A 229,844-nucleotide genomic window follows, 5' to 3' on the forward strand; every position below is an offset into this window, starting at 1 on the left:
GATTTACCTCTGTTTGTGTATGCCTGTAATAAAATGTAATCTCCTAGCTCAAATCCTCCACCTAACCACTTAGTCAGACTGTCATAAGGAGTAGGAATAAACTTGAATGACCTGTTTTCCTTATTCTCTTGATAGGTGTTCCATCTCTCATCACCATTAACAGCATAGTTAACACCTGAGTAGCTTGTAGCATTAGCCATGCTCTGTATTCTGCTGATCTCATTAGCCATCCAGTTAATGTACTCAACACCCTGTAGCTCCTCAAACTTCTTACCTGCTTCTTTTTGAAGCAACATGACAGCCTCTCTCTTTGCTGTGCTGTTCTTCAATGCCTTGGCTAAGTATGCAAAGCTGTCAGCAGTCTCAGGCAGGTAGTTAAAGCTCTCAAACTGCCCCACAACTGTCCTATAGTCAGGAGTCTGCCCATGCTCAGCAACATAGCTCTGTACAAACTCATAGACCTCAGGGATATTGTAAAAATCCACCTGCTTGATATTGTATTTATTCATTATGTGAAAGTTGTTTTCTTCTAGTACCTTACTTATTAGCTGATGCTCTATCATGCTCATAATTACTGCCTCCTACTTAAATAAGCTGTCAGGTCTGTTATCTTTGCCTGTGAAACCTAGTTTTACTGTCATGCCTGCAATCCTTGAGGCTATCCTGTCTCCTAAGCACTTAGACAGTTCCTCTAGGCTCACATTGCTTGTAAAGATGGTAGTCAGCTCATTAGTAGACCTGTAATCTAAAATCTCATACAGCTCATCCTCATAAGCCTCAGAGATTCTACTGCCCCTAGTTGCAATATCATCCAGTACTACAAGCTCAGTTTTTTTGACTGCATTTTTTAGAGAGTAATATCTTTTACTAGCCTCCTCCTTCATCTCTCTTGTGCCCCTAAACATGGCATTGAAAGAGTTTTGCATTTCAGTTGACTTTACAAAGATTGCAGGGTTAATTTCCATGCCCTGCTGACCTTTCAGATAGCTTCTACACCTCTCAATTAGAAAGTGATTTAAAACTGTGACAGCAGAGGTAGTCTTTCCTGTACCTGTTCCAAAAGGATTATCATTGGTAGGAATTGAGTACAGCAGCAAGCCTGCATTCTTTTCCTGTACAAAAGTCAGCACATTTCCTATATACTGACTGATGATCTTGTATGCCTTAGGGTTGTCCTCCTCAATAGGGAGATTAGACAGCCTAGCCCCCCTATACTTTTTAGGAACACCTGTAGTAGCCCACATGCCTCCTCTGCCCCCTTCTACACCATGCATGAAGGTACAAGCAAAGCAAGTATAGTCACAGGTTCTAACCTCTTTATCAAATGAGCAAGTATGTTTTAATCCAGTCATTGTAAATCCCCCTTAAATGTTAAACAGGCTCATAGCTCTGTCTGTATCATCTTGAGCCTTAGCTGTTTCTATTTTTGTGTCTAACTGCTCTGCTTTGTCTGCACCCTGCTTATGGATGCCATAGGCTGTATTTGCTAACCAACTTGTAAGCATTGGAAGTGTTGGCAGTGGGTACTGTTCTGATGCCCACCTTTGCTGATACTGGGTTATAGCAATTCTGATAACAGCCTTTAGAGTTTCCTCATCAAAGTTAGGAAGCAGCTTCTTCTTGATCTGAGCTAACTCAAATCCATAGTTGAATACATAACCTGTACCAAAGGTATCCTTATACAGATCACCCCAGTAGATAGCCACATCTCTACTATTGAATGCTTTCTCTTTTTCTTTCTGCTTAGCAGGCTCTACAGTCTCCCCTACAATATCTGTATTAGTGACTTTGCCCTGATGGATGTAATAAAGGCTTTTCTGTCTCTTACCTCCACCTGTCAGTTCCCTTCTGAGTATGTGCTGACCATCAAAAGTGATCTCTAACATTTCATTGATGTTCTTATTTACAGTGGTAGGACTTTGCCCTGTCAGCTCAGCTAATTTCCTTTGACTAGGGAAGCACTTACCTGAGGCATCCATGTGAGAGACAATAGCCATCAGCAAACTAAATCTGTTAGCACCAAGCTCCTTGATTAACCCTGACTGTATTGCCCCTGCATCAATGCAGACTCTTAAACTTTCCTCTACACCATCTGATACAGTTGAGTACTCTCTTTTAAAGTCCACTGAGAGAATAGGCATTGATTTTTCTGTCATTCTGTTTCCTCCTACTTTGTTTCTGCCTTACACCTCTCTTATTAGATAGGAGTTTTAAACTGTGACACCTTAGACAAAAAATAAGAGAGACTTTGACAGCCTCCCTGTGTTTCTGCTATATAAAGATTCTTTGTTACAGTTTCTGATACATAACCTTATTACTTATAAAGAAAGAGATATATATATAAGTAGTAATGTTAGGTAACAGTTTCTGTAACACTAAATGAAAGATTGTATCAGTTTCTGATACCTAACATTGTTACAGTTTCTGATACATAAAATGAGCATAAAAAAGAGGAGGAGCTAAAGCTCCCCATTCCCTCAATTATTTAACTGAGACATACTTTGTATTAGCAGTAATGTACAGTCCTGATTTAAGCTGATACATCTTGCTACCCTTAACAGTTAGCTCTTTCTTGATAGTGAATGCCTCACCTTTTTTAACAATCTTGCCCTTATCATTCCAGTCAGCAGAGTTATAAGTGTAAAGCTGTCCTGCTTTTACAATAACCATCTTTTTACTGGAATTAGATTCCTTACTTGCTGTAGATGTTTTGGAGCTTGTAGACTTAGAGCCTAACAGCTTTTTAACACCTGCTTTGAAAGCAGTAAACTTAGATGGGTCAGACACAAAAGGTGCAGGGCAGTCTTTACCTGTAATGTCATAGTGCCTGTAAATGTCCTTTTCAGTAAGCCTGTACTGTTTGCACAGCTCAGCAACAACCTTCTCAGCCCTAGCAATTGTATCAGCATGGATAGTACCATTTTTCTCTACACACATCTCTACACCAAGGGTAGTCAAGTTGGCATTACCACCTTTGTAGTAAGCTGTTGTAGCTTTAAACTTAGAAATCTTAGAAGGCTTGTCATTAGCATGATAAGCAACTTCATTCAGAGGAACAATCAGCCTAGCCTCTTTCCTGTCTACAAAGATATGAGCAGAGGCATACCTTTCAGCAGCAATACAAGTGCCATTGAAATAGTCCCTCTCATTCTTAGCTGATGCGTTAGGTGTGGCTGTCCAGTGAATGACAATTCCTTTAACCCCCAAAAGCTTCAAATCAGGCCTAGTGTATTCATTTACTTTCACATAATCTTTAATGTAACTAGCCATTAATATCCTCTCCTTTATTATTTTTGAGACGCAAAAAAGACTAAGAGTATTAACTCTCAGCCTTGTCCTTCTCATTCTGTAGCTCTTCCTTTTCAGACACTACTTGAGCAAGCTTGTCTTTAATCTGTGAAGGAATCTTTACTCCCAGCGCTGTAAAATTCTCAATGATTGACAGACCTTCATTACCAATTGCAAGCCAAGTCATCAATGTTCTAAACACTGGCATACCATCATTGACTAAGATGTCTAGCAGTGAAGCAAACACAATAGCAAGCAACATGCCTGCTTTCTTGATAATCCCCATATGCATAATGGCAGATTTCAGCCTTTTGTTTTTAGCTCCCTTGAGCAACCCAGTTATGACATCCAGTAGCATCATAGCCACTAAGATAAATACTGCATTGTTATAGTGACCTGATACAAACTCAGTTACTGAGCCTACCAGCCCTACAATCCACACAGAAAAGTTAGATAAATAAGACACTTTTGAGACCTCCCTCCCTATCAGCTATCTATGTCTGTAAGTAAAAGACAATAAAAAAGGAGACCACAGACATTGACTGTCTAATAGCCTCCTTACTTTTATGTCCAACTGACATGACTTATTGAAAGTACTACTCAGCTTTTTCTGCTGATTCTTGCCCTTTTTCTTCCTGTAGCTTAGCAATTACTGCCCTAGATACCATCAGATCATGGTTAACCTTCTTTAGCTCATTTTGATACTGCTCAATAATAGTAGTAGTATTGATCTCCATTTCCACTTACTTCACCCCTTTTACTTGTTCACTTCTATAATTAGATACAGACAAAGAAAAAGAGACAGTCTTATTGACCTGCCTCTAGTGCATCTAACCTAGCCTCAAGCTTACTGATCTGCTCCCTTTGCTGTTTGACTAAAGGTATTAATAGAGTCCAAACCCTGTCATACTCAATACCTTCCACCTCTCTATGACCTTGCTCATCAGGTTCACCATACAGGACATACATGCCAAGACCTGCCTCAACCAAGTCCTCTGCAATTAAGCCATAATGCCTCTCCAAGAAAGGAACATCAAGGCTGTCAATGTCTACATTAGGGTCTTTAGCCTTTGCAGTGATATACTCAGCTAATTGCTCAGTGCCCACCTTGTCAAACCATGACTTAGGCTTGAGGTCTAGCACCTTCTCTGCAAGCTCTGAAGTGTCAACTTCTTCAATCTCAAGCTTATACTTACTAGCAGATGTAGACCTTCCCAAAGTACCTGAGCTAGTGACATACAGGTTAGGAGAGCTTGAGTAAGTCCTATCATAGATGTCCATTGACCATATCCTGCCTCCTGCTGAGTCACCATGTACATAGATACCTGAGCCTGCAACTGCTGCATCACTCTTAAAGATTGATACACCATTAGAAACAAAGTAAGTATTTCCTGTACTTCTTCCATGAAAGGAGCCTTGTATCCACACTGCTCCACCTGTAGTAACTGTCATCTGTGGTGTGCTTCCTGTGGCAAACTGTAAATCACCTGAGGTATTATTCATACCATAATCAGCCTCTACAATCTTCCACCCATTTCCACTCAGCCACTCAATACCTTCACCTGAGCCTGGGTCATTAATAGTGATATGGTTAACATTGGATAAATTATGGTTTTTCATATCAAGGTCAGTATTTACAGCTAAAGAGCTATACCCAGTGGATAAGGACTTTGCTTTTACATCTCCCCAAACATCTAAGTCTGACCACACCTCTACTTTGTTATTAAACACAGTACCAGTAGCAGTACTAACATAGATGTTATCAGCAATTAGCTGTAATTCCCCATCATTTACAATGTGACCTAAGCCTAAGCCCATAGCTTTAGTGCCATCAGTGAAAGCAACACCATCCTGATACACTTTTGCTAAAGATTCAACTTGAGAGAGGTCTACATTGGCTGTGTCAGGGTCAGTAACACCTGCTTTAAACCTGACAAATCTAAACTCTCCTCCATCAAACCTAGCATTATTGACCTTATTATCAATAGTCTGATTAGTCTCAATAACAGCGCCTTTAACAGTTCCACTGAAAGTAGCTGTACTTCCCAATACAGCCCCATCAAAATTGATCTTCTTAGCTGAAAGAGTAATCAGCTCAGGAGATTGGTTAATTGCTGAAATGACACCATTTTTCTCTACCTTAGTAGTGATAGAGTCAGCAGTCTGCTTGATTGAGGTTGCCATTGTGTTAATTGATCTCTGCTCATTGACTAGGATTACAAAGCCTGCATCTGTACAAGAGTAATTGCCATTCTTCTCAGTATCAAAAAGGCTAACCCAGTTAACTGAGTCCTCTGATACCTGTACCTCATGCTTGTATGACCTAAGATCAGACCAATACAAGTAAAGGTGAATGTAATCAACATTGTCATAGACTTGACCTAGATCAATCTGCACCCACTGTGAACCATTTCCTATAGAAGTATAAGGATTATAGGAGCTGTAGTTATCATCTGTCATGACAGTAGGATTAGTCATTGTAGTGGATGCTGTAGGTGTTTTCCCTTTAGCAAGGTTAACCCCTTCCTGCATAACTCTCAGCTCTACTATATGGTTGCCTGCATTGGTAGTGTTACCATTCATAAGAACCCTGACATACCTCATTTTCACAATGTCTGCCCCAGTCCTTCTAGCAATATCCTTGACCTCTGTAGCTTCTACCTTAGACTCTAAAGCCTCAGCAGTAGCAGTGATCTTAGCTGTATTGCTCTTTAACAGCTCTGATAGTTTGTCATAAGAAGAACCTTCTAAAGAAAGTGTAATCTCATCCTCTACCTGCTTAATTCTGCTCTCAGCAGATTGGAACCTCTGCACCCTACCTGTCTCATCTGTCTCATAATCAGTTTTTGAGACTCTTGAGTTTACAGCATTGTCTACCTCTGTTTTAGTGTATGTCTCAGCAATATTAGCCTTGTTTTTAAGCTCCCCACCTACATACTCTAAATCAGCTTTATCAGCAATGGCAGTGTTAAGTGTGTCCACTGTTTCATTGAATTGAGTCAAAGGTGTTTTCTGATCTAACTCATACTCTACAGATTGCTTAAACTCATCCAACTCCTCAAAGGCAGTTACTACCTGAGTAACCTGCTTTTCTTGTGTGGCAATAATAGCAGAGCTATTGACAGGAACAATAAAGCCCTCAGAGGATTCTTTATGAGTGCCATGCCTATCAGAGTTATACAACCTTACCCAGTTAACCCCATCCTCAGAGACATCAGTGTAATGACCATTGTAAGACCTTTCATCACCAAAGTAATGCCACACTCTGATGTACTCAACATCCTCAACAACACTGCCAAGATCAAGCAGCACATACTGTGAGCCTGTAGCTGTGCCTACAAGTACTGTAGAGTCTGCAATTTCATCAGTCAGGTACTCAGGGTTAGTAAGCTCAGCAGAACCTGTAGGGATGATACCTTTAGCAATATTGACACCTTGCTTAAACACCTGCAACTCAGCCCATTGGTTAGAGCTATCTACATCTGAGCCATTAATCCAGTCTCTGATATACCTCACTTTTAACCTTTGTGCTTGAGTGGAAAACAGATCATCCTTTGTAGGTAACTGGCTGATGGTATTCTGCATCTGAGGGATCTCCTCAGCCTTATTCCAAATTTCTTCCTTAGCAGAGACTTTGGCTTGTAGCTGTGCAATCCTTGCATTAACAGGAGGCACTACAGCAAGATAATCCCCTAGCTCTACAGCATCATTAAGGGGATTAGTCAAAGACCTGCTCAGCTTTCTGATTCTAGCTGTAAGGTAAAGCTCAGGCTGCACTGTCTTGTCCTGCACAAAGATTGTATCTCCCAGTGCTACCCTCTCATGCTCATAACCTGCAATCCTCTCAAGTAGAGCTACCTCCACCTTATAAGTCAGCTTAGGTCTATCATTTTCCTGCAAGGCTGCTACAGTATTACTGAAAAGCTCCTGAGGAGAAGTGGCATTATCATCCTTAAATACTCCAAAGATATGCTCCCCATTGCTGTACAGCTTTAGGGCTTCCTCAGAGTAAACATAATCACCTGTTATCTTGTAGCCTTTAGGGATAAATTGGGTAACACCCGGCGCATCCTTGAAGGTAAGAGGTGTGCCACTTTCATCAGTTTTACCTACACCTATAAGAGCAGTAACTAAGCTGCTTCTGTCCTCAATCCTCTCCACACCTGTAATGTCCTTACCATGCATAAAAGGCTTTCCTGTTTTGTTCCCTAACTGCTTATACACAGAAACTCTCTGAGCAATGATGGTAGTACCTTTAGTGACATACTCAAAATCAAGCTCACCACCATACTGCTTAACTACAGAGACAAGTGCCTCAAGCTTTGTTGGATAGTCCTCTATAGTTACATCCTGTGTACCAAGATCATCAATAGAGCCTTTCTCCCAAGGCATACCCTCTAAGATATGGTCAAGCACCTTATCAATAGTTACAGATGTGAAGGTAGTAGGTCTAACTACTCCTTTTATTAAATCATCCTGAGCAGATACCTCAGCATAGACCTCTTTATAATAAGTATTTGTATCAGAGGTCTCAGTAGTCTCAATAATCCTGTATAGCCTGTAATCTCCTTCATATTTAGGATACAGAAGGTAGTTACCTGCTACTACAAGGTTAGATTTCTCATGGTTAGCAGGGATTGACAGAGTAAGAGTATCAGTCATCTCATCTAAGTCTCTCTCCTGTAGATCATCATAAAAAGGCAAAGAAAAAGGCATCCTGTTAGACAGGACACCTATTGTCACCTTATCAAAATCAAGCAGATATATATTTTGCATTTCCATTAACATTTTCCCCCTTACAGTGTTCTTTCTGTGTATGTGATTGTTCCATTAATGAATGAATTATAAGGAGTCACTATCAGTCCATTCTCTCCCTTTCTCAGCTTAATAAAGGTGCTAGCAGGGTTAAGGTACTCATAGAAAGGCTGACCATTTTTTAGTATTGCTCCTGTTTCATTGTCAATCTCTAGTACATCTCCTGCCCTCATAATTAAAGGTACTTGCTTCTCTTTTACCTGAGTATCAAGAGTTTTTACCCTGATGTCCTTACAAGCCATGTAACAAGCAGTGTTAGTGTTATAAGCCATTACACCAATCTGAGCCTGTGCTACAGGTCTTGTGTAAAGCTCTCTACTGTCAGACCACCTGTAGTAGAAAATCCTAGTGTATCCTCCACTCTCATTCTCATTGTAGAGACTGATGTACCACACATTTTTATTCCTTTTGATTAACCAATAGCCATCAAGATTGTTATGCTTACTAGGCACAGTCTTACTAAAAATGATGTCAACATTGAGACCATTAATAAGCTTTACCTCTGCTGTAAGTCTCCTTGACTTAGAGGTGTCATCCCTCACTGAGGCTACAAACACTGGATAGCCATTAGAATCATTGAGCATAAACTGATTTCTACCCATTTTGTCTGCTTTGTAGGTCTCAGCAGTAAAGATGCTGTACTTAGAACCTGCTGGCATATAGTATCCATTCTCAAGCTTGTACCACCCATTACCTGTCTTTTGCAGGACATTGTATTTTTCCCCTACTTTGCCTGTTTTCTTGACTTTGTACTTAGTGGATGAGCCTGCCCTCATGCTTACACTTGTCCTAAGCTGTACAGTGCCTATATATCTGTAGGTAGCATCAGTATCAATCCTAAAAGTGTACTGAGTCTCAAAGTTAGTCACTGATTGTGCTAGTGGTTTTACTACAGATGCACCATGCCACCCACTGCCTGTGCCATAATCAAGACCTGCCTGCCTGATTTCAACATTTCCATAAACCTCCATAGAGCCTGTGATTGTTCCATAGTTTTGAGATGCAGGCACTGTCCAACCATTCAGTGACTTGAGGTAGTCCTTTAATGCCCATCCTCCTGCATCTACCTTAGTATCTGCATCAGCATCTACAGCTAGTGGGCTGCCAAGGTCAATAAAATCCTCTCCTGCAACAATAGAGAAGTCAGTTACATCCTCAGTCATTTCAAATCTCAGCTGAGGGTAAGTATCTGCATTTCCTGTATTAGTTAGCTCCAATACATCCCCACTGTATGAGTCAGGTATCAGGTACTCTCTTTCTAGCCCATAGATATAAGGGTCAGAACAGGTAAAAGTCAGTGTTCCCTCTCCATAAAGAAAAGACTCCTTAATGTCAGAGTCTCCTGTAAACTTAGCCTTGTAATACCTGTTAGGGTTATCCCCTAAGATCAGCTCTTTTTCTTCATCATAGTAGAGCCATGCTGACAGCTCCTCTAATAAACTAGGCAGCACATTCTCCTCAGGAGATACAATAACTACATCTATGCTGATCTCCCTGCTCCCTACTGTGTTCCCATAGTCATAAACACCTGCCCTGCCCCCTACAGCCAGTGTGTTCTGACTAACAGGAGGTAAGATACTGTGATTGATATTAATTACCCTGACAAAACTAGGCATAGGCAGCTCATTAAAATAAATTCCTGCAAATTCAGCCATTTAAATTCCCCCTATAAAATAAAAAGCCCAAAGGGTATTAACCCCTCAGGCTTATTGATTAAGTAAAGGAGAGCCTACCTTTAGCTCTCTCCTTTTTGTCTTGCAATCTATTCAGCTCTTGTGCAATCCTCTGAATATCTGCCTCCTCTCTTACAACCAACTGTCCTACATGAATGGAAGTATTAGAGTTACCTTTTGCAGAATCAGGCATAAACTTAGACACTGCTTGAGCAAATGGCTTCATCCTTCTTTGAGAGGACAAAGGCACAATTGCCTCAGCACCTTTCTCACCTGCACCAATGAGAGTAGAGCTGTCCAAGATACCACCTTTCGCATGCCAACTGACTGACATCTTAGGTAGTTTTGGTAAGTCCTTAACAGACCATCCGCCTAGAGAGAAATGAGGAATCTTTATAGCTTTAAAGATGTCTCCAAACCCACTCTTGATTTTTCCTGCTATTGACTTTGCTGTATCCCAAATGCTAGTAATCTTACTTTTCACACTTGAGATAGCTGAGGATACCTTAGATTTCACAGAATTGAAGGCATTCACAAAGAAAGATTTCACTTTCCCAGTTACTGAGGACACCTTAGAAGTAATTCCTTGAATTACATTCTTGATTACTGAGATAACCTTTGTCACCACAGACTTAATAGCATTCCAAGCTGTAGAGAAAGCTGATTTAACTGCTGACATTACAGTTTTGGCAGCTCTAATAAGATTTTTAATGCCATTAATAATGTAATTGAGAATAGGTTTTATTACAGCATTGTAGATAGCATCCCAAGCCACCTTAAATCCTGTCTTAACAGCACTCATAACCCCCTTAACTTTAGCAATCAAAGTGGTAACAATGCTCTTAATCTTTGAGATGACAGGCTTAATGACATTGCTATAGATTGCATTCCACACAGTTTTCACAGCATTTACATAGTTTTTCCATGCAGTAACTATGAAATTGATTGCTATCTTAACCCATGACTTAACCTTATTCATTACAGCCTTTACAATCCCTACCAAGGCATTCCACCCAGTAGCAAAGGCATTCCATAAAGGAGCTAGTAATGTAACTAAAATCCCAATGGCAATTAGGAACACAGTCTTTATCACATTCCATGCAGTTTGGATTACTGCTTTGATAGCATTGAATACAGTAGACACTACTGCTGTCAATCCTGACCAAATTGAGGAGAAAAAGGCAGAAAGTCCTGACCATATTGCCATGAATACAGTCTTTATGCCATTCCAGACAGATGTCCAAAAAGCAACTACAGCCTGAATGTAAACCATAAAGGCAGCCACAAAAGCACTTACCAATGATTTTAAAAACTCCCAAAAAGGAGCAAACCATGCTTTGATAGCATTCCACGCAGCTATAGTGTAAGCTGAGATTTCATCCCAGTACTTGTAAATCAATACAGCTACTACTACAATGCCTGTTACAATCAGCATGAATGGGTTAGCCATAAAGATTGCAGACAAAGCTCTAAAGGCAGTACCAATCAGTTTGAATGCAGATACAAGCTTTGTACCTCCTGTAGCCACTAAGCTGAAGCCTTTTGCTAAAGCACCCCAACCTGTAGCCATTGTGCCAATTACAGACAAGATACCTCCAATACCTGCAAGGATAATAGGTAACACTGCTACAAAAGCACCTACTGCTAGGACTACCTTCTGCATATTAGGAGACAGCCCCATAAAGGCATTAGACATGTTTTGGATAGCAGAGACAATAGTAGGCATTACATCAGAAATAGCCCCCCTCAACACATCCCCTACAGGCTTAATGGCAATCTGTATCTGATTCCATGCCCCCTGCATTTCCTGTGCAAAGGTCTTGTTATTCTTAGCTACATCAGCACTTGCACCTTTAACATTGCCCATGTGGTCTACAATGCTACCTGTGGAAGCAATAACATCCTTCTCCATGTCCTCATACTGAGTACCAAACAAGGCTACTCCAATGGCATTTCTGTCAGCCTGATCTTTAACACCTGATAAAGCTTGGACTACTTGAGCATAACCTTTCTTAGCCCCTTCTCCACCTTTAGCAAAGGTCTCAGTCATTTTGTTAGCATCTAACCCTAGTGCTTTAAAAGCCTCTTTAGATGATTCTGAGCCATCTTTAGACCTGATACCAAATTCCTTAACAGCATCTCCCACTTTGTCTAAGTTGAAAGCCCCTGATTTTGCTCCTGAGATAAGAGTGTTAAACATGTCCTCTCCACTGAATCCTAGAGTCTTGAAGTAGACAGAATACTCATTCAGAGTGTCCATGTAATCCCCTGCATAATCCATACCATTCTGATAACCCTTAGCAATCAAGTCCATAGCTTCTGAGCCTGATACACCAAACTGAGTCATTAACTGTCCTGCTACTTTTGAGACATCCCCTACATCAGTTCCCATGACCTTGCCTAACTGCATTGCCTGCTCAGACATAGAGGTCAATTCACCTGTAGATAAGCCTTTCATATTTTGTGAGACAGTTATGATACCATCTGAAACCTCTTCAAAAGAGCCTACTCCTGTGCTTGCTACAGCATCAAGTACCTGCTCATAGTTTGCTAGTTCAGAGCCTGATGCACCTAACTTAGTTTGAAAGTTAGCCATTGCCTGATTGATATTATCTGAGGCTACTAGAGATGCACCACCCACAGCAGCCAACCCTGCTGATAAAGGAGCAATGTTTTCCCCTAACTCATTGAAGCCCTCACCTGCTTCTCTGAGAGTCCTTCCCACATCACCTGCTTTTTGGGAAGCTTTGTCCATAGCAGAGCTAAAGTTCTTGAGCTGCCTCTCTACAGCATCCATGCCACCTAAGGTTATTCTAGCTGTTAACTCTCCAACACTTGCCATCTTTACCACCTACCTTTTTTTTGATATAAAAAAGAGAGCCATTGCGTCAGAGGGTTTATTCTCCAAGCAACAGCTCTCAAGATTTCTAGGTATTTAATTGAGACTCATCAAGACCAAACCTACCTAACAGCTTAGTCTTTTCCTCCTCATAGTCTTTCTTAACAGTAACTTTAGGCTTGCTTTCTTCTTCTACATCCTCAAGTGACTTGTAAAGACCTTTCTTGAGCTTCAATGCATCAGTAGACTTCTTCATGTTTCCTGATGACATCATCAAGTTTGCTGTAAACCATGCCTGATTATTTAGCAGCTCATCTAACTGATACTCATGCCAAAGCAGATTACCCTCTACCCTCTCAAGAAACTCAAAGGCATCCATAGAGTAGAGAGTCTGCTGATCTAGTTTAAGTAAGCCATAGCCATACTTATAGATGTTCTCTATAGTCAGATTAGCTAGACTTACTTTGGTAAGTTTTTTTCATTTAAGCTCCCAAATACCTCAGATAGTTTCTCTGAAATAGCAGGCAACTCACTAAGGTCAATCATGTAGCCCACTTCCTCATAGCTTAGATCAGGCTCCTCATGGATAAGACCTGCCCAAATGATTGCAAGAATTACCTCAACATCAGAGGCTTTCTCTTTATCTTTTAAGTCAGCCATCACAATGCCATGCTCTTTCTTTAACCTGATTAGTGCCATTAAAGGAAAAGCAAGTTTCCTCTCTTTATCTAACATTACATCTACTGTTTTAATAGCCATCCTATTTCCCCCTAAAATAAAATAATGAGGAGCAAGGCATCAGCCCTACTCCCCTATATGTCTAACTACATATTCTGTTTTAAAGTGATATTAAGCAGATTGAGTAGATTCTGTAACAGCACCCTTAGTCCTTACTAAAGGTGAAGCACCTTCAATAGACAGAGAGTAAGTTACAGCATCATCTTGAGCAAACTCTAAAGGCAGGTCAACAATGTACCCAGTACCACTGTAAGTTACTCCATCAAGATCATCAGTAGCACCTACCCTGATCTCTGCATCTACTGCTACCCTATCATTGAAGGCATCCTCAATAGCCTCTAAAGCTACATCACCAAGCACTACAAAGCCATCAGCATCAATAGACCATGATTTAATACCAGGCAAGCTGGATGCCCAACCTCCTGCTGTCTTATCTGTAACCTCAATAGTCTCAGCTTCCCTGTTTAGGGTTGCTCCTGTTTGTCCACCTAGAATAAGTATAGTACCATCAGCTTTCTTGATTTTTAACAGGACATCTACACCTGCTACCTTTTTAGCTACTGTCATTGTTATTTCCCCCTTAAATTTCCCCATTAAAAAAAGCCCTAAGTTTTTAAACTAGGACTCTAAAATCAATGGAATAAAAATATCTATTTTCTTCATCTTTACCTAGAGAGCTAGGCATCATAGACTGTGCCATCACTTGGACAATGTAAGCATCACCAATGGAAACATTAGTAACACCATGCAGTCTCATAAGTGCCTCATTAGCTAACTGCTCAGCTTCACTAGGATGGATGTCTCTTGTTGTAATAGTAAGTACAAAATCTGATAAAACTCCCTTAGGCAGTACACCATCCCCAACCTCTACCATCATTGCTCTGTCAGGAGAAGTGGCAGGGAAAGCTAGAGGGTAAATCTCATCAGAAAACCCCAATAGCTTGAGAAAGTCTACAATATCAGTGATACTCATGAGCTTCCCCCTAACTCAAAGCCTGTCTATATTTTTCCTCAAGGTAGTCCATGTAGCCTGACCTATTCATTGAGAGTGTATTCTCTAAATAGCCCTTACCTACTGGAACTGTACCTCCCCCAAATTTAGACTTGCCTCCCTTTTTCTTTTTGGACTTAGAACCTAACTTGTAAGACTTATCATGAGTCCACTCAGCATAGTTAAAGCCATTATGGACAGCAGAGAACCCTACAGAACCCTCTATATATCCACTTGCTACATGTATCTCATGCTGTGCTGTCTTTTCTAAGAAACCACTGTCATGAGGTGCTGACTTGGAGGCTACCCTTTTAGCATCTAAGATGACATCTAGCATAGCCCCTCTCATAGCCTTTTTAACTCTGCCATTGATAAGCTTTGACTTGTCCACAAAGTCAGCTTTTACAGTAAACTTAGCCATCAGACAGTGACCTTAACAGCAACAGGAGTGCCTGACAGATCATGCTTGTAATCAATAGCTAGGGGCTGTTTCTTGTGGACATTGCCCCAGTCATCTGACCACTCAATTAAATCCTTATAGCTGATCTGTGGTACACCTTCAAAAAGAATATTAGCTCTGTAAACTACCATCTCTCCTGAGGCTACCTGTATGGACTCATTGGTACTGTTATATGTTATTTTGCAAGGAATAGCCTCACCTACACCTGTAGATACAGGTAAACCCCACTTGTCTAAGGCGCTGTCAGCTTTTAGCAACTTAGCCACATGAGGCATGGGTACAAAACCTAGCATAATCAATCCCCCCTATAATAGAGGTACTTGCTGTGCCTATCAGTCCTAGACTCAATGCCCATCCTGTAGGTATCAGTAGAGTAATTCACAGCATAGCTGCCCACTCTCTTTTTCCTGATGCTTGAGATACCATAGTAATTAAGTATCTTAGGAGAGATTGTTCTATCCATGTCTTTAAGCTGCACTTGAATGCCATCAATAGTAATCATCAATGTACCCATCTCAGCTCTCTGCATGGAGTCATCCAGCTTCAATAGCCACAGCACTTGCTCAGCTACATCCTCCACTGGAATAACCTCTCCCTCTTTATAGACATCAGGTAGATACCTAAATAAAGTATGCTGAGCCTGATTAACTGCCTTTTGTTTGACAGCATCATCAGAGGCATCCCATAACTTAGAATGGAGAATATTCTCATCAATAAACTGCCCAACCTCTACCTGTGTCAGCATCAGTATCTACCTCCTTACTCAGCTTTTTTCTTTGCAGGAGCTTTCTTAGCAGGTGCTTTCTTCTCTGCCTTGATAGCCTCTACCTTATAGCCCAAAGTCTCAGCAATGGACTTGCCTAACTTCTCATCCTCAAAGATGCCCTCACCATTTTTAAACTGGACTCCTTGAAACATCTCACTGTAATTCTCATTAGGTACAATCACTTTTACTGCCATTTAAACTATCTCCTCTCTAGTAATTAGGTATAAAAAAAGAGGACAAGACAGGAAACTCCTGCCCTGCCCTCAATTATTTACTGTACTGATTAAGCAGCAGCCTCAGCAGTAGCCTTCCTCATAGCAACAGCTTTAGGATGGAATACTGCAAGACCTACAAACCACTCAATCCTAGTCTTGATCTGTGGAGACTCACCAAGCTCACCAAGAGACCTAACAGAAAGACCTGATTTAGACTGTAGGCCTGATACAGCTTCACCTGCACCAAACTTAACAGCAAAGATCACATCATCCTCAAGCAATTCTGAATCAAGATCAATGATGTCAACATTTCCATACTGTGTAACTTGTACACCAAAGGAATTTTTAACATAAGTGATCTGACCAGTCCTAGCCTCACCTGTAAGCTTCCTTCTTGTTTTCTTGTTCATGATAAGAGCATCAGCGCCACCATAAACCTCATCAAGAAGAACATCAAGGTCAGCAACTAGATTACCTGAGTTAGCAAATTCCATTTCAGTACCTGCTACCCTTTTCTTTAAACCATTGAATGAGTTAGCATCTACAGCTACATCACCATTGATGAAAGTTTTCTCATACTTATGTGCAATAGACTTAGCTGTAAGTGCTGTCTGAATAGCCATAAGATCATTGATGTTAGAGTGTACTTCCATTTGGAAACTATCAATAACTGCCTCACCACCAAGGATAGTAAGAAACTCAGTTTCTTTCCTAGTAGTAGGAGCTACAGTGTTATAGTTAGTGTTAACTGCCCTAAACTCTACTCCTGCTAATGATTGCTCAACATTGTAAGAATAACCTGAGCCTTCAATATTCATAAAAGGCAATACTGCCAATAGTTTTGACTCAGTAGCCATAGTCTCAATAACACCTTTTTTAAGGACATCTTGAGTAAGGTCTACAGTCTGTGCTAGTGTTAAACCTGCCATTTTTATTTTCCCCCTTGAATTTTGGCATTAAAAAAGAGAGCCTTTAGCTCCCTGCCATTCTGTTTATTAGTTTTAATTAGTTTCTTGAAAATGCTTGGCTAAAGTAATGAGACATCTTTTGCTGTGGACTCATCTTACTTACAGCTTTAGGGTCAGCTTGAGTAAGCTCTAATGGCTTCCCAATTTCTACATTTAACTCCTGCTTAGTAAAGATTCCACTTTCCTCAGCTTTAGTAATCCAAGCTAATTTACTTACTGCATCTCCATCAGGTATCAAACCATGAAACTCCTCAGGAATTGCTTTTACCTTATTCTCAACCAAAGACTCTACAACAGTGGAAAGAGATTTAACTTGAGTTTTAAGGTCATCTACTTTAGCCTCTGATTTCTTTAGCTTAGCTGTTAAGTCAGTTACTTCATTCTCTTTGTCAGTTAGCTGACCTTTAATCTGTACCAACTCATCAGACTCAGCATCCTCATCTTTAGTAGGCTCTTTAGTTTCCTCTGACTCTGTTACTTCTTCCTGCTCTGTTTCTGTCTCAGATTCTTTGTCATCTTTAACCTCAGGCTCTTTTACTTCTTCTACCTCTACCTTAACTGTGACCTCAGGCTCTTTTACTTCCTCTGTCACTTGCTCAGTTTCTGTAGCTTCTGTAGCCTCAGTCTGTACAACTTCATCAGGCATATTGCTCCTCCTCTCTCATCTCAGGCTCTCTACCTGAGTCATATATATGTCTAAGTAATAGGGCATAAATAAAGTAAATCAGGAAAAAACTTTCTAATTCCTAAAAAAGGCTTAGAAAGTTTTGTATAATAGGAAAGAAAGGGGGTGGATTATTTGATCTCAAACATTATTTTCTTTCTATTAGGTAGCGCATATACTTACTATCTTCATAGGCTGTCTAAGAATAAATATCAACTTACTTACTTTAGTGCAGCTTCTGAAAGCAATCCTAACCTTGTTTACCACTATGTTTGGAACTCAGGAACTGATTCAGTTTTAAGGGAGGATATTATAAGCCCACACAAATGCCTAACTATTAAAACTGATGGAGAAATTTTATTTACTAACTTAGACCATAAAACAGCCCATCTAAAGGATGTTTTTCTATGCTCTGATAAAGACAATATTAAAGTATTCTTTAGTCAGCTAAGACCAAATGAGGGCTTTGTAATACATAGTTATGAAGATAATTCTTCTTCAAGTAGTGTGGACTTGCAACACAGGCATAGAGTTGATTTTATAAACAATCCAAAAAGGGTAAGGCAGTCAGGCTCTAGGGGGATATTAGATCTCATTAACCAGTATTTTGCCTTCCCTGTCTTAGTCTTATACGCCTACAAAGCTATACAAAATTTTAATCATTACTTCACTCATTCAAAGGAGTCCTCTTTAGTTTCCTTGATAGGCTATTCAGTAGCTACACTCATAGTGGTCATCCTAGTGCCAAAGGTAGTTGAAAGAATTAAAGCCTCAATAATACCAAAAGGGCTGTTACTACCTGCTTTTAGGGAAGGAAAGCAATAATTAACCTGCTTTCCTCTTTTTCTTCCTCACATATTTCCTACTATCCACATTGCCTATTTGAGCCATTTTCCTTCTGTGCTGTGCTATCTCATCAGCAGGTAACATATCCAGTGATCTAATAGAATGGACACCATGCTCACAGTTTGGGTGAAAAATTTCATTAGTAGCTTTAGCCTGCTTGTAAGTGATGTAGCCCTTTGTTTTACCTGTCAGAGAAATAACTAAGCCTTCCCAGTTCTTACAAGCATCCTCAGCACCATGATCTGAGATTACAGCTAAGTCAAAACCTGTTTCCTCTGACTCATGAGCAACACCTTCTATAAAAGCTTGATTAGTCTTTGTGGTCACTACCATTTTGCTATAGGTAGCTAAATCCCACTTCCTACCTGCCTTATCTGTGATACCTACAAAACCATCTTTAACAATGGTCTTACTGAGACCTTGCTTAGATAGTTGCTTCAATAAATCCTTTTGCATATCCTTATAATTCCCATTATTTAAAGAGTGGTATTGAGCCACTTTTGAGACAGTCTGCCTAACCACTGATTTAATAGCTGAGGATGTATTATTTGTGGCTTGTAAAATATCCTCATGAGTGTCTGCTACAATAGCCTCTATTCTTGCCCTCTGTAATTTATTGAAAGTTGCTGAGCTTACAGCTTCCTCCCAGTTCTTAGCCTCTTTGACTGACAGCAAGTGATAGGCTTGACCATCTTGAAAGGATTTTTTGATTAGCTTCTCTATCTCTTTGTAGAGAGCCTGATCTAGCTCCTTTAGCCAATAATTTATCTGTCTCATAATCTGAGCTTCCCTTATAACCCTTGGGTCATCAGGATTAAACTGTAATTGTAAGATCAGATAATCTAACATCTGCTTATATTGCTTTGACAGCATCTTAGCCATCCTCTTTTTATCCTTGTCATACTTAGGTGTAGGTATAAAAGCCATTTAATTTCCCCCCTAATAAAAAGAAGGAGACAGGATTACTCCTGCTCCTCCTCAGTTGCTTCTTTTTCTTCTGCTGGCTGCTCAGCTTCTTCCTCATCATCCTCAAGATCATTAAAGATAGATGGGGATGCTGTAGCTTCCTTCTCAGCCTGAGCTGACTGCTCCTCCTCAATCCTTGCAATCTCTGCATCTGCTTGCTCCTCAGTGAGACCATCAAGCTTCATGATTGCTGTTTTCTGAGACATTGTGACTGCGCCACCTGTCCTGATGTTAGCTAGGTTAGCCTCTTGTAGCTCATCCTTATCAAGACCATCAGTAAAGGTAAGTTTTGGAGTTGTGATCTCATAATCAGAGATGCCTACCACAGACTCTAAGTACTGGGCAATTAAAAATACTCTTTTGAGACCTTTCTCATAATACTTTCTTTTTCTTTTGATCTTGGCTAACAAAGAATTGAGCCTAAACCTAATAGCAAGACCTGAGCTGCCTGATGTACCTGAGTCACCTTTACCTAAAGCTACAGCAGGAATTTCAGCAGTAATCAAAATCATGTCAATGATTCTGTCAATCTCAGAGTAGGCTTCCTGTAGCTGACCATTCCAAGTAACATACTGAGGAATAATGTCTTTACTGTTACCATCAATCTCAAATACTTTAGAATTAGCTACATTAAAAATAGGTCTGCCCTGCTCATCCTCTGTTAGTAAACCCATTGGTAAAGCTATAGCAGGGTCACTGTGCTTGTCTAAAATTGAAGCCACTTGACTGAGCCTATTGTTAAGCTCATCAAACAAAGGCTTTAGCTCTGAAAGGTCATCTAAGCCCTCCCAGTGGTCATCTAATGAGAAGTTAGGCACATGTACTACCAAAGGCACTGGAACCCCTGTAAACACCTCCTGAGGGCTTCCTATAAGGTCTCCAATCTTAAAGTCAATAGGAGTACCATCAGCCTCAGTGACCATCACTGTGAGCTTAAATTGGTTGTAAATGATTTTCCCTGCATAATGACTCTCAATATTAAGAACCCAGTCAGATTCCATGATCTCTTTTGACTCATCATCAATCCTGATAGGAATGGCTACATGATATGCAGTGATAAGGTTTTTATTGTGCTTGGCAACCTCAGGAAAGACATACCCTGCATCAAGAGTCTCAATAATAACCCTTGGATTATCAAACTCAGGAGGATACATACCACCATACTCCTGACCAAACCTAACCTTAAAGAAGCTGTCTCCCCTGTAGGCATTGGCTAAGGCTGACTCATAGAAAAGGATGTCAAGATCATTAGCGTCTTTAATCCTGTCTAGGGCTACTTGCTCCTTACTGTTATCCTCTTTACCTGCTGATACCTGTACTCCATCTCCAATTAAAAAGTCAGCAGACTTCTTGGCTATAATGCCTGCTAGATTGACTGAAACATACAGCCTCCCATTTCTATTAAAGTTGTGCTTTCTGAAAAGCTCCCCATGTTTCCCCTCAATTAAAAGCTTATTTTCTTTGTACCTGTTAATCCTGTCTTTATGCTCAATAGGAGGGTAAAACTCCCCTTTAGAAAACATCTGATTAAATGTAGACATCAATTATCCTCCTTATTTTTGGTAACAAAAAAAGCCCAAAGGGTTTTAAATCCCCTCAGGCTTGTACCAAAATCCTCTTTTATTTACTCTTGTCATACCTATTGCTGATGCCAAGCTGTCAATGCTGTCATCATGGTCATGGTTAGGGTATTGTAATAGCTGTTCTTGCAGTATCCTCTGATTCTTTTTAATCCTGATGACACCCTGCTCAAACAATGGCTCTAAAGCCTCTATTCTTGACTCCTTCCTAGTAGTAGGGTTAACTGGCACTATCCTAGTAAAGTACAGACCTCTCTGTACTGCCCTAGATTGCATCTGCCTATAGATGTCATACTGTGCCTGAATGGTCTCAACTCCAAATTTCTTAGGCTGATACTTTTCAACCATATTAAGAGCCACCTCCATTGCTTGAGAAGGTGTACACTTCTTAGCCCAACTCTCTAGGACATAAATTGCTCCTGTCCTTCTATCCCTTGCAATGATATTGATTGCATTGTAGTCTGACCTGCTATTTTTACCCATAGCAATATCCCAAAAGCCTACAATATCTAAATGGTGACTAATCCTGCTCCTGCCTTTTACATCCTCTACAAACAGATCAGAGTCCTCAAAGTATAAGAAGTAATCCTCTCTGAAAATTACTGACTCATCATCAGAAGGTTTATTCAAGTACTCAGAGGCAAAGGCTCTGCTGCCAATCTCAATCTTTTTCTTAATCAGATCAAAGTAGCTAAACCTGTCAGCCCACAGCACCTCTACTCCCTCATCCATGATCTCCCTGTTTTCAGCATAGAAAGCCTCTGCCTCAGATTCCCTGTATGGGTTGTCAATATCTCTGAGCATGTTCTCAAGCTTTTCCCAGTAATCTTGATGCACCGGCTCACTGATGATTGCTGAGTACATCTTAGAATCATAGCCACTCCTTCTCATGATGTTAGGCAGCAAGCCTTGACCATGCACAAGAGTACCCATGTAGATAATTGCAGTCTTTTTAGGGTCTCCTAAAGGCACTACAACTGAGTTAAACCAATGGAGGTTCTTATCCCTAAGGTCTTTGGTGTTTGTGTTTTTAGCTGACTCTAAATCATCACAGCAAATAAGGTCAGGTCTTGCATTCTTAAACCTAGAACCCCTGAGCTGCCCACCCATTGAGGATGACTGCACTTTGATCTCAGAGAAGGTTACAAAGCCCTCCTGATTATCCTCAGGGTTAGCTTTTTTGTTAGGTGAAAGATGCTCACCAAAGTCCTCCCTAAGCTTTGCATTGCTCTTGAGGTTAGTGGAAATAAACTCTACAAAGTTTTGAGACATGGAGGCTGTCTCTGAGATGATTACAATATACTTTCTTGTCCTGTAAACCACAGCATGTGTAGGGTACACATTGGACAGGTATGCAGATTTACCACTACCCCTACTAGAACCCCAACAGATGTTTTTAATTGGGTTAATGGTAGTCAGCTCATCCAGTTTAGCTGTCAGCTCCCTGTGAAAGTCAGGAGCATCATCTATAGAAACTCCTTTAGGTATCAGGTTAGTCTCATTCTCAGGGTTTTTATCATCTGAAAAGTACTCATATGCAAAAAAGAGACTATCAAAGTAGCCTCTTGTCATCCTGTATACCTTGCTGTAGTATTTGATTTCCTCAAGCATCTCCTCAGCAGAGTCTCTGTCTCCTTCTTGAATATAATTTAAAGCATCAATTCTCATTTCCTCAATTTTACCCTCAAGTCTTGAGGCATACTCAATAACCTCATCTATAGGAGTATCCTTGAGCCATTTGATTAAATCCATTGCTAACATTTTAGCCCTCTCCCCTTTATTCTCACTGTCTCAGATAACCCTATATGGGTTAGCCACTTACTAGCTCATCTGAGGGCTGTTTCATAAAGGTGAGGGCAAGAAAAAAGAGACAGCAGTTAGTTAGCTGTCTCCCGCATTTTACCTATTTAGAGTTTTCCCTCCTCAAGTGCCTTAATCTTTCTGTAAAGAGTCGCTTTTGAGACTCCTGTGATCTCCACTATTTGAGGTACTGTATGCTCACCCTTGGAATAGAGGTCTAATGCAAGCTCTACCTTGTGCCTACTTTTTTTAGGTCTGCCCATTCTAGTGCCTTTAGCCTTAGCCACTGCTACACCTTCTCTGATTCTCTGAGTGATCTGCTCTCTCTCCATCTGAGCTAAAGCTCCCATTACAGTAAGAAGAAACTCTGACATAGGATTTCCATTAGTTGTATCTAACCAAGAATCATTAAGAGACTTGAGGGATGCTCCTTTGTTCTTGATGATCTCCACTATCTCAAGTAAGTCCTTTGTAGACCTGCTGAGTCTGTCAATGGCTACAATTACTACAGTATCTCCCTCCTCAAGCTCCTCTAACATCTTGTTAAGCTCAGGTCTCTCCCTTTTAGCGCCTGACATCCTATCAGCATAGATATGATCTACCCCAAAAGCCTTTAACTGCTCCTCTTGTCTGTCAAATACCTGCTTATCAAGTTTTGTAGATACCCTCATATAACCTACAGTCTTTGTAGACTTCTCCTCAGCAGGCTCAAGAGTAAGAGTGCCTTCATTTAATTGCTTTGCAATATCTTGGAGAGCAAACCTGCCACCCTCAAATTGAGTTAGAAACTTTTCCTCTTGCTTGTCAAAGACTTCCCAGTTCTTTTTACCTTCTGCTGTAGTGCCATTTGCTTTAACTGTGTAACGCTTTTCCATGTTCAGTCATCTCCTGTTTGTTGTCTCTGATTACAGTTTACTATAATTACACTATACTGTAAAGTATGTTTTGAAACTTTTTTGAGACAGGAAAAAAGGGCGAAAAAAAGGAGGGCTGCTAAGCCCCCTCTGATAGCTGTATATCCTGTTTTAATTGATGCTTTGCCCAGTCAGTGAAGTGATCTAACTTGCTATAAGGTACTGACAGTGACTCACCTGCTGTAGATGAAGAGCTTGCAAGGTTTAGCCTCCACTCAATAAATTCAGGTCTGAATAGTGGAAAACCATTGATGATCTTTGTTGTCTCAGACTCCTCATGGATTTCATACATCAGCATAAGGTCTCCCTCAAAGTCTCTAATGTACTTGATGAAAGCATTGCCCAACCTTAGACCACCTCTGCTCTCCTTCTCTTTTAGCATTCTTCTAGCCATTGGAGTATTAGAGGTTATGTGGATATAGTATCTTTTTACATCATCCTCAGCTACAATATCTACACCCATTACAGAATCAATCAGAGGATGAGAGATAACTTTTAAATGTGGCATACTTTCCCTCAAGCAAGCCTCAAAGTGCAGCTCTATCACCTTACTCATGTATGTCCTAGTCAGCCTCAGCTTACAAGCCTCTACCATAACTGTAGTTACTTCTACCTCAGGCTTATTAGTGGTAAACCAAGCTAACATTTTATTGATGCCTGAGTTAACATACTGCTTTTGTGTAGGTAGTGTATCTTGAGACTCAAGAAACCAATCAAACAGCTCAATTAAGTCCTGCCCAAAGCTCACCACTTCCTCTACTTCCCTTACTTGAGCTTTCTCAGCAGCAGTAAGTGTAGACTTATCTAGCCTTTCAATAGGCTTGTACTCCTCTGTAGCTAACAAACGCTCAATTTCTTTGCTTGTAAGTAATACTGTCATAAACAGGCCTCCTAAAAAGTCAAGGGTTTTGCCCTTGTTACCTCCCTAGTTAGAAAAGTCTGTTAAATCTGTGACAGCACAAAAAAGACAGGACTATGAAAGCCCTGCCTGTGGTTTACCATCCAAAATTATGAGGTAAGTACACTTGTTGCTGTGTTCTGATGATGTCTCTAAGATCAGTCTTAGGCTCATGCAGATCAGTCTCAGTTACCCTGATTAAGAATCTCCACTCATGCTCTTTAGCAGGCTGTGCTGTGTGTAAATCCCACCAATCCCACTTAACAGCAGTACAGCTAGGAATGTCAGTAGCTGTGTACTTGCCATCTGCAAGACCTTGAGTAACCTGCTGATTAATCATGCTGTACAGTTTAGAGTCAGGAGTGTCAGGCACTTCAAGCTCTACATTGCTCTGATCTAAAAATTGAGTGAGGCAGCCCTGCCCAGTAACAAACAGGTGAAAGATACTAGCATCCATGTCCTCCTGTGCTTGAATGTTAGGAGCTTGCTTCACTGTAGGATTAAGCTCAGCTCCTCTAGGCACTCCATCACTGTGCCAGCCTGATAGGGCAGGTGAAAAAGTAGGCATTAACATGTGTACTTTTGTGTCTACAATGATGTGCTTTTTACTGAAAGTTAAATCCATTGTTCCAATAGCCTGCCTAGTAAGCTCTCCCCCAAACTTGAGAGCATCCTCTAGTGAGGCATTGTGCAAAGCAGGAGTGTTTTTAATCAGCTCCTGACTGGGCTGCTCAACAGTCTTGCCAAAAGTGATAGGATTTCTGTTAAATGTCATTTTCATAGGTATTCCTCCTAAGTGTCTTTTCATATCCCTAGTTAGACAGGCAGGAGAAAGTGTGACAGCATAAAAAAAAAAGAGCAGAGAAATTAATCTCTGCCCCCATATAACACTCTTATCTGATCTTCAAGATGCCTAATGTGCCCAAGCATGGCTCTGTACTCCTCAGGAGTCAAGATGACTGCCTCTGCTTCAAACACATAGCTGTTTAGGCTCTCATCATACTTTTTAGATACTTCAATTTTATGCTCCATACCTCTGCCTAACTCATGAAGTACCTGCTTTTCAATGAAAGGCTCCCTCTTAGGGTCAAACTCAAGCTCCTTTTTTGTAATATACAGTCTAGCTCCAAATTTATTTTTACTCAAATCCATACTGTAAGCCATACTATGACCTCCTTCTGTTTTAACCTTTAATTAGAAAGCCATGCCCAAACTGTGACAGGCAACAAAAAAAGCAGAGCTGTTATAGCCCTGCCTCATGCTATATTCTGATATGTTTTGCGTGTTTTAATATTAGAAATAGTAGCTACAGAGGTGTTAAACAGATCACTCAGCTTTCTACAACTCAAGCCATTAGCTAAAAGCCCCCTGATTTCCCTTACCTCCTTATCAGTAAACCTTTTTCTATAGGTCATTCCTTTGTTAGTAGGGATTTTGCGACTTTTATGGGCTTGTCTGAGGTTATCTGCAAGGGATAGCACCTCCAAGTTAGCTAGGCTGTTATTGTCCTTATCCTCATCTATGTGATTAATTGTCTTGCCAACTGGATTGAGACCTCCTGCTACAGCAATAATATTGTGTACTGTAGTAGTAAAGATCATTCCATCAAGGTAGCCACTCGCAAGCTTATAGCCTGAGTTATTGCACTTTTTAAACTCAGTGCCCTTTCTACTAAAGACTTGCCCAGTCTCTGTGTTTGGAATAAAAACTCCTGCGTCAAGGAATCTCTTAATATGTCTGTAAGTTGATAGCTCCATGTAAAAGCCTCCTAGAGTATTTTTCAACCCTTAGTTAGAGGAGACTTTTGAAACTGTGACAGGCAAATAAAAAAAGCAGAGCTGTTATAGCCCTACTTATTCAGCAAGTTTACCTAGTTGTATTGTTGTCATTGATTGATACTTGTGAATGAAGTTAAGGCAGTCACTCATCATGTTATGGTACTGGGTACTGTCTAACTCTTTCAGAGAGTAGTAATAATCTGTGGGGTCAATAGTGGTGAGGCTGTTAAGTATATACTTGGCTACATTTACTGCATCTGTGAGATTGATGTCTGATCTAAAGTAGCCCCAATCCTCAAGTAAATACCAAACCTCAGCAGGAGTACCTTTTTCCCAATGTTGTATTTTTTTCACTCTTTCCAACTCCTAAAAGTAGAACACTTGTTCTTGTTTATAGTCTAATAATAGCAGAATACTGGATATATGCAAGGCAATAACTGGGTATGATGTGGCAAAGCTTTTAGATCAGTAGAGTTACTTTAGAGTTGCTGTAGAGTAATGGTTATTGATATGGATGCATTTTCTGTAGAGTTGCTGTAGAGTAACTGGAAATAAACTTCCACCAAAAAGGTATTTTCCATTGTGTAAATGTTAGAGGCACTTGCCCTAGCCCCTCCTACCCCTGTTCCCCCCTGTAGCCCCCAAAAAGCTTGAGCCATTTTATTTTTATGTAGAGTTTCACAGCAGAGTAACAGAGAGTTAGTGTGTGTCAACAGTCTCATAAACACCTGATTCTGAGACAGTTATTTAATCATTGATACATAAGGCTTTAAACAGTCTCATAAGTTAGTCTCAATAAATAAAATAAAAAACAGACAGAGCATCACTGCTCTGCCTTTGCTTAGATGTTATTCAATTCAGATAGTATATCTGTTAGAGACTTCTCATCAACAGACTGAGTAACTTCTTGTACATCTTTAAGTCTGCCTTGATTCTTGAGTACCAATTCAATAGCCTTAATCTTAGTACCTTCTTTAGCTTTAGGGTTATTAATAATCATCCTTAGCTGTGTGTAGGTATCTGCTAGAAAGCTTCTCTGCACTTCCTCAGACTGCCTGATAAGCTCATCATTAAATGCCTGCCCCTTTTTCCATTCATACAGGGTACTTGGATTGACCCCCACCTCTTTAGCAATCATCTCATTGGTAAGCCCATTAACATCCTTGTATACCATCAGTGCTATTGCCTTGTATTGCTCAGGCTTTAATGCCTTCCTTTTATTTTTCACAGTGTATCCACTCCCCTTTTCTTGTACTTTCCTCACCATCATCTCTCACTTACCTTACAGCACTTGCCTTATATTTACTGTCATTTAACAGCCATTTAACTTGTCATTTACAGGTCATTTAATCCCTTGCTATTACTGCATTTATCAGACATTTAACTGTCTTGTACATCCATTTATTTGCTATCATTTACAGGCATTTAACTGTAAAAATAAAGCTTTGCCACAGTAACAACAAAAATCCAAGATCAAAAATCAGCTTGCTCCTACATTTAACCTCCATTTACCTTTTATAATCAGAGACATGATCTCTAAATATCTTGGATAAAAGGGTAAATAAAAAAGCCTGACAGGTAGCTAAAAGCTATCCATCAGACTCATCAGAAAAGACCCTTTAGAGGTAACAATAGGAGACAACTTAGAGAGAGATTTTGGAGGCTGATAACCCTCTAAAAGGTCATTCCCTCTCTCACTACTATGTCTAACTGTAACAGCCCAAACAAAGTGTCTCCTTACATTTATTCTTATTCTTTATCTTATTCCTTATACTGTTTCTATACTGTTTATAACTGTTATTACTTTTATACTGTTTTAAAAGAAATGTTATATCTGTTATTCCTACTATGTAGTTAGCTGTAACACTCTAAATAAAGTAATTTTACTGTACTAAATATTGTAGCTAGTACTTTAAAAGCTCCAAACCCTTGATATGACTAGCCTCAGCCTGCCTAAAAAATTCAGATACCCCCTCCCCCCAGTCAAAAACAGACCCCCTATAATTAGCTTTGTGTTACAGCCACTGATACAAAAAAAAAGGAGCAAGCATCAGCCTACTCCCTTTAATTAACAGTTATTCTACAGCATTCTCAGCCTTTTTGGGCTTTCTTCCCCTTTTCTTGACAGGTTTAACTGCCTTCTCAGGCTCAACTGCCTCAACTGCATCCTCTACTTTTTCTGCCTTAGGCAGGTCAGTAACAGTAAGATTCTTCTTGGACACAGCATACAGGAAGCCTTGACTTCTGACAAACAGGTACTGACCATTGTCCTCTAGCTGCTCACCTACAATATCCATATCATCATTCTTAAACTGTTTCATACTCAAGGTATCACCTCCTCAATACCTTAGTTAGACCCCTCTTTATAATCTGTGACAACAAAAAAGCCTAACTGTGGGTGACAGTTAGACTTATGTAGGTAGGAGCATTACTTTGACTAGACTTTTATCCAATTATAGTTCATTTTTATTCTTACTTTAATTAAATGGTGTACTACTTTACTGGTAGATCAAACTACTATTCCCTAAGAGATTGCAGTTTTGAATATTAATGTTCAATTAACTGCCTGAGTAGGGTGGGTTCTCATTATTGTTATTCAAATTCTAATATATTTATAATATACAAATATACAGTTTTACTAAGCCTCTCCCTCAGTCGCTGCCTGTAAGGTACAATCTGCTAAAAGCACCTTACAAGCATTACTTTAGAGGAGGGAGCTTACACAGCCATTTTCAGACTGTGTTTAATCAGGAATGTTTGTAGCTCACTTATCATGGTAGCAAGGTACTCATTGTCAAATTGTAACATCATATCAATGACCTCACTGTACTCCTTTTTAGTGACATGGTTGTGAAACTCAGTAAGCCTGCTCTCAGCCCAATAGATAACTCCTTGAAGCCCTATCTCTGAGGCTGACATCCCCACCAAGTCAAAAAGTAGCTCTGATAGTGTGCTAGGTACATCCTGCACCCAAACTGTATTTTGTTGTCTAGTCAAAGTAAATGCCTCCTGTAAATAATTTATACGCAATCCTACCAATCTATTTTAATATTTCCTCTATAGGTAGTCAATACCATAAAAAAAGAGCTGATTGCTCAGCCCCTCCTGTTTCTTCTTTCTTCCTCAAACTTCTCCACCTGTTCCCACAGCTTAGCACTTCTGTACCTTCTAACCCTGTACTTATCCCAAAGCATCCCACAGCCACCAATAGCCATGATGATGAGTATTATCAGTATTATCACAGTTACCTCTCCTTTTCTCCTCTAGTATAGCAGAAGGAGGGTAACCCTGATTACTCAGCCCTCCATAATACATAATAGCTTTAGGTGTGCCTTAACTTCCTGTTTGAAGTCATCCCACTGCCCTTGCTCCTGTACCTTATCCTCTATGTCTGCTAACCTGTACTGAGCTTGCTTAGCCTTGAAAAACAGCTCAGCATACTCCTTAGCCAATTCCTGCACCTAGCTTGCCTCCTCCACCTTATCTGTAGCTACCTCTATGAGGACATAGCTTGCTCCTGCCTCAATATCAATGTCTTTAATGTCTGATGCTTTAGGAATGTGATTCCCTTGCTGCTCCTCTACAGCTAAAAGCTCTCTTAGTGCATCATGAGCCATAGCTACAGCCTCCTGCATTGTCTCACCATAAGTGAAGCAGTTTTCTAAATCAGGAAAGCTAACCATATATAGACCTGTGCCATCAAGTTTTTCTCTGTCAATCTTTGCATAATATTTAAACACTGCCATTTTAAAGTGACCTCCTAGAGTAAGTAATACCCAATCCTGTATTATATGTGTTATTATACAGATTGAGAAAGAGCAGGGAAAGCTCTTAGATGAGCTTAACCCCTGACTGTTTGGATAATTCCCTTAGGAAAGGCTTTGGTATATCTCTACTGGGATGGTTAGGAACAGGAAAGTTTCTGTTCGTCAGTGGGCTATACCATATTACATGTGAAGTTCCATTTTGGCGAATGACTTCACAGCCTTGTTTCCTGAGGGTTTTTGCTACTTCTCTATATCTCACTTCTTCCCTCCTCTCTACTCTTTTAGTATACTATAGTTACAGTATACTGTCAAACACTATATTGTAATTTTTGATACTTTTTTGATACTTAATATGAAACAATTAGCCTTTGCAAAAATTAGGACTTTTCTGTAAAATATTGTACATACTGACTAAAGGAGGGTTTTTTAATGACTGAGTTAGCCTCAGTGGATGTAGCTAACCTCATCAATGACTGGTATGTTCATATCAGAAAGAGAGAGATTTCTCAGGCTGTAGAGCTTAGAGACAAGATCATTGATGTGCTTGAGGACATGGAGGAGAATCAAGATGTACTTCTTTATTTCAATATCTTAGATTATAGGTTTAAAGTCCTTATGGAGGATTTAGCAGGGAAAGAGCCTACTTTAACTGATGAGGAAAGAATAAAGACAGATGACATGCTTAGGTTTTATTTCTTCCTATTCAAGGGAATGTTTGAAAGCTCAAGGAATAATTACTCTCAAGCACTGTCTCTCTTTAGGATGGCTGAGAAACAGTTAGATAAGGTATATGATGAAATAGAAAAAGCTGAGTTTCATTATAAGCTAGGAAGCCTGTATTACTTCACAAAGACCACCTTATTATCTTATCATCACCTATCACAAGCTAAAGGTATTTATAAAGGGCATGGAGGCTATGAGAAACAGGTTATCAACTGTGACATGCTGTTAGCCTTGAATTATATTGATGATGGCAGATTAGAGACAGCAGAGGACATGCTAAAGGACTGTGTAGAAAAGTTGAAAAAGTCAGGAGATAATCACCTCTTAGCCTTGGCTTACTATGACTTAGGCTTTTTGAAGATACAAGAGGACAAGCACTGTGAGGCTATCCAGTTCTTTGATACAGCATTCAAAACTGACAACCTTAAAGAGAATGCTCCTGTATCTTATCTACAGTGTGTGTATGAATCTGCAAGGTCTAACTACAAAACTGGGGAAACAGCCAAAGCCCTTGAGTGGGTAGATGAAGGCATTAAATTCTCAGAACAAATAGACAATACAAACTTTTCTTTAAAATTCTCTATTCTGCATATGTGCTACAGCTCTCCTCAGGAGTCCATAGAGCAAGTTAAGGCAAACATAGACAAGCTTGAAGCTAGACAGGCATATGTGGACATAGAGGCACTGGCTGTAGATGTAGCTCATGTGTATAGTTCATTAAATAATTATAAAGAATCTTCATATTTCTTGGAAAAGGCAATAAAATCAAGTAAGCTAACAGGTAAGGAGGTCATTTAACATGAAAAAACTTGTTATAGCTGCTATTATCACTTCAACTCTTGGCTTACTTGTGGTAAGTACCTTAAACACCCCTCAGGCTGACAGATTCCAAACTCTACAGCATGACAGCAATGAGGTAACTGTAGCCTCAAGAGGAGCAGGCTCATAAAGAAAAAAAACAGAGAGGCTTATGCAGTCTCTCTGTACTCATTTGTATTCACTTCTACAAACACCAAACTAGCCCCCTCAGGCGCTTTAATGGCTACACCTTACTTAGTATCAGACACAAGCAAACAGCCTTCTAAAGCCTCCTCAGCACTCTCTAAAGCCCCACTAATGCCCTCCCCTAAAAAAAAAGAAGCTGTTAAGCTCCTCTCTGTATCTCATATTCAAATTGTATGCTTTTAGATAGTTCCAAAGAAGAAAGTAGGCTTGACAGGTTAAGATTAGTAAGGGCAACAGGTTTAGGGTGGGTATTTGACTCTGTACCAGTTCCGTGCGGGCATCCGCCTTGGCTGACGAAGCCAGGGATCACTCGGTGGAATGTAAGCCCGTCATAAAAGCCTTCGTTCGCAAGCTTTTCAAAGTTTGCAACAGTTCCAGGTGCAGCTTCAGGATAAAGTTCAAATTCAATTTTGTTCCCGTCTTCTAATAAAAAGTAACCTGTTTTCAATTGTATGCCTACTTTCTTTATTTTAATTTTCAAAGGAGATTATGTATGATAGGTTATAGCCTGTCTCTCCTTGTCGCGGCTATTATACCACACCTTTCGGGGGAAAACGAATCTCCCGGCTTTACTAAAAAATAAAAATGAAACCTGAATCTCTTTATCTCCGTCTAACCTAACGGAACTGTATTTTTCATGATTCAGGTCCTCACAAAGCAGCACTATCCAGCTGCTTGTGAAATTGAAGGAGGTCAAACTGCTTTGAAGAAAATTTGGATTGGAATGCTGGCAGCGGCCGTTTTGCTGCTGACGGTTCCGAAGGTCAGTCTCGCGGATGCCGCAGTTGGAGATGTCATTGTAACACTTGGTGCTGATTTGTCAGAATCCGACAAACAAAAAGTGCTTGATGAAATGAATGTCCCTGATAATGCCACAACGGTAACCGTGACCAATAAGGAAGAACATGAATATTTAGGAAAATATATATCGAACGCACAAATCGGATCGAGAGCGATTTCTTCATCCTCAATCACCATTGCCAAAAAAGGCTCCGGATTGAATGTTGAGACCCATAATATCAGCGGCATCACGGATGAAATGTACCTGAATGCACTGATGACAGCCGGTGTTAAAGATGCGAAGGTGTATGTTACAGCACCGTTTGAAGTATCCGGGACTGCGGCTTTAACTGGATTGATAAAGGCGTATGAAGTTTCTTCTGACGAAGCGATCTCGGAGGATGTTAAGCAGGTCGCCAACCAAGAGCTTGTCACGACATCAGAGCTTGGAGACAAAATCGGTAACGAAAATGCGGCAGCCCTGATTGCAAAAATCAAAGAAGAGTTTGCTAAAAACGGGGTGCCTGATAATAAAGCTGACATCGAAAAACAAGTTGACGACGCAGCTTCTGATTTAAACGTCACACTTACAGACAGCCAAAAGAATCAGCTTGTCTCCCTATTCAATAAGATGAAAAACGCTGACATTGACTGGGGACAGGTCAGTGACCAGCTTGATAAAGCCAAAGATAAGATTACGAAATTCATAGAATCAGATGAAGGCAAAAACTTCATCCAGAAAGTCATTGATTTCTTCGTATCTATCTGGAATGCGATTGTATCTATATTCAAATAAGAAAAGCGCCGAAAAATCGGCGCTTTCTTTTATTGCTTTACACCCGTTTTAAATGGCAGATCAAGTTTTACAATATCTTCGTATGTTTCTCGCTTCACGACTAAATGAGCCTCACCGTTTTCGACAAATACAACGGCGGGTCTCGGAATACGGTTATAATTGTTGGCCATGCTGTATCCATAAGCGCCTGTACAAAAAACGGCAAGAAGATCGCCTTCTTTTACTTCCGGCAGGTCAATATCCCAAATCAGCATATCTCCGCTTTCACAGCACTTTCCGGCAATTGATACCGTTTTGTCATGCGCTTCTCCGATCCTGTTGGCTGCCGCAGCTTCATATTTAGCTTGGTAAAGCGCAGGACGAATATTGTCGTTCATGCCTCCGTCTACAGCCACATATTGGCGGACACCCGGCACTTCTTTTTGAGAGCCAACCGTATAAAGAGTTGTGCCTGCGTCTCCCACGAGAGAACGGCCCGGTTCGATCCAAATTTCCGGGATGTCAAAACCGTAACGGGAAGCATTTTCTTTCACAGCTTCGATAATTTTTTCAACGTATTCAGTGGCATGAAGCGGTTCATCATCTTCCGTATAACGAATGCCGAAACCTCCTCCAAGATTCAGCACCTTGGATACAAATGAATATGAATCTCTCCACTCGTCTAGTTTTTTGAAGATTTTTTCCGCCGCTAACACAAAACCGGCCGTATCAAAAATTTGCGAGCCGATATGGCAATGGACACCCAGCAGCTGAATGTGTTCCGATTGTAATACTTGTTCAATGGCCCGTTCAGTTTGTCCGTTATGAAGATCGAAACCAAACTTTGAATCTTCCTGGCCCGTTGTAATGTAATCATGCGTATGCGCTTCTACTCCGGGCGTGATCCGAAGAAGAACATCGATGGAGTGACCCGTTTCTTTACATAGGTCTTCAAGAAGCGCTATTTCATAGAAATTATCCACCACAATGCAGCCGATGCGGTGCTCAAGCGCCATGCGCAGTTCTTCCCTGCTCTTATTGTTCCCATGAAAGTGGATGCGTTCCGCCGGAAAGCCTGCCGCAACAGCCGTATATAGCTCTCCTCCGGATACGACATCTAAAGAAAGTCCCTCTTCCTCAGCGAGCTGAATCATTGCGACTGATGAGAATGCTTTGCTCGCATATGCCACCTGTGCTTTTAGCCCTGCAGAAATAAACGCCTGCTTAAAGCTTTTAGCACGCTCACGTATTAAAGCCACATCATATACGTAAAGAGGTGTACCATATTTCTCCGCTAAATAGAGAGCATCCACACCTCCGATTTCTAAATGACCATGTTGATTTTGTCTGCTTGTGCCGTGTAAGAACAATGTCATTCCCTCTTTCTCCGCTTATGGATGAAAGGACAGTTTTATGGACTGTCCCTTCATAATTAAGACATACATTATCATACTCTTCAGTCAGTTTCAATGCGATTATGAATTGGTAGGCTGCCTTAAGCGATTTTTGGGGTGAACGATACTGGGTCTTACTTTTGCGCCAGGTTTCGCTGTGCGGACAAGAACCTGCCACAGCGCCTTTCCGTTAAAGGGAATCAACGGCCATAAGTACGGTGTCTGAAGGGATTTGATGCTTGCCATGGCAATAATTAGCACTGTAAACCCGATGACGAGCCCTTTTATATGAAATAAGGCAACGAGTATCATGAGGACAAGACGGCTCATTTTGTTTGCCAAGCTTAATTCATAACTAGGCGTCGTAAAGGTTCCAATCGCCGCAAGTGAGACGTACAGAATCACCTCAGGAGAAAAAAGGCCGACCTCAATCGCAATCTGCCCAATCAGAACAGCGGCAATTAAACCCATTGCTGTCGATAAAGCTGTCGGGGTGTGAATGGCAGCCATTCTGAGAAACTCGATTCCTAAGTCAGCTAAAAATATCTGCAGGATGATCGGGATATGCGTATCTTTATTTAAACCGATAAATTTCATGTTGTCCGGGAGCAGATCAGGCTGAAGCACAAAGAGAAACCAGATCGGAAGAAATAAAGTAGAAGCAAGAATACCGAAAAATCTTACCCATCTTAAAAAGGTCCCGACTGAAGGCGCCTGCCTATATTCTTCAGCATGCTGCACATGGTGAAATAAAGTCGTAGGGGTAATGATTACACTCGGCGATGTGTCCACTATAATGATAACATGGCCTTCTAGAACATGATTTGCGGCCACATCCGGTCTTTCTGTATAGCGCACGAGCGGAAAAGGATTATAGCTTTGATTCACAATGAATTCCTCGACAGTTTTGTCTGCCATTGTTAATCCATCGACATCAATGGATGCAATTTCTTTTTCTACGATCTCAACCAGATCCGGATCAGCTATATCTTCTATATAACAAATGCTTAAATCCGTCTTTGACCGCTCACCAACTTTAGTCATCTTGACTCGAAGGCGCTCGTCTCTGATCCGCCTTCTGAGAAGGGCCGTATTGACGACGATATTTTCAACAAATCCGTCTCTGGCTCCTCTGACTACCTTTTCCGTATCAGGTTCTTCCGGGTTTCTGCCCGGATAGCTTCTGACGTCAATTATAAATGCGAAGCCTGCACCTTCAACAATGACAGCGACGAGCCCGGACAGCACTTGGTCGGTGGTTTCATCCAAGGTTTTTACTTTTTCGACCTGGGCGTTAAGCAGCCTGTTTTCGACGATGTCGACCAGCTCATCAGGGTCTTCTTTCCGATTGTTAATGGCAACAAGCTCTCTCATTAAATGAATAATATAGGCTGTATCGCATAATCCATTTAGATAGTAAAGCTGGATCTCTTTATCTAAAATCGTGAGCTTGCGAACACCTACATCATAGCTCGTCCCCATCCCAACACGGTTTTTGAAATACTCTTCATTTTTAGCTGGATTCCGATAAACCCGAATTTTCTCTTCCTTGTGGTCCGGCATGATACCCGCTCCTTTCTAAAATAAACTCGACCGCTTTCATGGTGATTGGCGACCCTTTTGAGATATCGTCTTTTCTGCCCATTTTGCCGATATCCCCGATACCGACAATAAGCGGGAGATCAAGTTTATCAAGGCAATAGACTGTATCTCCACTCATTCTGTGGTCATCAAATTCTCTTTCCCCGACTTTATCGACGCCGTATTCAGTTATTTCTCCATTGCGGTCAATGCTTACATCGACCCTGGTCCATTCAGCCTGATGTGTTTTTGACGCGACCGCAATCACACCGAGCACTTCAATAGACGGATGGGTTGCGACATAGGTTAGAGCGGCTTCTCCCGGACCCTCTCCTTGAAGGCCGGAGTCGTCAAACATGACAAATACAGGATCATACGGTGCTGAGGCGATCAGCTTGACAAGCTCGGCGCCGCTGCGGGTGGAAGGATTCCCTTTTGATTGTGAAATACATCGACCTCCCACTTTGCTTGCGGCGTATTCAATTGTTTTAGCGGCATAAACATCCCCGTCTGTTACCAGTATGACCTTGCGTTTTGTCGTCATGTCGGCATTATCCTTTCGGTTTGAAAATAACAGCTACGATAAAGGCGAAGAGAATAGCGGCTGAGATACCGGCCGAGGTCAGCTCAAAAATCCCCATGCCGATTCCGATAAATCCGTGTATATGCGCCTGATGCATGGCACCGTGCAGAAGACTGTGACCGAAGCTGACAATCGGAACGGTGGCGCCTCCTCCGGCAAATTCAATAAATTTATCGTAAATGCCGAAACCATCTAATATTGCACCGATTACAACAAATGATGTCATGACATGAGCTGGCGTCAATTTAAAGATATCCAAGAGCAGCTGGCCGACGATACAAATGGCCCCGCCGCATACAAAAGCCAAAAGGTAGTCCATGTTAAGATGCACCTCCTGCACGCTCAAATACAACCCCGTGGGCGATAGTCGGGATGGTTTCTTTTTGCTGGATCATCGTCGGGCTTAATAGCGCCCCGGTCGCCACGACAAATACACGGTTTAATTTTCCTTCTCTCAGCTGCTTAAAAATATGAGAGTAGGTGACAACCGCTGAACAAGCACAGCCGCTCCCCCCGGCAAAGACCTGCTGATCCGGAGTGTAAATCAGAAGCCCGCAATCATCATGCTTTGTGCCGACTGGATATCCATCTTCTTTTAAAATGTCTTTTACGATTGGAGAACCGACGCCTGACAGGTCACCTGTCAGGATTAGATCATAGTCATCCGCTGTCCGGTTGAGATCTTTAAAGTGCTGCTTAATCGTATCAGCTGCAGCCGGAGCCATAGCCGATCCCATATCAAAAGGATCTGTAATTCCTAAATCAGAAACCTTTCCGACAGTCGCACTTGTGATTTGGATATCACCCGGTGTCTGACTGATGACAACTGCACCGCTTCCGGTTACAGTGGAGGTAGCAGTGTCCGGTTTTTGCCCTCCGTATTCTGTCGGATAGCGAAACTGTCTTTCCGCAGTTGCATTGTGACTGCTGGTGGCAGCGAGTGCCCTTTTGGCAAACCCGCCATCAACTAAGGCTGATGCGACAGCCACTGTTTCCATTGATGTTGAACAGGCGCCAAACATACAAAGAAATGGGATTTTCAAGTGTCTTGCCACATAGTTAGCCGTCACGTTTTGGTTCAGCAAGTCGCCTGCCAGCAATAGGTCAATATCATCTTTTGTCAGATTGTTTTTTTGAAGCGCAACATTAACAGCGTCTTCCATCAGCTGCCGTTCCGCCATCTCCCAGCTTTTTTGATTACAATGCATTTCGTCATAGGTTTTATCAAATAAAGAGCCGAGCGGTCCGTCTTTTTCCTTTGGTCCTGCTGCCGTTCCCGCTGAGTTGACAAATATGGGATGTTCAAATACCCAGGTTTGCTTTCCTGTTAATTTCATTTTCTTCTCCTCCTATGACATCAGTTTCTCAAAAGCAAACCGAATCATTCCAACGATGTATGCAGCTACAACTCCGAAAACAATAACATTCCCTGCCAGTTTAAACATATTTGTCGCTACTCCAAGCACTAATCCTTCGCTTTTATATTCAAGAGCCGCGCTTGCCATACTGTTGGCAAAACCTGTGACAGGTACGGCTGAACCTGCGCCTGCGAATTGTCCGATTCTGTCATAGATGCCGAGCCCTGTAAGCAGGGCAGAAATTAGTATCAGCGTTGCAGCTGTTGGATTCCCCGCAGTTTTTTCATTGAAATCAAAAAAATGGATATAAAAATTTTGCAGACCTTGCCCAATTGCACAAATCAGCCCGCCCACTAAAAAGGCTTTTACACAGTTCCAGACGTAAGGCGGCTTAGGCTGATATGTTTTCACTTTTGATTTGTAATTTTCTTTTATGTTTGTCATCTTGAAACCTCCTTATGAATGGTCAATAAAGTACAGCCAGTGAAATAAAGATCCCGCGATTTTCCCAATCACGATGGCCATTAATAAAATAATGATTTTACTTCTGAGCCCGATTCGTTTCGCCAAAATCGGCAGGACATTTAAAACCTCTGTAAGAGCAGCCGCTAGCATCCCGACGAACAAACCTGCCAGAAGCCCGACCGGCACAGCTATCCATTTTGTTAGATAAAGATGATTCATATGAAGCGTCTCCCATCCCCCGCAAACCGCGCCAAGAATAACAGCCGCTTCATAAGCCTGAACAAATCTCATTGTTTTGGTGAGCTGCATCAGCCGCGGAATGATTCCCATTACGGTTAAAAAAGCAACGAAACCCGCCCCCACCGTTATGCCTCCGCCGAGCCCGACAAAAATAATGAACAATACACTAACGATCATGCAGATCCTTTATGGTTTCTTGATTCTCATGCATGGCCACATATTGATCGAGATCAAGCTGATAGTTAAACATCTCAACCTCCAGCGGGCTGGGCTCTTCATTTAGGCGCTTTTTAAATATGTGGTTAAAAAACACGATCATCCCCAGTCCCAAACCGATGCTGTATGGGATTTGAAGCAAATATGGATAGTCATTCCTCTCTCCGGTTATGATTTCATATAGTGCGATATGAACATCTCTCATGCTTACATCCTCATGAAAGTTCATGATGGCAAGACACGATCCAATAAACAGAAGCAGCCAGACACCGATAAATAGAACCGTTGATAAATTTCGCTTTCGATACTGAATTTCAACAATGGTTTCTGCTCCGCCTACGGTTTGAACATCAAGTGCCGGATCTTGTAAATGAATGGCTCTGAGGACTTGTATGATATCCAGAATTACGATATTTTTATCTTTTTCGCTCACCTGATAAAGCGGCATAGCCGAAAGTTTCTTTTTCAGCTGAAGCTGCCCTTCTATTTGTGCGGCATCTCCAACGGTAATAATATCCCCTGGATGTGCCAGCACCCGGTGGCGAAGCCGGATAAATATTCGTCGTTCCATCATTGATCACCATCTTTCGGTGGTTATATATGTAGTATGTGGTTCGATTTTGTTCTCATTCATCCGCTCGAAAAGACCATAAATTACCACGCTTTTGCACACAAAAAAGCTAGCCTGCACTGCAGACTAGCCATCCGTATGATCCATTTGAACCTTGATCTGTTTTAATATTTTCTTTTCAAGCCTGGAAACCTGAACCTGAGAGATCCCGAGCCGCTCAGCCACCTCGGACTGTGTCTGGTCTTTATAATATCTGAGATAGACGATTAGTTTTTCCCTTTCCTCCAAATCGCTGATCGCTTCTTTCAGCGCAATTTTGTCAAACCATTTTTCTTCTGAGTTGTCAGCGATTTGATCAAGCAGGGTAATCGGATCTCCGTCATTTTCATAAACGGTTTCGTGAATCGAAGATGGAGCCCTTACCGCCTCTTGGGCCAGTACAACATCCTCAGCTTCAATCTCCAAATGGTCAGCGATCTCCTGCACCGTCGGCACTCTGCCCAGTGTTTTCGAAAGCTCATCCTTCGAGCGCCGGATTTTGTTTCCGAGCTCTTTTAATGACCTTGATACTTTTACGGTTCCGTCATCACGGATAAACCGCTGGATTTCTCCGATAATCATCGGCACTGCATACGTTGAAAAACGCACATCATAGGTTAAATCAAATTTGTCAACAGATTTTAACAGCCCGATGCAGCCGATCTGGAAGAGATCGTCAGGCTCATATCCTCTGTTTAAAAACCGCTGTACGACAGACCAAACAAGACGCATGTTTTTTTCTATGAGGAGGTCTCTTGCCTGCTGGTCGCCATTTTGGCTTTGTTTGATTAATTCCTTTACTTCATGATCCTTCAGCTGAGCGTTTTTGCCGTTTTTCTTAACCTCCACATCCATAACAAATCTCCTTAATTACAAAGCGCTTTGCTTTTTGATAAGTGCTTTGTTAAGCGAATCGTTGTTCCCATTTCAGGCGATGAATCGATACTGACATCATCCATGAAATTTTCCATAATGGTAAAGCCCATTCCAGAGCGCTCAAGCTCAGGCTTAGTCGTAAATAGAGGCTGACGGGCTTCTTCAAGATCTGTAATGCCTAAGCCTTCATCACGAATAGTCATATATACGACATGATCTTCCAGCGTCACTGAAATGTAAACTTTCCCTTCACAGTTCTCTTCATATCCATGGATGATCGCATTCGTGACAGCCTCTGACACGACTGTTTTGATTTCAGTCAGTTCATCCATTGTCGGGTCCAGCTGAGCTATAAATGAAGCAACTGTCACACGGGCGAACGATTCATTCTGACTGAGGGCAGAAAACTCAATGTGCATTTCATTTTTCATGATGCCACCCCCAGTGTCAGGAGCGCCTGCTGTTCAGATTGTTCAAATCGGATAATTTTAAACAGACCCGACATATCAAACAATCGCTTCACCGCAGGAGAGATAGCGCAAACGACCATTTCCCCGCCAATTTGCTTAATTTGCTTGTATCTTCCTAAAATAACGCCAAGCCCCGAGCTGTCCATAAAGGAAAGGTCCTCCAAGTTCAGCACGATATGGCGAATATCATCCTTCTCCAATGATTGAGTCACTTTTTGCTTCAGGGTTTCAGCCGTATGGTGATCGAGTTCGCCTGTTAATCGAATACAAAGCACAGATTCTTTGACATTCATGTCAATTCCAAGGCTCATGCTCATTCCTCCTTGATATGATCGGATAATGAGTGTTTCGATTTCGACGGAATGAATTCCTTCACCGTGACAAAACTAGTGGTCATTCGGCATAATTACTTAAATTTTGTCCAGTCTCCCATCGTCCGCTTCAAGAATGTGATAAACCCGGCTTTCTTCATATCTTCTTTTGCAGCAACAGGACTTTCAGCGAGTACTTCTCCATCCTTTTTCAGAACAAGAGTGCCAAGCTCTTGGCCTTTTTGAATCGGAGCACTAATATTGTCCTTCATCTTGATTTCTTTTTTCACATCGTTCATATCCTCGCCTTTTTTCGTCAATATTGAAATCGGCTCAGATGTAGTAAGTTCGATAAATTTTTGTTTCCCTTTTTTGACCTTTACTTTTGCTACTGTTTCATTTCGTTTATATAAAGGATGCGTTTCATACTGGCTAAAGGCGAAGTCAAGCATTTTTGTCACTTGCGCGTTTCTTTCTTTAGGCGTGCTCGCTCCGAATACAACCGCTATGGCCCGCATGTTTCCTTTTTTAGCCGAAGCAGTCAGACAATATTTCGCTTCGCCTGTATAGCCTGTTTTTACGCCGTCTACACCAGGATAAAATTTGATAAGGCGATTTGTATTCACAAGCCAAAACTTTTTATCTGTATTTTCACGCAGATAATCTTCATACGTGCCGGTAAACTTCGTAATTGATTCGTATTTCAATAACTCCTTAGCCATGATTGCCATATCATAAGCAGAGCTGTAGTGTCCTTCCTCGGTCAGTCCTGTTGGGTTTTTAAAGGATGTATTTTTCAATCCCAGCTCTTTTGCTTTTTTGTTCATTTTCTTCACAAATTCTTCTTCAGAGCCGGAAATAAATTCAGCCATGGCGACGGAAGCGTCATTTCCCGAAGCGATTGCGATGCCTTTCAGCATTTCTTTGACAGTCATTTCTTCGCCGGGCTCAAGGAATATCTGTGAGCCGCCCATTGACGCCGCATGCTCGCTTGTACGGACCTTATCACTCATTTTGATTTTGCCTTTATCTAAAGCTTCCATAATCAAAAGCATCGTCATAATTTTCGTCATGCTTGCAGGCGCCAGTCTCTCATTGCTGTTCTTGTTGTAAAGCACTTTTCCCGTGTCACGTTCTATCAGCACCGCAGACTTCGCTTCATGAGCAAGCTCCGATGTACGTTTTCCGTCTTGTTTTGCAAATGCAGACGGTGCAAATGTAAGCAGCATTATACCAATCAACAAAGTGGATAAAAGACGTTTCATCTCAAAAGCCCTCCATTTCATAATCCTTTTTATTTTTTCCAAGCGGGATGGTTTTATACGCCACTGATGGAAAATGTTTCGAATTTTGGGCATAAAAAAAGACAGCTGTGTGATATCAGACACAGCTGTCTTTTGATCCTGCATTGATTCATATTTATTCGTACTGAGCGACGATCGCTTTAACAAGCTTCAAGAATCCAGCTTTTACTTTTTCGGTCACTTCCATAACTTCATCGTGACTTAAAGGCTGATCCAGAATTCCGGCTGCCGCGTTAGAGATGCAGGAAATGCCAAGAACCCGCATTCCCGCATGATTCGCCACAATGACTTCCGGAACAGTAGACATGCCGACAGCATCAGAGCCCATCGTTCTTAAGAAACGGACTTCTGCCGGTGTTTCGTAAGAAGGTCCTGTCACAGCAGTGTACACGCCTTTTTGAATTGGGATATTAAGGTCTTTCGCAATCTTTTCAGCCAGGCTGGATAGATCTTTGTCATAGGCTGAAGACATATCTGGAAATCTGGCGCCGAAATCAGCTTCGTTTGGCCCGATTAACGGGTTTGTTCCCATAAAGTTGATATGATCGGTAATAATCATTAAGTCTCCCGCACGGAATTCAGTGTTGACACCGCCTGCGGCATTTGTCACGATCAACGCTTCCACACCGAGCGCTTTCATCACGCGTACAGGGAATGTGACTTTCTCCATTGAATAGCCTTCATAAAAATGAAAGCGGCCCTGCATTGCAATGACGGAAACTCCTTCAAGAGTGCCAAGCACAAGCTGTCCGGCATGCCCTTCAACAGTAGATACCGGGAATTCAGGTATGTCTTCATATTTCAGCTTGACCGGATTTTCGATTTCGTCCGCCAAAATGCCAAGACCTGAGCCTAAAATAAGGCCGATCTTCGGAGATTCCGGCAGGTTTTGTTTAATAAAAGCGGCTGCGCGTTCAATTCTGTCCTTCAAGAAACAGTCCCCCTATTGTAATAAAGATAAAAAGCTTTTCCCGTATTTCGGTTTATTCGTTTGGAAATTATCAGCGATCGTTGCGCCGATATCAGCAAATGTATCAGCAAGCGGCAGCATTTGCGCTTTCTTATGTTTTTTGCTGTAGGCGAGAATCGGCACATACTCGCGTGTATGGTCAGTCCCATGATGAATCGGATCATTGCCGTGGTCGGCTGTAATAATTAACAGATCGTCTTCTCTCATTTTTTCAAACACTTCCGGAAGCCGCGCATCAAATTCTTCAAGCGCGCGTCCGTAGCCTTCAGGGTCACGGCGGTGTCCGAATAACGCGTCAAAATCAACAAGGTTCGCAAAGCTCAGACCCGTAAAGTCTTCTCCCAGCGTATCGATCACCTTGTCCATTCCGTCCATATTAGAAACCGTTCTGCGTGAAGAAGTAATGCCTTCTCCGTCGTAAATATCAGAGATTTTACCGATTGAAATCACATCTAAGCCGCTGTCTTTCAATTCATTCATGACAGTACGGTCAAACGGCTTCAGCGCATAATCATGGCGGTTTGGCGTCCGTTTGAATTGACCCGGCTCTCCGACGAACGGCCGTGCAATAATGCGGCCAACCATATATTTCGGATCAAGCGTCAGCTCTCTCGCCGTTTCGCAAATGCGATACAGCTCCTCAAGCGGCACAACCTCTTCGTGAGCGGCAATTTGCAGAACAGAGTCAGCAGACGTGTAAACAATTAAAGCCCCTGTCTCCATGTGCTCCTGGCCAAGCTCATCCAAAATCGCTGTGCCGGAAGCCGGCTTGTTTCCAATAATTTTGCGGCCAGATCTCTTTTCCAGCTCTTGAAGCAATTCATCAGGAAAGCCTTCCGGGAACACTTTAAACGGTTTATCGATGTATAAACCCATAATCTCCCAATGGCCGGTCATCGTATCTTTGCCGTTTGACGCTTCTTGCATTTTTCCATAATACGCAAGCGGATGTTCTGTTTTTTCTACACCTTTGATATCTTCGATAAGACCAAGGCCGAGCTTTGCCATATTCGGCATATGTAATCCGTTCATATGCTCGGCAATATGACCGAGCGTATGAGCGCCTTCGTCATTAAAGTCAGCAGCATCCGGCGCTTCGCCGATTCCGACTGAGTCCATCACAATTAAAAACACACGATTATATTTGTATGCAGGCATCTTGAAAGCCTCCTTTTTTCTATACGTCTATTGTATCGCTAAGAGGTCTGACAACTCAAGTATAAACCGTTTTCATTCCCGTTGACAATGTATTTGAAAATAATGAGAAACTTCAATATTTTCTGTCGATCTAAACAAAAAAGCCGCAGCCACCTGCGGCTATGCTCGCGGATGAAACTGCTTGTACACATCCTTCAGCCTTGTTTTCGTCACATGCGTATAAATTTGCGTCGTGGATATATCCGCATGACCGAGCATTTCCTGCACCGCTCTTAAATCTGCCCCGTTCTCAAGCAGATGCGTCGCAAAGGAATGCCTGAGCGTATGCGGAGTCAGCTCTTTCTTAATGCCGGCTTCCAACGCGACTTTTTTCAGGTTCTTCCAAAATCCCTGGCGGCTGATCTGTTTGCCGTGATGATTTAAAAAGAGGGCGTCAGATACATTGTTCTTTAACAGTTTTCCCCTGGCTTTTGTCATATATTCCTCAATGGCGGAAGCGGCGGCTTCACCAATTGGCACAATCCGTTCTTTTCTTCCTTTGCCGAAGCATCGGATAAACCCCATAGATAAATGAACATCTGCCGTTTTCAACTCAATCATTTCACTGACTCGTATGCCTGTCGCATAAAGCAGCTCCAGCATTGCTTTATCCCGATAGCCGAATGGGCTCGTCAGCTTAGGCGTGTCCAATAATCGCTCGACTTCATTGAGTGCGAGCACCTTCGGAAGCGCCCGTTCCGTCTTTTGTGTTTCGATATGAACGGAAGGGTCCTTATCCGTTACTTTTTCTCTGAGCAGAAATTGATGAAAAGAGCGAATGGATGCCAAATGCCGCGCCGATGTCTTGCCGGATTTCCCCGAGTCCTTCAAATGCTTTAAGTACTGGATAATATGTATGCGGGTAACGTGATTCCAATCCGTAACATGAAGGGTTTCTGTTAAGTAGAGAGAATAGCTTTTCAAGTCACGTTCATAGGATACGATCGTATTTTGAGAGAGCCCTCTCTCTACCATAACGTAGTGGATGAAATCCTTTATTTGATCTTTCACTCTTGATCTACTCCCCGTTTTGGTAAAAAAAGATCAACCGGTCGAACCATCCGCCTTTTTCATCCTGATCCATTTCAACAACTTTTACAGCGGAGCCTTCCGGTTTATCATACCGATGATAGTTTTCATACTCTTGATTCACCCATATCATAGCATAATAGAACAAAGCGGTAAAACCGGTAAACAGGATGAAAACTTTCAATGCATCGACAGCTGTTTTCAGGAATCTTCCCATGTCCTAATCGATCCTTTCCTATGGTTCCAGTTATATAAACCATATGCCAAATCAGAAAGGTTTTATACATAGAAACAGCAAAAAACCCTTTCCCCATGAGAAAAGGTTCGCGCTCGGCACCGTCTATTCAGTTTCTTTTCCGTTACAGCGGTGGCAAATGCCGTGAAACGTCAATCTATGATCTTTAATCTTAAATTTCCAATCACGTTCAATGATTTCTTCCACGTCTTCAAGCAAATCTTCTTCAATTTCATCAACGGCTCCGCACTCCATGCACACCAAGTGGTGATGAAAGTGAGCTGCGCCCTCTTTCCGAAGGTCGTAACGGGACACACCGTCTCCAAAGTTAATTTTATCAACGACTTTTAATTCAGTTAATAATTCAAGCGTACGGTATACTGTAGCGAGACCGATCTCAGGAGATTTCTCTTTTACGAGGAGGTATACATCTTCTGCGCTTAAATGGTCTTCTTCGTTTTCAAGCAGCACTCTTACTGTCGCTTCACGCTGTGGCGTAAGTTTATAGCTGGATGAGTGCAGTTGTTTCTTAATTCGATCAATACGGTTTTCCATGTCTTTCCCTCCTACGCCGCATTCCATGACTCATTATAACAAAATACGCGCAGAGTTCCAACTATAATTATTATAAACTGATAAATAAAACGGTTTTCTTTTAATAATGATTTTAAAAAAGTCTAGATGTAAGCTTTTCCATTAAAACAGGAGATAAGTATGCTTCAAAGAGAGATGAGATCAGCGCTAAAAACAGAATGACCAGCAGCACAAAGGCATACCGCCCGAACCATTGAATTGGCGCGTCATGCAGGCTTCGTTTCACGAACAGCTGTCTGATTAACTTTAAAGAAAACGCAATTGCACATGTGCCCATAATGAGATAAGCCGGAATCAGCAGCACATTTTGCGGCAAAACGGAGACAAATGATAGGAAAAACCCGCTTACTCCCATCTGATTGACTAAAAACCCGACAGTAAAGCCGACGACGATCCCTTTCAGAAAGATCATAATGAAAATAATCGGCATCCCAATGACGGAAATTCCCAGTATCCACATCAGGCCTAAATACTTTGCATTATGAAAGATACTTTGCCCAAACATATCAGCTGAACTTGCCTGTTTTCCATCCGAAAGCTGTCCAAAAAATTGACTTAAGTAGTAGTATAAATCTTCTTTCTGGCTGATGGTCATACTGTTGACAATAATCGCGCCAAAGATGACACCCATGAAAAACAGCACTGACACAAATATATAAAGAGAGAGATGATCTTTGACATGCCTGAGAAACATGTCCTTATAAGAGATTTTTCGCATACCGTTTCCTCCCGCCCACTCTAGTGATTTGATTTAATAGATTGTATGAAAGAAACAGAAAAACATGCCCTTTTTCAAAAAGAAACGATAGAGACGAATGCTAGGCGGCTTTTTGGGGCAAAAAAAAATCCTTATCATCAACTGCTGTATGATCATAAGGATTCTTATGCTTCCGTTTATTCAAAATCTCTTTTTTGCTTTTTGTCATTCTTTCATGTGTGCTAAAAGATGGTGTGCTGCCTCTTGATAATAAGACGTCACGTCCGCCGTTTCTCAATCGATGCTCCCGCTTCTTTTTCGCTTGGCTTTTTGCCATGTGATCACTCCCTTTTTTATTTTCATAGTAATGATAACAAAATTGAGCAATGATAAGAAAAAAACAGCACCTGCTATGACAGGTGCTGTTTAGCTACATTTATTTCACTGCTGTAAGAGCTGCATGCTCGACAGCTGCTGCTACCGCATGATGGACTTTTGAATCAAGCGGCTGAGGGACCACATCACCTTGTTTTGTGCAAGCTGCGATAGCCTCTGCTGCTGCGACAAGCATATCATGATTAATTTCCCTGCTTTTTGCATTAAGCGCTCCTCTAAAAATTCCCGGAAAACCGAGTACATTATTGACAGAACGCCCGTCAGCTGCATATGCGGCGCCAGCCTGCAGTGCGGCCTCCGGCTCAATTTCCGGCTTCGGATTCGATAAAGCCAAAATCACTTGGCCAGAACGTACAAATGCCGGTTTTATTAAACCTGGAACGCCCGTTGTAGCAATGACAATATCACATGTTTCCATGAGCTCCTCAATACTGGAAACTGCCTGTCCGCCGTATTGTTCGAGACGGTTCATTGCTGACTCTGATTTGTCTGTTCCGTACACAGCATTCACACCATAAGCCATGAACATCCGGCAGATGGCCACGCCTGCTGCGCCAAGGCCGATTTGCCCCACTTTCGCTTCCTTCAGGTCAACCCCCGCACTCCTGCATGCCGAAATGGCAGCTGCCAGCGTCACTACAGCTGTACCATGCTGGTCATCGTGCATAACAGGAATGTTCAGCTCCTCTTTTAGGCGATCCTCGATTTCAAAACAATGCGGCGAACCGATATCCTCAAGAAGGATGCCGCTAAAGCCCGGAGAAATATGTTTTACTGTTTTGATGATTTCTTCAGGATCACTCGTATCAAGCAGTATCGGAATGCCGCTAATACCTGCCAGCTGATCAAACAAAGCAGCCTTTCCTTCCATGACAGGCATGCCAGCCACAGAGCCGATATTTCCAAGGCCTAAAATTGCGGTTCCATCTGTTACAATTGCAACAGAATTGCTGATCGTTGTATAAATAGAAGCTTTTTCAGGTTCTTTTTCGATCAGTCGGCACACGTCTGCAACACCTGGTGTATAGACACGTCCCAGCTCTGCCAGTGAACGGATCGGCATTTTGCTTTTCATTTGAATTTTTCCGCCTTCATGTGCGGACAGGACTTCATCAGATACGGTGTGAAGCCTGATCCCTTCTCCGAGTGCCTGTACAGCCGCGATCACTTCCTGAAGCTGTTCTTCATTCTCCACTTGAACGGTAATATTCCGCATTGTGTAATTGGGTCCGACTTTTACCGTCTCCACTTCACCAATATCTCCGCCCAGAAGGCCGATTGCCGCAGCCACCCTTCCAAGATTTCCGGGAACCGAAGGCGTTTCGATCATCAGTGTCCGAATCATGTGTTTCGCTATCATTCAGTGATCCTCCCCTATTAGCCTAGTTTTTCGGCTTTAACTGTATTGTTTTTCGTATACCATATAAATTTTCCTGTATAACCATAGATAATTGCAAGACCTATTGCTACAAAACTGAGCCACATAAACGGCAGATAAGAGAAGGTAGAAACACCTAAAATACCAGCCATGTAAATCCCATTATCAGACCAAGGAACCATCCCCGAAGTCAATGTTCCCCCGACCTCTGAGTTACGTGATAACACTCTTCTGTCCAGATGTAAGCGATCATAGCTGTCTTCCATAATTTTCGGAGTCAAAATAAGGGATACATACATCGCACAGCCGAAGATGTTTGCTAAAAACGCTACGATCAGCGTAGATAATGTGACATTGCCAGCTGAAGTTAATTTCTTTTCAAACGTTGAAACAATGACTTTTAACACGCCGAGTTTCTCAAGCAGACCGCCAAAACCAAGGCCAAAGATAATGACGACAAGAGAATCAAGCATACCGACAATTCCACCGCGGTTTAACAAGCCGTTCAAAAATTCAACATCAGTTTTAATAGAGAAGCCGTTGTACGCAGTTGCAATCGCATGGGCAATATCCATTCCTTGGAAAACGACAGCCCAGATTGCACCGAGTAAAGCGCCAATTACGATAACCGGCATAGATGGCTTTTTCATCGCCAATAAGACTATGACGACAACTGCCGGGATCAGCATCCAAATATGAATGTCAAACGTGTTTTGCAAAGATGATTTTAAGAATTCAACTTTATCAAGATCGATATTTTTCCCGCCGTACATAAATCCAACAACTGTAAAGAGTATAGCTGTAATGACATAAGCAGGTATTGATAAATAAAGCATTGCTCTCACGTGAGCCAATACATCGACTTTTGATAGTGAAGAAGCTAGAACTGTACTGTCAGACAGCGGAGACAGCTTGTCCCCGAAATAAGCACCTGAAAGAATAGCTCCCGCTACAAGAGGAAGCGGAATGCCTAAACCCTCTCCAATTGCGATCATGGCAATGCCGGCAGTTCCGACTGTTCCCCATGACGTTCCTGTTGCCACAGACATAATGGAACAAATAATTAACGTTGCCAGTAAAAAGATACTTGGGTGAATAAATTCCAGTCCGTAATAAATCAAAGTCGGCACAACGCCTCCGGCAATCCATGTTCCGATGAGCGCACCAACTGAAACGAGAATCAGTACGGCTTCAAGGCCATTTGATATCCCATGTACAATCGCATTTTGCAAATCTTTATAAGAATAACCGAGTCTTATACCTAAAAGCATTGCAATAAACCATGAAACAAAAAGCGCCAGCTGTATCGGCAAGTCGAGAAAGACTGTAAACGATAGAACAAGTGCTAAAAATACTCCTAGTACAATAATAATTTCAAATAGTGTTGGCAATCTTACATCCTTCAAAAGAAGTCCCCCTTCATGTAAAAGCTAAAACGCTTTCAATATATAGTGCAACACGTATACTATACTTCCTCATCCCTATGTTGTAAACAGCTTATTCATCCGACTATTCGGAGATGAATAAGCTGTATTTTGCACAAATTTTATTTTTCTAATAGTTCTTTCCCTGCGATACCTGGTTTGGTCATCTCATATGGGTTTAAAATAATATCCAATTCTTCTTCAGTCAGCACATCATGCTGCAGACAAAGATCCCGGACAGATTGCCCTGTCATAATTGCTTCCCTGGCAATTCTGGCTGCCGCTTCATACCCAAGATGCGGATTGACTGCAGTGATCACCCCAGCGCTTTTTTCTACATATTGCTTCAACCGCTTTTCATTGGCTTCGATGCCTTTTAAGCAATGATCAGTGAACGAACGGAAGCCGTTGTTCATGATGCTGATGGATTGAAGCAAATTAAAGACAAGCACGGGCTCCATGACGTTCAACTCAAGCTGGCCGGCTTCTGAAGCAAGGCAGATTGTATTGTCGTTTCCGATGACCTGGAACGCAATTTGGTTGATCAGCTCCGCCATAACCGGATTGACTTTCCCTGGCATAATAGATGAACCCGGCTGACGTGCAGGCAGAGAAATTTCCGCAAGTCCGGCGCGCGGTCCCGACGCCATTAAGCGCAGGTCGTTTGCGATCTTCGACATGTTCATCATGCAGACTTTTAATGAAGCTGATACCTCTGTATAGGCATCTGTATTTTGTGTCGCATCAACAAGATGATCAGCGCCGACAAGAGGAAGCCCGCTAATATCAGCAAGGTGCTTTACTACCTGTTTGATATATTCAGGATCAGCGTTCAGCCCTGTACCAACAGCAGTTGCGCCCATGTTGACTTCATACAGGTGCTGGCGCGATTGCTTGATTCGTTTGATATCACGCTCGAGAACACGGCTGTAAGCTTCGAATTCCTGGCCAAGACGGATCGGAACCGCATCTTGAAGGTGTGTCCGGCCCATTTTAATAACAGAGTCAAACTCCTGTGCTTTTTGCTTAAACACACTATGCATATCTTCCATTGTTTTCAGCAGTTTTTCTAAGAGCTTCAATGTGGAAATATGAATAGCAGTCGGGAACACATCGTTCGTAGACTGTGACATGTTCACATGTGTGTTTGGACTTAAATGGATATAATCTCCCTTTTTATGGCCCATGATTTCAAGCGCCCGGTTTCCGATAACCTCATTCGCGTTCATGTTCATAGAAGTTCCGGCACCGCCCTGAATCGGATCGACGATAAACTGATCGTGCCACTTGCCTTCCAGAATCTCGTCAGCGGCTTGTACGATAGCTTGGCCAATTCCTTCATACAGCCGTTTCACGTCCATGTTGGCAAGAGCCGCGGCTTTTTTTACAATCGCCAGTGCGTTAATCATTTCCTCATGGATTTTGTATCCTGTGATCGGGAAATTTTCAGAAGCACGGAGCGTCTGAATTCCGTAATAAACATCTGCTTCAATTTGTTTTTCCCCAAGGAAGTCTTTTTCCACGCGATATTCTTTTTGGCCGTTTAACATAATCTTTAACCTTCTTTCTCTTTGCTGGTTATCGTTTTTACATTTTACAGGACAACGTCATCAGCTATCGGCGTTTCCATAATTCTCTTGACGACAGGAAGATCCGAAGACTGACCTAGCGCCCACATCAATTTTGGCACAATTGCTTCTGTGTTCATATTTCTTGATCGGATAATTAAGTCTTGGTTGACTCTGCGGCCAACTTCGTAAATGCTCATGTCTTCGCCTTCTTCAAGACATTGGGTCGTAATGACGACGACAATGCCGCTTTCGATCAGCTCATTCACTTTTGACAAAATGTCCCTGCCTTCAAACGGCACCCCTCCGCTGCCATAACTCTCAATGACAATCCCTTTATACAAGCTTTTAAGAGCATCAAACATTTCGGGCTTTAAGCCTGGATGCAGCTTCAGCAGACATACATCTGTGCATAGTGAAGTGTCAACTGTGAAGGTGTCGTTCTCAGGTTCCGTTACTTGTTTGTTGTATTCTATCCCGTCTTCATTGATAAAAGCGATATATGGGTAATTGATGCTTTCAAATGCGTCGTAGCTTTTCGTTCTTAATTTGATCGCACGCGTTCCCTGAATGACTCTGCCGTCAAATACAACATAAACGCCGCCCACGCCTTCACAGGCAAATCGAATGGCATCTGTAATATTTTTTTTAGCATCGGTTTTTTGGAACGTGATCGGAATCTGCGAGCCGGTGATGACAATCGGCTTTTTGGCATGCTGCAGCATATACGATAGTGCGGCAGATGTATAGGCCATTGTATCTGTACCGTGAGTAATAACAAACCCGTCATAGGCATCATAATTTTCCTTAACGGCTTCCGCTATTTCCACCCAGTATTCAGGCTGCATATTGGTGCTGTCTATATTCATAAGCGACTGAGTTTCCATTGTGTAATCGTTATCAAGTTTTGATACGTAACTTAATAATTCATCAGCCTTGACTCCGGGAGCCAGCCCATTTTCCCCTTCAACTGAAGCAATCGTTCCCCCAGTTGTCAACATCAATAATTTTTTCATACCATGCACCTCTTCACTGTATCTAAAGATGGGTTGCGAGAAGGTATTCGCTTTTCGCATACTTTTAATGCAATTATAGACACGGAAAATAAAATACGCAAGACATTATTATTCAATTCGCGTACACTTCCTAATACCTATATGATATAATCAGCTCAAGGTGAAAAAGGAGCGGAAGTTCATGAATCTAGATCGTTTAACTGAATTGAGAAAAAAGAAAAATTGGTCGCTTCAATATACAGCTGACCTTCTCGGTATCGCAAAAAGCACATATGCCGGCTACGAGTCAGGCTACCGACGGCCTTCACTTGAAGCGCTTGCCATGCTGGCTGACCTCTTTGACACAACCTGCGATGAACTTTTAGGCCGCGAGAAACAAAAGCAGACTGCTCCTCAGGCCATAGAATTGGCCACGTGGAGCAGCCTTGACTTTACCATTTCTGTTGATGGCCAGCCGCTGAGTGAAGATGAAATCATCCAGCTGATTACCTTTATACGCACAAAAAGAAAAGTACAGGAGGAACTGAGTTAATCTTTAGCTCACGGTTTAATTTTACCGTAGGTTCCTCCTCCTCCGGCTTTCAATTCCAGTTTTCCGGATCTCGCTTTTACGATAAGCGCCGCGGTTTTCGGCGGGACAACGCGAGCCAAATCTTCTTCTGCAGCCTCGTGAAGAACAGCCATTTCTGTTCCGAAGGCTTTTTTTAGTTTGTCCAGCGTTTTCGGGCCTACACCCGGAACAAATTGCAGCGGGATCTGATGTACATATCGCGGACGCGGGACGCGAACTTCAAGCTGATCACTCAATTCATGCAATCTTTCGCTGACTCCCTTGGTAAATCTGGCATTTCCGCAATTCACGCACGCTGTTTCCCCGCTCACAGCAGGCTCTCCGCACGCTTCGCAAGCCGTCTGATAATATTTCCCCAATAACGGGTCCAAGCCGTAATTTGCGATAATTTCCCTGTCATCTTGTCCCTTTAATGCAAGAGCAAATTCAGTAAAATCAGCTGACTGCACATATAGTTCATTATATTCTCTGCCGATTTTCCCCAACGAATGCGCATCAGAATTTGTTAAAAAAGGATACGGATTCAATTCAGAAACGTGTGATGCCATGTCTGTATCACAGCTTAATCCAAGCTCCACCGCGTCTATCATAGATGGATCAAAAACCTCAGTTAAGCTTGATTTAACCCCTTTTCCATATAAGCTTTTATGCGGCGTAAAGATATGGGCGGGGATAAACAGGCCGCCCATTCCCTGCACTTTTTTTTGCAGGTTTAAGCCCGTTTCATAAATCCGCTGCGAGCTTAAATGAATATTTTTCAGCCGGGCTGACAGCCAGTTTGAAAACTGTTTCATATCAGCCAGCGTCGGCATAAATACGAGCACATGGATCGGTCCGCTGCAGGCTTCATCATAAATCTCCAGCTCGCTCCCCAATAAAAGAGTCGTGCTGCGATAACGGATTCCTCCCCCGTCAAGCTCGCGATATTTTCCAGATGCAATGCCTTCCTCAAGCTCTAGAATGACTTCCGGAGAATGACAGTCGATAATGCCGAGGAGTTCAATTCCTTTATGTTCACTGGCTTCAACCAAAATTCTGTCCAGCGTTAATGTTTTGGCGCCTGTTATTTTGACAGCCCTTCCTGTAAAGGTCCGGCCGATATGAATGTGCAAATCCGCGTAAATCTTTTTCATTTTTGTGCTTGGAGCGCTTCTTTCAGCTGAAGATACTGAATCGCGTAGGCTGTTTTAGCATCGTATACTTCACGCGATTCAACCAGCTTTAGCGCATCTTCAAGCGTCACCTCCATCACTTCAACAAACTCGTCCTCATCAAGCTCCCGTTTTTCTTCAAGCACAGAAAGCTCCTCAGCAAGAAAAACGTGAACGATTTCATCTGCAAATCCGGGTGATGTATAAAACGCAGTTATTTTTGTCAGTTTTTTTGCTGTATAACCGGTTTCCTCTTCAAGTTCCCGAAGTGCCGTATACTCCGGCTCCTCACCTTTTTCAAGCTTACCGGCCGGAATTTCAACGATCGTCCGCTCAAGCGGCTTACGGAATTGTTTGACCATGATGATTTTCCCTTCATCTGTAACGGCTAGTACCGCTACAGCTCCAGGGTGTTTCACAATTTCACGTTTACTGGCTCTGCCGTTTGGCAGCTCTACATCCTCGACATAAAGATCAATGACTTTACCCGAAAAGATCTGTTCTTTGGCAATTGTTTTTTCTTCTAATGATTTCATTTCTTCATCTCCCGTTCTGTCTCTATATGATGCCCCATACATTTTATCATACTAGAGCAAAAGGGGGCTTCTTCGTGAAAGTGCACCGCATGCCAAAAGGTGTTGTCCTAGTCGGAAAAGCATGGGAAATTCGGGCGAAGTTAAAAGAGTATGGACGCACATTTCAATATGTGAAAGATTGGATCTCAAATCCATAAAAGTTGAAACTTTAGCTCCTTTATATTACGGTCAATACAAAGCCTAAAAAAGGAGTGTGCACATGAGAAAGCGCAAATTGGGTACATCTGATTTAGACATTAGCGAAGTCGGACTCGGCTGTATGTCTCTTGGAACTGAAAAAAACAAAGCATTGTCCATTCTGGATGAAGCGATCGAGCTTGGCATCAACTATTTGGACACAGCGGATTTGTATGACCGAGGACGCAACGAAGAAATTGTCGGTGATGCGATCCAAAACAGACGCCAGGATATTATTCTGGCAACAAAAGCGGGAAACCGTTGGGATGACGGAAGCGAGGGCTGGTATTGGGACCCTTCAAAAGCTTACATAAAAGAGGCGGTAAAAAAGAGCCTTACACGGCTGAAAACAGATTATATCGACCTTTATCAGCTTCACGGCGGCACGATAGAGGACAACATTGATGAAACGATTGAAGCGTTTGAGGAATTAAAACAAGAAGGTGTCATCCGCTACTACGGCATTTCTTCCATCCGCCCGAATGTGATGAAAGAATATGTAAAAAAATCAAACATCGTCAGCATTATGATGCAATTCAGCCTGTTTGACAGACGCCCTGAGGAATGGCTCCCGCTTTTAGAAGAACATCAAATCAGCATAGTCGCCAGAGGTCCTGTTGCCAAAGGGCTCTTAACTGAAAAACCGCTTGATCAAGCTTCAGACAGCATGAAACAAAACGGGTACTTGTCCTATTCATTCGAGGAACTGACAAATGCCCGCAAGGCAATGGAGGAAGTGGCTCCCGATCTTTCCATGACAGAAAAGTCGCTGCAGTATCTGCTAGCACAGCCGGCTGTCGCCTCAGTGATTACAGGCGCCAGTAAGATTGAGCAGTTACGGGAAAATATTCAGGCAGCAAATGCACGGCGTTTAACCGAAGAGGAAATCAAAGCGCTCCAATCTCATACGAAACAAGACATTTACAAAGCTCATCGCTCATAGCAGAAAAACCAGCACCTGGACGGGTGCTGGTTTATTTATATTGATGCCAATCCATTTGGCTTTCATTTAGGAGTTCTCCAAAGCTCTTATTTTTTTCGATCTCTTTTTTCTTTCTGATCTGTTCTGCTTTTTCTCTTTCCTGCCTCTTTTCATCCTCTTCCTTCAATTGGCTCTTCATCTCCATAAGCTTTGCTTTGATATCGGATTGAAGGCCGTCTTTTAGCTGGTGCTTATCAGCGGATTTTTGTTTTTTCATGCAGACTTCCCCCATGTTTTGTTTTGAAGCCAGTTTATCACGGAGCATATACACTGAACAAGCAGACTCTCTTCTGATCACTTTCTCAGCGGAGCAGTGTTTAGGTATAATGATTTTAAACACGAATTACCTATATTTAGTTGAAAGGTGCTGTGACTTTTGAAGAAAATCCTTTTGGGCATTGGCGCTCTCGTAACAGCTGTCATCGCAATCGGAATTGTTTTTTCAAATATGATTCTATTCATCAAGAAAAAAACGGATGAAGACATTATCAAAAGAGAGACAAACGACGGACATGATGTGTTTGAATCATTTGAACAAATGGAGAAAACCGCTTTTGTGATACCCTCCGCTTACGGGTATGACATAAAAGGATACCATGTCGCACCGCATGACACACCTAACACTATCATCATCTGCCACGGGGTAACCATGAATGTGCTGAATTCTCTTAAGTATATGCATTTATTTCTTGATCTCGGCTGGAATGTGCTCATTTATGACCACCGCCGGCATGGCCAAAGCGGCGGAAAGACGACCAGCTACGGGTTTTACGAAAAGGATGATCTCAATAAGGTTGTCAGCTGGCTCAAAAACAAAACAAATCATCGCGGATTGATCGGAATTCACGGTGAGTCGATGGGAGCTGTGACCGCCCTGCTTTATGCTGGTGCACACTGCAGCGATGGCGCTGATTTTTATATTGCCGATTGTCCGTTCGCATGTTTTGATGAACAGCTTGCCTACCGGCTGAGAGCGGAATACAGGCTCCCGTCTTGGCCCCTGCTCCCTATCGCCGACTTCTTTTTGAAGCTGAGGGGCGGCTATCGCGCACGCGAAGTATCTCCGCTTGCTGTCATTGATAAAATCGAAAAGCCGGTCCTCTTTATTCACAGTAAGGATGATGACTACATTCCTGTTTCTTCAACCGAGCGGCTTTATGAAAAGAAACGCGGGCCGAAAGCGCTGTACATTGCCGAGAACGGGGAACACGCCATGTCATATACCAAAAATCGGGATACGTACCGAAAAACAGTGCAGGAGTTTTTAGACAACATGAATGATTCAACAGAATAAAAAAGCGAAAGGCCTCTTCGGCTCTTCCGCTTTTTTATGTTACAGAACGTCGGTAATGCCATCCATATTTTCTCTGATCCATTCAATCGCAAGATCTATCGTTGTAAACTCCTGCGTCTCGAAGGTCATTTCATCCTGCAATAGCCAGACATCTTTCTTGATGGACTCTGCTCCTCCAATTGACCAGTGAAGCAAGGTATAGGGATGGTTTTGATTCAGGAAGGATACCCACGTTTTATTTTGTGCTGTGTTCTTCATTGCCTTCAGCTTTTGTTCCACGTTTCGCGTCTCCTACTTTACTAATATGCTCATTCTGGGGCTGAGCATTTCAGCCGGGCTTTTCAGCGCCAATGTTTTGGCTTTTTCATTGTAATCGATCGTCATTTGATCGTCAAAAAACACTTTTTGCGACGATTGGATATACAGCGGAATGCCGTTCGTTTCCAGCTGCTCGCACTGTCCCGTTAATTCTTCTGCCAGCCAGATTGTCGGGACACCGCTTACCGCGCAGCCGCATCCTTCTGCATCGTAACGAAGCTGGGCTTTTTTCCCCGGGTTGACATCAAACGCCTGCTGCAGTGCCTGTTTTGCTGCATCTGTCACATGTATGTTCATAAGGTGAAACCCCCGTTTTCATCATTTTCGCTATTGTAGCATACAACACTGCCATTCGCATTGTTTCTGCCTTTTTTCCACCGCTTCGCATTTTCTTCTGCAGTCTTGATCCACTCATCTTTCCCTTGTATGTACTGATTGATGCTGTCAGGATGCTGGGCCGCCAGCCGTTTTTTGAGAACGGCGTATTCCTTCGCTATGTTTGGATGAGCTCTGAGATAATCTCTGAATAACAGATGCCTTTCAATAGCAGGGTTTCCCTGTTCGTACATATGGACATGATGAGTGCGTTTATTTCCGCCCTTTTGGAAATAACGCCTGCCCGCTATGCCGTTCTCACCTTTTGGTATATAGCCGTTAGCCTTCATTTGTTCATCAAATTGGCTCACGGCTTCAATGCTTCTGACTTCAATTAACATATCAATGATTGGCTTCGCTGCCATGTTCGGTATTGATGTGCTTCCGATGTGATGAACAGCGATAATCTCCGGCCCGAACACCAGCTTCAGCCGTTCTTTTTCTTCATCGAAACATTCTGCCCATTTTTCGTTGTAGAGAATGACCTCAACTTTTCTTTTCGGATACAAATGAAAGACCGACAGCAATAGACCCTGCGCTGCTTTGACGGTTTCTGCCTTTTGGAATCCGGCCTGTGTATAGAGTGACACGGCCGGGATATTGTTCTCGGCTGTGACTACTTCGATTTTCTCAGCGTCTTCATTATGATCAATGACAAATTGCAGAAGTGCTCGTCCAATTCCTTTTCTGAAACCGTCAGGATGCACAACAAGCCTGCAAATGGTGAGATGATGCATGTTTTTCTCATATGAAATGACACCGATCAGCTTGCCGTTTTCCCGATATCCCGCAAACCGTTCATGAGATGCTTGAATATCCTTCACCTTCTCTTGTAAAGCGGGAATACCGTCAAAACCGATAATCTCTGTTTCCTTTATGTAGGCGGGGATCTGTACGGCTAAAATCTCATGCGCTATAGCGTCTTCCTTATGCTGGAGAAATTCAATCATTCGTGTTCCTCCTGAAACAGCCGCTGTCTTTCGACTTTTGTGACGCGGACTGCATACGACTTGTACCAAACGCTTTTTCCTTTTTCTTTTGCCGCTTGATGTTCAATGTGATGCCTCCAATGGTTAATTGCGTCCATACTGTCCCAATAGGAAACTGTGATGCCCCTTCCATCCGCTTCACGTACGCTTTCCACGCCTAAAAATCCAGGCTGATCCGCCGCAAGCGATACCATCCGCTCCGCTGTTTCTCCATATCCTGTGTCATTTTCGCTTTTGACAGAAGAAAAAATGACTGCATAGTAAGGAGGCTCAGGTGTTTTTGATAAAAAATCCATCATATTTCCCCCTCATATGTTTTTGACAAACAGTACCCTGTCTTGGCCCGGGCCATCATAGTTTGCAAACACTGAGATGCCATTTACCGTCTTGGTGCCCTTTTCAATATCAAACCCCAATTTTGTGTGATATGCGATTGATACCTTATTCACAGGTGAAGTGACGCACTTTACCCGGGTGCAGCCTCTTTGTTTTACTGTTTCGATAAATACATCATACAATTGTTTCCCAATTTGCATTTTTCTGAAATCTGGATGCACACCGGAAAAATGAATGTACGCCGTTTCAGGATCCGATTGCGATTGAAATCCGATTAAAAATCCCGTCATGCTGTTATGTTCGGATGTAATAAAGCTTGTGTCCTGAAAATGCTCAAAAAATAGTCTAGGCAATTTTTCTTTCAGCTGTCTGCCGCCCCACCATTCATTCAGTACAGACGTTACCATTTCATAATCTGAAGACGTGATTGTTCGAATATCCATTACGATTTGATCTCCCTCCGTCTGGCAAAACGAATGTCAGCTCTTTTTCTCACAATATAAAAATTATATTTTGCCTGGCTGGAATTGTAAATGCCTTCTTTCCTTTATCATACGTTTCCAGACTGCCGAGGGAACAATGTTTGATCATTTTAAACCTATTTCTCCCCCAAGCAGGAGGAGAGACTTTACAGCACAATATCAAGCACTTGATCAAGTTTCAGCTTATAAAGCTGATCCTCGTCTCCTTTTATCCATACTGCTTTTTCAAACTCTTCATACCGGCAGATTTTCCCGGTGCAGCGGACAATCTCACCGTCCTGAAAGCAGCTGACAGTGATATCCTGAGCGAACTCCATCGCGGCGCAAAGCGTTTGATTCATCTCTTCCAGCTTATCGGGGTCAAGGATCGGCTTTTGCAGCTTCTGTTTAAGTCGCTTTCTCTCCAGCAGGCTTTGCTTATGTTCCGGCAGAAACATCCTGCTCCCTTCCCACAGCAGGTTGCCCCTTTTTAAATGGTCGTTCATTTATAATGCCCCCCTATTTTAGCCGCACGTTCAAATGCCTGGCCTGCCGCTGTCAGTGACGCCGCCCTGATGATTGCTGTGTCGCCGAATCGATTTTTAATGCCGTCCATCACATAGCCTAGGCTCATTTTCTTTGCATAATCCTGAAATAAATTGAGCTGCCATATGTCATCAGATGAGAGCTGAGACAGATTGACACCGAGACGGCGGACGGGTTTCCCGTCCCAAAATGTAAGAAACAGCCGGCGTACAGCCTCATATACATCCTGCGTAGAATTAGTCGGCTCTGCCAGCTTCACTTGCCGGTTGAAGCCCGTCGGCCAATCAAAATCAGCACCCCGGCAGTTCACTGACACTGTCTGTCCCATGACCCCGGCGTTTCGGCTTCGCCTGCACACTTCTTCACTCAGCTCAAGCAATACGACCTTGATTTCTTTGTCAAAGTGTTCGTAGTCTCTCGGGAGAGTCATTCCATGGCCTATCGCCTTTTGCCCGTCCAGAGACGAAGTTGACACAGGGGAATAGTCGATTCCGTTTGCCGTCATCCACAGCACGTGGCCGTTAATGCCCCATTTCTTTTTTAAAAGATCGAGCGGAAAAGCCGCGAGCCCGCCGATCGTGCTGATGCCCATTCGATTTAAATGATGCTTCATGCGGCTCCCGACACCAAACATGCTGCCCACCGGGAGCGGCCACATTTCGGTTTTCATATTTTCTTTCGTTAAGGTAAAAATACCGTTCTTATTCTTTTTGGCAAAATTGTCACACGCAATTTTGGCCAGCGCTTTGTTAGGGCCGATTCCGACCCGTGCATAAACGCCGATCTCCCGCATGATTCTGCCCTGAATGCTTTTCGCAATCTCCATCGGCGTCCCAAACAGCTTCTGGCTGCCTGTAATGTCCATGAACTGTTCATCGATAGAATACGGCTCCACAAGGTCTGTATACTCCTCGAGAATGGCCGTAATTTGCAGTGATACATCAATATACCGTTGCATACGCGGCCGGAGCACAACAGCCTCAGGACACTTTTCCTGCGCCTCCCACAGCCGTGAGGCATTCACCACCCCCTTTTGTTTCGCCAGCGGGCAGGCAGCCAATACGACTCCGCCCCTTTTTTCAGGGTCACCCGAAACAATGACGGGCCTATTTTTCAAATGTGGATTTTCCGCTTTCTCTACAGATGCATAAAACGATTGCATGTCAACGAGAAAAATCACTTTTTCTTTCATCATACACACCTCTAAAAAGAACTTATGTTCGTTTTTCATTATATGCGAAAGTATGTTCGTTTTATACTGGTAAATGATTCTTGTCTGACAGAAAATATGATCCAAGGGTTTGAGAGAAGAAAAACATTTAGTAGAATAAAAGCGAAGCATAAGGATAGGAGAGTCATGATGGAGAAATTTATCGAAAAAATGCTGGGACAGGCATTGCGTCAATACGGCAGAAACGTTGCTATAGATCCGTTAAGCCCGTATGAAAAACAAAGCCTGAAAGCGGCTCTACAAGAGAGACGGAATGAAGAACCGGATGAGGATTTGCATGCGCATATAGAAGATATCATTTATGACTATGTCACAAACCAAGGCCTGTTCTCTTAAACGCATGACTGTCAGTTCGTTCAGCCGCTGATGCGGCTTCCCTTTGAAAACACCGCCCGAAACAAATAAACAGTTTCAGGCTTACAGAAAAAAGCAGGATTTTCTCACGCTCCATAGATTCATATGGCCTGGCATAAAATTTCCCTCAATGTTCGCGCAAAACGGAATAAGCTGTCCATGATCACGCGTATACACTTTTTCGAAGAGATGTGCTCTCTTGTTCTGTCATGCGGTCCATCGGTTTTCAGCTTACATCTTGATCTCATAGCCGGTTTCACTGCCGATATGATCTACGTCCTGGCGGCTTAAACTAACACACTCTCACAGACCAATCGCTTTGCTTTTCATCGGACATCCCGTCATTTTCCTTCTTCAATTTCAAGATGTAAACTCCGTCAGCCACACGCATCCTCAACGCATAGTATATTGCCATCCATACAATCAGGCATACTACATGTCAAAAACGAAATATTTTGAATGATCTATTGGAGAAGGAAATTTTTTTATATATGATAGACAGGAGAGAATATAATTCATGAAGAAATGGAAAGATATCCACCCGATCAGCTGGACAATTATAATCGGAACCATTTTCGGCAGAATGGCAACATCGATGAGCATTCCTTTTTTAGCGATTTATTTGACAGCCGTCCAAGGCGCATCAGCTTCCTATGCAGGGCTGGTCATTGCCGCGAGCTCATCAGTCGGCATCCTCGCAAGCTTTTACGGCGGATATATCTCAGATAAATTCGGCAGAAAAAACATGATGCTTGTATCGATTTTCGGATGGATGCTGGTATTTGCAGGCTTTGCGGCGGCATCTCATCTCTGGGTGTTTTTTGTAGTTAACGCATTAAACGGTCTTTGCAAATCACTGTTTGAGCCCGCTTCAAAGGCCTTGCTGTCTGATATGACAGAAGAAAAAACGAGACTGCTAGTTTTTAATTTACGCTATGCAGCTATTAATATCGGCGTTGTCTTCGGACCTGTGCTTGGCCTATATTTCGGCTCATCGCAATCGACTACGCCCTTTTTGGTGCCTGCAGTCATTTACGGACTATACGGAATTGTGCTTGCCCTCCAATTTAAAAAACATCCATCCTTATCAGCACCAGCCCAGTCCCGAAATATGAGCGTGCGGGAAGCGTTTATGGTCACGCAAAAGGATTATCTTTTTACCATTGCTTTGGTCGGCATTACGCTATGCACCTTCGGCTACTCACAATTCAGTTCCACATTCCCTCAGTATATGGCACAGAACCCCTTGATCAGCAATGGAACGAAGCTGTATGGGCTGATGCTGACATTAAACGCAATCGTTGTGTTGGCGACGCAATTTCCCATTGTCCATTTTGCAAAACGGTTTTCGCCGCTTTGTTCTCTGATGCTCGGTAATGTGATGGTTAGTATCAGCATGGCCATTTTCACCGTATCGCACGGTGTTCCATCAATTGTGATGATTGTCATTACATTCACAATCGGCGAAGTTCTTTTATTCTCTATGATGGATTTGTATGTAGACCAGATTGCAAAACCAGGATTAAAAGGCACTTATTTCGGGGCAATCGGTTTTTCACAGCTCGGAAACGTCATCGGCCCTTGGGTCGGGGGGATATGTATAGACCTGTTTGGCGCTGGCCGGCCGATTTATATTTTTTCTGTCCTGAGCGGCATTACCCTGCTCGGCCTGCCATTTTTAGCGTTCGCCTATCGGCAAATGAAAACAGAGACCACAAAACACCGTTCCCATCTGGAAAAGCCGCTTTACATAAAAAACGGAAGAGAATGAATCTCTCCCGCAAACATGAGGTGAAGAACATGAATATAGGTGATGTAATGTTTCAGCTGTTTGTATTTATTATATTTGCCGCTGTCATCTTTGCGGCTGTTACAGGCTTCAAGTATGCGAAAAACCGAAAGGCGCAGCTGGATCGCATTGAGAAAAAGCTGAACAGCCTGTCCGAAGATCACGATTAACAGCTTGGGGCAACGAGCTCTACCTTAATCCGGTCCGGATCCTCACAAAAGACTGCATAATGCCCGTCTCCTCCGGCAAAAGGATGCCTGTCTCGGTACAACACACGATAACCTTTTGCCGTCAATTTTTCGGTCATCTGATCGACTTGAAGCTTGGATTCAGCATGAAATGCGAGATGGTTCAGACCGACTCGGCATCTATGGTATTCCGGCTCTAGAAATGGCTCTTTCGCCTGCACAATCACTAGGTAAAAACGCTCTTTCTTCCAGCTGATGCCTGAGCTCCATTTTTGGTACTCTTTATAGCCAAGTTCTTTTAAGAACCAGCCCCAAAACCGCCTAGACGCCTCCAAATCAGAGACATACAGTTCGATATGATGCAAAATTTCATACCCTCCTTACCAGCACTTCCTCGACCTTATGCCCGTCTCCCTTACGCAAAATGAGATCTGACCTGAATTTAGTCGGCAAAATATTTTCATATAAATTCGGCCGGTTGACACTCTCCCAAATCGAGGCTGCCATCTCGTCAGCCTCCTGATCGGACAAGTCTTTAAATTTATGAAAATATGAATCAGGATTTTGAAAAGCAGTTTCCCGAAGCAGGCGAAAACGCTCTAAATACCAAGTGAAAATCCGGCTTTCCTCCGCATCCACATAAATCGAAAAATCAAAGAAATCGGAAACAAAAATACGCGGGTTTTCCCGGTCATCCTCCAAGGTGGGCGACTGAAGGACATTAATACCTTCAATAATCACAATATCCGCCTGTTCTACAACCTCGAACACACCTTCCTCGCGGTCATAGGTTAGATGGGAATACACCGGGGCCTTTACGCTGTCCTTTCCTGATTTTAAGTCATTCAAAAATTCGAGCAGCGCCTTTACATCATAGCTTTCAGGAAACCCTTTTCTAGACATCATATTTTTCTTTTTCAGCTCGGCAGTAGGAAATAAAAAACCATCTGTCGTGATAAGGCTCACTTTTGGACGGTCAGGCAAACGCGAAAGCAGCTTCTGCAAGATCCGCGCCGTCGTGCTTTTTCCGACTGCGACACTGCCGGCAATGCCGATAATAAACGGAATTTTGGCTGAATGTGGGTGCTTCAAAAAAACATTGACATGCTTATTGCGTTCAGCCGCAGACTTGACATGTAAATGAAGCAAGCGAACAAGCGGAATATAGATCGTCTCCACTTCTTCAACAGATAGATAATCATTCAATCCTTCCACAGCTTTTGCCTCTTCTTCAGATACAGCAATCGACAAATGCCCCCCAAAACCAGACCAAGACTCCCGATTGTGCTGTGTATATAAAGTATGTAAGTTAAGTTCTTTATTTTTCACTGTTTACACCTGACTCTCTGTAGGTTAAAACCCTTACAAAGATTGTAACGGAAAACCTTTTCACTGTCTGCTTATTTTTCATTTCGTTTTTTTAGCAAATCAGCACCAATTCGGTTATACGCAGCCATTTCATCTTTTGGCACCATGCTTCCTCCCGTTCCCCAGACGACATGTACGGCATGTTCCATCTTATATTTCTGACCATAGCGCCTTCCCTCTTCTGTCGAAAAAAGCTGAACCGGCCCGAACATGCCGGCAAGAGCAGAGGGCTCTAAATATTTATTTTCAGATACAGCCAGCATATGAAGCAAAGTATAAAGCGTATTGTCCTCTACCGTATAACAGCCGCTCAGAAGCGGTTCAATCAGCTTGCCGACAAATCCTGACGGCCTCCCTACGGCAAGTCCGTCAGCAGCAGTCTGATTATCCAGGCCGATATCCTGGACGGAGATCTTCTCGTGAAGTCCTGAATAAAGCCCTAACAGCATACAAGGTGAATGAGTTGGTTCTGCGAAAAACACATGAACATCATCTCCGTATAGAAGCTTCAGCCCAAATGCTACACCGCCCGGTCCTCCGCCGACGCCGCACGGCAGATACACAAACAAGGGCGTCTCAAGACTTGGCTTTATATTCATACAGTCAAGCTGTGTTTTTAATCGGCTTGCAGCCACAGCATATCCTAAGAACAGCTGACGAGAATGTTCATCATCAATAAAATAACAGAATGGTTCTTGTTCCGCCTGCCGTCTCCCTTCGTTCACCGCTTCGCTGTAATCTGTTTCGTACTCCATAACAGTGACTCTCTTTTGGCGGAGGAGATCCTTTTTCCACTGCTTAGCATCGGCGGACATATGCACTGTCACGCGAAACCCGAGTGCCGCGCCGATGATGCCGATGCTTAAACCTAGATTTCCTGTCGAACCGACAGCAATCGAATAGCGGGAGAAAAACCCGGTAAACCGCTCTTCCTGTAAGATGCGGTAATCATCGGTTTCCCGAAGCATTCCTTCTTGAAGCGCGAGATTTTCAGCATGCTTTAACACTTCATAAATCCCGCCCCTCGCTTTAATCGATCCTGAAATCGGAAGCTCATGGTCGCACTTTAAAAGCCATCTTCCCGGAAATGGCTGCTGATATGCCGCTTCCAGCTTTTCCTTCATATGCTGAACCTCAAAAAGCGGAGACTCGATGATTCCTTTAGCGCCTTTCGTCTCAGGAAACACCTCGGCAATGTAAGGTGCAAACCGCCGCATTCTTTTTTCCGCTTCCGCTATCTCGGTTGCCCACTCATCTGCACGGGGTAATGGCCCCTCTTTCTTGCCTGAATTTGCCCAGAATACAGGCTCTGCATCAATCAGTTTCTGAATAAACGGATCTTTAAGCAGAGCTTGAAGGACTTCTGAATGAACTGACATTCAACAATCTCTCCCTTCCACTATCAAAAACTGCCTCGTAAGAAACAAGCCACTCCACCACAGGCAGTTCCATCATTATTTTTTCATGAGCGCGCGTCCTGCCAGCTTTTCTACAAGAGCTGGAAACAGCTGATACAGCTTAGTGCCGGCATTCATTAAACGCGGAAGATTGATCTCCCGCTTTTTCGTAAAAATTGCTGCTGTAATTTGAGCTGCCACGTCATCAGGATCAAGCATCCAGCGGCCGACATTTTTGGCGTAGTCCCCGCCTTTATCAGCAATGGAAAAAAAGTCCGTCTGAATCGGTCCCGGATTGACTGTTGTCACATAAATGCCGGTTCCCGAAAGCTCCATCCGCAAAGCGTTTGAGTAACCTAACACGGCATGTTTGGTCGCGGAATACAGGCTCGACTTCGGTGTTGCGATTTTCCCCGCTTGAGAGGCGATATTGATGATATGGCCCTTTTTTTGCTCAAGCATTTGCGGAAGCACCGCTTTTGTACAGGCGATCAGGCCGAAGACATTCACATCAAACATCGCTTTCATGTCATCCAATGTAGAGTCTAAAACCGTTTCAAATATACCGAAGCCCGCATTGTTAATCAGTACATCAACCGAGCCGATCTGATCGCGGACCCGGGCGATATCCTCTAGGCGGCCGACATCCAGAGGAAAAATCTCACATTGTCCGCTCCATTCCTCGGTTATTTTCCTTTTGATTTCTATCAAACGATCCTCGCGTCTAGCCGACAGCAGGACATGGGCTCCTTCAGCCGCGCATAAATATGCGATTCTTTCACCAAGCCCTCCTGAAGCGCCGGTTATCCAAATCCTTTTTCCCGCTATATGTTTCACCCATTTCACCTCTTCATTGTTTTAAAGTATGCGGTATTTCCTTCCCAATATGACGTGATGGCTTCTTCAGCCTCCAACACATCAAGGTGACCTGCCGTTTCTGACATCGTTAAAAACAATTCCTTTTCATATACAGCAGGAAAAAGCTGCTGACAGACCTGAAAAGCGGTCATCGGCTTTTCATCCAGCATGCGACGCACATCCTCCGTCCTGTTCCTCTGCTTGTCAAAACGCTTCTCAATCAGCGCTTGTACACTGGTGATAGGCTCGCCGTGACCAGGAAATACGATTGTTGGATCAAGTTGAGACAGCCTTCGCAATGACCGCTGATAATCCACTAAAGGCTTTGACCTGACGTCTCCCGCTTTCGGCGCTTCCAAAATCGGATTAGACGAGCTGTTGGCCAGCAGTAGATCGCCGCCAAGCATCCTTCCGCTTTTTTCATGGAACAGAACGATATGCGATTCAGCATGTCCAGGCATCTCCAACACAGACCAACCCTCAAGCCCATCTATGCCCATACCTTCTCTGATTGATTTTGTCAGAGATCTCGTACAGGAAAATGCGTACGCTGATCGAATCAGCTTTTCCGCCTTCCCCGTATCAAATGGAACGCCTAATTCAGGCAGCAGCTTTTGAAAAAAACGTTTTTGCCAATCCATAAAGGCTTGATTTCGGCTGATATAAGGTTCGTTGAATGCATGCCCAATCACTTCGATTTCATCTGAAAAGACATCAAGCAAGCCTGCATGATCAGCATGATGGTGAGTCAGTACAACCTGCTCGATATCTGACAATTTCACATTTACAGCGGCAAGCTGCTCTTGTAAGGCTCTGGCAGCCTCTTTTGTATTCGGCCCTGCATCAATAAGTGTCAGTGCATCACCTTTTACGAGGTAAACGATAACATCGCCAACAGCAAACGGCGTCGGGACGCGGATCGCAATTACATCTTCAGTTGTCATCCTTTCGCTCCTTGTCTTCATTCATTATTCATATTTTAGCTTTTTCTCGGTCTTGTGTCATTATTGCAGAATGAGAACAAACCTTTTTGAAAAAGCTATTGACATTAGCTTATCCGCCATTGCATAATGAACAACAAACTAAAACGAGAACCATTGGAACGCTATGACGAGGAATAGTATACAAGGCAATGGCCTAAGAGAGCGATACCCCCGGCTGAAAGGTGTTGCGGCCCGCTTGTTTGTAGAACCTGCCCTCAAGTCGCGGTTAGGAAAACCTAAACGTTTCCCGCGTTACGGGATTTGAGCTGAGCACAATTTGTGCTAATGAGGGTGGTACCGCGAACCTTTTCGTCCTTTACGTGATGAAAAGGTTTTTTGTTGTTCTGATAGAAGGAGGATATCAATGAAAAAGATAGGATTTGTCGGCGCCGGGTCAATGGCAGAAGCAATGATCAACGGCATTTTGCAAAGCGGCATCACAAAACCAGAACATATCTATATTACAAATCGCTCAAATGACGAGCGTCTGATTGAATTAAAGGAAACGTACGGCGTGCGTCCATGCAGAGATAAAAATGAGTTTTTCACTCACACCGATATCATTATCCTCGCTTTCAAACCGAAAGACGCAGCGGAAAGCATCGACAGCATCCGGCCGTATATCAAGGACCAGCTTGTAATTTCAGTACTTGCAGGCCTTACCATCGAAACCATTCAGCATTATTTTGGCAGAAAGCTCGCGGTCATTCGCGTCATGCCTAATACATCAGCGGCAATCAGAAAATCAGCAACCGGATTTTCCGTAAGCACGGAAGCAAGCAAGAATGATATTATTGCCGCAAAAGCTCTATTGGAAACAATCGGTGATGCAACACTGGTTGAGGAGCGGCATCTTGACGCTGTCACTGCAATCGCAGGCAGCGGCCCGGCCTATGTGTATCGTTATATTGAGGCGATGGAAAAAGCGGCACAAAAAGTAGGATTAGATAAAGAAACGGCAAAAGCACTCATTTTGCAGACAATGGCAGGGGCAACAGATATGCTCCTTCAAAGCGGCAAACAGCCGGAAAAGCTGCGTAAAGAAATCACCAGTCCTGGGGGCACTACAGAGGCAGGTCTTCGCGCTTTACAGGACTCCCGCTTTGAAGAAGCAATTATTCACTGTATTGAAGAAACAGCTAAACGGAGCGCAGAAATCAAAGAACAGTTTGCCGGTGCCGCCTTAGAGAGACATTCTTAGATGTAAGACAGAAACAGAAGGCACAGTGCCTTCTGTTTTTTATTTTTCCCGCAACAGCTGGCCGGCAGATTCTGATTGCTTTAATAGCGCGGAGATCGTAAATGAAAGCAAATCGGGAAGCACTTCAAAGGAATAAGGCATATACAATCTTTCCGTCCATTTATGCGGGTCTTTACCAGCCGGACCGACATTTAAAACCGGGACATATAAAGCCTGATTTTTACCGCTTGGCAATGAATATCCTCTCTTAAAGAGCGGCATATTGCTTGTGTATGCATCAACCTCCTGCTTTTCCAGCTGAAGATAACTCAAGTCCGAAAGTCCGGGGAAGTACTGAACCTCCCGTAATGCAATGCCGTATCGCTCAGCCGCATAATGCTTTAACTGATCTGCTGTATTTCTGATCAATTGATCATCCTTTGAAGAAACAGCTGGATAAAGCGGCGGACTATAAAACAGAACGATGAGCGGCGCATCCTCCTTACAAAGCGAAGCAAGCTCAGAAACAATTTTCGTCGAAAAATCCCTGTCTCCAAGCTCCCCCCTGTTAGCAAAGGCATAATTTAGAGCCCGCTCTGTTTCCGAGATCCCCGCACGCTTTTTTGCACGCGAGACCAGCTCATCAAATGTCAAAACAGTGACGTCCCGCTCAATCGGCTGAAATGGCGCAAATTGTTGAAAATCCTGTGTTTTCTTCCGAACGTTCGACATGATTTTCTCCGCCGCCTGTTCTGCTGTTTTAAGCAGCATCTGATGCAGCTCACTAGCTGAGCGTTTCATTGACAGCACATTAAATAATGTGACAGCTGTATGCGGTGTCTGGACTGAATATGCCTCTTTCAAGTCCTTTTGCATTAAGTTTACCGGCGGCGGAGTGACCTCGCCATCAACCTTTTCGCAATAATCAGCATTCAGTTCAAGCAAACGGTTAATCTCAGATACCATTAAATTTGCGTTTAGGCCTGAAAACGGCTCTCCAACATGTGTCTCAATCCCCTTGCAGAAAAAACCCGCAAGCACCTTGCCAATGCTTCCTGTATAAAAATATTGCTGCTGATCGCCGGGAAATTTTTCAAACATCGGTTCGGCATTCAGGCAAGCGGTTAATGTGATATCATGCTTTTTCTCCATTTCCTTCAATGCAGGAATCGCTTCAATCATGCCTCTAGAATTCACTTCCTCGTCCGGAACCGTTATCAACAGCAGATTGCCCTCAAAATGTCCGTTCATTGCCCTCTCCAGCATCGACAGTTGAACACAAAGCCCCGCTTTCATATCCATCGTCCCTCTTCCGAACAGCCAGTCTCCGCTTTCGGCATCTCTTCTCACACGTTCCGGGAGCAGCTCTTTTTTCTCTAAAAAGGAGCTCAAAAGCTCAGCAGGCTTGCAAGCCATATGTTTAAATTCGCCGTAATCTTCTATGTCAACGACATCAAAATGACTCAGCAGAAGCACTGTCTTTTTGACATTCTTCTTTTTGACTAGAGCCGTAAGAAAAGATCTGCCATCGTCCATCGGATGAAGTGTTACGTCATCAGGGTGCTTTTGAAAATAGGGCTTGTCCTTCAAAATAAAATAAAGATACTCTGCAAGTGCTGCCTCGCCCTTTGAACCGGTGATGCTTTCGTATTGCACAAGAGAAGTTAAAAGTGCCAGCAATTCGTCCTTCGTCTGCCAATTCATTGATTCCGCCCCTCCTATGAATAAAAATGCTTCTATACTGAAAAATAAACTGATTTCTCGTCTATTATACAGAAATGTTTGACAAAAGCGGTTCTTTTGAGCAGTTTATATGACGGGAAAGAAATGACTTGATATAATCAATCTCTAAAAACCTTACGGGAGGCGAAAGAAATGGCCAGAAAATTATTTACACCTATTACAATTAAAGATATGACGTTAAAAAACCGCATTGTCATGTCGCCAATGTGCATGTATTCTTCTCATGAAAAGGACGGAAAATTAACACCGTTCCACATGGCACATTACATATCGCGCGCAATCGGCCAGGTCGGACTGATTATTGTAGAGGCGTCAGCGGTTAACCCTCAAGGACGAATCACTGACCAAGACTTAGGCATTTGGAGCGACGAGCATATTGAAGGCTTTGCAAAACTGACTGAGCAGGTCAAAGAACAAGGTTCAAAAATCGGCATTCAGCTTGCCCATGCCGGACGTAAAGCTGAGCTTGAAGGAGATATCTTCGCTCCATCGGCGATTGCGTTTGACGAACAATCAGCAACACCTGTAGAAATGTCAGCAGAAAAAGTAAAAGAAACAGTTCAGGAGTTCAAGCAAGCGGCTGCCCGCGCAAAAGAAGCCGGCTTTGATGTGATTGAAATTCATGCGGCGCACGGATATTTAATTCATGAATTTTTGTCTCCGCTTTCCAACCATCGCACAGATGAATACGGCGGCTCACCTGAAAACCGCTATCGTTTCTTGAGAGAGATCATTGATGAAGTCAAACAAGTATGGGACGGTCCTTTATTTGTCCGTGTATCTGCTTCTGACTACACTGATAAAGGCTTAGACATTGCCGATCACATCGGTTTTGCAAAATGGATGAAGGAGCAGGGTGTTGACTTAATTGACTGCAGCTCAGGCGCCCTTGTTCACGCAGACATTAACGTATTCCCTGGCTATCAAGTCAGCTTCGCTGAGAAAATCCGTGAACAGGCGGACATGGCTACTGGTGCCGTCGGCATGATTACAGACGGTTCAATGGCTGAAGAAATTCTGCAAAACGGGCGTGCCGACCTCATCTTTATCGGCAGAGAGCTTTTGCGGGATCCATTCTTTGCAAGAACTGCTGCGAAACAGCTCAATACAGAGATTCCGGCCCCTGTTCAATACGAAAGAGGCTGGTAATGCCCATAAGAGATATCCTGTAGAGGATATCTCTTTTTTTATTTTTAGAGAAACGATCGGCTAAGGTTCTCCGTCTCCCTAGTAGAACCAATTAGAGGAGATGACTCCAATGAAATCAGCTTGGATGGAAAAGACATATACAATTGACGGATGTGCGTTTCATACACAGCACCGGAAAGGATCAAGCGGTGTAACGATTGTCTTTGAGGCCGGCTATGGTACTTCTTCTGAGACGTGGAAACCATTAATGGCGGACATTGATGATGAATTTGGCATTTTCACATATGATCGGGCAGGCATAGGAAAAAGCGGGCAAAGCAGAGCTAAACGAACAGCTGATCAACAAGTGAAAGAATTGGAGAGTTTGCTTAAAGCAGCTGATGTAAAACCTCCTTATTTGGCTGTTTCACACTCATACGGAGCTGTCATCACCGGTTTATGGGCCTGCAAAAACAAGTATGATATTATCGGCATGGTCCTTCTTGACCCAGCTTTAGGCGATTGCGCCAGCTTTACCTTTATACCCGAAGAAATGCACAAATCACATACGAGAAAGATGATGCTTGAGGGCACACATGCAGAGTTTTCAAAAAGTCTGCAGGAGCTCAAAAAGCGGCAAGTCCACTTAGGAAACATGCCTCTTCTTGTGTTGTCATCAGGAGAACGGACTGAGAAATTCGCTGCTGAACAGGAGTGGCAAAACTTGCACAGCAGCATATTGTCTCTATCTAACCAAAGCGGCTGGATTCAAGCTAAAAACAGCTCCCACAACATCCATCATGATGAACCTCATATCGTTCACTTGGCTATTTATGACGTATGGTGCGCAGCGTGCCAGCAGGCCGCTCCTCTTTACCAGGCAGTCAATTAACGTAATAAAAGACCGGGCCGTAAGGGATTCCCGGTCTTTTATATTATTTTGTTTCACGGTGAAGGGTATATTTCTTTAAACGCGGTGAATATTTTTTCAGCTCCAAACGGTCTGGATTGGTGCGTTTATTTTTTGTTGTGATGTAATTTCGGTCTCCCGTTTCAGTGCAGGCTAAAGTAACATTTACTCTCATAATTAACATCTCCTTATAAAGCGTAATGATTACGTTTTATTATACAACGTCATCACAAATTGTCAAATAAGAGCTCCGCCTTCAGCCTCGCGGGACGTTTACCTCTAAGAAATCATATGCCGCCACGCTATTGGGGAAAACGTCAACCGCTTCTTTTTGAAGCTCCAAAGAAGCATCTCCCTGATATCTTGCGCTGATATGGGTTAAAATGAGCTGCTTCGCTCTTGCTTCTTTCGCTGTTACAGCCGCTTGTTCCGTTGTACTGTGATAATAATCATAAGCAAGTTTACGGTCTTCCTTAGCAAAGGTTGCTTCATGAACAAGCACATCACAATCCCTCGCAAGCTCTTTTAGTTTGTCACTTACTCTCGTATCACCGGAGAACACAACAGATCTTCCCTTTTTAGGAGGCTCCAGAAAATCATTCCCATTGATGATTCGTCCGTCTTCAAGCGTTACCGTTTCGCCTTTTTTGATTTTCTGATATACAGGTCCGGGCGGGATGTTCATTTCTTTTAATACATCAGCCTTCAAGGAACCCGGTACGTCTTTTTCCTGCACACGGTACCCAAAAGCTTCTACTCCATGAATAACAGCTACCGCTGTGACAATAAACTGGTCGTCTTCAAACACGATTCCTTCTTCAATTTCTTGTATCGCAAGCGGATATGTCAAATGGGTTTTCGTAACGGCAAGGCTTGTTTCAATAAACGCCTTGATCCCTTTAGGTCCGTACACTGTCAGCTGGTCCTCTCCGCCTTGAAAGGAACGGCTCCCCAGAAGCCCCGGAAGTCCGTATACATGATCGCCGTGCATGTGTGTAATAAAGATTTTCTCTATTTTACGAGGTTTAATCGTTGTATGTAAAATTTGATGCTGTGTGGCTTCCCCGCAGTCAAAAAGCCATACCGAACGCCTTTCTTCAAGCAATTTTAATGCCACCGACGTTACATTTCTCGCCTTGGCGGGAATGCCGGCTCCTGTCCCTAAAAAAAGTAATTCCACGTTTCCTTCCTCCTACTAGAACCAGATACCTACAAGAATACAGGATCGAGCGCAAAATGTGAATCTTGCCTCTGAAAAGAACAATCCTTTCGGGCTAGAAACATTTTTTCAGCATTCTGCTTAAAAAAGGGCTTAAATGTTTGCTTTCGTTGAATTTTAGATTTAAAATGAAGGAAATATACGGGGTGTACTAAAATAAAGCTTCGAATAAAGTGAGGTACTTTTAGTGAAAACAAACCAACAACCAAAAGCAGTAATTGTCATATTCGGTGCAACTGGAGATTTAGCAAAACGAAAATTGTATCCGTCTATTCACCGTTTATATCAAAACGGACAAATCGGAGAAGAGTTTGCAGTGGTAGGAGTTGGAAGAAGACCTTGGTCTAATGAGGATCTTCGCCAAACTGTTAAAACATCCATTTCCTCAGCTGCAGATAAGCATATAGATGATTTCACGTCTCATTTTTACTATCACCCGTTTGACGTGACAAACCCTGGCTCTTATCAAGAGCTTAACGTATTGCTTAACCAGCTGGAAGATACATATCAAATTCCTAACAACAGAATGTTCTACTTGGCAATGGCTCCTGAATTCTTCGGAACGATTGCAAAAACATTAAAATCAGAGGGTGTAACAGCTACAACCGGCTGGTCCCGCCTTGTCATCGAAAAACCGTTTGGCCATGATCTGCCAAGCGCACAGGCATTGAATAAAGAAATCCGCGAAGCATTTACGGAAGATCAAATTTACAGAATCGACCATTATCTAGGCAAACAAATGGTTCAGAACATTGAAGTGATTCGATTTGCCAATGCGATTTTCGAACCGCTTTGGACAAACCGCTACATTTCAAACATTCAAATCACATCTAGCGAATCACTAGGCGTTGAAGACCGCGCAAGATATTACGAAAAATCAGGCGCCCTTCGCGACATGGTGCAAAACCACATTATGCAGATGGTTGCCCTTCTTGCAATGGAGCCGCCGATCAAATTGAACACAGAAGAAATCCGCAGCGAAAAAGTGAAGGTGCTAAGAGCACTGCGTCCTATTGCAAAAGACGAAGTGGATGAATACTTTGTGCGCGGACAATATCAAGCCGGTGAAATTGACGGTGTGCCTGTTCCTTCTTATACAGAAGAAGATAATGTCGCTCCTGACTCCAATACAGAAACCTTTGTTGCCGGCAAGCTCTTGATTGACAACTTCAGATGGGCTGGTGTTCCATTCTATATCCGTACCGGAAAACGAATGAAAGAAAAGTCCACAAAAATTGTCGTTCAATTTAAGGACATTCCGATGAACCTGTACTACGGCAATGAAAACAACATGAATCCGAACTTGCTTGTCATTCATATTCAGCCTGACGAAGGCATTACGCTTTACTTAAATGCTAAAAAGCTTGGCGGAGCAGCACACGCGCAGCCAATCAAACTCGATTACTGCAGCAATTGCAATGACGAGTTGAACACCCCTGAAGCATATGAAAAACTAATTCACGACTGTCTTCTTGGCGATGCAACAAACTTTGCACACTGGGATGAAGTTGCCCTTTCTTGGAGCTTTGTCGACTCCATTTCTGAAACATGGGCAGCAAACAAAACCTTATCTCCTAACTACGAATCAGGCTCAATGGGACCAAAAGAATCAGATGATCTTTTGGCGAAAGACGGCTTGCACTGGTGGAATATATAAGTAAGAAAAAAGCCGAAAATGCTCACAAGCATTTTCGGCTTTTTTCAGCTATCACAGAGGTATAGCACTCTTTTTAATAACAAAACCCCCAAAGCTCTAAAGCTTCGGGGGTTTCTATTGATTACTTCATCCATTCAGTATGGAAGATGCCTTCTTTGTCGGTACGCTCATAAGTATGAGCGCCAAAGTAGTCGCGCTGTGCTTGGATTAAGTTTGCAGGCAGTACGGCTGTGCGGTAGCTGTCATAGTAGGCTAATGCGCTTGAGAATGATGGCACCGGCACACCTTGGGCAACTGCAAGTGAAATCACTTGGCGAAGCGCTCCTTGGTAGCTTTCTACAATATTCTTGAAATAGCTGTCAAGAAGCAGGTTGTCAAGCTCAGGCTCACGATCGTAAGCTTCTTTGATCTTCTGAAGGAATGCCGCGCGAATGATGCAGCCACCGCGGAAGATCATAGCGATTTCACCATATTTCAGGTCCCAGTTGTATTCTTCAGAAGCAGCTTTCATTTGGGCAAATCCTTGCGCGTATGAGCAGATTTTACTCATAAACAACGCTTTTCTGACCGCTTCAATCAGCTCTTCTTTATTTTCTGTAACAGGCTTCACTTCTGGTCCTGAAAGAAGTCCGCTTGCTTTCACACGCTCTTCCTTCATAGCTGAGATAAAGCGTGCAAATACAGATTCAGTAATAATCGGAAGCGGAACGCCTAAGTCAAGTGCGCTTTGGCTTGTCCATTTTCCTGTTCCTTTTTGCCCTGCTTTATCAAGAATCACATCAACAAGCGGTTTGCCTGTCTCTTCGTCTTTTTTTGTGAAGATGTCAGCCGTAATCTCAATCAAGTAGCTGTCAAGCTCGCCTTTATTCCATTCAGCGAAAACTTCATGAAGCTCATCAGCAGAAAGGCCCAGCACCTGTTTCAGAATGAAATATGATTCAGAGATCAGCTGCATATCTCCGTATTCAATTCCGTTGTGCACCATTTTTACGTAATGGCCGGCGCCGTCCGGACCGATATATGTCGTACAAGGTTCTCCATCAACTTTTGCAGAAATGGCTTCAAGAATCGGTTTTACAAGCTCATGTGCTTCTTTTTGTCCGCCAGGCATGATAGAAGGTCCTTTAAGCGCTCCTTCTTCTCCGCCGGAAACGCCTGTTCCGATAAAATGAATGCCGCTTTCAGCGAGTTCTTTGTTACGGCGCTGTGTATCTTTATAGTATGTATTACCGCCGTCAATTAAAATATCATCCTTCTCTAGATGAGGAAGAAGAGATTGAATTGTCGCATCTGTTGCAGTTCCCGCTTTAACCATTAATAAGATTTTGCGCGGTGTTTCCAAGGATTGGACAAATTCTTCAATGCTGTATGTGCCAACAACATTTTTTCCTTTTGCCTCCTGTAAAAACTCCTCAGTTTTACTGCTTGATCTGTTGTAAACAGAAACAGAAAATCCCCGGCTTTCGATATTTAAAGCCAGATTTTTACCCATGACCGCAAGTCCGATAACGCCGATTTGTTGTTTTGACATATTCTAACGTCCCTTCTGCAAACGTTTAATCATTTTAAAATTTAAATTAAAATAAAATGATATTTATAATAAAGAAATTACCATACATTCACCCTTTTTTTCAAGCGATTCAGCTTTTTCTTTCATCTTGAAAAAAATCTTTATTAAAGCTTGTTCCCTTTGTTTTGCTCTCCTCTTTTTTTAACGTTGCCCCTTTTCTGATCAGTTTGGTACCGTACTTTTTATTCAGCTTTTCCATCATCTGCTGAATGGGCTCATCCTTCGCATCTTCATTAAAGCTGAACAAATCGAGCTGTTTATAGGCCTGCTCTTTTTCTACTAAATCCGTTCCGGTAATGCCAAGCAGCCTGACAGGATTTTTATTCCAATGTTTAAAAAAGAGGTGCTCCGCTTCTTTCAAAATGTCATTTTTTTGATCAATCGGGTTTCTCAGCGTGGTGCTTCTTGTGATGGTTTTCCAATCCGCATATCTAATCATAATAAAAAGCTTCGAAGCCATGACTTCCTTGCGCTGTAAACGGTCACTCACAGAAGCCGCAAGCTTTCTAAAGATGCCTAACAGCTCTTCTTCATCACTGGAATCATGGGAAAGTGTCGATGAGTTGCCGACGCTTTTAAATTCGTAAATGCGCTCCGGGTCAACCGGCGCATGGTGAATGCCATTTGCTTTATTTTTAAGGCGCGGACCGTTGATGCCAAGCAGGCGCTTCAGCGAGTGTTCATCAGCTGCAGCTAGCTCTCCAATTGTATGGATGCCGAGTCCCTTCAGTTTTTCCGCTGTCTTTTTGCCGACTCCGTGCATTTCTCCAACAGGAAGCGGCCACAGGATATCAGGCACTTGCCTCTTTCTTAAAATCGTGATTCCAAGCGGTTTTTTCATATCAGACGCCATCTTAGCGAGAAATTTATTCGGCGCGATCCCTATGCTTGACGGGAGCAGCAGCTCTTTTTGCAGCCTGCTTTGGATTTCTTTTGCCGTCTCCAGCGCCCGGCTGCTGTATGGTGTATCGGTCATGTCCATATAGCCTTCGTCGATGGAGACAGGCTCCACTAGGTCAGTATATTCACGAAGAATGGTAAACATCGCTCGTGAAGAGTTTCTATAGCGGTCAAAGTTCGGTGGAAGAACGATGAGCTCAGGACAATGGCGCTTCGCTTCCCAAACCGGCATCGTTGTTTTGACGCCGCGCGCTCTTGCTTCGTAGCTGCATGTTACCACAATGCCCTTTCGCTCCTTTACGTTTCCGGCAACTGCGACCGGCTTTCCCCGGAGAGCCGGATCATATGCCATTTCAACCGACGCATAAAAGCTATTCATATCAATATGGAAAATAATTCGGCTCTTTCCCGGCATAAACAAATCTCCTTTTCGTTCATTAGACAACAGCTTGTACATATAGTAAAATGAAGGTATTGAATGGATGTGGTGACAATGTTTGTGGAATCGATAAATGACGTTTTATTCTTAGTCGATTTTTTCACAATTATTCTTCCTGCTCTGACGGCAATCGGGATTGCATTTCTCTTACGGGAGTGCCGTGCGGGCGAGCAATGGAAATCAAAACGAACAGATGAACATCAGACGGTCTTTCACATTAACCGAACAGACTTTCTTATTATTATATATCATCGCATTACAACTTGGATACGTAAAGTCTTCCGCATGAATTCGCCTGTGAACGATGAGGAAGACGCCGGTTCTCTTCTTTTATAAACCGCATTTATAAAAAGGAGGAGAACAAAATTGTTAAAAACATATCAAAAACTTTTGGCTATGGGTATCTTTTTGATCGTATTATGCTCGGGCAATGCTGCATTTGCAGCGACTAATCAGGTGGGGGGCCTCAGCAACGTCGGTTTTTTCCACGATTATTTAATCGAACCGTTTTCCGCTCTGCTTAAGGGTGTTGCCGGGCTGTTTCACGGAGAATACGGACTCTCTATTATCCTCGTAACCATTATTGTGCGTATAGTTGTATTGCCTTTGTTTGTCAATCAGTTCAAAAAACAGCGCATCTTCCAAGAGAAAATGGCCGTTATTAAACCTCAGGTTGACAGTATCCAGGTTAAGTTGAAAAAGACGAAGGACCCTGAAAAACAAAAAGAGCTGCAAATGGAAATGATGAAGCTGTATCAGGAGCATAATATCAACCCGCTTGCGATGGGCTGTCTTCCAATGCTGATTCAGTCTCCGATTATGATTGGGCTTTATTACGCGATTCGCTCAACACCTGAAATTGCGTCACACTCGTTTTTATGGTTCAGTTTAGGGCAATCTGACATTCTCGTGTCTCTTAGTGCGGGAGCAATGTACTTTATCCAGGCCTATATCGCTCAAAAACTGAGCGCGAAATATTCCGCTGTCCCGCAAAACCCTGCGGCACAGCAATCCGCAAAATTGATGGTGTTCATCTTCCCTGTGATGATGACGATTTTCTCGCTTAATGTTCCGGCAGCCCTTCCGCTGTACTGGTTTACAAGCGGACTGTTTTTGACAGTGCAAAACATCGTCCTTCAGATGACGCATCATAAAAGTAAAAAAACAGCTGCTCTTACTGAGCCGGTGAAATAAAAAAGCAACCCCGCGCGAAAAGCCGGGGTTGTTTTTTTTGTTACTTGCAAAGCATACCGCGCCAAACAGTCTTGTTTATCATGGCTGAAGCAGAAATGGCCATCCTAAAAAACAGCCGTATCGTTTAAAAAGAAGGAAATCGGGAATACCTTTACTCACCTCCAACCGAAAGGAGCATATACGTTGACGGAACACTTTCAGCAAAAAAATATTTCTTTACCTGAAGGAATGTGGATTATGAGACAAACCTGGAATGACGTCTTATTTGCCCACTGGCCTGTTGATTTTTCTATCCTTCGCGCTTTGGTACCGTCCGCTTTAGAATTAGATACATATAACGGTCAAGCTTGGATCAGCATGCTTCCCTTTATGCTCACGAACCTAAGGGCGCGTTATCTTCCTGCCATTCCCGGTGCGCGTGCATTTCCTGAGCTTAACCTCCGCACCTATGTCACGTATAAAGGCAAGCCCGGCATTTATTTTTTCAGCTTAGATGCCGATCATCGGCTGGCGGTCCTTGGCGCTCGCACATTCTTTCATCTGCCTTATTTTTACGCGGATATGAAAGCCGAAAAAAACGGTGATGCCATTGACTATGTCAGCAAGCGGAAAGATGACAAAGAAGCAGCATTCCACGCTGCATACCGGCCCATTTCAGCTCCTTTTACAGCAGAAAAGGATTCGCTCGATTACTGGCTGACGGAACGGTATAGACTCTATACTACCAATCAAAACAAACTCTATTACGAAGACATCCATCATCATCCATGGCTGCTGCAAGACGCCGAAGCGGAAATTTCAGTCAATACGGTGACTGATGCTCACGGCATTACATTGCCAGAGTCAGACCCCTTGCTTCATTACGCTAAAAAACAGGATGTGTTGTTTTGGCCGCTTAGGAAATGGAGCTAAAAAAACCCGATGCGGGAAATCGCACTCGGGTTTTCTTTTTTTATTTTGCCGCCTCTTCAATAATGGCAACAACCATTTCTGCCGTTTTAACGAGCTCTTCGATCGGCATTTTTTCATTTTTTGTATGGATTTGCTCATAACCGACAGCAAGATTGACCGTCGGGATGCCATGACCAGCGATTACGTTCGCGTCGCTTCCGCCGCCGCTCGTTTGCAGCTCGCTTGGACGTCCGATTTTAGCAGCCGCTTTTTTCGCGATTTCAACAACTTGGTCGCCGTCTTGATATTTAAAGCCCGGATACATAACCTCAATTTCGACTTCTGCGCGTCCGCCCATATCAGCAGCTGCCTCTTCAAAAGCAGCTTTCATTTTTTGAACCTGAGCTTCCATTTTCTCAGGAACTAAAGAGCGCGCTTCAGCAAGAATATGAACTTCGTCGCACACAATGTTTGTTTGTGTGCCGCCTTCAAACCGGCCGATATTAGCTGTTGTTTCTTCATCGATACGGCCCAATGGCATTTTTGAAATGGCTTTGCTAGCGATTGTAATCGCTGAAATGCCTTTTTCAGGTTCAACCCCGGCGTGAGCGGTTTTCCCGAAAATTGCCGCTCTTACCTTCGCCTGTGTCGGCGCGGCCACAATGATATTTCCGACTTTTCCGTCTGAATCAAGAGCATAGCCGTAGGATGCAGTGATCATAGAACGGTCAAGCGCCTTCGCTCCGATCAGACCCGATTCTTCCCCTACTGTGATGATGAATTCAATCGTGCCGTGTTCAATGTTTTTTTCTTTCAGCACCTTAATCGCCTCAAACATTGCAGCCAGCCCCGCTTTATCATCAGCGCCTAAAATCGTCGTGCCGTCAGTTTTTACGTAACCGTTCTCTACAACTGGTTTTACGCCGTTTCCAGGTACAACTGTGTCCATATGAGATGTAAAATAGATCGTATCTGTTTGTTTTGTCCCTTTTAGCGTGCAAATCAGGTTACCGGCTCCGTGGCCCGTGATATCCATTGTATCGTCTTCTTTAACGTCCACACCTAAATCAGAAAATTTTCGTTTCAGCACTTTGCAGATTTCAGCTTCGTGCTTTGTTTCTGAATCAATTTGGACAAGCTCTAAAAATTCTTCCAGCAGGCGTTTTTCATTCACCATTTGTAAGTCCCTCCATATTAAAGCGGTATGTTACCGTGCTTTTTTTTCGGTCTCTCTTCTGTCTTATGTGCAAGCATATGAAAAGCTTGTATCAGTCTTCCCCTTGATTCTTCCGGCAAAATGATGTCATCGACCATTCCACAAGCGGCCGCTTTGTATGGGCCGGCGTTTTGCTTTTTGTATTCAGCTGTTTTTTCGCGTTTCGTCTTTTGCGGGTCAGCTGAAGCTTTGATTTCCTTTTCATACAAAATCGATGCCGCACCTTCTGGACCCATCACTGCGATTTCAGCATTCGGCCATGCAAACACAAGGTCCGCTCCGATCGCTTTGCTGTTCATGGCCACATAGGCGCCGCCGTACGCTTTTCTAATGATGAGTGTGACTTTTGGGACAGTCGCTTCAGCATAAGCAAACAATAATTTTGCTCCATGCCTGATGATTCCATTGTGCTCTTGCTGAATACCCGGCAGAAACCCTGGGACATCTTCGACAGTCAATAGCGGGATATCAAATGCATCACAAAAACGGATGAACCTTGCTGCTTTATCAGCAGCGTCAATCGTCAGGCTTCCCGCCAGATGCTTCGGCTGGCTCGCCACGATGCCGATTGCTTTTTCACCCAGCCTTGCAAACCCAATGACAATGTTCTTCGCAAAAAATGGCTGAATCTCAAAAAAAGACTGCGGGTCGGCCAGCTCCCTAATCACCTTCCGAACATCATAAGGCTTTGTCGTATCAGCAGGGACAAGATGGTTTAATAACGGTCTGGACGCCTCTTTCTCTGGCTTCGGCTCTGTTGTCCGGCCATTCAGCGGCAAATAAGACAGCAGTTTTCTCACCCCTGTCAGAACCTCCTTCTCCGTATGCCCGGAAAAGTGGGCGTTTCCGCTGACGGCATTATGTATCCCCGCTCCGCCTAAGCTCTCCGCATCAACCTGTTCCCCTGTCACTTTTTCAATCACCTTCGGGCCGGTAATAAACATCCGGCCGGTCTGTTCAGCCATAAATATAAAATCTGTGAGTGCCGGAGAATATACAGCGCCTCCAGCGCACGGCCCTAAAATAACCGATATTTGCGGAATGACTCCGGAATATAAGACGTTTCGGTAAAATATGTGACCGTATCCATCTAATGATACCACACCCTCTTGAATTCTCGCACCACCTGAGTCATTCAGCCCGATAATCGGCGCCTTATTTTTTGCTGCCAGATCCATCAAAGCGCAGATTTTCCTGGCATGGGTTTCGCCAAGCGCCCCTCCGAACACTGTGAAGTCTTGCGCAAATACATAAACTGAGCGGCCGTCAATTGTGCCGCACCCTGTCACGACCCCATCCCCTAACATGCGCTGTTCTCTTGTTAGCACTTGACTTTCCATGAAGGGATGTAATTCGATAAAGCTGTCCTGATCTAGAAGAAATATGATCCTTTCCCGAGCAGTGAGCTTGCCCTTTTGCCGCTGCTGAGCCAGCTTTTCCTGTCCTCCGCCTTCTTCTGCCTGCTTGCGTTTCGTGTATAAATGATCCATGTGCTCATTCATGTTCATTGTGTTGGTCTCCTTTCGGTTCACAAAGCTCTACAAGAACACCGTTTGTTTCCCAAGGGGAAATAAACGCGATCTTTTTCCCATTTGCCCCCTGTCTTGGATACCTGTCAATCAATCGAACATGCCGGTCAGACAATGCTTGAAGCTGTTCAGATAGGCCGTTGCACAAAAACGCAATATGATGCAGTCCCTGCCCTTTCTTCTCCAAAAATAAACGGACGGGGCTGTCAGCTGTCAACGGCTCTATCAGCTCAAGTTTGACGCTACCAGCTTGAAAAAAAGCAACATTCACCTTTTGCTCTTTAACCGTTTCTTGATGAAGAAATGCAAGCCCCAATACATTTTCATAAAAGCTTCTAGCATCTTTTATCGAAAAAACGGCTATCCCGATATGGTCAAGCCTGTTCATTTGCATCCCTGCTTTCGCTAATAGATATCGCTTGTCCACCCATTCAAAACACGCTAAAATATAGACAGATTGTTTAAGGAGTGAAAATCATGTCTCAAAAACTGATGAAAAGCGTTTTGATCGTGATTTTGGGAGTTTTTATTCTTTCAACTGTACTCTCAGGAATCGTCATGTTTTTATAACGATAAAAAAGCAGGCGCCTTATTCATTGGGAATATCCTGCTTTTTTATCAGAGCTTTATGCTCGATGGCAATCTCCTCAAAAGAGCGGTTGTCGTCCGTGATCAGCACTCTCGTTCCTACTGGTATCGTTTGAAACAAATGAACGACCTCATCGTTATGCATACGTATACAGCCGTTAGACACAAATTTTCCTACTGATTCCTCTTGGTTTGTCCCATGAATTCCATAAATCCGCCCGTCCGTTCCTTTCGCGTCAAATCCGATCCATCTGGCCCCAAGCGGGTTGTCAGGAGATCCCCCTTCAATATTTTTCTTTCTGTAGTAAGGATTTTCAGCTTTTACCGTTACCGAAAACTCTCCTTCAGGCGTCAAATCATCTGTTTTTCCAGTCGCCACACTGTACACGCCTTCTACTTTGTTGTCGAGGATAACAGCAAGTTCATTTGTTTGCTTGTTGACAATAACATATGGATCACCCGGCAGCGGATTTTCGCCGAGCGGCCAAATCGGTGAAATCATCATAAAAATCGAACATAAGAAAAAACGCATAAGCTCCTCCTTTTTCATTAGGTTGACCAATGAAGGAAGAGCTCATGCGAATCATCCGAGTGATTTTTGCGCTTTTATTCCTTTAAAATAACTTTTAATCACTAAATATTGTTCCATTTCGCCGAGAAGATGGAAGAGAGCGGCCCTCGCTTCAAATTCCTCTCTAGTCGCCGGAAGCGGCATCTCCTCAAATTCTTTTCTCATGTCAGCAAGTCTTTTCAGAAATTTGTACGCTGTATTCCCAGGGTGTATCGCCTCCCGCAAATCATGAATAAATTCAGCGATCATTTTTCCCTGATCTACCGTAATGGAGATCGATGTCACTTTAGGGAGAAGGCGTTCGATAATTTCAAATTGCTTTTCTCTCATTTTAAAATAATGATAATGCAGATTTTCATAACGCAAAATGTGGTTTTGCACATCTCGATATGCCAGGTTTTTAGCCTCCGTAATGAGCTGGTGCGTTTCCGGAATTTCTTTTCCTGACCAATCTTGCTCACCAGTTAACAAATACCGTTCGATTTCTGCAAAAATGACAGCAAAGTTATCCTCTATCTTTTTGCGGTAGGCAATCAGTTTCCGGTCAAGGCTAGGCATATACAAGTTCATCAATAGAGCGACGCCGATGCCAACCGTAATCAGCTGAACTTCATTCCAGATGAAAGCAAGCGTAATGCCGCCGGACATGTATAAATGAAGGATAATAACGGAACTGGTGACGATACCCTCGTTAATTTTTAACAGAACCGTAATCGGAATGAATATCAAAAGAAGCGCTCCGATAACAAACGGGTGGTAGCCAATAAGCTCGAAAAAGAGATAAGAAAAAACAATTGCCAGACAGCATGCCGCAAAGCGGGCCCATGAGGCCTGAAGCGACCGTTTTTGTGTGATTTGTATGCACAAAATGGTGATGATTCCTGCTGATGCGAAGTTTTGCAAATGCAATAACTGGCTTATATAAATAGCCAAAGCTGTTCCAAACGCGGTCTTTATTGTGCGGTAACCAATTTTAAACATGTCGGACTCCATTTCTATTTGTTTCTTCAATAAAAAAGAAGAGGCGGCCAGCCTTCTTCTTTTTTATATTCTATAATATTTTCTCTAAAAAGTCCTGCGCTCTTTTGGATTTTGGCGACATAAAAAATTCCTTCGGATTGCCGTCTTCGACAATCATTCCTTGGTCCATAAACAGCACACGGTCTGCCACTTCTTTTGCGAAGCCCATTTCATGTGTGACAATCACCATGGTCATGCCGGTTTCGACCAGCTCTTTCATCACCTGTAGCACTTCTTTGACCATCTCCGGATCAAGGGCGGATGTCGGCTCGTCAAACAGCATGATGTCCGGATTCATCGCAAGAGCCCTGGCAATCGCGACACGCTGTTTTTGTCCGCCAGACAAACGGTTTGGATAGTCATTTCGCTTTTCAAACAAACCAACTTTTCGGAGCAGGTCCTCAGCTTTCTCCTGTGCAGCCTGTTTTGATTCTTTTTTTACATTGACAGGCGCGTACATGATGTTTTCGAGAACCGTTTTGTGCGGAAAGAGATGAAAATGCTGAAAAACCATCCCGATGTTTTCCCGGACCTTTAATGTGTTGGTTTTCGGCTTCGTAATCTCTGTGTCTTTTATTGTAATGGTTCCGCCGTTAGGCTTTTCCAACAGGTTTAAACAGCGTAGGAACGTTGATTTACCTGAGCCTGAAGGACCGATCACGGCCACAACCTCACCCTCAGCGATTGTTGTTGAAATGTTTTTTAATACTTCGTGTTTCCCAAATGATTTTGACAGCTTTTCAACCTTAATCATTGGATTTCAGCTTCCTTTCTACAGCCTTGCCGATAAACGTTAAAATCAGGACAAGCACATAATAAATCAATCCCGCGATAATGAGCGGCTCAAGGTAATTGTAAGTGGCGGCGCCAGCTTGATATGCGCGTCTCATGACATCACCAAGCCCGATGACGGTGACGATCGCCGATTCTTTTGTTAACGTAATTAATTCATTCACAATTGCAGGTGATATATTTTTGAAGGCCTGCGGCAGCAGCAGATCCTTCATCATTTTTCCATACGGGACACCGAGTGCAACAGCAGCTTCTTTTTGCCCTTTATCAATGGCATTGATTCCGGCTCTGATAATTTCCGATACATAAGCGGCGGAATTCAAAGACAATGCGACAACCGCAGCCCAAAACTGGTCAATTTGAAATCCGAGCAGCTGAGGAAGGCCAAAATAGACAATCATAAGCTGCAGCACTAAAGGCGTGCCTCGGAACACTGATGTATAAAAATCAGCGATCCAGATAAACGGGCGGAATGTGCTGATCTTGCATAAGCTTAGCACAATACCGAGTATAAGCCCGATAATAGCAGATACAACAACAATTTTTAATGTAATTGCCAAGCCTTCTAATATAAAAGGAATTTGGGGGATCGTTGCTGAAAAATCCAAATTCATAGCCTTTGTCTCCTTTTCTTACAGGAAAAAAGATTTCCTATTCAATAAAAAGACTCAACGAAAAAGTTGAGCCGCTTTTTTTACTTCTCGCCAGTGAACCATTTTTTCTTCAATTTCTCAAGCTCTCCGTTATCTTCCATTTCCTTGAGCGCTTTATTGAATTTGTCTGTCAGTTCACTGTCCTTTCTGAAAGCAATTGCTGAACCGGCTTCTTCCGCTTTTGCATCAGGAATCACAAAGCCTTGCAGGTCATCATTTGATTTGAAATACCCTTCTGCAACAATGTCTTCAATAATCGCGGCATCGAAGCGGTCAGATTTGATTTCCTGCACCAAATCAGAAATTCTGTTGCGGTCTTCTGTTTTAAAACCATATTCCGGAGAAAGCTCTTTCCCCTTCTCTTCCTGAATAGAGCCAAGCTGAACGCCAACTGTTTTTCCTTTCAGGTCTTTCAAAGATTGAATGCCGCTGTCTTTTTTGCTGACAATCATATGGTTCGCTGTATAATACACATCTGAAAAATCAACTTGTTTTTTACGCTCAGGCGTTGGTGTCATTCCTGACAGAACAAGATCCACCTGTTTTGATTTAAGCGCTGTAATTAAGCTGTTGAAGTCCATATCCTGCACTTCAATTTCATAGCCTGCCTTCTTCGCCAGAGCTTTTGCCAACTCTACATCAAAGCCGACAATATTATCGCCTTCTTTATATTCAAACGGTTTGTAATCCGCCGAAGTACCCATAATTAATTTTTTCTTGCCGCCTTCTGATCCTGAATTGCTTGAGCCGCAAGCAGATAATGCAAAGGTAATGCAGGCAGCTACAAGTAATAAGAGCCATTTTTTCATGATCCATTTCCCCCATATTCATTACTTTTGGTGTATTTGAATATTTATTCGTTAATTTGTATTTTAAACAGTTTCTTATTTTTATGCAATACTATTTTTAAAAATTATCTTCAAGCTTATCTTTCCAGTGATCTCTTTTTGAAATTACTAGATAAAAATAAAATCACTGTACAATCCGATTGAATAATCCTTTAATATTTATTCATATACCCTTGGAAATTTATGCACAAAAAAACCCGGGCCGCTTGGGCATCCGGGTTGTTCGTCTTATACTTCTTCACAATATTCTTCAAAGGCTTCCTGCAGCTTTGCCACTACGGCCATCGGCTCGTGGCCTTCAATTTCATGGCGCTCTACCATTTTCATGATCTTTCCGTCTTTCAAAATCGCAAAGGACGGAGAAGATGGCGGATAACCTTCAAAATAGTCACGCGCACGCGCTGTCGCTTCTTTATCCTGTCCGGCAAAAACGGTGACGAGCTGATCAGGTCTTTTATCATAGTGAACGGAATGGTAGGCTGCCGGTCTTGCAATTCCTCCGGCGCATCCGCAAACAGAGTTTACCATGACGAGCGTCGTTCCTTTTTTCGTAAGTGCCTCATCCACCTCTTCGGCTGTTTTAAGCTCGGTGTATCCGGCAGCTGTTATTTCTTGTCTCGCTTGGCGGACAATATCATTCATAAATAAATTAAAGTCCATGTTCAATGAAGACCTCTCCTTTTTCATCATCTGTTCTTATGATAGCAAGGAAACGTCCATATCGGCAAATGACTTTGCTTCGCCGTGCACTTTTTTTGCTCTTCGTTTACTGCTTACAGAAAAAGGGGATTATATAACCAGAAGTAAAATAAAGGAGCAGTTGTATATGAGCCACCGGAAAGCGTTACTGATTCATAACGGAAATGCCGGCAACAAAAATATAGAAAAAGCACTTGGTGCTGTGGTGCCGGTTTTATCTCACCATTTAGATGAGGTGATTATTAAGCAGACAAAGAAAAAGGATGATGCGTATCATTTTTGCCAATCCATTGATGATTCTGTCGACACCGTCTTCATTCTCGGCGGCGACGGCACGATCCATCAATGCATAAATGCTATCAGCGCTCTAGAAAGAAAACCCGCGGTCGGAATTTTGCCCGGCGGCACGTGCAATGACTTTTCAAGAGTGCTTGGCATCCCTCAAAATCTTGCAAAGGCTGCGGAAGCACTTATGTCAGGAAAAAAAACCAGCGTAGACGTATGTCAGATGAATGACCGTTATTTTTTGAATTTCTGGGGGATCGGCTTAATTGCAGAAACGTCGAATCAAATCAACGAAACGGAAAAAGCATTATTGGGAAAAATCAGCTATTTTACAAGTGCCTTGCGAACCGTCTCATCCGCTGCATCGTTTCCGATGACATTAAAAATTGATGGAGAAGAAATTAAAGAAGAAGCCGTTATGCTGCTTGTGATGAATGGCCAATACATTGGAACGAATCGAATTCCTCTGCCCGATGCCAGTATTGAAGACGGCTTACTTGATGTTCTCATATGCCGCAACACCAACCTCACCGCGCTGCGGGAGCTGATGAGCATGGAACAGGGCTCAATTGATCGTTTTACCGGAGAGCTGTCCTATGTCCAGGCCTCCCGTATCGAGATTGAAACAGACACTGCCAAAAAGGCGGATATGGATGGAGAAGTTTATACACATACACCCGCAGTCATTCAGGTCCTGCCGCAGCATATCGACATGCTTGTTCCCGCAAATGAATAACTGTCATAAGGCTTTAGAAAGATTTTGCAAATCCGTTGACTCTCCCCTAGGAGGAGGTCTTACAGTATAAGGGATACACACTTGAAAAAGGGGAAGTCATATGGAGAAGAAAAATATTACCTTAACTATATTATTAACCAATTTATTTATTGCTTTTTTGGGGATCGGGCTTGTGATTCCAGTAACGCCGACCATTATGAATGAATTGCATTTATCGGGGACCGCGGTCGGCTATATGGTTGCCTGTTTCGCTATTACACAGCTCATTGTCTCACCAATAGCCGGACGATGGGTTGATCGCTTCGGGCGCAAGATCATGATCGTAATCGGCCTGTTGTTCTTTAGTGTGTCGGAGTTTTTATTCGGCATTGGAAAAACAGTTGAGATGTTATTTATCTCCCGTATGCTGGGCGGTATCAGCGCAGCCTTCATTATGCCTGGGGTCACGGCTTTTATTGCAGATATCACGACCATTAAAACACGGCCAAAAGCGCTCGGTTATATGTCAGCCGCTATTTCAACAGGATTTATTATCGGCCCCGGCATCGGGGGATTTTTAGCAGAAGTCCATTCCCGGCTGCCTTTTTTCTTTGCGGCAGCTTTTGCACTGATAGCAGCCATTTTATCAATCCTCACGCTGCGCGAGCCGGGACGAAACCCTGAAAACCAGGAAATAAAAGGGCAGAAGACAGGCTTTAAACGGATTTTTGCCCCCATGTATTTCATAGCTTTTATCATTATCTTGATTTCGTCTTTTGGTTTAGCATCATTTGAATCTTTATTTGCATTATTCGTGGATCATAAATTCGGTTTTACGGCCAGCGACATTGCCATTATGATTACAGGAGGAGCGATTGTTGGCGCCATTACGCAAGTCGTCTTATTCGACCGCTTCACAAGATGGTTTGGCGAAATCCATTTAATTCGGTACAGCTTAATTCTCTCGACGAGTCTGGTATTCTTGCTGACAACGGTACATTCATATGTTGCGATTCTGCTGGTTACAGTAACCGTATTTGTCGGATTTGATCTCATGCGGCCTGCGGTAACGACTTACCTGTCAAAGATTGCGGGAAATGAGCAGGGGTTTGCCGGCGGTATGAATTCAATGTTTACAAGTATCGGCAATGTATTCGGGCCAATTATCGGCGGAATGCTGTTCGATATTGATGTAAACTATCCCTTCTACTTTGCAACGGTCACCTTAGCCATAGGGATTGCACTGACCATTGCTTGGAAAGCGCCTGCACATCTTAAAGCCAGCACGTGATAAGAAGCGCATTCTTTGTGTACTGCAAAGAACGCGCTTCTTCTTTATACTGAGGATAGAAGGAGTGATGGCATGAAGGAATCGTATTACTCAATTGGGGAAGTTTCAAAACTGGCAAACGTGTCGATTAAAGCGCTCCGTTATTACGATAAAATTGATTTATTTAAACCAGCCTACGTCGACCCGGATACCAGCTACCGCTATTATACAGATTCTCAGCTCATTCATCTGGATTTGATCAAATCATTGAAATATATCGGCACACCTTTAGAGGAAATGAAAAAAGCACAGGACTTAGAGATGGAAGAACTGTTTGCTTTTTATACCGAGCAGGAGAGGCAAATCAGGGAGAAATTAGACTTTTTATCAGCACTGGAGCAAACCATTTCATTGGTGAAAAAGCGGATGAAACGGCAGATGGAATATCCCGCGCTCGGTGAGGTGTTTGTTTTAGATGAAGAAGAAATACGGATCATTCAGACAGAGGCAGAAGGAATCGGGCCTGAAAACGTGCTCAACGCCTCCTACAGCAAATTAAAAAAATTTATCGAGTCAGCAGATGGATTTACGAACAATAGCTACGGCGCTACTTTCTCTTTTCAGCCCTACACCAGCATTGATGAAATGACTTACCGTCATATTTTCACGCCTGTATTGACGAATAAACAGATTTCATCAATTACGCCGGATATGGAAATCACAACGATCCCTAAAGGGAGGTATGCGTGTATCGCGTATAATTTTTCGCCTGAACATTATTTTCTCAACTTACAGAAGCTTATCAAATATATCGCGGACCGCCAATTACCAGTAGTCAGTGATGTATACGAGTTAATCATACCGATTCATTACTCCCCGAAAAAACAAGAAGAATATCGGGTCGAAATGAAAATACGAATCGCTGAATAATACAGCATAGAAAAAGAGCATTTTCTGAAACAAAACTTCAAAAAATGCTCTTTTTGCTTATTTAGTAAACAGATGTCTTCTCGTCAATCGATTCTAAAATTTGTTTCACACGTCCCAGGAATCGTCCGCACACGAGACCGTCAAGCACTCTGTGATCTAAGGACAGACACAGATTAACCATGTCTCTGACAGCAATCATGCCATTCTCCATGACAACCGGGCGTTTGACGATGGATTCTACTTGAAGAATCGCAGCCTGAGGGTAGTTGATAATGCCCATCGACTGAACAGAGCCGAACGAACCTGTGTTGTTGACGGTAAACGTGCCTCCCTGCATGTCATCTGCAGTGAGTTTTCCGTCTCTTACTTTTTTAGCTAGGCCGGTAATGTCTTTCGCAATGCCTTTAATTGTTTTTTCATCAGCGTTTTTAATCACCGGAACAAATAAAGAATCCTCTGTGGCAACTGCAATTGAAATATTGATATCCTTTTTCTGAATAATTTTGTCCCCCGCCCACATGCTATTCATTTGCGGGAATTCTTTTAACGCCTGAGCGACCGCTTTTACAAAAAAGGCGAAGAACGTTAAATTAAAGCCTTCTGTCTTCTTAAAGGAATCTTTTATACTATTGCGATATGCAACCATATTTGTGACGTCGACTTCCATCATCGTCCAAGCATGCGGAATTTCTGTTTTGCTGCGTTTCATATTGGAAGCAATTGCTTTTCTTACACCTGTGACAGGGATTTCTTTATCACCGGCTGCAGACGCAGGATATGACGTCTCTTCTTTTGGCTCAGGTTTTGATGCAGACTTCGGTGCAGGAGCTGCTGTTTTCGGCTCCTCAGGATTCTGTTCTTGCACGCCGCCTGTTTCAATTAAGCGCTGAATGTCTTTTCGTGTGATGCGCCCGCCGGCACCTGTTCCTGTTACTTGTTCAAGATCAATGCCATGCTCTCCGGCCAAACGGAGTACAGCTGGCGAGTAGCGCTTTTTATTGGGCTGATCAGCTGCTTCGGCACTTTTTGCAGCAGGCGTCTCAGCGGCTTTTGAAGCAGCTGGCTGTTCTTGTTTTTGTTCAGCCGGATTCGCGCCTTCTGTTTCAATTTTGCAAATCACTTCTCCGACTTGCAGGGTTTGGCCTTCTTCTCCCACAAGCTCTGTTATCGTACCAGTAAAAGAAGACGGAACCTCTGCATTTACCTTATCTGTCATGACTTCCGCGATTGGATCGTATTTGTTCACTTTATCACCGGGGGCGACAAGCCATTTGCTGATCGTCCCCTCTGTTACGCTTTCTCCAAGCTTCGGCATCGTCATTTGTTCAATTGCCATGATTGTATCCTCCCTTACGTCTTTAAAACTCCGCTAATTCTCTCATCGCCGCTTCCACTTTATCAGGGTTGACCATAAAGTATTTTTCCATTGTCGGCGCATAAGGCATAGCCGGAATATCAGGACCTGCAAGCCGTTTGATCGGCGCGTCTAAGTCGAACAGACAATGCTCGGATATAATTGCGGCTACTTCGCTCATGATGCTGCCTTCTTTTGTATCTTCTGTAACCAAAAGAACCTTTCCAGTTTTGGACGCAGCTTCGATGATGGCTTCTTTATCAAGCGGGTAAACTGTTCTTAAATCCACCACATGCGCTGAAATGCCATCTTTTTCGAGACGTTCTGCAGCCTGTAAGGCGAAGTGGACACACAGGCCGTATGTGATCACTGTGATGTCGTCGCCTTCCCGTTTTACGTCAGCCTTGCCGATTGGCAGGACATAATCATCAGCCGGAACCTCTCCCTTTATCAGACGGTACGCCCGCTTGTGCTCAAAAAACAGCACTGGGTCTTCGTCACGAACTGCGGCTTTTAATAGACCCTTGGCGTCATATGGTGTTGATGGCATGACAATTTTCAGTCCGGGCTGGTTGGCGAAAATTGCTTCGACTGATTGAGAATGATACAGGGCTCCGTGCACGCCTCCGCCGTATGGCGCTCTGACGACAATCGGACAGCTCCAGTCATTGTTGCTGCGGTAGCGGATTTTAGCCGCCTCAGAAATAATTTGGTTGACTGCCGGCATAATGAAATCAGCAAACTGCATTTCAGCAATCGGTCTCATTCCGTACATTGCCGCTCCGATACCGACTCCTGCGATCGCAGATTCAGCAAGCGGCGTATCCATAACGCGCTCTTCCCCAAATTGTTCATAGAGTCCGGCTGTTGCTTTAAACACACCGCCTTTTCTTCCTACATCTTCCCCAAGGACGAAAACGCGAGAATCTCGTTCCATTTCTTCTTTCATCGCCAAATTGATTGCATCAATATATGACATTACTGACATTTGTTCTTCCTCCCTACTTCGCATACACATAATCAAGCGCTGACTCAGGAGCTGCATAAGGGGCGTTCTCCGCTTCATCCGTCGCTTCATTTACGATTGCCATAATTTCATCCAGCATGGTTTGTTCTATCTCATCGGACAGCAGGCCTGTTTCCTTTAAGTAAGCTTGATAAGTAAGCAGGGGATCACTTTTTTTCGCTTCCTCTACTTCTTCACGGCCTCTATAGCTGCTGTCATCGTCATCACTGGAATGTGGTGTAAGGCGGTAAGAAATCGTTTCAATTAATGTCGGGCCTTCTCCTCTGCGCGCCCTTTCGCGTGCTTCTTTAACCGCTTGATAAACTTCCAGCGGATCATTTCCATTCACAGTTACGCCAGGCATCCCATAGCCTATGGCACGGTCGGAAATGTTCTCACATGCGACTTGCTTATCGTAAGGCACTGAGATTGCGTATTTGTTGTTTTCACACATGAAAATAACCGGCAGCTTATGGACAGCGGCAAAGTTCGCCCCTTCATGGAAATCGCCTTGGTTTGAAGACCCTTCCCCGAATGTAACAAAGGCTGCGATATCCTTTTTCTCCATACGTCCCGCAAGCGCAATACCGACTGCGTGCGGCACTTGCGTTGTAACCGGAGATGATCCCGTCACAATGCGGTTTTTCTTTTGTCCGAAATGCCCCGGCATCTGGCGGCCTCCTGAGTTCGGATCTGCTGCTTTTGCAAACCCGGACATCATTAAGTCCTTTGCTGTCATGCCAAACGCGAGCACGACACCCATGTCTCTGTAGTACGGCAATACATAATCCATTTCACGGTCAAGTGCGAAAGCCGCTCCTACCTGTGCTGCTTCCTGCCCTTGACAAGAGATTACAAATGGAATTTTGCCAGAACGGTTTAACAGCCACATTCTTTCATCGATTTTTCTTGCTAACAGCATGGTTCTATACATATCAACGGCTTCCTGATCAGTCAGCCCTAGTGCTTGATGTCGGTTTGTACTCATTCAAGCCCCTCCTTTATGCTTTTAAAAATGAATGGCTTTGCCATCTGCGGCAAGCGCTGCTTCTCCAATTGCTTCAGAAAGCGTTGGATGCGGGTGAATCGTTTGCCCGACCTCCCACGGCGTTGCGTCCAGCACTTTGGCAAGACCCGCTTCAGAAATCATGTCGGTGACATGCGGGCCGATCATATGAACGCCGAGAATATCATCTGTATCTCGGTCCGCCACGATTTTGACAAAACCGTCGCTTTCACCGTATACAAGCGCTTTTCCAATCGCCATAAATGGGAACTTGCCGATTTTGACATTATGCCCGTTCGCCTTTGCTTCGTCTTCGGTTAAGCCGACACTGGCAGCTTCAGGGCTTGAGTAAATGCACTTCGGCACAAGCGTCGGATCAAGCGGATGCGGATTGAGACCTGCAAAATGCTCAACAGCAATAATTCCCTCATGTGAAGCAACGTGAGCTAACTGCAGGCCACCGATTACGTCTCCGATTGCATAAATATGAGATTCCTTCGTTTGGCAGCTTTCATTGACTGAAATCATGCCATTTTCAGTAACAATATCGGTGTTCTCTAGGCCGATGCCTTCGATATTTGCCTGTCTGCCGATGGAAACAAGCATTTTCTCAGCAGAGTAGGTAACGGTTTCTCCGTCTTTTTCCGCTTGTATGCTGATATCGTCTGATGTTTTTGTCATTGTGTCAGGCAGCACTTTTGCCCCTGTTATGAACTGGATGCCTTTTTTCTTAAGAAGACTTTCCATTTCTTTTGAAATCTCTAGATCTTCAGTCGGCAATATGCGATCCGCGTATTCAATAACCGTTACCTTCACACCAAAATCATGAAGCATAGACGCCCATTCGATACCGATAACACCTCCGCCGACGATGATGATTGATTGTGGCAGCTCCTCCATTTGGAGCGCCTCATCTGAAGTCAGTACAGACTTACCGTCCGCTTCAAGACCCGGAAGCATTCTCGGTCTTGATCCTGTTGCAATGATCACTTGTTTCGGGATCAGCATGTCATTTTCTTCGCCATTTCCCCGCTCAACAGAAATTGTTCCCGGCAGCGGAGAGAAGATTGACGGTCCAAGGATACGTCCATATCCGGTGTATACGTCAATTTTTCCTTTTTTCATTAAATGATTTACACCCGCTGCAAGCTTATCAACAACGGCTTGCTTACGCTGCTGCACTTTTTCAAAGTTGAGGGACACGCCAGCCGTTTCCACCCCGAATTGATCGGCTTCACGAGCTGTCCGGTATACCTCTGCGCTTCTAAGCAGCGCTTTACTCGGGATACAGCCTTTATGCAGACATGTTCCCCCGAGTTTTTCCTTTTCCACAACGGCTGTTTTTAAGCCGAGCTGAGCGGCTCTGATGGCCGCAACATAACCGCCGGTACCGCCGCCCAGAATGACTACGTCATACTCAGTTGCCATGGTGACTCACTCCTGTCTGTCTATTCAATACGATATTGTTTGGATTGCTCTTCGCCCTGCAATACTCTGAGCGCCCCTTGGGCAAGAGACTGCAGTTCATTTTCACCCGGATAGACTAAAACGTCTGAAATCCAATCTATGTATGATCTGATAGCAGAAACAAAGCTTTTGCCGTACGCAAGGCCTCCCGTCAGCACAATCGCTTCAACTTCGCCTTTTAACGCCGCGCTGGCTGCCCCGATTTCCTTTGCTACCTGATATGCCATGGCATCATAAATGAAGCGGGCTTTTTCATCGCCCCCTTGAATCATCTGTTCCACTTTTACTGCATCATTTGTACCGAGATAGCCTAAAAGTCCGCCGGTGCCAACAAGCTTTTTCATGATTTCTTCTTTTGTATATTCCCCTGAAAAACATAGATCAACAAGATCTCCCGCAGGCACTGTTCCTGCTCGTTCAGGACTGAATGGTCCCTCGCCGTGTAGGCCGTTATTGACATCTACCACTCGCCCGCGGTCATGGACGCCAATTGTAATACCTCCGCCCATATGGGTAATAATCATTTTCATGTTCTCATATCGTTTGCCAAGGGAGGCTGCCGCTTTACGAGCGACAGCTTTTTGGTTTAACGCATGGAAAATGCTTTTCCGTTCAATTTCAGGCATGCCTGAAACTTTCGCAAGCACTGACATTTCGTCTACGACAACAGGGTCGACGATATACGAAGGGATATTCAGGCCGTCAGCGATTTCCCTCGCGATAATGCCGCCGAGATTAGAAGCATGCTGACCGGCGTAACCGCTTTTCAAGTCCTCAATCATTTCATCATTCACTACGTAGGTCCCGCCTTCAATTGGCCGAAGAAGGCCGCCTCTTGCGCAGACTGCATCAAACTTTGAGATATTGATTCCCTGTTCATGAAGCGTTTCGAGAATATGGTTTTTACGAAATTCATACTGATCAATAATTCGGTCAAATCGCTGCAGCTCTTCTATGTTGTGTCTCAATGTTTTTTCAAAAATGCTTCTTTCGTTATGAAAAACACCGATTTTCGTTGAAGTTGAGCCTGGATTAATTGTGAGAATGCGTTTTTCGTCATGTAGCACTTTCATAACCTCCAGATCAATTTCTTAACGTCTGCTTAATACACTGTGGCCGTTTTGCAAAAACTGGCTTCTTGAGCGGCGCATGCGTTCAATCCGTTCCTCTGCTAAGCGGTCAGCCGCTAAATATGCAGGAATGCCGTCACGCTGAGAAATTTCAAGTACACGCTCGATATTGCCGTAAATGCCTTCGACTTTTTTCAATGCACGTTCTGCATTATAGCCGTAAAGCTCATCTGCCACGTTGATAACACCGCCCGCGTTAATCACGTAATCCGGTGCATAAACGATGCCCATTTCGTGAATTTGATCACCATGGCGGGTTTCTTTTAATTGGTTGTTAGCCGCACCTGCGATCACTTTCGCCTTCAGCTGTTTAATGGTGTCGTCGTTAATAGTCGCACCAAGGGCACACGGCGCATAAATATCGCAGTCTTGTGAATAAATGTCATCAGGATCTACAGCACGGGCGCCAAAATCTTCAACTGCACGCTGTACAGATTGTTTGTTGATATCCGTAACGATTAAGTTTGCTCCTTCTTCATGCAGGTGGCGGCAAAGGTTATAGGCTACGTTCCCAACACCCTGTACAGCAATGGTTTTTCCTTCAAGAGAGTCGGTTCCGAAAGCAGCTTTAGCTGCTGCCTTCATTCCTCTATACACCCCGTACGCTGTGACTGGAGAAGGATTTCCAGAAGAGCCGAAAGCAGGAGAAATGCCTGTGACATAGTCTGTCTCATCATGAATGATATCCATATCCTCGACCGTTGTACCCACATCTTCAGCCGTGATGTATCTGCCGTTCAGCCCTTGAATATAGCGGCCAAACGCGCGGAACATTTCCTCATTTTTGTCTTTGCGCGGATCGCCGATAATGACTGTTTTTCCGCCGCCAAGGTTTAAGCCTGCCGCCGCATTCTTATAGGTCATGCCTCTAGCCAATCTGAGCGCATCTTCAATTGCCGCTTCTTCATTTTCATATGTCCACATTCTCGTTCCGCCAAGCGCCGGACCAAGCGTTGTATCATGAATCGCGATAATCGCTTTTAATCCAGATTGTTCATCCTGGCAGAATACCAATTGTTCGTAATCGTATTTCTCCATATATTTAAAAAGTTCCATGTTCGTTCCTCCTAATGTGTGTATTCTTCAGATGCGCATATTGCCAGCGCAATGGAATACAGTTTATTTTCAGCAGAGTCCGCTCTGCTTGTTAAGGCAATCGGTGCTTTTGCTCCTGTAATGACAGCCGCCACGCTGGCCTTGGCAAAATAAATCAGTGATTTATATAAAATATTGCCGGCCTCAATTGTTGGGACGAGAAGGATATCTGCGTTGCCCGCTACGTCTCCCGAAATTTTTTTCTGGGCCGCGGCAATTTGTGAAACTGCGTTATCCAAAGCAAGCGGTCCATCAACAATGCAGCCTTTGATCTGGCCCCTTTTGTACATTTGAGCTAGAGCAGCTGCATTCACGGTCGCTTCCATTTTTGGGTTCACCGTTTCAACCGCTGCCAGAGCAGCTGCTTTTGGCATATTGTTCCCTACTGCATGGGCCACATGAACTGCATTTTGCAAAATCTGCCGAAGCTCTTCCAGCGAAGGGGCAATATTCATTGCCGAATCTGTTACAAACATCATTCTGTCAAAATCCGGTATATCAAACACAGCCACGTGGGAAAGGACACTTGATGACCGAAGCCCCTCCTGTCTGTTCAATACCGCTTTAAGCAAAACAGAAGTCGGCACATTCCCTTTCATTAAAACGTCCGCTGTTTTATGATGTACAGCACGAACCGCTAATTTCGCCGACTCCTCAGGTGTATCGGCATGGACGATTTCCACTTGATGCCCTTGCATGGATGATGTCAGCTCGTTCAGTTTTTTGCTGTCGCCCGTTAACAAGAAACGGGCGGATAGGTGCTCGGCAGCCAGCTTTACAGCCCGGATCACTTCCTCATCCTCAGCATGAGCAACCGCAATAGTCTTGTTTTTGTGCATCGACGCTTTGCCGATTAAATCTTTCAGCTTCATCTGCTACCACCTTTCTTGTTTCGACTCCGCCTTTTATTATGCAAGTTCCGTGCCAGCTCTTAAGGGTGCTGTCATACCAGATATATTGAAACATTCGTGCAGATGTTTGCGTTTATTCTGCAAATTATTGCATGCCTTCATTTGCAAGGCCATATTTATCCATTTTGTAATATAAATTCCGAATGCTGACACCGAGGGCTTTCGCTGTTTTTGTCCGGTTAAAATGATGCTTTTCGAGCGTTTGCTGGATCAAATGCGCTTCAAATTTTTCTACTGCGACAGACAGCTTTTCCCCTTCAATATCCGGAAAATCAAAACCTGTCCCCTGATCTGTGTCATTTTCTTTTTGCTCAAGTTCAAATATAGGCAAATGATCTTTTTCAATCCATTCCATATGCGGATTGAGAAAAATCATGGCTCGTCCAAGGACATTTTCAAGCTCGCGGACATTCCCAGGCCAATGGTAAGCAGATAAGGCGCGCAAGGCTTGCTGCGAGAGCCCTTTTACATTCCTGCCGTAATCCCGGTTGATCTTTTGGATAAGTCTGACGCTTAGTGCTTCAATGTCCTCCAACCGCTGACGCAAAGGCGGAATGGAGATGGGATAGCGGTTGATCCGGTAATACAGGTCTTCGCGAAACTTTCCATCCGCCATCGCCTTTTCAATATTTACATTTGTTGCCGCGATCACTCTGACGTTGACAGGGATCGCTTTCGTGCCGCCCACTCTGACGATTTCCTTTTCTTGAAGGACGCGTAGCAATTTGGCCTGCATATTTTGTGTCAGTTCACCGATTTCATCTAAGAAAATACTGCCGTTATTTGCTTCCTCAAATAAACCCTTTTTACCGCCGCGCTTCGCTCCTGAAAACGCACCATCCTCATAGCCGAACAATTCTGATTCGAGCAGGTTTTCAGAAAGGGCTGCACAATTCACGCGAATAAATTTATTGTATTTCCGGTCGCTTTCGTTATGGATGGCATGGGCGAACAGTTCTTTTCCTGTTCCTGATTCCCCGCGCAGCAAGATGGTTGCCGGTGTTTTCGCACCGAGCTTCGCCTGCTCAAGCGCAACCAGCATTTGCTCGCTTTTGCCGATAATGTCGTCAAACGTGTATTTCGCTTCAAGCGTGCGAATAATTTGTCTGGCGCGATTAAGCTCCGCTGTCAGCATTTTAATTTCGGAAACATCGTGAATCACGCCGACGCTGCCTTTCAAAATCCCGTCCACAATCACTGGTGCTACATTAACGATGACCTCTTTTTCATTCGGGCCGACCTTCATTCTGACACCGCGGACAGGACGTCTTGTTTCAAGCACCTTTAAATGCATGCTTTCGCCTTCGGAAATATCAGTGTTTGCAGGCTTGCCGATGACTTCTTTTTCAGAAAGCCCCGTCATTTTCGTATACGCTTTATTGATTAGCAGGCCAATGCCGTTTTCATCAACGACAGAAATCGCCTCATCGGAGGATTGAATAATTGCCTCCAGCATCGTACGGACCTGCTTTAAGTTGGTCACTTCCTCTGCCAGCTCGACCGCATCAGTGATATCTTTAAACACACAAAGAGCCCCGAGCAGACGTCCGCCTTCATCAATAATCGGCAGCCTTGTGGTCACAATTTGCAAATGATCGCCTAACAGCTGCTTCTGGTTGTATTCAGGCACTCTTGTTTTTAAAATCCGCGGCATCTTAGTGCTCGGAATCACTTCTTTTATTGGGCGCCCAATGACTTCCTCACGTTTTTTCCCGACCATTTTTTCGGCCATATGGTTAAAGAGAATGATTTCTTCATTGATATCAATAAAAATCATTCCATCATGGGTGGAATTAAAAATTCTGTCATATTTATAGGTTTGCTCTTTTAGCATTTGAATCAGGTGCTGCTTTTCTTCCATCAGCTGAAAAACGATGTATGCCATTTTTCCCGGCATGACAATGGTATCTTTATGCTTTCTTTGAAGGAGCTCGTCAAACACGGATTGATCGCCGGTGGTATGAATGACGATATCCGGTTTTTGTTGTATGTAAGGTTTCCAATCAGATGAAACGGCAATCCCATACTGTTCTGCTTCTTTCAATCCCGGCGCCTCGGGGTCTTTGTCAACTACGGCAATGATATCTATGATGGCTGTTTTAATCAGAATATGTAATAACGCCGTTCCCCTTTTGCCGGCACCTACTATCAGTACCTTTTGCATCCCGATACCCCTTTGTATGAAAAAATTTGCACACCTATTTATTCCGTTGCAATAATTTGCACAACCCTATGTTACCACGTTTTCTTCTCTTGACAAAATATTTTTTCCGCTGGACAATAAAGGAAATGAAAAGATAAAGGGGTTTTCTGAAGATGAGCCGACTTCTTGCGCTTTTAATATTAGTCATCCCCGGGGCTATTTCTGCTTTAGGCATTAAACTGATGAGAGATACACTTTTCGGCCATACAATCAAGCCATTTTCAGCTCTTTGGCTCCAAGGGTTGTCAGGATTCATCTTTTTTGCGATCGGCCTCTATGTGCTGGCCGGGTTCATTTTATACAGAGACAGAAAACGCAATCAAGTCAGCCCGCGATTCAGAAAACGATAGCTGAAAAAAAAGCCGGAGAATGCTCCGGCTTTTTTTGTTGCATTATTCGTCAGGCAAAACGGTCTTGGCAATCGTTTTGTCTAACGCTTCATAATCATAATAAGAAATCGTATCGTACAGTTCTTTTCGTGTCTGCATATCTTGAAGTCCTTCTTTTTGTGACCCGTGCTCCTTCATCAAACCAAACATCCGCTCACAAGCTTTTGCCGCCGCCCGAAGCGAGGTGACAGGATATATCACCATGTGAAACCCCATATCTTCGAATTCATCGGCACGATAATACGGCGTTTTCCCAAATTCAGTCATATTCGCAAGGAGCGGAACGGGGATACGCTCAGCAAACTGGCGGAATTCATTCTCCGCCTGTAGCGCTTCCGGGAAAATTGCGTCCGCTCCCGCCTCAATGTAAGCCTCTGAACGTTTTATTGCGGCATCAAGCCCTTCCTGCGCCCTGGCATCAGTACGGGCAACAACAATAAGGGAGGGTGCCGTTTGTTTAATGGCTTTTATTTTTTGCGCCATTTCCTTTATCGGAACTAGCTGTTTGCCATTTAAATGTCCGCATTTTTTTGGGAGCTGCTGGTCTTCTATTTGAACGGCTGCTACCCTGGCTTCAAGCATCTCCCGGGCTGTTCGGGCGGCATTTAAGACACCGCCAAATCCCGTATCGATATCCACAAGCAGAGGCAGATCAGCTGCACGCACAAGATCTTTGGCCCGTTCAGCTATCTCTGCCGATGTGATGATCCCTAAATCAGGCAGCCCCCTGCTGGCTGTATAGGCAGCACCGGACAAATAAATAGCAGAAAAACCGGCTTCTTTCGCAAGCAAAGCGGCCATCCCGTCATGGGCGCCGGGAATTTGAAGAATGTCCGGTGCTGACATCAGCTTGCGGAAACGCCCGGCAAGCTCCTCTTGTGACGATTGCTTATTGACGATCCACGACATGAAACAAATCCCCCTTTTACATGCAGAACATGTCTACGAATTCATTTACGCGCATCGTTTGCAATGTCTCATAGCTGGTACAGCGCTCATAAATGTGTTTGTACTGTTTATCAGGAAAATGGGTTTTGAGATTACCAGAAAACTTTTCCAGCAGTTTCGGCACTGCTTCCTCTCTTCGAAAACGATGGCCGAGGGGAAACTCACATTCCACCATTTCCGTGCTCGTTCCGTCTTTAAAATGAACCTGAACGGCATTTGAGATGGAACGTTTATCAGGTTTCAAATAATCCTCGGTATATGTTTTATTTTCAGTCACTTCCATTTTATCACGAAGATTATCTATTCTCGGATCATTCGCTGTTTCAGCTTCATAATGCTGTGCGGTGATATCACCAAAAAGCAAACCGATTGCTGTAATGTATTGGAGGCAGTGATCACGGTCTGCCGGATTGTGGAGCGGGCCTTTTTTATCAATGATTCGGATAGCGGATTCATGCGTTTTTATGACAACTCGGTCAATCTCGTCAATCCGGTTCTTTACCTGCGGGTGAAGAATGACGGCGCACTCCGCCGCTGTCTGGGCGTGAAATTCCGCAGGATAAGACACTTTAAATAACACATTTTCCATGACATAAGCGTCGAGCGGTCGGGCAAGCTTGATCTCTTTCTTATTGAATAAAACGTCTTGGAACCCCCAACCCTGTGCACTCAGGGCTGTCGGATAACCCATTTCCCCTTTTAACGACATCAGCGCCAAATGAACACCTCTGCTCGTTGCATCTCCTGCCGCCCATGATTTACGCGAGCCTGTATTCGGTGAATGGCGGTATGTCCTCAATGCTGCATTGTCAATCCATGCATTCGAAAGCGCATTTTTGATTTCTTCTCTTCCGCCGCCCAAAAGCTTTGCCGCAACAGCGGTTGTCGCAACTTTGACAAACAGCACATGGTCAAGGCCAACTCGATTTAAGCTGTTTTCTAACGCCAGCACACCTTGAATCTCGTGCGCTTTGATCATCATCTCAAGTACGTCGCGTACCGTTAACGGCTCTTTTCCTTCAGACAGCCTCACTCTTGATACATAATCAGCAGCGGCAAGGATCCCTCCCAAGTTATCGGATGGATGCCCCCACTCCGCCGCCAGCCACGTATCGTTGTAATCGAGCCAGCGAATCATGCAGCCGATATTAAACGCTGCCCTCACAGGATCGAGAACATATGACGTTCCCGGTACTTTGCTTCCATTCGGCACAGTCGTTCCTGGAACAATCGGGCCAAGCAGCTTTGTGCATTCCGGATACCGTAGCGCCAAGATCCCGCAGCCCAGGGTATCCAGTAATACATGCCCCGCTGTTGTATACGCTTCGGCACTTGTAATCTCTTTTTCAAGCACATAGTCTGTGATTTCTTCGATAACACGATCCGTTTCCGGCATTCTACCAGCTCCTTTCATGATTTTGTTTGATATCGCGGGCCCATGTAACTGACACGGGGGCGGAAGAGCCGATTATTGGCATGCTGTTCGATCACATGAGCGCATAAACCGGACGTTCTCGCGCTGAAAAAGACCGGCGTATATAAAGGAATCGGTATGCCGAGCATCCAATACACCGGGGCAGCATAGTAATCCAAATTCGGGTAAAGCCCTTTTTCCTTCTCCATCAGCCGCTCACCCGCTTCACACATCTCATATAAACGATGGTCACCGGCTTTATCGCATAATTGCTGCAGCGCCTCTTTCATCATGAGTGCTCTCGGGTCCATTTTTTTCATATACACCCGGTGGCCGAAGCCCATGATTTTTTCTTTTCTTTTCAGTTTTGTTTGCAGAAGCTGCTCAAAATCAGATGTCGTTTTTGCCTCCAAAAGCAAATACATTACAGCTTCGTTTGCTCCTCCGTGAAGATTCCCTTTCAGGGAAGCGACAGCCCCAGTCAAAGCCCCATAAAGATCTGAATGTGTAGATGCAATGACCCTGGCCGCAAAGGTTGAATTCGGCATCTCATGCTCACTGTACAGGACGAGCGACCGGTCAAAAATCTGTTCTTCCAATGAAGACGGCAGTTTCCCTGTCATCATGTATAGAAAATTCGCACTGTAGGATAGGGTTTGAAGCGGAAGAATCGGCTCTTTCTTATTAATGATCCTGTAGCTGGCAGCAGTGAGGGCAGGCATTTTCCCAAGAAGCTGATAGGCGCGTTCTTTGTTTGCGGAAGGAGACCGATCATCAATTTGCCGATCATAGCCAGCAAGTGCCGACAGGCCGGTACGCAGACTATCCATTGGATGAGTGTCCTCAGGGAGCAGCTCAAGCAGACGGAGATGATCAGCAGGCAGGCTTGAGGCACTGTTTATTTTATGTTCCAGCGTCTCCATTTCACTTTCTTCTGGCAGCCTGCCCTCCAGCAATAAATGGACAAGCTCCAGATAGCTTTTTGTTTCAGAAAGTTCTATTAAATCATAGCCTCGTATCAAAATCTGGCTGGACTGGGTGTCAAGATAAGAAATATGAGTTTCTGCCGCAATCACACCGTCCAACCCAGGAGAATAATGCTGTTTCTCCTCCATATCCTCAACCTCCGTTTTTGCGTTTTTTGTCTATCAGGTTCCGCCAAGCAAATACTTGGAAATAATCAGTCTTTGAATCTCGTTCGTCCCTTCATAGATTTGCGTCACCTTTGCATCGCGAAGCAGGCGCTCAACCGGATAATCCTTCATATAGCCATATCCCCCATAAATTTGAACGGCGTCTAACGCCGCCTTCACGGCTGCATCGGAAGCAAATTGTTTAGCCATAGACGCTTCTTTTCCACAATTTAGGCCACGGTTATGAAGGTCTGCAGCGTGGTAGACAAGATGTCTTGCCGCCTCAGCCCTAGTCGCCATATCAGCCAGCTTAAATGAAATGGCTTGATTGGCTGCGATCGGTCTTCCAAATTGCACTCGCTGCTTCGCATAATTAACGGCATGCTCAAGAGCCGCCTCTGCAATTCCGAGCGCCTGTGCCGCAATACCGATCCGGCCGACATTTAAATTCGCCATAGCAATGTGAAAGCCATCCCCCTCTTTGCCAAGCAAATTGGCTTCAGGCACTTCTGCATTATCAAAAATCAGTTCCGTAGTATTGGAGCCATAAAGCCCCAGCTTTCTTTCTTTTTTTCCAACGGTAAAACCGGGTGTGTTTTTTTCAACAATAAAAGCCGAAATCCCGTGCCTGCCTTGATCTGGAGCTGTTAAAGCAAATGTGATATAGATATCAGCTGCTCCGCCATTCGTTATGAATATTTTCGATCCGTTTAATAGATATTTGCCGTTCTTTTTGATTGCTGTTGTGCGAAGGCTCCCGGCATCCGACCCCGAGTGAGGCTCCGTTAGTGCAAATGCGCCCAAATGGTCTCCTGACGCGAGCTTTGGTATATATTTCATCTTCTGTTCTTCGTTTCCGAAATACAGAATCGGATTTGTGCCGACTGAGGTATGAACGGAGAGAATCACGCCGACAGCCGCGCTGATTCTAGAAATCTCATGAATCGCCAAAATATAAGAAACAACGTCCGCCCCGGCACCGCCGTATTGTTCCGGCACTGGTATTCCCATCAGGCCGTATTCGCCCATTTTTTTGATCAGCTGAAAGGGAAATTCGTCCGTTTTCTCCATGATTTCCGCAGCAGGAGCAATTTCTTTTCGTGCAAAATCACGCACCATTTTTCGCATCATGACTTGCTCTTGGGTTACATGCAACTCGGCCACCCCCGGATGGAATAGACTTCAGGAAGTTCTCTCCTCATAGTCATAAAAACCGCGTCCGCTCTTTTTGCCAAGCCAGCCTGCTTTGACATACTTGCGGAGCAGCGGGCAAGGACGGTATTTGGAATCGCCAAGGCCTGAGTGAAGAACTTCCATAATTGATAAACACGTATCCAGTCCGATAAAATCCGCTAATGCAAGCGGCCCCATCGGATGATTCATGCCCAGCTTCATCACTTCGTCTATTGCCTCCGGCTTCGCCACTCCCTCATACACGCAATAGATGGCTTCATTAATCATTGGAAGAAGCACACGGTTGGAAACAAACCCAGGAAAATCATTGACTTCTACCGCTGTTTTCCCCATCTTTTCCGCTAATGCCATAACATCTAAGGCCGTTTCTTCTGATGTAGCCAAGCCGCGAATCACTTCAACCAGCTTCATTACAGGGACGGGATTCATAAAATGCATGCCAATAACCCTCTGAGGACGGTTTGTTACAGCAGCGATTTCTGTAATAGGCAAGGAAGATGTATTGCTGGCCAAAATCGTATGAGGCGGGCACATGCGATCAAGTGTTTTAAACATCTCAGTTTTTGTCGCCATGTTTTCTGCGATAGCCTCAATCACAATGTCCGCATGCTCTGCCTCCTCAAGCGTTTGAGAAATCGAAATGCGGCTGATTACGCTCTTCACTTCCGTCTCGGTCCTTTTTCCTTTCTCAGCATCACGGGCCAGCTGTTTCTTCAGCCGTTTCAATCCTGCCTCCGCAGCCTCTTTATTCACATCGTACATCCGTACATAAAAGCCCGCGTCGGCAGCTGTTTGAGCAATTCCGCTTCCCATCTGACCTGCGCCAGCTACCATGATTTGTTTGATTTCCATTCAAATCCCCTTTTTCATCATGTTTTAATGAACCTGCACTAAGACGGCGTCTCCCTGTGCTGCCCCGCTGCAAATAGCGGCAACGCCGAGCCCCCCTCCCCGGCGCTTTAATTCATAAACAAGCGTCATGAGAATTCTTGCCCCGCTCGCGCCGATCGGGTGGCCGAGCGCGATCGCACCGCCATTTACATTTACTTTTTCAAGATCGAAACCTACGATTTTTTCACATGTCAAAACAACTGAAGCAAAAGCTTCATTTACTTCAAACAAGTCAATATCTTGGACAGTTAAACCGTTCTTTTTCAGGAGCTTGTTAATTGCAAATCCCGGCGCTGCCGCCAGCTCGTGCGCTGGCATTCCCGTAGTTGAAAAACCAAGAATTGTAGCCAGAGGCCGTTTGTCAAGCTCAGCAGCTTTTTCCTCAGACATCAGCACAAACGCGCCGGCTCCGTCATTGACCCCAGGAGCATTGCCGGCTGTGATAGAACCGTCACTTGCATAAATCGGAGCAAGTTTCGCGAGCTGATCCAGACTTGTGTCACGGCGAATCGCTTCATCTTTATGAACAACGTTTGGTTTTCCTTTTCGACCGATCCAGTTGACGGGAACAATTTCATCCTGAAACTTCCCTTCATCGGCTGCCTTAGCTGCCCTTGCATGACTTCTCAACGCCCATTCGTCCTGCTCTCTTCGTAAGATTGCATATTCCTTGGCAGCTGTATTTCCGTGAATAGCCATGTGCACCTCGTCAAACGCGCACGTTAATCCGTCATACACCATTAAGTCCCTAAGCTCGCCGTCCCCCATCCGTGCTCCCCAGCGCCCGGCGGGAACGGCATACGGGATATTGCTCATGCTTTCCATTCCCCCGGCAACAAGTATGTCCGCATCCTGCGCCCGAATCATTTGATCACATAAAGTGACAGCGCGAAGGCCGGAAGCGCAGACTTTATTCAGTGTTTCTGACGGCACACTCCAAGGCATTCCCGCCAGACGGGCAGCTTGACGGGAAGGTATCTGCCCTGAGCCGGCCTGGACAACCATGCCCATAACGTTTCCTTCTACATCATCTCCAGAGACTCCAGCCCGTTGCAGCGCCTCCTTCATCACAATGCCCCCAAGCTCAGCAGCTTTCACCTCTTTCAATACTCCGCCGAATTTGCCAAATGGCGTTCTTGCAGCACTTACAATGACTGTTTTCCTCATGGTTTCACCTCATTCAGAAGATAGACAGCGCTTACAATTTCTAGTTGTCTTCTATGAATGTATGCTTTGAAACGGGCATGAATGAATGAAAAAAGAAGGCTGCGTCAAACAGCCTCCTTCTAAACAACTATTCATTTTTCAGCAATGCCGCAGCCTTTTCTGGAAAGTCGGTAAACATGCCGTCTGCTCCCGCTTCAATGAGACGCTTCATATCTTCCGGACGATTGACTGTATACGGCCTTACCTTAATCGAACTGTTTCTCATTTTCTTCAGCACTTCATCTGTGACCCCTGGGCTGTTTAACTTCGGGTGATAGCCGGAAGCCGGAATAGACGCGATATATCGATCTGCCTGATAAAGCACATCTGAAGTTAATACCGCCCGTTCGATATGGGGCGCAAGCCGGGCGCATAGCGCCAAGCTGTCATGATTAAAGGTGGATAAGATGACTCTCTCCTCTACGTTGAATCGCTTCACTGCCTCCAGCACTTTTTCTTCCATTCCCTCATAGCGGATCACGCTGTTTTTTAATTCAATGTTGATGAGAAAATCCTTTTTTACCGCCCACGAGAGCACATCTTCTAGCAGCGGCACTTTTATATCGCTGTACGCTTGATCGTGACCAGCGGCCGCATTCGCAGTCTTTACCTCATCATAGGTTGTATCCTTCACGAATCCTTTAAGTGATGTCGTGCGGTTAAGGCTTTCATCATGAATCACAACAATGCGTCCGTCTTTCGTAAGCTGTACATCAAGCTCTATCCCATCTGCTCCGGCTTCAATTCCTTTTTCAAATGCAAGCATTGTATTTTCGGGAAATTGACCTGATGCCCCCCGGTGGGCAAAAATCTTTGTCATCGTTTCACCTCAAACCCTAAAGTTTTCTCCATTATACTTATTTTGTCGGCTCCACTCTAGGATTAAGGCAATCTACTGATCATAATAAGAATCAATGCCGTTGACAATCGCATCTGCGGCCTTTTGCTGGTATTCTTCACTTCCCAGCTTGTCCGCATCAGAGCTGTTAGTGATAAACCCAAGCTCCGCCAACACGCTTGGCATTTGTGAATATGTAATGACGTAAAAGTCTGATTCTTTCACGCCCCTGTCTCTCGTTTGTAAGGAAGAAACGAGCTCTGACTGAATATCGGATGCCAGACGCCGGCTGTTCTCCCCTTCATAATCAGATTGAAAATACGTTTCTGTTCCTGAAGCTGAAGCAACCCCAGAATTCACATGAATGCTGACAAAAAGGTCAGCCTGATTGGCACTTGCCTTAGCCACTCTTTCCTCCAAGGTCAGAAAATGATCGTCAGACCGGGATGAAACAGGATTGGCTCCCTCCTCTTTTAGTTTGTCTGTCACATGCTCTGAGACAGCCAAATTAATATCCTTTTCAAAGAGCCCGTTTCCGACCGCTCCACTATCTTCACCGCCGTGTCCGGCATCAATATACACCGTTTTCCCTTCTATCGGCTCTGCTGCCTGTGCACAAGGCGCGAGCGTCAAAGCCAATCCGCACAGCGCCAAGCTCCTCCATAACATTCTCAACTTACTCCCTCCGGTCTTTTTATGACGAGTTCTTTCGCAGCTGAATATCTTCCAGCTGTAAAGTTCCATTATCCTTCTTTGTATATTTCACCAGGACATGTGTCTGATCTGGCAGTGATTCACATTCATCACGTTTATCCTTCGGAACTTGTATCATGGTTTCTTCTCCATTAAGAGAAACCGCAATCGTATGAGGATCAGCCGAGCCAATGTATTTTCCCTCTTCGGTAAACCTTGGCACTGAGTCATCCGCACTTGCAACACTGCACCCCGAAAGAAAGAGCGCAGTAAACAGCAAAAGAACCGTTTGTTTCACATGACCACCTCTTCCTGATGTTTGGCTTTTATCTTTGACCAGAATGGCGAATTTGTAAAGACAACGCGAATGCAGGCGAGCAAGTTCCATGATTTTCAAAAGGGCTATACGACCCGATCATTTCCTGTTGTTAGAAAGATAACGAGCAGATTTGTCTATGAGGATGGCTCTAATTGAGGCGCCAATTAGAAAAAATTAGCGGAAAGAAGCAACTTTTTATTCATTTTAAAAAATTTGAGAATAGGGTGAGCAAATCGTTTGACGGGTGGGTCAGCCAAGCGTAACCTTTTAAAGGATATTTACTTTATTGAAAGAAGTTAAAGCCATGAAAAAATTCGTTCTGCTGCTGGCGGCAGCTGTCATCACATGCTCCATCGGCCACCAAATCAGCGGCGGCTACAAAGGTCCCGAAAAAGAGCGGCGAAAACATCACTCTGCATTCAAGATATTCAGTCGGTAAAGCAGATCAATTGCATTAATTTTTACATATAGGCTAGAATATGTGCGAATCCAAACGAAAGAAGATGATCAAATGAATCCTAAGTATAAGCCACTGTTTGAACCATTTACGTTTAAAAGCGGCGTTACAATCGACAACCGGATCGCGGTAGCACCGATGACTCATTACGCTTCTAATGAAGACGGTACAATATCTGAAGCGGAGCTCGACTACATCATCCCCCGTTCAAAAGAGATGGGAATGGTGATTACAGCCTGCGCAAATGTTACACCGGACGGAAAAGCATTCCCCGGGCAGCCGGCCATCCATGACGATTCCAACATTCCAGGTTTAAAAAAGTTAGCACAAGCCATTCAGGCACAAGGCGCTAAAGCCGTTGTACAAATTCATCACGGCGGTATTGAGTGCCCGTCTGAGCTCGTTCCTCAACAGGATGTTGTGGGGCCAAGTGACGTGTTTGATAACGGCAAACAAATTGCTCGCGCATTAAAAGAAGAAGAAGTGGAAAACATTGTGAAGGCGTTTGGAGAAGCGACAAGACGCGCCATTGAAGCCGGCTTTGACGGTGTCGAAATTCACGGGGCAAACGGCTACTTGATTCAGCAGTTTTATTCTCCGAAAACCAATCAGCGCACGGATCGCTGGGGAGGAAGCGATGAAAAACGATTAGCCTTCCCGCTCGCTATTGTCGATGAAGTGAAAAAAGCCGCTTCAGAACATGCGAAGGGTGCGTTCCTAGTCGGATACCGTCTGTCTCCGGAAGAACCTGAGACACCGGGATTGACAATGACTGAGACTTATACGCTTGTTGATGCTTTAGGGGATAAAGAATTGGATTATCTTCATATCTCACTGATGGACGTGAACTCAAAAGCGCGCCGCGGTGCAGATCCGACTCGCACACGCATGGACTTATTGAATGAACGTGTCGGAAACAAAGTGCCGCTGATCGCCGTCGGTTCCATCCATTCCGCTGATGACGCGCTTGCCGTCATCGAAAACGGTATTCCGCTAGTCGCTATGGGACGCGAAATTCTAGTTGACCCTGACTGGACGGTAAAAGTAAAAGAAGGCCGTGAAAAGCAAATCGAAACAGTGATCAAAGGCACAGATAAAGAAAAATATCATTTGCCTGAACCGCTATGGCAAGCAATTGTGAACACGCCAGGCTGGGTGCCTTATAAAGATTAATATGCAAAGACTGCCGTACCGATTCGGCAGTCTTTTTTCCCTTTATATAAATAGTTTGTGTACACATCTAAACAGCAAAAGAAAGAGCTCCCCACCTACTTCGAAAAGAAAATCTAGGAAAAACCCCTCACGCTTTCTTGCTTTTTTCTTTTTCATTCGTACGTCTCCTTTTTACATTAATACGCCTTACTTACGATTTTGCAGGAGAAAGGTTTCATTTTATAACGGAAACATCTAGAGTCGATCATGCTTCGTGATCCTATAAGATGTATGAATGGACCAAGAGTGCAGGTAATACCCCCATTTGCTTTCCTTACTTTTCAAACCTATCCTTTACTATATGCGGATACTTACTATTCTTCTCCCATACTAACAAATGTCCCCAAAACAAAACGCCTCCTATTTATCAGCGCAAACTAATAAATAAAAGACGTTTGATTTAATGACCACTTAATAAGCTCATGTTTAAGAAGCCTTATGTTCTAATCTCAGCTTATCCGCAACCATTGCAATGAATTCACTGTTGGTAGGTTTAGCTTTTGTCATGCTGACTGTATAACCGAACAACGAGGAAATGGAATCAATGTTTCCTCTGCTCCATGCCACTTCAATTGCATGGCGGATCGCTCTTTCTACACGGCTTGCGGTTGTGTTGAATTTTTTGGCGATGTCCGGATAGAGGACTTTTGTAATGCTGCCGAGCAATTCGATGTCATTGTATACCATTGAGATTGCTTCGCGCAGATAGAGATAGCCTTTAATATGGGCTGGGACGCCGATTTCATGGATAATGCTTGTGATGCTCGCGTCGAGATTTTTCTTCTTTGGTTCAGGCTGGCTGCTGCGTATAATACTGCTTTGCGATGATGGCGCACGATGTGTCACACTGCTGGCATTTCCGCTGACCTGGCGGATATGGCCGACAAGGTTTTCCATATCAAACGGTTTGAGAATAAAGTAGGACGCGCCTAAATCGACGGCCTTTTTCGTGACATCTTCCTGTCCAAAGGCTGTCAGCATAATGACATTCGGCTGTTTTTTCAGATCTGATTCCCTCAGCCTCTCTAAAACCGCAAGTCCGTCTAAATGCGGCATAATAATATCTAATACGAGCACATCGGGATCTTTTTCTTTAAACAACGACAGGCATTCCTGTCCGTTATAAGCAACGCCGATCACTTCCATGTCTTCCTGTCCTTCTATATATTCACTTAACAGGCTTACCAGCTCTCGATTATCATCAGCAACACAAACTTTAATTTTCTCCACGTTTCTTCCTCCCCAAATGTAGTTAACAGGATTCACCCTTGCTACATGTTTACATTCGACAAAACCGCTATATACCCTCTAAAAAAATCATAATCCCCAATATTAGTGGCATATCTTTGTTATTCTATGTTTTTCTCTGTTTTTCGACTAAAAATGAAATTTGACAAACAAGGAAACGTGAATTTGTCGAAAAATCTTCTTTTGTATATTTTACCGTATGTATTCTGAGAAGTGAAGAGGGATCAAAATAAAAAACTGCCGGAAACTCCGGCAGTCAGCTTGCTTTTTCTTTTCCGTAAATATCGATTCCTGCTTCTGACAGCATCCATTCAATATGAACACCGTAGCCGCTTGTCGGGTCATTTACAAACACATGGGTGACAGCGCCGATCACTTTTCCATTTTGAATGATCGGGCTTCCGCTCATCCCCTGTACGATGCCTCCTGTTTCTTTCAAAAGCCTTGGATCGGTAATTTTCAACACCATTCCTTTTGTCGCAGGGAATTTTTGCGGCGTTGTGCTGACGATTTCAATATCGAATTTTTCTACTTTGTCATCATCAATAACGGTTAAAATTTCAGCCGGTCCTTTTTTGACTTCGGTAGAAAACGCAACCGGCAGTGCTTGATCTGATATGTTGTTTTGAATCGGCTGATGCAGCGTGCCGAAAATCCCAAATGGGCTGTTTCTGTTAATATCCCCGATCGTTTTGCGTTCTGAGGAAAATCGCGCCAGTTTTTCTCCCGGATTACCGCCTGTCCCTTTTTCAATTGATGTTACAGTGGATTTAACGATTTCTCCATTCTCCACTACAATTGGTTTCTTTGTGTCCATATCGGAAATCACGTGGCCAAGTGCTCCGTATTTTTTTGTTTTCGGTTCATAAAATGTCATAGTGCCGATGCCGGCAGCAGAATCTCTGATATATAACCCGATTCTGTATTTGCCTTCTCCTTCATCCTTTTCTGGGATCAGCTTCGTTTTGATTTTCTGTTTATCACGTTTGATCAGTAAGTCTAAAGATTCACCAGTTTTCCCAGCCTTTTGAATAAATGGGGCTACATCATTCATTTTTTCAATTTTCTGTCCATTCATCTCAATAATGATGTCGCCCGCTTCAATTCCGGCCGTTTCTCCCGGAGATTTTTTGCCTTCACTTGTATTGATTTGATGAAATCCGACGACAAGAACACCGACGGAATGAAGTTTTACGCCGATTGATTGTCCGCCAGGTATAACTTTTAAATCAGGAAGAACGTGCACCTTTGTTTTTTTAATTGGAAATCCGGCAAGATCGTATACCAATTCTGACTCACCAGATTTTTTGCCCGTCACCTTGATTTCATGCGGATCTTTCTTTACTGTAAACGCTTCTGAGGATTCTGATGTCTGAGCGTTTACCGATAAACTCGTTTCAATCGCTTGTGTTTGGGTTTCAAATACTCTCATTTGCGTTGGAATCAGTAAATATTCTTTTAGCGGTTTGCATAAACCTACACTTAATAACGAAACAAGGAGAATTAAACCTACTGCTTTTCTGATGTTATCGGGCATTCACTACTTCACTCTCCTCGCTCCTATCCCACACCTTCTTTATGACTTGCTGCTACATCATTTAATTTTGCCTTCTGACGGCTTATTTATAACTGTCATATGAAGAAAAACATTGGATATACTGATGAACGAATGGATGTGCACGAAAAAAATAAGCTGCGCTTCTCACGCAGCTTACCCAGTTGTTTTGACTTGATCCGCTTGTTTTAAAAGTTCTTTCGCATGGCGTTTCGTTAAATCGGTTACTTCGACACCTGCAATCATGCGCCCGATTTCCGCTACCTTTTCCTGCTTAGAGAGCGGCTTGACACGTGTCGTCGTTCTGCCGTCTTTTAACTCCTTCGCAATATAAAGATGCGTATCGGCCATGGCAGCCACCTGAGGGAGGTGTGTAATACAAAGCACTTGTGATCCTATTGACACCTTATGGATCTTCTCAGCGATTGCCTGTGCGACCCTGCCGCTTACACCGGTATCAACCTCATCAAAAATGATCGATGTCACATCCTGTTGTGAGGAAAAAATGCTTTTTATGGCAAGCATCACCCGTGACAGCTCTCCACCTGAAGCAACTTTCGAAAGAGATTTCAGCGGCTCGCCTGTATTGGTTGAAATTAAAAATTTCACCAGGTCAATCCCTTGTTCAGTCAGCTGAACGGGCTGGCCGTTTACAAGCGGCGCCTCTTCATTGCGTGACGCTATTCTGACCTTAAATTCCGTATCAAAAGTTGATTTTTCCATGTACAGGCTTTTTAATTCCCGATGAATCTCATCAGCCAGCTTTTTCGCCCATGTTTTTCGGATTTGTGACACATTTGCCGCTTCCACTGCGACATCTTTGCCGACGGAGTCAAGCTCCTTTTTCAAGCTTTGAAGGTGGCTGTCCCTATTTTCAATTTGGTCAATCTCTTCTTCAATTTTAGAAGCATATTCCAAAATGTCTTCAACAGTGGCACCGTATTTTCGTTTCAGCTGTTTGATTTCATTAAGTCGCGTCTCAATATAGTTCAGGCGTTCCGGATCAAATTCAAGCTCATCCAGCATATTTCTCATCTGAAATGTAGCATCCTCAAGCAAATAGTAGGAGTTCGAAACACTTTCAGACATTTTTTTCAGCGGTTCGTTAATATCAGATATATCTTCTAGCTGCGCTGATGCCATTCCGACCCAGTCCAATCCGCCCTGCTCACTGCGAAGCGCGTTATATGCATTTTGCAGCGACTCATATATCTTCTCAAAGTTTGAAATTTGCTGGCGCTCTTCTTGGAGCTGTTCATCTTCGTTAAGCTCAAGCTTTGCCGATTCGATTTCTTCGAGCTGAAATTGAATAAGATCAAGGCGATGGGCCATTTCCTGTTCGCTTTCAGAAAGCTGCTTAAGCTTTTTGAGCAGCTTCATATACCGCTGGTACCCTTCCTGATACGTTTTGAGCGCGCTTTCCACTTCGGCCCCGGCAAACTTGTCCAAAAGCTGGAGATGATTTTCGTCTTCCATTAACAGCTGGTTATCGTGCTGTCCGTGAATATCTAATAAAAGCCTGCCGATCTCTCTTAGCGAAGCAATCGTGACAAGCTTGCCATTGACACGGCAAACGCTTTTCCCGCTCGTGCTGATATCCCTTCTCATGACGATCATTTCGTCTGAAACGTCGATTCCCTGCTCAGCGCATACGTCTAAAACGGGATGGCCGCTCTCCAACAGAAACAGCCCTTCAAGTTCGGCTTTTGCTTCCCCATATCTAACAAATTCAGATGATCCGCGACCTCCGACTAAAAGAGAAATGGCATCTATGATAATGGATTTGCCGGCTCCGGTTTCTCCTGTTAAAACCGTAAGCCCGCGTTCAAAAGAAACCGTCAGTTCCTCAATAATGGCAAAGTTTTTAATCGATAGTTCAGCTAACAAACAGCATTACACCTCTTATCTTTGTTAGATTTTCTGTTACAGCAGTTCAAGGAGCCTGTTTTTTACACCGTCTGTATCTCCAGGAGTCCGGCAAATAATTAAAATCGTGTCATCTCCGCAAATGGTTCCCATAATTTCATCCCAGTCCAAATTGTCCATCAGCGCCCCGATTGCCTGAGCATTGCCCGGCATCGTTTTCAGCACGATCATATGGCTTGCTGAGTCTATTTTCACAAATGCGTCCATCAATGCCCGCTTTAGCTTAGACAGCGGATTGAAACGCTGGTCCGCCGGAAGACTGTATTTATAAGAACCATTATTTGTAGGCACTTTTACAAGGTGAAGTTCTTTAATATCCCGTGATACCGTGGCCTGCGTTACTTTGTATCCATCCTGCTTTAGCATGTCGACCAATTCATCCTGCGTTTCGATTTCATTGCTTGTAATGATCTCTCTGATTTTAATATGCCTCTGGCCTTTGTTCATGTAAGCACCTCTATTTCCAAGCTTATCTGTTCTTTTATGTTATATGATTCTCTGCACATTGTACATGAATGCAGAAAAAAGGAATAATAGCGCCCTATTATTCCGGTACATCTGCTTTTTTTTCTTTTAACGTCTTATGTGCTTCTTCTACAACGCGCATGATCTCTTCTTCCGGCAGCTCCTGGCCTTCCTGTCCCTCTCCCGGCCAATGCAAATGAAGGAGAAACTCAATATTTCCGTCTCCTCCCGTGATTGGAGAAAATGACAAGCCTTTACAGATATAGCCTTCAGCGGCAGAAAAACTGATCATTCGCTTGAGCACATCAGCATGCACTTTAGGATCTCTGACAATCCCTTTTTTGCCGACGGATTCCCGTCCCGCTTCAAACTGAGGCTTAACTAGAGCCATGCAGTCGCTGCCCGGTACGAGTAAAGTCCTTAGGACAGGCAGGATGAGCCGCAGTGAAATAAAGGACACATCAATTGTGGCAAACTCCGGCATGCCCTTTGGAAAGTCTGCCGGTGTTGCATAACGAAAGTTCGTCCGTTCCATCACGACGACCCGTTCATCTTGTCTAAGCTTCCACGCAAGCTGATTATAGCCTACATCCACAGCGTATGACTGTTTAGCTCCATTTTGCAAAGCGCAGTCCGTAAAACCGCCGGTGGAGGAGCCAATATCAATCATAATTTTATCTTTGACAGAGACGGGAAATTCCTTCAGCGCTTTTTCGAGCTTTAAGCCGCCCCTGCTCACATACTTCAGCGGGTTTCCTTTGACTGTTAGCGGAAGGTCGCGATCAATTTTTTCTCCAGGCTTGTCCAAGCGGTTTTCGTTTGAATAGACGATCCCCGCCATAATGGCTCTTTTGGCTTTTTCACGCGTTTCCGCCAGCCCTCTTTCCACTAATAATACATCTAATCGTTCTTTCTTTGACGTCATGATCCAATTCCTTTGTGTGTCTTTGGCGGCATCAGTAATCTAATACGATTTGCCACCTGCTGTTTTGTCAGTCCAATTTCCTCAAGAAGCGCTGTTACGCTTCCGTGTTCAATAAACCGATCAGGTATACCCATTCTGTCAATCGGAGTATGATATTCACCTTGATCATGAGCGAATTCTAAAATCGAGCTTCCGAAACCGCCTTCTAAGACCGCTTCTTCAATTGTTAAAATTGGCAAGCCTTCTTTTAGGATACTCTTCATCATCTTTTCATCAATCGGCTTAATAAAACGCGCATTCACAACGCGCACGGAAAGGCCTTCTTTCTGCAGCTCTTCGGCTGCTTCAATCGCCATTTCGATTGTTGTGCCGAATGTTAAGATGACAGCATCGTTCCCTGGACGCAGCACCTCCCACGTACCGATCGGAATCGTTTTCAACTGTTCATCCATTTTTACGCCGAGTCCGTTTCCGCGCGGAAAACGCATCGCTATCGGGCCTTCGTCATAGCTAAGTGCTGTATGAACCATGTGCTGGCCTTCATTTTCGTCTTTCGGCATCATTAAGACCATGTTTGGAATGTGGCGCATAAACGCAATATCAAACACGCCTTGATGTGTCTCTCCATCAGCGCCAACGAGTCCTGCACGGTCAATTCCAATAAACACATTGGCGTTTTGGCGGCAGATGTCATGAACAACTTGGTCATATGCCCTTTGCAGGAAGGTTGAGTAAATCGCCAAAAACGGCTTCATACCCTGCATTGCCATAGCTGCCGCCATCGTTGCGGCATGCTGTTCTGCGATTCCTACGTCGAACATCCGGTCAGGGAATTCCTTTGCGAAACCTTCAAGCTTTGAACCGACAGGCATAGCCGGCGTAATGGCTACTATGCGTCCGTCCTCGCGCGCCATTCGCTGCACAGTTCCGCTGACAAGGCCGCTCCACGAAGGAGCTGCGGCTTTCGGCTTTACAAAGTCGCCGGTATTAATTTTATATGGTCCGGTACCATGCCATGTTCCAATCGTATCGGTCTCAGCCGGTTTGTACCCCTTCCCTTTTTTCGTGATGACGTGCAGAAGAACAGGGCCTTTCGTTTTTTTGGCGTATTGAAGATTCTCAATCAGCTCATGATAAGAATGTCCGTCCACTGGGCCCAAATACGTAAAACCGAGCTCCTCGAAAAACATTCCGGAGACGAGCATGTATTTCAGGCTGTCTTTGACCCGTTCCGCCGTGGCGGCAAGCTTGCCCCCAACTGCCGGAATCTTTTTAAATAAGTATTCAAGCTCATCTTTGACCCACTGGTATTTCCCCGCAGTACGGAGCCGTCCGAGCATAGAGTGAATGGCACCGACATTTGGTGCAATACTCATTTCATTATCATTAAGGATGACAATCATGTCTTTTTTCTCGTCGCCGATGTGGTTAAGGGCTTCGAGCGCCATACCGCCGGTCAGCGCGCCGTCACCAATGATCGGAATAATATATTCATCCGTTCCTTTAATATCACGGGCAGCTGCCATTCCCATCGCTCCTGACAGAGAAGTCGAGCTGTGCCCGGTTTCCCAAACATCGTGCTCGCTTTCACTCCGCTTTGGAAATCCGCAAAGCCCTTTGTACTGGCGAAGCGTCGCAAATTCTTTTCCGCGTCCTGTCAGCAGCTTATGGACATACGACTGATGGCCTACATCCCATAAAAATTTGTCTTTCGGGCTGTTAAATTCCTTATGCAGAGCAACAGTAAGCTCTACGACCCCTAAGTTTGGGCCGATGTGGCCGCCGGAAGCGGATAAACTTGTAATTAAAAACTGACGGATTTCATCACTTAATTTCTCTAATTCATCAATGGACATGTTTTTTAAAAACGACGGGTCCTGTATTGATAAAAGATCCAAAGCGGATCAACTCACTTTCAGCATGAATTTCTGCAATGATACATGTCTTTTGCATGCCGAGCTGACAATAATCTCAGACATAAAAAAAGACAAACGCGCTTTTCCTTTTCATTTTTCATATAAACTGTTTACATTTTACCATATCTCGTGCAGCCGCTTCAAATTAGGATCGTTTTAGTGATCTCTTGCCGCAATTAAATCACAAAGCTCATATAAAAGGTCTTTTTGAAGAGAGAGTCCGCCGATCAATCGCTTCGCCTCTTTTATATGAACATCCAATTTATGTTTGGCCCCTTCCAATGAAAGAAGCGACGGGTATGTCGATTTGTCATTTGTGGTATCCGAGCCGACACGTTTGCCGATTTTCTCTTCACTGCCTTCTAAATCTAAAATATCGTCTCTGATTTGAAATCCGATTCCAATGTGGCTGCTGAAGGTACGCAGTGTTTCAATGTCTTCCTCAGGCGCATCAGCCAAAATAGCACCAGAGATTACACAAAAGCCAAGAAGCTTGGCAGTTTTCCGTTCATGAATGGATTCGAGCTCTTCAAGCGTGACTTGTCGGTTTTCCGCTTCCATATCAGCTACTTGCCCCCCGACCATGCCTTCGGTGCCTGCCGCTGAAATCAGTTCATTCACAAGCCGCAGGCGCTTTTCTGCTGACACCTCGTCTGACACGTGGGAGGTAATCAGCTTAAAGCTTTCTGTGAGCAGCCCGTCACCCGCTAATACTGCCGTCGCTTCACCAAACACTTTATGGTTTGTCGGCTTCCCGCGGCGCAAATCGTCATCATCCATGCATGGAAGATCATCGTGAATTAACGAATACGTGTGAATCATTTCGACAGCACAACCGACCGGAATGCCGTCTTTTTCGCTTTTTCCATATGCGTTTAAAACAGCCAGTACAATCAGAGGCCGCAACCGCTTTCCGCCGGCCTCTAGAGAATACAGCATAGATTTCTTTAATGAGTCCGGCATATCCAGCTTTTCTGTATAGACAGAAAGCTGATTTTCAATTGTTTTTTTCCGGTCCGCCAGAAAGCTCGTTAATTTATTTGTCACCTTCGTCTTCCTCCTGAACACTGAAAGGTGCCAGTTCTCCGTCTTCTTTTAAAATGAAATCCATTTGCTTTTCGACTTTTTGCAGCTTTTCATGGCACATTTTTGACAGAGCCATGCCTTCTTGGAAATAGTTAATGGCTTGCTCTAGAGGCACATCTCCCTCTTCAAGCTTTGATACGATGCTCTCAAGCCCTTTCATCGCTTCTTCAAATGTCATGTTTTCATTTTTTTTCACGTCTGTCATTTTTCTTCCCCTCTCTTTTCTAATACTTCACAGGTCAGCACGCCATCCTTCAGCTTGACTTCAAGCCGGTCCTGCTCTTCTATCTGACTGACACTTTTAATGAGTTTATCTTCTTTATAAGCCAAGCTGTATCCTCTTTCCATCACTTGAAGAGGACTTAGTGCATTCAGCTTGCCAAGAACGGTTTGAAATTGGGAATGCAGCTGCTTCATTTGGATATTCATATTTTTTCTCAGCTGATTTGTTTGTTCCTGGTATCGTGTTCTCGCTTGTTTCAGCTGTTCATGAGGATGCAGTGCCTCTAACCTGTACGTTTCACGCTCCAGCTGTCTGCTTTTCCGATCTAAAAGAGCGGTCAGCTGCGCTTGAAACTGCTGGTACGCGAGGTCAAACTGCTGCTCTTTTTGCGCATACAAACGCTTTGGAAAACGAAAGGCATAAGACGATTGCAGCGTTTGGATCCGTTCTTTTTTCTGGCCGAGATGCTGCTGCATTGCTCTTGTCATTCTGACTTCCGCTGTTTTTGTCCGTTCGATTAAATCAGTGGTATGAGGCACAGCAATCTCAGCTGCACCTGTCGGCGTCGCGGCTCTGATATCGGCGACAAAATCACTGATCGTAAAATCCGTCTCATGTCCGACTGCCGATATAATCGGAATATTGGAAGCAAAGATGGCGCGTGCTACAATTTCTTCATTGAACGCCCACAGTTCTTCTATCGAACCGCCGCCTCTCCCGACAATTAGTACGTCGCAAATCTCTTTTTCATTTGCCTCTTCAATGCGCGTAACGATGGATCTGCTCGCATTTTCACCTTGTACGAGCGCTGGAAGAACAATGACTTTTACAAGGGGATATCTTCTTTTTAGAGTTGTAATAACGTCTCTGACAGCGGCACCCGTTGGAGATGTCACAACCCCGATTGTGGCTGGAAATGCGGGGATTTGTTTTTTGTAGCGGTCGTCAAATAAACCTTCTCCGGCAAGCTTCTTTTTTAATTCTTCGTACGCTAAATAAAGCGCTCCAACCCCGTCAGGCTGCATTTCTTTGGCATATAATTGATAGTTTCCGCTCGGTTCATATACGGAAATTCCGCCTCTGACCAGCACTTTCATTCCGTTTTCAGGTTTAAAAGGCAGACGCTCGCTTTGTCTCGCGAACATCACCGACTGCATTCTTGCGTTTTCGTCTTTTAAAGTGAAATAAATATGCCCTCGTGTGTGTATCTTTACATTCGACAATTCGCCTTTAATCCAAATATTTTCAAGGTGAGGATCTACATCGAATTTTCGTTTTATATACTTTGTCAGCGCTGAGACGGTCACATACGCTGCTTCACCCATGTCTAAAAACTCCTCTCCTAAGCATTCCTGCACCATAACTAAAGAAAACCCGCCCTGGCTTTAGGAGCCTGAAGAAGCGGGTATCGTGCTCATATTCAAGGCGGGTAAACATTTCGCCTGTGAATATCTCCAATTATCTATGATAACGTACGTTTCGCAGATTTAACAGTATTATGCGCAAGCATCGTGATGGTCATCGGACCTACTCCGCCCGGAACCGGCGTGATGAAGGACGCTTTTTCCTTCGCCCCTTCAAATTCAACGTCTCCGCAAAGCTTTCCGTTTTCCAGACGGTTAACGCCAACGTCAATGACAACAGCGCCCTCTTTGATCTGGTCTGCACTGATGAAGTTGGCTCTGCCGACTGCCACCACCAGGATGTCCGCTTTTTTCGTATGTTCAGTAATATTTTCTGTTCTTGAATGACAGTAAGTAACCGTCGCGTTTTCATTTAATAAAAGCTGGCCGACAGGTTTGCCGACAATGTTGCTTCGGCCGACTACAACAACCTCTTTACCGGAAAGGTCAATATTGGTTTTCTTCAAAAGCTCAACAATTCCATGAGGCGTGCAAGGAAGAAACGTATCTTCGCCAAGCAGCATTTTCCCTACGTTTAACGGATGAAAACCGTCTACATCTTTATCAGGGGAGATACGTTCGATCACCGCTTTTTCAGAAATATGGTCTGGGAGCGGAAGCTGAACGAGAATGCCATGAAACTCAGGGTCTTGGTTATATTGATCAATAACGGAAAGCAGTTCAGCTTCTGTGAGGCTGCTGTCAAATTGATCGAGCTTGAAATTCATTCCCATTGTTTCTGCTGCTTTTTTCTTTCCTCGCACGTAAGAGTGAGAAGCAGGGTCATCTCCAATCAATATAACCGCCAGTCCGGGAGTGACGCCTTGCTTTTTAAGCTCTTCTACCTCTTTTGCCAATTGTTCGCGTTTTTCTCTAGCCGTTTCTTTTCCGTCGATGATTGTTGCAGTCATTTTCTTTCCTCCTATGATTGTTCAATATCAGATTTAATGTTAGAAAGAACCCCGTTTACAAACTTTGTCGCTTTGTCATCACCAAACCGTTTTGCCAGCTCAATCGCTTCGTTCATGGAGACATTCACCGGAATGTCTTCGGCATATGCCATTTCATATGCTGCCAAGCGCAAAATCGCACGGTCAACATTGGCAATCCGATCGAGCTTCCAATTCACCAGATGCTTGGAGATCATTTCATCCAGCTGGTCTTGGTGTTCCAATACCCCGTGTACAAGCTGTTCAAAGAAAGGATCTGTTTTTTCTTCATCCAGTGCGTGTTCTATGGCTTCATTCACTGCAATATCGCTGACATCAATTTGAAATAGTGCCTGCAAAGCTTTTTCTCTTGCTGTTCTTCTTTTCATTTTCTTTCTCCTTTGATCCTCTTTATCCGCTTGTCGTTAAGCCACAAAGAGATCATAACATATTTTTTTCGTATCCGCATATTGAAATCAAGGTTTTTTTACCCTATTACCGAATATTTTCACACACCTTAATATGATCATTCGGATTTCACGATCATGAAGAAACTCGGCTATTTAAGCCGGCTTTCTTCATGCTTTGAAATAAAGGGTAACGTGTAAAAAAACCAAAGGGCCGCCCTCCCCTTGGTTTCGTGTTAAGCCATTTACATTTCTTCGTCGATTTGGACTTCTTGGGCTTTTGTGTCAAATTGAATGCCGACGATGTGAATATTGATCTCGTTAATCGAAAGAGACGTCATATTTAATAAGGTTTGACGAATGTTTTCCTGAACGGATGCTGCAACTTTCGGAATCGAAACGCCAAATGTAACGACACAGTATACATCGATCGTAATTCCGGCATCCGCCAGGTCGACTTTGACACCTTTGCCATGATTCACTTTGCCAAAACGCTCGACGACGCCTGTCGCAAAGTTTCCGCGCATTTCGGCAACACCATCAACTTCTGATGCTGCAATGCCGGCAATGACCTCAATGACCTCCGGTGCAATCTCAACCTTACCCAAATGCGTATCTTCGTGATCCATTTTAAGCAAGCTGTTGTCTTTCATTCAATTCACCTCCGTAAAAATTATGAGCCCATTACATCATATGTTTCTAAAAATTTCGTATTAAACTCTCCGCTCACAAATGTTTCGTGTTCAAGCAGTTTTAAATGGAAAGGGATTGTTGTCTCAATGCCTTCGATGACGAATTCGCCCAATGCGCGCTTCATGCGGGCAATCGCTTCATCCCTCGTTTTTCCGTATGTGATTACCTTTGCAATCATGCTGTCATAGTACGGTGGGATGGAATAGCCAGGGTACGCAGCTGAATCGACACGGACACCAAGACCGCCAGGAGGCAGGTACATTTTAATTTCACCAGGTGACGGCATGAAATTTTTACTTGGGTTTTCTGCGTTGATTCGGCATTCGATTGCCCAGCCTTCAAATTCAACATCTTCTTGCTTGAGGCTCAGTTCCATTCCTGATGCCACTTTGATTTGTTCCTTGATCAGGTCAGTTCCCGTCACCATTTCTGTGACTGGGTGCTCTACCTGAATTCTCGTGTTCATTTCCATGAAGTAATAGCGCTGTTCATTGTAGTCATAGATAAATTCAACTGTTCCAGCACCTGTATAGCCAACCGCTTTTGCAGCCTTTACCGCTGCATCTCCCATTTGCTCCCTGATTTCTGAATCAAGGGCAGGAGATGGTGATTCTTCCAAAAGCTTTTGCAGGCGTCTTTGGATCGAGCAGTCGCGTTCGCCCAAATGAATCGTATTTCCGTAGTTATCAGCAAGCACTTGGATCTCAACATGGCGAAAATCTTCTATGTATTTTTCGATGTATACACCTGGATTCCCAAATGCAGTTGCCGCTTCCTGCTGTGTAATCTTAATGCCATTAATCAGTTCCTCTTCAGTGCGGGCAACCCTAATTCCTTTTCCGCCTCCGCCTGCGGTGGCTTTTATAATTACAGGATACCCAATTTCATTAGCAAGCGAAACCGCTTCTTCCACATTTTCTATAATTCCCTGTGAACCCGGTACGATTGGCACGCCGGCCTGTTTCATCGTTTCCCGCGCAACGTCTTTTGTTCCCATTTTTGAAATGGCGTCAGCGCTCGGACCGACAAACGTGACATTAACTTCTTCACATAATTCAGCGAAATCAGCATTTTCAGCTAAAAATCCGTATCCCGGATGAATGGCGTCCGTGCCAGTCAGCTTTGCAACACTCACAATATTTGTAACGTTTAAATAGCTGTCTTTTGATGCTTTCGGTCCGATACAAAAAGCTTCATCGGCCATTTGAACATGAAGGGCATCTTTATCAGCTTCTGAATAAACAGCGACAGTCTCAATTCCGAGCTCTCTGCAGGCTCTGATGATTCTGACAGCAATTTCTCCTCTGTTGGCGATCAATAGCTTTTTAATCATGTTAAGTCTCCTTACTCCGCTTTTACAAGAAATAGAGGTTGTCCGTATTCGACCAGCTGGCCGTTTTCTACTAATACTTCAACGATTTCGCCTTTCACTTCTGCTTCGATTTCGTTGAAAAGCTTCATCGCTTCTACAATGCAGACAACTGTGTTTTCATTTACTTTTGAACCGGCTGTTACATACGGGCCAGCTTCCGGTGATGAAGAAGCATAAAATGTTCCTACCATTGGTGAAGTGATTTTATGCAGATTCTCATCTTGTTTTGGTGCTTCTTGGGCAGGTGCCGCTGCTTGCTGCGCTTGCGGCTGAACTGCCTGCGGAGCCTGTGCTTGTACAGGTGCTGCCGGTGCCTGCTGCATGACTTGAACCGTGCCTGCTTCGTGTTTTTTCAGTTTTAAGGATACACCTTCATTTTCATATACGAATTCGTCAATTGTAGACTCGTCAATTGCTTTAATCAGCTCGTGGATTTCTTTGATATTTAACATTCAATCGCACTCCTATGTATGAAATTTCTTTTTTTATAGGTTACTACTAAAAGTACATACTATGTTCATCTTACAGGAGCGGACTTTTGAATTCAACTCTAATATGACAGCAACGCAAAAAGCCCGCTTGTTTAGCGGGCTTCTTTTTCCTCTTTCTTACTTGGATGGTTCAAATGTGACAGCGACATCTTTCATTGTTTTGATTTCTTTTGCGACAAGGTCTATAATGGCTGTCGCCTTCGATTTGGAGTGTTTGTCTGATTTGACTGTAATATTGATTTTATCTCCTTCAGCATTAACGAGCGCATCCTCGTAACCTTGTGTTTTAATCAGCGTTTCCAGCTGTTTTTCTGTTCCTTCCACTTCACTGAGAGCCGTCATTTTATCGTATGCCTCGCTTTTCTCCTTGGCTGTTGCATCATCGCTTGACACAATGGCATTCAGCTCTTCTCTTTCTTTGCTTCTGGCATCTTCTAAATCAAGACGGTACGTTGTAAACAGATCATCATCGGCTGTTTCCGTAACAACAGTTCCTTTTTCACTGGCTTCAGCGGATGTTTCCTTGTCTGCTGATGAATCTTTCGTTCCCTTTGTTCCATCTTCTTTTCCTTTTTCAGTTTCTGTACCGCTTTTTTCCTTCGTGTCTTGCTTGGCAGGCGCTTTTTCAGTTGCGACCTCTCCGCTGTCAGACGCGCTTTTTTCACTTTGCATCTGCACGGCGTTTTTGCTTTCCGGCGACATGATATAGTAGACGCTTAACACCACGACAAGACTGAGCATTGTTAATAGCCAAACGGTTTGTTTTTTAAGCATTTATGAATCCTCCTTTATTTTTTTAGGGGCAACCGCAACCCGGTGGCTTGGAACATCCAGGACCCGTGTCACCGCTTCGATAATGGTTTGTTTTATTTGAACGTTGTCCACTCCTTGAGCAACAACGAGTACACCGCGTATATCAGGTTTTTTCGTTTGGACGACGACAGGTGTTTCTTTATCGCCGTTTTTGATCATGACGATTTCTTCCTCCGATGTTTGGTCTGTAACGCTTCTTGTTCCGCCTTCTTTGTCAGTTTCTTCAGTGGTTGTATTTTTGTTTGATTTGTTTTTTTCGTATACTTTCAGCGACGTTGCATCTACGTTCACGACAACCGAGACATCGTCCACACCAATGATTGTTTCAAGAATTTCTTTCAGCTGATTTTCGTATTCTTTTTCATAGTCATCGATCGAGTCTTTAGGTTTATCAGATTTTGAGGCTTTAAACACTTCAGCTGTTTTCTCTTTGCTGTCTGCGGAATGTTGCGATGATACGGCCGTTATCGTTTTGGCGTTTTCTGTTTTCTCAGGTGAAGAAAACAGCTGGCTGACAAGCATAAAGGAAACTCCGAGAACAAAAACGAATAGAAAGTAATGATATTTGGTCAGCTTCGGCTTTTCGCCGTCCTTCGTTTGTCCCGGAAGAAACTGCTTTTTCAATACATTCCATAATCCGTTTTTATTCATTGCCGACATTCTCCCCGCCTTCCATATGAACCGTAATTTTCTCACTTCCGATTTCCCAAATGTCCGCGAGCTGCGTTTGTATCTGTTTGGCTTCTTTTTGTTCGGCTGCTTCTTTCGTTACGTATGCATGATCTGTATCAATGTGGACCGGCGCGACCGTTTGGACCGTTTTTTCAGAAGACGGGGCCATATACACGCTGATTGTTTTAATATCCTCTTCTGAATCTACCTTTTCTCCTGCCGTGAGTTTGATGCGGCCTACTTTATATTCATCATGACTGAATCTCTCCTCCGCTTTCTTTTTTAGTTGGACAGCCATTTCTTCTAGAATATATGCGCGCTGGGAAGCTTGTATTTCTATTTTTTTTGAATTGATTTGATTTTTTATGTCGGCAGACTCTGACTGCCCGTTTTTTGTGAGATATTCAAAGATGACTTCGGGGTCTGTCTTGAAAAGTTTAAAAATCGGCGTAAGCATGACGACAATCAAGAGCAGGCTGACTACCATTTTTGCGTACTTTTGCATGCTGGAGCTCGGCAGCAGCATATCAATCACAATTGCAAATAGGATAAACAACACGATGGTGGTAAGCCATTCCGTTAAAAAACTCATTCGCCTGCCTCCTTCATTTCATCATCATCGTGAGGTTTCCGGCTGTGATTATGACAGTAAGGCTTAAAAAAAACATGAGAGACACAATGGCGAGAGCTGCAAAAATATAAATGACGCTTTTGCTGATGACGTCGAGGCAGGTGATGACGGGCCCGCCTCCAAGCGGCTGAAGAATCGCGGCTGCCAGCTTATAAATAAAAGCGAGGGAAAGCACTTTGATTGCCGGAAATGCCGCGATACAGATCAAAATAGCGACACCGAGAATCCCTACCGTATTTTTCAGCAGTAAAGAGGCGCTGATTACTGTATCTGTTGCGTCTGTAAACATTCGGCCAAGCACAGGAATAAAATTTCCGGTTATAAATTTAGCCGTCCTGAGCGTAATGCCGTCTGTCACTGCAGCTGAGGCTCCCTGAACAGAGATGACGCCGAGAAAGATGGTGAGAAAAACAGCCAGTGCTCCGATGGCGATATTTCTGAGCAGGTTGGCCAGCTGCGTTACTTTGTATTGTTCGGTCATCGTGCTGACAATGCTCAGAATCGCTGATAAAAAAATCAGCGGCATGACGATATTCTGAATCAAGAGACCGCTCGTGTTCATCAGAAAGAGGATAACAGGATGAAAGAAGGCAGCAGATACAGCTCCGCCTGAGGAAGCCAAAAGCGCCAAGAGGAGCGGAATGAGCGCCAGGATAAAGCTGGTCATCGTCTGAATCGCCTCAGTTGCATAGTTAATTGCCACATGAAAGCTATTAAGCGCAAGGATAATCAGCACCATGTACACAATTGAGTAAGCGACCTTACTGACGGTGCTTTGCTGAAAAGCATTTTGCAGAAGCTGCAGAATGACGCAAAAAATCGTGAGCAAAATCAATGTGCCCAGCAGCTTTCCATTGGCAAGCACTTCATGAAACAAATAAGAAAAGAGAGCTTTCAGCCATTCTTGCGGTGAGAATGATTTATCGCCATTGATAAACTCCATTAAGCTGCCTTTTTGGCTTTCCGGCAGCAGTCCGCCGTATTCTGTCATAATGTCATTCCAAAAATCCCCGATCTTATCTGTTTCAAGCGAGGCTGCTGTCCTTTCCGCTAATTGCTCGGCTGTTTCAGCATGGTCTTCCGTTTGTTCTGCATTACCAGCTGCTTGTACAATTTCTGCACGGCCTGCTATGATCAGCACGGCCAAAAGCAAAACCCATCGAAAGCGCTTCAATCTACCGCCCCCTTTCGGTTATGACATAGAAGGTATAAGTCCGAGAATCGTTTCGATAATGACGGTTAAAATAGGCACAGCCATAACGAGTATTAAAATTTTCCCCGCCAATTCTATTTTCGAGGCGATGGCTCCTTGACCGGCATCTTTTGTGAGCTGTGCCCCGAATTCAGCAATATAGGCGATTCCGATAATCTTTAAAATGGTTTCAACATAGACCATGTTGACATTTGCATTAATCGCAATTTTTTCTATCATTCGAATAATGTCGTAGATTTGGTCTACCAAATAAAGAAAAATGGCACATCCGGCAAAAACGACGATTAAAAACGCAAAAGTCGGCTTTTGTTCTTTTACAATTAAAGAAAGGAAGGTGGCGATCAGCCCTAAACCTACAATTTGAACAATGTCAATCTGCAAGCCCCCCTATCCTTGGAATAAAAACACAGCTTTTATCTTTTTAAATAGGTCATCTACAATCGTGGCGACCATAAATAAAATATAGATAAAACCTAACAGCGTCACCCACTGAGCGTATTCTTTCTTGCCCATCTGATCCAATATCGTGTGTAAAAAAGCGACCACGATTCCCACTCCGGCGATTTGAAATATGACATTCACGTCTACTCCCATTTTATTTTTGCTCCCCTCACGTTTACATCAATAGAAGAATGAGTAACAAGCCCGCTAAAAAGCCCAAACTTTTTATCATCTTTTCATTTTTCGCTTGCGCCTGCTCAGCATCCGCTTCCGAGGCTTCCAAATGTGTCAGCGCCAGCTTGATGTGCTTTTGCTGAGAGATTCGATCATGAATCCCGAGCGTCTCGCCAAACTGCTTCAGCACTTCGTATTCGCTTTTTTTCAAAGACAGGGTGTCCCATACCTTCTTTAAGCTTTGCTCCCACGCCGTTTTCGCGGAATCACTTCCCTTGTCCAGCTGATCACTGAATGCGGAAAAAAGAGCTGAAACAGGCTGTGCGAGCTGTTTGGCAATCTGCTGTGAAGCAGTATGAAGCGGTGTATGGCCGTACATGATTTCAGCCTCGAGGGATTGAAGCGCCGCACGCAGCTGGCGGATTTGCCGCGGCCGTTCTGTATAAATCTTCGCCATCTCAAAACCTGTCCATGTTGTCGCTACCACAATGAATACAGCGCCCAGCAGCTTCAGCATGTTTTCACGCCCGTCGTCCTAGACAGCACATTTCCGTCTTTGTCATAAATTTGGCTCACTGTGCCCGGCCCTTTTGCTCTTGATAATTCCAAATAGCGGTCAAAGGCTCTTTCTTCCCACAAACGCTTCAATGAAGGCCGCTTCATCAGGTCGGATATGCTCCAGCCATGCGCCGATACGATTACTGAAACACCAGCATGCAGTGCCTCCAGAAGTGCATCTGTATCTTCCATACGCCCGATTTCATCGACAATCATCACCTCAGGGCTCATGGATCGAATCATCATCATCAGCCCTTCAGCTTTTGGACAGGCGTCTAACACGTCAATTCTCTGACCAAATTGATGCTGCGGAATGCCGCGAAGACATCCGGCAATTTCTGACCGTTCATCGACGATTCCTGTCTTTACGGGCAGCATGTTTTTTTTGCCGGTGCTTGAGAGCCTCGCAAGGTCCCGGAGAAGTGTTGTTTTGCCTGTTTGGGGCGGTCCGATAATCAGCGTATTCAGCCAGCTGTTTTGATATAAGTATGGAAGCAGCGGCTCCGCAATCCCCAGCTTTTGCCGGGCAATTCGTATATTAAAAGATGCGATGTCACGGAGGCCTTTCACACCTCCGTTTTCCGTAATGACTCTGCCCGCCAGTCCGACTCTGTGGCCGCCTCTGATCGTGACATACCCTTTCTTCAGCTCTTCTTCTAGTGTATACATACTATAGTTGCTGAGCCGGCTCAGGATCAGATGAGCATCCTCGGCCGTGCCCGCATAGGACAAATAAACAGGTTGTCCTCTTCGAATCAATTCAACAGGACGGTTGATCCGAATTCTGACTTCTTCGATTTCCAGCCATTGTTGTTCCGGTATTTCAGAAAGGGCGTTTTTCATGGATTCAGGGAGAACCTCAGCGATTTCATTCAACAGAGCCTCCTCCTTTCTACCGATTGGCTTCTTTAAAATGTATGATGTGAGGCAGACTTTATGACAAGCCTCTCTTTATTTATGAACACCCGCCAAAATCAAAACAACACCCGTAAAAATCAGAATCAGCTTTGCATACGAAAGCTGCCCAGCAATTTGGTAGATTCCGACAGTCATCGTAATGATAAAAATCAACGGACCGACAATAGCGAGAATGCTGTTAACCACAACCGCCTTCCGGACATCGTTGGTCACAAGCATGACAATTGCTGCCGTCAGCTCAATCATAGAGGATAAAACTCGTAATCCCGCCATTGTTAAAACAGTAGAATTGATATTTCCAAGTAAAAATTTCATAGCACTCTCCCAACCTCCCATTTTTTTATATGATATGCTCTAGCTTGCTGAAGTAGTCTTGTCATTTTCGTATAAAAGAAAGATTCTGTTTTTGGGCACAAAAAAAGCCTGCTCCCATTTGGGAACAGACTTCTTTTTTCTTTCTATGCTCTTGAAACGTAAGAACCGTCTGATGTATTGACAACAAGTGTGTCGCCTTCATTCACAAAGAACGGCACGTTTACAACAAGCCCGGTTTCAGTTTTCGCAGGTTTTGTACCGCCTGACGCTGTATCACCTTTAATACCAGGTTCAGTTTCAACAACTTTCAGCTCAACTGTGTTTGGAAGTTCGATACCAAGTGTTTCATCCTGGTACATCATGATATGCACAGACATGTTTTCTAGCAGGTATTTTAATTCTTCTTCGATTTGAGTTGCGCTCAGTTCAAGCTGCTCATAGGAAGAAGTATCCATAAATACGTGCTGATCTCCGTTTGCATATAGATATTGCATTGTTTTGGTTTCGATTTGCGCTTTCGCTACTTTTTCACCAGCGCGGAATGTTTTTTCCTGAATCGCGCCAGTGCGAAGGTTGCGGAGTTTAGAGCGGACAAATGCCGCACCTTTTCCAGGTTTTACGTGCTGGAAGTCAACGACGCGCCAAATGCCGCCATCTACTTCAATTGTTAATCCTGTACGGAAATCGTTAACTGAAATCATGTTTAATGTCCTCCTATATTCCAATCACAAAATAATAAGTTCTTTTGGGGAATGGGTGATTGTCCGGTTGCCGTTTTCTGTAATCACGATGTCATCTTCAATGCGGACACCGCCTGTTTCTGGTATGTAAATGCCCGGCTCCACTGTGACCACCATACCCGGTTCAAGGATAGCTGAAGATCTGACGGATAATCCCGGCGATTCATGAACTTCCATGCCGAGCCCGTGCCCGGTTGAATGGCCGAAATAGTCACCGTAGCCTTTTGCAGCAATATGATCCCTTGTGAGGGCGTCAGCCTCTTTTCCTGTCATTCCCGGCTTAATATGTGCGACGCCGAGCGCCTGAGCATCAAATACAACCTGATAGATCTCCTTCAATTGATCACTGGGCTGACCTACAGCGACCGTCCGGGTAATATCAGAACAATATCCTTTATAATAAGCGCCAAAATCAAGCGTAACAAGGTCTCCGCTTTCAATCAGTTTGTCACTGGCCACACCGTGCGGAAGGCTTGAACGAAGGCCTGAGGCGACAATCATATCAAAAGAAGAGCTGTCTGCTCCCTGGCTTCTCATATAAAACTCCAGCTCATTGGCAACAGCGATTTCAGAAATGCCGGGTTTCATAAACGTCAAGATATGTCTGAAGGCATCATCTGCAATCTTCGCAGCTTCCTCTAATATCTTAATCTCTTCACTAGACTTAATCAAGCGCAACTTTTCCACGGATTCAGCCACAGGCACTAATTCGGCATCACTGATAACGGCGCTGTATGAAGCGTAAGTGCCATATGTCAAGCTGTTCTGTTCAAAGCCGAGACGCTTGATGCCAAACGATTTAACAGTGTCGGCAGTGGTCTGAATCAGGCTGCCGCCATGTTCAATGATCTCAAAACCCTTTACCTGAACCTTCGCCTGCTCAGTATAACGAAAATCCGTAATAAACGCTGCTTTGTCACCCGATATAACAGCCAAACCCGCTGAACCTGTAAACCCTGTCATATAGCGTACATTCGTGCTGCTTGTAATCAGCATGCCGTCAATTCCCAGCTGTCCAAACAGGTTTCTTAATTTCTCTAGCTTCATCTTGATTCTCCCCCTTGCTGGCTTAATAAGTAGCGAACAGCAAGCTTGTAGCCTTCAGCTCCAAGACCGACAATCTGCCCTTTCGCAACAGGAGCGATAACCGACTGATGCCTGAATTCTTCCCTGGCGTATAAGTTTGATAAATGCACCTCTACCACAGGAAGACTGATACTTGAAACAGCATCCCTGATCGCATAGCTGTAATGACTCAGGGCGCCAGGGTTCAGAACAATCCCGCTGTATTGCTCCTCAGCCTCATGTATCGCATCTATCAAATCACCTTCGTGATTAGACTGGAAGAAAGTGAGCTGGATATGTAAGGCTTCAGCAAACTGAAAAAGATCTGTTTCAATATCGGTCAGTGTCTGGCGGCCGAATACTTCAGGCTCACGCTTCCCCAGCCGGTTAACATTCGGTCCGTTCAAAATCAAAAAATGAGGCACATAATCTCTCCTTTTCGCGAGGGTTTCTCATGTAAAAAATGTTCACTTCTCGTGAACATTTTATCATACTGGAAAAGGATTATACACTATTCTCTATGCATTCCCAGCGCACGTGCAAGCTTTTCCGAATTCAGCTCATTGTATTCAAATGAAATGGAATACCCGACAAACAGCCCGTAAAGCAAATAAATGCAAATGGTCGTAATAATTGTATCTGATGTCAGTTCGGTCACCGTGCGCACATCTGGAAAAATCGGATTAAAAACAAAAAACACGAGCAGCCACAGCACCAAGCCGTATAAAATACCCGGCCACATTGTTTTTAAACGTTTCAATAGAAGAAAATAAAGAAACGCTGCGCCAATTGAAATTACTCCAATCAAAATGATGCTGATTACCGTTCCCAGCCCATGTTTTTTCCACTCTCCGAGCACAAACGGCTGCAATATCATATTCGGGCTGATTTCGGAAAAATGGAACAAATATGCGATATAAGCAACGAAACTCCAAAGTACGCCTCCGCAAAAACCTGTTGCCGCCACCCTGCCGGCCATTGAAACAGGCGGCTTTTGCTTCTCATTCAATTCTTCATTTTGTTCTGTATCTTTTTCGCTTGTCATCATGGCACCTCCAGTTAAAGTGTGCCCAAAAAATGAAATGTCAATAAAAAAGCTCACACTTTTTGACAGCTGCGAGTAAAATTTGAAAATAACGGGTATAATGCATGTAGAAAAAGCAAGGCTATGGCAATTTTTTCAGCCTGTCAATCTAGAGGTTTAGCGCTGTTTCCTGTACAATAGAGTGAAAGGAAATGGTTAGCAATCCTAAAGAAATAGGCAGGTTGATAATATGTCAAAACATAAAGTTCCGCCCGCTTACGGCGGGCAGGCTGTTGTGGAAGGCGTTATGTTTGGCGGAAAGCATCATTACGTTACAGCCATCAGAAGAACGGATGGAAGCATTGACTTTTTTAAGCTTCCACGCAAACACAACCCGAAACTGAACATCGTGAAAAAGATACCGTTTTTACGGGGGATCGCGGCCATTATCGAAGCGAGTGCAAACGGCACAAAGCATTTGAATTTTTCAAGCGAACGTTACGGACTCGATCCATCTGAAGACGAGACACTTGAGCAGGAAGAAAAAAAATCCTCCGGGCTGTCTATGTATCTCAGCCTCGCAGTTATAGGCGTCCTATCATTTTTGTTCAGTAAATTCGTATTTACATTGGTTCCAGTTTTCTTAGCGGAACTGACAAGGCCGATTTTTTCCTCGGACACAGCGCAAATCGCGGTTGAAAGCCTGTTTAAGTTGATTTTGCTGCTCGGTTACATCTATTTTTTGTCCATGACACCGCTTATTAAAAGAGTGTTTCAATATCATGGAGCCGAACATAAAGTCATAAACTGTTATGAACAGAATTTGCCAATTGCTGTGGAGAATGTCCAAAACCAATCTCGGCTTCATTACCGCTGCGGATCAAGCTTTATTTTATTTACGATTATTGTCGGCATGTTTGTTTATTTACTCGTTCCGACAGATCCGCTTTGGCTGCGTGTTATAGATCGTGTCGCACTGATACCGGTCGTGCTTGGTATATCCTTTGAAGTTCTGCAGCTGACAAACAAAGTGCGTGACATTCCCGGTCTGAAATTACTTGGATACCCGGGTCTTTGGCTTCAGCTGTTAACCACAAAGGAACCTAAGGATGAACAGGTTGAAGTTGCCATCGAAAGCTTTAACGAACTTCTCAGACTCGAAGCATTGTCTGAGCAAAATCAGAAGCCTTCTCACAACGTCATCTAAAATCCGTTGCCCTGCTATTACTTTCGGAGGTGGACAGTTATGAATCATCGTGTACAACCTATTATTGCTGTATTAATTGCGCTGGGAGCGTTCGGTTTCCTCTATGTGCTGGTAACCAATCCCGGAGAAATGGCAAAAATGGCGGTAACCGTCATCGTGGCAGGTATCATTATTTATTTTATTGTGAAATATGTAATGAATCGAAATGCGGGCAGCGAAGGAGCAGCCTTCAAAAAAGCGGCGAAACAATCGCGGCGCCGGATGAAAGAACAAAAAGCAAAACACCGCGCCGGACATAAGGGACGTGTCAGCCACCTGCGAAGCGTTCCGAGCGCCAGCAAGCCTAAGCCGATGATTCTCAAGAAAAAAAGCCAGACTCAGCTGACTGTTATAGAAGGGAAAAAAAATAAAAAGAAAAACAGAGCGCTTTTTTAATAGGTCCACTGCTTTAAAAACAGCTCTGTCCGTCTTTTACCTAGCTCAATCAGGGCTAGTTTTTTTTGTTGTGTTAAATGAAAATCAGTGGCCATTACGTCATCGACAGGGAGAAAAATAATATTTTGTTCATAGCGTGACGCAATGTGCCTTGCGTCATGAGCATCCTTCATCGTTTCAAACAGGGCGCCGAACAATTCAAAAGCGTTGCGGATATTTTTTTTCGGACGCTCTCTTTCACGCGGCGCAAGCGTGACACCGATCACAGGGCGCTTTCTTTCCTTTGAAAACAGCCAGATTGGAAAATTGCTTAACACGCCTCCGTCGACAACCGTGGCGGTGCCTGTGTCCGTTTTTAATTTTATCGGTTCAAAGAAATATGGAATGCTGCAGCTCATTCTGACCGCTCTGGCAACCGGGAACATATCAGGATTTAACCCGTAACGGGCCAAATCGTCCGGCAAAACAATCATGGTGCCGTTTGTCAGATCAGAAGCAATAAGGCGTAGAGACCCTTTCTGCAAATCGCCGAAAACCCTTATGCCTTTCGCTCTTAACAGATCAGCAATCCATTTTTCTATCGTATCGCCTTTGTATAAGCCAAGACGCCAATAGATGGACACCCACTGGAGCATCTTTAAGGGGAGAAATGAGTACCTCTGGTCCAGCAATTTCTCTCCGTCCACTTCTTCAATTAAAGCGTGGATTTCCTTACTGGTGTAACCTGACGCAATGAAAGCGGCAATAATGGCGCCGGCGCTTGTACCCGCAACTCTTTTAAAGCGGAAGCCTTTTTCCTCAAGCACTTCATAAGCGCCTGCGAGCGCAATGCCTTTTACTCCTCCGCCGGAAAACACACCGTCAATATACATCTCATTCCCTCCCCCTCCATCCGATCGTTTATTACCATTTTAAGAAAACACGCGAAGAAATAGACCAACGAATGACGGGTGGCGTCAGCGTATCAAAAAAGACGGCCTCCTTCGAGACCGCCTTTTTACTGATTATGATGTTCTGTTTTCTTTTGGATTGATTTCAGATCTTTTTTACGGGCATCATCTTCTTCAAAATATTGAACAAGATCCCCGATGCGATCAATACTGTTCCAGCTTAAATGATGTTCGATTCCTTCGACATCGTTATATATTTTCTCTTCATCAACACCAATGATTCTTAAAAACTGCTCAAGCAATTCATGTCTGTATACCAGCCGTTTGCCTATTTTTTTCCCTTTAGACGTTAACACGAGACCGCGATATTTTTCATAAATTAAATATTCGTCTTTATCTAGTTTTTGAACCATTTTTGTTACAGAGGAGGGATGGACTGCCAATGCTTCCGCGATATCGGAAACTCGTGCATATCCTTTTTCTTCAATCAGCATATAAATCTGTTCAATATAATCTTCCATACTTGGTGTTGTCATCGAAACCCTCCCAAAAAGCACCTTAACTTTATAAACCATTACAAGTTTACACTAATGAACTTGAAAAAACAAGGATGCTCCGCGGGTCAAAAGCCCTGTTTAGCGCTTATAATTCCATTCATCTGAAGCGTACTTTGTTTCAGCCAAGTGATGAACAAAATCAAACTCTTCCTGAGAAAGTTCATATGGCTCCAAATGAATGTTAAGACCTGTTTCAAATCCTTCTTTAAAGGCTTGACGAGCCTCATCCATCGTCACCCGCTTTTCAGTGAGTTCATTAATGGCAACAGCTTTATTTTTGAAATTGCGCTGCATCCGTTCTCTTACTCTTTCACTCGGATATAAGAACAGATCAAACAGCTTATCCTCATCCAAATCAAGCAGAATGGAGCCATGCTGAAGAATCACGCCTTTTTGTCTCGTTTGCGCGCTTCCCGCCACCTTGCGCCCCTCAACCACTAGCTCATACCACGAAGGCGCGTCAAAACAAACAGATGACCGCGGATTTTTTAAGCTTTCTTTTTCTTTTTCAGTTCTCGGGATGGCAAAGTAAGCGTCCAGACCGAGATTTCTAAAGCCTTGAAGTATGCCTTCTGAAATAACCCGGTAAGCCTCAGTAACAGTCGCCGGCATCTCGGGGTGCTCTTCCGAAACAATTACGCTGTATGTCAGTTCCTGATCGTGCAGCACACCTCTCCCGCCGGTCGGGCGTCTGACGAATCCGAGATTATATTTATGTACTGCTTCAAAATTGATTTCCTTTTTAATATTTTGAAAATACCCTACAGAAAGTGTCGCCGGATTCCAGCCGTAAAAACGGATAACCGGGGGGATTTTCTTTTCGCTGTGCCAATATAAAAGCGCTTCATCAAGCGCCATATTGAATGCAGGACTTGCATTGCCTGAGTCTATAAACCGCCAAGTTTCTTTTTGCATTTTAAGACCTTCCTTACCGTTTTAATAGAATCAGTTTATCAAACTGTCGGGAAAATGAAAAATATTTTAGTTCCATTATAGATGACAATCACGCTGTGCTTTACTATAATAGAATTTGTCGAAAACGGCTCTATGACCTTGTTTTATGAAGCAGGGTTTTGATTTTATATGCTAAAGGAGTAGAATCACATTGTCTAATATGATCGTTTTGATTATTTTTGCTGCGTTTATCATCTATATGATTGCTTCATATGTCTATCAGCAGCGAATTATGAAAACACTTACCGAAGAAGAATTCCGCGCGGGTTACCGCAAAGCGCAGCTTATTGACGTTCGTGAGCCAAATGAGTTTGAGGGCGGACATATTTTAGGCGCCCGCAACATCCCGCTTTCCCAGCTGAAACAGAGAAAAAATGAGATCCGTACGGACAAGCCTGTTTACCTGTACTGCCAAAACAGTGTCCGCAGCGGACGCGCGGCACAAACCCTGCGCAAAAACGGCTGCACTGAGATTTACAACCTAAAAGGCGGCTTTAAAAAATGGGGCGGAAAGATTAAAGCGAAGAAATAAAGCAAACAGCTGTCTGGTAGACAGCTGTTTTTATTTATCTTTCTACCGCCTCGTATCTGAGCACCGGGTGTCTCGCCGCTTTTGTTTCATCCATTCTTTTTACAATCGTTGTATGCGGGGCCTCCTGAACAAGCTCCGGATTCTCCTCCGCTTCTTTTGCGATTTGAATCATAGCATCAATAAACGCGTCCAGTGTTTCCTTTGATTCGGTCTCTGTCGGTTCGATCATGATGCATTCTTCAACATTAAGCGGGAAATAAATCGTGGGCGGATGATAGCCGAAATCAAGCAGCCGTTTTGCAATATCAAGCGTACGCACTCCCAGCTTTTTCTGCCGCTTCCCTGATAATACAAATTCATGCTTGCAATGGCGGTCAAACGGAAGATCGTAATAAGGCGCGAGCTTTCTCATCATATAGTTGGCGTTTAACACTGCGTTCTCAGTAACAGCCTTTAATCCATCAGGCCCCATGGAGCGAATATACGTATACGCTCTCACATTAATGCCAAAGTTGCCGTAATACGGCTTCACACGGCCGATCGCATGAGGGCGGTCATAATCAAACGTAAAGCGCCCTTCTTTTTTGACTAAAACTGGCTTTGGCAAATAAGGAATCAGATCTTGTTTTACGCCGACAGGGCCTGAGCCGGGGCCTCCGCCGCCATGAGGGCCTGTGAATGTTTTATGCAGGTTGAGGTGCACCACGTCAAATCCCATATCTCCAGGTCTCGCTTTGCTTAAAACGGCATTTAAATTAGCGCCGTCATAATACAGTTTCCCCCCCGCTTGGTGTACAATTTCCGCCATCTCTGTAATCTGCTCCTCAAACAAGCCGAGCGTGTTCGGATTCGTCAGCATAAGAGCTGCAGTTTCTTCATTCACTGCTCTTTTTAAATCCTCTAAATCAACAAGCCCATTTTCATTCGATTTCACCGTAACGGTTTCAAAGCCTGCTACTGTCGCTGATGCAGGATTCGTCCCGTGCGCGGAATCAGGGACAATGACCTTCGTCCGCTTGAAATCTCCGCGAGCTTCATGATAGGCACGGATCATCATCAGCCCCGTCCATTCGCCGTGCGCTCCGGCAGCAGGCTGAAGCGTAACCTCATCCATTCCCGTTATTTCTTCAAGGTGCTTGCTTAAATCATATAAAAGCTCTAATGCGCCTTGCACCGTGTCTTCATCCTGAAGGGGATGAATCGCAGCAAAACCAGGTATACGCGCGATTTTTTCATTGATTTTCGGATTGTATTTCATCGTGCAAGAACCGAGAGGATAAAAGCCGGAATCCACCCCGTGATTGCGTTTGGACAGCGCTGTATAATGGCGCATGATGTCCAGCTCTGAAACCTCCGGCAGCGCTGCGTCTTCGTCACGAATATAGGTGTCTGACAAGAGGTGCCCCAATTCGATTTCCGGTACATCGAGCTCCGGCAGACTATAGCCGATTCGGCCTTCTCTTGAAAGTTCAAAAATAAGTGCCTGGTCCTGATTACTCATGGCGATCCCCCAATTCCTGAATGAGTGCGTCAATTTCTTCTTTTGTTCTCAGCTCCGTTACAGCAATCAGCATATGGCAGTCCAGCTCCGGATACGTCAGCCCAAGATCATATCCGCCAATCATGCCTTTTGCCAGCAAACGCTTGTTCACAGCTCTCACCGGCTCATCCAATTTGATGACAAATTCATTAAACATCGGCCCGTCAAACATAACGGTAAGGCCTGCTTTTTTTGCTTCTTGCTTTGCATAGTTGGCTTTTAAGAGATTTTGGCGGGCTATATCTTTTACGCCGTTTTTTCCGAGAGCAGTCATGGCCACTGATGCTGCCAGTGCATTTAAAGCTTGGTTCGAGCATATATTTGATGTTGCTTTATCCCGGCGGATATGCTGCTCCCTGGCTTGCAGGGTAAGCACAAAGCCTCTTTTTCCGTTTTCGTCTTCCGTTTGTCCGACGAGACGGCCCGGCACCTTTCTCATTAATTTTTTAGTAACGGCAAAAAAGCCGCAATGCGGGCCGCCGTATGCTGAAGGAATGCCGAAAGGCTGCGCATCACCGACGACGATATCAGACTGAAACTTGCCCGGCGGAGTGAGAAGACCTAGCGCCAGCGGGTTGGCTGAAACAATAAACATGGATTTCCCTTGATGAGCGATAGGCTCAATATCCTTTAGCGGCTCGATCCGGCCGAAAAAATTCGGGTACTGAACGATCACTGCGGCTGTGTTCTCGCAAACGGTTTGGCGCAATGCATCAAGATCCGTAACGCCATCCGCAGCGGGTACTTCAACAACATCAATATACTGACCTTTTGCGTACGTTTTCAGCACCTCTCGCGATTCAGGATGCACGGTTTTTGACACAACGATTTTTTTCTTTTTCGTGTGGCCTGAAGCAAGCATTGCTGCTTCTGCCAAGGCTGTTCCGCCGTCATACATCGAGGAGTTGGCGATATCCATGCCTGTCAGTTCACAGATCATCGTTTGGAATTCAAAAATAGCCTGGAGCTCTCCTTGTGAAATCTCTGGCTGATAAGGCGTATATGCGGTATAAAACTCAGAGCGCGAAATGACATGATCCACAATGACAGGCTGATAGTGGTCATATACACCCGCTCCTAAGAAAGAAGCGTATTGAACGGTATCACGATTTTTAGAGGCCAGCTTTGTCAGTTCTCTTGTTAATTCTGTTTCTGATTTCGCTTTTTTGATTTGATACTCTTTTTTATATTTGACGTTTTCCGGTATATCAGCAAATAAATCATCGATGCTGCTTACGCCGATAGTGGCAAGCATCTCCTGTTTATCCTTTTCTGTTGCGGGCAAATAACGGTGCTTCATGTGTTGTCTCCTCTCTCCAAGAAAAAATATTAGCGTTTATAAAATGGTGTTTTGACAACCTTTGCTTTCACTAATTTTTTGCGAATCTCTACATCTACAACAGTCCCGATCTCACTCGTTTCCGAATCAATTAAGGCAAGGCCGACGTTTTTCCCTAATGTCGGTGACTGCGTGCCGGTTGTCACCTTTCCGACAGACCTGCCATTTTGGAAAACCTCATATCCGTGCCGCGGTATCCCTTTTTCAATCATTTCGAGACCGACAAGTTTGCGCTTCGCTCCGTTTTCTTTTTGTTCACTCAATACTGACTTACCGAAAAAGTCAGACTCCTTTTTGTGCTTTACAGCAAAGCCTATACCTGCTTCAATCGGTGTAATATCCCGGGTCAGCTCCTGACCGTAGAGCGGGAGCTTCGCTTCAAACCGGAGTGTATCACGTGCACCGAGACCGCATGGAATCAATCCGTATGCATCCCCTGCATCGATGATTTTTTCCCAAATATGCATAGCATCATCACTGCGGCAATAAATTTCATACCCGTCTTCTCCCGTATAGCCAGTGCGTGAAATAAGTGCTTTGCGGCCGCTGATATCGGCTTCATCAATAAACGCAAACGGCTTTAATGCAGACACATCTGCATCTGTCAGATTTTTCAAGATCACTTCTGCTTTCGGTCCCTGTACAGCCAAGAGCGCGATTTGGTCTGACTGATTGTCAATCTGCACATCACCTGCTGCATGTTCTTTCATCCAAGCCAAGTCTTTATCTATATTAGAAGCATTAATGACAAGCAGATAGCGGTTCTCTCCTTTTTGATAGATAAGCAAATCATCGACGGTTCCGCCATCCGGGTAACACATCGCTGTATATTGAGCACGGCCTGGCGTTAACGCGGAAACATCATTTGTCATCAATCTTTGCAAAAAAGACAGACAGTCGTTCCCTGACACTTCGACTTCTCCCATATGAGATACATCAAACAAACCGGCTGCAGTTCGGACAGCCTCGTGTTCTTTTTTTATAGAAGAAAATTGAACAGGAAGCTCCCAGCCTCCGAAATCAATCGTTTTTCCTCCATATTCCTTATACAGGTCAAATAACGGCGTTCTTTTCAGCATCTAATTCCTCCCCTTTTTCAACGGCGCAGCTAAAAAACATACAAAAAAGGACAGAGAAACACCTCATGTAAAATGAAGGTTCTCTGTCCTGGCACCTGAAAGTTTACTTTGCATACGCAAAGACGTCCCCTTTGGTGGTTTGCGCATCCGCACAAACACTCTCCAGAGTTGCGTCGAGCAAGAGTTCTTTTGCCTGAGAGATTCACTCCGCAGTTTGCTCCTTCGGCGCCTGTATCCCGAGGTTTTCGGTCAGGTCTCTCCCCTTGCTGTCATTCGCTCATATTTTCATGCTGTTATGGACATACTATAGCAATATCTTACATCAAATACATACTCATATCCTACCATCATCACTATATGCTGGGCAACAGCAATTTGGGCAGATTTTTCTTATATTATTCATCTTAAGAATCGAAGAATAAGAAAGGCGGTTTCAAAGCAATGAATACAGAAATGATCTACGATGCAAAATGGCCTGAAGAATTTGCTGAAAGACTGAAAAACGATGGCCCTTGGGCAAACTGGGAACTGTACAAGCTCTCTGCAGAAATCCAGAAAACATTAGCAATTCCAGAGTTTGAAGGCTTACGGGCTCCTTTATATCTGCCTTCCTTTACGCCGCTCCCCCACCAGCTTGAAGTGGCGCAAAAAGTGGTTGAAAAAATGAACGGGAAAGCAATTTTAGCAGATGAGGTTGGTCTCGGGAAAACGGTTGAAGCAGGACTGATTCTAAAAGAATATATGATTCGAGGGTTAGCAAAAAAAATTTTGATCCTTGTGCCCGCTTCCCTTGTGTCACAATGGGTCAAAGAGCTTCAGGAAAAATTTTTGATTCCGGCTGTTGAACAAAAGAAAAGCTATGTGTGGGAGCAATGCGATATTGTCGTCTCATCAATAGACACCGCGAAGCGTTCGCCCCATCGAGAAATCGTTCTGTCTATCCCATATGATCTTGTCATTATTGATGAGGCACACAAACTGAAAAATAGCAAAACGAAGAACTATGAATTTGTCCGGAATCTCGTAAAAAAATATTGCCTGCTTCTTACCGCGACGCCAATCCAGAACCGTATCGAAGAGATTTTCAATTTGGTGTCCTTATTAAAACCCGGCCATTTAGGCAGTCAGAATCACTTTCAGGAGGAGTTCGCCAAGAAGAAATCCAGTTTAGAAGCGCATGAACATTTAAAAGATCTTGTGAATAAAGTCATGATCCGTAACAGGCGGCATGATACAGGGCTGAATTGGAAACAGCGCCATGTTGAAACAGTGCCGATTCAATTTTCTCCATCAGAGCAGGCGCTTTATGATGAAATTTCTCGCTTGAAGGAAAGTATCAATAAACCAGCCAGCATGTTCTCGATTATGACCTTGCAAAGAGAATGCTGTTCGAGCAGAGAAGCGGTGTATATGACGCTGAAAAAGATGCTTGATCAAAAAGAGAAACAAGCACCTGCCATTGATGAGGATACGATTTCAGTTTTAATAGATCGCATCAATCAAGTGACACAAAACTCTAAAGCGCTTCAAGTTGTTGACTTGATCAAAAAGATCGACGATAAGGTCATCATTTTTACAGAATACCGTGCAACCCAGATTTATCTGCAGTGGTTTCTTCAGCAAAACGGCATCAGTTCTGTGCCGTTTAGAGGCGGATTTAAACGTGGAAAAAAAGACTGGATGAAGGATCTTTTCCGCGGAAAAATCCAAGTCCTTATTGCAACTGAAGCAGGCGGTGAGGGGATTAACCTGCAATTTTGCAATCACATGATCAACTATGACCTGCCATGGAACCCGATGCGACTTGAGCAAAGAATCGGAAGAATTCACAGACTCGGGCAGGAGCGTGACGTGCATATTTATAACATGGCGACAAAACATACGGTGGAAGAGCATATTCTAAAGCTTTTATATGAAAAAATTCATTTGTTTGAAAAAGTGGTCGGTGAACTTGATGATATTTTAACGAAAATTCAAGTGAACAATTTTGAAGAGCACCTTCATGACATTTTGTATCACTCAGCAACAGAAGAAGAAATGAAAATAAAAATGGATAACTTAACCTCATTTTTGTCTTATAAAAAACAGCTGCCTGCTGAAAAAAGAGGATCTTAGCCTGTAAGGAGGTTTTATTAGTGAGACAGCAAGAGGTTCACGATTTTCTGCTGCGTTTTTTTCAAGCAAACAGCTGCCAAATCGTCGATCAAGGCTTAGGCTATATGACAGTGCAGCTTACAGTTGAAATGGACAAACAAATCATGAACCGCCCTTTCTACTGGCATTGGCGCGAGAAGACAGGCGGTGATCCGAATCCAATGAAAATCACTTTTATTACAGATAAAGAAAATGCACCAAAAGACCTAGATGGTGAATTTATATATTTTGGGGCCCCGCGTCTTTTTCAAATATTTAAAGCTGTTAAACAAAATGGGAGATTTACCAGAATGTATGAGAAAATTGAATCAGCCGGAGCTAAAGTCCCACTTCAGCCTTGGCTTGGTATAAATGTCACGATTTCATACCAGTCCGACATGAAAAAGGATAAGTTATTGTCACTAGGTCTTCACCTAGTCTCTGGAACGATAATTGAAGATTTTCAAAGCAAGCTGACCCAGTTTTCACTGACGTCTCAAATATGTGACTATTGCTTCACCATTTCACCTATGATCAAACCAGAAAGCGGACTTAAGCGTATGGAAAACTATATTTCCAAATCCGCTATGCAGGAGCCGTCCGACTGGGCGGAACAGGCGGTTAACAGGTGGAAGAATGATATGACATTGCTTGATAAGTTTTACGAGCATATAGAAGAAAAACCAGAAGAATACCATCTAGAAAAACAGGCGCTGAAAACCTTGTATCAACCAAAGATATCAGTTGAAATTGAAAATGGCGGATTGTTTTATCTGCAAAATAATATTTCAAGCTAACTTTTTTACCATTCGACATCATTCTCGTTTTTTTTGAGAAAATACGATTATAATAAAGGTATATTGGAAAAAAATTCTGGCGATTTAATGGCAAATGACTTCCAGAGACTAATGAAGCATACAATAAGTCATGGCCGGACTGGCTGAAATACATAAACAAGTATTTTAGGAGGAGAAACTGCATGAAGAATGCAAAACAAGAGCACTTTGAATTGGATCAAGAATGGGTTGAATTAATGGTGGAAGCCAAAGAGGCAAATATCAGCCCGGAAGAAATACGAAAATATTTACTTTTAAACAAAAAGTCTGCTCATCCTGGTCCGGCAGCCAGAAGTCATACCGTAAATCCTTTCTGAATGTGCTATAATATCACAAGGAAGGTGATGACATTGATTGGCCAGCGTATTAAACAATACCGTAAAGAAAAAGGCTACTCACTATCAGAACTAGCTGAAAAAGCTGGGGTAGCGAAGTCTTATTTAAGCTCAATAGAACGAAATCTACAAACGAACCCCTCCATTCAATTTCTCGAAAAAGTCTCCGCTGTTCTGGACGTCTCGGTTCATACTTTGCTCGATGAGAAACATGAAACCGAATACGATGGTCAATTAGATAGTGAATGGGAGAAATTGGTTCGCGATGCGATGACATCCGGGGTATCGAAAAAACAATTTCGTGAATTTTTAGATTATCAAAAATGGAGAAAATCTCAAAAAGAGGAGTAGTGCCTGAGCAGAGGCACTAACTCCTCTTTTGTCAATAAACATCGAGACGGCCCAGTATATGAATACTGGGCCGTCTCTTTTTATTGCTGTTATTAATTTTTATCCTCGCTGTGCGCTTTTTCATTTTCTTTCACATAACCGTCTTTATCAGTATGGTCCTTTTTGATTGTCAAGCCGTTCCACTGTGTAGCTTCGAACGAGAATTGAAGCTTAATGGAGTTGCCTTGATATTTATTTTGAACCATAAGCCCATTTTCATCTTTTGTTTTATCATCTTTGAATTGGATTTCCATTTGAACCTGATCGAAGTCAGTTGGTGTTTTTGGAACACCATCATATTCAGGAGCGGTTTTACCGTCAATTGTTGCTACATTGACTTTACCGCTTGCATTTAAGAATTTAGGGTCAATTTGTTTTTTGATTTTTTCAGTAGCCGCTGCATCATTTTTAGCAGACATCAAATACAAGTCTTTAAGGTTGGCATCATCTAAAATAATGTTTTTCGGGTAACCATTGCCGCCCTCTTTTCCAACTGTCAACAATGTCACTTCAAACTGGCTGAGGAAATCTTCTGGAGATGTATTGCTGCCGCCGTTTGCTTTAAAATCTCCATAATTAAGCGCCATTAAAACTTCTTTGATCGCAAGTGATCCGTTATTTTCAAATTGGAAATCCTTTGTCAACTTATCTCCCGGCTTTAGATTTGATAAGTTCACACTCGCTGAATTCTCTTTAGCAGATAAATCAAGCGTACCTGATGCAAAAGTAGCATCCTTTGATTTAATGTCGTTAAATGCTGCCCATGTTCCTCCTCCAACTAAAGCTAATCCTAGTGCTGCAGAAGCAACTCCTAAACTCAATTTCTTTTTCATACCCATGGTAAACTCCCCTTTTATTGAATGGTTTTATATCGAAACCTGTTGCCAGGTTTACAACTGAAGTTAAGTAGACATGGTGCTGTCCTTTGTATCTGTTTCCAAGGCTTTTGTCTTTCTTTCAATTTCTCTAATGGCGCTGCTGATCGTCACAAAAGCGTACACTAACAGCATCACGCCGGGAACAATCAATAATACAGCCGTTCCAATCGGCTGGCTGGCAAAATGAAGCATATAGCCTGCATATGGAAGCTGAAAACCTGTGTATTGCGCGCGAACATTTTCGTCCGATACAGGGGCTGAATCAGCTGCTGCATTATTATCACCTTTTGTTTTAAATAACAAATGGTCTTCTTGCTTTGTTATGTCAACTATTCTGTGGGTGACCGCCGTATTTGCATCCTGCATAAATGTAATAACGTCACCTTTTTGGAGCTCTTTCACATCAGCGATTTCTTTTACCAATATTAAGGAACCTGTATTGAACTCCGGCTCCATCGAACCTGACAGAACTGATTTCAGCGTATACCCAAACACCGCCGGCTCTCCCCCGGATGAACGTGTTGAAATCACGACAAGTGTCAGCACAATAATAAGAGTAAAGATGATCACGTATAAAATATTACTGATCAGCTTCATTGCTTTTTTCATCCTCTTCCCCGCTTTCCTTCTGGTCTGATTGAGTTTCATTTTCTTTGGTTACAGCTTCTTGAGATGTTTCTTCTTTCATTGTTTTTTCCTGTATATCCTTTTGTGTTGTTTCATTCTCCTTTTTGACGTCCGACTTTGTTTCTTTTTTAGGGACTGTCGGTTTTTCATCGCATTTTGCAAGCGTCATAGGCTCCGACCACTCAAATGTACTGCCGTTTACCAGGTAGCCTGCCGGTTTATATACTTTAAATGCATAAATGCCGGGTTTCATTTTTTTCTTCGTCTCAATTTTATAAAGTGAATCGCCAATTTGATTGGAGACAAATCCTTTTTCGATCACGTTCCCATCCTCTAACGGTTTGCGGGCATTTTTAAGCTTATGAAGCTCCCACTTCCACTTTGATTTCTTAAGTTTCTCACCTGTATTTTCGAGCACAGCAAATAAGGCGAAAGGTGAGCATACAGTGCCCTTCGTATCTGTTTGATCTGATATGTACAAATCACTTTGATCCCAGCGTTTATCATAATGGCAGTTTTTATCTGTATGCTGAAAGTCTTTACACGTTTGAAGTGAGACATCAAATGTTTCAATATCATGAAAAGCAGCGCTTGTATCATCGGAAAATTGTAAGCATATTGCGGCAGTCAGACTGAAAATGACTGAAAGCTGAAAGATAAGCAGAACTTTCAGTTGCGTCTTCGTCTTTTGCTGATTGTGAAACAATCGAAACATATCTTACCTCCTGTAAAACACTGTAACTTGATATGACAGTCGTTCTCTTTAAAGAACCGCACAAGTAGAGTATAATCAACGATTTATAGATTTTAAAACACCGAAATCGCTCATTTTGTTCGTTTAAAAGAATGTTTTCGTCATATTACAAAGTCTTGCTCAGTATTGCTCATCTTTTCATTTTTTGAAATTTTTGGGATTGTTATGTGAGAATTTAAATGCATATCCCATTATTATTTGGTAATAATAAACAAAGAAAGGGTGACAGCATGATGATCAAACAATGTGTGATTTGTCTATCTCTTCTCGTCTTTGGCACCACAGCCGCTCACGCAGAAGAAATACCGCTTGTAACCGCCCGCCACATGTCCAAATGGGAAGAGATTGCTGTAAAAGAAGCAAAAAAAAGGTACCCGCTCGCACAGGTACTGTTCAAACAAAAAGTATGGGACCGTAAAAGAAAAGATGAAGCAGTGAAGCAATACCATTTAACTCTGAGGGAAGGGTCAAAAGAATTCGGCGTTTTTGTGACGATTTCATTTGATCCTTATAGCCAAAAGGTCAATAAAATTGCCATATTAGAAGAATATCAATAAGGTCCTCCATTTTTTGAAGGACCTTATTCGTTTATTTGCGGTTATTTTTTCCGTTTCAGCCAAAGTCGGAAGCCATAGGGTAAAATACCGAACCACTGCTGGGAAACAGGCGTTTTTGTTTCTTTCCGCACCTCTTTTCGTTCTTTTCGCTCATCTCTCGGAGTATCTATATATTTGACAAATTGCTGCGTCATATATTTAACATAATCATTCGTTTTCACGTGATCACCTCATCATTCAATTATTATGAAGTGTTGTCTCACATGACTTTTTTTATACCCTTTACACTGTTTTATTCTGTCCATCTCAGCAGTTTTTTCTGTTTTTGATCAAACACGATCTGTGCAGTTCTTTCTGTTCCCGACTCCGTTGACACTCTTAAGTTGATTTCTTTTTGTTCTTTTATCGATGTATCATGAATGTAATAAGAAACCCGTCCATATGGAAATTGCTGCGTACCCTCCTGGCCTTTCCGTTCCTCTAGAACATGCCGAATCGAAAGAAGCACCCCATTTTGAAGTAAATTCTCTCCTATGTATAACTCTTTTGTTTCCTTCTCAAACATGCAGCGTGAAATATATTGAGCAGCAGCAAAGTTCACGATTAACAGCACAAGCGCTGACACAAAAAGAACAGCTGGATAAATAAACCCTCTTGTACGGTACATTCACCCCCCTCCTAAATACGAATAGACTGGAAAAGCAGTTTGATACACTTTTTGGTCCTCACTCTCAATTTTCAGCAAAACAACACCATTTTCAAAATCAGCTTTCATGGCAGTAATATGATCTAAAATCGGAACATGCCCTTTGCCATCAACTCTTTTTCTTATCATTGAATGATAAATGTCAAAACGGATGTCCTGCCCGGAAAGATTGGTGCAGATTAACACGCTCCCATCCTCGGCTGTCTTAACTGCCTGTGACTCCTTGCATTCATTCATCATCTGTTCTATCGAAATCATCCATTCTTGCTGTGTGAAACCGTCATGTTCCTGCTGTCGAGACAAAAACAGATGGAAAATCGCAGCTAACGATCCTGATATGAGCAAAAAGACTGAGAGCGAAAATAATACGTTAAGAAGCGTGTAGCCATTCTGTCTGCAAAATGCTGAGGCAAAATGATTTTTCTTTATAAGCTGCGGCTTTGATACATACGTTTTGATATTCGCCCTCCTCCTCCCACTTCATTGCATAGATATGATTGTTCTTTGTAATCGTTTTTGACGCGGCTCCTTCACCACTCATGACATATTTGCTAATGCTCTCATTCATCATCTGATAGCCAATTTCTCGTGATTCCGCCATTTTTTCATCAGACATCAGCTTGTCCCACAAGGGGACGACTGTCAGCAGCACAAACAGCCACAGGCTTAGCGCTGACATTGTTTCTATTGTAGAAAAACCTTTATTTTCTCTCCACATTGACTCTCCCGCTCCCTAGATAAACTGTTATGTCATAAACGGCATGGCCATTTACTCGTATTTTTCCGCCTGCATTCGGGTGCCCTTTCTCATTAAATTCCAAACGGTCTTTTAATGTCAGCAGTTCTATAGAAAGTCCCGTTGCATACGGGCGTTCTATGACCGTATCACCAATGACTAATTGATATTCTTTTTTATGAAAGAGAATTTTTGTTCTTTGTTGACGGGAAATAGCAGTCTGCTGTGTGAGCATAATATCATTTTTCAGCTGCCTTGCTGCCTGTCGGACAGCTGTATTGTCATAAGCAGGAGGAAGTGTAGTGAAGACGGCCACCAGGAGGATAGAGGCAAGGCTTAACACAAGCAAACTTTCTAAAAGGGTAAACCCCTCCTCCTCGTTTAATTTAATGTTCAACCTTAACTTCTCCACCGGTGATGATAATGTGCTTCCCATTTGGACAGACAGCATCCTTTTTCACATAACCCTCTGACTGTAAATCGGCAAGGCTCGGAGTTTGTCCTTCATGATCAAGCTCAAATGCGGTCATTTGTGCCTTAACCATGTTTTGTAGGCCTTCACAGCCCTTTTTTTGAATGGTTTGATTATGTTTCGTGACGTTCGGTATCGTAATTAAAAGCAAGATCGAAATAATAAAGAGCACAATTAACATTTCAACAAGTGTAAATCCTTTCTCATTCATCAGCCTCTTCCTTTCACATTTGATTCATCATCTGATACATAGGCACAAGCATAGATAAATACACAAGTAAGATCATCGCTGCAACAAATCCATAAATCATCGGCTGAAGGATGCCTGTCCATTTTTGCGCTTTGTGTTCCAGCCGCTGCAATATGAACTGGCTGTATGTGAAAAGCTCTCGATCCAATCGGCCGCTCAGCTGGCCGTGAGATATGACTTTTGAAAAATCAACTTCATAAAAAGGGCTTCCACAAATAGCGGCTTCAATTGACTCACCGGCTTTTAGCCGTTCAATCAATTGTTCAGCCTCGCAGCGGTAGAAAGGGAGAAACGTTTGATGTTTAAATGCATTAAGGCTGTCATAAATTGAGAGGCCCGATTTTAAAAGGCTGCTTAGCTGCAAAGAAAAAAAGTAGCTGTTAAACAGCTTGACAAGCTTTCCAATCAAAGGAATCCTGACACAAATCAGCATTTGCCGGGCAGGTGATTTTTTCTTAAACACAAGCCAATAATAAATCCCGATACCTGCTGTAAAAAGAGCCAACAAAATGATCACAAGATCAATATGCTGAAAAAAAGCAAAAAGCATATCGGTTGAACGTGAGGTTTCCATATTCATCGATTGATAGATACCGGAAAACTGAGGAATGATGATGGACTGTAACATATAAAACATGACAGCGACCGTAAAAATGAGGAAAAGCGGATAGCGCAGCACTCTTTTCAGCTGGTCTGACTGTGCAATTTTTCGTTCCAGCAGCTCTCCGCTCTGGATCATGGAAGCGGGCAGTTCACCATGTGTTTCAGCAAAATAACAAATACCTACGGCTTCCTTATGAAATGACAAACTCTTTAGTACTTGATAAAACGGAGCCCCTTCCCTCAAACAAGTGACCGTATCAGTCAAGTCAGCAGCCTGCCTCTTATTCATCTGAAGTTCCATCAGGCGTAATCCATCCAGAAGCGTATATCCGCCCGCAGTCATTTCACCAAGCCGCTTTAATAACCTGGCTTGATCCTTTAACGACCAGACTTTTCTAATCTTTTTCATGATAAACCCACCGATCATAGTTGTTTGTCGTTATATAGCCGAGCGCAATTCCTTTTCTGATAATTTGACGAAGCGTTTGATATTGGTAATTTGCATGATTTCCTTTTGCCTCCTGGATACATTGCTGAAGATTTTTCCCGTAAAGAAGCTCATAAACGCTAGCTCTCCTGGTATTTCGTGACTGGCGGCAATACACTGATGAACATCCGTTTTCACAAAACGGGCAAGCCAAATCAACTAAGCGCTGAGCCGCTATTGCAATGACAGTCTGTTCGATTTCATTCATATTGATACCGAATTCAAGCAGTCTGTAAATTGCGCCCTTTGCGTCTCTCGTATGAAGGCTCGTCAGTACCAGATGTCCCGTCATCGCTGCCCGCACCGCAATTTCAGCTGTTTCCGCGTCTCTAATCTCACCTAAAATAATCATATCGGGATCATGGCGCAAAATTGCTTTCAGACCTGCGGAATAGGTTACACCGGCTTTTTCATTCACCTGAACCTGAAGAACATCTTCGTCCCTTGTTTCAACAGGGTCCTCTAATGTGACAATATTTCGATTAAAGTGTTTTTTTGCATATTGAACGAGAGAGTATAATGTGGTAGTCTTCCCTGAACCAGTCGGCCCGGTAAAAATGAGCATGCCATGGGAATGTTTTAAAAACGAGAGTAATGTGGCTCCTGTCTTTGGAAATAGCGACAATTTATCAATCGAAGGGATATTGTATTGGGGCATCACTCTGATCACGAGGCTTTCTTCATTAATTGTGGGCAGCGTTGACATTCTTAAATGAACATTTCCCTCTTTCAGCTTTAACGTAAGCGAACCGTTTTGCGGCTTTCGCCTTTCACCTATATCCATTGCTGAAAGAAATTTAAAATGTGAAATCAGCCTTACGCACTCTTCTTTTTTCATGTCCCTTTTTTTCAGCAAGGCATGATCGACACGAAAATGAATGATAGCGTCCCGCTCCCTCGGCACGATGTGAATATCAGAAGCCTTTGTTAGATATGCCTCTTCAATCAAGTTTTTGCTTACCTTTTCTATTGAATCCAATTTGATTCCCTCTCCTTTCAACGCATATTGTAGAAAAAGAAGAAACGGTAATCAAACAGGGAAAACGTGATTTTGTGAGATGTTATATGCTGAAAAACCAATTCTTTCTGGCAAGAAAAAAACTTTCAACTGAATGTGCCCCTTTCATTACAATTTTCCCAATAATAAAAAAGCAGACATGGTCACCATGCCTGCTTGATTCCATTTTCATTATGCTGTTTTCGCTTTTTGACCAGTATCTTTTTCAACGGAAAGGTCGCCTAATGCAACAATACCGGTCATTTGGTCATTTTCAAGAATCGATAAACTGTGGATTTAATGCTCTGCCATAAGCGCCTTGACATCGTATCCGGTCACCCTGATATGTCTGGTGAAAAAGCGGGGCACGCTGCACAAAATATGAAACATCCTATAGAGTCCGCCTTTTTCGAGGTTTCTTTTTCTTCTTCCGTTCCTGCAGCATATCTCCCGTCCAGCCTTTTTTCCTCAAATAGAGGTAGATCAGAACTGTAGATGTGACAATCAATAAGAGAGAAAAGAGATATCCGTATTTCCAATTCAGTTCCGGCATCACTGAAAAGTTCATCCCCCATAAGGCACCCAGAGCTGTAATCGGCGTAAAAAGCGTCGTGAAAATGGTCAGTGCTTTTACAATTTCATTCCCCCTATGTGAGGTAATGACTTCCTCTGAATGCAGCAGATTGTTAAGCTCTCCTTCAAATTCGCTGATGTATGTAAATCCCCTGTCAATTTTCAGTTGTGTCCGCTGATAATCCTTTTTCTCTTCATTTTGAGGTAAAAAGGTTTCTTTCAACGCCATTTCAATTTTTTTAGCGCTTAATATCAAGTTTTTCCAAATCATCAGTTCATGGCGCAGGAGATGGACGCGGTTTAAAATGCTTTTGCTATTGTCGTCTTTAATCTGCCATCTAAGCTTTCTCAGCTTTACTTCAAATTCATCAACACCGATTAAATACGCATTCATTAGCTCGCCGAGAAGAATTAAAAACCCCTCTATCGCATTGTCCGCTCTTTCCATTTGCCGGACAACTTCTTTTCCTTTAATCTCTCTCAAAATCGAAAAGTCAAAGTTGATTGTAAAAAAATATTGTCTGGTGATATAAAAGTGAAAAACAGTATGGTCTTTTTCTTCACCAAGCCCCTGATCATAAACAATCGACCCAAATACCGCTTCATTTTCCGTCTCAGTTGTATCTACTCTCAAAAAATTAACGTGATGGTTATTTTCAAACCACTTTTCACACTGAGGCCAGTGAGAAAAATGGATTAGATCCCTTGCCTTACTTCTTTCTTGAGGCCCCATTTGGTACCAAAACCAATCCTTTCCTGTATGTGCCTTCATGTCAAGATCCTCCAAACTTTTGTTCTTTATTCTTTAATTGCCCAATAACCGCGTCACTAAACCAGTCTGCCGCTTCAACACATGTTTTATGAGCATTTTCAGGTGGTATGGAATGTAGAAAGACATCGGAAAAGGGAGGTGCATGCCTTCCTTGGAGAAGGCAGTTGTTTTGGAATTTGTCAATTTACTAGCAGTCGCTATTCTCATTTTGTTAACAGGATTTTTTGTTGCCGTAGAATTTTCAATCGTAAAAGTGCGGCGGTCCAAAATTGATCAGCTTGTCGCAAAAGGAAAGAAAGGTGCTAAAGCGGCAAAGCATGTCATCACTCACCTTGATGAATATTTATCAGCCTGTCAGTTAGGCATCACAGTCGCAGCTTTAGGACTGGGATGGCTTGGGGAACCGACTGTGCAAACTCTGCTTCGACCGCTTTTTCATAAAGCAGGCTTAAATGAATCGCTTACCCACCTGCTTTCACTCGTCATCGCATTTTTAGCGGTTACGTATTTAAATGTCGTTATTGGGGAACTGGCGCCAAAGAGTTTCGCCATTCAAAAAGCAGAAAGCATTACCTTGTTGTTCGCTAAACCGCTTATTTGGTTTTATAAGATCATGTTTCCATTCATTTGGCTGTTGAACCACTCTGCCCGATTGATTACAGGAGTGTTTGGGCTGAAGCCGGCATCAGAGCATGAGCTGGCTTATACAGAGGAAGAACTTCGGGTCCTATTGGCTGAAAGCTATAAAAGCGGCGAGATCAGAAAAAGTGAATTAAAGTACATGAATAATATCTTCACCTTTGATAAACGAATGGCAAAGGAAATTATGGTGCCGCGAAATGAAATGGTTAGTTTGTCACTAGATGAAGACTCCATTTCAAATCTTCAGGAAACAGTCAAGCAAACAAAATATACCCGGTACCCGGTTGTAAGAGAGGATAAAGATAACGTCATTGGCGTGATTAATATGAAAGAAGTGCTGTTTTCCATGCTGACGAAAGATTTTTCAATCAAGAAGCATCAAATTGAACCTTTCGTACAGCCCGTTATCCATGTCATTGAGACGATTCCTATTTATAAACTATTGCTGAAAATGCAAAAGGAACGCACTCATATGGCGATCCTCATAGATGAATATGGCGGGACGTCCGGTTTGGTCACTGTCGAAGATATTATCGAGGAAATTGTAGGAGAAATCCGTGATGAATTTGATGCGGATGAAGTGCCTCATATCCGCGAACTTGGAAAGGATCACTACTTGTTAAATGCAAAATTATTAATCAGCGATGTTAACAGCCTGCTTGGAACCGATTTATCAGACGCAGAAGTAGACACCTTGGGCGGCTGGTTTTTGACACAAAACATAGACGCTGAGCCTGAAAGTACCATAGAATATGATGGCTACTCTTTTAAGGTAAAAGACATCAACAGCCATCACATTTTATTTATAGAAGTTAAAAAAGCTGAATAGCCCGTGAAAGGCTGTTCAGCTGCTATCTTTCAAGATAAACATGGCAAAGGCATCAACACTCTTTTATTTTAAACCCTTTATTGGCCAGGGCTTTAGCAAGACTTTGCTCGGTTTTCACATTCGAAAAATCCAGACCCAGCTTCACGACAGTTTGGGCAATTTCCGGCCTGATTCCTGAAATAATCGTCTCAATGCCGAGCAATTTGGTGCTGTCAATCACTTTAAAAATTTGATAGGCTACCATGGTATCAACGATAGGAACGCCCGAAATATCTAAAAATAAATACGAGAGCTTTAACGCTGAGCACTGCTCCAGCACAGACTCCAAAATCGTCCTCGCTCTGTACGTATCAATCTCACCGACAAGCGGAAGAATCCCAATTCCATCAGTAATCGGCATAATCGGCGCACTCAATTCATTAATCATTTCTTTTTGCGCGTTTAATTGTATCATGGTCACCTGGTGATATTCTTCCGTAAACACTTCGATGATCTCATCAATGTTTTGATTCAAGATCCGGCTCCACTCATAAAAATCCTGAATGCTGATGTCTTGAGAAGAAGCTTCGCTGAATTTCTGAATCCATTCAAACATGATATGCCTGAAGGTGTTAAACTGGCCGACACTTTCTGTTACCGTCACTTCATGAACGGCACGGTCTCTGGCGCATTGAAGAGACCACCGGTTGAGCTCATCCTCTACGTCTTCTTTTCTAAGGGATTTTGCTACGATGGTCACCAATAATTCATGCTGGTCTTTTAACTTTTGTTCTAGTTTTTGCTGATCTTTCGCTGAATACAGCCAGCTGCCTTTTGACGTACAAACTTCCAGCCATTGTTGCGTGATATCTTCTTTGTGCTCTGTTAAGTGCTGATCAAGAGCTATCATCTTAATGAGTTACCTCCTGTTTTTGAAAAATGTACGCTATATATGTATAACGCGTCTGCCTTTACACATACTATGTTTACATTCAATGGGCTATAGCCAAGCGGTAAGGCAATGGACTTTGACTCCGTGATCGTTGGTTCGAATCCAGCTAGCCCAGTTTCTGAACAGGTGAAAAACCGAAGATAAGCTGATTCGTATAAATCAGCGGATCTTCGGTTTTTCATCATGCAGATTGATGAACCGTTTTCTTCTTCGATAACTTCAACAGTTCTCCCGGGTTATAACCAATCACCAGCTTTTTGTTGTCTACTAGAATCGGGCGTCGCAAAAGCTTCGGCTTCTCGATTAAAAGTTCCAGCACCTCATTTACCGTCATTTCTTCAATGTTTAAATTTAAATTTTTGAAAGTCTGGCTTCTTGTCGCCAAAATTTCATCAATTCCTTCTGTCGTTAACGATAAAATGTACTTTAATTCTTCTCTTGTCGGGGTTTCTCTGAATAAGTGCCGTTCGTTAAATTCAATTTGATGTGCTTTAAGCCAATGTTTTGTTTTTCGGCATGACGTGCAGCTTGGATATGAGTAAAAAGTTAATTGTTGTTCCATTCGTTTTTTCCTCCTCAGTTAACCATCTCTTTGTAGAATAACTACCCGGATCATTTTTCATTTAAACCATTTACAGAACTTTTTTCGGATTATTTTTTAAAAAACATTCATACAATAGAAAACACAATCAAAGGGACAAATTCCATTTGTATATTAATAATGAAAATGTTTACATTTCTAGGTGTGATCTATTATAATAACAGTCAGAGGGACTCTCGGGAGGGGATAAAAATGAATCGCATGTTCCGGGTGTTAGGATTTTGGACGGGAATTTTTGCAGTCATGTTTTATTTAGGTGATATGAAAGATGCTTCCCTTTTATTTTTTGGACAGACGATCTTATTTGTGTTTCTATCGTATTTGAACTTAACCGAACGCATGTATATTTATATTTTTGGCGCTTATTTAACAATTTTCTTCGCCGGCTTTACATATTACTCAATTTTTATTATGGTGCCCGGCGGCGGAGGCCATTAAATGCAGAAAGAGACAAACCTTATCGGTTTGTCTCTTTTTTTACAATGAAAAACCATTTAAAAACGGATTTTGGTCCTGCTCAGTCAGTACGTCTGTTTCAGGTCCATGGCCGCTTAACACCAGCGTGTGTTCCGGAAGCGTAAGCAGTTTTTCATGAATGGACGTCAGCAGCGTCTCTTGATCGCCGCCTATTAAATCCGTACGTCCTATACCGCCTTGGAACAAAACATCACCGGAGATGACCAAGTCTGCATCTTTCACGTAGTAAGACACACTGCCTGGTGAATGTCCCGGCGTAAATAATGTTTCCAAATGAAACGGCCCGATATTCAACTCACCGTCACCTTCAATTAGATGATCTGCAGGCTTAGCTGTGACTTCTATCCCTCGCAGCATGCCGGAGCCGTTTAAAGAAGCATCCGTAAGCCAATTTTTTTCATTTTGATGCAGGTAAACAGGGATATCCCATTTTTCTCTCACTTCATCAAGCGCCCCAATATGGTCAAAATGGGCATGTGTAAGCAAAATGGCTAAAGGCGTCAGCCCTTTTTCTTTTATGTATTGATTGATTTTATGTCCCTCGCCGCCCGGATCAAAAATCAGGCATTGATCATCACTGATGAGAAAATATGCGTTCGCTTGAATCGGCCCTACTGGCATTCGTCTCCATTTCACTATTATCACCTCTTTCTTTTTTATGCTCTTATTATGAGGGTTTTTTAAAAAAGATTCAAACAATCGCATTGAAAACGCTATCGACAAACCTATAAAAAACGGGTAGAATAAAACTGGAAAGAATTGCAGGTTTTTCAATGTAAAGGGGGCTGTGTTATGTTACTTGTCGTGATTTTCGGCCTTGTCGCTCTTTTCGCTTTATGGGGAGTCTTGCGTTCTGTTAGAAATAAAAATATACTCGGGTTTTTATTAGCCGGTGCCACCTTATTTGTCTTTGGATGGTTTACCGTGATGACCGTAATAAACAGCGGGTATCCAACCGCACATTAAAACCTGTATCCGATCGGATACAGGTTTATTTTTATGGCTGTAAATGTTTATTGACACTTTCTATTTTGCTCTCAAGCGTCGTTTTTTTGTCACGCCTGTCATCGATACGGATATTCGTTGCCACTCTGTGCAATCCTTTTTGAAATGGCGCTTCGTGAATTGCCTGAATGACTGCAAAAAGGTCACTGAGTTCTCCCTCGATCAGCGTATTCATCGGTGTCAGCTGATATTTGATTTTCCCTTCTGCTTGATATCCTTCTAATATCTTTTGCACATCGGCTACGTAAGCACTGACACTGGGTGTTTCCGTACCGATTGGGATAATGGTTACATCTGCGATAGCCATCGTTATTCCATCTCCTTTTGATCAATGATAAGTTGCTTCGTTTCATGTGATTTCAATAAAAGAATTTGCTCAAAATGAAAGCCGTATAACGCATATTTCCCGTTCGGAGATATTTGAATCGGCTCCATTTCCCGCAGAGACACAAGATCTTTTGTCTCTCCCGATGCTACATTAACTGCTGCGAGCTTATATGCATCGCCGCTTTGTTTGAATGTATAAAACAGGCCTCCTGCTTCATCATAGTCATACTCCATTGGAGCCAAACTTGTATATTTCGCTTGGAGCGGCCATTTCGCTGTAACAGGTGATGTTGATTGCGGCGTTTTAAACTGATACGTCCCTTTTCCTCCGGAAGCTGATTTGACAGTAAAATTCATTTGATGGAAAGAATCGAAGAATAGAACGTCATCCTCAAGCTTCTGTTCCGTCTTAGAAGCTGTATCGAACGTATATAAAGGCCCTGTTTTATCGTCTCTTTCCTCTTTTACATAATCAAATGTATTTTTGGATGTCCAATGAATGAACGGAACCTGTACCGGACTTAAGAAAGATTCGCCTTTTTTAGCATTCACCTGATATGTATGGAAATCCCAGTTTTCATTGAATTCCGTAACCATCATTTGATAAGGATCATACTGATTCCAAGCAGCCTCAAGCTCATACGTTTCGTAATCTTTTTCGTAAAGCGTCTCCCCTTCTGCATTAAGCAAAACCACTGCCGTCTTTTGGCTATGTGTGATTTGCAGCAGAATCATCTGCTCCCTCGCATTGATTTGAACATCAACGATTTGACCATCCGTTTGATAGAGCTTTTTCGCTTCGCCTGTAAAGATGCGGTACGCAAAAAGCTCTGTTTTCGTCGGATTAGACGCAGTATATAATATTGTGCTGTTATTCAGCCAGCCTTCCGCCCCATCCGCTTTTTCCGCGGAAAGCGGTATGATGTCTTTTTTCTCATCTTTTGCCGCCGATGCCTGTTTTTGCTGCTGATGAGATGGTTCGCATGCCGATAGACTAAACAGCAATACCGTCAGCAGAATAAAACAAACTGATCTCATCAGCATTCCCCTCCGATCATCTTTATTCTCTCATATTTGCTTCGGCAGAAAAAAGAAAAAGTTTCAGTTACTCATGAAAAAATAACGCCCTCCACAAGATGCCGTTTGTGGCGTTATATATGTGTGAAAACTGCTGAAACGGCAAAGGATTTTGGCCTTTTCCAAGTTCCACCGTATACCCTTCCTTAAAATAATGGTGAATAAACCAATCACGAAATCCAGCATAGCTGTCTATATCCCTTACTCCCTTATAAATGTTCCCGCTTAACTCCTCAAAATCCTTTATGACGGCAGCAGATTCCTCAGGCTCAAGGCCTTTATAGCCCCAATAAATTTCTTCTCCTTGAGTATGAAGAGCCAGCAGTCTGTCAGGCGGATTCTCCGTGATCAGCCGGTACATCGCAATAGATTCCGGCTCCGTAAGCGGAGAGATTCCCGGAAAATCGCGGTAGCTGGGTGCTGTCGGTTTTCGGTATTTTTCAATTTCCCATAATGATGGAAATTGTTTATTTAAATCAACCCCGTTTATATTCGCCTTCCATTCATTAAAATTCGGACGATGTTCATTTAGCCTTTCGAGCTCATCTCTTCTGGCTCCCATGACTTCTGATCCGTTTAAAACAAGATCAACGCCATCCGGATTGACAAGAGGAACGAGGGATAAGGATGTGCTGTTAAACAGCTTTATGGGAGAAAAGCCAAAGAAAGGCGAATTGCAGCATAATGACATACAGTATTCCTTAAACCATTTTAGCAGGACAGACGTTGTAATCCACTCATTCGCATGAAATGACGCGTTCATATGGACCTTTTTTACGGCATGCTCCCCACCAGCCTTCAGCTCCCAGATAGGCCTGCCGAGTACAGAACGGCCAATTTCCCGGCATGAGACAAACGGAAAAACATCAATAATCTTCTTTATTTCCTTTTCAACAGCTGAATCATCATAGATTTTCTCTTGCTCAATCCAGCTATCAGAAAGTTCCAGCTGCCGAGGCTGTAAAAAGCGCTTTATGTCCTGAATGGTTTGAAGCTCTTTGCCGCTATGCTCCTCTATCACATAACCAGGGCAATACAATTGATGTTTTTGTGCGGAGCGATTTGCACTTTTAAGCAATTCCTCGTCTATCTTCAGTTCTTTCGCCACTCTGGCCAAATTGTTCTTGATCGCAGGTTTCACCGTAATAAACGCCATCATCATCCCCCTTTTTTGTTACTATATGACAGCGTATTTAAAAAAAGAAAGCCTCCCGCTCACTTTGACGCGGGAGACATTGTGATTACGATGCCTGATCAAGCATTTGTTTTTCTTTCCGTTTTGACGAATTGTCCAGCCTTTTCTGGTCATAAAATCGCAACAAATCCCCATAAATGATTTCATCAGAAAGTGATAGCTCCTGTTTTGCTTTATCAGCAAATGCTTCACATTGTTTTGTCTCTTCTAACGGTTTTCCCGTCTCTTTGTCATAACACGCACCGTCTGTATAAACAACCTGATCTGTGATAAAACTCCCGTCCCGGAGCACCGTAAAGTCCAGTTTTTCGTCTGAAAGCAGATCGTTGCCGAATTGAATTTGATCTTTCGTATCAATCCCTAAAAGATTCATCAGCGTCGGCCTGATATCAATCTGCCCGCCTACTGTTTCAATGGTTTGCGGCTTTTTATCAGTAATACCCGGAATATGAATGACCAGCGGCACTTTTTGGAGCTGTACCTCTTCAAATGGGGTTATTTCTTTTCCTAAAAACTGCCCCATCGCTTCATTATGGTTTTCTGATATACCATAATGGTCACCATATAATACAATAACAGAGTTGTCGTATAATCCGTCTTCCTTCAGCTTTTCGATAAACCGTTTTAGCGCCTCATCCTGATAACGCACTGTCGGAAAATATTTATTTAGCGTCTGGCTGCTTGAATCATATTCATCAATCAATTGATCCTCTTCATCAAGATCAAACGGGAAGTGGTTCGTCAGTGTAATCAGCCTCGAGTAAAACGGCTGAGGCAGATTTTTCATCAGCTCTGAAGACTGCTCAAAAAATTCTTTATCCTTCAGTCCCCAGCCGACTGAATTTTCGTCAGTTACATCATACGAGTTAATATCAAAAAACGAATCATATCCAAATGAGTCGTACATTAAATCACGATTCCAAAAGCTCTTATTATTAGCGTGGAGCACCGCTGAATAGTATCCGCTGTTTTTCAAAATTTCAGGAGCGGCCATATATTGATTGCCCGCATTCGTAAAAAACACGGCACCTCGTCCAAGCGGATACAGTGAATTGTCCACGATAAATTCAGAATCCGAGGTTTTCCCCTGGCCTGTTTGGTGGTAAACATTATTAAAGTTGTAGCTCTGTTTTATAAAGTCATTCAGAAAAGGCGTGATTTCTTCTCCATTTAATTTTTCATTAATCACGAAGCTTTGCGTCGACTCTAAGGATACGAGAATGACGTTCCTTCCTTTTGCAGCGCCGAATAAGCGTTTGTTGGCATCCTTCGCATTAGCGGTTACGTAGTTTTCAATTTCCGTCAGGCTGTTGCTGTCGGCCAACGCTCTCTGTGCGGATTGCTTTGACTGAAGAACGCCATCATAAATATGAAAATTAAACAGGCTAATGTTTTTAACAAGCATTTCTCTGTCAAATGAGCGTGTCAATAGCTGAGGTCTTTCCGCCTCAGACAAGCCCAGGTTGAAGAAATAAACAGAAGCAACGAACAAAAAATAAGCCGCCCGTTCATTTTTCGTTGAGGGAATGTCCGATTGAAAAGCTTTTTGCCGGATGTGAAGCCATATTAAAACCGCAATATCTACAGTTAATAGGAGGTCTGTCGGCTCAAGAAGTGTTCCGATGCTGCTTCCGAGATCACCCATATTGCTCGTTTGAAAAAGAACAGGGATTGTTAAGAAATCATTGTAAAAACGGTAAAAAACCATATTTGCCAGCAATACAAACGTGACAAGACAGCTCATTGCAATAATGTAGCGATTTCTGTTTTTGCCTTTTAAAAACAGGCTGAGGCCAAAAATAAGCAACAAAAAACTCAATGGGTTGATAAACAGAATAAATTCCTGTGTTAGATTGTCGATTTTAATATGAAAACTGGTTTTGTAAACAGCATACGTTTTCAGCCACATCAATAAAATGGCAATCAGCATAAATGAAATCTTCGAAAAAAACGTTTTTCGCATTTCAACCTCCTATGCAGCACGCTCAAAAAATCAGTCTATTCCCAACATTCTCATTAACACATCAAATTAAATCTTAACCTGAGCACAACAAAAAATCAATTTCATTTACACAATTTTAACAATTTTGATGTTTCAGCCATTCATTTTTAGCGATCCAAGCGCCTCCGATAACGCCGGCATCATTTCCAAGTGCTGCGATTGAAATATCAGCAGCTTGGGCCGCCCGCGGAAACGCGCATTTGCGGAATGTTTTCTCAACTTTTGATCTCAGCAGTTCTCCGGCTCTCGATACGCCGCCGCCAAGAACGATTTTGGATGGATTAAGCGAGCTTGCCAAATTTCCGAGCACCAAACCAAGGTGCTTGGCTACATAATCAACCACCTCAAGGGCAATTTCATCATTTTCACCCGCCGCTTCAAACACATCCCGCGCTGACAATTGTTCGGTTGCTTTTAAACGTGTCGTCTTTTTAGCATTTGCTATTTTTTCTTTTGCAATTCTTACAATTCCGGTTGCTGAAGCAATTGTTTCGATACAGCCCGTTTTGCCGCAGTTGCAGGGCGCTCCGCCTTCAGGGATGCTGCAAATATGGCCGATTTCTCCGCCGGCGCCATTTATGCCATGTACAATTTCACCATTTGCAATGATGCCGCCGCCAACTCCTGTGCCAAGCGTCACGAGAATGACGTCTTTTGCGCCATCACCCGCTCCCTTCCACATTTCCCCGAGCGCAGCAATATTCGCGTCATTTTCTATAACAGCTGGGATGCCGGTTTCTGTCTCCAGATGGTTTTTTAAAGCATAATTTTTCCACCCTAGATTTACTGTTTCATAAACAACTCCTGCCGCCATATCTACAGGGCCTGGTGCACCCATTCCGATGTATTTGATGATGTGCTTCGGTTTTTGCAGCTCATCCAGCTTGCTGTCGATTGTTTTTGCAATTGTGACAGTAATCGTGTCGCCGGTTTTATCAGTCGGAACTTCCCACTTATGCTGAATTTCGCCATATTGATTAATAAAAGCGAGTTTAATCGTCGTTCCTCCCAGGTCAATGCCCGCAAACCATATCTCGTCCATTTTTATCACCTTAGCCTTTATAAAAATCTCTTCCGTTTTTTGTTTGTTCCAATTCTTTTCGAAGGACAGCTGCCGCTCTGGCCCACTGCTCCTTTTCAATCATGTGGTTCATGTATAATTCCTTTAATTCATCCAGCATAAACTCAATTTCAAGCTCTCTGTCTCCAAAATAAACAATGTGGCCAAACGTTTTTAACAGCTGCTGCACATCATAAAATGTATTCATTTTCCTCACCATTTCTTGAACTTAACTATCATAAGCGTATTCATAAGGAAGCGGTCAGTCAAGAAGAAAACGCTGACAAAAAAGCCAGCCTCCTTTCCATATTCCACCTTTATGATTCTTTATTGTTTTCAATTTGTTGCTGAAGCTCCTTGTAGCGCTGCTCCTTCGGCTCCAATTTTAAAGCCAACCTGATGGCCTTTTCTGCTTGTGCAAGCTCATTTTTTTCCGCATACAATAAGGCTAAATTGTAATATGAGGCATGGTCTTTAGGTTCTTTTTTCACTGCTCGTTCCAAAAGGGAAACCGCCTGATCATATTCGCCGATTTTAATATCAGAAACAGCAAGAATTTTCAAAAGATCGGCAGAGGCATCTTTTTGCGCTGCTTCTCCGTTCAGCAATTCTGTTACTTCTTCATACTTTCCTTCCTGATACAGCTCGCTTGCCTGCTGAATCAGCGCTGACTCCTGGTGTGAAGGCGAATGCAATCCGTAATATAAAAATCCGGCAGCCAAAGCAATCAGCAAAACCGCTGACAACAATCTTTTTCCAAAGGCTCTGGCTTTGGGCAACCCCAATGCTGCTGCAGCGAAAAAGCCGCCAATCAAGCCGCCGATATGTCCTGAATTATCAATATTCGAAACCGCAAAACCAAAGCCCAGATTGATGATAATAATGACAATAATATTGGTCCCTATGGTTCTTAAAAACATTTTTCGATTAGACAAAGCAACATACAGTAATGCGCCTAAGCATCCGAATATGGCTCCTGATGCGCCTGCCGAAGGATACGGGCTGAACACAAAACTCGCAATCGAACCCGTAATGCCAGCAGCCAGATAAATCAGCAAAAACCTGCCCGATCCATACATCCGCTCAACCGCTGTACCAACCGACCATAAAGCCAGCGTATTAAAAGCTAAATGCGCTATGCCGATGTGAAGCACGATCGGTGTCAGAAGCCGCCACCATTCTCCTTGTGCAATCAGGCTGTTTTCTTTTGCTCCAAAAGCGACCAGCGTCTCCGTATTAGTGCTGCCTCCGTTTATTTCGAGCAAGAAAAACATCAGGATCTGAAGCGCAATAAATAAATATGTAAAAATCGGTTTTCCGTTTTGAAAAACCGCCGCTTCAGTTTTTCTCTGTTCTTCTTGTTTCAGCACTAGCGAAAGGAAGCGTTCTCGCGCCATTTGCGAGTCTTCAAACGAAATGTGTTCCTCTGTACAATCTTCTGTACGAAATGATGGAAAAACCGCTTGAAGATCATCTCGAAGCATCGTTCCTCTAACGATTGCCGGCTCAACTGACACAGTTCCCTTCTCAAAAGTTTTTTTTGCAATCTCTTCCCAGTCATCAACAGGGGCTTCCGTTGAAAAAAACACATTCAGCAGCTTCATCCTTCGTCTGCCCAATTGATGTCTGACTCGTTCTACTCGTTCGGCCTGCTCTTCGATGTCTCTAACCATTTCTTGACGGAAATCAAGATCGTGCTTATATAGACGAACTAGATCATGAGAGGACTTGTCCGGCGCTTCCAACCATATTTCATCTGACTCACCGGCTTGTATGACGCCATACCCGCTATTCACCAGGTGCGCCGCAATTTTCCAATATGTATACTCCAGCAAAAACATGTTTACCGCTCCAATAGTTTTTTTTCATTATAACAGCTGGCGCTCCGAAACGCCTACTGAAAGCAAAAAATCCCGTTTTTCACGGGATTTTAGAAAGCTTGTTGTATAAACTTATTGCGGATAAATGGAATTCTTAAAAACAAATGGATAAAAGACCGCCTGATTCCTGGCTGGCTCAGTACAGTATTCATAAGACGGTAGCGATTTTGATAAAACATGACGGCAGAAACCGCGAAAATGGCATATATCAAAAGTTTTTTCATTATATCCCTCCTGCCAATAGGGTTTGTTATTCTACCTTATTTATTCTCGAATAAGGGACAGGAAAGTTATGAAAAACAAGAAATAATCCGATCCTCTGTTATCAGCTTATGTACCGGGATGTCATGCGGCAGACTGGGTACGTGCGCAAACAACTGGCACTCCAAAAGCAAAGAGACTGTCTTCCCTTCATATTCACTTAAATAGCGATCATAATAGCCGCCTCCAAAGCCGACCCTAAACCCGTTAACATCAAAACAAACACCTGGAACGATCATCAAGTCAATTTGTGATGAGTTTACTTCTTTTGTTTTTTCAATTACCGGCTCGAGCAGTCCGGCGTACACGGTTTCGAGCTGATCATCGGTCTGATATGTCCGAAATTGCATTTTCTTCGTGTCCGGATAGCATTTTGGGATGCAAACTTGTTTTCCTTCTTCCCAAGCCTGCTCAATGACAGGACGCGTCGGTATCTCTAATCCTCTGGAAATAGTGACGGCAATGGTGCCGGCATTTTGCCACTCCGGCAGAGAAAACAAGTACTTATACATACGTTCCGTTTTTTGAAGAATATCTTCATTTGATAAAGCAGACAGTGCCTCCAGCGTCTTTTTTCTTAATTGTGATTTCATCTCTCATCCCCCTCGGAATAGAAAAAAAGCCAGAACCTTTTTCAAAGCTCTGGCTTTTTTCTTACACCTCAAACAGCAAGGCTGTTATTTTGTTTCACGGTGTAACGTAGATTTTTTATCACGTGGGCAATATTTTTTAAATTCAACGCGGTCTGGATTGTTGCGTTTGTTCTTTTTAGAAATATAGTTACGCTCACCACATTCAGTGCAAGCCAAAGTAATATTAACGCGCATTATTTTCCCTCCAAACTAAAATCATTTACTTATTCAGACTTATATATAATACCACTATAATGGACGGAATGCTAGGCTGTTTTTCAATGAATTGCTGAATTATTGAAGATACGCTCATAAAGCTGCAAATATGATGACATAATGAGTCGGGGGTGGTGGAGCTTGAACACTTGTTGTCTGCCAGCTTCTTTTATCCGGCGGGCTTTTTCCCGGTCTTTAAAAAAACTGTCCAGCAGATCAGCCGCTTCCTGTACGAGCGTAAAATCAGCGATGACTGCCGTTTTGTCATGAACGGCATAGTCACAAAAACCACCCGACTGAGAAACGACAGTCAACACACCTTGTTCCATGCTTTCTTGCGCGGCAAGCCCAAACGGTTCATAAGAACTAGGGAAAACAGCCATTTCACATTGAGACAGTAACGTTCTGATGTCTTTCCTATTGAGAAACGGCAGGAACATGACGCGATCCTTCAGGTTATATGCCGCAGCCAATTTCTCATAGCAGGACAGAGACGGCCCCTCCCCAGCCAGCACTAGATAGAGGTCAGGCTGACGCTGCTTCAAGATGGCAAACACCTTTAACAGCTGCGAAAATCCTTTTTCCGGAACAAACCTTCCATATGAAAAGAGTAATCTTCTATTCATGCTTCTTGGGATTTTCCCCTCCTCTCCCTCCATAGATGCAGGGCTCGGGATAACGGTTAATTTTTTATGTGCCGCCTTATCAAGAGACCGCTTCATAAATGTGCTTAATACGATCAATGCATCAGCGGATTCAATTAGGAGCCGTTCGGCCTTGAGCCTGTATGGGTGTGGGGCTTCTCGGCACACCTTCTTCCTTTCGCTTTCAAGACCGTGGATTGTCGCAGCAAGCGGAAGACCAAGCCGTTGTTTCAAATACTGGGCGGCAGGGGCTGTTGTGTCATCATGGGCATGAATCAGATCAAAGCGTTCATTGCGTGATAACACATGGCGAACCATTGTAAAGTTAGCATCAGCTATATAATCTTCAAACTTCGCATACGAAAACAGCTGCCCGCTCGGAGTACAAACCGTAATGTTGATTTGAGGGTTTAAATAGGAAATGAGGCGGTTTAAATGCACACCGAGCCCACTTTTCGGCTCATCGGGATGTTCGGGTGAAAGCATGAGAATGTTCACCGTTCTCTCTCCCCTCTCCCATAACAGGTGTATGCAGAAAATTGCTCCTCCCATCTGGTGTGCACTTCCTCAATCTGAAAGCTGCTTATATGACGAATCCCATTTTCATCAAGATAGATGTCGTATGTACCGGCAAGCTTGAGAGAGACATTCATTGAATTCACAATTCTGTATTCAGCCCGATATACAGCATCACCAGCCGTCTGTCTAATCGTCCATTCGCCTTTATCATACGTTGTGCGTTTTGTCCTGACAGCTTCAATGTCTTTTCTTTTGATGACAATGCGCAATTCTTTTATCATATCCTGCGTTTTTTCGAAAAGGACCGCTTCAGCCAGCCGCATTGTTTCTTCTGAGATTTCCCAGCTTACGGTCAAGGTGTGAGCGTTTTGAATGATTATGTCGAATGTGTCCCTAAAAAAGGAAAGCTTATGTCGTATATTATAGGGAAATGGGTGTTTATCCATGGACTCCTAACATTCTCCTTTCCAATCGTTCACTTCGTGTTCCTATTAAACCATTACATAAAGAAGAAGCAAAGAAAGATTTCTCGACAAAATCTCGTTTTTTTCGCGAATTCCTTTAGAAACTATTGGTTTTATGGTATAAAAAAGAAGGATAAAAAAAGAATAGAAGGTGATGAAACGTGGAAATTGCTATTATTGCGTTGTTTATCGTCAGTATAGCGCTAATTGCATTCTCATATTCTCAAAGAGACCCGATGAAAGATGTAGAACAGGAGCTCGAAACACTGCAGCTTTCTGCGATGCAGGAAATTTACAAGCTCAAAAAGAAAATGACAGTGCTTGAGGAAGAATTACTGGAAACTAACCTTGTCATTCGCAAATCAAAGCAGAGCGACATCAATCAAAAAATCGCTAAACAAATACTTTCTAAATATAATAACGGTATGTCAGCTGAAGCGATTGCTAAAGCTGAGCATGTATCAGTGGAAGACGTGAATACGATTATCAAAGATAATGAGAAGGTGCTCGTATGACAAAACGGGGCATTCAGGCATTTGCTGGCGGCATCATTTTAGCGACAGCCGTTCTTGCAGCTGTTTTTTATCTGACTGACGAAGACCAGGCCGCTGCTGTAAAAGATAATAAAACAGTAACTGAACAAGACGTGAACAATTACCTTGATTCTAAAAAAATGGTTTCTGTGAACCGTGATGAATATCAAAAACTTCTTGATTCAAAAGAGAAATCGTTGACCGATGACAGCAGCTCAGACACGAAAACAGACAAAGTCAAAACGTACAAGCTCAAAATTAAAGATGGCATGAGCACTGCGGATGTATCTGCTATTCTTGAAAAAGAGGGCATTATCTCTTCGGCTCAAGACTTTAATGACTATGTCATTGATGCCGGCTATCACAAAGAAATTCGTGCCGGCGAGTTTAAAGTAAAATCAGACATGAGTTTCAAAAAGATCGTAAAAACGTTAACACGATAAAAAAACAGGCTGACTCAGCCTGTTTTTTTTCATCCAAACTTTCCTGAAATGTAATCGAGCGTTCTTTGGTCCTTCGGGTTAGAGAACATTTTATTCGTATTGTCGCATTCAACAAGCTCGCCCATGTAGAAAAAGGCGGTTTGATCAGAAACCCTTGCTGCCTGCTGCATGTTATGCGTGACAATGACAATTGTATATTTATTTTTCAGCTCTAGAATGAGTTCTTCAATTTTTCTCGTTGAGATTGGATCTAGTGCAGATGTCGGTTCATCCATCAGCAAAATATCAGGATTGGTCGCAAGTGCTCTAGCGATGCAAAGACGCTGCTGCTGGCCCCCTGACAGCGATAGAGCGGACGTATGCAATCGATCCTTCACCTCATCCCATAACGCCACGTCTTTTAATGACTTTTCCACAATTTCCTGAAGCTTCTTCTTATTTTTGGTGCCGTGGACTCTCGGTCCGTAAGCCACATTATCGAAAATAGATTGCGGAAACGGGTTCCCTTTTTGGAAGACCATGCCGATATTTTTTCGCAAATCCACGATGTCCACTTTATCCTTTAAAATGTTGCTGCCATTATAGTTCAGCTCACCTGCAAGCTTTACATTCGGCGTCATTTGAATCATTAAATTCAATGTCTTGATAAAGGTCGATTTCCCGCATCCGGATGGCCCGATAATCGCCGTAACCTCATTTTCATAAATGCTCAAATTGATATTTTTTAAAGCATGATGCTGTCCATACCATAAGTTCATTCCATTGACTTGATAGACTTCCTGTTTCATTACAGCTTCGGTAGCAATACTCATTGCCGCCCTCCTATCCGAATTTCCCGTTAATATAATCCTCTGTCTTTTGCTTTTTCGGACTCGTGAAAATCTGTTCGGTCTGTCCGTATTCTACAAGCTCGCCGTTTAAAAAGAATGCCGTCCGGTCAGAAACCCGCAGAGCCTGCTGCATATTGTGCGTGACAATAATAATTGAGTATTCTCTTTTCAATCCTGTAATTAATTCCTCTATTTTTGCATTTGAAATCGGATCAAGCGCTGAAGCTGGTTCATCAAGCAGAAGAACAGCCGGCTTCATCGCAAGCGTTCTCGCGATGCATAAACGCTGCTGCTGGCCGCCGGATAACGAGAGTGCGGATGAATGTAAACGATCCTTCACCTCATCCCAGAGGGCTGCTTTTGTTAAACTTTCTTCCACAATTTCATCTAAAACGACTTTATTCCGCTCTCCGGCATATTTCAATGCATGTGTGATATTCGCATAGATCGATTTCGGAAATGGATTTGGTTTTTGGAAAACCATTCCGATTTCTCTTCTCAAGCTGACAACGTTAATATTGCCGCCCAATATATTTAATCCCTCATAAAGGATTTCACCTTCCGCTCTTGCAGATGGAATTAAATCGTTCATTCGGTTAATATTTCTCAAAAAAGTGGATTTTCCGCATCCCGACGGCCCAATAAAAGCAGTCACCGCATTTTTTTCAATATCCATGTTTACATGATGAACCGCTTGTTTATTTCCGTAAAAAATAGACAGATCTTTGACTTCAAGCACGTGGTTCTGCTTCGGAACAATAACAGCTCGCTCAGGTTTTTCTTTTACCATTTGTTCAGACATGTTTTTCGCCTCTTTCCGTTCTAATTAGCCGTAAGCTTTTTGTAGATCATCGTGCCAAGCCATCTCGCTGCGAGATTAAACACAAGAACAGAAATCACCAGCACGGCAGAACCACCGTTGGCAATCGCTTCAGCATCCGGAATCATTCCTTGTGTATTGACGTTCCAAATGTGGACCGCAAGTGTTTCAGCGGGCCTGAAAATATTAAGCGGTGATGTTTCCGAAAACGGGTTCCATTCCGTAAAATTAAGACGCGGTGTTGTCAGGCCTGCCGTAAATAATAATGCGGCCGCTTCCCCGAACACCCTTCCTGACGCTAAAATTGCTCCTGTGATAATAGAAGGAATCGCACTTGGAATTAAAACTGTTTTTACGGTATGCCAGCGTGATACACCTAAAGCGAGAGAGGCTTCCTTCAGATCTTTAGGGACTGAACGGATCGCGTCTTCTGTCACACGCACCATGACAGGAAGGTTAAAAACAGTTAACGCAAGCGCCCCGCCTATGATCGTATATCCCCAGCCTGTTAAGTTGACAAACATCAATAATCCAAACATCCCAATGACAATAGACGGAAGAGATGAAAGCACCTCTATACATGTTCTGATGAAGTCAGTCACTTTGTTATTAGGCGCGTACTCAGCCATGAAGACTCCGCCGCCCACACCGAGCGGGATTGTAATCAGCATTGTAATAAACAAAATATAAAAGGAGTTAAACAGCTGATCTCGTATGCCTCCTCCAGCTGCAATGGCGCTCGATTTTGTTGTAATAAATTGAAAACTGAGCTGAGAAACACCGTTTATAATAATATAGGAAAACAAACCTACTAAAATGGCAGCGATAATGGCTGCACACAAACCAAACATTCCGGTCGCCAGTTTATCTGTTATTTTGCGGTTCATTACACTTTCCTCCTAGATGACAAGTAGCGAATAAGCAGGATGAACAAGAATGACATCACCAGAAGCACAAGCCCCATTGACCAAAGCGTATTGTTTTCAACGCTTCCGTATGTGGTGTGGCCCATATTCAGCGTGATGATCGTTGTCAGCGTTCCCGCAGTGTCAAACAGGCTTTCCGGCAATACTCTTGTATTTCCAATGACCATCTGAACAGCCAAAGCTTCGCCGAACGCCCGAGCCATGCCTAACACAACAGCTGTCATCAATGTTGGAAAAGCTGCAGGCACAAGTACTTTTCTGATCGTCTGCCATCTTGTCGCACCAAGCGCGTAAGAACCCTCTCGTAAACTCTTCGGAAGAGAAGCCATTGCATCAGCAGAAATCGATGTGATCGTCGGCAGAATCATGACGGAAAGGACAATCGTTCCCGCCAATAAACTGTGCCCTGTTCCGCTCGATTTGAACTGGGCGATAAACGGCACCAATACTGTAAGACCTATGAATCCATAAACAACAGATGGAATACCGACTAAAAGCTCAATTACCGGCTGCAGCACTTTCTTTCCCCAATTCGGGGCAATCTCTGTCATAAAAATCGCACCTGCAATGCCAAGCGGCGCAGCGATTAGAGCAGAAAGAATCGTTACTGCAAATGAGCCAAAAATAAATGGCAGCACTCCGTATTTCGGATCACTATCTGTAGGATTCCAATTTAAGCTCGTTAAGAATTCAATTGGGCTTACACCATTTACAAGAAAAGATTGCAGCCCCTTCACGCCGAGGAAAATGGTGATTGCAACAGATGCCGCAATCATAATCAGCGCACATGCTGTCACAATCATTCTTCCCCGAACTTCATCCAATTGCCGATTTTGCCTTGAGCTGATTAGACGCTCGCTCACAGACATATTTTCTCTATTGTTTATCATTGTTTTACACTCCTATGAATGTGTTAAGAGGAGAAACGGTTGTCCCCGCACTCCTCTTTTTATTAAGATCAGCTTTGCTTCCCGTTGGCATCGCGTGTCACTTTCATATCAGTAACCGGAATGTAGCCTTGGTCAGTAACAATGCTTTTTTGAATGTCTTCACTCTTTAGATAATCAAGAAATTCTTTAGCTAAACCTGTCGCTTCACCTTTTGTATAAGAATGCTGATAAGCCCAGATCGGATACTCGCCAGTTGCTACATTTTTCGCTTCAGGTTTAACACCGTCAATAGATAGAGCAGTTACTTTGTCATCTGTTAAATATGAGAATGCAAGATATCCAATCGCTCCCGGAGTATCAGCAATGATCTTTTTCACCGTGTTGGAGGAATCTTCAGTAATGCCTTCTGCAGGCTCCGCTCCGTCAAGCGCATATTTCACAAATGTAGCACGTGTGCCAGAAGAATCAGGACGGTTTACAAGTGTAATCTTTTGGTCTTTGCCGCCGAGCTCTTTCCAGTTTTTAATTTTGCCAGTGAAGATTTTTTTCAATTCTTCTTTTGAAATATCCTTCACACCAGCATCAGGGTTTACAGCTGCTGCCATACCAACTACAGCGACTTGATGATCGACAAGCGCTTTTGCATCGATGCCTTCTTTTTCTTCAGCAAAAACGTCTGAATTCCCGATCTGAACAGCACCTTCAGAGACTTGAGAAAGCCCTGTTCCAGAACCGCCAGCTTGTACCTGTATATCAGCATCAGGGTTTTCTTCCATAAATTTTTCCGCGGCTGCAAGTACTAGTGGCTGCATAGCCGATGAACCAGAAATGGTTAAAGAACCTGATGCCTTTTCTTCTCCTTTTGCAGAATCGCTATTCGATTTTTTACTTTCTCCTGCATTTCCGCATGCAGCTGCAATCATCATAAAAGCAGCCATCAGAAGCATAAGCATCAATTTGTTTTTTTTCATTTCCTGAATTCCCCCTGCGTATAATGTGTAATTTGTCCTACACGTATAGAGTAAAGGTTCTATGTAAAAAGGGTTTGAACCGAATGTTAAGGTTTTGTAAATCAGTGCGTTTTTTTGTATAAAAAAAACGCCCACATCATGTGAGCGTTTCTTTTTAGTTATCAGAAGACGTTGTGTTTTCTGCACTTTCTTCGATTTTGTCTTTATTCTTTTGCTGAGTATCTTCTTTGTCCTGCTTCGATTTCAGCTCAAAATATTTATCCATTACTTCCCTGCCGATTTCGTTTGTAATGGTATATTTAGCGCTGTAATCAATATAAGCCCAAGGGACTACTACAGAGATCGCAATCTCAGGATTATCAGCCGGTGCATAGGCAACAAGTGTCGTATTATAAGTCGCTGTTCCTGTTTTTGATTTATCAGGTCCATCATAGAACGATTGTGCTGTTCCTGTTTTACCGGCAGGCTGATATGACGCTGAAGCAAATTGGCTGGCAGCTGTCCCTTTTGTCATCACCCGTCTGAATCCGGCCTGAACCTCTTTAATATATTCACTCTTCATGTCGATTTTATTCAACACTTCCGGCTGAACGGATTGTACGACAGCACCGATCCCTCTTTTAGCATCAGGTTCTCTGACTTCCTTTACAAGCTGAGGCTTTAAGCGATATCCGCCGTTTGCAATCGTTGATACGTATTGCGCAAGTTCCAGCGGTGTATACGTGTCGTATTGGCCGATCGCATAGTCAAGCAAGAATCCCGTCAATCTGTCTGTTCCTTTATAGCCTGTCATTTCATTCGGAAGATCAATTCCAGTTTTGACACCTAATCCAAATTGGCTGAAGTAATTACGGAACGTATCAAAGGCCGTCGTATCAATCGGTAAAGCTTGGTGCGGTTTATATTCACCTTTTCCGAGCGCGATCGCTGTTTTGAACATAAATACGTTGGAAGACTGCTCTAAGGCTCTTTGAATGTTAACAGGTCCTAAAGTAGTCCAAGATTTTTTACCATTTTTATCCTGACCGATATACAATGGTTCATCCTGAAAAACTGTATTCAGATTGATGGCTCCGGTTTGAAGGCCCGTCAAGACTGTTGCACCTTTGACCGCTGATCCCATGGCATAAGATGACGTCATTGTACCTAAAGCGTAATCATCAATTTTATATTTCCCATTTTCTTGTTTAATCTGCTTGCCCGCCATTGAAAGCACTTCACCGTTTCTTGGGTCCATCATGACAACGAATGCACGGTCTAACAATTGCGTGCTTGGTCTTGCTTTAGCAGATTTGAGGTTCTTCTCAATGATTTTTTCCACTTCTTTTTGCAAATCAATGTCAATCGTAAGCACGAGATCTTTACCGGCTTTGCCTTCAGATACCGTTTTTGTTCCCGTGACATTGCCGTTTGAATCTGTGATATTTTCGACTTTGGCTTTTTGGCCCTGCAGAAGGCTTTCATATTGGTATTCCAAATAGCTTTTTCCGACCCTGTCATTACGGCTGTAGCCAAGCGACAGATAATGGTCGAGCAAGTTGGACGGCAACCCTTCATTAGAGCTGGAAACACTTCCGAGCACTGAGCGAAGAAGGTTTTTATACGGATATTCACGTTCCCAATCGGACGTGACATCAACACCTGGCAGTTCGTCTAAATGTTCACTTACCACTGCCATTTCCTTCGCTGATACATCTTCGTTTTTGATATATTGAGGGGTCAATGCATAGCCCGAATCCATCTGTCTTTTGATAGCGAGGATCTGCATATCTTTATCCGTTAATTCATTCAGCTGCTTATCAGTAATCCGTTTTAGCTGAAGCTGGTATAAATCGTCATCGGATATTTTTTTGTCTTCAACCTGCTGTCTTTCTTTAGAGCTAATGAGCTTTTTCGCTTCTTTCGGTCTAGTCAAAATCCAATAATCTTTTTTATCCCGTTCTGTTACTTTTTTTGTATCGACTTTGATCATGTCAGACAGCTTTTTTGCGATCTTTAAGCGCTGTTCTTGCGTGGTCGATTTAGATCTCGTGTATGTGATTGCATTTAAAGCCTTATTTGTCACAATGGCATTAAAGTTTCGATCATAAATTTTCCCGCGTGGTACCGCTGAGCTGACTTCACTTTGTTCCTGCTTATTCGCTTGGTTTTTGTAATCATCGCCTTGCACGATCTGCTTGATGCCCAGTTCCACAATAATCCAGGTAAATATAACAAAGGCAGCTAAAAATAAAATATTCAGCCGGATCGGAAGCGACTTCTTTTTCTCTTTATGATTTTGCTTTTTTGGTTTATTTCTCCTCATAACATCACCTTTTCTATTTACAGAAAGAAAAGACACTCAAGTAAGAGTGCCAGTTTTCATTTTAAAGGTTTTTTCGACTTTTTTCTACAGATAACCCCTTTTTGGCAAAAAAATTATCTCTCGCCTTTTAACAGGGTCGGTTCTGTTACCCGTTTTTGGCCGTCTTCTTCCATGGTTTCATTTTCCCCTTCTTTCTCCTTAAAACGGATATCCTTGACAAAGTAATAAATCAAAGGATGTCCTATACCCAATATCGCAAGTGACAAAGGAATTCCCACATCCTCTTTCAGAAGGGCCACGATCAGGAGAAAGCACAAAATGGAAACAATTCTGCCGGCGTTCAAGAACATTTCTCTAAGCACGATATATTCAATTCTTGCTTTTCTTGCATGCCTCGCCCGCCCTATCACATCATATGTAAGTGATACATATGGCACAAGCAACAGAGGATAGCCGATGGCAATAAAAACGCCGTACGTTAATAATGTCGAAAAGCTCATATGAAACAAAATCAAAAACAGCGCGCCATACAAAATAAGTCCGCCCAGCAAAATCGATTTTTTTCTCGCCTTTTTCTTAATCAGCCTGGATGCAAAGTAGTAGGCAAAGAAGGAAACAGCTGAATTGACAAGACCGAATGTACCGAGAGCAAGTTCGCTGTTTGTCTCAATAAATACAAACACACTGATTAAAAAGACAAAAATCCCTTCTCTCAAACCCTGAAAAAAATGCGCATTCGTGATTCTCCGCCAATTCATATTGCTATGGCGCTCTCCAAATACTTTGCTCAGCATAAAACGGCCCTTTGATTCTCTCCGTTTTAAGAAAAAGCTCATCACGACAGCCAGGGCAAATAAACTGAGGGAGAGACTGAAAATCACTGTATAACCCGTATTATTTTCAAGCCTTGAGATCACGAATCCGGCTACAATCGGGCCGATCATTCCTGCAGAGGAAGACAGAATGCCCATAAACCCGTTGAAAAAGTCTCGCGTATCCGGCTCTGTTATTTCAAAGGTCAGCACGTTAAACGCTAGCCAATAAAAGCCATAGCCCACTCCGAGCACCGCGCCTATTAGCACGAGGCGGCTGGCCGCCGTTTCTCCGGCTAAAAGCACACTTAAATAAAAGGCAGCTAAAAAAATGACGCCGAACCTTAAAATAAATACCCTGTCTATTTTTTTGGCTAACCGTCCAGCCAAATAAAAGGTTATCGGCTGCATTGTCACAATGGATAAATTATATATCGCCAAATCAATAAATTTCCCTGACTGCTTCCAAAGATACACATTAACAAATGTATTGGACAGTGCAATTCCCAGCGAGTAAAGCCCGCCAATGGTCAGCAGAAAGAGTAACCCTTTGTTTACGTCTACATCGCCTATCACTTTTTTTAGTTTGCTCATTACTGACTCCCCTTTACTATCCCTTAGTCTGTCTCACTCAAACCGAGATATGTAAAAAGAAGACATAAAAAAACAAGGTCCCATAATGAGGACCTTGTTTGTGCCATTATTTTGCTTCGCTGTATAGACGAGCCACTTCGTCCCAGTTTACAACATTCCAGAAAGCTGAAATGTAATCAGGACGGCGGTTTTGATAGTTAAGGTAGTAAGCATGCTCCCAAACGTCAAGACCTAAGATAGGCGTTTTGCCTTCTGAAAGCGGAGAATCTTGGTTTGGCGTGCTTGTGATTTCAAGTTTACCGTTGTTCACAACAAGCCATGCCCAGCCAGAACCGAAGCGTCCAGCTGCAGCTGCTGCGAATTGCTCTTTGAATTTGTCAAAGCTTCCAAATACACTGTTGATCTCTTCAGCAAGCGCGCCAGTCGGTTCGCCTCCGCCGTTTGGAGATAAAAGTGTCCAGAATAATTTGTGGTTCGCGTGTCCGCCGCCGTTGTTGCGGACTGCAGTGCGGATGTTTTCAGGAACAGAATCAAGATCTGCAACAAGCTCTTCAACTGATTTGTTGGCAAGAGCAGTGTTTCCTTCAACCGCTTTGTTTAAATTTGTCACGTATGTGTTGTGGTGTTTCGTATGGTGAATAGTCATAGTTTCCTTGTCGATATGCGGTTCTAAAGCATCGTACGCATAAGGTAATTCTGGAAGTTCGTAAGCCATGATAATTCCTCCTTAGTATATATGTACTGAAATGCCGCTTCACAGCGAGCCTTTCTTCATTCAATGTAACAAAAGAATGCTTTGTAATCAATGAAAAAGCTCACGATTTGGCTCATTTCAGCGGACATACTTCACTTTAACCGATAATCTGCCCCATTAAACCTGCCGCCAGCATTTCTTATAGGACCGTCCATAAAAAGTATCCGATCATCAAAAGCTGTATGATGCCCTTGGCAATAACCCCTGTTAAAAAACCAATGAGTGAGCCGAGGCCAATTTTAAACGCTGACTTTAAGTCCTTCTGATGGACGATAAGTTCTGCGCAAACAGCCCCGATAAACGGACCCAATATGATCCCTGCAACCGGAATGACAAAAGGCCCGACTAATAAACCGATCGTGCTTCCCCATATGGCAGCTTTGCTTCCTCCGAACCTTTTTACTCCAAGCAGATTCGACACGTAATCTGCTGCGAATAATACTGCGGCAAAAACTGCCTCAACAAGCCAGAACATATAAGAATACGGACTGAATGAAAATAAAAATCCGTACAATACAAATCCGGCCACAATAAATACTACGCTCGGAATAACAGGATACACCAGCCCGATAAAGGCAATGATAAAAACCGCTGCAATCAACAGCCAATACAACATATCCATAGCTTCCATCCTCCCATTTTACTCTGTCTTCTTCATGTCTTCCTTGTATTCACACGCATGCAACGATACAATAAGCAACATATATTAGTTTAGCTAGGAAGTGAAGATAGTGAATGTGTTTCAGCTTTTCATTAAAAGTACATACTCTCCCCGTGATATTGCAAAAACAAGATTTCAAGGAATCGGAAAAGCGATTCTTTATGTATTTTTGCTCTCTGTCCTGTTTGCAATCCCTACCGCTTATTATGTAAGTACAGGGACCGTAAAATCAATGAACGGCTTTAAAACTGTTTTAAACAAAGATTTCCCTGATTTCACAATTTCAAACGGCAAACTTCAAACGGATGAGAAAAAAGCCACGGAATCTCAAGCAAATGGTTTCGTTATCGTGTTCGATCCGACAGACTCCTATGGCACTGAACAAATTGAAGCAAAGCAAAACGCAATCGGCATCCTTCAGAACAAATTTGTTTTGGCCATTGACGGACAAGCCCAAGAAATGTCTTACTCAATGATGCCGTCAGAGTTACAGAAAAAAGATGTCATTGCAGGGTTAAACCAAAATAAAGCGATGATTGTCACTGTTCTCTCAGCTCTTATTTTTCTCGTAACAGCAGCGGGAAAATTTATTGAAGTATCGTTTTTAGCGCTTATCGGGTTAATCATTAAGAATTCGCAGAAAAAACATTTATCCTATCATCAGCTCTGGAAGCTTTCTGCTTATTCCATCACCCTTTCAACTGTATTCTTTACAATCATGCGGGCATTAGAAGCAACCGTACCAAGTGAATTTTTGCTGAACTGGTTTGTCAATTTTGTCATCCTGTTTCTCGTTTTAAAAGAGATTCCGTCCAAAAAAGCTGCTGTATAAACCGAGGCTGCATTCGCAGTCTCTTTTCTTTTGTCATGAATCTAAATGGACAAGCATACTATGGTATAAAATTTCGTATGCGGGAGGAAAAGCGATGAAGCGTCTCACCTTAGTATGCAGCATTGTTTTTATACTTTTTATTCTTTTTTATGACCTTAAAATTGGAACCATACCCATTCAGGACCTCCCTGTCTATGAAGCATCAGCAAAAACGGCTGCACAAGAACCGGATTATAAAACGGTGAAGGTAAAGCCGGGTGATACGGTTATGTCGATAGTCGGATCAGCAGGTTCTCCGGATGACATTGTAAAGGATTTTGAAGCACTGAATCCAAATGTGAAAGCCAATGCCATTCAAGCGGGAACAGCGTATAAATTCCCGGTCTACCCTTAATTTAACGTTAATTTCTTGTCAGTTCGGCGAAGACACTGTTACAATGTAATTTGTAAAATAAATTCACATAAACCATACTAGAATTGTTATATCTAGAAGCGGCAACTACAATTAAGGAGCGATTGCAAGTGAGTGAAATCACACATCGTACAAAAACGCGTCCCGTCAAAGTGGGACCTTTAACAATAGGCGGCAACAATGAAGTTGTCATCCAAAGCATGACAACAACAAAAACACATGATGTAGAAGCAACGGTTGCGGAAATTAACCGTTTGGCTGAAGCCGGATGCCAAATCGTTCGGGTAGCATGTCCGGATGAACGGGCAGCAAACGCCATTGCGGATATTAAAAAGCGCATTTCCATTCCTCTCGTTGTTGACATACATTTCGATTATAAACTTGCGTTGAAAGCCATTGAAGGCGGCGCAGATAAAATCCGAATCAACCCCGGCAACATCGGCCGGCGCGAAAAAGTTGAAGCGGTTGTTAAAGCGGCCAAAGACAAAGGCATTCCGATCAGAATCGGAGTAAACGCCGGTTCATTGGAAAAACGGATTTTAGAAAAATACGGTTATCCGACTGCCGATGGAATGGTAGAAAGCGCACTTCATCACATTAAAATTCTTGAGGATCTTGATTTTCACGATATTATTGTCAGCATGAAGGCCTCTGACGTGAACCTTGCAATCGAGGCTTATGAAAAAGCGGCGAAAGCATTTGACTACCCGCTTCACCTCGGGATCACCGAGTCAGGAACACTGTTTGCCGGCACAGTAAAGAGCGCAGCAGGACTCGGCGCCATTTTAAGCAAAGGCATCGGGAACACCATGCGCATTTCACTAAGCGCAGACCCTGTAGAAGAGGTAAAAGTAGCAAGGGAGCTGCTGAAATCTTTCGGCTTAGCCTCCAATGCTGCCACGCTCATCTCATGTCCGACTTGCGGCCGTATTGAGATTGATCTAATCAGCATTGCCAATGAAGTGGAAGAGTATATTTCTAAGATAAAAGCGCCGATTAAAGTTGCTGTTCTCGGCTGCGCTGTAAACGGACCTGGTGAAGCGAGAGAAGCTGATATCGGAATCGCCGGCGCACGCGGTGAAGGACTGCTGTTCCGGAAAGGGAAAATTGTCCGTAAGGTTCCAGAGGAAACAATGGTAGAAGAACTCAAAAAAGAAATTGACATTCTTGCTGAGGAACACTACGCACAACTTGAAGCTGAAAAAGCAAAATTAAAAGAAGAAACACAAAAAGCTTGACGGGAACCCGTCAAGCTTTTTTGTGTTAGAAAAATGGAATAATAAATATTCCAAGCACTAATGAAACGACACCGATACCCATTGCCCAGGCTCCAAGGCCTTGAGCACCTCTTCTTCTTGCGATATAGCCGACAATAATACCGGCAGCTCCCAATAAAACAGGCAGTACAAACAATGAAATGATGGACAAGGCTAAAGCGATATATCCTATTCCCCGTCCTTCATTGACATTGCCGCCGCTGCGATCATTGTCTTGGTCATTGCTGCGGTCAGCAGCACGATAAGGCTCTGCGATTTCAGCAGCTGTTTCCTCAAAAAAACCGTCATTGTCGCGGGTAATATTTGTCCCTTCAGATCCATGATCAACATAGTAACTGTTGTTATCACGCTTTTCGTAATCGTTTGCCACCTTCAATTCCCCCTTCTGTTTTATTAAAGGAGCTTTTATAGTTTGATCCATTTTGCCTGATTCATGTTTGCTAAACTTTTCTGTTAATGTCAATTGTTTATGTTACACTTGAAGGGATGAAACTGAAGGAGTGTGGGCATGTTACGCTTAGGAATAGATATTGACGGCACAATCACGGCTCAGGATACATTCGTCCCTTATTTGAACCGTTCGTTTAATCTTTCCATTTCATTAAACGATATGACGGATTATGATTTAACAAAGCTGTTAAACATTACCCAGGAAGAATTTTGGGATTGGATGAATCAAAATGAAGCGATCATATATAAGGAAGCATTGCTTGCACAGCATGCGAAACAGTCACTTGATCTTCTCAAAGAGGAGCACAAGCTTATTTATATTACAGCGAGACGGACTCATTTAACTGATATTACCTATGAATGGTTTGACAGACAAAACATTCATTATGACCACATCGAACTCGTTGGCGGTCATCACAAAGTTGAAGCGGTCAAGAATCATAACATCGACCTGTTTTTTGAAGATCATCACGGGAACGCCATGATGATTGCGAAAGAAGCCGGGATACCGGTGATTTTGTTCAATTCCCCTTATAATCAGCTTCCGATTGATTCAAACATCATCAGAGTAAACAACTGGCTAGAAGCCGTTCAATGGATGAACAACAATAAGCATCACTTAATACGTGTCAATAACTGAAAAAGGAGCCCAAACCGGGCTCCTTTTTCATATATACGCATTTTACGCAGTAGTGTTTTCTTGGTTTTCCGCTGTACAATCAGGGCATGTGCCATAAATCTCAAATTTATGCCCGCTGACCTGATAGCCATCCAAATCATCACAAAGCTTGTCCATCGGACATGATTCAATTTCCTTTGTTTTGCCGCAGGCAAGACAAATAAAATGATGGTGGTGATGGGTGAATGAACACTTAAATCGGAAGAGCTTTTCACCGGACAGCTCAGTTGTTTCCAAAATCCCAAGTTCTTCATATAAAGAAAGATTTCTGTAGATTGTATCAAAGCTTAAGCCTGGATAATCATCATTCAGTGCAGACAGTACGTTTTTAGCGGTAAGATATCTGTCTGAATCAGCAAAAAGCTGCAGCATATCCTCCCGTTTGTTTGTATATTTATATCCGTTTTCTTTTAGTAGGTTCAGCGCTTCTTGTACGTTCATGAAGGGTCCCCCTTTTCGCTTTGCTTAAGAACGTATCACATGTATGAAAAAGAAAATGGCAGCTGTCTGTCCAGCAAGCCATTGTCTTTACTGCAGATAAAATTATACCCATAAAATGAATAAAAGTAAATGAAAGCCTAGTGGATTGCGTTTTTGAATTTTCCGCCTCTCGTTTCATGAGTATTCATAATTGTTATGAATGCATTTTGATCAACTTCAAACACGATCGATTTGAGCTTTGTCACTTCCAGCCTTGTGACAACCGCGTAAATTACGTCTTTTTCTTCGTCCGTATACCCGCCTTTCCCCTTCAGCTTCGTTGTGCCCCGACCGAGACGGTGCAAAATCGCGTCGGAAATCTCATCATACTGCTCAGACACAATAATGACAGCTTTTGTTTCATCAAGCCCTTGGATCACGGCATCAATCGTTTTCATCGCAATATAATAAGTCATGAATGAGTACATCGCTTGCTCAGGACCGAACACAAAAACTGCCCAAATGAAAATGAACACATTGATGAACATAACGAACTCACCTACTGAAAACGGGAGTTTTTTGGTCAGCAAAATACCGAGAATTTCTGTACCATCCATTGAACCTCCGTTTCGAATAACAAGCCCGACGCCAAAGCCGAGTAAAAGACCTCCGAACACAGTAGCCAAAATAGGCTGGGTTGTAATGGCTTCTACATGGTGAAGTGAGGATTCAATAACGGCAAGCCCGACAATCCCTATAAACGTAGAGATTAGAAAGGTCTTACCGATATATTTATATCCGAAGATCATAAAAGGAATATTTAATATGACAACGAAAAAAGCGAAATTCAGAAAGGGGTTTGACATAAAGAGGTGGTCTAAAATAAGTGATACACCGATAATCCCGCCATCAATAAAATCATTGGGGATTAAAAATAATTCAATACTTACAGCCGCAGATGCAGCCCCTACCAGAATCATAAAGACCCTGAAAATAAAATGGGTAAATGTTTCTTTCTTATGTTGTTTTGTTGGGGTCATAAAATCTCCTTTCCTGCAATAACTATTTTAAATACATTATAAATCTATTTTACCATTAAACACTGACACATTTTACTGATTTGCCCATACATTAAGTCTGGAGGTGGAATGACCGATGATTTTATTTCAAAGAATTATTTTACAGCGGCTTAATCAGGCTACTGCTGACGATTTGCTGAAGTACTCAAAACAATACGGAATCAGCTTAACAAGATCACAGGCCGTTGAAGTAGCGAACCTGTTATACGGGAAAAATGTAAACATCTTTAATGAAAGTGAACGAATGCGGCTGCTGAAGCAAGTAGAGACGATTACATCGAAAGAAACAGCTCAAACAGTTGATGAACTATTCAAACAATTTACAAGCTAAAAAATGGGGGTGTTATCCCCCATTTTTTATTGCTGTAAAATCTTTTCGAGCAATGTATCATCAAATTGTTTTTCTTTCAGCATTTCAATCTCAAAACGATATGGCGGTTTTTTGTTCTTTTTATCTTCACCGACATATGGTGTTTCAAGAATTTTTGGAATGTCTTTTAACTGCTCATGGTGAACAACATATTGCAGTGCGTCAAAACCTATTTCACCAAAGCCAATATTTTCATGGCGGTCTTTTCTCGCACCTTTGACATTTTTGCTGTCATTGATATGAAGCACTTTAATACGGTCAATGCCAATGATTTTATCGAACTCATTCAGCACTCCGTCAAAGTCTTCAACAATGTTATACCCGGCATCATGTGTATGGCATGTATCAAAGCACACTGACAGCTGCTCATTGTGTGTAACGCCTTCGATAATCAGTGCAAGCTCCTCAAAGCTTCTGCCGCATTCTGATCCTTTTCCAGCCATTGTTTCTAATGCAATCTGGACATTTTGATTCGGATCAATCACTTCATTTAAGCCTTCAATAATTTTTTTGATGCCGGCTTCAGCTCCTGCCCCTACGTGAGCGCCAGGATGAAGGACAATTTGCTTCGCTCCGATGGCCGCTGTCCGTTCAATTTCTGAACGAAGAAAATCAACACCCAGCTCAAAAGTGGACGGATTTGTCGTGTTGCCAATATTAATAATATAAGGCGCGTGTACGATAATCTCGTCAATGCCGTTTTCTTGCATATGTGCCCGGCCTGCTTCTATATTTAAGTCTTCAATTTTCTTTCGGCGCGTATTTTGCGGTGCGCCTGTATAGATCATAAACGTATTCGCCCCATAAGAGACTGCTTCCTGGCTTGCAGCCAGAAGCATATGTTTTCCGCTCATAGAGACGTGTGAGCCTATTCTCAACAACAGGTTCCCCTACTTTCTTTTCTTAGATTGGTTTCTTCTCTGTTTTTTCTTGATTTTCTCCATCTCATAGCTCATTTTCTTTTTATACCCAGGCTTAACCTTCTTAGGCTTTTTCACGAGACGATGAGCAATTTCATCCGCTTCATTCGGCGTTTTTTTACGCTTTTTGCGGCGCTGACGGTCATCGCCTTTTTTCCATTCGCCCTTTTCAAGCTCTAAGTAATCAAATTCGATGCCCATTTTTTCAAGTCTTACTAATGCATCCTCATCAGTAAGTTCATAAATGGTCATCGCTTGTCCTGATGAGCCGGCACGAGCCGTTCTGCCCACACGGTGAACATAGAAATCGAGATCATCCGGCAGCTCATAGTTGATAACATGGCTGACACCTTTAATATCAATACCTCTTGCGGCAAGGTCAGTTGCAATGACATAAGTGAATTCCAAATCATTGATCTGCTTCATGACTTTTTTCCGCTCACGTGGTGTTAATCCGCCGTGCAGCAAGCCGATTTTCATGCCTTTGCCAGTCAGATACTGGGCAATATGGTCAGCCGTATTTTTCGTGTTGGCAAACACAATCCCCAGGTATGGATTCAGATGCGACATGATGTCAAAAAGGAGCTTGTCCTTGTCACGATGTTTCGAAGGAATGAGGATATGCTCGATTTTCGCAGCAGTCACCTGTTTTGGCTCCACATGGGCGTATTTCGGATTTTCCATGTATTTCTTCAAAAATGGTTTCAGCTTTTCCGGTATGGTCGCTGAAAACACAAGCATTTGCAGATCCTCAGGCATGCGGGAACCGATGTAATCTACATCTGCAAGGAATCCCATGTCCAGCATTAAATCCGCTTCATCAATAACAAGAGATTCCGCTTTATGAACACTTAACGCCTGTTCTTTGATTAAGTCAGCAATCCGTCCGGGTGTACCGACAACAAGATGCGGCTGTATTTTCAATTTATCAATTGATTTTTGTTTATCAGTGCCTCCGATAAAACATTTCGAGCGAATCTGACTGCCTTCCTCACCTTGTGTGATTTTAAGCGCTTCCTGATAAATCTGGTTGGCTAGCTCTCTTGTCGGAGCCGTAATGACTACCTGAACGACATCCTTAGCAGGATCGATTTTGTTTAATAAAGGCAGTAAATAAGCGTGAGTCTTTCCGGTACCCGTCTGAGACTGGCCGATGACGCTTTCTTTTTTTAACACTGCAGGAATCAGCCTTTTCTGGATATCAGTCGGTTCGTAAAAACCAAGGCGATGTACTGCATCTATAATAAATGGTTTCAATTCATAAAGTTCAAATTTCGTTTCTTTCATTTTTCCCAGCTCCTTAAAGCGGCACATTATGTGTCCATCATCACATTATACCCGATTTTGCTTAAAAACACCACGTTTGCAAGGCGTTTGTTTTATTCAGTTATGTAAAGCAAATACCGCAGCCCATGCATATTCTAATAGCAGAGAGAGCTGAAAGGAGGTACAAGTATGTTTTCACCGCAGCAGCCAATGAGAAATTACCCACAGCCCGGACCGCCCCGCCCCATGCCAAATCAGCGAATGATGGGCAGAAGACCGCCTAATATGCGAGGACCTTCATTTGGAGCACAGCAGCAAGGTTTTCAGCAAGCCGGACAATTTCTTCCTCAGGCAAATGCCGGAGCGAGAAATGGTGCAGGTGCAGGCGGAGGCTTAAAAGGAATGCTGTCAAGGTTCCTACCCGGCGGAGGAGGCGGAGGAGGCGCTGGCAGCGCCGGAGTTTCTGGAATTCCAGGAGCAGGTGCAGCAGCGAGCGGAGGTGCTGGCCTGCAAGGCATTCAAAATATCGCCAATCCTGCATCATTATCCAGTATGCTTGGAAATGTGCAAAAAGTACTCGGCATGGCGCAGCAAGTCACCCCTATGATCCAGCAGTACGGCCCATTAGTCCGCAATCTGCCAGCAATGATGAAGCTGTACAGCCAATTAAGTAAAAGTGATGAAACTGAGACAGAGGCCAATGAGGAAAGTGAAAAACAATCCGTTTCAGAAGAATCATCAGAAAAAGAGACTGAAACAAAAACCTCAGATGGGAACAAAAAATCAAAACCAAAAAGTTCTTCTCTCCCAAAAAAATCTAAAACAACTGACAATAAAGAACAAGAATCAAAAACATCTGCCCCGAAGAAAAAGGAAACTGCCTCTCCTGCTCCGAAAAGAACATCAGGCAGTTCAAAACCGAGATTATATATTTAACATTCTTTGATATCTGAAGTGAGATTGGCTATAATGAGATCAGAAGAATGCAAGAATAGAGCCGTTTGATTACGGCTTTTTATATTGCCTTTACTCACTTCAGTATTGGAGGACAACCGAAAATGGACGTAATTAAAATTTCACCGCGCGGCTATTGCTATGGTGTTGTTGATGCTATGGTCATTGCCAAAAATGCGTCACTAGATAAAAGCTTGCCAAGACCCATCTATATACTCGGGATGATTGTTCATAATAAACACGTCACTGATGCGTTTGAAGAGGAAGGGATTTTTACATTGGACGGCTCTAACCGTCTGGACATCTTAAAGCAGGTTGACAAAGGAACTGTCATTTTCACTGCGCACGGTGTTTCTCCCGAAGTCAGAAGAATCGCAGAAGAAAAAGGGTTAGTCGCAATTGATGCTACATGTCCGGATGTGACGAAAACTCATAATCTAATCTTAGAGATGAAAGAAAAAGGATATCACGTGATCTATATCGGCAAAAAAGGGCATCCAGAGCCTGAGGGAGCCGTTGGCGTAGCGCCAGAGATCGTTCACTTAGTTGAAACAGAAGAAGATGTAAAGAACCTTGATATCCAAGCAGAGAAGTTAATCGTGACGAATCAAACAACAATGTCTCAATGGGATGTTCACGACATTATGGAGCTTGTCAAAGAAAAATATCCTCATGTCGAATATCACCAAGAGATTTGCCTCGCTACTCAAGTGCGGCAGGAAGCTGTATCAGAGCAGGCAAAAAAAGCGGACTTAACAATCGTTGTCGGAGACCCGAAAAGCAACAATTCAAATAGGCTTGCTCAAGTGTCAGAGGAAATAGCCGGGACAAAAGCATACCGGATTGGCGACTTAAGCGAACTGAAGCTCGAATGGCTGAAAGGCGTTAATACCGTTGCAGTTACAGCGGGAGCTTCAACACCGACGCCGATCACAAAAGAAGTCATTCGCTTTTTAGAGCAGTTTGATCACGAAGATCCATCAACTTGGACAACTGAACATAATATACCGCTCAAAAAAATACTTCCAAAAGTAAAAGCAAAAAACTGAGGCTGTAAAAGCCTCAGTTTTTTTATAGAAATGTAAATGGATTTGTATCTGTTTCAGAAACAAAGATATTCACGTCAAACTTTTTATCATTACACATTGATGTCAGTTTTCTCGTGACGCCTTCTTTCATGATTTTTTCCGCGTAATGGCCCGGATCAACCACATTTAGGCCAAGCATCATCGCATCATGGGCCACATGGAAGTATAAATCTCCTGTGACGTAAACATCGGCTCCCTTTCGTTTTGCATGATGAATATACTTGTTTCCATCTCCACCAAGAACAGCTACCTTTTTCACCATGCTGTCAGCATCCCCCACCATTCTGACACCATTGACGTCAAGCTTGTCTTTCACAAATAAAGCGAATTCCTTAAGCGTCATCTCATTTTTAAGGGTTCCGACACGGCCGAGCCCTTTTTCGGCGGGAGTCTGTTCGACAGGATAGATATCGTAAGCGACTTCTTCATATGGATGGCTTTTTATCATTGCATTGATAACAGCTTTTTCGATGCTTTTAGGAAATACAGTCTCAAGTCTTACTTCATGAACAAGCTCAAGCTCTCCCACTTCACCGATAAAAGGTTTGGCTCCATCCAATGGCTTAAAGCTGCCGATCCCTTCAGATGAAAACGCGCAATGGCTGTATTCACCGATATGGCCGGCCCCCGCATTTCCGACCGCGGCTCTGACCTGCTCTTCATATTCCTTCGGCACGTATACTGCCAGCTTTTTCAGAGGATCCGTATAAGTAGGTGCCAGCACTTCCGTCTCACTCAGCTCTAATGCTTCAGCAAGCAAATCATTCACGCCGCCGTCCGCAACGTCTAAATTTGTATGAGCTGCATAAACAGCAATATCATGCTTCAAACACTTTTCAATTAACCTTCCGGCAGGCTGATCTGTTGAAATATTCTTTAGCGGCCGGAAAATAGGAGGATGGTGTGCAATAATCAAGTCAACCTCTTTTTCAATCGCTTCATCGATAACATTCTCTAACACATCAAGTGTAACCATCACATTTTTAATTGGTTTGTTTAAAGTGCCGATTTGCAGGCCGATTTTATCTCCTTCAACCGCATAGGCTTTCGGGGAAAATTGTTCAAATAGCTGGATGATCTGCTGCCCATTTACACTTTTAGCCATGCTCGATTACCTCCTTTAACAGCTCCATTCGATCGGAGAGCTCCTTTAATTTTTGTTTGTTTTGCTCTGTATCCGCCGCTTGGCTAATCTGTTCATAAATGCTTTGAGTGTGCTGAAGCTCTTGTGTCCACTTTTTCAAAAAGACAGCATTTTTTTCTTTTGCCAAGAAAGGGCCGACGAGCATCCCGGCTGATAAAGAAATACCGTCATAAGCCGCATCCCTGTCTCCCGCTTCTGCTACCAGCACTTCATAGCACTTTCCGTCCTCTTCAAGGATTACCTCATCTATCAGCGCATATCCTTCTTTATAAAGCCACTCCCTGATATGAACAGCATGAATATTCGGCTGTAAAATGAGCCGTTCCTTCCCCGTTAATTTGTCTTTGCCCGCTTCTAAAATGTGAGCGATCAAAGCCCCGCCCATTCCGGCAATCGTAATGGCATCAGCTTCACCTTTTTTAATCACTTCCAGTCCGTCTCCCTGCCTTACAGAAATGTGCGAGTTTAAGCCTGATTTTTCAACCTGCCGCTTTGCAGACAAAAATGGGCCGTCTGTTATTTCTCCGGCAATCGCCCCGCTGGCTTTATGATTCAACACCGCATAACAAGGAAGGTATGCGTGATCAGAGCCGATATCGGCCATCATCGCTCCATTCGGTATGTACTCCGATACTGTTTGCAATCGTTTAGATAATTTTAATTCGTTCACTTGTCATCACAACTTTTCTCAATCATTTTTTCCTTTACTATCATATAAAAAATCAGCCCGGAATCCAAGCTGAAGCAAATGATTTTGAGATTATTTCTTTTGATGCGGGTCTGCACGCGGCAGTCAAAAATAAAAGGCTGTCGAGAACATCTCGGCGGCCTGTGAATGTATAAAGAGAAAAATGGTTCTTTTATTTAATTTTTGACACCCACTCTGCCATATCATCCAGCTTATCGGCCGGAACAAGACCGGAAGGCATTCCATTACCGCCTTTTTCGATCTTTGTTTTAATTTCAGCGACATCTTTCTTATCCCCTACACCTTTTAAGCTAGGACCCGAAACACCTTCATAATTTTCACCGTGGCATGCGATGCAGTTTGCCTTGTAAATTTCTTCTGGTGAAGCGTTTGCATCTTTCTTTTCAGCAGATTTGCTTTCTCCTCCGCTTGCAATCTCCCGAGAGTCATCAAGTCCTTTTACTGATAAAAAGAAAGTTAGACCAATTCCTAAAACAGCGATCAGCAAAAATGGAATAAGCGGGTTCCATTTCATTTCCCTTCCCCCTTTTTGATCCTTCCCCCTATGTAAACACTTCTAATTCTAACTTATTTTTACAAAAAGTAAATGGATTGCTATACAAAAGTTTTTTATTCACACTTTATACAAAATTGAATAGAAACATGCCTAAATCTCTAATATCCTTTTTATTCTATTGTATAATGTATTGTATACGCTTACAATAGAAAATATGGAATTAGATTTTGAAATTTTTCACCACAATGTCCATTTGCAAATGACATCATTTTTCAGTAAAATAAAGGCATATTATCCATATATCTTTTTAAAAAAAGAAGAACGGATCTTCAAGACCCGTTCCATCTTATTCGAGGAAATCTTTCAAACGTTTACTTCTGCTAGGATGTCTTAGTTTCCGCAACGCTTTGGCTTCGATTTGTCGAATACGCTCTCTCGTTACTCCAAATACTTTGCCGACCTCTTCTAATGTTCTTGTACGGCCGTCATCAAGACCGAATCGAAGACGCAATACATTTTCTTCACGATCAGTTAACGTATCAAGCACATCTTCCAGCTGCTCTTTCAATAGCTCGTATGCGGCGTGGTCAGAAGGTGAAGTTGCTTCTTGGTCTTCAATGAAATCACCAAGGTGCGAGTCATCCTCTTCACCGATTGGTGTTTCCAGCGATACCGGCTCTTGAGCAATCTTTAAGATTTCGCGTACTTTTTCAGGCGTTAAATCCATATCTTCCGCAATTTCTTCAGGTGTTGGTTCTCTGCCTAAGTCTTGCAGTAATTGACGCTGCACACGGATTAATTTATTAATGGTTTCAACCATATGAACGGGAATCCGGATCGTTCTCGCCTGATCGGCAATGGCGCGTGTAATCGCCTGTCTGATCCACCACGTAGCATACGTACTGAATTTATAACCTTTGCGATAATCAAATTTTTCAACGGCTTTCATCAGTCCCATGTTTCCTTCCTGGATCAGGTCAAGGAACAGCATACCGCGTCCGACATACCGTTTTGCGATACTGACAACAAGCCGCAGGTTCGCTTCAGCCAATCTGCGTTTAGATTCTTCGTCACCTTCTTCAATCTTTTGAGCGTAGGCGATTTCTTCTTTTGCAGAAAGAAGGTTAACCCGACCGATTTCCTTTAAATACATACGAACTGGGTCATTGATTTTAACGCCAGGCGGTACACTTAGGTCATTAAGGTCAAATTCTTCTTCGGCTTTGGCAAGCTGCTGAATATTAGGATCTTCTGTTTCTTCATTCTCACTAATTAATTCAACACCTTGTTCACCTAAAAATTCATAATACTCATCCATTTGGTCTGATTCAATTTCAAAGCTGGACATACGCTCAGCAATTTCTTCATATGTCAAAACGCCACGTTTTTTACCAGACTCTGTTAATTGCTCTTTTACTTGGTCGAATGTTAATTCTGTCTCGTGGGTTTGTTTATCAGCCATTATGGATCCCTCCTTCCAAAGCTTGCAACGAATTCTATAAGCGGTATGATTCTTATTCGGTCCATTCAGGCGTTTTCTATGTGAACTGCCTTTAACAATGTGCGAATAATGAAATGACAATTCATGATGAGGTTAAGCGATCTATTTGCTCCTCCGCAAGGAATCATTGCCAATAAATGCTCCTCATCAGTTCTCCAGTTATTTTAAAGATCGGTTCAATGTAACGATTTCTTGAGCCAGAGAAGCAGCTCTTAAAAAATCTTTTTGCCTTTCGGCTTCGGCTCTTTCCGCCTCTTTTTCTTTTATCATTGACCAATTTCTTTGATTCAACACTTTTTTTACATAATCTGATAACTCGGCTTCGCTAAGCTCTTGATTAACCTGAAGCATTAATATATCAGACAAGAGCTGGCTTATATGATCATCCGTCACCCTGGCCATCAGATGCTGAGGCGTCAGCTCGGCTCCCTCTTCATAAAAAGCATAAAGATAGGCGGCTAATGCCCGGTGCTCATCAATATTAAATTGAAACCCTACCCGGTCAATCACTTTTTTGATGACGCTCCGATCTCGAAGCATGTGAGCGAGTAACAGCCTTTCTGCATTTTCATACGCCGGACGCAAACGTTTTTGCCTTGCTTTTGTCGTCAGATGCGCTCGCCGCATTTTTGTTTCACCGCTATTGTCAGCAGGTTTGTTTTGCTTGCTGAAAACAGACAGCTGCTCAGTTAAAGACTCCTGTGAAAGCGAAAACTCTGAAGCAAGCTGCTTTACATAGACTTCCTGCTCTAGAGACCCTGAAAGCGTGCTGATTTCTTTCAGTACGTCTTTAATGTAAGCTAGTCGGTCGCCTTCATCGGACAGGTTCTTTCCTTTTCGGAAATATTGCATTTTGAACGCCATTACGGTGACACTGGCGTCAATAATGTCGTTTTTAAATTTTTCACCGCCGAATTTTTTGATGTAATCATCAGGGTCCAATCCGTCAGGAATCATTGCAACTCTGACTTTGCAGCCTTTTTTTTGCAGAAGCTCCGAAGCTTTTAAGGTGGCTTCATAACCGGCTTTATCAGAGTCATAGCAAAGAATGATTTCTTCGACGTTTCTTCTCAGGATCTTGACATGATCATCTGTAAGAGACGTTCCCATCGTGGCTATGCTTTCTTTTACACCCGAGCTTACGGCCGATATGACATCAGCAAACCCTTCAAATAAGACTGCTCTTTCCTGCTTTCTGATATGAAGGCGGGCCTTATAAAAATTGTAAAGCAGTTTACTTTTATGAAAGAGCGGGGTTTCAGGACTGTTCATATACTTAGGCTGCTGGCTGCCAAGAGCCCTGCCTGAGAAAGCAACAACAGCCCCGTGATGATCATGGATCGGAAACATGACACGGTTTCTGAAGCGGTCGAAATATCCGCTTCCGTCTTCGCGTCTGATCAGGAGACCCGCTTTTTCCATTTGCGCCTCACTAAATCCCCTCTTTACAAGGAATTTCGTGATAAAGTCCCAAGAATCAAGAGCATAGCCAATCTGAAATTCATCAATCAGCTCTTTCGTAAAGCCCCTAGAAAGCAGATAATCCAGTGCCTCTTGACCTTCTTTTGTATTTATTAACAAATGATGGTAAAATTTCTTCAGGAGCTCATGTGCCTCAGCCATTTTTTGTTCTCCAGAAGACTCTGGCCGGGCTCCGGAATGGACTGTTATATCATCTGGAAAATCAATTTGGTATTTGTCAGCAAGGTGAGAAACCGACTCGGCAAAAGAATAGCCTTCCATCTGCCTTAAAAAAGAGAAAACATTGCCGCCCGCTCCGCAGCCAAAGCAATGAAAAATCTGTTTGTCGGGCGATACGGAAAACGAAGGTGTGCTTTCTCCATGAAAAGGACAGAGTCCAAAGTAGTTTCGGCCTTGCTTCTTTAATTGAACATAATCACCTATGACTTCAACGATATCTGCCGACTTTTGCACCTGATCCACAATTTCATCTGGTATCCGATTTCCCATCTTATAACACTCCGTCGTACATTATTCGATGCTTTAGTGCAAAATCCCTTCATCGTTCGACAGGATTTTTTGCAGCAGTGTAATAAATCGTTCTCGATCTTCTTTATTCAATTTTTTAGGCCCTTTGGCATATACGCCTTTTCTTCTTTGTTTGCCGGAAAAATGACGGCCCTCTAGAGCAAAATCAATCGTGTCTTCTTTGTAAAGACGACCTCTTTCCGACATAACAGAGACATTTCTGTTCAACAGCAGAGATGCTAATCCGATGTCCTGCGTCACAACAATATCTCCCGGTTTCACGTGATTTGCGATATATAAATCAGCAGCTTCTTTATGAGGATCAACATACTTCCATTTTTCTTCATTGCTTCTGGAAAGCTGATAATGTTCAAATGAAGCGACAAAAAGAACTTGAACTTCATACTCGGATGCTGTTTGTAAAATTTCATCTTTTACCGGACAAGCATCAGCATCGACAAAAATCGTCTTTTCTTGTTCATTAAGAAGAGTAATTCTCCATCCCTCCATTAAACTCCTGCATAAAAGCAAGCAAAATCGCACATCCTTTATTATTGTGGATGTATATGAATTTGTCGAAAAATTTCCGGGAGAAATTCTTGACATCTTACCCATAATAGTTTATTCGTATCACACGATCCTTAAACCTAAAATTAATCATTTTATCACAATTTTTTATTATAATACAAACTTCACAAAGATGCTATTGTTTTTCATTATTCCCTTTTGGCACAGCCAAAAACCCAGGATAGAGCGTCCTGAGTTATATGTTTTTTGTTTTGAGATGATGGATAATATTTGCTGTTTCCTCAACCGCTTTATTTGAAACATCAACAACCTGGCAGCCGATCCGATCCACAATCTTTTCGAAATACTCGAGTTCCTCTTTGATTCTGTTGATATTTGCATAAATCGCTTTATCATTAAGCCCGAGTGATTTTAAGCGTTCTTTTCTGATATGATTCAGTTTATCAGGGCTAATCTTTAAACCGATGCATTTTTTCGGATCAACGTTAAAGAGTTCTTCCGGCGGATCAACCTCCGGTACAATCGGAACATTGGCAACCTTCAGGCGTTTGTGTGCGAGATATTGAGACAGCGGTGTTTTAGACGTTCTTGACACGCCGATCAAAACGATATCAGCTTTTAAAATCCCTCTTGGATCACGTCCATCATCGTATTTAACTGCAAACTCGATGGCCTCCACTTTTTTGAAATAATCTTCATCAAGCTGGCGCACCCGCCCCGGTTCGTATTTCGCTGTTAAACCGTAGGCTGTTTCCATTTTATCAATCAACGGGCCGATAATATCATAATATAAAACATTTGCTTTTTCCGCTTCGGCTATCAAATATTCTCTGATTTCCGGCACCACGAGTGTAAAACAGATAATGCCCCCGTCTGCCTTTGCAAGTGAAATCACTTCATTGATAGTGCCTATATCTTCAACATAAGGAATTCTTCTTACATGAGTATCATCCGCCGATCCGTTAAATTGGCTGAGTGCTGCTTTTACTACCAATTCAGCCGTTTCACCGACGGAATCCGATACAACATAGATGATGCGGTTATTCATATTATCCCCCCGTTAGTTTGCAATCTTATAGGATTTCATTTTCAGATAAACTGACAAGTATTTTGGTCATATTTGTTTTTGTCACTCTGCCGATCACTTCAAAGCCTTTATCGGTGTCTTTGATGACAGGAAGTGCATCAATTTGTTTTTCTATTAAGTGCTTTGCAATGTCCATCACATAATCCTCGCGTCTGCACACCGTAATGTTCGGCATCCTTGTCATGATGATGTGAACAGGGACCGATGTAAGCTCCTGCTGGCCAATGCTCGCTCTGAGCAAGTCTTTTCGTGAAAGCACCCCGACTAAAACAGCATCGCGGTCCACCACAAACAGAGTACCTACATCTTCTAAAAACATGGTGCAAATCGCATCGTACACAGAAACGTTTTCGTGAATCACTACGGGGATAGATTGAAAGTCTTTCACCTGAAGCTTTTTGAGTTTATCCGCCAAAAGCTGCGTGCCGGTTTTTCCCGTATAGAAATAACCGACTCTCGGGCGCGCCTCGAGGAATCCTGACATGGTGAGTATGGCTAAATCCGGGCGCAATGTCGCCCTGGTTAGGTTCAGCTTTTCTGCAATATGCTCCCCTGTAATCGGCCCGTTTTCTTTTACAATCTGCAAAATATGTTCTTGCCGTTTATTTAGTTCGATCGTACTCACCACCTTTTCACTTCATAGCTATGTAAAGAAATAATAATCCATATTATAACGTAAATATCTTGTAATCAAACAAAAAACTTATAAATGGGGAAAAGACGATTACCGATCACACAGCAACCGCCTTTTCTCTCTTTATTTTACAATAAGGGCATTCATATTCGCAAAGGACTTGATCTCATCCGCCAAGCTTACCATTTGCGCTAAACGATTTGCCTTTAATGACTCATTATCCGCTATAACCATTGTATGATCGAAGTAAGCATCGATCGGTTCTTTTAAGGCTGCAAGTGAAGCAAGCGCCGCCTCATAATCTTTTTTGCTGAAGTTTTCCTGCAGATTTTGCTTCGCTGTTTGGTAGGCATCAAACAGTTTTGCTTCGTATTCATTTTCAAACAGATCAGACTGAATGTCTCCGCGGACTCCTTTTTTGCTGATAGAGATCACTCGGCCTAACGCTTCGGCTGTTTCCTTAAAACCAGGTGCACCAAGCTTTTGCTCCAGTACTTGTGCTTTATGCAGCGCAGAGTACGGCTCAAGCTCAGAGCTTTCCAGCACGGCGTCAATGACATCATGTCTGATTTGTTCAGCATTCAAGACATATTTCAAGCGCTGAGTGAAGAAATCCAGCAGTTCATTTTCTTTATCGGTTTGTACGAAAGTTAGCAGCTCTTCAAATGAAATTCCCCAGTTGCGGTCAAGAAGAATCGCAACAATACCGCTAGCTTGGCGGCGCAGTCCGTAAGGGTCCTGGGAACCGGTCGGAATTACGCCGATAGAGAAGAATGAAGCGATTGTGTCAAGCTTATCCGCCATTGCTACAACAGCTCCGGTGAAAGTAGAAGGCGTTTCTCCGCCCGCTGATCTAGGCATATAATGTTCATTAACTGCCGCAGCCACAGCTTCATCTTCGCCAAGCATTCTCGCATACTTTTCGCCCATAATTCCTTGAAGTTCAGGGAATTCATATATCATATGCGTCACAAGGTCGAATTTAGAAATTTCAGCAGCCCGCTTCACATGTTTTAATGTATCTTCATCAGCCTGAAGACGAACGGCAAGTTTCTCTGCGATTGATGTGACTCTTCTAACCTTATCAGCAAGAGAACCAAGCTCTTCATGGAAAACGATATTTTCAAGCTTCTTCACATTTGCATCAATGTTTAGTTTCTGATCTTCCTTGTAGAAGAATGAAGCATCAGATAAACGTGCGCGCAGCACTTTTTCATTGCCTCGGGCCACATTTTCAATCGCGTGGCTGTTGCCGTTTCGGACTGTGATAAAGTGAGGCAGCAGGTCACCGTTTTTGTCTTTGACAGGGAAGTAGCGCTGATGCTCTTTCATTGTTGTGACAAGCACTTCTTCAGGAATTGACAGAAACTCGGATTCAAATGAACCGTAAAGAGCTGTCGGGTATTCTACTAAATGATTCACTTCATCAAGAAGGTCTTCGTCAACTGGAATGCTCCAATTGTTTTCATCAGCCATTGTTTCCAGCTGAGATTGAATCATTTGCTTTCGGACGCTAGGATCAGCAATAACATGCTGTTCTTTCAGCTGCTCTTCATAAGCTGAAGGTGATTCAATTGACACTTCATGTCCGAGGAAACGATGTCCCTGTGTTGTCCGTCCAGACTCAACGTTTGTGATCGAAAATGGAATGACATCCTGTCCAAATAATGCGACAATCCATTTGATCGGTCGGATATAACGCAAATCTTCATTTCCCCAGCGCATGTTTTTCGGGAAATGCAAGCTTGTAATTAAACCGCTCAGTTCCGGCAGAAGCGACTTCGTTTCTTGGCCGGCTTGGAATTTTTGCACGAATACATACTCTATGCCTTTTACTTCTTTAATGTACAGGTCTTCCACATTCGCGCCTTGGCCTTTTGAAAAGCCGATTGCCGCTTTTGTCCAGTTCCCGTCCGCATCAAGGGCAATTTTTTTCGCAGGCCCTTTTGCTTCTTCTTTTATATCATCCTGCTTTTCTGCGACATCCTTAATGAACACAGCAAGACGTCTCGGTGTATTGAAGAGTTTCACTTCACCGTGAGTAATATTTTTTTCTTTAAGCCAGCCTGTCAGCTTGTCGCCAAGCTGAACCATGCTTTCATTCAAAAAGCGCGCCGGCATTTCCTCTAATCCGATCTCTAAAAGTAAATCCTGTTTACTCATGAGAAGAACCCTCCCCTTTAAGCATTGGGAACCCTAGTTTTTCTCGTTCCTCATAATAGGTTTTTGCTACTTTTCTAGCTAAATTCCGCACTCTTGCGATATAGCCCGTCCGCTCGGTAACAGAGATCGCACCTTTGGCGTCAAGCAGATTGAAGGTGTGCGAGCATTTCAGCACATAGTCATATGCTGGATGAACAAGTCCGTTATCCATTTGCTTGATCGCTTCTTTTTCATATGTGCTGAACAATTGGAACAGCATATCGACGTCTGATGTTTCAAACGTATAAACAGAATGCTCATATTCAGCCATCATGAATAAATCTTTTACTGTAAACCCTGACGTCCATTCCAAGTCAAACACGTTTTCTTTATCCTGGATATAAGACGCGAGACGCTCAATTCCATACGTAATCTCTACAGAAACGGGTTTACACTCTAATCCTCCGACCTGCTGGAAATACGTAAATTGTGTTATTTCCATTCCGTCAAGCCAAACTTCCCAGCCTAGACCCGCGCAGCCTAAAGACGGATTCTCCCAGTTGTCTTCAACAAAGCGAATATCGTGCTCAAGCGGATCAATTCCAAGAGCACGCAAAGAATCCAAATACAACTCTTGAATGTTATCAGGAGACGGTTTAATAATGACCTGGAACTGATGATGCTGATACAGTCTGTTCGGGTTCTCCCCGTAGCGGCCGTCTGCAGGACGTCTGGAAGGCTCTACATAAGCCACTTTCCACGGCTCAGGGCCGATACTGCGCAAAAATGTATACGGGCTCATCGTGCCGGCTCCTTTTTCTACATCGTAAGCCTGCATAAGCACACAGCCCTGACTGGACCAATGCTTTTGCAAGGTTAGAATCATGTCTTGAATATTCATTTCAAGCACCTCCACTTTTCTTTCATAAGTTGACTGCGGCAGCAACCAAAAAACTCCCGTCTCTATGCTTGCCAGCCGCAAACATAGGGACGAGAGTTCTCCCGCGGTTCCACCCTAGTTGCTGAGAACAAAATCCCAGCCTCTTTTTTTAAAATTGCTCAAGAATGCCTTTCGTTGCGTGCTCATCCTTAGCTTACACCGCCCTAAGGTCGCTTTCATGAGGTAAACGCAAGTACTTCTTTCTCTCACTGCAACATATTTTATAATAAATGATCATATAAAAAGATGGACCAAATGTCAACTTTTGTTTTCACCCATAAGATGTTTCATGCTTTCCATTTGATCTAAAAAGCGCTTTGATTTTAAATACAATCCCGAATATTCTTCGTAATATAAATCAATCACTTGCTTTAATTCAGCTTTTGTTTCCTCTTTTAAGGACACATTGCCGAGTCTCGACAGATCAAAATAGTAAAAGAGTCTTAACAGCCTTGCCGTTTGCGGTTTAATCGGTATCCTGTAAGGATCTTTTTCAAAACAGCGGTGGCATATAAAACCATTATCACGAACAGAGAAATGAAAGGTTCCGTCTTGGCTTTTACAATGTACACAATGATTCAGCTCAGGATACAGGCCCATGACACCGAGCATCTTCATTTGAACAATGAAGGTGATAACATCCGGATCTGTTCCTTCATTCAGCTGTTTTAATGATTCTAGTATGAATTCAAATAAATAAGGATTTGACTTTTTTTCTTCTGTGCCTCTGTCGACTAACTCAGCAATATAGGCAGCATATGCTGTTAAAAACAAGTCTTCCCTGATGCCTCTCATGCTGAGGATCATTTCCCCCTGCTGAAGCGTTCCGAGGCCCGATGTTTTTTGCATTAAGAAAGAACCATACAAAAAGGGCTGGCTGACTGCTGATAAACGGCTGTTCGGTTTTTTGGCGCCTCGTGCCATAACACCTATTTTTCCGTGTTCTCTTGTCAGTAATGTTACGATTTTATTCGTCTCTCCGTAATCATTTGTGCGAAGAACGATTCCTTCACATTTTGTCAGCATTTCCGCACCTTCCTCAAGCAGGAGCGGCCAAGAGGTTTATAAAATTGGATAATCAAATCGGGCTAGCTCATCTTCTAGTTCTTCGGGTCTTTCCATGTTCTCTTTTTCCAGTTCTTTAAAAAGAAGATACGTATCAACATTTCCTGTTTGAGAAAATACGTTCCAGGTAAAATTCAACACAAGAAACCCACCTTTCTGTAGTTAAACTAGCTTACCTAAACTCCAAATTCTTACCTTTATCTTGACCAGATGTCCTCCATTTCATGTTAAACAAAATTTGCTAATGTATCCCTGTTCCTGTGAGATAATGACACACACAGCAAGAGATTAATATTCGTCCTCTTTAAAGCCAAAATCGCGAAGCTGGGACATTTTATTACGCCAGTCTTTCTGCACTTTCACCCACAATTCAAGGTAGACACGGGAGCCCAACAGTGCTTCAATATCCGCTCTCGCTCTTTTTCCAACCTCTTTTAGAAGGCTTCCTTTTTTACCGATCACGATGCCTTTCTGGGAATCCCGCTCGACCACAATCGTTGCCGCTACGTGCACAGAACCGTTGTCCTGCCCTTTGATGGATTCGATGGCCACCGCAATGCTGTGCGGGATTTCTTCTCTCGTCAAATGCAGCACCTTTTCCCTGATTAATTCAGAAATGATAAATCGTTCAGGGTGGTCAGTTACCTGGTCACTCGGATAGAATTGCGGCCCTTCCGGCAAATACGCTTCAATCTGAGCGAGCAATGTTTCGATGTTATTTCCTTCTAAAGCAGAAATCGGAACAATTTCCTTAAAAGGATAACGTTTGCGGTATTCGTCAATTAGCAGAAGCAATTGGTCGGGATGAATTTTATCAATTTTGTTTACGATTAAGAATACAGGCGTAGACATCGTCTGCAATTTCTCAATGATGAATTCTTCGCCCTTCCCGTAGCCTTCCTCAGCATTGATCATAAACAAGATCAAATCGACTTCTTTTAATGTATTTTGCGCCACTTTCATCATAAAGTCCCCAAGTTTATGCTTAGGTTTATGAATCCCTGGTGTGTCAATAAAAATGGTTTGTGATGTGCCTGTCGTCAGTACTCCTTGCACCTTGTTTCTCGTCGTTTGGGGCTTATCGCTCATGATCGCGATTTTTTGTCCAATGACTCTGTTCAAAAATGTAGATTTTCCTACGTTTGGTCTTCCAATAATGGATACAAATCCTGATTTAAAGCTTTCGTTCGTCATGTAAATCCTCCGATGAAAATGCGCCTGGCAATAATTCTTCCACAGTCATTTCTTTTATTTGTCCTTGTAAATTAGTTAGTACGACAATAACGTCTTTTGTGCAAAGCTCAGAAATCACCTGGCGGCAGGCTCCGCACGGAGATACCGGTCCAGGGGTGTCAGCCGCAACGGCCAGCATCTGAAACTCTGTATCCCCTTCAGAAACAGCTTTAAATAAAGCAGTACGCTCGGCGCAATTGCACATGCTGTATGCCGCGTTCTCAATGTTGCAGCCTCTGTACACTTTTCCATCCTTGGTAAGAAGAGCGGCTCCTACTTGGAATTTGGAATACGGCGCATATGCCATATCACGCGCTTTTAAAGCTTCTGTTATTAATTCTTGTCTGTTCATGTGTACATTCCTCTCTTACCTATAATGGTACCGCTATCACTTTATATTTTACATAATCGCGCGCTTTTTTTCACGCCCATTTCTAAAAATGTAAAATAAATGTAAGAATTTTCAGCCATTACAGCTTTGGCAAAAAAATAAGTAAACCAATGATACACGAAATCACGGCAAAAACGCAAACAGCCCCGGCGGCAGCGTCCTTGGCCGCTTTAGCAAGAGGGTGATGTTTGTCAGTTATTAAATCAACCGTATGTTCAATGGCTGTATTTAAAAGCTCAAGCGAAAACATACCGCCAATCAAAAGGAATATAATCATCCACTCAATCATGCTGAGCTCTACAAGGAAGCCGCAAATGAGAACAGCGCAGGCGGCTGCGGTATGAAATTGGAAATTCCGCTCCGTCCGCGCTGTTTCCCAGATGCCCCGGCCTGCATGCACGAAGCTTTTGAAGAATCGCTTCAGCTCATTTCTATGATCTTTTGAGTCCATAAGCGTCCAGCAATTCCTTTTGCTTAGTAAACATCTCCTCTTCTTCCTCTTTCGTCATATGGTCATATCCTAAAAGGTGCAGAAATCCGTGTACAGCTAGAAATCCGAGCTCTCTTTTAAAAGAATGATTATACTCCTCTGCCTGCTCTCTTGTGCGATCGGCACTGATGATAATATCACCTAAAACCGGAGGCATTTCGGCGCCCACGATTTCGATCTCGTCTTCTCCCTCTTCTTCAAGAGCAAATGAGATGACATCCGTCGGAGCATCCTTTCCCCGGTATTCTTTGTTAATCTGATGTATGTCATCATTGGAAACAATCGTGACAGAAACTTCAGCCTGATCCTGAACGCCTTCACGCTCAGCGGCAATTTGAAGCAGATTTTCTACTTCTTTGAGCATCTCTTCTGAGACGCTTCCTGTTTCATCAACGATATCAATCAGTAAACTCATCTATTTCACCTTCTTAGTAGCCTCCGGATATTCAATCCGGGAGTGGAAAATTCCTTTTAATGTTGCACAGAGCGTTTTTGCGATTGTATCCAGCTCTTTAAATGTCAAATCGCATTCACTGAACTGTCCGTCCTGAAGCTTATCGGATATAATACCCCGGACAAGCTTTTCAATTCGTTCAGGATTTGGATTATGCATGGATCTGACGGCCGCTTCAACACTGTCGGCCACTGATATAATTGCGGCTTCCTTTGACTGCGGCTTCGGCCCCGGATAACGGAACTCTTCCTCTGTAATCTGGTCGCCTTTTTCCTTCGCTTTATAGTAAAAAAACTTTAAAAGCGAGGTTCCATGGTGCTGCTCAGCAATATCGACAAGCTCTTTCGGAAATTTATAGCTTCTCAGCATATTCGCACCGTCTGTCGTATGCGAGATAATAATATTTTTACTCAACTGAGGTGACAGCTTGTCATGCGGATTGTCAATATTCATTTGGTTTTCAATAAAATATTGCGGGCGCTTTGTTTTTCCGAGATCGTGATAATATGCGCCGACTCTTGCAAGCAAACCATTAGCCCCAACCGCTTCACAGGCTGCCTCTGATAAATTGGCAACCATTACACTGTGATGATATGTACCTGGTGTTTCCGTCAGTATTTTGCGCAATAGCGGATGGTTAGGATTAGACAGCTCGAGCAGCCTCATGGTGGATAAAATGCCAAAGCCCGTCTCAAAAAACGGCATCAGGCCGATGATTAATACAGATGAAGCAAACCCCGACACAACCCCCATGAGCATTAACGTGCCGATTTCAAGACCTGATAGCGCAGTGTTCTGGATCAATAATAAGGATAGAACGACAACCATATTAATAAACGCCACGAAAAGGCCGGTCTGCAAAATCTTTGATCTTGCATTGTGTTTTCCTAAAAATAATACACCTGAAATGCCGCTGATCAAATAATAAATCCCTATGACATAATTGAATGTTCCTGTCACACCCTGATTAAACATCATACTTCCGCAAATCGCAAGAATGATACTTCCCAAAATGGCAATGCGTTCATTCATCAGCAGTTTGATTAAGATGGCGCCGGCCGCAATGGGGACCAGATAGCCGATATTATTATACTCCATCTTCTGAAACAAACTGACAACCTCCATGATCACAAGCAAAAGTGTTGTGATAATTGAGAATAACAGAATGGATTGGTTTTTAAACTTCAGATTTTGTTTCTGTTTTTCAAAATAATATACAAGTGTTGCAATGAAAAGTCCGATCATAATCAATAGCCCGCTGATCGGTTTAAAGAGATTTGAGTTATTTAATAACCCGGTCAGCTCAAGTTTCCTGTACACTTCCCGATCAATGAGGTCATTTTCTTCCACGAGCACTTGCCCCTGTTTGATTTGAACCTGCTGGACATTATCTGAGGCTTCCTGCCGTTTTGCCTCTGTTGCTTTCGGATCGAAGACGTAATTCGGAATAATAGCAAAACGCCCGATTTCTGTCGCAGCTCCCAAGTATTTAGAAGGAATAGAATTGCTTTTTAGCTCTTTTTCTACCTTATCCTTTGCATCAGATAGTTTATCCGAAGGGATTTCACTGCTCATGACCGTATTTACTGCGGTAATGACCGTATCTCTAACAAAAGAAAAGTCTTCACTGTCTGCTTTCAGCAATGTCTTGATGGAATCCTCCGATATAGAATCATTCACATCTGATGTCAATTTGTCCTTTACAGATTTGACCATTGATTTTTCCGATGGTGATTTACTGCCTTCTTCCGATGATTTTTTCACTTCACTAATACTGTCGAATATTGATGACACAAGGTCAATCCGATTGTCTGTATATTCTTTTTTTAATGTATATTGATCTTCAACCGCGTCCTCAGCGGCTTGCTTTTTTTCCTCTGTGGCTTTTTGATCTTCTACGGTTGCCGGAGCGTAAATGGTCTTGTCGCTGACTGAAAACAGGTCTAAATCAAGTGTTTCCGGCTTAACATGTACAAAGAGCAAAGCAAACATAATGGCAGCCAGCAGAAGATACAGCAGTACATGCATGGAGCGTGCATTTTTAAAACTGCTCCATTTTTTTGAGCTGCTTTTGGTCTTAGCCTTCTTTTTCAACACAAGAACCTCCTCTTGAAACATCAAGCCCATAAGCAATCATAAAAATGACCCGATAACGCGCGATCGGGTCATTCAGCATTAATTTTGCTTATCGTATGCTTCAATAATTTTCGCAACAAGCGGATGTCTGACCACGTCTGTCTGGTCTAGCTCAATCATAGAAATGCCGTCTATTCCTTTCAGCATCTCCTTCGCTACTGCAAGTCCCGATTTGACGCCTTTCGGCAGATCAATTTGGCTAACGTCACCTGTAATGATCATTTTAGAGCCAAAACCCAGTCTCGTCAAAAACATTTTCATTTGAGCAGGCGTGGTATTCTGTGCTTCATCAAGTATAACATAAGCATCATCGAGCGTCCGTCCCCTCATATATGCGAGCGGAGCAATTTCAATGATGCCTCTTTCCATCAGACGTTCTGTATGATCTGCCCCAAGCACATCATGGAGAGCGTCATACAGCGGGCGCAAATAAGGATCTACTTTTTCTTTTAGGTCACCTGGGAGAAAACCAAGGCTTTCACCAGCTTCCACGGCAGGTCTTGTTAAAATGATTTTTTTGATATGTCCGTTTTTTAAAGCATGGACTGCTTTTACGACAGCCAGGTACGTTTTCCCGGTTCCCGCCGGACCAATGCCGAATACAAGGTCATTCCGCTTCATAGCGGCCACGTATTCCCGCTGTCCCATTGTTTTTACACGGATTGATTTGCCTTTTGCGTTTTTTGTAATTTCTTCTTCATACATGCTTTCAAAGTATTCAAGTTCATTCTTCTTTGCCATTTTGATGGCGTAAATCACATCACGTTCAGAGATCTCTATCCCCTTGCGAATTAAAGCGAGGAGCGATCCCAGCAGCCTGTCTGCAATCTGAAACGATTCATCATCGCCTGAAACATAAATCGTCTCGCCGCGCGTAATGATATTTACATTCAGATCTTTCTCCATCAATTTCAAAAAAGAATCTTGGTTCCCGAAGAGTGAAAGCGCCTCGTCCGGGTTTTTCAGTTTTTGATTCATCGCAAGTAAATGTTCTGTCATTCTTCAGTCTCCCTGACAATAGGTGTGGTTTGAACGATATCTTCTATAACTTGGTAGAGAATAATCAACTTTACTTTACCATTCTCAACAGCCTGGTGCAAAACTTTTTCACTTTTCACCTCGCCGTTTTCGCCTATTTTATCCTCTACATCCTGTTTACCCAATTTAATGCCTTCTTGAACTGCTTCTTCTTTCGTATATTTTCGTAAAGCCTCTTCACTTTCTCTCGTTTGCTCTTTGACATAGGATACAGGGAGCCTAAATCCGAGAAAATGAAGCGAATGCTTTTCTTGTTCTGTTTTTGGATGCTTCAATTCCTCTTTTTTAAACGTCATCCCCCAGATCGGGATTGCCAAAGAACCAAAAGAAAGCTTGTGCTTTGTCCTTACTTTGCCCGTATAGACGTTAAATAATGTTTCAAGCGGGACTGTCACTTCTGATCTATACCAGGTTTCTCCGTAAATTTCTGCTTTTGAGGCAACTTCTTGCTGATGGTCTTCGCTGCCGATCAGTCCCGAAACAAGCAGCTGCCCCTTTTCAACATGATCGTGTATGGCAGCCATGGGCTGTCCTTTTTGCACAAACATTCTCGTAATGGTTGCTTTCTTTTTGGCGACAATATTGCGCGGGCTAACATACTTTTCTTTTTCGGGCTCATTTTTCTCCACAACTTTCATGTGAATGGTCGTCCCCTTCAGATCAACTCCGACCCAAGTGATATTGTCTATTCCATTGGTTAATGATTTCTGTATTTTTTCGGGCGACATCATTAAAAACTGCAGACGGCCCTTTTTGACGCCGATTTCATTAAGATGCTGCCTCATTTGATGTTCTGTTTCAGGCTTAGCGCCTGTCACATCAATTTTCCACACCATATTGGACAGCAAAAACAAAAGGATGAAAAAAATCGCAAAACCGATCGTAAACCCTATATTCAGCTTTGATTTCAGCAACAGGAAGGGAAAACCCTTCCGATTGATAAATCGGGCTTTACATTTAAATTTACTTCTCACCCGCCGAAAGGCATGTACATCCTGAAGCTGTATATATAACGATACGGCTTCTTTCTTTTTTTTGACATGAAAGACCGGAATCCCCTGTCTTGTGCATTCATTAAGGAGCCGCTCAATCCCTCTTCCCGTCAATTCAAGCTGGACCTTACCCGAAAAAAAAGACAGCCATTTATTTTTCACAACATTTCCCCCTCGGCTTTATGACTCAACATATCGAACGACATCAATCGTACCCTCCAAAAGTATCTCTTCCGGAAGAATCGCCTTGATGACAAAATTTTTACCAGATATGATGCACTGGCCCTGCTTCAGCATCAGCCTCACTTCATTCTCACTGAAAAGCAAAAGACCTCTGTGGTTTTCTATGTAGATATGAAGTCTGCCAACCATTGTAATCCTCGGCAGATCCATCATAACGTCCGGGGGAATTTCCAATGCTCTTGTCAGCCAAGCTTTCATACGATTCTTTCTTTGCCCCATACAAAAAGAACCCCCTTTCATCTCATATGTATGATTTGAAAGGAGGTTCTAACACTTTAATTTTTACGGGCTGGGCGCATCGTACGGTGAGGTTTTTTCGCCCGTGGAGGTCCGAACACCTCTCCTAGAACGATCCCCTGTACGACAGTGTCTTTATTCACCTGAAGCATTTTTTGTTTTGTGTATACTGTTTTTTGTTTGGCAGCAGCAAGATCTCGTTCCAGCCCTTTCAAGTTTCTTGCTGTTTCCCTGCGTCTTTCTTCCGCTTCCCGTCTTGCCTGTTCCATACGGTTAGGGATAGGTGCAGGGGCGTCTTCTTTTGACTGCTTCTTTTGAGGAGAAGCAGATTGCACGTGTTGAGGTTTTTTTCTTTTTTGGCTGTTTTGCTTTTCTTCTTTGTTCTTTTTGCCGAAAATCGCAGAAATGATTCCGATAATCGCTGCAATAATAAGCGGATTGGTCAGTATATCTTCCATCAGCGTTCTCCCTTCTTAGAGAGATTATGATTTGCGGTCTTCATCAGACGAATCTTTCGTCAGTTTGCCGAATGAATCACGCATTTCTGTGTCAGCATCGATGTTTTTGATATTCATGTAGTCCATGACGCCAATATTCCCTTCACGTAAAGCTTCTGCCATCGCAAGCGGCACTTCCGCTTCGGCTTCTACCACTTTCGCGCGCATTTCTTCTACGCGGGCGCGCATTTCCTGTTCTTGAGCGACAGCCATCGCACGTCGTTCTTCCGCTTTTGCCTGCGCGATGTTTTTATCAGCCTCGGCCTGATCGGTTTGTAAAATTGCACCGATGTTTTTGCCGATATCTACATCTGCAATATCAATTGAGAGAATTTCAAACGCAGTTCCTGAGTCCAATCCTTTTCCAAGGACTGTCTGAGAAATCATATCAGGGTTTTCAAGCACTTTTTTATGATTATCTGATGAACCGATTGTAGAGACAATCCCTTCGCCGACACGGGCTACAATGGTTTCTTCCCCTGCTCCCCCGACGAGGCGTTCGATATTCGCTCTTACTGTGATTCTCGCTTTCGCTTTCATTTCAATCCCGTCCATGGCAACACCGGCAATAAATGGTGTTTCAATCACCTTAGGGTTAACACTCATCTGCACGGCTTCCAATACGTCACGGCCGGCAAGATCAATAGCAGCACAGCGTTCGAATGTGAGTTCAATGTTGGCTCGCTGAGCAGCGATCAGAGCATTGACAACTCTGTCAACGTTTCCTCCGGCAAGATAGTGGCTTTCAAGCTGGTTTGTTCCAACGTCGAGTCCGGCTTTATGCGCTTTAATCAGCGGGTTAACAACCCGATTCGGAATGACGCGGCGAAGCCTCATCCCTACAAGAGTGAAAATGCTGATTCTAACTCCGGCTGCTAATGCTGAAATCCATAGCATCACAGGCACAAATGTAAAAAATACAGCTAAAACAATGATCCCTACTACGATAATAGCCAGAATCATAAGTGTTGATGGATCCATATCTATTCTCCTCGTTTCTGTTTAAATTTCTCGCACGACAATGCGGGAGCCTTCTACTTTAATCACCTTTACTTTCTTATCTTTTTCTGTAAACGATCCCTCTGAAACGACGTCAAGGCGTTCATCATCAATAATGACGGTACCGGAAGGACGCAGCGGTGTAAAGGTTATACCCACTTTTCCCATTAAGTCCGTGCGCGTTTGATTTGAAACGTAGCCGCTCTCCGTATTTGTAGAATCATTTAATATCAATTTCTTAAAGAATTTCATACGCTTTCCCAACACCCTTGTCAGTAAAATAAAAGCTGTAATCGAAACAGCTGAGGCGATCAAGAGAGAAACCGCCATGACAGTGAAGCTCCCCGCGGCTAAAAACAGGCTCGCAATAACCGCTCCCAAGCCCAGTAATCCAATGATTCCTCCGGGAAGAAAAATCTCAAGCAGGATGAGGATCACCCCTGCTATAAAGAGGAGAACCGTCTCATACCCGGCAAGGCCGGCTGCAAGATGCCCGTAAAAGAACAGCAATAACGCAATAAGTCCAGCCGTTCCAGGGAGGCCAACACCCGGTGAAAAAAGCTCCACCGTCAGACCTAAAAAAGCGATTGTCAGCAGAATAGGGACAATGACCGGATTCGTCAGCCACCTTGCCGTCTTTTCCGCAAAGCTCTCCTTTGCGTAGCTGATCTGCGCCTTTTCGAACCCAAGCTTCTTTACGAGCGTGGACAAATTGTCAGCAGTGCCTTCTGAATAGCCTATCTCAATTGCCTTGTCTGCGTTAAGTGTCAGCAGATCTCCCTTAGGCGCGCCGACTTCCTTGGCATCTATATCTGGGTCAACCATTGCGAGCGCATATTTTGGATCGCGGTTATTTTTCACTGCGGCATCTTCCATCTCTGCCAGCCAAAGTGATTGAGCTTTTTGGTCAGCGGCATTGCCTTGGCCATCAACAATCGCGGCGGCTCCCATTTTTCCGCCAGGCGCCATATAAATGTGATCTGCTTGAAGTGCAATATATGCACCAGCAGACAACGCGCGTTTGTTGACATATGCAGTTACGGGGATCTCGCTTTCGGTTATCAAATCGGCCATATCAATAGCAGATTTGACCAATCCCCCCGGGGTATTGATATCAAGAATAATATGGTCTGCATGTGCATCCTTTGCGTCTTGTAACGAACGGGACAAAAACGAGACGAGACCCTGTTCGACATTTTTTTCAACCGGAATCACATAAACAGTTTGTTTTTCTGCTTTTGCGTTCAGTTGTACGCCTAATAAAGAAAGCAAAAATATACTCAAAAGAGCAGCACGGAATCCTTTGATTTGAAGCAAGGGCGGTGTATCCCTCCTTCCTTTTATAATAAGTGCCTTCTCTTCATACGTAACAAATGTATCAAAGGTTTCATTTTTTTATGTATAAAAAAAGACATCTCTCTTAGAAAGATGTCCTTTTCTTTGCCATTTAAGACAGTTGACTGCTCACAAGCTTATTAATTAAACTTCCGTCAGCTTTACCTTTTACTTTAGGCATAATTGCCCCCATCACTTTGCCCATGTCCGCTTTTGAGCTCGCACCGACCTCCGCGATGGTTTCATTTACGATTGTACGCAGCTCTTCTTCTGACAGCTGCTCAGGTAAATAAACTTCTAAAATGTCCAGCTCTTTTTGAACTTTATCTACTAAATCTAAACGATTAGCGTTTGAAAATTCCTGGAGGGAGTCTTTACGTTGCTTAAGTTCACGAGAAAGGACAGTGAGTTCCTCATCCTCGGTCAAACTGTCTTTCTTAAGCTTAATTGCTTCATTTTGAAGTGAAGCCTTAACCATTCGAACGACAGTCAGTTTGTCTTTCTCACGGTTTTTCATATACAGCTTCATATCCTGGTTGAGACGCTCAAGAAGACTCATAAATCCACCCTCTTTTAGAATTTGCGTTTTCTAGCAGCTTCAGACTTTTTCTTGCGCTTTACGCTAGGTTTTTCATAAAATTCACGCTTTCTTGCTTCTTGCAAAGTACCTGTCTTTGATACACTGCGTTTGAAGCGACGAAGAGCATCTTCAAGCGATTCGTTTTTTCTAACGACCGTTTTTGACATTCTCTTTCCCTCCCTCCGAATACACCAATCGACTACCTTTAAGTTACACATATAAACATGTACTTTGACATTATAATATAAGCCATCAGTCAGGTCAACTAAGTAAGTTCACTTTTCCGTCATGAGTGCGACTGCCTGTCTATATAATGAAAGAAAGGGGTTGGTGAATAGGATGTTAATTCTGATTAGCTTTACTGCTCTTATATTATTCTTTCTCGCAGGCATGAACATGCTTCGAAAGGGCTTAATTTCAATGGCGTACTCAAAAATTGAAGAACGTTTGCTTTTATTTACGGACCATCCGTTAAAAGCGTTTCTTATCAGTATTGTATTTACGGGGATACTTCAGAGCAGCTCAGCCTTTATGGTCATTGTCATCGGCTTTGTAAGTGCGGGCGTTCTTTCTTTTAAGCGGACGATACCGATGATTCTGGGGACGAATGTTGGCTCTACTTTTACAACTGAATTTATTGCTATCAAAATGGATATTTTGATTTGGGTTCTTTTAATAGGAGGTTTATTGTTTTTTCTGACTGGCAGGTATCCTTTGAAACAGCTGGGAACAAGCTTCCTTGGACTGGGCATCATCTTCTTTTGCATCAGCGGATTCAGCCACCTTGCCGGGCCGCTGACGAAGCTGAAAACGGGAGCCGACGTTCTATACCATGTTAACGATTCAAACTGGTCCGCTTTGCTCATCGGGATGGTGTTAACTGCCATCATTCACTCCAGTTCTGTCTGTATCGGCATTTTGATGAGTTTTATGAATGAAGGGATTATCGGACTGACACAGGCGATGAGCGTCGTACTCGGATCCAATATCGGGACATGCATTACAGCTGTCATGGCTGCTGTATCCGGCGGATATGCGGCGAAACAGACAGCGTATGCCCATGTGGTATTTAACGTGCTAGGGGTGGCTCTAGTATTGCCTTTTCTGACCGCAGCGAGCGGCTTTGTAGAGCAGTTATCACCCGATCCTGCCCAAAGGATTGCTCATTTCAGTCTTTTATTTAATGTAGTAACAGCTCTTTTATTCCTTCCGCTTACAAACTTGTTTTACCGATTGATTCACTTTCTTATCCCGGCTAAATAAAAAAACCGGTACATTTTAATGCACCGATTTTTTAGGTTAAGAAGACAAACGCATGTGTTCAGTTATTTCATCCTCAACCACACGGACAAACTGTCCTTCGTTGTAAGGATAACCTGCTTTTAGGATTTTGACTTTTACGATTTTGCCGATCATATCTTCCGTACCTTTGAAAACAACCTTCATATAATTGTCTGTGTAACCGACAAACATATTTTCTTCTTCTGTTTCCTTAAACGCTTCCTCAGGGATAATCTCAAGCACTTCATTTTCATACTGAGAAGCGTATTCTTTTGCAAGCTGGTCAGAAAGAGCAATCAGGCGGTGCACACGTTCGTTTTTCACGTTTTCATCCACTTGGTCTTCCATTCGCGCAGCTGGTGTTCCTGTACGCTTACTGTAAGGGAAAACATGCAGTTCAGAGAATTTATGTTCTTTAATAAAGTTATAGGTTTCCATAAATTCTTCTTCTGTTTCTCCAGGGAACCCGACGATGACATCAGAAGTAACAGCTAAGCCTGGCAGTGCTTTTTTCAATTTATTTAAACGGTCTGCAAAGAATTCCATTGTATATTTGCGTCTCATCCGTTTAAGCACTGTGTTTGATCCGGATTGGATAGGAATATGCAAATGATTCACTATCTTATCTGAGCGGTCTAAGACCTCGATCACTTCGTCAGTGATTTGGCTGGCTTCGATTGAAGAAATTCTGATCCGTTTCACGCCTTCCACACGGGTGTCTAATTCGCTCAAAAGCTTCGCGAAGTTGTAATCTTTCATATCTTCGCCGTAGCCGCCTGTATGAATACCCGTAAGAACAATTTCCTTATATCCGGCATCGACAAGCTGCTGCGCTTGTTTAATGACTTCTTCAGGGTCGCGGGAGCGGAGCAGGCCTCTCGCCCACGGAATGATACAGAATGTGCAGAAATTATTGCAGCCCTCCTGTATTTTCAATGACGCTCTTGTCCGGTCCGTGAAAGCAGGCACATCAAGCTCTTCATATACTCTTGCTTTCATGATGTTGCTGACGCCATTAATCGGCTGGCGTTCTTCTCGGTATTGGTCAATGTAGCCAAGCATTTTTTCACGGTCCTGTGTTCCGACTACAATGTCGACACCGGGGATCGCCATAATCTCAGCAGGTGAGGTTTGCGCGTAGCAGCCTGTGACACAGATGACACCGTCAGGATTTTGACGAATGGCGCGTCTGATCACTTGGCGGCTTTTTTTATCTCCCGTATTTGTAACCGTACATGTATTAATGACATATACATCAGCTGTTTGTTCAAAGTCTCTTCTTTCATAGCCCGCTTCTTTGAAAAGCTGCCAGATTGCTTCTGTTTCATAATGATTGACTTTACAGCCAAGCGTATGGAAAGCAACAGTTGCCATTACTGATCACCTCTTAATAACTCTGTTTGATAAGAAATCGCGCTCAACGCGTATAGCGGAGCGGTTTCTGTCCTTAAAATTCTCGGTCCAAGGCCGCACGTTACACCGTCTTGCTCTGTGAGCCGTTCAACCTCCGCTTCTGTTAAACCGCCTTCGGGACCAAATACGATCAATAGAGATGATCCTTTCGGAAGGCTGCTTACAACCGCGCTGAATGCGCTTATTTCCCCTTGCTTCGATGACTCCTCGTATGCAACGACACATTTATCGAAATCCTGCATCCTTTGAAGAAGCTGCTGAAAAGAATGGACATCCAGCACTCGCGGCACTTCGTTACGGTACGATTGCTCAGCCGCTTCCTTTGCAATTTTCGTCCATCTTTCCCGCTTTTTCTTTGCCTTTTTGTCATCCAGCTTGACAACAGAACGCGCGGCTTGGAAAGGAATAAAGGCATGAGCTCCGAGCTCAGTCCCCTTTTGGATAATCCATTCAAGCTTATCTCCTTTCGGAAGGCCGCTCGCAATATAGACCTTTATCGGAAGCTCTCTGTTTTCATTCGTCCATTCTATCACAAGGCAGGACACTTTATCTTTGGAAACAGATTGAAGTTCACATTTTGCCTCGAAGCCGTCTTGAGAGCAGCAGATAATCTGATCTCCCTCATTCATTCTCATCACGTTTACAATATGATGAACATCTTCGCCGGTAATCGAAAAAGCCGGCGCTTCCTCTATTTGCTGCTTCGTGAGCTCGATAAAATATCGTTGCATACGCTGTGACACCTACTAACTGTTATTTTTTCGCAATAATGCTGACCCAATCTTCCATTGAAAGGATTTCTACAATGGTAAAGCCAGCTTGTTCCAGTGCTTCTTTTACTTCTTGTTTTTTATGACCGATGATTCCTGACGTAATAAAGTGGCCGCCTTCTTTTAACAGGCTGTACGCTTGTGAAGTAAAGCGAAGAATGACTTCAGCCAAAATGTTGGCCACAATCACATCATGTTCCCCTTCAATCCCGTCTAACAAATTGTTTTGCTTCACTTGAGCAATATCGCTGACTTTGTTCAGCTTGAGATTAAGGCGTGCACTTTCTACAGCCACGGGATCAAGATCGTAGGCATGAACCGATTCAGCCTCAAGCATTGCAGCCGCAATACTTAAAATTCCCGAACCAGTGCCGACATCAATCACCTTATCACCCTTTTGCACAAAGCGTTCAAGCGCCTGAATGCAGAGTACGGTTGTCGGATGTGTCCCTGTGCCGAAAGCCATTCCCGGGTCCATTTCAATAATCAGTTCATCAGTATGGACCGGCGTATATTCCTCCCACGTCGGCACAATTGTAAACTTTTCAGAAATTTTCACAGGATGATAATACTTTTTCCAGGCAGTCGCCCACTCTTCTTCATTTACTTCAGAAATAGTGATGTGGTTTCTGCCCAAATCAATATTGTAAAGAAGGAGATTGTTAATCGTTTCTTTAATGCCGTCTACAGTTTCGCCCAGAAAACTGTTAACCGGCAGATATGCTTTGACAATGACACCCTCATCTGGGTAATCATTGGGGTCGAGCTGGTAGATTTCCCCGTACACATTCTCACGTTCTTTAATTAAATCAAGCGGGTCCTCTATCACAACCCCACTTGCACCAGCTTCATGCAATATATTTGAGATAGGTTCGACCGCTTCATGTGTTGTGTGAATGCTTAATTCGGACCATTTCAAAACTACCAACTCCTCATCCAATAATTAATCGCCTTTAAACGCGCGTTTTACCTTGTCAAAGAAACTCATTTCCTGTTCGTCAGGCAGGTTTCCGCTGACTTCGGCAAATTCGCGGATAATGTCTTTTTGTTTATCAGTCAGATTTGTCGGCGTAACGACGCGGACGACGATATGCTGGTCACCCTGTCCATAGCCTCTGACATTTTGAACGCCTTTGCCTCTTAATCTGAATTTCGTTCCTGTTTGTGTACCGGCCGGAATTTTCAATTTCACTTTTCCATGCAGCGTCGGCACTTCCACCTCATCTCCAAGAGCAGCCTGAGCAAACGTTAACGGCATTTCACAGTAAATATCATCGCCGTCACGCTCGAAGAACTCGTGTGCGCGTACATGGAACACGACAAATAAATCCCCGGCAGGGCCGCCGTTTATTCCTGGTTCACCCTGTCCCGAGAGACGAAGCTGCTGCCCGTCATCTACACCGGCTGGAATTGTCACGTTGATTTTCTTGCGTTTTTTGATTTTTCCTTTGCCGCCGCAGTCCGCACATTTGTTTTTAATGATTTTGCCTGTACCTTCACAGTGGTGGCAGACCCGTCTGTTAACGACTTTTCCAAACGGTGTATTTTGCTCCACGTTTAACTGGCCGGAGCCTCCGCAGTGGGAGCATGTTTCTGGATTTGTTCCAGGTTTCGCGCCTGAGCCTTTACATGTTTCGCACGTTTCCTCGCGGGGAATTTCGATGGTTGTTTCTTTACCGAAAGCCGCATCCTCAAACGACAGGGTCATCGTATACTGTAAATCAGCACCCTGGCGCGGAGCATTTGGATCTCTTCGTCTTGTGCCTCCGCCGAAAATACTTGAGAAAATATCATCGAAACCAAAACCGCCGAAATCGCCGCCGCCAAAACCTCCGCCGCCGAAGCCTTGGTTAGGATCAGTGTGACCAAATTGATCGTAATGCGCTCGTTTTTGGTCATCTGACAGCGTTTCGTACGCTTCTTTTACCTCTTTAAATTTTTCATCTGATCCGGCTTCTTTGTTAATATCAGGATGATATTTTTTTGACAGCTTCCGATAAGCTTTTTTAATTTCATCCTTTGAAGCGCTCTTACTTACTCCCAGCACTTCATAGTAATCACGCTTACTCATCTCGCTTCACTCTCCCGAATTTCTCACATAAATTAGATTGTATCATTTTGAATTATGATTTTTCAATTCCTTTTATCCCGGGCAAGAAAAAAAGTCAAAGCCAAGAGATGCCTGACTTTGACTTTCTAATCATTGAATCAGATTATGAAATGTGTTCTTTTCGGTCAGCTCCTGAAGCGGGACTGACCCTAAAAAGAACTTATTTTTTGTTTTGGTCGTCGTTTACTTCTTCGTATTCAGCGTCGACAACGTTGTCATCCGCTTTGCCTTCAGCGTTTGCTCCGCCTTGAGCTTGCTGTGCTTTAGCAGCTTCTTCATAAAGCTTCATAGAAAGCTCTTGAACGATTGTTTGAAGCTCATCTTTTTTCGCTTTGATCTCTTCAAATTCGTTTTTCTCAATCGCTGCTTTTAAAGCGTCTTTGGCATCGTTGGCTTTTTTCACTTGTTCTTCATCCACTGTGCCTTCAAGATCTTTTAATGTTTTCTCAGTTTGGAAAACAAGCTGATCTGCTTCGTTGCGGACTTCGATTTCTTCTTTTTTCTTCGCATCAGCGTCAGCATTTTCTTCCGCTTCTTTTACCATGCGTTCGATCTCTTCATCTGAGAGACCTGAAGAAGATTTGATTGTAATGTTTTGTTCTTTTCCTGTACCTAAGTCTTTTGCTCTTACGTTTACGATACCGTTTTTGTCAATATCGAAAGAAACTTCGATTTGAGGCACGCCGCGCGGTGCTGGCGGGATATCAGTAAGCTGGAAGCGGCCGAGTGTTTTGTTGTCGGCAGACATTGGGCGCTCACCTTGAAGAACATGGATATCAACAGCTGTTTGGTTATCAGCAGCAGTTGAGAACACTTGAGATTTGCTTGTCGGGATCGTCGTGTTGCGGTCGATCAGTTTTGTAAACACGCCGCCCATTGTTTCGATACCGAGAGAAAGCGGTGTAACGTCAAGAAGAACAACGTCTTTTACGTCACCTGTGATAACGCCGCCCTGAATCGCAGCACCAAGCGCTACAACTTCATCCGGGTTTACGCCTTTATGCGCTTCTTTTCCAGTTTCTTTTTTGATTGCTTCTTGTACGGCAGGGATACGAGTTGATCCGCCGACAAGGATGACTTTGTCGATTTCGCTTGCAGAAAGTCCTGCATCTTGAAGCGCTTGACGGACAGGACCCATTGTGCGCTCTACTAAATGAGAAGAAAGCTCTTCGAATTTAGCGCGAGTTAATGTAAGTTCAAGGTGAAGCGGTCCTGCTTCTCCAGCTGTGATAAACGGTAAAGAAATTTGCGTAGAAGATACGCCGGAAAGATCTTTTTTCGCTTTTTCAGCTGCGTCTTTCAAACGCTGAAGCGCCATTTTGTCTTTTGACAAATCAATGCCGTTTTCTTTTTTGAATTCAGACACAAGATGATCGATGATAACTTGGTCAAAATCGTCCCCGCCCAGACGGTTGTCGCCGGCAGTTGAACGAACTTCGAATACACCGTCGCCAAGCTCAAGGATGGAAACGTCGAATGTACCGCCGCCAAGGTCATATACTAGGATCGTTTGATCTTCATCTGTTTTATCAAGTCCGTATGCAAGCGCTGCTGCAGTCGGCTCGTTGATGATACGTTCTACTTCAAGACCTGCAATTTTACCAGCGTCTTTTGTTGCTTGACGCTCAGCATCGTTAAAGTATGCAGGAACTGTGATAACTGCTTTTGATACTGTTTCGCCAAGGTAGCTTTCAGCGTATGATTTAAGGTGCTGAAGGATGATAGCAGACACTTCTTGAGGAGTGTAATCTTTTCCTTCAATTTCCACTTTATAGTCAGTACCCATATGACGTTTGACTGACATAATTGTGTTAGGGTTTGTGATAGATTGGCGTTTAGCCACTTCCCCTACTTGACGTTCGCCATTTTTAAACGCAACCACTGATGGCGTTGTGCGGTTTCCTTCAGCGTTAGCAATCACTTTAGGCTCGCCGCCTTCAAGCACTGCCACACATGAGTTTGTTGTTCCTAAGTCGATTCCGATAACTTTACTCACTTGAATAACCTCCTGCTATGTAATTATTGATTCACTTTGACCATGGAAGGGCGAATGACGCGATCCTTCAGCTTATAGCCTTTTTGCATTTCCTCAACAACAATGTTGGAGCCGTAGTTTTCGTCTTCAGCCTGCATAACAGCTTGGTGCAGATTAGGATCAAATTCCTGCCCTACAGCTTCGATGGCTTCGACGCCTTCTTTTTTCAAGGCTTCTACGAGCTGACGGTGGACCATTTCCATTCCCTGGAGCAAACTTTTCGTCTGTTCATTGTCGGCTTCAACCTGAAGCGCTCGTTCAAAGCTGTCAAGAGCCGGCAGCAAATCAGTCACGATATTTTGAGAACGGTATTTTTGGGACGCTTCCATCTCTAAACGGCTGCGTCGTTTATAGTTTTCAAAGTCTGCTTGAACACGCAAAAGTTTGTTTTCTTTTTCCTCAAGCAAACCTTGCAATTCGTTAATTTGGTTTTGAAGAAGTTCGCTTTCATTTGTTTCTTCCTGCTGTTCATCAGCGGCAGCTTGTTCTTCAATGATTTCTTGCTCTTCTGTTTCGTTTTGTTCAACGGTTTGTTTTTCTTCTGACATTGTGTTCACCTCCCTCAAAGTGTAAGGAGAAGGACAGGTGCTGCCCTTCGATAAAATTTGCCAAAATTCCCTTATTCATCATACAGACTTGTTAATGCTTTTGACAAGTCCGAAGTCACATGCTGAAGCAGGCTGACAACCCTGGAATAATTCATGCGGGTCGGGCCGATAATCGCAATTGAGCCGATCTGCTTCTGGTCTACGGAATAAGAAGCCGTAATCAGACTGCAATTTTCCATCTCTTCATAGTCGTTTTCTTTTCCGATTTTAATCGAAATTCCCGTGTGCGGGGTTTGAACCAGCTTTAAAACATCCTGTTCTTTCTCAATTAATGAAAGGAGCGACCGAACTCGGGTGATATCATGGAACTCAGGCTGGTTCAGCATATTGATTTTCCCGCCAAAAAACAACTTTTCAACGTGATTTGTGGAATGAAAGGTTGAACGAAGCGCGTCGAGTATATTGTCATAGTTTTTAATGTGCTGTCTTAGGTACATGACAACTTCCTTAAATATGCGCTCATTCAGTTCATCCATTGGAACGCCGCTTAAACGGTCGTTCAGTATATTGACCAGTTTTTCAATATCAGACAGATCCATTTTGGTCGGAAAGTTAATCGTTTTGTTTTCCACATGCCCCGTATTGGTAACGAGAATCGCTACCGCCATATCAGGCTGAATCGGAATGATTTGAATCTGTTTAAGGTAATTCTCACTCAGCTTCGGCCCGAGTACGATGGATGTGTAATTCGTCAGATCGGACAAAATTTGCGCTGATTTTTGAACTGTCTTCTCCAGCTCGAAAATTTTCTCTTTGAAGATCGAGTGGATTTGGTCCAGGTCGCTTTTCGTCAGTTTGACGGGTGACAGCAAATGGTCAACATAGTACCGATACCCTTTTTCTGACGGAACACGTCCTGAGGATGAATGGGTTTTTTCAATAAAGCCCAATTCCTCCAAGTCAGCCATCTCGTTTCTTATTGTTGCAGAGCTAAATGTGATTTCATCTTTTTTCGAAAGAGTTCTTGATCCCACCGGCTGTGCCGATTTAATAAAATCGTTGATTATAACCTGAAGGATCAGCAGCTGACGATTTGTTAACATCATCATCACCTCTGTTAGCACTCTCAATAAGCGAGTGCTAATTCTATAACAAAAGTATCAAACCACAAGAAAAATGTCAATTATAACTCACCCAAAAAAGCGCCAAAAACTTCATTGCCTAATAATTTCCCTTGATGAGTCAAATAAACGGCAGACTCCGAATGGTGAATCAGCCCTTTTTCAGCGAGGTCTTTTAATACGCTTGGGAAAAGTCCTTCCAGGGAACAGCCGTATTTTTCTGCGAATCGTTTTTTGCTGACACCGGCTGTTTTTCTCAAACCTAAAAACATTTCTTCCTCAATCTGTTCTTCTGTTGTCACTTCATGTGTATCTCTGTACGGAAAACCCTTTTCAGCTATCAGGTCAATGTAATGCTTAACAGGTCCGACGTTCACTGTTCGTGTGCTGCCGATATATCCGTGAGCGCCGGCTCCGAAACCGAAATATTGTTCGTTGCTCCAATACGTTAGATTGTGCTTAGATTCCATGCCTGCCTTAGCAAAGTTGCTGATTTCATATTGATGAATGCCGTGAGCTTCCATCTGGCTCATCACCATTTCATACATTTCAGCTTCCTGCTCCTGCGGCGGAAGATGAAGCCGCCCTTTTTGCATCAAATTATAAAATACCGTTTTCGGTTCTACAATAAGGGAGTAAACGGAATAATGCTCGGCGTCCAGTGATAAAGCAGTGTTGATGGAATGTTCCAGATGCTTGAGGGTTTGCCCCGGAAGCCCGAACATGAGATCAAGACTGATATTCTCAAAACCGATTTCCCGCGCTCTTTCAAAAGAAGTGAATACATCTTTTTGCTTGTGCACTCGGCCGATTTTTTCTAACAGATCGTCTTCAAACGTTTGTACACCAAAGCTGAGGCGATTTACGCCTGCTTCTTTTAATATTTTTAATTTCTCTGCGGACAAGTCGTCCGGATTCGCTTCAACCGCAAATTCCGATAAGTCGCTTGAGGGCTTCAGCACACGGTTGATCATGTCCATCAGCTTTTTAAGCTGTTCCTCAGACAGGGAGGTCGGCGTGCCTCCTCCAATAAAGATTGTTTTGAGATCAGGCTGCCCAGTTTTTGCTATTGTATTTATCATTTCCTGTTCGAGTGCGTTTAAATACTCGTCGACTGGCTGACTTTGAATAAAATATTTATTGAAATCGCAGTAGTGGCAAATATGCTCACAAAATGGGATATGGATATAAGCTGATTTCAACGGATTCACCTTCTTTACAGAAAGAAGCCGCAGTACAAGACTGCGGCGGCTTCTATTGTTTTTTCGGACTGTCGTCCATTTTCAGAACTGCCATAAATGCTTCTTGCGGCACTTCAACTGAGCCGACCTGCTTCATCCGGCGTTTTCCTTCTTTTTGTTTTTCAAGAAGTTTCCGTTTACGCGAGATGTCCCCTCCGTAACATTTAGCCAATACGTTTTTACGCATTGCTTTTATGGTGGAGCGGGCCACGATTTTCTGGCCGATTGCGGCTTGTACCGGAACTTCAAACTGCTGGCGCGGAATGAGTTCTTTCAGTTTTTCAACGATCACTTTTCCGCGTTCATATGCGTAATCACGATGCACGATAAAGGAAAGGGCATCGATTTTTTCACCATTCAGCATAATGTCCATTTTCACAAGCTTGGACGGTTTGTAGCCGATCAGTTCATAATCAAAGGACGCATAGCCTTTAGTGCTTGATTTCAGCTGGTCAAAAAACTCATATACGATTTCCGCTAATGGCATATCATAAATGATGCTGACACGGTTTGCGTCTAAATACTGCATATCAATGAAATTGCCTCGTTTTCCTTGGCAAAGCTCCATTACAGCGCCGACATAGTCATTCGGCACCATCATCGTAGCTTTTACGTATGGCTCCTCAACCCGTTCGATCTTTTGAGGATCCGGCATGTTGGACGGGTTGTCGACAACGACCTTTTCGCCGTCTGTCATATACACGTCATAGATAACGCTTGGCGCTGTCGTAATCAGGTCGATGTTGAACTCACGCTCAATTCGCTCCTGAATGATCTCCATGTGAAGCATGCCTAAAAATCCGCAGCGGAACCCGAATCCAAGCGCTTGCGAAGTTTCCGCTTCATATTGAAGGGAGGAATCATTCAGCTCAAGCTTTTCAAGAGCTTCCCTTAAATCATTATACTTCGCTGTATCAATTGGATACAAACCACAGTACACCATCGGGTTTAGCTTGCGGTATCCCGGTAGCGCTTCTTCTGCAGGATTGGCAGCGCTCGTTATTGTATCACCGACACGTGTGTCACCGACATTTTTGATTGAGGCAGTCAGGAAGCCTACATCACCGACCGTCAGTTCATTTGTCGGAGTTGCTTTCGGCGTGAACACGCCCACCTCTGTTACTTCGAATTCTTTGCCGGTTGCCATCATTTTGATTTTTTGTCCCGGCTTTACCGTTCCTTCAACGACTCTGATATAAGCCACGACACCGCGGTAGGCGTCATAAAGCGAGTCGAAGATCAGCGCTTTGAGCGGCGCCTCCGGATCTCCGGTCGGAGCTGGCACCTTTTCTACGATTTGTTCTAAAATCTCCTCAATCCCGATACCGGCTTTAGCTGAAGCAAGCACGGCTTCTGATGCGTCAAGGCCGATAACGTCTTCTACCTCTTGGCGCACACGTTCAGGCTCGGCGCTCGGAAGGTCGATTTTATTGATGACCGGAAGGATTTCAAGATCGTTGTCAAGCGCTAAGTAGACATTGGCGAGCGTCTGCGCTTCAATCCCCTGGGCTGCATCCACGACAAGAATCGCACCCTCGCAGGCAGCAAGGCTTCGGGATACTTCATATGTGAAGTCGACGTGTCCCGGCGTATCGATTAGATGAAAGATATATTCTTCTCCGTCTTTTGCTTTATATTTAAGCTGAACAGAGTTTAATTTAATGGTTATGCCCCGCTCACGTTCAAGATCCATAGAATCGAGCAATTGTTCTTTCATTTCTCGTTGAGTGATTGCCGACGTTTTTTCTAAAATACGATCCGCTAAGGTCGATTTTCCGTGGTCAATATGGGCAATGATAGAGAAATTCCGTATTCTCGATTGCCTCTCTAAACGCTTTTCTTTATCTGTCACAATCTATCACTCCTACTATTAAACGCAAAATACACTAGCTTAGATTATATCAATAGGATTGTAAAGATTCAATGTAAAACAAGAAAGAGAAAAGTTCCCTATCATATCTGGGCTGCTTTTCTCTTTCACGTACTTATTGATTCATATCCCGTATCCATTCATACATTGACTGGGCAGTATTGGTTACGGTGTTCGAAAGCGCTTGTCCGGCTTTTGAAAACATATTGAACGTCTCCACCTTTTCCAGCTCTTTTTGTTTTTCTTCTAAATCTTTTGCCGTGACTGTTTCTCCTAGGATTGAGGCTTCTTTTTCATTATCATCTCCGTCGGTGAGCGTAAACGCCCCCTTGAGTGATGGGTCATGATAGCCTTTCATACTCAGCATCCCGTTGTTTGCCTGCTGCATGCCGAACAGCACGCCTAAAAACATGATCGTGACAAGCAGTAAGCATTTTCCAAAGTATGCAATCAAATCAACCACCTATTTCTTATTGTTTTTTCGTCTCCCCGCTCGCTGCGTTGACCTTTTCAGCATCCCAGTACATTTCGCTGAATACGTCCGCGGCCGCGTTAGCCGCACGCTGCAGCTCTTCGAGATTATTATCTACTCCGCCAAACTCGAGCAAAAGCGCTCTATCGGTTAAATCCTGATTGTAAACACCATTATCGCCTGGCGAGCCTTTGGAAAAGACACCTGTGCTAAGTCCGGGATATTTTTTCTCCATCAGTTTATGAAGCTCACTCGCAATTTTATAGTTTTCTTCGAAGTTTTTGCTTTTTTTCCCGACGACAAAGGCTACCCTGGCATAGTTTTTTCCTTTAATCGTTGCGGTTGTGTCTTTTTTGCGCCGTGAGTCTCTGTGGATGTCAATGATATATTGCAGATTTTTGTTTGAAGCGAGGGCGTCTTTCACGACCGGCCTTGATTCATCGTAGGACCTGGCATAGTTTAAGCCTTTTTTATTCAATTTTGACTGTATATCGGTTTTATTCACTGTGGCTCCGATTCCCTGGGATTCAAGCGCTTGTCCGAACATATCTCCTACAAGCGTGACGTTGGCTTTAGAATGGCGCGCCATGTCAGGATCGGTCTCGCCTTTTAATAGAGGGAGATATGATTCCGTATTGTGCGTGTGATAGATAAACACGACCTTTTTATCACCTGTTGTTTGTTTGGGCGGATCTTTTTGCGCATTATCTGATTGCGTTTGCTGTTTTTCAATCTCTGCCAAATTCGCTTCTCTTTCTTCCTCCATCACCTTAGACGGCGGCGGCGATTCCGCAGGCATATTCGTATAATCCGTCCCTTGTCCAGCTAACAAAATCTCGGTATCAAATTGTGCAAACCCCGGCAGCTCCCGACCGAGAAAGCTCCGCGGATCTTCGAGGTTAATGCTCGTCGCCAGCTTTAAAGAAAGACGAGAAAGATGAAATGAGCTGTCTGTTTGAGAGAGGTCAGAAGCGAAATAATGGTTTTCCATCCGCAACAAGTGTGCAAACACGTCACCCGGCAATTCTTCAGCAATCCCATAAAAAGAGTCAGACGACGGCCTAAGTTCCGGCCGGAGAGACGTCAGCACACCGGATAGAACAAAAATCACGATAAGGCTTACGATAAATAGAAAGATGGCTTTTACCGCTTTCCCGCCATTTACCGCAACAACAATTTGTCTGTTTCTGCGTTTATTTCTCATTGAATCCCTCCAGCGCTTGTCTAGTAATTACTCTATGAACAAGCTAGAGGAAGTAGAACTGTTTAGTGATTGTAGGAGCCTTTGTTTTCTT

General features: G+C 43.3%; 260 protein-coding genes, 1 tRNA gene, 1 pseudogene and 1 riboswitch (2 of these 263 cut by a window edge). Of the genes and pseudogenes, 47 read left to right on the forward strand and 215 right to left on the reverse strand.

Annotated features, from left to right (window positions below; genetic code table 11):
* The 19 genes from MHH79_RS11835 to MHH79_RS11925 all read right to left on the reverse strand — a co-directional run.
* A protein-coding gene (locus MHH79_RS11835; RefSeq protein ID WP_146876838.1) for a DnaB-like helicase C-terminal domain-containing protein crosses the window boundary here: on the reverse strand, positions 1–569 show its beginning. The gene continues 697 nt to the left of window position 1, outside the view; the window shows 569 of its 1,266 coding nt (coding positions 1–569); it begins with the start codon at positions 567–569; the stop codon falls past the left edge of the window.
* Positions 570–581: 12 nt separating this feature from the next.
* Positions 582–1,352, reverse strand: coding sequence for a DNA replication protein (locus tag MHH79_RS11840; protein WP_340034470.1), 771 nt, complete (start codon positions 1,350–1,352; stop codon positions 582–584).
* Between the two features lie 12 nt (positions 1,353–1,364).
* The gene (locus MHH79_RS11845; protein WP_224067210.1) at positions 1,365–2,156 is read right to left on the reverse strand and encodes a helix-turn-helix domain-containing protein; all 792 of its coding nucleotides are present in this window, start codon (positions 2,154–2,156) and stop codon (positions 1,365–1,367) included.
* 325 nt (positions 2,157–2,481) lie between these two features.
* A complete protein-coding gene (locus MHH79_RS11850; RefSeq protein WP_340034473.1) occupies positions 2,482–3,270 on the reverse strand; it encodes an N-acetylmuramoyl-L-alanine amidase in 789 nt (262 codons plus the stop codon).
* Positions 3,271–3,319: 49 nt separating this feature from the next.
* The gene (locus tag MHH79_RS11855; RefSeq protein ID WP_185183774.1) at positions 3,320–3,754 is read right to left on the reverse strand and encodes a phage holin family protein; all 435 of its coding nucleotides are present in this window, start codon (positions 3,752–3,754) and stop codon (positions 3,320–3,322) included.
* 130 nt (positions 3,755–3,884) lie between these two features.
* The gene (locus MHH79_RS11860; protein ID WP_185183773.1) at positions 3,885–4,031 is read right to left on the reverse strand and encodes a hypothetical protein; all 147 of its coding nucleotides are present in this window, start codon (positions 4,029–4,031) and stop codon (positions 3,885–3,887) included.
* Between the two features lie 64 nt (positions 4,032–4,095).
* Complete coding sequence (locus MHH79_RS11865) at positions 4,096–8,070, reverse strand: phage tail spike protein (RefSeq protein WP_340034476.1); 3,975 nt, start codon at positions 8,068–8,070, stop codon at positions 4,096–4,098.
* Positions 8,071–8,084: 14 nt separating this feature from the next.
* On the reverse strand, positions 8,085–9,758 hold the full coding sequence (locus MHH79_RS11870) for a distal tail protein Dit (RefSeq protein WP_340034477.1): 1,674 nt from the start codon (positions 9,756–9,758) through the stop codon (positions 8,085–8,087).
* A gap of 58 nt (positions 9,759–9,816) precedes the next feature.
* Positions 9,817–12,618: a phage tail tape measure protein gene (locus MHH79_RS11875; RefSeq protein ID WP_340034479.1), complete on the reverse strand. Its 2,802-nt coding sequence runs from the start codon at positions 12,616–12,618 to the stop codon at positions 9,817–9,819.
* Between the two features lie 85 nt (positions 12,619–12,703).
* Complete coding sequence (locus MHH79_RS11880; RefSeq protein WP_340034481.1) at positions 12,704–12,994, reverse strand: hypothetical protein; 291 nt, start codon at positions 12,992–12,994, stop codon at positions 12,704–12,706.
* Between the two features lie 80 nt (positions 12,995–13,074).
* Positions 13,075–13,374, reverse strand: coding sequence for a hypothetical protein (locus MHH79_RS11885; protein ID WP_224067223.1), 300 nt, complete (start codon positions 13,372–13,374; stop codon positions 13,075–13,077).
* A 90-nt stretch (positions 13,375–13,464) separates the two neighbouring features.
* Entirely contained in the window at positions 13,465–13,920 is a 456-nt protein-coding gene (locus MHH79_RS11890) for a phage major tail protein, TP901-1 family (protein ID WP_340034483.1), read from the reverse strand.
* 46 nt (positions 13,921–13,966) lie between these two features.
* Positions 13,967–14,326 carry a minor capsid protein gene (locus tag MHH79_RS11895; protein WP_146876848.1) on the reverse strand — a complete coding sequence of 120 codons (360 nt, stop codon included), beginning with the start codon at positions 14,324–14,326 and terminating at the stop codon, positions 13,967–13,969.
* 10 nt (positions 14,327–14,336) lie between these two features.
* The gene (locus MHH79_RS11900) at positions 14,337–14,765 is read right to left on the reverse strand and encodes a hypothetical protein (protein ID WP_224067227.1); all 429 of its coding nucleotides are present in this window, start codon (positions 14,763–14,765) and stop codon (positions 14,337–14,339) included.
* A complete protein-coding gene (locus MHH79_RS11905) occupies positions 14,765–15,097 on the reverse strand; it encodes a hypothetical protein (protein ID WP_250622590.1) in 333 nt (110 codons plus the stop codon). Before MHH79_RS11905 ends, MHH79_RS11900 begins: the two co-directional genes overlap by 1 nt.
* A 2-nt stretch (positions 15,098–15,099) precedes the next feature.
* Complete coding sequence (locus MHH79_RS11910; protein ID WP_185183769.1) at positions 15,100–15,549, reverse strand: hypothetical protein; 450 nt, start codon at positions 15,547–15,549, stop codon at positions 15,100–15,102.
* 14 nt (positions 15,550–15,563) lie between these two features.
* Positions 15,564–15,764 carry a hypothetical protein gene (locus tag MHH79_RS11915; protein WP_146876852.1) on the reverse strand — a complete coding sequence of 67 codons (201 nt, stop codon included), beginning with the start codon at positions 15,762–15,764 and terminating at the stop codon, positions 15,564–15,566.
* A gap of 89 nt (positions 15,765–15,853) precedes the next feature.
* The gene (locus MHH79_RS11920; RefSeq protein WP_146876853.1) at positions 15,854–16,714 is read right to left on the reverse strand and encodes a major capsid protein; all 861 of its coding nucleotides are present in this window, start codon (positions 16,712–16,714) and stop codon (positions 15,854–15,856) included.
* Positions 16,715–16,790: 76 nt separating this feature from the next.
* Positions 16,791–17,399 carry a hypothetical protein gene (locus MHH79_RS11925; RefSeq protein ID WP_224067234.1) on the reverse strand — a complete coding sequence of 203 codons (609 nt, stop codon included), beginning with the start codon at positions 17,397–17,399 and terminating at the stop codon, positions 16,791–16,793.
* A 153-nt stretch (positions 17,400–17,552) separates the two neighbouring features.
* On the opposite strand from MHH79_RS11925, the gene MHH79_RS11930 reads away from it, so the two are divergent.
* Positions 17,553–18,242, forward strand: coding sequence for a hypothetical protein (locus tag MHH79_RS11930; RefSeq protein ID WP_340034487.1), 690 nt, complete (start codon positions 17,553–17,555; stop codon positions 18,240–18,242).
* On the opposite strand, the gene MHH79_RS11935 is transcribed toward MHH79_RS11930, so the two are convergent.
* The 15 genes from MHH79_RS11935 to MHH79_RS12005 all read right to left on the reverse strand — a co-directional run bounded on the left by MHH79_RS11935 (position 18,243) and on the right by MHH79_RS12005 (position 29,945).
* A complete protein-coding gene (locus MHH79_RS11935) occupies positions 18,243–19,190 on the reverse strand; it encodes a phage minor capsid protein (protein WP_340034489.1) in 948 nt (315 codons plus the stop codon).
* A 35-nt stretch (positions 19,191–19,225) separates the two neighbouring features.
* Positions 19,226–20,770 carry a phage portal protein gene (locus tag MHH79_RS11940; protein WP_340034491.1) on the reverse strand — a complete coding sequence of 515 codons (1,545 nt, stop codon included), beginning with the start codon at positions 20,768–20,770 and terminating at the stop codon, positions 19,226–19,228.
* A gap of 45 nt (positions 20,771–20,815) precedes the next feature.
* Complete coding sequence (gene terL, locus MHH79_RS11945; protein ID WP_340034493.1) at positions 20,816–22,570, reverse strand: phage terminase large subunit; 1,755 nt, start codon at positions 22,568–22,570, stop codon at positions 20,816–20,818.
* Positions 22,571–22,716: 146 nt separating this feature from the next.
* The gene (locus MHH79_RS11950) at positions 22,717–23,484 is read right to left on the reverse strand and encodes a recombinase family protein (RefSeq protein ID WP_340034495.1); all 768 of its coding nucleotides are present in this window, start codon (positions 23,482–23,484) and stop codon (positions 22,717–22,719) included.
* A gap of 118 nt (positions 23,485–23,602) precedes the next feature.
* A complete protein-coding gene (locus tag MHH79_RS11955; RefSeq protein ID WP_340034497.1) occupies positions 23,603–24,403 on the reverse strand; it encodes a hypothetical protein in 801 nt (266 codons plus the stop codon).
* 115 nt (positions 24,404–24,518) lie between these two features.
* Entirely contained in the window at positions 24,519–25,196 is a 678-nt protein-coding gene (locus MHH79_RS11960; RefSeq protein ID WP_340034498.1) for a hypothetical protein, read from the reverse strand.
* Between the two features lie 92 nt (positions 25,197–25,288).
* Positions 25,289–25,585, reverse strand: a complete 297-nt coding sequence (locus tag MHH79_RS11965) for a hypothetical protein (protein WP_340034500.1) — start codon at positions 25,583–25,585, stop codon at positions 25,289–25,291.
* A 92-nt stretch (positions 25,586–25,677) separates the two neighbouring features.
* Positions 25,678–26,178: an HNH endonuclease gene (locus tag MHH79_RS11970; RefSeq protein ID WP_340034502.1), complete on the reverse strand. Its 501-nt coding sequence runs from the start codon at positions 26,176–26,178 to the stop codon at positions 25,678–25,680.
* A 96-nt stretch (positions 26,179–26,274) separates the two neighbouring features.
* Entirely contained in the window at positions 26,275–26,553 is a 279-nt protein-coding gene (locus tag MHH79_RS11975) for a hypothetical protein (RefSeq protein ID WP_146876862.1), read from the reverse strand.
* Between the two features lie 487 nt (positions 26,554–27,040).
* Positions 27,041–27,427, reverse strand: coding sequence for a phBC6A51 family helix-turn-helix protein (locus MHH79_RS11980; protein ID WP_340034504.1), 387 nt, complete (start codon positions 27,425–27,427; stop codon positions 27,041–27,043).
* A gap of 847 nt (positions 27,428–28,274) precedes the next feature.
* A complete protein-coding gene (locus MHH79_RS11985; RefSeq protein ID WP_224067376.1) occupies positions 28,275–28,520 on the reverse strand; it encodes a hypothetical protein in 246 nt (81 codons plus the stop codon).
* 397 nt (positions 28,521–28,917) lie between these two features.
* Positions 28,918–29,196 carry a hypothetical protein gene (locus MHH79_RS11990; protein WP_340034505.1) on the reverse strand — a complete coding sequence of 93 codons (279 nt, stop codon included), beginning with the start codon at positions 29,194–29,196 and terminating at the stop codon, positions 28,918–28,920.
* Positions 29,197–29,294: 98 nt separating this feature from the next.
* Positions 29,295–29,441, reverse strand: a complete 147-nt coding sequence (locus MHH79_RS11995; RefSeq protein WP_172861803.1) for a hypothetical protein — start codon at positions 29,439–29,441, stop codon at positions 29,295–29,297.
* A gap of 54 nt (positions 29,442–29,495) precedes the next feature.
* Entirely contained in the window at positions 29,496–29,660 is a 165-nt protein-coding gene (locus MHH79_RS12000) for a hypothetical protein (RefSeq protein ID WP_340034507.1), read from the reverse strand.
* Positions 29,661–29,945, reverse strand: coding sequence for a type II toxin-antitoxin system HicB family antitoxin (locus MHH79_RS12005; RefSeq protein ID WP_069487228.1), 285 nt, complete (start codon positions 29,943–29,945; stop codon positions 29,661–29,663).
* A 450-nt stretch (positions 29,946–30,395) separates the two neighbouring features.
* On the opposite strand from MHH79_RS12005, the gene MHH79_RS12010 reads away from it, so the two are divergent.
* On the forward strand, positions 30,396–31,487 hold the full coding sequence (locus MHH79_RS12010; RefSeq protein WP_340034508.1) for a tetratricopeptide repeat protein: 1,092 nt from the start codon (positions 30,396–30,398) through the stop codon (positions 31,485–31,487).
* Position 31,488: 1 nt separating this feature from the next.
* The gene (locus MHH79_RS12015; protein WP_340034510.1) at positions 31,489–31,638 is read left to right on the forward strand and encodes a hypothetical protein; all 150 of its coding nucleotides are present in this window, start codon (positions 31,489–31,491) and stop codon (positions 31,636–31,638) included.
* 318 nt (positions 31,639–31,956) lie between these two features.
* Here MHH79_RS12015 and MHH79_RS12020 read toward each other — a convergent pair.
* Positions 31,957–32,142 (reverse strand): annotated as a pseudogene (locus MHH79_RS12020) (peptidylprolyl isomerase); the annotation flags it as partial.
* A gap of 255 nt (positions 32,143–32,397) precedes the next feature.
* On the opposite strand from MHH79_RS12020, the gene MHH79_RS12025 reads away from it, so the two are divergent.
* Complete coding sequence (locus MHH79_RS12025; protein ID WP_014480169.1) at positions 32,398–33,270, forward strand: DUF1002 domain-containing protein; 873 nt, start codon at positions 32,398–32,400, stop codon at positions 33,268–33,270.
* A gap of 29 nt (positions 33,271–33,299) precedes the next feature.
* Here MHH79_RS12025 and lysA read toward each other — a convergent pair whose 3' ends face one another.
* The 23 genes from lysA to ansA all read right to left on the reverse strand — a co-directional run bounded on the left by lysA (position 33,300) and on the right by ansA (position 53,161).
* Positions 33,300–34,619 (reverse strand): diaminopimelate decarboxylase, encoded by a 1,320-nt coding sequence (lysA, locus tag MHH79_RS12030; protein WP_004398851.1) that lies wholly within the window; start codon positions 34,617–34,619, stop codon positions 33,300–33,302.
* A gap of 105 nt (positions 34,620–34,724) precedes the next feature.
* Entirely contained in the window at positions 34,725–36,206 is a 1,482-nt protein-coding gene (gene spoVAF / locus MHH79_RS12035; protein WP_003230471.1) for a spore germination protein SpoVAF, read from the reverse strand.
* Complete coding sequence (gene spoVAEA / locus MHH79_RS12040) at positions 36,157–36,768, reverse strand: stage V sporulation protein SpoVABEA (protein WP_003230469.1); 612 nt, start codon at positions 36,766–36,768, stop codon at positions 36,157–36,159. The genes spoVAF and spoVAEA overlap by 50 nt, the downstream gene beginning before the upstream one ends.
* Positions 36,769–36,775: 7 nt before the next feature.
* The gene (gene spoVAE / locus MHH79_RS12045; RefSeq protein ID WP_003230467.1) at positions 36,776–37,126 is read right to left on the reverse strand and encodes a stage V sporulation protein AE; all 351 of its coding nucleotides are present in this window, start codon (positions 37,124–37,126) and stop codon (positions 36,776–36,778) included.
* Between the two features lies 1 nt (position 37,127).
* Positions 37,128–38,144, reverse strand: a complete 1,017-nt coding sequence (gene spoVAD / locus MHH79_RS12050) for a stage V sporulation protein AD (protein WP_003230465.1) — start codon at positions 38,142–38,144, stop codon at positions 37,128–37,130.
* A 12-nt stretch (positions 38,145–38,156) separates the two neighbouring features.
* Entirely contained in the window at positions 38,157–38,609 is a 453-nt protein-coding gene (gene spoVAC, locus MHH79_RS12055) for a stage V sporulation protein AC (protein WP_029726751.1), read from the reverse strand.
* A 12-nt stretch (positions 38,610–38,621) separates the two neighbouring features.
* Positions 38,622–39,047: a stage V sporulation protein SpoVAB gene (gene spoVAB / locus MHH79_RS12060; protein WP_003230463.1), complete on the reverse strand. Its 426-nt coding sequence runs from the start codon at positions 39,045–39,047 to the stop codon at positions 38,622–38,624.
* Entirely contained in the window at positions 39,037–39,657 is a 621-nt protein-coding gene (gene spoVAA, locus MHH79_RS12065; protein WP_015483402.1) for a stage V sporulation protein SpoVAA, read from the reverse strand. The genes spoVAB and spoVAA overlap by 11 nt, the downstream gene beginning before the upstream one ends.
* A gap of 126 nt (positions 39,658–39,783) precedes the next feature.
* Positions 39,784–40,551: an RNA polymerase sporulation sigma factor SigF gene (sigF, locus tag MHH79_RS12070; RefSeq protein ID WP_063335253.1), complete on the reverse strand. Its 768-nt coding sequence runs from the start codon at positions 40,549–40,551 to the stop codon at positions 39,784–39,786.
* 11 nt (positions 40,552–40,562) lie between these two features.
* On the reverse strand, positions 40,563–41,003 hold the full coding sequence (gene spoIIAB, locus MHH79_RS12075) for an anti-sigma F factor (protein ID WP_014477237.1): 441 nt from the start codon (positions 41,001–41,003) through the stop codon (positions 40,563–40,565).
* Entirely contained in the window at positions 41,000–41,353 is a 354-nt protein-coding gene (gene spoIIAA / locus MHH79_RS12080) for an anti-sigma F factor antagonist (protein WP_004398633.1), read from the reverse strand. Before spoIIAA ends, spoIIAB begins: the two co-directional genes overlap by 4 nt.
* 95 nt (positions 41,354–41,448) lie before the next feature.
* Entirely contained in the window at positions 41,449–42,618 is a 1,170-nt protein-coding gene (gene dacF, locus MHH79_RS12085; protein WP_031315198.1) for a D-alanyl-D-alanine carboxypeptidase DacF, read from the reverse strand.
* Between the two features lie 154 nt (positions 42,619–42,772).
* Positions 42,773–43,588, reverse strand: a complete 816-nt coding sequence (locus MHH79_RS12090) for a purine nucleoside phosphorylase I, inosine and guanosine-specific (protein WP_003230447.1) — start codon at positions 43,586–43,588, stop codon at positions 42,773–42,775.
* A 12-nt stretch (positions 43,589–43,600) separates the two neighbouring features.
* Complete coding sequence (gene deoB / locus MHH79_RS12095) at positions 43,601–44,785, reverse strand: phosphopentomutase (RefSeq protein WP_015251776.1); 1,185 nt, start codon at positions 44,783–44,785, stop codon at positions 43,601–43,603.
* Positions 44,786–44,944: 159 nt separating this feature from the next.
* The gene (gene xerD / locus MHH79_RS12100) at positions 44,945–45,835 is read right to left on the reverse strand and encodes a site-specific tyrosine recombinase XerD (protein WP_063335254.1); all 891 of its coding nucleotides are present in this window, start codon (positions 45,833–45,835) and stop codon (positions 44,945–44,947) included.
* Between the two features lie 7 nt (positions 45,836–45,842).
* A complete protein-coding gene (locus tag MHH79_RS12105; RefSeq protein WP_003230440.1) occupies positions 45,843–46,070 on the reverse strand; it encodes a YqzK family protein in 228 nt (75 codons plus the stop codon).
* A gap of 123 nt (positions 46,071–46,193) precedes the next feature.
* Positions 46,194–46,643 (reverse strand): ferric iron uptake transcriptional regulator, encoded by a 450-nt coding sequence (fur, locus tag MHH79_RS12110; RefSeq protein WP_003223972.1) that lies wholly within the window; start codon positions 46,641–46,643, stop codon positions 46,194–46,196.
* Positions 46,644–46,755: 112 nt separating this feature from the next.
* Entirely contained in the window at positions 46,756–47,400 is a 645-nt protein-coding gene (spoIIM, locus tag MHH79_RS12115; protein WP_004398593.1) for a stage II sporulation protein M, read from the reverse strand.
* Between the two features lie 100 nt (positions 47,401–47,500).
* Positions 47,501–47,716, reverse strand: a complete 216-nt coding sequence (locus tag MHH79_RS12120; protein ID WP_340034515.1) for a hypothetical protein — start codon at positions 47,714–47,716, stop codon at positions 47,501–47,503.
* A gap of 99 nt (positions 47,717–47,815) precedes the next feature.
* Positions 47,816–49,135: a malic enzyme-like NAD(P)-binding protein gene (locus MHH79_RS12125; RefSeq protein ID WP_063335255.1), complete on the reverse strand. Its 1,320-nt coding sequence runs from the start codon at positions 49,133–49,135 to the stop codon at positions 47,816–47,818.
* Between the two features lie 17 nt (positions 49,136–49,152).
* Positions 49,153–50,559, reverse strand: a complete 1,407-nt coding sequence (gene mleN, locus MHH79_RS12130) for a malate-H+/Na+-lactate antiporter MleN (RefSeq protein ID WP_014480178.1) — start codon at positions 50,557–50,559, stop codon at positions 49,153–49,155.
* 140 nt (positions 50,560–50,699) lie between these two features.
* Positions 50,700–52,127, reverse strand: coding sequence for an aspartate ammonia-lyase (gene aspA / locus MHH79_RS12135; protein WP_014480179.1), 1,428 nt, complete (start codon positions 52,125–52,127; stop codon positions 50,700–50,702).
* Between the two features lie 44 nt (positions 52,128–52,171).
* Positions 52,172–53,161: an asparaginase gene (gene ansA / locus MHH79_RS12140; RefSeq protein WP_015384018.1), complete on the reverse strand. Its 990-nt coding sequence runs from the start codon at positions 53,159–53,161 to the stop codon at positions 52,172–52,174.
* Positions 53,162–53,342: 181 nt separating this feature from the next.
* Here ansA and ansR point away from each other — a divergent pair, with 181 nt between their 5' ends.
* The gene (gene ansR / locus MHH79_RS12145) at positions 53,343–53,693 is read left to right on the forward strand and encodes an HTH-type transcriptional regulator AnsR (RefSeq protein ID WP_004399024.1); all 351 of its coding nucleotides are present in this window, start codon (positions 53,343–53,345) and stop codon (positions 53,691–53,693) included.
* 8 nt (positions 53,694–53,701) lie between these two features.
* Here the strand turns inward: ansR and MHH79_RS12150 are convergent, their stop codons facing one another.
* Together MHH79_RS12150 and nudF are read right to left on the reverse strand one after the other, a co-directional pair.
* Positions 53,702–54,865, reverse strand: a complete 1,164-nt coding sequence (locus MHH79_RS12150; protein WP_340034518.1) for a TIGR00375 family protein — start codon at positions 54,863–54,865, stop codon at positions 53,702–53,704.
* The gene (gene nudF, locus MHH79_RS12155; protein ID WP_047182836.1) at positions 54,862–55,419 is read right to left on the reverse strand and encodes an ADP-ribose pyrophosphatase; all 558 of its coding nucleotides are present in this window, start codon (positions 55,417–55,419) and stop codon (positions 54,862–54,864) included. Before nudF ends, MHH79_RS12150 begins: the two co-directional genes overlap by 4 nt.
* Before the next feature lie 74 nt (positions 55,420–55,493).
* Between nudF and mciZ the strand changes: the two genes are divergently transcribed.
* Positions 55,494–55,616 (forward strand): Z-ring formation inhibitor MciZ, encoded by a 123-nt coding sequence (gene mciZ, locus MHH79_RS12160; RefSeq protein WP_063335257.1) that lies wholly within the window; start codon positions 55,494–55,496, stop codon positions 55,614–55,616.
* A gap of 62 nt (positions 55,617–55,678) precedes the next feature.
* Positions 55,679–56,599, forward strand: coding sequence for an aldo/keto reductase (locus tag MHH79_RS12165; RefSeq protein WP_047182837.1), 921 nt, complete (start codon positions 55,679–55,681; stop codon positions 56,597–56,599).
* 31 nt (positions 56,600–56,630) lie between these two features.
* Here the strand turns inward: MHH79_RS12165 and MHH79_RS12170 are convergent, their stop codons facing one another.
* On the reverse strand, positions 56,631–56,855 hold the full coding sequence (locus MHH79_RS12170) for a YqkE family protein (RefSeq protein WP_063335258.1): 225 nt from the start codon (positions 56,853–56,855) through the stop codon (positions 56,631–56,633).
* A 159-nt stretch (positions 56,856–57,014) separates the two neighbouring features.
* Between MHH79_RS12170 and MHH79_RS12175 the strand changes: the two genes are divergently transcribed.
* Positions 57,015–57,932, forward strand: coding sequence for an alpha/beta hydrolase (locus tag MHH79_RS12175; protein ID WP_063335259.1), 918 nt, complete (start codon positions 57,015–57,017; stop codon positions 57,930–57,932).
* 39 nt (positions 57,933–57,971) lie between these two features.
* Here the strand turns inward: MHH79_RS12175 and MHH79_RS12180 are convergent, their stop codons facing one another.
* From MHH79_RS12180 to MHH79_RS12210, 7 genes are all read right to left on the reverse strand, one after another.
* Positions 57,972–58,211 (reverse strand): YqkC family protein, encoded by a 240-nt coding sequence (locus tag MHH79_RS12180; protein ID WP_003230411.1) that lies wholly within the window; start codon positions 58,209–58,211, stop codon positions 57,972–57,974.
* 12 nt (positions 58,212–58,223) lie between these two features.
* Positions 58,224–58,547 (reverse strand): iron-sulfur cluster biosynthesis family protein, encoded by a 324-nt coding sequence (locus MHH79_RS12185; RefSeq protein WP_063335260.1) that lies wholly within the window; start codon positions 58,545–58,547, stop codon positions 58,224–58,226.
* Complete coding sequence (locus MHH79_RS12190; RefSeq protein WP_047182839.1) at positions 58,544–59,575, reverse strand: GNAT family N-acetyltransferase; 1,032 nt, start codon at positions 59,573–59,575, stop codon at positions 58,544–58,546. Before MHH79_RS12190 ends, MHH79_RS12185 begins: the two co-directional genes overlap by 4 nt.
* Complete coding sequence (locus tag MHH79_RS12195; RefSeq protein WP_063335261.1) at positions 59,572–59,913, reverse strand: antibiotic biosynthesis monooxygenase; 342 nt, start codon at positions 59,911–59,913, stop codon at positions 59,572–59,574. Before MHH79_RS12195 ends, MHH79_RS12190 begins: the two co-directional genes overlap by 4 nt.
* Positions 59,914–59,922: 9 nt before the next feature.
* Positions 59,923–60,393 (reverse strand): GNAT family N-acetyltransferase, encoded by a 471-nt coding sequence (locus MHH79_RS12200; protein WP_004398668.1) that lies wholly within the window; start codon positions 60,391–60,393, stop codon positions 59,923–59,925.
* Between the two features lie 185 nt (positions 60,394–60,578).
* Complete coding sequence (locus MHH79_RS12205; protein WP_014477255.1) at positions 60,579–60,917, reverse strand: YolD-like family protein; 339 nt, start codon at positions 60,915–60,917, stop codon at positions 60,579–60,581.
* Positions 60,914–62,152: a DNA polymerase IV gene (locus MHH79_RS12210; RefSeq protein ID WP_080467306.1), complete on the reverse strand. Its 1,239-nt coding sequence runs from the start codon at positions 62,150–62,152 to the stop codon at positions 60,914–60,916. The genes MHH79_RS12205 and MHH79_RS12210 overlap by 4 nt, the downstream gene beginning before the upstream one ends.
* 165 nt (positions 62,153–62,317) lie before the next feature.
* Here MHH79_RS12210 and MHH79_RS12215 point away from each other — a divergent pair, with 165 nt between their 5' ends.
* From MHH79_RS12215 to MHH79_RS12225, 3 genes are all read left to right on the forward strand, one after another.
* Positions 62,318–62,524, forward strand: a complete 207-nt coding sequence (locus MHH79_RS12215; protein ID WP_047182841.1) for a YqzH family protein — start codon at positions 62,318–62,320, stop codon at positions 62,522–62,524.
* 535 nt (positions 62,525–63,059) lie between these two features.
* Positions 63,060–64,313 (forward strand): MFS transporter, encoded by a 1,254-nt coding sequence (locus MHH79_RS12220; protein WP_063335264.1) that lies wholly within the window; start codon positions 63,060–63,062, stop codon positions 64,311–64,313.
* A 29-nt stretch (positions 64,314–64,342) separates the two neighbouring features.
* Complete coding sequence (locus MHH79_RS12225; protein WP_014477259.1) at positions 64,343–64,501, forward strand: hypothetical protein; 159 nt, start codon at positions 64,343–64,345, stop codon at positions 64,499–64,501.
* Here the strand turns inward: MHH79_RS12225 and MHH79_RS12230 are convergent.
* The 5 genes from MHH79_RS12230 to MHH79_RS12250 all read right to left on the reverse strand — a co-directional run bounded on the left by MHH79_RS12230 (position 64,498) and on the right by MHH79_RS12250 (position 69,086).
* On the reverse strand, positions 64,498–64,884 hold the full coding sequence (locus MHH79_RS12230; RefSeq protein WP_080344208.1) for a VOC family protein: 387 nt from the start codon (positions 64,882–64,884) through the stop codon (positions 64,498–64,500). The two genes, MHH79_RS12225 and MHH79_RS12230, sit on opposite strands and share 4 nt — an antisense overlap.
* Positions 64,885–64,888: 4 nt before the next feature.
* Complete coding sequence (coaA, locus tag MHH79_RS12235) at positions 64,889–65,848, reverse strand: type I pantothenate kinase (RefSeq protein WP_003245966.1); 960 nt, start codon at positions 65,846–65,848, stop codon at positions 64,889–64,891.
* A gap of 71 nt (positions 65,849–65,919) precedes the next feature.
* Positions 65,920–67,266, reverse strand: a complete 1,347-nt coding sequence (gene dsdA, locus MHH79_RS12240; RefSeq protein WP_251217690.1) for a D-serine ammonia-lyase — start codon at positions 67,264–67,266, stop codon at positions 65,920–65,922.
* Between the two features lie 75 nt (positions 67,267–67,341).
* Positions 67,342–68,121: an SDR family oxidoreductase gene (locus tag MHH79_RS12245; RefSeq protein ID WP_015483409.1), complete on the reverse strand. Its 780-nt coding sequence runs from the start codon at positions 68,119–68,121 to the stop codon at positions 67,342–67,344.
* Positions 68,122–68,126: 5 nt separating this feature from the next.
* Positions 68,127–69,086, reverse strand: a complete 960-nt coding sequence (locus MHH79_RS12250) for an MBL fold metallo-hydrolase (protein WP_024572440.1) — start codon at positions 69,084–69,086, stop codon at positions 68,127–68,129.
* A 403-nt stretch (positions 69,087–69,489) separates the two neighbouring features.
* On the opposite strand from MHH79_RS12250, the gene proC reads away from it, so the two are divergent.
* The gene (gene proC / locus MHH79_RS12255) at positions 69,490–70,326 is read left to right on the forward strand and encodes a pyrroline-5-carboxylate reductase (protein WP_014477264.1); all 837 of its coding nucleotides are present in this window, start codon (positions 69,490–69,492) and stop codon (positions 70,324–70,326) included.
* Between the two features lie 39 nt (positions 70,327–70,365).
* Here proC and MHH79_RS12260 read toward each other — a convergent pair whose 3' ends face one another.
* Positions 70,366–72,009 carry a M20/M25/M40 family metallo-hydrolase gene (locus MHH79_RS12260; protein ID WP_100506319.1) on the reverse strand — a complete coding sequence of 548 codons (1,644 nt, stop codon included), beginning with the start codon at positions 72,007–72,009 and terminating at the stop codon, positions 70,366–70,368.
* A gap of 171 nt (positions 72,010–72,180) precedes the next feature.
* Between MHH79_RS12260 and namA the strand changes: the two genes are divergently transcribed.
* Both namA and MHH79_RS12270 read left to right on the forward strand, forming a co-directional pair.
* Positions 72,181–73,197, forward strand: a complete 1,017-nt coding sequence (gene namA, locus MHH79_RS12265; protein ID WP_003230377.1) for an NADPH dehydrogenase NamA — start codon at positions 72,181–72,183, stop codon at positions 73,195–73,197.
* A 109-nt stretch (positions 73,198–73,306) separates the two neighbouring features.
* Positions 73,307–74,068, forward strand: coding sequence for an alpha/beta hydrolase (locus MHH79_RS12270; protein ID WP_014477266.1), 762 nt, complete (start codon positions 73,307–73,309; stop codon positions 74,066–74,068).
* A gap of 43 nt (positions 74,069–74,111) precedes the next feature.
* Here the strand turns inward: MHH79_RS12270 and rpmG (MHH79_RS12275) are convergent, their stop codons facing one another.
* Complete coding sequence (gene rpmG / locus MHH79_RS12275) at positions 74,112–74,261, reverse strand: 50S ribosomal protein L33 (protein ID WP_003226511.1); 150 nt, start codon at positions 74,259–74,261, stop codon at positions 74,112–74,114.
* An 81-nt stretch (positions 74,262–74,342) separates the two neighbouring features.
* Positions 74,343–75,266 (reverse strand): ribonuclease Z, encoded by a 924-nt coding sequence (gene rnz, locus MHH79_RS12280; RefSeq protein WP_251217688.1) that lies wholly within the window; start codon positions 75,264–75,266, stop codon positions 74,343–74,345.
* Between the two features lie 226 nt (positions 75,267–75,492).
* Here rnz and zwf point away from each other — a divergent pair, with 226 nt between their 5' ends.
* Complete coding sequence (zwf, locus tag MHH79_RS12285) at positions 75,493–76,962, forward strand: glucose-6-phosphate dehydrogenase (protein WP_047182847.1); 1,470 nt, start codon at positions 75,493–75,495, stop codon at positions 76,960–76,962.
* 121 nt (positions 76,963–77,083) lie between these two features.
* Here the strand turns inward: zwf and gndA are convergent, their stop codons facing one another.
* Together gndA and MHH79_RS12295 are read right to left on the reverse strand one after the other, a co-directional pair.
* A complete protein-coding gene (gene gndA, locus MHH79_RS12290; protein ID WP_003230365.1) occupies positions 77,084–78,493 on the reverse strand; it encodes an NADP-dependent phosphogluconate dehydrogenase in 1,410 nt (469 codons plus the stop codon).
* Between the two features lie 109 nt (positions 78,494–78,602).
* Positions 78,603–79,847 (reverse strand): DNA polymerase IV, encoded by a 1,245-nt coding sequence (locus MHH79_RS12295; protein WP_063335269.1) that lies wholly within the window; start codon positions 79,845–79,847, stop codon positions 78,603–78,605.
* A 72-nt stretch (positions 79,848–79,919) separates the two neighbouring features.
* Here MHH79_RS12295 and mifM point away from each other — a divergent pair, with 72 nt between their 5' ends.
* The 3 genes from mifM to MHH79_RS12310 all read left to right on the forward strand — a co-directional run bounded on the left by mifM (position 79,920) and on the right by MHH79_RS12310 (position 81,977).
* Positions 79,920–80,207: a membrane protein insertion/folding monitor MifM gene (mifM, locus tag MHH79_RS12300; RefSeq protein WP_010886563.1), complete on the forward strand. Its 288-nt coding sequence runs from the start codon at positions 79,920–79,922 to the stop codon at positions 80,205–80,207.
* Positions 80,208–80,237: 30 nt separating this feature from the next.
* Positions 80,238–81,065 (forward strand): membrane protein insertase YidC, encoded by an 828-nt coding sequence (locus MHH79_RS12305; protein ID WP_063335270.1) that lies wholly within the window; start codon positions 80,238–80,240, stop codon positions 81,063–81,065.
* A gap of 183 nt (positions 81,066–81,248) precedes the next feature.
* Positions 81,249–81,977, forward strand: coding sequence for a DUF2071 domain-containing protein (locus MHH79_RS12310; protein ID WP_340034531.1), 729 nt, complete (start codon positions 81,249–81,251; stop codon positions 81,975–81,977).
* Between the two features lie 40 nt (positions 81,978–82,017).
* Here the strand turns inward: MHH79_RS12310 and MHH79_RS12315 are convergent, their stop codons facing one another.
* From MHH79_RS12315 to mce, 3 genes are read right to left on the reverse strand one after another with little or no spacing between them, the layout of a single operon-like run.
* On the reverse strand, positions 82,018–83,133 hold the full coding sequence (locus MHH79_RS12315; protein ID WP_063335272.1) for a tripeptidase T: 1,116 nt from the start codon (positions 83,131–83,133) through the stop codon (positions 82,018–82,020).
* A 17-nt stretch (positions 83,134–83,150) separates the two neighbouring features.
* Positions 83,151–84,674, reverse strand: a complete 1,524-nt coding sequence (locus tag MHH79_RS12320; RefSeq protein ID WP_251247791.1) for an acyl-CoA carboxylase subunit beta — start codon at positions 84,672–84,674, stop codon at positions 83,151–83,153.
* Positions 84,667–85,089: a methylmalonyl-CoA epimerase gene (gene mce / locus MHH79_RS12325; protein WP_251217687.1), complete on the reverse strand. Its 423-nt coding sequence runs from the start codon at positions 85,087–85,089 to the stop codon at positions 84,667–84,669. Before mce ends, MHH79_RS12320 begins: the two co-directional genes overlap by 8 nt.
* Before the next feature lie 89 nt (positions 85,090–85,178).
* Between mce and prli42 the strand changes: the two genes are divergently transcribed.
* Complete coding sequence (prli42, locus tag MHH79_RS12330) at positions 85,179–85,271, forward strand: stressosome-associated protein Prli42 (RefSeq protein ID WP_003226489.1); 93 nt, start codon at positions 85,179–85,181, stop codon at positions 85,269–85,271.
* 19 nt (positions 85,272–85,290) lie between these two features.
* Here the strand turns inward: prli42 and MHH79_RS12335 are convergent, their stop codons facing one another.
* The 6 genes from MHH79_RS12335 to brxB all read right to left on the reverse strand — a co-directional run bounded on the left by MHH79_RS12335 (position 85,291) and on the right by brxB (position 89,839).
* A complete protein-coding gene (locus MHH79_RS12335; RefSeq protein WP_251217686.1) occupies positions 85,291–85,821 on the reverse strand; it encodes a L,D-transpeptidase in 531 nt (176 codons plus the stop codon).
* 51 nt (positions 85,822–85,872) lie between these two features.
* Entirely contained in the window at positions 85,873–86,841 is a 969-nt protein-coding gene (locus MHH79_RS12340) for an aromatic acid exporter family protein (protein ID WP_251217685.1), read from the reverse strand.
* 70 nt (positions 86,842–86,911) lie between these two features.
* Positions 86,912–87,634 (reverse strand): arginine ABC transporter ATP-binding protein ArtR, encoded by a 723-nt coding sequence (artR, locus tag MHH79_RS12345; protein ID WP_004398740.1) that lies wholly within the window; start codon positions 87,632–87,634, stop codon positions 86,912–86,914.
* Positions 87,627–88,286, reverse strand: a complete 660-nt coding sequence (artQ, locus tag MHH79_RS12350) for an arginine ABC transporter permease ArtQ (RefSeq protein WP_003230340.1) — start codon at positions 88,284–88,286, stop codon at positions 87,627–87,629. The genes artR and artQ overlap by 8 nt, the downstream gene beginning before the upstream one ends.
* A gap of 80 nt (positions 88,287–88,366) precedes the next feature.
* Positions 88,367–89,134, reverse strand: a complete 768-nt coding sequence (gene artP / locus MHH79_RS12355) for an arginine ABC transporter substrate-binding protein ArtP (RefSeq protein ID WP_003230337.1) — start codon at positions 89,132–89,134, stop codon at positions 88,367–88,369.
* Positions 89,135–89,401: 267 nt separating this feature from the next.
* Positions 89,402–89,839: a bacilliredoxin BrxB gene (gene brxB / locus MHH79_RS12360; protein WP_003226477.1), complete on the reverse strand. Its 438-nt coding sequence runs from the start codon at positions 89,837–89,839 to the stop codon at positions 89,402–89,404.
* A 160-nt stretch (positions 89,840–89,999) separates the two neighbouring features.
* On the opposite strand from brxB, the gene MHH79_RS12365 reads away from it, so the two are divergent.
* The 3 genes from MHH79_RS12365 (at position 90,000) to bmrR (ending at position 93,072) form a co-directional block, all read left to right on the forward strand.
* The gene (locus tag MHH79_RS12365; RefSeq protein ID WP_015483414.1) at positions 90,000–90,893 is read left to right on the forward strand and encodes a diacylglycerol kinase family lipid kinase; all 894 of its coding nucleotides are present in this window, start codon (positions 90,000–90,002) and stop codon (positions 90,891–90,893) included.
* A 100-nt stretch (positions 90,894–90,993) separates the two neighbouring features.
* Positions 90,994–92,163: a multidrug efflux MFS transporter Bmr gene (gene bmr, locus MHH79_RS12370; protein ID WP_100506317.1), complete on the forward strand. Its 1,170-nt coding sequence runs from the start codon at positions 90,994–90,996 to the stop codon at positions 92,161–92,163.
* A 72-nt stretch (positions 92,164–92,235) separates the two neighbouring features.
* Positions 92,236–93,072, forward strand: coding sequence for a multidrug efflux transcriptional regulator BmrR (gene bmrR, locus MHH79_RS12375; RefSeq protein ID WP_181219727.1), 837 nt, complete (start codon positions 92,236–92,238; stop codon positions 93,070–93,072).
* 61 nt (positions 93,073–93,133) lie between these two features.
* Here the strand turns inward: bmrR and bfmBB are convergent, their stop codons facing one another.
* The 8 genes from bfmBB to MHH79_RS12415 all read right to left on the reverse strand — a co-directional run bounded on the left by bfmBB (position 93,134) and on the right by MHH79_RS12415 (position 103,205).
* Positions 93,134–94,408, reverse strand: coding sequence for a branched-chain alpha-keto dehydrogenase complex dihydrolipoyllysine-residue (2-methylpropanoyl)transferase (bfmBB, locus tag MHH79_RS12380; RefSeq protein WP_251217683.1), 1,275 nt, complete (start codon positions 94,406–94,408; stop codon positions 93,134–93,136).
* Between the two features lie 22 nt (positions 94,409–94,430).
* Positions 94,431–95,414, reverse strand: a complete 984-nt coding sequence (bfmBAB, locus tag MHH79_RS12385; protein WP_004398638.1) for a 3-methyl-2-oxobutanoate dehydrogenase subunit beta — start codon at positions 95,412–95,414, stop codon at positions 94,431–94,433.
* A gap of 13 nt (positions 95,415–95,427) precedes the next feature.
* The gene (bfmBAA, locus tag MHH79_RS12390) at positions 95,428–96,420 is read right to left on the reverse strand and encodes a 3-methyl-2-oxobutanoate dehydrogenase subunit alpha (protein ID WP_004398565.1); all 993 of its coding nucleotides are present in this window, start codon (positions 96,418–96,420) and stop codon (positions 95,428–95,430) included.
* Positions 96,421–96,441: 21 nt separating this feature from the next.
* On the reverse strand, positions 96,442–97,866 hold the full coding sequence (lpdA, locus tag MHH79_RS12395) for a dihydrolipoyl dehydrogenase (protein WP_015384052.1): 1,425 nt from the start codon (positions 97,864–97,866) through the stop codon (positions 96,442–96,444).
* Positions 97,867–97,886: 20 nt separating this feature from the next.
* Positions 97,887–98,978: a butyrate kinase gene (gene buk / locus MHH79_RS12400; RefSeq protein ID WP_003230311.1), complete on the reverse strand. Its 1,092-nt coding sequence runs from the start codon at positions 98,976–98,978 to the stop codon at positions 97,887–97,889.
* 18 nt (positions 98,979–98,996) lie between these two features.
* Entirely contained in the window at positions 98,997–100,091 is a 1,095-nt protein-coding gene (gene bcd / locus MHH79_RS12405; RefSeq protein WP_003230309.1) for a branched-chain amino acid dehydrogenase, read from the reverse strand.
* A gap of 11 nt (positions 100,092–100,102) precedes the next feature.
* Positions 100,103–101,002 carry a phosphate butyryltransferase gene (yqiS, locus tag MHH79_RS12410; protein WP_015384054.1) on the reverse strand — a complete coding sequence of 300 codons (900 nt, stop codon included), beginning with the start codon at positions 101,000–101,002 and terminating at the stop codon, positions 100,103–100,105.
* A gap of 124 nt (positions 101,003–101,126) precedes the next feature.
* On the reverse strand, positions 101,127–103,205 hold the full coding sequence (locus tag MHH79_RS12415) for a sigma-54-dependent Fis family transcriptional regulator (protein WP_063335277.1): 2,079 nt from the start codon (positions 103,203–103,205) through the stop codon (positions 101,127–101,129).
* Between the two features lie 152 nt (positions 103,206–103,357).
* Here MHH79_RS12415 and MHH79_RS12420 point away from each other — a divergent pair, with 152 nt between their 5' ends.
* A complete protein-coding gene (locus MHH79_RS12420; RefSeq protein ID WP_003230304.1) occupies positions 103,358–103,594 on the forward strand; it encodes a DUF2627 domain-containing protein in 237 nt (78 codons plus the stop codon).
* Between the two features lie 42 nt (positions 103,595–103,636).
* On the opposite strand, the gene prpB is transcribed toward MHH79_RS12420, so the two are convergent.
* From prpB to MHH79_RS12465, 9 genes are all read right to left on the reverse strand, one after another.
* A complete protein-coding gene (prpB, locus tag MHH79_RS12425) occupies positions 103,637–104,542 on the reverse strand; it encodes a methylisocitrate lyase (RefSeq protein WP_015384056.1) in 906 nt (301 codons plus the stop codon).
* 16 nt (positions 104,543–104,558) lie between these two features.
* Positions 104,559–105,977, reverse strand: a complete 1,419-nt coding sequence (locus MHH79_RS12430) for a bifunctional 2-methylcitrate dehydratase/aconitate hydratase (protein WP_340034539.1) — start codon at positions 105,975–105,977, stop codon at positions 104,559–104,561.
* A gap of 14 nt (positions 105,978–105,991) precedes the next feature.
* Positions 105,992–107,110, reverse strand: coding sequence for a citrate synthase (gene mmgD, locus MHH79_RS12435; RefSeq protein WP_047182856.1), 1,119 nt, complete (start codon positions 107,108–107,110; stop codon positions 105,992–105,994).
* A gap of 33 nt (positions 107,111–107,143) precedes the next feature.
* Positions 107,144–108,283: an acyl-CoA dehydrogenase gene (locus tag MHH79_RS12440; protein WP_047182857.1), complete on the reverse strand. Its 1,140-nt coding sequence runs from the start codon at positions 108,281–108,283 to the stop codon at positions 107,144–107,146.
* A gap of 27 nt (positions 108,284–108,310) precedes the next feature.
* Positions 108,311–109,174 carry a 3-hydroxybutyryl-CoA dehydrogenase gene (locus MHH79_RS12445; protein WP_100506313.1) on the reverse strand — a complete coding sequence of 288 codons (864 nt, stop codon included), beginning with the start codon at positions 109,172–109,174 and terminating at the stop codon, positions 108,311–108,313.
* A 24-nt stretch (positions 109,175–109,198) separates the two neighbouring features.
* Complete coding sequence (locus tag MHH79_RS12450) at positions 109,199–110,380, reverse strand: acetyl-CoA C-acetyltransferase (RefSeq protein ID WP_340034544.1); 1,182 nt, start codon at positions 110,378–110,380, stop codon at positions 109,199–109,201.
* Positions 110,381–110,507: 127 nt separating this feature from the next.
* The gene (locus MHH79_RS12455) at positions 110,508–111,239 is read right to left on the reverse strand and encodes a glycerophosphodiester phosphodiesterase (RefSeq protein WP_063335281.1); all 732 of its coding nucleotides are present in this window, start codon (positions 111,237–111,239) and stop codon (positions 110,508–110,510) included.
* A 72-nt stretch (positions 111,240–111,311) separates the two neighbouring features.
* On the reverse strand, positions 111,312–111,932 hold the full coding sequence (locus MHH79_RS12460) for an N-acetylmuramoyl-L-alanine amidase (protein ID WP_100506312.1): 621 nt from the start codon (positions 111,930–111,932) through the stop codon (positions 111,312–111,314).
* A 19-nt stretch (positions 111,933–111,951) separates the two neighbouring features.
* Positions 111,952–112,248 (reverse strand): hypothetical protein, encoded by a 297-nt coding sequence (locus MHH79_RS12465; RefSeq protein ID WP_014480225.1) that lies wholly within the window; start codon positions 112,246–112,248, stop codon positions 111,952–111,954.
* Between the two features lie 307 nt (positions 112,249–112,555).
* Between MHH79_RS12465 and MHH79_RS12470 the strand changes: the two genes are divergently transcribed.
* A complete protein-coding gene (locus MHH79_RS12470; protein ID WP_015384065.1) occupies positions 112,556–112,708 on the forward strand; it encodes a hypothetical protein in 153 nt (50 codons plus the stop codon).
* Positions 112,709–112,780: 72 nt separating this feature from the next.
* The gene (locus tag MHH79_RS12475; RefSeq protein ID WP_017696437.1) at positions 112,781–113,899 is read left to right on the forward strand and encodes an NADH-dependent flavin oxidoreductase; all 1,119 of its coding nucleotides are present in this window, start codon (positions 112,781–112,783) and stop codon (positions 113,897–113,899) included.
* Between the two features lie 465 nt (positions 113,900–114,364).
* Here the strand turns inward: MHH79_RS12475 and spo0A are convergent, their stop codons facing one another.
* The 27 genes from spo0A to MHH79_RS12610 form a co-directional block, all read right to left on the reverse strand.
* Positions 114,365–115,168 (reverse strand): sporulation transcription factor Spo0A, encoded by an 804-nt coding sequence (gene spo0A, locus MHH79_RS12480; protein ID WP_003226427.1) that lies wholly within the window; start codon positions 115,166–115,168, stop codon positions 114,365–114,367.
* A 274-nt stretch (positions 115,169–115,442) separates the two neighbouring features.
* Entirely contained in the window at positions 115,443–116,723 is a 1,281-nt protein-coding gene (gene spoIVB, locus MHH79_RS12485) for a SpoIVB peptidase (protein WP_004398697.1), read from the reverse strand.
* 174 nt (positions 116,724–116,897) lie between these two features.
* Positions 116,898–118,628 carry a DNA repair protein RecN gene (recN, locus tag MHH79_RS12490; RefSeq protein WP_340034547.1) on the reverse strand — a complete coding sequence of 577 codons (1,731 nt, stop codon included), beginning with the start codon at positions 118,626–118,628 and terminating at the stop codon, positions 116,898–116,900.
* Between the two features lie 36 nt (positions 118,629–118,664).
* Positions 118,665–119,114, reverse strand: coding sequence for an arginine repressor ArgR (argR, locus tag MHH79_RS12495; RefSeq protein WP_015384067.1), 450 nt, complete (start codon positions 119,112–119,114; stop codon positions 118,665–118,667).
* 97 nt (positions 119,115–119,211) lie between these two features.
* Positions 119,212–120,057 carry a TlyA family RNA methyltransferase gene (locus tag MHH79_RS12500; protein WP_327844505.1) on the reverse strand — a complete coding sequence of 282 codons (846 nt, stop codon included), beginning with the start codon at positions 120,055–120,057 and terminating at the stop codon, positions 119,212–119,214.
* Positions 120,054–121,955: a 1-deoxy-D-xylulose-5-phosphate synthase gene (gene dxs / locus MHH79_RS12505; RefSeq protein ID WP_003245985.1), complete on the reverse strand. Its 1,902-nt coding sequence runs from the start codon at positions 121,953–121,955 to the stop codon at positions 120,054–120,056. The genes MHH79_RS12500 and dxs overlap by 4 nt, the downstream gene beginning before the upstream one ends.
* A 174-nt stretch (positions 121,956–122,129) precedes the next feature.
* The gene (locus MHH79_RS12510; protein ID WP_063335283.1) at positions 122,130–123,020 is read right to left on the reverse strand and encodes a polyprenyl synthetase family protein; all 891 of its coding nucleotides are present in this window, start codon (positions 123,018–123,020) and stop codon (positions 122,130–122,132) included.
* Positions 123,010–123,264, reverse strand: a complete 255-nt coding sequence (locus MHH79_RS12515; RefSeq protein WP_003226409.1) for an exodeoxyribonuclease VII small subunit — start codon at positions 123,262–123,264, stop codon at positions 123,010–123,012. Before MHH79_RS12515 ends, MHH79_RS12510 begins: the two co-directional genes overlap by 11 nt.
* On the reverse strand, positions 123,261–124,607 hold the full coding sequence (gene xseA, locus MHH79_RS12520) for an exodeoxyribonuclease VII large subunit (protein ID WP_015251733.1): 1,347 nt from the start codon (positions 124,605–124,607) through the stop codon (positions 123,261–123,263). The genes MHH79_RS12515 and xseA overlap by 4 nt, the downstream gene beginning before the upstream one ends.
* 137 nt (positions 124,608–124,744) lie before the next feature.
* Entirely contained in the window at positions 124,745–125,596 is an 852-nt protein-coding gene (gene folD / locus MHH79_RS12525) for a bifunctional methylenetetrahydrofolate dehydrogenase/methenyltetrahydrofolate cyclohydrolase FolD (RefSeq protein WP_015384072.1), read from the reverse strand.
* 11 nt (positions 125,597–125,607) lie between these two features.
* The gene (nusB, locus tag MHH79_RS12530; protein ID WP_003230256.1) at positions 125,608–126,003 is read right to left on the reverse strand and encodes a transcription antitermination factor NusB; all 396 of its coding nucleotides are present in this window, start codon (positions 126,001–126,003) and stop codon (positions 125,608–125,610) included.
* A 263-nt stretch (positions 126,004–126,266) separates the two neighbouring features.
* Positions 126,267–126,674, reverse strand: coding sequence for a fatty acid biosynthesis protein YqhY (gene yqhY, locus MHH79_RS12535; protein ID WP_063335284.1), 408 nt, complete (start codon positions 126,672–126,674; stop codon positions 126,267–126,269).
* Positions 126,675–126,694: 20 nt separating this feature from the next.
* Positions 126,695–128,047: an acetyl-CoA carboxylase biotin carboxylase subunit gene (gene accC / locus MHH79_RS12540; RefSeq protein ID WP_014477306.1), complete on the reverse strand. Its 1,353-nt coding sequence runs from the start codon at positions 128,045–128,047 to the stop codon at positions 126,695–126,697.
* Positions 128,048–128,058: 11 nt separating this feature from the next.
* Positions 128,059–128,538, reverse strand: coding sequence for an acetyl-CoA carboxylase biotin carboxyl carrier protein (gene accB, locus MHH79_RS12545; protein ID WP_003230252.1), 480 nt, complete (start codon positions 128,536–128,538; stop codon positions 128,059–128,061).
* 156 nt (positions 128,539–128,694) lie between these two features.
* Positions 128,695–129,351 carry a stage III sporulation ratchet engulfment protein SpoIIIAH gene (gene spoIIIAH / locus MHH79_RS12550; protein WP_003230250.1) on the reverse strand — a complete coding sequence of 219 codons (657 nt, stop codon included), beginning with the start codon at positions 129,349–129,351 and terminating at the stop codon, positions 128,695–128,697.
* Positions 129,352–130,041 carry a stage III sporulation protein AG gene (gene spoIIIAG, locus MHH79_RS12555; RefSeq protein WP_014477307.1) on the reverse strand — a complete coding sequence of 230 codons (690 nt, stop codon included), beginning with the start codon at positions 130,039–130,041 and terminating at the stop codon, positions 129,352–129,354.
* Complete coding sequence (gene spoIIIAF, locus MHH79_RS12560) at positions 130,034–130,654, reverse strand: stage III sporulation protein AF (protein WP_015483425.1); 621 nt, start codon at positions 130,652–130,654, stop codon at positions 130,034–130,036. The genes spoIIIAG and spoIIIAF overlap by 8 nt, the downstream gene beginning before the upstream one ends.
* Before the next feature lie 13 nt (positions 130,655–130,667).
* Positions 130,668–131,867 (reverse strand): stage III sporulation protein AE, encoded by a 1,200-nt coding sequence (spoIIIAE, locus tag MHH79_RS12565; protein ID WP_063335285.1) that lies wholly within the window; start codon positions 131,865–131,867, stop codon positions 130,668–130,670.
* Between the two features lie 18 nt (positions 131,868–131,885).
* A complete protein-coding gene (gene spoIIIAD, locus MHH79_RS12570; RefSeq protein ID WP_003230228.1) occupies positions 131,886–132,287 on the reverse strand; it encodes a stage III sporulation protein AD in 402 nt (133 codons plus the stop codon).
* Between the two features lie 6 nt (positions 132,288–132,293).
* The gene (spoIIIAC, locus tag MHH79_RS12575) at positions 132,294–132,500 is read right to left on the reverse strand and encodes a stage III sporulation protein AC (RefSeq protein ID WP_003153142.1); all 207 of its coding nucleotides are present in this window, start codon (positions 132,498–132,500) and stop codon (positions 132,294–132,296) included.
* A gap of 22 nt (positions 132,501–132,522) precedes the next feature.
* Positions 132,523–133,038: a stage III sporulation protein SpoIIIAB gene (spoIIIAB, locus tag MHH79_RS12580; protein ID WP_014477309.1), complete on the reverse strand. Its 516-nt coding sequence runs from the start codon at positions 133,036–133,038 to the stop codon at positions 132,523–132,525.
* Positions 133,032–133,955: a stage III sporulation protein AA gene (spoIIIAA, locus tag MHH79_RS12585; RefSeq protein WP_003230226.1), complete on the reverse strand. Its 924-nt coding sequence runs from the start codon at positions 133,953–133,955 to the stop codon at positions 133,032–133,034. Before spoIIIAA ends, spoIIIAB begins: the two co-directional genes overlap by 7 nt.
* Positions 133,956–134,030: 75 nt before the next feature.
* A complete protein-coding gene (locus tag MHH79_RS12590) occupies positions 134,031–134,312 on the reverse strand; it encodes a YqhV family protein (RefSeq protein ID WP_004398639.1) in 282 nt (93 codons plus the stop codon).
* A 143-nt stretch (positions 134,313–134,455) separates the two neighbouring features.
* Positions 134,456–135,013, reverse strand: coding sequence for an elongation factor P (gene efp / locus MHH79_RS12595; protein WP_003226377.1), 558 nt, complete (start codon positions 135,011–135,013; stop codon positions 134,456–134,458).
* A 24-nt stretch (positions 135,014–135,037) separates the two neighbouring features.
* Positions 135,038–136,099, reverse strand: a complete 1,062-nt coding sequence (gene papA / locus MHH79_RS12600; RefSeq protein WP_063335286.1) for an aminopeptidase PapA — start codon at positions 136,097–136,099, stop codon at positions 135,038–135,040.
* Complete coding sequence (gene aroQ / locus MHH79_RS12605; protein WP_015384075.1) at positions 136,096–136,542, reverse strand: type II 3-dehydroquinate dehydratase; 447 nt, start codon at positions 136,540–136,542, stop codon at positions 136,096–136,098. The genes papA and aroQ overlap by 4 nt, the downstream gene beginning before the upstream one ends.
* A gap of 86 nt (positions 136,543–136,628) precedes the next feature.
* Positions 136,629–137,165 carry a YqhR family membrane protein gene (locus MHH79_RS12610; RefSeq protein ID WP_003230222.1) on the reverse strand — a complete coding sequence of 179 codons (537 nt, stop codon included), beginning with the start codon at positions 137,163–137,165 and terminating at the stop codon, positions 136,629–136,631.
* Between the two features lie 226 nt (positions 137,166–137,391).
* Between MHH79_RS12610 and MHH79_RS12615 the strand changes: the two genes are divergently transcribed.
* Positions 137,392–138,348, forward strand: coding sequence for a DUF1385 domain-containing protein (locus MHH79_RS12615; RefSeq protein ID WP_340034556.1), 957 nt, complete (start codon positions 137,392–137,394; stop codon positions 138,346–138,348).
* 39 nt (positions 138,349–138,387) lie between these two features.
* A complete protein-coding gene (locus MHH79_RS12620) occupies positions 138,388–138,783 on the forward strand; it encodes an SA1362 family protein (RefSeq protein ID WP_003226367.1) in 396 nt (131 codons plus the stop codon).
* Here MHH79_RS12620 and MHH79_RS12625 read toward each other — a convergent pair.
* The 3 genes from MHH79_RS12625 to lipM all read right to left on the reverse strand — a co-directional run bounded on the left by MHH79_RS12625 (position 138,780) and on the right by lipM (position 141,145).
* Positions 138,780–139,655 carry a patatin-like phospholipase family protein gene (locus tag MHH79_RS12625; protein WP_003230220.1) on the reverse strand — a complete coding sequence of 292 codons (876 nt, stop codon included), beginning with the start codon at positions 139,653–139,655 and terminating at the stop codon, positions 138,780–138,782. The two genes, MHH79_RS12620 and MHH79_RS12625, sit on opposite strands and share 4 nt — an antisense overlap.
* Before the next feature lie 125 nt (positions 139,656–139,780).
* Positions 139,781–140,209 carry a transcriptional regulator MntR gene (gene mntR / locus MHH79_RS12630; protein ID WP_003236923.1) on the reverse strand — a complete coding sequence of 143 codons (429 nt, stop codon included), beginning with the start codon at positions 140,207–140,209 and terminating at the stop codon, positions 139,781–139,783.
* Positions 140,210–140,308: 99 nt separating this feature from the next.
* Positions 140,309–141,145: an octanoyltransferase LipM gene (gene lipM / locus MHH79_RS12635; RefSeq protein ID WP_063335287.1), complete on the reverse strand. Its 837-nt coding sequence runs from the start codon at positions 141,143–141,145 to the stop codon at positions 140,309–140,311.
* A gap of 190 nt (positions 141,146–141,335) precedes the next feature.
* Between lipM and MHH79_RS12640 the strand changes: the two genes are divergently transcribed.
* The gene (locus MHH79_RS12640; protein ID WP_004398485.1) at positions 141,336–141,716 is read left to right on the forward strand and encodes a rhodanese-like domain-containing protein; all 381 of its coding nucleotides are present in this window, start codon (positions 141,336–141,338) and stop codon (positions 141,714–141,716) included.
* A gap of 34 nt (positions 141,717–141,750) precedes the next feature.
* Here the strand turns inward: MHH79_RS12640 and gcvPB are convergent, their stop codons facing one another.
* From gcvPB to gcvT, 3 genes are read right to left on the reverse strand one after another with little or no spacing between them, the layout of a single operon-like run.
* A complete protein-coding gene (gcvPB, locus tag MHH79_RS12645; protein WP_063335288.1) occupies positions 141,751–143,217 on the reverse strand; it encodes an aminomethyl-transferring glycine dehydrogenase subunit GcvPB in 1,467 nt (488 codons plus the stop codon).
* Positions 143,210–144,556, reverse strand: a complete 1,347-nt coding sequence (gene gcvPA, locus MHH79_RS12650; RefSeq protein ID WP_029317920.1) for an aminomethyl-transferring glycine dehydrogenase subunit GcvPA — start codon at positions 144,554–144,556, stop codon at positions 143,210–143,212. The genes gcvPB and gcvPA overlap by 8 nt, the downstream gene beginning before the upstream one ends.
* A gap of 29 nt (positions 144,557–144,585) precedes the next feature.
* Positions 144,586–145,674 carry a glycine cleavage system aminomethyltransferase GcvT gene (gene gcvT / locus MHH79_RS12655; protein ID WP_063335289.1) on the reverse strand — a complete coding sequence of 363 codons (1,089 nt, stop codon included), beginning with the start codon at positions 145,672–145,674 and terminating at the stop codon, positions 144,586–144,588.
* A gap of 171 nt (positions 145,675–145,845) precedes the next feature.
* Positions 145,846–145,947: riboswitch (glycine riboswitch) on the reverse strand.
* Positions 145,948–146,115: 168 nt separating this feature from the next.
* On the opposite strand from gcvT, the gene MHH79_RS12660 reads away from it, so the two are divergent.
* The 4 genes from MHH79_RS12660 to sinR all read left to right on the forward strand — a co-directional run bounded on the left by MHH79_RS12660 (position 146,116) and on the right by sinR (position 149,329).
* The gene (locus MHH79_RS12660; RefSeq protein ID WP_047182869.1) at positions 146,116–147,789 is read left to right on the forward strand and encodes an SNF2-related protein; all 1,674 of its coding nucleotides are present in this window, start codon (positions 146,116–146,118) and stop codon (positions 147,787–147,789) included.
* A 20-nt stretch (positions 147,790–147,809) separates the two neighbouring features.
* Entirely contained in the window at positions 147,810–148,604 is a 795-nt protein-coding gene (locus tag MHH79_RS12665) for a YqhG family protein (protein WP_003230200.1), read from the forward strand.
* A 182-nt stretch (positions 148,605–148,786) separates the two neighbouring features.
* A complete protein-coding gene (locus MHH79_RS12670; RefSeq protein ID WP_003230187.1) occupies positions 148,787–148,960 on the forward strand; it encodes an anti-repressor SinI family protein in 174 nt (57 codons plus the stop codon).
* A gap of 33 nt (positions 148,961–148,993) precedes the next feature.
* On the forward strand, positions 148,994–149,329 hold the full coding sequence (sinR, locus tag MHH79_RS12675; protein WP_003226345.1) for a transcriptional regulator SinR: 336 nt from the start codon (positions 148,994–148,996) through the stop codon (positions 149,327–149,329).
* A gap of 92 nt (positions 149,330–149,421) precedes the next feature.
* Here the strand turns inward: sinR and tasA are convergent, their stop codons facing one another.
* The 3 genes from tasA to tapA form a co-directional block, all read right to left on the reverse strand.
* Positions 149,422–150,207, reverse strand: a complete 786-nt coding sequence (tasA, locus tag MHH79_RS12680) for a biofilm matrix protein TasA (protein WP_003230183.1) — start codon at positions 150,205–150,207, stop codon at positions 149,422–149,424.
* 63 nt (positions 150,208–150,270) lie between these two features.
* The gene (locus MHH79_RS12685) at positions 150,271–150,843 is read right to left on the reverse strand and encodes a signal peptidase I (protein ID WP_080030740.1); all 573 of its coding nucleotides are present in this window, start codon (positions 150,841–150,843) and stop codon (positions 150,271–150,273) included.
* A complete protein-coding gene (tapA, locus tag MHH79_RS12690; RefSeq protein WP_063335290.1) occupies positions 150,827–151,588 on the reverse strand; it encodes an amyloid fiber anchoring/assembly protein TapA in 762 nt (253 codons plus the stop codon). The genes MHH79_RS12685 and tapA overlap by 17 nt, the downstream gene beginning before the upstream one ends.
* 269 nt (positions 151,589–151,857) lie before the next feature.
* Between tapA and MHH79_RS12695 the strand changes: the two genes are divergently transcribed.
* A complete protein-coding gene (locus tag MHH79_RS12695; protein WP_047183570.1) occupies positions 151,858–152,184 on the forward strand; it encodes a YqzG/YhdC family protein in 327 nt (108 codons plus the stop codon).
* Positions 152,185–152,225: 41 nt separating this feature from the next.
* Here the strand turns inward: MHH79_RS12695 and MHH79_RS12700 are convergent, their stop codons facing one another.
* The 9 genes from MHH79_RS12700 to corA all read right to left on the reverse strand — a co-directional run bounded on the left by MHH79_RS12700 (position 152,226) and on the right by corA (position 157,780).
* Positions 152,226–152,405: a YqzE family protein gene (locus tag MHH79_RS12700; RefSeq protein WP_003230176.1), complete on the reverse strand. Its 180-nt coding sequence runs from the start codon at positions 152,403–152,405 to the stop codon at positions 152,226–152,228.
* A 71-nt stretch (positions 152,406–152,476) separates the two neighbouring features.
* The gene (comGG, locus tag MHH79_RS12705; protein ID WP_014480253.1) at positions 152,477–152,851 is read right to left on the reverse strand and encodes a ComG operon protein ComGG; all 375 of its coding nucleotides are present in this window, start codon (positions 152,849–152,851) and stop codon (positions 152,477–152,479) included.
* Positions 152,852–153,235 (reverse strand): ComG operon protein ComGF, encoded by a 384-nt coding sequence (comGF, locus tag MHH79_RS12710; protein WP_063335292.1) that lies wholly within the window; start codon positions 153,233–153,235, stop codon positions 152,852–152,854. It lies immediately after the preceding gene.
* 25 nt (positions 153,236–153,260) lie between these two features.
* Positions 153,261–153,608 carry a ComG operon protein 5 gene (gene comGE / locus MHH79_RS12715; protein WP_063335293.1) on the reverse strand — a complete coding sequence of 116 codons (348 nt, stop codon included), beginning with the start codon at positions 153,606–153,608 and terminating at the stop codon, positions 153,261–153,263.
* Entirely contained in the window at positions 153,592–154,023 is a 432-nt protein-coding gene (gene comGD / locus MHH79_RS12720; RefSeq protein WP_015384089.1) for a comG operon protein ComGD, read from the reverse strand. The genes comGE and comGD overlap by 17 nt, the downstream gene beginning before the upstream one ends.
* Positions 154,013–154,309, reverse strand: a complete 297-nt coding sequence (gene comGC, locus MHH79_RS12725) for a comG operon protein ComGC (RefSeq protein ID WP_014477332.1) — start codon at positions 154,307–154,309, stop codon at positions 154,013–154,015. The genes comGD and comGC overlap by 11 nt, the downstream gene beginning before the upstream one ends.
* A 13-nt stretch (positions 154,310–154,322) precedes the next feature.
* Entirely contained in the window at positions 154,323–155,360 is a 1,038-nt protein-coding gene (gene comGB, locus MHH79_RS12730; protein ID WP_047182873.1) for a comG operon protein ComGB, read from the reverse strand.
* The gene (gene comGA / locus MHH79_RS12735; protein ID WP_015483431.1) at positions 155,347–156,417 is read right to left on the reverse strand and encodes a competence protein ComGA; all 1,071 of its coding nucleotides are present in this window, start codon (positions 156,415–156,417) and stop codon (positions 155,347–155,349) included. The genes comGB and comGA overlap by 14 nt, the downstream gene beginning before the upstream one ends.
* 409 nt (positions 156,418–156,826) lie before the next feature.
* Positions 156,827–157,780: a magnesium transporter CorA gene (corA, locus tag MHH79_RS12740; RefSeq protein WP_015483432.1), complete on the reverse strand. Its 954-nt coding sequence runs from the start codon at positions 157,778–157,780 to the stop codon at positions 156,827–156,829.
* A 142-nt stretch (positions 157,781–157,922) separates the two neighbouring features.
* Between corA and MHH79_RS12745 the strand changes: the two genes are divergently transcribed.
* Complete coding sequence (locus MHH79_RS12745) at positions 157,923–159,251, forward strand: hemolysin family protein (RefSeq protein WP_003230150.1); 1,329 nt, start codon at positions 157,923–157,925, stop codon at positions 159,249–159,251.
* 52 nt (positions 159,252–159,303) lie between these two features.
* Here the strand turns inward: MHH79_RS12745 and rsbRD are convergent, their stop codons facing one another.
* On the reverse strand, positions 159,304–160,140 hold the full coding sequence (gene rsbRD / locus MHH79_RS12750; RefSeq protein ID WP_015384093.1) for an RsbT co-antagonist protein RsbRD: 837 nt from the start codon (positions 160,138–160,140) through the stop codon (positions 159,304–159,306).
* An 86-nt stretch (positions 160,141–160,226) separates the two neighbouring features.
* On the opposite strand from rsbRD, the gene MHH79_RS12755 reads away from it, so the two are divergent.
* A tRNA-Gln gene (locus tag MHH79_RS12755) sits at positions 160,227–160,297 on the forward strand.
* Between the two features lie 66 nt (positions 160,298–160,363).
* Here the strand turns inward: MHH79_RS12755 and mgsR are convergent.
* The gene (gene mgsR / locus MHH79_RS12760; protein WP_003230147.1) at positions 160,364–160,744 is read right to left on the reverse strand and encodes a transcriptional regulator MgsR; all 381 of its coding nucleotides are present in this window, start codon (positions 160,742–160,744) and stop codon (positions 160,364–160,366) included.
* 231 nt (positions 160,745–160,975) lie between these two features.
* On the opposite strand from mgsR, the gene MHH79_RS12765 reads away from it, so the two are divergent.
* Positions 160,976–161,221, forward strand: coding sequence for a DUF2626 domain-containing protein (locus MHH79_RS12765; protein WP_003226300.1), 246 nt, complete (start codon positions 160,976–160,978; stop codon positions 161,219–161,221).
* Positions 161,222–161,260: 39 nt separating this feature from the next.
* On the opposite strand, the gene MHH79_RS12770 is transcribed toward MHH79_RS12765, so the two are convergent.
* Positions 161,261–161,896: an MBL fold metallo-hydrolase gene (locus tag MHH79_RS12770; protein ID WP_014480263.1), complete on the reverse strand. Its 636-nt coding sequence runs from the start codon at positions 161,894–161,896 to the stop codon at positions 161,261–161,263.
* Positions 161,897–162,052: 156 nt separating this feature from the next.
* On the opposite strand from MHH79_RS12770, the gene MHH79_RS12775 reads away from it, so the two are divergent.
* Positions 162,053–162,226, forward strand: a complete 174-nt coding sequence (locus MHH79_RS12775; protein ID WP_003230141.1) for a DUF2759 family protein — start codon at positions 162,053–162,055, stop codon at positions 162,224–162,226.
* A gap of 31 nt (positions 162,227–162,257) precedes the next feature.
* Here the strand turns inward: MHH79_RS12775 and MHH79_RS12780 are convergent, their stop codons facing one another.
* The 12 genes from MHH79_RS12780 to MHH79_RS12835 all read right to left on the reverse strand — a co-directional run bounded on the left by MHH79_RS12780 (position 162,258) and on the right by MHH79_RS12835 (position 172,524).
* A complete protein-coding gene (locus MHH79_RS12780) occupies positions 162,258–162,572 on the reverse strand; it encodes an MTH1187 family thiamine-binding protein (protein ID WP_003230139.1) in 315 nt (104 codons plus the stop codon).
* A 2-nt stretch (positions 162,573–162,574) separates the two neighbouring features.
* Entirely contained in the window at positions 162,575–163,636 is a 1,062-nt protein-coding gene (locus MHH79_RS12785) for a hypothetical protein (protein WP_340034567.1), read from the reverse strand.
* Between the two features lie 61 nt (positions 163,637–163,697).
* Positions 163,698–164,828, reverse strand: a complete 1,131-nt coding sequence (locus MHH79_RS12790; protein ID WP_080467309.1) for a M14 family metallocarboxypeptidase — start codon at positions 164,826–164,828, stop codon at positions 163,698–163,700.
* Positions 164,829–164,910: 82 nt separating this feature from the next.
* Positions 164,911–166,827 (reverse strand): LTA synthase family protein, encoded by a 1,917-nt coding sequence (locus MHH79_RS12795; RefSeq protein ID WP_100506306.1) that lies wholly within the window; start codon positions 166,825–166,827, stop codon positions 164,911–164,913.
* A 115-nt stretch (positions 166,828–166,942) separates the two neighbouring features.
* A complete protein-coding gene (gene glcK / locus MHH79_RS12800; protein ID WP_003230132.1) occupies positions 166,943–167,908 on the reverse strand; it encodes a glucose kinase GlcK in 966 nt (321 codons plus the stop codon).
* Between the two features lie 10 nt (positions 167,909–167,918).
* The gene (locus MHH79_RS12805) at positions 167,919–168,134 is read right to left on the reverse strand and encodes a YqgQ family protein (RefSeq protein WP_004399107.1); all 216 of its coding nucleotides are present in this window, start codon (positions 168,132–168,134) and stop codon (positions 167,919–167,921) included.
* A 109-nt stretch (positions 168,135–168,243) separates the two neighbouring features.
* Positions 168,244–169,767 (reverse strand): rhomboid protease YqgP, encoded by a 1,524-nt coding sequence (yqgP, locus tag MHH79_RS12810; RefSeq protein WP_047182879.1) that lies wholly within the window; start codon positions 169,765–169,767, stop codon positions 168,244–168,246.
* Positions 169,768–169,856: 89 nt separating this feature from the next.
* Positions 169,857–170,030, reverse strand: coding sequence for a hypothetical protein (locus MHH79_RS12815; RefSeq protein ID WP_003230126.1), 174 nt, complete (start codon positions 170,028–170,030; stop codon positions 169,857–169,859).
* A gap of 66 nt (positions 170,031–170,096) precedes the next feature.
* Positions 170,097–170,660, reverse strand: a complete 564-nt coding sequence (locus tag MHH79_RS12820) for a 5-formyltetrahydrofolate cyclo-ligase (protein WP_063335299.1) — start codon at positions 170,658–170,660, stop codon at positions 170,097–170,099.
* Positions 170,661–170,744: 84 nt separating this feature from the next.
* Positions 170,745–170,894, reverse strand: coding sequence for a 50S ribosomal protein L33 (gene rpmG / locus MHH79_RS12825; RefSeq protein ID WP_003153056.1), 150 nt, complete (start codon positions 170,892–170,894; stop codon positions 170,745–170,747).
* Positions 170,895–170,977: 83 nt separating this feature from the next.
* A complete protein-coding gene (locus MHH79_RS12830; protein WP_340034571.1) occupies positions 170,978–172,057 on the reverse strand; it encodes a glycosyltransferase family 4 protein in 1,080 nt (359 codons plus the stop codon).
* Positions 172,054–172,524: a hypothetical protein gene (locus MHH79_RS12835; protein ID WP_100506303.1), complete on the reverse strand. Its 471-nt coding sequence runs from the start codon at positions 172,522–172,524 to the stop codon at positions 172,054–172,056. The genes MHH79_RS12830 and MHH79_RS12835 overlap by 4 nt, the downstream gene beginning before the upstream one ends.
* 179 nt (positions 172,525–172,703) lie before the next feature.
* Between MHH79_RS12835 and MHH79_RS12840 the strand changes: the two genes are divergently transcribed.
* Both MHH79_RS12840 and MHH79_RS12845 read left to right on the forward strand, forming a co-directional pair.
* Positions 172,704–173,057: a hypothetical protein gene (locus MHH79_RS12840; protein WP_014477348.1), complete on the forward strand. Its 354-nt coding sequence runs from the start codon at positions 172,704–172,706 to the stop codon at positions 173,055–173,057.
* On the forward strand, positions 173,054–173,518 hold the full coding sequence (locus tag MHH79_RS12845) for an endolytic transglycosylase MltG (RefSeq protein ID WP_014480272.1): 465 nt from the start codon (positions 173,054–173,056) through the stop codon (positions 173,516–173,518). Before MHH79_RS12840 ends, MHH79_RS12845 begins: the two co-directional genes overlap by 4 nt.
* Positions 173,519–173,547: 29 nt before the next feature.
* Here MHH79_RS12845 and pstB (MHH79_RS12850) read toward each other — a convergent pair whose 3' ends face one another.
* From pstB (MHH79_RS12850) to MHH79_RS12890, 9 genes are all read right to left on the reverse strand, one after another.
* Entirely contained in the window at positions 173,548–174,330 is a 783-nt protein-coding gene (gene pstB / locus MHH79_RS12850) for a phosphate ABC transporter ATP-binding protein PstB (protein ID WP_014480273.1), read from the reverse strand.
* Between the two features lie 10 nt (positions 174,331–174,340).
* Entirely contained in the window at positions 174,341–175,150 is an 810-nt protein-coding gene (gene pstB / locus MHH79_RS12855) for a phosphate ABC transporter ATP-binding protein PstB (protein WP_340034574.1), read from the reverse strand.
* Positions 175,151–175,170: 20 nt separating this feature from the next.
* Positions 175,171–176,055: a phosphate ABC transporter permease PstA gene (pstA, locus tag MHH79_RS12860; protein ID WP_003230103.1), complete on the reverse strand. Its 885-nt coding sequence runs from the start codon at positions 176,053–176,055 to the stop codon at positions 175,171–175,173.
* Positions 176,055–176,984 carry a phosphate ABC transporter permease subunit PstC gene (pstC, locus tag MHH79_RS12865; RefSeq protein ID WP_014477352.1) on the reverse strand — a complete coding sequence of 310 codons (930 nt, stop codon included), beginning with the start codon at positions 176,982–176,984 and terminating at the stop codon, positions 176,055–176,057. The genes pstA and pstC overlap by 1 nt, the downstream gene beginning before the upstream one ends.
* Positions 176,985–177,052: 68 nt before the next feature.
* Positions 177,053–177,955 (reverse strand): phosphate ABC transporter substrate-binding protein, encoded by a 903-nt coding sequence (locus MHH79_RS12870; RefSeq protein WP_015384104.1) that lies wholly within the window; start codon positions 177,953–177,955, stop codon positions 177,053–177,055.
* Between the two features lie 154 nt (positions 177,956–178,109).
* Positions 178,110–180,260 (reverse strand): penicillin-binding protein 2A, encoded by a 2,151-nt coding sequence (pbpA, locus tag MHH79_RS12875; RefSeq protein ID WP_063335438.1) that lies wholly within the window; start codon positions 180,258–180,260, stop codon positions 178,110–178,112.
* A gap of 113 nt (positions 180,261–180,373) precedes the next feature.
* Positions 180,374–181,666 (reverse strand): MFS transporter, encoded by a 1,293-nt coding sequence (locus tag MHH79_RS12880; protein ID WP_003230095.1) that lies wholly within the window; start codon positions 181,664–181,666, stop codon positions 180,374–180,376.
* Positions 181,667–181,772: 106 nt separating this feature from the next.
* Positions 181,773–182,381, reverse strand: a complete 609-nt coding sequence (gene sodA / locus MHH79_RS12885) for a superoxide dismutase SodA (protein WP_004398583.1) — start codon at positions 182,379–182,381, stop codon at positions 181,773–181,775.
* Between the two features lie 178 nt (positions 182,382–182,559).
* A complete protein-coding gene (locus MHH79_RS12890) occupies positions 182,560–183,042 on the reverse strand; it encodes a DUF456 domain-containing protein (RefSeq protein ID WP_015483441.1) in 483 nt (160 codons plus the stop codon).
* A gap of 109 nt (positions 183,043–183,151) precedes the next feature.
* Between MHH79_RS12890 and MHH79_RS12895 the strand changes: the two genes are divergently transcribed.
* The 3 genes from MHH79_RS12895 to ispG all read left to right on the forward strand — a co-directional run bounded on the left by MHH79_RS12895 (position 183,152) and on the right by ispG (position 185,563).
* On the forward strand, positions 183,152–183,913 hold the full coding sequence (locus MHH79_RS12895) for a DUF1189 domain-containing protein (RefSeq protein ID WP_015384107.1): 762 nt from the start codon (positions 183,152–183,154) through the stop codon (positions 183,911–183,913).
* Between the two features lie 94 nt (positions 183,914–184,007).
* Complete coding sequence (locus MHH79_RS12900) at positions 184,008–184,307, forward strand: LysM domain-containing protein (protein ID WP_063335439.1); 300 nt, start codon at positions 184,008–184,010, stop codon at positions 184,305–184,307.
* Positions 184,308–184,429: 122 nt separating this feature from the next.
* Positions 184,430–185,563, forward strand: coding sequence for a flavodoxin-dependent (E)-4-hydroxy-3-methylbut-2-enyl-diphosphate synthase (gene ispG / locus MHH79_RS12905; RefSeq protein ID WP_080467332.1), 1,134 nt, complete (start codon positions 184,430–184,432; stop codon positions 185,561–185,563).
* Between the two features lie 25 nt (positions 185,564–185,588).
* On the opposite strand, the gene MHH79_RS12910 is transcribed toward ispG, so the two are convergent.
* Complete coding sequence (locus MHH79_RS12910) at positions 185,589–185,978, reverse strand: DUF308 domain-containing protein (RefSeq protein ID WP_010886568.1); 390 nt, start codon at positions 185,976–185,978, stop codon at positions 185,589–185,591.
* 132 nt (positions 185,979–186,110) lie between these two features.
* Here MHH79_RS12910 and MHH79_RS12915 point away from each other — a divergent pair, with 132 nt between their 5' ends.
* The gene (locus tag MHH79_RS12915) at positions 186,111–186,692 is read left to right on the forward strand and encodes a nucleotidase (RefSeq protein WP_003246215.1); all 582 of its coding nucleotides are present in this window, start codon (positions 186,111–186,113) and stop codon (positions 186,690–186,692) included.
* A gap of 42 nt (positions 186,693–186,734) precedes the next feature.
* On the opposite strand, the gene zur is transcribed toward MHH79_RS12915, so the two are convergent.
* Together zur and MHH79_RS12925 are read right to left on the reverse strand one after the other, a co-directional pair.
* Entirely contained in the window at positions 186,735–187,172 is a 438-nt protein-coding gene (gene zur, locus MHH79_RS12920) for a zinc uptake transcriptional repressor Zur (RefSeq protein WP_004398578.1), read from the reverse strand.
* 137 nt (positions 187,173–187,309) lie between these two features.
* Positions 187,310–188,191: a YitT family protein gene (locus MHH79_RS12925; RefSeq protein WP_063335441.1), complete on the reverse strand. Its 882-nt coding sequence runs from the start codon at positions 188,189–188,191 to the stop codon at positions 187,310–187,312.
* Between the two features lie 115 nt (positions 188,192–188,306).
* Between MHH79_RS12925 and MHH79_RS12930 the strand changes: the two genes are divergently transcribed.
* Positions 188,307–188,561 carry a DUF2624 domain-containing protein gene (locus MHH79_RS12930; protein WP_063335442.1) on the forward strand — a complete coding sequence of 85 codons (255 nt, stop codon included), beginning with the start codon at positions 188,307–188,309 and terminating at the stop codon, positions 188,559–188,561.
* Between the two features lie 26 nt (positions 188,562–188,587).
* Here the strand turns inward: MHH79_RS12930 and MHH79_RS12935 are convergent, their stop codons facing one another.
* Together MHH79_RS12935 and cshB are read right to left on the reverse strand one after the other, a co-directional pair.
* Positions 188,588–189,481: a deoxyribonuclease IV gene (locus tag MHH79_RS12935; protein WP_015483442.1), complete on the reverse strand. Its 894-nt coding sequence runs from the start codon at positions 189,479–189,481 to the stop codon at positions 188,588–188,590.
* Positions 189,482–189,490: 9 nt separating this feature from the next.
* Positions 189,491–190,807 (reverse strand): DEAD-box ATP-dependent RNA helicase CshB, encoded by a 1,317-nt coding sequence (gene cshB, locus MHH79_RS12940; RefSeq protein ID WP_015483443.1) that lies wholly within the window; start codon positions 190,805–190,807, stop codon positions 189,491–189,493.
* A gap of 168 nt (positions 190,808–190,975) precedes the next feature.
* On the opposite strand from cshB, the gene vrrA reads away from it, so the two are divergent.
* Together vrrA and MHH79_RS12950 are read left to right on the forward strand one after the other, a co-directional pair.
* Positions 190,976–191,722 (forward strand): VrrA/YqfQ family protein, encoded by a 747-nt coding sequence (gene vrrA, locus MHH79_RS12945; protein WP_063335443.1) that lies wholly within the window; start codon positions 190,976–190,978, stop codon positions 191,720–191,722.
* Positions 191,723–191,844: 122 nt separating this feature from the next.
* On the forward strand, positions 191,845–192,789 hold the full coding sequence (locus tag MHH79_RS12950; protein ID WP_014477361.1) for a 4-hydroxy-3-methylbut-2-enyl diphosphate reductase: 945 nt from the start codon (positions 191,845–191,847) through the stop codon (positions 192,787–192,789).
* A gap of 22 nt (positions 192,790–192,811) precedes the next feature.
* Here MHH79_RS12950 and MHH79_RS12955 read toward each other — a convergent pair whose 3' ends face one another.
* The 25 genes from MHH79_RS12955 to rpsU all read right to left on the reverse strand — a co-directional run bounded on the left by MHH79_RS12955 (position 192,812) and on the right by rpsU (position 215,855).
* On the reverse strand, positions 192,812–193,933 hold the full coding sequence (locus MHH79_RS12955) for a Nif3-like dinuclear metal center hexameric protein (RefSeq protein ID WP_063335444.1): 1,122 nt from the start codon (positions 193,931–193,933) through the stop codon (positions 192,812–192,814).
* Complete coding sequence (trmK, locus tag MHH79_RS12960; RefSeq protein ID WP_063335445.1) at positions 193,926–194,576, reverse strand: tRNA (adenine(22)-N(1))-methyltransferase TrmK; 651 nt, start codon at positions 194,574–194,576, stop codon at positions 193,926–193,928. The genes MHH79_RS12955 and trmK overlap by 8 nt, the downstream gene beginning before the upstream one ends.
* Positions 194,577–194,832: 256 nt before the next feature.
* The gene (gene cccA, locus MHH79_RS12965) at positions 194,833–195,195 is read right to left on the reverse strand and encodes a cytochrome c550 (protein ID WP_003230068.1); all 363 of its coding nucleotides are present in this window, start codon (positions 195,193–195,195) and stop codon (positions 194,833–194,835) included.
* A 328-nt stretch (positions 195,196–195,523) separates the two neighbouring features.
* Positions 195,524–196,639, reverse strand: coding sequence for an RNA polymerase sigma factor RpoD (rpoD, locus tag MHH79_RS12970; RefSeq protein WP_003226225.1), 1,116 nt, complete (start codon positions 196,637–196,639; stop codon positions 195,524–195,526).
* Positions 196,640–196,837: 198 nt separating this feature from the next.
* Entirely contained in the window at positions 196,838–198,649 is a 1,812-nt protein-coding gene (gene dnaG, locus MHH79_RS12975) for a DNA primase (RefSeq protein WP_063335446.1), read from the reverse strand.
* A gap of 33 nt (positions 198,650–198,682) precedes the next feature.
* Positions 198,683–199,177, reverse strand: coding sequence for a YaiI/YqxD family protein (locus tag MHH79_RS12980; protein WP_003230065.1), 495 nt, complete (start codon positions 199,175–199,177; stop codon positions 198,683–198,685).
* 253 nt (positions 199,178–199,430) lie between these two features.
* Complete coding sequence (locus tag MHH79_RS12985; protein WP_003230064.1) at positions 199,431–200,243, reverse strand: pyruvate, water dikinase regulatory protein; 813 nt, start codon at positions 200,241–200,243, stop codon at positions 199,431–199,433.
* A gap of 25 nt (positions 200,244–200,268) precedes the next feature.
* The gene (ccpN, locus tag MHH79_RS12990) at positions 200,269–200,907 is read right to left on the reverse strand and encodes a transcriptional regulator CcpN (protein ID WP_003237058.1); all 639 of its coding nucleotides are present in this window, start codon (positions 200,905–200,907) and stop codon (positions 200,269–200,271) included.
* 132 nt (positions 200,908–201,039) lie between these two features.
* Positions 201,040–203,079: a glycine--tRNA ligase subunit beta gene (gene glyS / locus MHH79_RS12995; protein ID WP_340034591.1), complete on the reverse strand. Its 2,040-nt coding sequence runs from the start codon at positions 203,077–203,079 to the stop codon at positions 201,040–201,042.
* Positions 203,072–203,959, reverse strand: coding sequence for a glycine--tRNA ligase subunit alpha (glyQ, locus tag MHH79_RS13000; protein ID WP_003226213.1), 888 nt, complete (start codon positions 203,957–203,959; stop codon positions 203,072–203,074). The genes glyS and glyQ overlap by 8 nt, the downstream gene beginning before the upstream one ends.
* A 297-nt stretch (positions 203,960–204,256) precedes the next feature.
* Complete coding sequence (gene recO / locus MHH79_RS13005; RefSeq protein ID WP_015384118.1) at positions 204,257–205,024, reverse strand: DNA repair protein RecO; 768 nt, start codon at positions 205,022–205,024, stop codon at positions 204,257–204,259.
* Positions 205,025–205,060: 36 nt separating this feature from the next.
* Complete coding sequence (locus MHH79_RS13010) at positions 205,061–205,204, reverse strand: YqzL family protein (RefSeq protein WP_003230053.1); 144 nt, start codon at positions 205,202–205,204, stop codon at positions 205,061–205,063.
* A 147-nt stretch (positions 205,205–205,351) separates the two neighbouring features.
* A complete protein-coding gene (gene era, locus MHH79_RS13015; protein WP_100506297.1) occupies positions 205,352–206,257 on the reverse strand; it encodes a GTPase Era in 906 nt (301 codons plus the stop codon).
* Positions 206,238–206,648 (reverse strand): cytidine deaminase, encoded by a 411-nt coding sequence (locus MHH79_RS13020; RefSeq protein WP_003230049.1) that lies wholly within the window; start codon positions 206,646–206,648, stop codon positions 206,238–206,240. The genes era and MHH79_RS13020 overlap by 20 nt, the downstream gene beginning before the upstream one ends.
* A 118-nt stretch (positions 206,649–206,766) precedes the next feature.
* The gene (locus MHH79_RS13025) at positions 206,767–207,138 is read right to left on the reverse strand and encodes a diacylglycerol kinase family protein (RefSeq protein WP_100506296.1); all 372 of its coding nucleotides are present in this window, start codon (positions 207,136–207,138) and stop codon (positions 206,767–206,769) included.
* On the reverse strand, positions 207,119–207,592 hold the full coding sequence (gene ybeY / locus MHH79_RS13030) for an rRNA maturation RNase YbeY (protein WP_340034594.1): 474 nt from the start codon (positions 207,590–207,592) through the stop codon (positions 207,119–207,121). Before ybeY ends, MHH79_RS13025 begins: the two co-directional genes overlap by 20 nt.
* Positions 207,593–209,728 carry a cyclic-di-AMP phosphodiesterase PgpH gene (gene pgpH / locus MHH79_RS13035; RefSeq protein WP_010886570.1) on the reverse strand — a complete coding sequence of 712 codons (2,136 nt, stop codon included), beginning with the start codon at positions 209,726–209,728 and terminating at the stop codon, positions 207,593–207,595.
* Positions 209,729–209,806: 78 nt separating this feature from the next.
* On the reverse strand, positions 209,807–210,766 hold the full coding sequence (locus MHH79_RS13040; RefSeq protein WP_014477373.1) for a PhoH family protein: 960 nt from the start codon (positions 210,764–210,766) through the stop codon (positions 209,807–209,809).
* On the reverse strand, positions 210,763–211,959 hold the full coding sequence (gene yqfD / locus MHH79_RS13045; RefSeq protein WP_340034596.1) for a sporulation protein YqfD: 1,197 nt from the start codon (positions 211,957–211,959) through the stop codon (positions 210,763–210,765). The genes MHH79_RS13040 and yqfD overlap by 4 nt, the downstream gene beginning before the upstream one ends.
* An 18-nt stretch (positions 211,960–211,977) precedes the next feature.
* Complete coding sequence (gene yqfC / locus MHH79_RS13050) at positions 211,978–212,259, reverse strand: sporulation protein YqfC (protein ID WP_003226191.1); 282 nt, start codon at positions 212,257–212,259, stop codon at positions 211,978–211,980.
* A 56-nt stretch (positions 212,260–212,315) separates the two neighbouring features.
* Entirely contained in the window at positions 212,316–212,735 is a 420-nt protein-coding gene (locus MHH79_RS13055) for a hypothetical protein (RefSeq protein WP_015384123.1), read from the reverse strand.
* Between the two features lie 24 nt (positions 212,736–212,759).
* Entirely contained in the window at positions 212,760–213,755 is a 996-nt protein-coding gene (floA, locus tag MHH79_RS13060; protein WP_003237085.1) for a flotillin-like protein FloA, read from the reverse strand.
* A gap of 21 nt (positions 213,756–213,776) precedes the next feature.
* Positions 213,777–215,090, reverse strand: coding sequence for a nodulation protein NfeD (locus MHH79_RS13065; RefSeq protein WP_309530227.1), 1,314 nt, complete (start codon positions 215,088–215,090; stop codon positions 213,777–213,779).
* 130 nt (positions 215,091–215,220) lie between these two features.
* Positions 215,221–215,667: a GatB/YqeY domain-containing protein gene (locus MHH79_RS13070; RefSeq protein WP_003230022.1), complete on the reverse strand. Its 447-nt coding sequence runs from the start codon at positions 215,665–215,667 to the stop codon at positions 215,221–215,223.
* 14 nt (positions 215,668–215,681) lie between these two features.
* On the reverse strand, positions 215,682–215,855 hold the full coding sequence (gene rpsU / locus MHH79_RS13075) for a 30S ribosomal protein S21 (protein ID WP_003152957.1): 174 nt from the start codon (positions 215,853–215,855) through the stop codon (positions 215,682–215,684).
* Positions 215,856–216,027: 172 nt separating this feature from the next.
* Here rpsU and MHH79_RS13080 point away from each other — a divergent pair, with 172 nt between their 5' ends.
* Complete coding sequence (locus MHH79_RS13080) at positions 216,028–216,951, forward strand: Na/Pi symporter (protein WP_340034603.1); 924 nt, start codon at positions 216,028–216,030, stop codon at positions 216,949–216,951.
* 36 nt (positions 216,952–216,987) lie between these two features.
* Here the strand turns inward: MHH79_RS13080 and mtaB are convergent, their stop codons facing one another.
* From mtaB to gpr, 12 genes are all read right to left on the reverse strand, one after another.
* Positions 216,988–218,343: a tRNA (N(6)-L-threonylcarbamoyladenosine(37)-C(2))-methylthiotransferase MtaB gene (gene mtaB / locus MHH79_RS13085; protein WP_003230017.1), complete on the reverse strand. Its 1,356-nt coding sequence runs from the start codon at positions 218,341–218,343 to the stop codon at positions 216,988–216,990.
* Entirely contained in the window at positions 218,343–219,113 is a 771-nt protein-coding gene (locus tag MHH79_RS13090) for a 16S rRNA (uracil(1498)-N(3))-methyltransferase (protein WP_340034605.1), read from the reverse strand. Before MHH79_RS13090 ends, mtaB begins: the two co-directional genes overlap by 1 nt.
* Before the next feature lie 22 nt (positions 219,114–219,135).
* Positions 219,136–220,071 (reverse strand): 50S ribosomal protein L11 methyltransferase, encoded by a 936-nt coding sequence (prmA, locus tag MHH79_RS13095; protein WP_004398884.1) that lies wholly within the window; start codon positions 220,069–220,071, stop codon positions 219,136–219,138.
* Between the two features lie 24 nt (positions 220,072–220,095).
* On the reverse strand, positions 220,096–221,223 hold the full coding sequence (gene dnaJ, locus MHH79_RS13100; RefSeq protein ID WP_003230010.1) for a molecular chaperone DnaJ: 1,128 nt from the start codon (positions 221,221–221,223) through the stop codon (positions 220,096–220,098).
* A gap of 199 nt (positions 221,224–221,422) precedes the next feature.
* Positions 221,423–223,258, reverse strand: a complete 1,836-nt coding sequence (gene dnaK / locus MHH79_RS13105) for a molecular chaperone DnaK (protein ID WP_340034606.1) — start codon at positions 223,256–223,258, stop codon at positions 221,423–221,425.
* 23 nt (positions 223,259–223,281) lie between these two features.
* Complete coding sequence (gene grpE / locus MHH79_RS13110) at positions 223,282–223,845, reverse strand: nucleotide exchange factor GrpE (RefSeq protein ID WP_003230005.1); 564 nt, start codon at positions 223,843–223,845, stop codon at positions 223,282–223,284.
* Positions 223,846–223,916: 71 nt separating this feature from the next.
* Positions 223,917–224,948, reverse strand: coding sequence for a heat-inducible transcriptional repressor HrcA (hrcA, locus tag MHH79_RS13115; RefSeq protein WP_340035157.1), 1,032 nt, complete (start codon positions 224,946–224,948; stop codon positions 223,917–223,919).
* Positions 224,949–225,028: 80 nt separating this feature from the next.
* Complete coding sequence (gene hemW, locus MHH79_RS13120) at positions 225,029–226,168, reverse strand: radical SAM family heme chaperone HemW (RefSeq protein ID WP_063335450.1); 1,140 nt, start codon at positions 226,166–226,168, stop codon at positions 225,029–225,031.
* Positions 226,169–226,220: 52 nt separating this feature from the next.
* Positions 226,221–228,059, reverse strand: coding sequence for a translation elongation factor 4 (lepA, locus tag MHH79_RS13125; protein WP_003229999.1), 1,839 nt, complete (start codon positions 228,057–228,059; stop codon positions 226,221–226,223).
* A 133-nt stretch (positions 228,060–228,192) separates the two neighbouring features.
* Positions 228,193–228,531 (reverse strand): YqxA family protein, encoded by a 339-nt coding sequence (locus MHH79_RS13130; protein ID WP_063335451.1) that lies wholly within the window; start codon positions 228,529–228,531, stop codon positions 228,193–228,195.
* A gap of 16 nt (positions 228,532–228,547) precedes the next feature.
* The gene (gene spoIIP, locus MHH79_RS13135) at positions 228,548–229,753 is read right to left on the reverse strand and encodes a spore autolysin SpoIIP (protein ID WP_063335452.1); all 1,206 of its coding nucleotides are present in this window, start codon (positions 229,751–229,753) and stop codon (positions 228,548–228,550) included.
* 62 nt (positions 229,754–229,815) lie between these two features.
* On the reverse strand, positions 229,816–229,844 hold the end of the coding sequence (gpr, locus tag MHH79_RS13140) for a GPR endopeptidase (RefSeq protein WP_014480309.1). 1,078 nt of this gene lie beyond the right edge of the window; the window shows 29 of its 1,107 coding nt (coding positions 1,079–1,107); the start codon falls outside the window, past its right edge; it ends in the stop codon at positions 229,816–229,818.

It is taken from the genome of Bacillus sp. FSL K6-0993, from assembly GCF_037977205.1.
In the GTDB taxonomy this organism is placed as follows: Bacteria; Bacillota; Bacilli; order Bacillales; family Bacillaceae; genus Bacillus; species Bacillus subtilis.

Coding starts and splice junctions, on each gene's coding strand:
- yqgP (WP_047182879.1), bottom strand. CDS start 169,767: ATGTTTTTGCTGGAGTATACATATTGGAAAATTGCGGCGCACCTGGTG.
- comGC (WP_014477332.1), bottom strand. CDS start 154,309: ATGAATGAGAAAGGATTTACACTTGTTGAAATGTTAATTGTGCTCTTT.
- MHH79_RS12620 (WP_003226367.1), top strand. CDS start 138,388: ATGAATCATCGTGTACAACCTATTATTGCTGTATTAATTGCGCTGGGA.
- MHH79_RS12250 (WP_024572440.1), bottom strand. CDS start 69,086: ATGACAACTGAAGATGTAATTGCGATCCGCGTCCCGACGCCGTTTGCT.
- MHH79_RS11895 (WP_146876848.1), bottom strand. CDS start 14,326: ATGAGTATCACTGATATTGTAGACTTTCTCAAGCTATTGGGGTTTTCT.
- MHH79_RS12005 (WP_069487228.1), bottom strand. CDS start 29,945: ATGGCAGTGTTTAAATATTATGCAAAGATTGACAGAGAAAAACTTGAT.
- glyS (WP_340034591.1), bottom strand. CDS start 203,079: ATGAGTAAACAGGATTTACTTTTAGAGATCGGATTAGAGGAAATGCCG.
- corA (WP_015483432.1), bottom strand. CDS start 157,780: ATGAAGGCACATACAGGAAAGGATTGGTTTTGGTACCAAATGGGGCCT.
- MHH79_RS11985 (WP_224067376.1), bottom strand. CDS start 28,520: ATGAAACAGTTTAAGAATGATGATATGGATATTGTAGGTGAGCAGCTA.
- MHH79_RS12200 (WP_004398668.1), bottom strand. CDS start 60,393: ATGGATATTCGAACAATCACGTCTTCAGATTATGAAATGGTAACGTCT.
- spoIIAA (WP_004398633.1), bottom strand. CDS start 41,353: ATGAGCCTTGGAATTGACATGAATGTCAAAGAATCTGTGCTTTGTATT.
- MHH79_RS12615 (WP_340034556.1), top strand. CDS start 137,392: ATGTCAAAACATAAAGTTCCGCCCGCTTACGGCGGGCAGGCTGTTGTG.
- gcvPA (WP_029317920.1), bottom strand. CDS start 144,556: ATGAAGCACCGTTATTTGCCCGCAACAGAAAAGGATAAACAGGAGATG.
- MHH79_RS12890 (WP_015483441.1), bottom strand. CDS start 183,042: ATGGATATGTTGTATTGGCTGTTGATTGCAGCGGTTTTTATCATTGCC.
- MHH79_RS11870 (WP_340034477.1), bottom strand. CDS start 9,758: ATGGCTGAATTTGCAGGAATTTATTTTAATGAGCTGCCTATGCCTAGT.
- tasA (WP_003230183.1), bottom strand. CDS start 150,207: ATGGGTATGAAAAAGAAATTGAGTTTAGGAGTTGCTTCTGCAGCACTA.
- MHH79_RS12925 (WP_063335441.1), bottom strand. CDS start 188,191: ATGACCCCAACAAAACAACATAAGAAAGAAACATTTACCCATTTTATT.
- MHH79_RS12015 (WP_340034510.1), top strand. CDS start 31,489: ATGAAAAAACTTGTTATAGCTGCTATTATCACTTCAACTCTTGGCTTA.
- accB (WP_003230252.1), bottom strand. CDS start 128,538: ATGTTAAATATCAAAGAAATCCACGAGCTGATTAAAGCAATTGACGAG.
- MHH79_RS11880 (WP_340034481.1), bottom strand. CDS start 12,994: ATGGATGCCTTTGAGTTTCTTGAGAGGGTAGAGGGTAATCTGCTTTGG.
- comGB (WP_047182873.1), bottom strand. CDS start 155,360: ATGAAAAAGATTAGAAAAGTCTGGTCGTTAAAGGATCAAGCCAGGTTA.
- argR (WP_015384067.1), bottom strand. CDS start 119,114: ATGAACAAAGGCCAGAGGCATATTAAAATCAGAGAGATCATTACAAGC.
- spoIIIAH (WP_003230250.1), bottom strand. CDS start 129,351: ATGCTTAAAAAACAAACCGTTTGGCTATTAACAATGCTCAGTCTTGTC.
- bcd (WP_003230309.1), bottom strand. CDS start 100,091: ATGGAACTTTTTAAATATATGGAGAAATACGATTACGAACAATTGGTA.
- MHH79_RS13055 (WP_015384123.1), bottom strand. CDS start 212,735: ATGGAAGATATACTGACCAATCCGCTTATTATTGCAGCGATTATCGGA.
- MHH79_RS12210 (WP_080467306.1), bottom strand. CDS start 62,152: ATGATGAAAGAAAAAGTGATTTTTCTCGTTGACATGCAATCGTTTTAT.
- spoIVB (WP_004398697.1), bottom strand. CDS start 116,723: ATGCCCGATAACATCAGAAAAGCAGTAGGTTTAATTCTCCTTGTTTCG.
- spoVAE (WP_003230467.1), bottom strand. CDS start 37,126: ATGGACTACCTTTTGGCTTTTGTATGCGGCGGGGCCATTTGTATCGTC.
- MHH79_RS12980 (WP_003230065.1), bottom strand. CDS start 199,177: ATGGAGGGATGGAGAATTACTCTTCTTAATGAACAAGAAAAGACGATT.
- prpB (WP_015384056.1), bottom strand. CDS start 104,542: ATGTCGTGGATCGTCAATAAGCAATCGTCACAAGAGGAGCTTGCCGGG.
- mmgD (WP_047182856.1), bottom strand. CDS start 107,110: ATGGAGGAGAAACAGCATTATTCTCCTGGGTTGGACGGTGTGATTGCG.
- accC (WP_014477306.1), bottom strand. CDS start 128,047: ATGATTAAAAAGCTATTGATCGCCAACAGAGGAGAAATTGCTGTCAGA.
- namA (WP_003230377.1), top strand. CDS start 72,181: ATGGCCAGAAAATTATTTACACCTATTACAATTAAAGATATGACGTTA.
- MHH79_RS11850 (WP_340034473.1), bottom strand. CDS start 3,270: ATGGCTAGTTACATTAAAGATTATGTGAAAGTAAATGAATACACTAGG.
- mce (WP_251217687.1), bottom strand. CDS start 85,089: ATGAACAGGCTTGACCATATCGGGATAGCCGTTTTTTCGATAAAAGAT.
- era (WP_100506297.1), bottom strand. CDS start 206,257: ATGACGAACGAAAGCTTTAAATCAGGATTTGTATCCATTATTGGAAGA.
- MHH79_RS12515 (WP_003226409.1), bottom strand. CDS start 123,264: ATGACAGACGTGAAAAAAAATGAAAACATGACATTTGAAGAAGCGATG.
- nudF (WP_047182836.1), bottom strand. CDS start 55,419: ATGAAATCATTAGAAGAAAAAACAATTGCCAAAGAACAGATCTTTTCG.
- MHH79_RS11910 (WP_185183769.1), bottom strand. CDS start 15,549: ATGCTGACACAGGTAGAGGTTGGGCAGTTTATTGATGAGAATATTCTC.
- spoIIP (WP_063335452.1), bottom strand. CDS start 229,753: ATGAGAAATAAACGCAGAAACAGACAAATTGTTGTTGCGGTAAATGGC.
- pstA (WP_003230103.1), bottom strand. CDS start 176,055: ATGAACCGCAAAATAACAGATAAACTGGCGACCGGAATGTTTGGTTTG.
- MHH79_RS12610 (WP_003230222.1), bottom strand. CDS start 137,165: ATGATGACAAGCGAAAAAGATACAGAACAAAATGAAGAATTGAATGAG.
- proC (WP_014477264.1), top strand. CDS start 69,490: ATGAAAAAGATAGGATTTGTCGGCGCCGGGTCAATGGCAGAAGCAATG.
- MHH79_RS12745 (WP_003230150.1), top strand. CDS start 157,923: ATGCCTTCCTTGGAGAAGGCAGTTGTTTTGGAATTTGTCAATTTACTA.
- dsdA (WP_251217690.1), bottom strand. CDS start 67,266: ATGTCAGTTCATTCAGAAGTCCTTCAAGCTCTGCTTAAAGATCCGTTT.
- pbpA (WP_063335438.1), bottom strand. CDS start 180,260: ATGAGGAGAAATAAACCAAAAAAGCAAAATCATAAAGAGAAAAAGAAG.
- MHH79_RS12930 (WP_063335442.1), top strand. CDS start 188,307: ATGATTTTATTTCAAAGAATTATTTTACAGCGGCTTAATCAGGCTACT.
- MHH79_RS12950 (WP_014477361.1), top strand. CDS start 191,845: ATGGACGTAATTAAAATTTCACCGCGCGGCTATTGCTATGGTGTTGTT.
- xseA (WP_015251733.1), bottom strand. CDS start 124,607: ATGGGTGAAGCAGCGTATGTGACCGTCTCAGCGCTGACAAAGTATATA.
- yqfC (WP_003226191.1), bottom strand. CDS start 212,259: ATGGGGCAAAGAAAGAATCGTATGAAAGCTTGGCTGACAAGAGCATTG.
- MHH79_RS12985 (WP_003230064.1), bottom strand. CDS start 200,243: ATGAATAACCGCATCATCTATGTTGTATCGGATTCCGTCGGTGAAACG.
- MHH79_RS12220 (WP_063335264.1), top strand. CDS start 63,060: ATGAAGAAATGGAAAGATATCCACCCGATCAGCTGGACAATTATAATC.
- spoIIIAF (WP_015483425.1), bottom strand. CDS start 130,654: ATGAGTTTTTTAACGGAATGGCTTACCACCATCGTGTTGTTTATCCTA.
- MHH79_RS12765 (WP_003226300.1), top strand. CDS start 160,976: ATGAATCGCATGTTCCGGGTGTTAGGATTTTGGACGGGAATTTTTGCA.
- MHH79_RS12790 (WP_080467309.1), bottom strand. CDS start 164,828: ATGATGGCGTTTATTACGGTGAAACCTGCGATCAAGAACAATTTGGCC.
- MHH79_RS13080 (WP_340034603.1), top strand. CDS start 216,028: ATGTTAATTCTGATTAGCTTTACTGCTCTTATATTATTCTTTCTCGCA.
- MHH79_RS11865 (WP_340034476.1), bottom strand. CDS start 8,070: ATGGAAATGCAAAATATATATCTGCTTGATTTTGATAAGGTGACAATA.
- dacF (WP_031315198.1), bottom strand. CDS start 42,618: ATGAAACGTCTTTTATCCACTTTGTTGATTGGTATAATGCTGCTTACA.
- MHH79_RS11925 (WP_224067234.1), bottom strand. CDS start 17,399: ATGCCTGATGAAGTTGTACAGACTGAGGCTACAGAAGCTACAGAAACT.
- MHH79_RS11960 (WP_340034498.1), bottom strand. CDS start 25,196: ATGACATTTAACAGAAATCCTATCACTTTTGGCAAGACTGTTGAGCAG.
- MHH79_RS11950 (WP_340034495.1), bottom strand. CDS start 23,484: ATGGAAAAGCGTTACACAGTTAAAGCAAATGGCACTACAGCAGAAGGT.
- MHH79_RS11890 (WP_340034483.1), bottom strand. CDS start 13,920: ATGACAGTAGCTAAAAAGGTAGCAGGTGTAGATGTCCTGTTAAAAATC.
- MHH79_RS11900 (WP_224067227.1), bottom strand. CDS start 14,765: ATGGCTAAGTTTACTGTAAAAGCTGACTTTGTGGACAAGTCAAAGCTT.
- MHH79_RS12335 (WP_251217686.1), bottom strand. CDS start 85,821: ATGCGTTTTTTCTTATGTTCGATTTTTATGATGATTTCACCGATTTGG.
- prli42 (WP_003226489.1), top strand. CDS start 85,179: ATGTCTCAAAAACTGATGAAAAGCGTTTTGATCGTGATTTTGGGAGTT.
- MHH79_RS12500 (WP_327844505.1), bottom strand. CDS start 120,057: ATGACGTCAAAGAAAGAACGATTAGATGTATTATTAGTGGAAAGAGGG.
- artP (WP_003230337.1), bottom strand. CDS start 89,134: ATGAAAAAATGGCTCTTATTACTTGTAGCTGCCTGCATTACCTTTGCA.
- bmrR (WP_181219727.1), top strand. CDS start 92,236: ATGAAGGAATCGTATTACTCAATTGGGGAAGTTTCAAAACTGGCAAAC.
- MHH79_RS12785 (WP_340034567.1), bottom strand. CDS start 163,636: ATGCTGATGAGATCAGTTTGTTTTATTCTGCTGACGGTATTGCTGTTT.
- aspA (WP_014480179.1), bottom strand. CDS start 52,127: ATGTTAAACGGCCAAAAAGAATATCGCGTGGAAAAAGACTTCCTTGGG.
- spoIIM (WP_004398593.1), bottom strand. CDS start 47,400: ATGCGAAAAATCTCTTATAAGGACATGTTTCTCAGGCATGTCAAAGAT.
- ybeY (WP_340034594.1), bottom strand. CDS start 207,592: ATGAGTTTACTGATTGATATCGTTGATGAAACAGGAAGCGTCTCAGAA.
- MHH79_RS12805 (WP_004399107.1), bottom strand. CDS start 168,134: ATGAATACATTTTATGATGTGCAGCAGCTGTTAAAAACGTTTGGCCAC.
- MHH79_RS12900 (WP_063335439.1), top strand. CDS start 184,008: ATGAAGCGTCTCACCTTAGTATGCAGCATTGTTTTTATACTTTTTATT.
- MHH79_RS12185 (WP_063335260.1), bottom strand. CDS start 58,547: ATGAACATACATGTGACAGATGCAGCAAAACAGGCACTGCAGCAGGCG.
- MHH79_RS12170 (WP_063335258.1), bottom strand. CDS start 56,855: ATGAAAAAACAAAAATCCGCTGATAAGCACCAGCTAAAAGACGGCCTT.
- MHH79_RS12415 (WP_063335277.1), bottom strand. CDS start 103,205: ATGCAAAAGGTACTGATAGTAGGTGCCGGCAAAAGGGGAACGGCGTTA.
- rsbRD (WP_015384093.1), bottom strand. CDS start 160,140: ATGATAGCTCTTGATCAGCACTTAACAGAGCACAAAGAAGATATCACG.
- MHH79_RS12455 (WP_063335281.1), bottom strand. CDS start 111,239: ATGACAAAGATTTTTGCCCACCGGGGGGCATCAGGTCAATTTCCCGAA.
- bmr (WP_100506317.1), top strand. CDS start 90,994: ATGGAGAAGAAAAATATTACCTTAACTATATTATTAACCAATTTATTT.
- MHH79_RS12215 (WP_047182841.1), top strand. CDS start 62,318: ATGGAGAAATTTATCGAAAAAATGCTGGGACAGGCATTGCGTCAATAC.
- mgsR (WP_003230147.1), bottom strand. CDS start 160,744: ATGGAACAACAATTAACTTTTTACTCATATCCAAGCTGCACGTCATGC.
- comGE (WP_063335293.1), bottom strand. CDS start 153,608: ATGTGGAGAGAAAATAAAGGTTTTTCTACAATAGAAACAATGTCAGCG.
- glyQ (WP_003226213.1), bottom strand. CDS start 203,959: ATGAATATTCAAGACATGATTCTAACCTTGCAAAAGCATTGGTCCAGT.
- MHH79_RS12420 (WP_003230304.1), top strand. CDS start 103,358: ATGAGCCGACTTCTTGCGCTTTTAATATTAGTCATCCCCGGGGCTATT.
- sigF (WP_063335253.1), bottom strand. CDS start 40,551: ATGGATGTGGAGGTTAAGAAAAACGGCAAAAACGCTCAGCTGAAGGAT.
- rpoD (WP_003226225.1), bottom strand. CDS start 196,639: ATGGCTGATAAACAAACCCACGAGACAGAATTAACATTCGACCAAGTA.
- MHH79_RS12150 (WP_340034518.1), bottom strand. CDS start 54,865: ATGAAAAAGATTTACGCGGATTTGCACATTCATATCGGCCGGACCTTT.
- MHH79_RS11970 (WP_340034502.1), bottom strand. CDS start 26,178: ATGGAGCTATCAACTTACAGACATATTAAGAGATTCCTTGACGCAGGA.
- MHH79_RS12105 (WP_003230440.1), bottom strand. CDS start 46,070: ATGGGAAGATTCCTGAAAACAGCTGTCGATGCATTGAAAGTTTTCATC.
- MHH79_RS11840 (WP_340034470.1), bottom strand. CDS start 1,352: ATGACTGGATTAAAACATACTTGCTCATTTGATAAAGAGGTTAGAACC.
- MHH79_RS12295 (WP_063335269.1), bottom strand. CDS start 79,847: ATGCCGGGAAAGAGCCGAATTATTTTCCATATTGATATGAATAGCTTT.
- MHH79_RS11955 (WP_340034497.1), bottom strand. CDS start 24,403: ATGACAGTATTACTTACAAGCAAAGAAATTGAGCGTTTGTTAGCTACA.
- MHH79_RS12315 (WP_063335272.1), bottom strand. CDS start 83,133: ATGGTGAATGAAAAACGCCTGCTGGAAGAATTTTTAGAGCTTGTCCAA.
- cshB (WP_015483443.1), bottom strand. CDS start 190,807: ATGAAAGAAACGAAATTTGAACTTTATGAATTGAAACCATTTATTATA.
- cccA (WP_003230068.1), bottom strand. CDS start 195,195: ATGAAATGGAACCCGCTTATTCCATTTTTGCTGATCGCTGTTTTAGGA.
- gndA (WP_003230365.1), bottom strand. CDS start 78,493: ATGTCAAAACAACAAATCGGCGTTATCGGACTTGCGGTCATGGGTAAA.
- floA (WP_003237085.1), bottom strand. CDS start 213,755: ATGGATCCATCAACACTTATGATTCTGGCTATTATCGTAGTAGGGATC.
- ansA (WP_015384018.1), bottom strand. CDS start 53,161: ATGAAAAAATTATTGATGTTGACAACTGGGGGAACGATTGCTTCAGTT.
- MHH79_RS13040 (WP_014477373.1), bottom strand. CDS start 210,766: ATGACAGAACATTTACTTGCGATGAATCAAAAACTGAAAAACCCGGAC.
- MHH79_RS12320 (WP_251247791.1), bottom strand. CDS start 84,674: ATGAATGAGCACATGGATCATTTATACACGAAACGCAAGCAGGCAGAA.
- MHH79_RS12475 (WP_017696437.1), top strand. CDS start 112,781: ATGAATCCTAAGTATAAGCCACTGTTTGAACCATTTACGTTTAAAAGC.
- hrcA (WP_340035157.1), bottom strand. CDS start 224,948: ATGTTAACAAATCGTCAGCTGCTGATCCTTCAGGTTATAATCAACGAT.
- MHH79_RS12870 (WP_015384104.1), bottom strand. CDS start 177,955: ATGAAAAAAAACAAATTGATGCTTATGCTTCTGATGGCTGCTTTTATG.
- MHH79_RS12190 (WP_047182839.1), bottom strand. CDS start 59,575: ATGATTGAATTTCTCCAGCATAAGGAAGACGCTATAGCGCATGAGATT.
- sodA (WP_004398583.1), bottom strand. CDS start 182,381: ATGGCTTACGAACTTCCAGAATTACCTTATGCGTACGATGCTTTAGAA.
- buk (WP_003230311.1), bottom strand. CDS start 98,978: ATGAAAGTGCTACATGACGAAAAACGCATTCTCACAATTAATCCAGGC.
- spoVAEA (WP_003230469.1), bottom strand. CDS start 36,768: ATGACGACAAAACGCAAGGTCATACTGGTAACAGACGGGGATGTTTAT.
- spoIIIAB (WP_014477309.1), bottom strand. CDS start 133,038: ATGCTGAAGCTGCTGGGCGCTGTATTCATTGTGGTAGCGACAACATGG.
- efp (WP_003226377.1), bottom strand. CDS start 135,013: ATGATTTCAGTTAACGATTTCCGTACAGGATTAACAATTGAAGTAGAT.
- MHH79_RS12915 (WP_003246215.1), top strand. CDS start 186,111: ATGTTACGCTTAGGAATAGATATTGACGGCACAATCACGGCTCAGGAT.
- tapA (WP_063335290.1), bottom strand. CDS start 151,588: ATGTTTCGATTGTTTCACAATCAGCAAAAGACGAAGACGCAACTGAAA.
- bfmBB (WP_251217683.1), bottom strand. CDS start 94,408: ATGGCAATTGAACAAATGACGATGCCGAAGCTTGGAGAAAGCGTAACA.
- MHH79_RS11905 (WP_250622590.1), bottom strand. CDS start 15,097: ATGCTAGGTTTTGTACCCATGCCTCATGTGGCTAAGTTGCTAAAAGCT.
- spoVAA (WP_015483402.1), bottom strand. CDS start 39,657: ATGGAACGACGAATATTTATCCGGCTTCGCCACCGGGTGCTGGCACAT.
- MHH79_RS12430 (WP_340034539.1), bottom strand. CDS start 105,977: ATGCCGGAAACGGATCGTGTTATCGAAGAAATCACAGACTATGTGCTT.
- MHH79_RS12695 (WP_047183570.1), top strand. CDS start 151,858: ATGATGATCAAACAATGTGTGATTTGTCTATCTCTTCTCGTCTTTGGC.
- dnaG (WP_063335446.1), bottom strand. CDS start 198,649: ATGGGAAATCGGATACCAGATGAAATTGTGGATCAGGTGCAAAAGTCG.
- MHH79_RS12820 (WP_063335299.1), bottom strand. CDS start 170,660: ATGAAATCACAATTAAGAAAAAAGACGCTGGAGGCACTGTCTGCTTTA.
- MHH79_RS12775 (WP_003230141.1), top strand. CDS start 162,053: ATGTTACTTGTCGTGATTTTCGGCCTTGTCGCTCTTTTCGCTTTATGG.
- fur (WP_003223972.1), bottom strand. CDS start 46,643: ATGGAAAACCGTATTGATCGAATTAAGAAACAACTGCACTCATCCAGC.
- pstC (WP_014477352.1), bottom strand. CDS start 176,984: ATGATAAACAATAGAGAAAATATGTCTGTGAGCGAGCGTCTAATCAGC.
- vrrA (WP_063335443.1), top strand. CDS start 190,976: ATGTTTTCACCGCAGCAGCCAATGAGAAATTACCCACAGCCCGGACCG.
- MHH79_RS12660 (WP_047182869.1), top strand. CDS start 146,116: ATGAATACAGAAATGATCTACGATGCAAAATGGCCTGAAGAATTTGCT.
- spoVAD (WP_003230465.1), bottom strand. CDS start 38,144: ATGAAATTAACAGGAAAGCAAACCTGGGTATTTGAACATCCCATATTT.
- rpmG (WP_003226511.1), bottom strand. CDS start 74,261: ATGAGAGTAAATGTTACTTTAGCCTGCACTGAAACGGGAGACCGAAAT.
- grpE (WP_003230005.1), bottom strand. CDS start 223,845: ATGTCAGAAGAAAAACAAACCGTTGAACAAAACGAAACAGAAGAGCAA.
- artR (WP_004398740.1), bottom strand. CDS start 87,634: ATGATTAAGGTTGAAAAGCTGTCAAAATCATTTGGGAAACACGAAGTA.
- MHH79_RS12955 (WP_063335444.1), bottom strand. CDS start 193,933: ATGGCTAAAAGTGTAAATGGGCAGCAGATCATCCAGCTATTTGAACAA.
- pstB (WP_014480273.1), bottom strand. CDS start 174,330: ATGAGTATTGCTACCGAAGCTGTAATGAAACAGGAAGTCTATCAAGTC.
- MHH79_RS12120 (WP_340034515.1), bottom strand. CDS start 47,716: ATGGCAAAAAGCCAAGCGAAAAAGAAGCGGGAGCATCGATTGAGAAAC.
- MHH79_RS12270 (WP_014477266.1), top strand. CDS start 73,307: ATGAAATCAGCTTGGATGGAAAAGACATATACAATTGACGGATGTGCG.
- spoVAB (WP_003230463.1), bottom strand. CDS start 39,047: ATGATCGTTAGTGTATTGTTCATTATTTTTGTCGGGCTCGGCGGAGGC.
- pstB (WP_340034574.1), bottom strand. CDS start 175,150: ATGTCTGAACAAATGGTAAAAGAAAAACCTGAGCGAGCTGTTATTGTT.
- artQ (WP_003230340.1), bottom strand. CDS start 88,286: ATGAATTTGGATTTTTCAGCAACGATCCCCCAAATTCCTTTTATATTA.
- MHH79_RS12835 (WP_100506303.1), bottom strand. CDS start 172,524: ATGGATAAACACCCATTTCCCTATAATATACGACATAAGCTTTCCTTT.
- spoIIIAC (WP_003153142.1), bottom strand. CDS start 132,500: ATGGGAGTAGACGTGAATGTCATATTTCAAATCGCCGGAGTGGGAATC.
- MHH79_RS11965 (WP_340034500.1), bottom strand. CDS start 25,585: ATGGCTTACAGTATGGATTTGAGTAAAAATAAATTTGGAGCTAGACTG.
- trmK (WP_063335445.1), bottom strand. CDS start 194,576: ATGGCCGATATCGGCTCTGATCACGCATACCTTCCTTGTTATGCGGTG.
- recO (WP_015384118.1), bottom strand. CDS start 205,024: ATGCTGACAAAATGTGAAGGAATCGTTCTTCGCACAAATGATTACGGA.
- yqhY (WP_063335284.1), bottom strand. CDS start 126,674: ATGAAAGACAACAGCTTGCTTAAAATGGATCACGAAGATACGCATTTG.
- bfmBAB (WP_004398638.1), bottom strand. CDS start 95,414: ATGTCAGTAATGTCATATATTGATGCAATCAATTTGGCGATGAAAGAA.
- zur (WP_004398578.1), bottom strand. CDS start 187,172: ATGAACGTACAAGAAGCGCTGAACCTACTAAAAGAAAACGGATATAAA.
- mntR (WP_003236923.1), bottom strand. CDS start 140,209: ATGACAACACCAAGTATGGAAGATTATATTGAACAGATTTATATGCTG.
- lpdA (WP_015384052.1), bottom strand. CDS start 97,866: ATGGCAACTGAGTATGACGTAGTCATTCTGGGCGGCGGTACCGGCGGT.
- MHH79_RS11885 (WP_224067223.1), bottom strand. CDS start 13,374: ATGGCTATTAAAACAGTAGATGTAATGTTAGATAAAGAGAGGAAACTT.
- MHH79_RS12450 (WP_340034544.1), bottom strand. CDS start 110,380: ATGAGGAAAACAGTCATTGTAAGTGCTGCAAGAACGCCATTTGGCAAA.
- MHH79_RS12880 (WP_003230095.1), bottom strand. CDS start 181,666: ATGAGCAAACTAAAAAAAGTGATAGGCGATGTAGACGTAAACAAAGGG.
- MHH79_RS11875 (WP_340034479.1), bottom strand. CDS start 12,618: ATGGCAAGTGTTGGAGAGTTAACAGCTAGAATAACCTTAGGTGGCATG.
- spoIIIAG (WP_014477307.1), bottom strand. CDS start 130,041: ATGAATAAAAACGGATTATGGAATGTATTGAAAAAGCAGTTTCTTCCG.
- MHH79_RS12625 (WP_003230220.1), bottom strand. CDS start 139,655: ATGTATATTGACGGTGTGTTTTCCGGCGGAGGAGTAAAAGGCATTGCG.
- MHH79_RS11940 (WP_340034491.1), bottom strand. CDS start 20,770: ATGTCTACATTTAATCAGATGTTTTCTAAAGGGGAGTTTTACCCTCCT.
- MHH79_RS12125 (WP_063335255.1), bottom strand. CDS start 49,135: ATGATAGCGAAACACATGATTCGGACACTGATGATCGAAACGCCTTCG.
- dnaJ (WP_003230010.1), bottom strand. CDS start 221,223: ATGAGTAAGCGTGATTACTATGAAGTGCTGGGAGTAAGTAAGAGCGCT.
- gcvT (WP_063335289.1), bottom strand. CDS start 145,674: ATGCTGAAAAGAACGCCGTTATTTGACCTGTATAAGGAATATGGAGGA.
- MHH79_RS12590 (WP_004398639.1), bottom strand. CDS start 134,312: ATGAAATTTTTACTTGGAAATATCAATTCTACTGTTTTAACAATGGCG.
- MHH79_RS11935 (WP_340034489.1), bottom strand. CDS start 19,190: ATGGCTTTTATACCTACACCTAAGTATGACAAGGATAAAAAGAGGATG.
- MHH79_RS12780 (WP_003230139.1), bottom strand. CDS start 162,572: ATGGCTATCGCAGATGTAACCATTATCCCAATCGGTACGGAAACACCC.
- MHH79_RS13090 (WP_340034605.1), bottom strand. CDS start 219,113: ATGCAACGATATTTTATCGAGCTCACGAAGCAGCAAATAGAGGAAGCG.
- MHH79_RS12365 (WP_015483414.1), top strand. CDS start 90,000: ATGAGCCACCGGAAAGCGTTACTGATTCATAACGGAAATGCCGGCAAC.
- comGG (WP_014480253.1), bottom strand. CDS start 152,851: ATGTACCGTACAAGAGGGTTTATTTATCCAGCTGTTCTTTTTGTGTCA.
- MHH79_RS12225 (WP_014477259.1), top strand. CDS start 64,343: ATGAATATAGGTGATGTAATGTTTCAGCTGTTTGTATTTATTATATTT.
- MHH79_RS12445 (WP_100506313.1), bottom strand. CDS start 109,174: ATGGAAATCAAACAAATCATGGTAGCTGGCGCAGGTCAGATGGGAAGC.
- rpmG (WP_003153056.1), bottom strand. CDS start 170,894: ATGCGCGTTAATATTACTTTGGCTTGCACTGAATGTGGTGAGCGTAAC.
- MHH79_RS12815 (WP_003230126.1), bottom strand. CDS start 170,030: ATGAAAAAACTTTTGATATATGCCATTTTCGCGGTTTCTGCCGTCATG.
- MHH79_RS12685 (WP_080030740.1), bottom strand. CDS start 150,843: ATGAAGCTGATCAGTAATATTTTATACGTGATCATCTTTACTCTTATT.
- mtaB (WP_003230017.1), bottom strand. CDS start 218,343: ATGGCAACTGTTGCTTTCCATACGCTTGGCTGTAAAGTCAATCATTAT.
- gcvPB (WP_063335288.1), bottom strand. CDS start 143,217: ATGAGTAATCAGGACCAGGCACTTATTTTTGAACTTTCAAGAGAAGGC.
- MHH79_RS12195 (WP_063335261.1), bottom strand. CDS start 59,913: ATGATGGATTTTTTATCAAAAACACCTGAGCCTCCTTACTATGCAGTC.
- MHH79_RS12845 (WP_014480272.1), top strand. CDS start 173,054: ATGACAAAACGGGGCATTCAGGCATTTGCTGGCGGCATCATTTTAGCG.
- MHH79_RS12260 (WP_100506319.1), bottom strand. CDS start 72,009: ATGAATTGGCAGACGAAGGACGAATTGCTGGCACTTTTAACTTCTCTT.
- terL (WP_340034493.1), bottom strand. CDS start 22,570: ATGTTAGCAATGGATTTAATCAAATGGCTCAAGGATACTCCTATAGAT.
- deoB (WP_015251776.1), bottom strand. CDS start 44,785: ATGCCTGCATACAAATATAATCGTGTGTTTTTAATTGTGATGGACTCA.
- MHH79_RS12010 (WP_340034508.1), top strand. CDS start 30,396: ATGACTGAGTTAGCCTCAGTGGATGTAGCTAACCTCATCAATGACTGG.
- MHH79_RS13070 (WP_003230022.1), bottom strand. CDS start 215,667: ATGAGTCTTCTTGAGCGTCTCAACCAGGATATGAAGCTGTATATGAAA.
- MHH79_RS12165 (WP_047182837.1), top strand. CDS start 55,679: ATGAGAAAGCGCAAATTGGGTACATCTGATTTAGACATTAGCGAAGTC.
- MHH79_RS12795 (WP_100506306.1), bottom strand. CDS start 166,827: ATGCGAAAAACGTTTTTTTCGAAGATTTCATTTATGCTGATTGCCATT.
- yqiS (WP_015384054.1), bottom strand. CDS start 101,002: ATGAAGCTGAAAGATTTAATCGGCAAAGCGTCGATGCACAAAAACAAG.
- lipM (WP_063335287.1), bottom strand. CDS start 141,145: ATGCAAAAAGAAACTTGGCGGTTTATAGACTCAGGCAATGCAAGTCCT.
- MHH79_RS13020 (WP_003230049.1), bottom strand. CDS start 206,648: ATGAACAGACAAGAATTAATAACAGAAGCTTTAAAAGCGCGTGATATG.
- MHH79_RS12670 (WP_003230187.1), top strand. CDS start 148,787: ATGAAGAATGCAAAACAAGAGCACTTTGAATTGGATCAAGAATGGGTT.
- MHH79_RS11915 (WP_146876852.1), bottom strand. CDS start 15,764: ATGGCAGTAAAAGTGATTGTACCTAATGAGAATTACAGTGAGATGTTT.
- MHH79_RS12340 (WP_251217685.1), bottom strand. CDS start 86,841: ATGTTTAAAATTGGTTACCGCACAATAAAGACCGCGTTTGGAACAGCT.
- spoVAF (WP_003230471.1), bottom strand. CDS start 36,206: ATGCCGGACCACAAGGAAGAGAAAATTCGGGTTTATCGGAATCCAGCT.
- folD (WP_015384072.1), bottom strand. CDS start 125,596: ATGACTGCAACAATCATCGACGGAAAAGAAACGGCTAGAGAAAAACGC.
- nusB (WP_003230256.1), bottom strand. CDS start 126,003: ATGAAAAGAAGAACAGCAAGAGAAAAAGCTTTGCAGGCACTATTTCAA.
- glcK (WP_003230132.1), bottom strand. CDS start 167,908: ATGGACGAGATATGGTTTGCGGGCATTGACCTGGGAGGAACGACGATT.
- MHH79_RS12205 (WP_014477255.1), bottom strand. CDS start 60,917: ATGAACGACCATTTAAAAAGGGGCAACCTGCTGTGGGAAGGGAGCAGG.
- MHH79_RS13025 (WP_100506296.1), bottom strand. CDS start 207,138: ATGGACTCAAAAGATCATAGAAATGAGCTGAAGCGATTCTTCAAAAGC.
- spoVAC (WP_029726751.1), bottom strand. CDS start 38,609: ATGACAAACATAAAAGAAAATTACAAATCAAAAGTGAAAACATATCAG.
- spoIIAB (WP_014477237.1), bottom strand. CDS start 41,003: ATGAAAAATGAAATGCACATTGAGTTTTCTGCCCTCAGTCAGAATGAA.
- MHH79_RS11845 (WP_224067210.1), bottom strand. CDS start 2,156: ATGACAGAAAAATCAATGCCTATTCTCTCAGTGGACTTTAAAAGAGAG.
- papA (WP_063335286.1), bottom strand. CDS start 136,099: ATGAAGCTAGAGAAATTAAGAAACCTGTTTGGACAGCTGGGAATTGAC.
- bfmBAA (WP_004398565.1), bottom strand. CDS start 96,420: ATGAGTACAAACCGACATCAAGCACTAGGGCTGACTGATCAGGAAGCC.
- ansR (WP_004399024.1), top strand. CDS start 53,343: ATGAATCTAGATCGTTTAACTGAATTGAGAAAAAAGAAAAATTGGTCG.
- MHH79_RS11920 (WP_146876853.1), bottom strand. CDS start 16,714: ATGGCAGGTTTAACACTAGCACAGACTGTAGACCTTACTCAAGATGTC.
- rpsU (WP_003152957.1), bottom strand. CDS start 215,855: ATGTCAAAAACGGTCGTTAGAAAAAACGAATCGCTTGAAGATGCTCTT.